Source organism: Arcobacter sp., assembly GCF_050300555.1.
Classification (GTDB): domain Bacteria; phylum Campylobacterota; class Campylobacteria; order Campylobacterales; family Arcobacteraceae; genus Arcobacter.
In genome coordinates this window covers 57672-235211 of record NZ_JBNKXY010000002.1, presented here as the reverse complement: position 1 = coordinate 235211, position 177540 = coordinate 57672, and the positions used below count along the sequence as shown (strand labels likewise).

The window sequence follows — 177540 nt, the reverse complement described above, 5'->3', positions numbered from 1 at the left end:
AAACCAGTTAGGTGTCATTGTCTTGGTGAGCCATTACCTCACCAACTAACTGATACCGTACAGGCCGATCCTAGAGCCATAAATGTTTCCCTTGCAGTCTTAAGACTTAAAGGCATATGGGGTGTTAGCAGACGTTTCCATCTGTTATCCCCCTCTCTAGGGCACGTTACCTATATATTACTCACCCGTGCGCCACTTAGCTGACAATTATAGCAAGCTATAATCCGTTCTCGTTCGACTTGCATGTGTTAAGCACGCCGCCAGCGTTCACTCTGAGCCAGGATCAAACTCTCCATAAAATGTTTTGTTTAATCTTGACTAGTGTCTAACTCTTTTATTCAATCTTCTTAATGAAAATTAATTGCAATTGTTTACTGACATTACTCATTGTTTTTTAATAGACGAGAATTGTATAAATTCTCTTATTTTATATCATATTCGGTTTACAAAAGTTATTTACTTCTTTAAACCGTAGTTTGTTAAAGAACTCAACCCTTCGTGACCTTCTGTCACTCAAATTGGACGGGAATTATAGACAAATTTTTTTATCTTGTCAAGTACTTTTCTTTAATCCTGGCTTAAATTTTGGAAAAAAATCTTTTTTGAATTAATTCTTCTTTCCATACTCTATTTTTTGGCCGTTTTTATCGTATAAAGGATACTTATTTTCATTTTTTTTCATTTTTGAAATAATTGCATTTTCTAAATCAATATTATATGAATAACAAATTCTTAACAAATATACAGCTATATCTGCAATTTCTTCTTCAAGGTGTTCTTTTTTTGACTTATCTAAATTTAAACTTTGTTCTTCATTTAGCCATTGAAATATTTCAACCAGTTCTGCTGTTTCAACACTAAGTGCCATTGCTAAATTTTTTGGATTATGAAATTTATCCCAGTCTCTCTCTTTAGAAAATGTAGAAATTAAATTCTTTATTTTTTCCATATCCATAATTAATCCTCTAATCTTTTGAACTCATTTATAATATCAGTTATGTTTTCACTACCCACTGAAATTCTAAGTATATCTTTAGGTAATCCTATTTTTTCTAATTGTTTTAAACCTTCATCACTTTTAATATAATCATAATATGCTAGGTAAGTATATGGCATAAGAAGTGTAAACTCTGTACCCAAACTTGGTCCTTTTGCAAAATTTAAATTATCATATACTTTTTGAAATGATTTCTTAAATGTTACAGATATAAGTCCTGTATATGAATTTTCATCTTTCATTATTTGTCTATAACTTGATTTATTGTCATCATTTAGACAATAATAAATTTTATCTATATATGAACATGATTTAAAGTACTCAACTAATGTTTTTGTATTTAAACTAATTTCCTTAACTCTTTTTTCATAACTTTTTATTTCAAAAGCTAATCTTTGAATATCTTTTATATACACTTTATCACAATGTTTAAAAAACTCAATATTCATATTTGATAATTTTGATTTCTTATTTAAGATAATAGCTCCCATTAAAACATCTGCATTTCCAGAAGCAAATTTAGTAAGAGATTCAACACATATGTCTGCATAATCTTCCAAGTTTATATTATATGGTGTAGCTAATGTTGAATCTACAACTAATGGAATATTATATTTTTTGCAAAGTGATCTTAATCTTTTCATATCAACACATAATAAAAGTGGATTTGTAGGAACTTCTGTGATTATTGCACTTACTTTAAGCCCATTGTTTTTTAAATACTCTTCTAACAAATCTAAATTTTTAACATCTGGAAAAACTTTAGATTGCTCATAATAGTGCTTTACGATATTCATAGTATCTAAATATAACCATCCAAGTTGGATTAAAATATCCCTTCCATTTCTTCTTTGAATATTTTTTAATCCTTTCACAACTCCATACATAGCATTCATGCCTGAAGGAGCAAGAGTAATATTTTCCTTTGGTTGATTATATGCTTTTCCTAAAACTGAACCAACTGTATCAAAAGCTAATTCTTTTTCTTCTAATTCTTCTTCATGTTTTATATTTATCAATCCAATATTGTATAAATACTCTTCAGCAAATCTTGAAGACAAGTTATATCCAACATGTTGGATAAACATCAAAACTTTTTTAAGTTGGCAAGTTCCATTTTGAACTAAAATTACTCCAAATGGCTCATCTATTTCTATTTTATTATGAATATAATATTTATCACTTACTATATCTACAGCTTTTTGTGAACTTAAAAGAACTACTTCATATGAATCACTTACCTTGTATTTATCTTTTATGTAAGAGGCAAGAATTCTTAAATATGGATGCATGGTAAATCTTGGATAACCAGATTTGATTTTTTCCATTGCTTCACCAAAGCCCTCTTCATAATCTATTACATCTTGAAGTTTGGGCATGCTTACACTTACAGCATGAATGTTATTTTGTGGTAAAGTTTCACCACATCCAATAGGCTTAAAATGGTTTATAATCATCTATTTTACAGCTTGTTTTATATCTTCTATTAAATCATCAACATTTTCTAATCCAATAGAAAATCTAACTGTTCCATCGCTAATACCAATAGCAGCTAACTCCTCTTTTGAAAAAGAAGCATGAGATATTTTTGCAGGTATTTCTACTCTTGAATCAGGACTACCAAAAGAGCACTTTTCTCCAAAAATTTTTGTATTTTCTATAAATTTTTCTGCAAACTCTTTGTTTATAAATTCAGCACAAAAAACTCCTGGAATATACTCCATTTGATATGTTGCAAGCTTATGTTGAGGATGTGACTCTAAACCTGGGTGCATAACTGCTTTTATAAAACTTTGTTTTTCTAAAAATTTTGCGATTTTTAACGAACTTTTTTGATGCTCTTCCATTCTTACTTTTAAAGTTGGAATCCCTAATGAAATCAAAAATACATCCATTGGATTTTGACTTCTACCATGTGCATTTGCATAGTAATGTAACTCATCTGCAAGTTCTTTTGTTTTTGCAACAATTGCACCAGCTACAACACTTCCATGTCCTGAAATATATTTAGTTGTAGAAAAAAGTGAGAAATCAGCTCCCATATCAAGTGGCCGTTGAGAAATAAAAGTTGCAAGTGAATTATCAACTGCAAATAAAGCATTATATTTTTTAGCTAATACTGAAACCATACCTAAATCAATAATTTTAAGGCCTGGATTTGTTGGAGACTCACATAAAACTAAATCAATTTTGTTCTTTTTTAAGATTTTTTCTAATTCTGGTTCACTTAAAAAATCAGCAAAATGTACTTTTATATTATATTTACCTTGAAAAACTTTCAGTAATCTAAAAGTTCCACCATAACAATCTGCTTCAACCAAAACTTCGGAATTTGCTTTTAAAACTGTTTCAAAAAGAAGTGATACTGCACCAATTCCTGTATGTGTACATACACAACCTGCTCCATTTTCAACATCAGCAAAAAGATTTTCTAAAACTTCTCTAGTAGGATTATCACTTCTAGTATAATCATAAACCTTTTCACCATCTTGTTTTTTTAAATCGAAAGTTCCTGTATTATATATAGGAAAGTGTGATGCACCGTATGGATCTTGTACCGTTGCAAAATCTTGAAGGTGAGATAATTTTGTCTCTAAATTTTTTTTCATAATAAGCCTAATAATTTTTTACACATTATATCTAAGGATTTATAATCATTTGATATAAGAAGAATAATTTTTATTTATAAAGGCTATTTATAGAAAAAATATTTAGAGTTTTTGACTCTAAATATTTCTAAATTGTTATTTTGCAGTAGAACAAGCAGATACACCTGGAGGTGTAGTAGGTTGAATAGAAGCATTTTCTGCTTTATCGCTTACCTCATCAATATAAGCAATTAATGTTTCAGCTGCTTTCATATATCTTTTTGCAGAAATTGATTCTGGATGGAAGTAAACAATAGGTTTACCATTATCTCCACCTTCTCGAATCGCTGGCTCAATTGGAAGATTTCCTAATACAGTTGTTCCATACTCTTTTGCCAAACCTTCACATGTTCCCATACCAAAAATATCTGATTCTGTATTACATGTAGGACAAATAAATCCACTCATATTTTCAACAATTCCACCAACTGGAATATGAAGTTTTTTAAACATATCTAAACTTCTTCTTGAATCATCAAGGGCAACATGTTGTGGAGTTGTAACATTTACACCACAAGTTACAGGAACACTTTGAGCTAAAGTTAATTGTGCATCCCCAGTTCCTGGAGGCATATCAATAAATAAAATATCTAATTCTTCCCATAAAATATCTCTTAAAAGTTGTTGGATTGCTTTCATAATCATAGCACCTCTCCAAATAAGAGCTTGTCCCTCTTCCATAAGTGAACCCATAGACATAATATCAACACCAAAAGCATGAAATGGTTTTGCCTTATTTCCTATTACTTCAACTTGTTTACCTTGTAATCCAAACATTCTTGGAATATTTGGTCCATAAATATCAGCATCTAAAATACCAACCCTTTTACCTTGCATTGCAGCAGCAACAGCTAAGTTTACTGTTGTAGTTGATTTTCCAACTCCACCTTTTCCTGAACTTACCATTACAAAGTTTTTAATTTGAGGTGCAATGTTTTTTCCACTTACACTATTACTTGTTTGTTTTGGAACTTCTGGTTTTTTTACTTGTAAATCTAAATTTGTAATACCAATTTCAGATAATACATTTTTAATATTTGTTCTTAATTCATGTTCAACTTCTTGAACACTTGAAGTTATTTCTACAAGTATATTTACCGTATCACCATTTAGTTCAACATTTTTAACAAAACCAAACTCTACGATTGATTTTGTAAAGCCTGGATAAATTACTTTTTCTAACTCTTTTTTTATATCAGCTACATTTGCCATCAATATTTCCTTGAGATTATTAAAATTTTTCGTATTGTATTTTAAATAGGATAATTTTTATCTTAATTAAAAATTCTACTTTTTTTACCATGATTTATAATTAATTTTACTTACTATTTCAAAACAATTATTATTTTCATTTATTGAAAACTCATGGCTATGACAACTCTTTATTTGCATTATTTCAATAATTTCTTCTGCTTTTTTCAAAGCTTCTTCTTTGTCATTGTATTCTAAAGTTTCATCAAATTTGAATCTTTTTATACAATGACAAGGTCTAAGAACTTTTACTTTCATAAAAAACTATTTTATACAGCTGCTGCCATTTCACTACCGTGATCTTCAACAATCTTCTGAGTTATTTTATATGAACAAAATTTTGGTCCACACATAGAACAAAATTCTGCTTCTTTAAATACATCTTGAGGAAGTGTTTCATCATGGTATTCTTTTGCTCGCTCTGGGTCTAAACATAGTTCAAACTGTTTATTCCAATCAAATGAATATCTAGCATCAGACATTTCATCATCAATATCTCTTGCACCTTTTCTACCCCTTGCAATATCAGCAGAGTGAGCTGCAATTTTATATGCAATAATTCCTTCTCTAACGTCATTTGCATTTGGTAAACCTAAATGCTCTTTTGGAGTAACATAACAAAGCATACTAGCCCCATGCCATCCTCCAACAGCTGCACCAATAGCTGAACTAATATGGTCATATCCAGCAGCAATATCCGTAGTAAGTGGTCCTAAGATATAAAATGGAGCTTCGTGACAATATTCACGCTCTAATTTCATATTTCTTTCAATTTGATTTAAAGGAACATGGCCTGGACCTTCAATCATAACTTGAACATCTTTTTCCCAAGCTCTTTTTGTCAATTCTCCAAGAACTTTCAACTCTGAAAGTTGTGCTTCATCAGACGCATCATATAAACATCCAGGTCTTAAACTATCACCTAATGATAATGAAACATCATACTTTCTACAAATTTCTAAAATATCATCAAAAGCATCGTAAAATGGATTTTCTTTATGATAGTGCATCATCCATGCTGCCATAAGAGAACCACCACGTGATACGATTCCCATTTTTCTTTTTGCAACATGAGGCATAAATTGTAATAAAAATCCTGCATGAATTGTAAAATAAGATACACCTTGTTGAGCTTGTTTTTCTAAAACTTTTAACATAGATTCAATTGTTAAATCTTCAATTTTATCTTTACAGTCATGTAATATTTGATACATAGGTACTGTTCCAATTGGTACAGTAGAATGTTCTATTACAGCTTCTCTAATAGAATCAAGGTCACCACCTGTACTCAAATCCATAATAGTATCGGCACCATGTTTTAAACAAACATCAACTTTTTCAATCTCACCAGCAATATCTGAAGCTAAAGCAGAAGATCCAATATTTGCATTAATTTTACAGCTAGATGCAATTCCAATAGCCATTGGTTTTAAATGTTTATGATTTACATTTGCAGGAATAATTAATCTTCCTCTTTCAATCTCGCTTCTAACTAACTCTGGATCTATTTTTTCTACTTTTGCAACATATTCCATATCAGGTGTTATAATGCCTTTTTTGGCATAATACATCTGAGTTCTTACTTCATCATTTTTATGATTGTCTAACCAATCTCTCATAAAATATTCCTATATAAAATTTTGGTTTGATTATATCAAGTTAAGTTTATAAAAACTTAATCTATTAAATTAATTTGATTTTATTAATCTTCTAAGTTTCATTTCTATATAATTTATAATTATCACATAGGATTTTTATGAACGAAGATTTTAATAACTCTACTTTTTCATTATCTACAAAAGAAGAATTTGAGAATCTTGAAGATACTGAAATATGTAAAATTATTGAAAAGTACAAAATTATAAAAACTGATGACAAACTTCTAAGTTCAGCTGAAACAAACTATGTAACGATTATTGAATACTTAGATTCGCTTTATTATTTAAAAAAAGATATTCCTGAAGATTTAGCTCAAATTATTACAAATCATATTTTTTTTAATAAATATCTAGTTTTATTTATTGGCAAAAAATTAGACAATATTTTAAAAAACGGTTCAGCACTTTTTTTTAAAGATATTAACTCAATTATAAATTTACTCTCTAGAGCAAAAAACTATAAAATTTTTAAAGATTATAACACTTTCAATTATGATGAAGTACAAAATCTATTTAGAGAATATGAAAGTTCACTACAAAATAATATAAATAATGAAGAACTTTTTGATGCAATTTTTGACTGTTATACTTCTCTTTTAAAAGTATATACAAAACTTTGTTTAATAAATTCTATTGACATAAAAAGAAAACAGACAATAAATCCTATAACTGATATTTTAACTGAAACAATCAATATGTTAAAATTTAGTACCAAATTAAAAGAAAAACATATAAACAACCTCAATAATATACTAGGTCAAATTCTTTATTACTTTTCTCATCTTCCTTTTATAGATTCAAAAGGTAAAGATTTAGACTACTTGATTGCCCAATATTTTTTATTGTTTGAAAAGATTAGTGATGGTTACTACACTTCAAAGGATACTAATTTTGGAGAAAATAGCAGTTTAAAAGAAGAAGAGTATTTTAGATTTAGAAGCAATTCCTCTTACTTATTTTTAATTATGCTAAAAAAACTTCATCAAGATTTTGGAAATGAGCAATATCTCAATAATAACTATTTTAAAAAATATATTAATCTATATGAGAAAAATTTTTCAGTATCTTTCTTAAACAATCAAGAACTAACCCTAGAGACTCTTACAGAAGGACTTCTTAATTCTTTAGCCTTATCATATATTACAGATGAAAACCATTTGGGAGAAATTAAAGAATATAGAATTGCAATTAATGATTTTATAATAGAATCAGATAATTTTAATATTCAAAATATAGAATCCATACACAACATCTTGTTATTAGCTGATAAACTTGATAAATACCATTATGTAAATATTGGTCAAACTTTGATAAATTCAAAAGCACTTAAAAATGATTATTATGAATTTTATAAATTAAAAACCCTTGATGTTATTTTAAATCATTTAACAAAAGAAACTAATTCTAAAGAGATAGAAAATCTTGTTAGAAACATCTATAAATATATAGAAAAGAATAAGGTTGCATCGCAACTTATGCCAATGTTTTCTAAACTTTACTTGAGTATCTCTTATTATTTTTCTAAACTCCATGACTTTGGTTTTATGAGAGAAGCAAGAGATATTTATTCTATGTTTATAAATATAAATGGCTTTGATTTACTTAAAAATGAGTACTCTTTTATCAATACAAATCTATTAAAAGAATTTGGTAAATTTCAATTAAGAGAACTTGATTTTTTTCGTGAAAATATAACTGATGACCATCTAATTTCACTTGGGAAAATAGGGATTAGAAACTATATAAAATATGGAGAGTTAAAAACCAAATATGAAATTAATAATGAGTTAGTAGAAATTACTAGCGATATTTTAAATACTAATAATTTGAATTATGAAAAATTAAACAGTCAAATATGTTCTTTATTAACCAACAAAATCTATTATGGAATTTGTGAAATTTCAATTTTAGGTCTTACTAGAAAAATATCATCAATCGTTGATGAAGGATATAAAAGACATCTTATTCCTATAGATGAAGAATATAGTATTCAATTTATTTTTCCTGCTATTTATGAAAATAACTTTAAATATATAAATAGCGAAAATGAAGATTTTATTGTTAACAATTTAAAAAATATTTTATCAAGTTATAAAAAAGAGAGTCAAACATTTACAAATAAAACTACTGGTCTAGAAAATATTCACAAGTTAAAATTAGATCTTTCAAATAAAAATGGTGAATTAACAATATTTATTCAAATTTTAGTGAAATCATTTAGTAAAATATCTCAAGAATCTGGATTTAAGGTAGGAGAGAAATATCTTCAAGCAATAATAAATAAAATTTCCACTTTAATCAATCAAGAGGACTCAATATATTATTTAAATGAGGGAAAAATTGGTATAATATTACAGAACAAGGATAATATTAATAGATTAATTGATAGAATATTGCAATTTAAAATAAATAAAAATGGTGAAGAAGTAGATACAGAGTTTGTTATTAGCGTAACCATTGCTCAATATGACATATATAACAAATCAGTAAATACATTAGATAAGGCAATAATAAGTAAAAATAATCTATTATTTTATGAAGAATAGGGAAATAAATGAAAAATGATATTATAGAAAAAATAGAATCGTTACCACCTTTACCAAATAGTGTTATTGAGTTGGAAAACTTTAGAAGACGACCAGATAAAGAGCCACTAGAACTTTTAAAAATTATAGAACAAGATCCACTTATAATTACTACACTTTTAAGAGTTTCAAACTCTGCTATGTTTGGATTTAGAAGTGAAGTAGAAACTCCAAGTCGTGCTGTTAATTTACTTGGAATAAACTTTACTATTTCTATTGCTTTGGGGTCAGTTGTTCAAGATTTAATTAAATCTAATCTATCTGCATATAGTATCTCTACAGATGATTTCTTAATGACCTGTAATTTAGCCTCAAATATTATTAATAATTGGGTTGGAGAAATTGACTTTGGATTAAAAGAAGAGTTATTATTGCCAGCATTTTTACAAGAAACAGGTAAATTTATTATTTCTGAACTAATTCAAGAACAAAATAAAGTTGATGAATTTCAAAATGCTTTAAAACAAAAAGATAAACTTCTATCAGAAATTGAAGAAGAGTTTACTGGTTTTTCTTGTTCAAGAATCACAGCAAATATATTTAAACACTGGAATTTAAGTCATAATCTTATTTTTACTATTGGATTTGTTGGAAATGTTGAACAATGTCCAGAAGAGTATAAAAGAAGAGTTAAAATTTTAGAAGTTGTTAAAATATTGACTGATATAAGAGAGCCACTAGGTGATGATTGTATAGAAAAAGCTCTGAATTTAGCTACTAAATATCAATTAGAAATTGACCCACTTGTTAGTGCTATTGATAAAATAAAAGCTAAAATTGAAGAAGAAGAATAGCAAATAAATAGCAATTAGTTTTATTACTTAAATTTTACATAAGTAACATACGGTATAATTTGTAACTTTTTTACACAAGGGGTTTTGTTGTCTAAAGTTACACTTTTAGTTTTATGTGCTGGTTCTTCTTCTAGATTTGGACTAAACTGCAAAAAACAATGGTTAAGAATAGAAAATGAACCATTATGGTTATTTGTTACGAAGAGAATAGCTTCATACTACGATTTTGATAAGATTGTTATTACTTCATCTCCAGATGAACTATCTTACATGAAAAATTTTTCCGATGATTATAGTTTTGTAAAAGGCGGTGAAACTAGACAAGAATCCATGTCAAATGCCTTAGAAACAATTGATTCTGAATATGTTATGGTTACTGATGTTGCTAGATGTTGTGTACCTAAAGATATTATTTTAGATATTATTTTAAATAAAGATAAAGCTTCATGTATTGTCCCTGTTTTAAATGTTGCAGATACTGTAATTTTTCAAAATGAAACAATTAATAGAGATGAAGTAAAACTCATTCAAACTCCTCAACTTTCAAATACAAAAGTTCTAAAAAAAGCTTTAGAAACAAGTGAATTCTTCACAGATGATAGTTCTGCTATTAAAAGTATTGGCGAATCTGTTTTTTATGTAAATGGAAATTTACAAGGTAATAAACTAACTTTTCAAGATGACCTTAAAACAATTGGTTGTTTAAAGCCACCATCTAAAAACTTTTTTACAGGTTTTGGAATTGATATTCATAGTTTTGAAAAAAACAAACAAATGGTTTTAGGTGGAGTAAAAATTGATTGTGAATTTGGTTTTAAAGCTCATAGTGATGGTGATGTATTAATCCACTCCGTTATTGATGCTTTACTTGGTGCTTGTGGAGCAGGAGATATTGGTGAATTTTTTCCTGATACAGATAATGCCTATAAAAATATTGACTCTAAAATATTACTTGAAAAAATTGTAAATTTTGTATATAGTGTTGGTTATGAGATTGTTAATGTAGATTTTACAATACTTGCACAAATACCAAAAATCAATCCTTATAAAATGGAAATAAAAAAGTCTATGGCACAACTTTTGAATATTGATTTACAATTTGTAAATGTAAAAGCAACAACAGCAGAAAAACTTGGCTTTGTTGGAAGAAGTGAAGGTGTTACAGTGCATAGTGTTGCAACATTAAAATATTTTGATTGGAAAAATTAATGAATATATTAATAATAGAAAATGAGATTTATTTAGCTCAAAAAGTTGTTTCAAGAATACTTGATGATGGTCACTCATGTGACTTTGTTGAAATATATAATGATAATCTCACTAAAGATTATGATATTGTTTTATTATCTACTTCACTTCCAAGTGATATGGTTAAAAAAACTATTCAAAAATACAAAGACTCTATTATAATTTTACTTGTTTCATATATAAGTGATGAAACCGTAACTGAACCTATAAATGAAGGTGCAAAAGATTATATTATGAAACCATTTATTATGGATGAATTAATTAGAAAAATTTATCATTATAAAGAGTGTAGACAAATGAAACAAGAACTCTCCACTTTAAAAACATATGTTGAGTTTTTACTTGAAGAGATAGACACTTCTGATGTTAATATTTCACACTCTTTACCTACATTAGTTGAAACAAACTCTCAAAGATGTACAGATAAACTTGCCTTTGAAATCTCTGCTGCATTAAAGCTTCCAATTAAATTTATTGCACTTACTAGCCCAACTTGGCAAAAAGAATTATCAACTATAACAAACAAAGAAGTTGTTTATCTAACTGATTATCATACTTTGAAAAAGAGTGCAAAAGAGAATGTTTGTATTGCAATTGAGCACAAAAATTGTGTTATTAGCTCTTTAGAAAAAGAAAATGATTTCCCTTTTAGTAAAATTGAACTTTTACGTCCTGATATGTTTATGTTAAATAACAATATTATGACCATAAATGATTATGTAAAAATGATGGTTATATCTTTTCAATCTAAATACCCTGATACTGAACTATCTAAAAAATTAGGAATTTCAAGAAAATCACTTTGGGAAAAAAGAAAAAAACTTGGAATTGAGAAGAAAAAATAATGAGAAAAGCTTTTTTAACTCTTTTTTATAGTGGTTTATCACCAAAAGCACCAGGTACTGTTGGTAGTTTTGTTGCCTTAATTATGGGAGTTGCACTCTTACAATTTGTTCATGAATCAACACTATTTTTACTTTGTTTACTTATTTCTGCTATTGCAGTAAAACAAATTGATATTTATGAAAAAGAAGTAGGAATTCATGATGGTAAAGAGATTGTAATTGATGAATTAGCGGGTATGTGGCTTGCTCTTTCCATATGTGGAATTACAAATGAAAATATTTTTTATCTGGCACCATTAGCTTTTTTATTTTTTAGACTTTTTGATATTTGGAAACCTTCAATAATTGGGAAAATTGATAGAGATGTAAAAGGTGGTTGGGGTGTTATGGGTGATGATTTATTAGCTGGACTAGCAGCTGGTATTGCAGCATCAGGAACCTATCAACTTATTGAAAAGTTTATACTATAAATTAGTATAACTTTTTATTCATCTGTACTATTTTTTGTGATAACTCAATAATAACATTTTTATAAAATTTTGAAATACTTGTTTGTTCTTTAAAATCTCTAATTTTAAAAGACAAAACTAAAGTATTTGATTCACCTGCTTCAACAGTTGCACTTCTTGGTTCACCAGTTAATCTCATCATTTCACCAAATAATGCAGGTTTATCTATTCTAGCTATTCTTATGCTTGACTTTGAATCAACCTCTTTTTTTTTGTTTATGTTAAGTTGTCCTCTTAATAAATAGTAAATATGATTTCTTGTTGTTTCACCCTCATGAAATATAATCTCTTTATTTTTATAGGTTATTATTTTTACTTCAGTAATTATCTCTTTTATTTCATCTTTTGTCAAAATAGAGAAAAAAGGAATTTTGGGACTTAATTTAAGTAGCATTTCCATTGCATCAATTTCAAATTCTTGAGGTTCTGATTTTTCATTTATAGTTTCAGTTTTTTCTAATTGCTCTATTTGACTTTCTAAAGTTTCCATATTTTCCTTTAAAAATACAATTTGCTGTATTTTTATTCTTCACTTTATGAAGTGAAGAATAGATTATTTAACTATATCCGCGAACTGTTTGAAGATATATTTTGACTCATGTGGACCAGGACTAGCTTCTGGGTGATGTTGAACAGAGAAAATATCTTTATTTTTATATTTAACACCTTCAATAGTATTATCAAATAAATTCATATGAGTAACATCTGCTATTTCAATTATATTATCAGGAACATTATAATTATGATTTTGAGCAGTAATTTCCACAACTCCATTATTTGCAACAGGATGATTTCCTCCATGCTGACCAAATTTTAGTTTATATGTATCATAACCATGAGCTATAGATAACATTTGATGTCCTAAACAAATAGCAAACATTGGTATATTTGCATTTATTAGTTTTTGTACTTGCTCTTTCTCTTTTGTTAATGTTAGTGGATCACCTGGACCATTAGATAAGAATATTCCTCCTATCTCTTTTGCTTCAAATCTAGCTATTAAGTCATCAGCTTGAAAAGATGAAGGAACTACTTCAACTTCAAGACCTGATTCAACTAATTCATTTAAAATATTTCTTTTAACACCAAAATCTATAACAACAACTTTTTTATCACTCATGACTGCCTTGTTATATCTTTGCTTTTGGTGATTCCATGCACCTTTTTTATGTACATATGCCTCTTTTGTAGAAACTTGCTCTATATAATTAATATCTTCTATTCTTGGACTTGCAGCTAGTTGTTTTGCAAGTTCATCTTTATTAGAAATTTCTGTTGATGCTATCATCATCATAGCACCTTCATCTCTAATCATTTTAGTTAAATATCTTGTATCAATATCTTTTATACCAAGGACATTATGCTCTTTTAATAATGAATCTAAATCTCCTTCAGCTCTATAATTAGAATACTCATGGTGATAATTTCTAACTAAAATACCTTTACAGTATGCAGTTTTACTTTCCATATCATCTTTATTTACGCCAACATTACCAATTTCTGGCATAGTAAAAGTAACAAATTGTCCTGCATAACTTGGATCTGTTATTATTTCTTGATAACCTGTTAAAGATGTATTAAATACAATTTCTCCAACTGTTGTACCTTTCGCACCAAAAGAATTAGCTTCTAGAAATGTTCCATTTTCTAAATATATCCATACTTTTTGCATATTACATTAACCCTCTTTTTATTAACTCTTCTTCATATAATCTATGATAAACAATATCGTACTCTTCTGTACCTGGTATTAATTTTCTTTTGTAATTTTTAATTTTCTCAAACACAGCATCATCAGCTTTTTCGAAACCTTTTAAAAATTCACTAATTGAATTGAAAATTACATTTTTTACTTGGTTATCAGACACAGTATAATGTATAAAGTCCTCTTCCCAAAGAAAATCTAATAATTGGTGAGAAATATCAGAATATCTATCATCATTATTAAGTATTACACCAAACTCGTTAGCAAGCCTTTTTTTAGTCATCCAAAAAAGTTGTCTATAATCGGCATTTAAATACTCTATTTCTTCTTCTTGTTCAGCCAATATTTCAGCAACTTTTTCATCTAAATCATGCTCTTTTTCAATATCTATATCTAAAATTCTCTCTATTTCAGCAGTAATTTCATCTCTAGTTTTTCTTACTTCAACAAATTCACAATTTACAAGATCTCTTGAAATTCTTCTTGAGATGTAAGGTGTATGATGTAATTTCATTCTCATAAATATTATCCTCTAATTATAGTATCGTCTCTCTCTGGTGATGTAGAGATTATACCTACTTTTACACCAGTTAATTCTTCAATTTTATTTATATATTTTTTTGCATTTTCAGGTAAATCTTCAAATTTTCTAGCACCTGCTAAATTATCCCAACCATCAAACTCTTCATAAATAGGTTTAACGTTATTTAAATCAGATGGCATATAATCTATTCTTTTTCCATCTAAATCATATGCTACACAAATTTTAACCTTAGGAAAACCATCAAGTACATCAAGTTTCATTAAAGATAATTGGTCACAACCATTCAATCTAGCAGCATGTTTTACCGCAATCGCATCAAACCAACCACATCTTCTACCTCTTCCAGTTGTAACACCTACTTCTTTACCTATATCTGCGATTTTTTGACCATCTTCTGTAAAATCTTCTGAAGGAAAAGGTCCATTTCCAACTCTTGTAGTATAAGCTTTTACTATTCCAGTTACAATACCTATATCTTTTGGTGAAATACCCAACCCTGTACAAGCTCCTGCACTTACACAAGATGATGAAGTTACATAAGGATATGTCCCATGGTCAATATCAAGTAAAGTACCTTGAGCACCTTCTAACAAGATTTTTTTATCTTTATCTATTGCATCCCAAATCATATTTGTCGTATTTGCAATAAATGGTTCTAATTTTTCTTTATATGAAGTTAATAATTCAATTAACTCCTCTTTATTTGGTGTAGCAATTTCTAAAACATCAAAAATAGCTTTATTTTGTTCAAAATAGTCAACTATTCCATTTGCTAGTTTACTTGGATTTAAAAGTTCCCCTACTCTAAAACCTGTTCTACTAATTTTTTCTGCATATGCTGGTCCAATTCCTTTTCCAGTTGTTCCAATAGCTTTGTCACCTTTTAGTCTCTCTTTTGCTTGATCAATTAAAGCATGATAAGGAAGATTTAAATGTGCTTTATCAGATATGAAAAGTCTTCCTTCTAAGTTCTCAAATTGTTCCATCTCTTTTATAATTGACTCAGGACATAATACAACTCCATTACCAATAATATTTATTGCTTTTGGATTTAAAACACCTGATGGAATTAGGTGTAAAGCATATCTAACACCATCAACCCAAATAGTGTGTCCTGCATTATGACCACCTTGAGACCTACAAACCACATCATAATTTTGAGCAAGCATGTCAACCATCTTGCCTTTTCCTTCATCTCCCCACTGGATTCCTACAATTAAATCAGCCTTACTCATTCCCTCAATCCTCTAATATTTTTAATAAACTATCTGTATAAAGTGCAAACCCCAATGAACTAATTCCATCAGCGCTATATTTTCCACCTTTACATATTACAAAGTTATTTTGGATAACTCTAAAATAAACATCATCATAATATTTTAAACTTCCATGGTATAAAGGTGCAATAACCAAATTATCATAATCAATTTGAGATGCAGTATTTAAAAGTTTTTCTAAATGTTTTTTTATCTCATTTGGAACTAATGATACAACGCCTCTTAGGTCATCAATACTCTTAACTCTAATTAATGAATTTAGCCAAGCTATATCCAAATCAAAAAGCTGTGCTATTTCACCATTTTTAAATAACTCAATATCAATATTTAACTCTTTTGCAACAAGTTTTGGGATATTGATGTTTGATAACTGCAAAATTGGTTGAACATCAACACTTCTTAAAATATTTGCTGTTAAATTTAAAATATCACCTATATTATCATGGTCAATCCATTCACAACCAATTTGATAATGTTCTTTTGATGGATATGAAAACACAGGTTGAACATAAAACCACTTTTTATGTGTAGTAGTTCTTCCTAATCTTTTCGTAATAATTCTCACCACATCTAAAGTAGAATCTGCTCTCAAAGAGACTTGATTATTTTGAATATCAGAAAAATTAATTAATTTTTTCTCATCAGCAATTGCTTGATGTTGAGAATACGAAAAATTTGGAGTAACGATCTCTTCAAAATTATTTTCATATAAAATATCACTAATTTTATTTTCAAGTTCTCTTTTTAGTTTGGCTGTTTTTCCAAAATAAAGACGACTTCCTTTAGGTATTTCGTGTTCAAAAATCATTAATTACCTTTAAAAGTTACAGTTGCAAATACTTTGTTTGCCGTTCCATCAAATTCTCTTAATCCCAATTCATCCATTGCAAGTTCTATTGCATTTACTGCCCATGAAGCTTCAAAATCTTCTACAAGTCCCATATGATTGATTCTAAAAATAGAATTTTTAATATGATCTTGTCCACCTGCAATATTCACATCATATTTTGTTTTCAAAATTTTTCTAATAGCTGGTGCATTTTCAGTATAAACTGTTGTCATAGCATCAGCAGGTGTGTTAGGATAAATCTCACAACCTATAGCTTTCAAAGCTTCTCTTGTTGCTTTTGCTCTTAAAGCAGTTTTTTCATATAACTTTTCAAATCCACCATTGTTTTTTAAGTATGCTAAAACTTCTCGTAGTCCAATAATCAAAGTAGTAGCTGCTGTCCAAGCTGTTGTATTTGTTTTTTGTACTTTGATTTCTGTTGCTAGATTAAAGTAAAAACCTTTTGCATTACTTTGAATTTTGGCAACTGCTTCATTGCTTAATCCAATCATTGCAAGTCCAGGAGGAAGCATAAGTGCTTTTTGACTTCCTGTAATTACAGCATCTAAATTTGTAGTATCAATTTTTTCAACACCAATTGCAGTAATTCCATCTGCAACAACCATAATATCTTTATTTAATGCTTTTACTGCTTTTGCAATTTCTTCAACAGGATGTCTTAAACCTCCTGCACTTTCACAAATTTGAATAAATAAAGCATCTATATCGTTATCATTTTTTATAGCTTCAATAACTTCTTCAACGCTAACAGGAGTGTTCCATTCATTTGTTATTTCTGTATATGAAATATCAAAAGCTTTACAGATTTTTCCAAATCTCTCACCAAACTTCCCTGAGTTAATAGTAAGAGCTTTTTTACTTGTCAAATTAGTAACACATGCTTCCATAGCACCTGAACCACTTGATGCAAGCATCACAACTTCATCCATTCCAAAAATTTCTAATAATAATTCTCTAGTTTGTCCAAAAATAGATTCAAACTCTGGTGTTCTATGATGAATTGTAATATCAGCCATCGCTTTTCTTACAAATTCTGGTACTGGAGTAGGACCTGGAGTCAATAACATTTATTTTCCTTAATTTTCTTTCATTTGAGTAAAACGGTAAATTGTATCTAAAAATAGATTATTAAATGGTTAAACATAAATTTTCAAATTTGTTAACTTTGTTTAACTATAAACTTGTCAAAAGTAATAGATAAATTTAAATAAAAGAGATATAAAAGTACTAAAAATAAAAAATATTGTAAAAAAAAGCCAACTATAAAGATTGTTTTAAAAGCCTATTTTTAGGTAAATTTTAAAAATATTTACTTTTTTTCTTGACATTTATTACTAATTAGTATTATAATTCCAATAGGAGTTATGAAATGAATACAAATAGTTTAATAAGTTACGGAGAAAGAACAGACAAGGCTATGAAAACTTGGATTCAGATTTCCAAGACATACAATCGTTTTTTCAATGAAGAGTTAAGATATTTTTCAGGTCATGACTTGACGTTCAACCAGTTTAAAGTATTAGAAGTTCTTTATCACAGAGGTAATTTGACAATAGGTGCCATAACAAAACTAACTATGAGTACACCTGGAAATATTACAGTTGTAGTAAAAAATTTAAAAAGAGATGGGTGGATTACTTCTTTAGTTGACCCAGAAGATAAAAGAGCAAGTATCTTATCTATCACCCAAAAAGGGAAAGATAAAATGATCTCATTATTTCCAGAACATGCAAAAAATATCCATGATTATATGGGTGTTTTAAGTGATGAAGAATTGACAACTTTATATACATTGTTAAAAAAAATCTATAAATCTTAGATTTTTTTTCAAAAATTAATACTAACTAGTAAAAAAGGAAGAAAAATGAAATTAGTAAAATTAGGATTAGCTTCAATTTTAACAGCAACTGTGCTATTTGCAGGAACATATAACGTAGATGCAAGTCACTCAAATGTAGGATTTAAAGTAAAACACTTAATGATTTCAAATGTAACAGGTAAATTTGATAAATTTAATGGTTCTTTTGTTTTTGACGAAAAAACAAATATGCTAAAAAGCTTAAAAGGTGAAGCAGAAGTTGCTTCAATAAATACTGAAAATGAAAAGAGAGATGGTCACTTAAAATCAGCAGATTTTTTTGATGCAGCAAACTTTCCAAAAGTAACTTTTACATTAGATAAAATTGATAATGACAAAGCTTATGGTAAATTAACTATGAGAGGTGTTACTAAAGCTGTTGAATTAGATTATGAAAATAATGGAACTATAACTGACCCATGGGGAAATAAAAGAGTTGGTTTAGGATTAAGTGGAAAAATCAATAGAAAAGACTTTGGACTTAGTTGGAACAAAACATTAGAAGCTGGTGGAGTAGTTGTAGGAGAAGATGTTAAATTAGAAATTGAAGTTGAAGGTATCTTAGCTAAATAATTAGCCAAAGACAAAATCCACAAAGTCCCTTAAAAAGGGACTAAAGGAATATAAATGTTACCAAGTATATATATTTCACACGGAAGCCCATCACTTGCTTTAATGGAAAATAGTACAACAAATTTTTTAAAAAATCTCCCAAAAAGCTTTGAGACTCCAAAATATATCTTGGTAATATCTGCCCATTGGGTAACTAATAATTTAAAAATTTTATATGAAGATAAACCTTCAACAATACATGATTTTTATAATTTTCCTAGAGAACTTTATGAATTAACTTATGAAGCTCCAAGTAGTAAAGAAAAAAATGATGAAGTTATAGAGTTACTTCAGTCAAATAAAATAGAGATACAAAAAGAGTATTCCAGAGGTGGTTATGATCATGGAGTATGGTCACCACTTAGTTTTTTATATCCAAAAGCAGATATACCAATAATACAAATCTCTTTACCAATAAGTTATGATGTAAAAGAATTAATCTACTTGGGTGAAGTTTTATCTCCTCTAAGAGATGATACTTTAATTGTTGCTAGTGGTTCAATTACGCATAACTTAAGAGATATGATTTGGGATGAAAACTCAACAAAAATAAAACCTTATGCAAAAATATTTAAAGATTGGGTTGTTGAAAAAATAGAAAATGCAGATGTTGATTCTTTAATTAATTATAAAAAAGAGGCTCCATATTTATCACTCAATCACCCTAGTTTGGAACATTTTCTACCTCTGTTTGTAAGTTTAGGTGCATCAAAAAACAAAGTTGGGAAATCATTACATGATGTTTATATGTATGAAAATCTATCTATGGATACTATATTATTTAAGGAATAAATTATGATATTAAAAGGAACAAAATAGTGTTAAAAAAACTTTTAAAGCAAAATATGGGAACTTCAAATTTAGGATGGCTAGAGAGTCAATTCCATTTTAGTTTTGCAGAATATAGAAATCCTAGTAATATAAATTTTGGTGTATTAAGAGTCTTAAATGATGATATCGTACATCCTAATAGTGGTTTTGATACTCATCCCCACTCAAACATGGAAATCATATCTTATATTGTAGATGGTGAAATTACCCATAAAGATTCCATGGGAAATAGTGAAACTCTTACACGCGGTGAAGTTCAGTATTTAAGTGCAGGAGATGGTATTTTTCATAGTGAGCATAATCTTAGTGCAACTACTGATTTAAGATTATTACAAATATGGATTATACCACCAAAAGCTGGAATGCCAAGACTTTATGGTTCTAAAAAATACTTAAAAGAAGAAAGAGAAAATAAACTATTAAATATAGTATCATCTCAAGATGGAAATTCAGAAATCAAGATTTATCAAGATGTGAATTTTTATGTAAGTGAATTAGAAAAAGAAAAAAGTTTAGACTTTACTCTAAAAGAAAAAAGACAAGTCTATTTTGTACAAATAGAAGGTACTTCAACTATTAATGGCATCGAGATAAATGAAAGAGATGCTATGGAAATAACAAAAGAAAATAGTATTCATATAAAAGCAATTACAGATTCTCATTTTCTATTTATAGAGATGGAAGAGGCATAAAAAAAGGCAAGTTCAAAGAACTTGCCTTTTTTTATTTGAAGATAAAAGACTAGATAAACTCTACACCTTTATTACCTTCAGCTATTTCACCAATAACATAACCATCAGTATTTGCTAAAACTGCATCAACATTTGCAGGATTTACAACTAAAACCATTCCTACACCCATGTTAAATGTTCTATACATCTCTTCTAATTCAACATAATCAGACATAAATTGAAAAATAGGTAATACTTTGATTTTATCTCTATGTACTACTGCTTTGAAATTATCTGGTAAAACTCTTGGTAAGTTTTCCGTAATACCACCACCTGTAATATGAGCTAAAGCATTAATTTTGTCTTTATTAGCTTTGAACTCTTTTACATAAATTCTTGTTGGTTCAAGTAATACATCTTTTAATGGTTTTCCTTGAAAATCATCATCTAAAGACATCCCAAGTTTTTCTAAAAGTAATTTTCTTACTAACGAAAATCCATTTGAGTGAACACCAGAAGATGGAAGTGCGATTAAAGTATCACCTACTGAGATTCTTTCGATTCTATTTAATTCATCTTTTTCTGCAATTCCAACACAAAAACCAGCTAAATCAAAATCACCCTCTTTATACATACCTGGCATTTCTGCTGTTTCTCCACCTACAAGTGCACATTCACTTCTGATACACCCTTCAGCAATTCCTTTTACAACATCTGTTGCTTCATCCACTTCAAGTTTTGCAGTTGCGTAATAATCTAAGAAAAATAGTGGTTCACCAAAGTTACACAACAAGTCATTTGTACACATAGCAACTAAATCTATTCCAACTGTATCAAACTTTTTAGAATCAATTGCTAATTTTAATTTTGTTCCAACACCATCAGTTCCTGAAAGTAGTACTGGTTTTTTGTAACCACTTGGTAACTCAAAGGCACCTGCAAAAGAACCAATTCCTCCAAGTACCCCAGGAATCATTGTTGATTTTACTAAGGGTTTAATATTTTCAACAAACTGATTTCCCGCATCAATATCTACACCAGCATCTTTGTAACTAACTGTGCTCATTCTTCACCTTTTTTTTTGCAATTAAAATAATTATCTTTTATTAATTTAAAAATTTTTCGCTATTATATCGAAAATTTAATAAAATAAAAGGACTGATAATGTCAAGTATTGAAAACAAAAATTTCAGCTTTAATGAAATGATTGTTCATGTTCCTTTGTGTACACACAAAGAACCAGAAAATATCTTAGTTATAGGAAAGTGTGACGAAGAGTTAAAAGCTGAAGTTGCAAAGCATAAATTAAATGTAGAATATGGAGATATTTCTTTATTAAACTCTAAAAATGAAAAAAATATTGATGTAATAATTTTAACAGATATAAATATAGATGAAATGATTTTAGCAAATATTCAAAGAGTTTTAAAAGATGATGGTTTAATTTCATATAAAACAGATAGTTATTCTAAAGATGCCAATAAATTAAAACATGATTTAACAATAACTGGAGCTAATTTTTGGATTTGTATGCCATATAGTTTTGGACATACAACTTGTATTTTAGCATCAAAAAAATATCATCCAACAGCTGATATTGTATTACAAAGATCTGATTTATTAGTTGATTTAAACTACTATTCTACAGAGATTCATCAAGCATCTTTTGTATTCCCAACTCATATTCAAAAAGACTTAACAGGTATTGCAAAGCGATAAGCTTTGTAATACCAAAATTCATCCACCTTTAAAATTAATCAATTTTATTGTAAAATCTAATAATGAATAACAAAACATTTAAATATGCTATTGCATTAACAGGTGGTATAGCCACAGGTAAAAGTACCGTTTGTAGTCTTTTTAAACTACATGGATTTTTGACAATTGATGCAGATAAAATAGCTCACAAACTTTTGGATATACATAGTGCAAAAATAGCCTCAATGTTTGGGGAAGAGTATGTTGAAGATGGTAAAGTTTTGAGAAAAAAATTAGGTAAAATCATATTTTCAAATAAAGAAAATAAAGAAAAATTAGAGAGTTTTATACACCCTTTGATTGCAAAAGAGATTGAAAAAGAGTCTGTGATTTTTGAAGAGCAAGGGAAACCTTACTTCATAGATATACCTCTGTTTTATGAAAAAATGAATTATCCTATTAAAAAATCTTTAGTAATATATACTCCAAGGGATATACAAATAAAAAGATTGATGGAAAGGGATAATATTGATGAAGAAGAGGCAAAATTAAAAATTTCAAATCAAATGGATATAGAAAAGAAAAAAGAGTTAGCAGATTTTGTAATTGACAACTCAACAAATTTAAAAAACCTTCAAAAAGAGGTTGAACGAGTTATAGGAGAAATTATATGACTTATACAAAATATAGTGCAAGTGGGAATGATTTTATAATTTCTCACTCATTTTTGGAAAAAGATTTTTCACAAGATGCAATAAAACTTTGTAATAGAACGGAAGGAATTGGTGCAGATGGATTTGTGGTACTTATTCCTACTAATGATGCTGATTTTAAATGGTTATTTTACAATAGTGATGGAAGTGATGCAGCCATGTGTGGAAATGCAACAAGAGCTTGTGCCCACTATGCTTTTAATAATGGCTTAGCCTCAAATAAAATGCAGTTTTTAACGGGTGCTGGAAAAATTGAATCAATTGTAAATGGAAATATTGTTGAAACACAAATGACTAAACCAGTTGTACTAAAAGAAGAGTTTGAGCAGGAAGGTTTTACTTGGTATTTGATTGATACAGGGGTTCCACACTTAGTTACTATTGTTGATGATTTAGAAAAATATGATCATGATTTATGTGCAAAAATGAGATATGAACACAATGCAAATGTAAACTTTGCAAAAATTGAAGATGGAAAAATATTTGTTCGAACATATGAAAGAGGCGTTGAAGGTGAAACTTTAGCTTGTGGAACTGGTATGGTTGCTTGTTTTATAAGAGCAAATAACTTGGGGCTTGTAAAAGATACAACTTATGTATATCCAAAAAGCAATGAAGAATTAACTCTTAGCTTAAAAAATGGCAACTTATTTTTTAAAGGTGCTGTTAAAAAAGTATTTGTAACAGAAATTTAGTGCGAAAATGAAGAAAATTTTATTTTTATTTTTTATAACACTTTGGATAACTAATAGTTTTGCTAAAACTATTGGTTTTCCAGAACATTATTACAAAATTAAAAACTCAACCATAAAGAAAAACTATTTTTTTGATTATTTATACCCCTATATTGTTGAGGCAAATAAAAATATATTGATAGATAGAAAATTTATACTCTCTATGAAACTAAACAAACATTTATCCAAAAGACCAAAAAAAATCAAAAGACTTTTTCAAATAGCCCAAAAATATAAAATAGAGAATCCATATGATTATCCTACTTTATTAAAAAGAGTTGATATTGTTCCACCATCTATGGCTTTAGCACAAGCTGCAGTTGAAAGTGGATGGGGAAATAGTCGTTTTGTTAAGGAAGGAAATAATTTATTTGGGCATTGGACATATGGAAATAAAGGCATGGTTCCTTTAAATAGAGATCCTAATGCTACCCACTTAGTAAGAATATTTAATTCTTTTGAGGAGTCAATCTCTGCATATATGTTGAATCTAAATAGAACAAAAGCTTATTATATATTTCGATTAAAAAGATTATTACTTAGAGAATCTAATCAAAAAATATCAGGCTTAATTTTGAGCCAAACAATGATAAACTACTCAACAATAAAAGAAAAATATTTAGCCATATTAAAAAGCATGATTATTAAAAATGATCTACAAAAATATGATAAAAAATTTTATAACAATTTAAAAAAGGAAAAAAATGAAATTTAGTGCTCCCTTAAAATCTGATTCAATCAAGATTATGCTACTCGGTAGTGGTGAATTAGGTAAAGAAGTTATTATCGAGGCTCAAAGATTAGGTATTGAGACAATTGCTGTTGATAGTTATAATAATGCCCCTGCTCAGTTAGTGGCAAATAAAGCATATACAATCAATATGAAAAATAAAGAAGAGATTTTAGATGTAATTAGAAAAGAAAAACCTGATTATATCTTACCTGAAGTTGAAGCAATAAATATCGATGCTTTATTTACAGCTGAAAAAGAAGGTTTTCATGTTATTCCAAATGCAGAAGCCGTAAATAAAACTATGAATAGAAAAAACATAAGAGAATTTGCAGCTGAAGAGCTTGGATTATCTACAAGTAAATATAAGTTTGTAAAAAGTTTTGATGAACTTAAAGATGCCGCTAATTATATAGGTTTTCCTTGTGTAATTAAGCCTGTTATGAGTAGTTCTGGACATGGACAAAGTATCGCTAAAAGTGCAAAAGATTTAGAGAGTTCTTGGGAAATTGCAAAGGAAGCTAGGGGTGATGCTAGTGAATTAATTGTTGAAGAATTTATAAAATTTGATTATGAAATTACACTTTTAACAGTAAGAAATGAAAAACAAACTATTTTTTGTGAACCAATAGGTCATATTCAAAAAGATGGTGATTATATCTTTTCATGGCAACCAATGAATATGAGTACAATTGCAATTAAAAAATCAGAAGAAATAGCTAAAAAAATTACTGATGGACTTGGTGGTAGAGGTATTTTTGGTGTTGAACTATTTGTTAAAGGTGATGATGTTTATTTTTCTGAAGTAAGTCCAAGACCTCATGATACAGGTATGGTAACTATGATTACTCAATCTCAAAGTGAATTTGCACTTCATGTAAGAGCGGTACTTGGATTACCTTTAAATTATATTCAATATGGAGCAGGAGCAAGTGCTGCATATAAAGCTGTATCTGATACATTTAACCCAATTATTGATATCAAAGATGAAGCATTTAGTGATAAATCATTTGTAAGAGTTTTTGGAAAACCACAATCACATGTGGGAAGACGAATGGCTGTTGCACTAACTTTTGACAAAGATTCAAGTGATAAAGCACTTAAAAATGCAAAAGAGATAATTAAAAACTTCTCTGATTGTTAAGAAAAAAGAGTTCTTTTTATAGAACTCTTTTACTATTTAAAGGCTTTTAAATCTGATCTTAAAGCTAACTCTTGAGGATAAGGATTTAAAAATTTTTGCTTTTTTAAATACTCTATATCATATCTATTTATAAAAATATTAAACATCTTCACAATAGTAATTAAAGGGACTATTCCATCTTTATATTCATCCATGGTAAGAAGTAATAACTCTTTTTCCTCTTTTAAAATATGTTTTTTGAAATAGCCAAAAATATGTAGCAATACATTAAAAGTTTTCTTTATACTACTTTTTTCACTAATTGCTTTTAAAAAATTTTCTCTATACTCATCTAAAATCTCTTCTAAATGTTTTTTCTCATGATTTGCCACAATATTTCCTAGCTCTTTATAAAACTTTTGTGATTTGGCATAAATAAGATATTTATATGAAGAATGAAACTCAACTAACTCACCTTTTGTTGGTTTATTTTTCAAAAATTCATGTAAATCTTTATATGCAAAAACTTGCATTAAAAAGTTTTCTTTTAGCCAAGGGTCATTAAGTCTTCCTTCTTCTTCAACTGGTAAATAAGGATAAAACTCTTTTATTCTTTTTGCAAAAAGGCCTACACCTTCTTTTATACTTGGAGCATTTTTCTCTTGATATACTTTTACTCTTTCCATTCCACAAGTTGGTGATTTTGATTTTAATATAAATCCACAAATATCATCTTTTGCTATTTTTTGAGCACAAAATACTGAAATATCATCTAATTGCTTAGTAACATCTTTTGAGCCATCACTTGTAGTAACTTTTATATCATCACCATTTCTAACTAATCTTATTGTTTCTCTAGGTGAGCCAAATATCATATCTTCAGGACAATAAGGAACTATTTCAAAATATTTTTGAAGAATATTATATACAAAGGCATCCTTTGAGTGAGCACCATCATATCGACAAAGATTTCCTATTAAACATGAAGATATCCCTAGTTTCATAATCTTTCCTTACTTTTTTATAAATGATTATACATTAATTCAAAATATTTTCATGCAATACAATCCACTTTCTATAATATTATTTAATTAAATAATATCATTTTTAATGATAGAATATAAAAAGAAGATTATTTTTCAATATAAAGTACCCTCTAGGATAAACAAATGAATATTCAAAAGCTTCTACTTACACTCTTGATTTCTTCTTTGCTATTTTTAAATGCAAATGAAACCAATCAAAAAACCCCTATCAAAAAAAAAGTTGTATATTTAGTCTCTGATATAAGTATCCCATTTTGGAAGATTATGGCAAAAGGGATAGAAGAAGAAACTGCTTTATTACATTATGATTTTGAAGTATTAGATGCTAAAAAAAGTGCTAAAAAAGAGCTGGAAAATACTATAAAAGCAATCAATGGAAAAGTATCTGGGATACTTGTTTCTCCAACAAATTCATCAGCTTGCGTAACTATTTTAAAACTTGCAAAAAAAGCAAATATTCCCGTTGTTGTTGCAGATGTAGGTACTGATGGTGGAGAATATGTATCTTATATCTCTTCTAATAATGTAGATGCAGCATATAAAATAGGTAAATTTCTTACAAAAGAAATGAAAGAAAGAGGTTTCCAAAATGGAAGAGTTGGGATTATAGCACTTCCTCAAAAAAGAATAAGTGGAAGAGACAGAACAATAGGATTTTTGAAAGCATTGGAAGAATCTAAAATAAAAAATGCTGATTTAAAACAACTTATCAAATGGGATGATGAAGAGACTTATCAATATATAAAAAATATGCTCGAAAAACATCCAGATATAAATGCAATTTGGATGCAAACATCAAATACTTATGCGGGAGCAATAAAAGCGATTAATGAATCAGGAAGAAAAGATGAAATAATACTTATGACTTTTGATGCAGAAGCTGAATTCTTAAATCTTATTCCCAAAGATATAATTACAGCAGCAGTTATACAACAGCCATACTTGATGGGAAAAACTGCTCTATTGCAATTAGATAATTATCTAAATGGAGTAAAAGTACAAAAAAATATATATAGCCCTACACTTATTATTTCAAAAGAAAATATCAAAAAAAATCTAGAAAATGTTAAATTAAATGTTTTGGGTAATGAAATAAAATAGCATGAAAAATAGCACAGAAAATAAACCTAAAATATCATTATTTTTAACTCTTGCTATAATTATAATTATTACAGTTACAACAATTTTAACCATAAATGCTACTTATACTTATCAACATACTAAAAGTAAACTTCTAACTGAAATTAGAGAAAACTCAAAAGAGATACTTTTTTCACTAAAAAGTAATATAACAAATTTAATCACCTCTTATTCTATAAACGAATACGACAAACTTATTTTAAATGAGATTAAAAATAAAGACATATTTGCCATAGTTGTAGAAGATTATAATATGGGTAAAATCATGGGACAAAAAGCTTATATTACGGGTAAAATTAAAAACTCGGAATTGAATCCTATTGATTATAATTTTAAAGACGAAAAACAAAATACAGAATTAAAAAATTGTTTTTTTTATGACACTATTAGTATCGTAGATTTAGATGATCAATTAATAGGTACTGTAAGTATTTATATAACAGATAAGCTAATTAATAATGAACTTTCAAAAATAATTAGAGATACATTGTTTAATACAATTTTATTATCTATTTTATTATTTTTATTCCTTTTTATAATGATTCAATATTATATTTTAGGACCTATATCAAATATCATAAAAGTCATAAATAATAATGATATAAATGGAATACCTAAAACTCTAATTCCAAGTTCTAATAGTAAAGAGATTTTTGAACTTTCAAATAGTATGAATTTGATGATAAAATCCATAAAAGATTCAAGAGAAACGTTAGAAAAAAATGAACACAGACTGGAATACCTTTTAGAATTAAGCCCTATAGCAATTAGAATTGCTAAAAATAATGGAGAATATGTAATTTTTGCAAATAATGCGTATTCTAAATTATTAAAAGAGAAAAAAGAAACAACTGGTGGAAAAAATCCTAAAGATTATTATGTCGATAAATCTATATATAAAAATATAATAAAAACTTTAAAAGAAAACAAACACATTTATAATTTATTGGTTGAGCTTAAAATAGAAAATAAAACTACTTGGGCACTAGCTTCATATATGAATATTGAATATGATGGAGAAAAAGCAATTATAGGATGGTTTTATGATGTAACAAATGAAAAACTTAATGAGACAAAACTATACCAAGCTTTGGAATTACAAACAACTATTTTTGATAATTCAGGTTATTTAATGATAAGTACCGATAAACATGGTGTAATTCAACAATTTAATAAAGAAGCAGAAAAACTTTTAGGCTACAAAAGTGAAGAGTTGGTAAATATCCATACTCCTGAAATTTTCCATCTTAAAGCTGAAGTTATACAAAGAGCTGAATATTTTTCAAAAGAATTAAATAAAAAAATTGAACCAGGATTTCCTACACTTGTTGCAAAAACAAAATTAGGTTTAAAAAATGAACATGAATGGACATACGTTTCAAAAAGTGGTGAACATATTCCAGTGATATTAACAATTACTGCACTAAAAAACACAAATAATGAGATATATGGATATATTGGTATTTCACAAGACATATCACAAAAAAAAGTTTTAGAATCACAAGCAAAACTTGCATCAATGGGTGAGATGATAGGAAATATTGCCCATCAATGGAGACAACCACTAAGTATGATTTCCACAATTGCAAGTGGAATAATAGTAAAAAATGAATTAATGGAAATGAATCCAAATGATATTGTTTTAAATATGGAAAAAATCATTAATCAAACAAAATATTTATCTAATACTATTGATGATTTTAGAAACTTTATAAAAGATAACAATGAAAAAGAGAGAATCTCTATTGTATCTACCGTAAAAAAAGCTTTATCTATCTTGAAACCTTCAATTAAAAATAATAATATAAATCTAATTACTAACATAAAAGATGATATGGAAATTGATGGTTTTGAAAATCAACTTATTCAAGCATTTATAAATATTATTAATAATGCAAAAGATGCGTTAAAAGAGAAAGTAGATGATGATAAATTTATTTTTATAGAAACTCATTTCAACGAAGATGAACTTATTTTAATAATAAAAGATACAGCAGGGGGAATAAGTGAAAATATCATACACAAAATCTTTGAACCTTATTTCACAACAAAACATAAAAGTATAGGTACTGGTATTGGATTATCTATGGCGCATCAAATAATTACAGAACATCATAATGCAACAATTGAAGTATTTAATAGCACCTATGAATATGATGGAAAATCATGTATTGGTGCATATTTTCAAATAACTTTTAAAGATAGTTGCGCCTTATGATTAAACTTTCAAAATAAAATATATATATTCAAAGAGTTATACCCATGGAGTTTTATTTATTTTAATATCTTTAAGGGTAGCTTCGGATTAAAATTTGCTATAAAAATCTACATGATATTTTGTATAATATCTAAAGGAGCTTTAATGAAAGAGTATCTTGATATTATAATCAAAGCAAAAGAGAGTACAAATGAAGAAGAATTACATGAACTCTCTAAAAATGTTAACTTTAAAGTACGAAGAGCTGTAGCAAAAAATAAACATACTTCTCAAAAAACTCTAGCGACATTACAAAAAGATCCAGCACTAAACGTTGCATTTATAGCAAATATCCATGCCATAAATAAAGTGATATTTGATGATGAAATTGCCTTAAAAAATCCATGTGTTATTTGTGAAAAAGATGAAACAACTTTTCATCATGAATGTGGCAATTGTAGAGAAGATAGCTATTCAAGAATCATGGATGGATTTATACCTTATGGAAAAGAGAAAATCAAATATTCATACTAATCTCTTTTTTCATATTTTATATCAAAAGGTATCTTTTTTCTATGTTCACTTCTATCTTTTATATAAAGATAAATTCCTACAATAATCATAATTAAAATAGTGCTACTAAATATATTTATCATGTAATAATTCCTTTAATTAACTTTTTATTCATAGAATAATACTTCAAATTTTAAAACACTATAAAAAATATTTCAAATTGAAATAAATATTTAAGTTTTTTATTAAAACAATTTAAATATACAAATAAAATACTATTCATTAAATTATTAATTTTCTTTTTTTAATAGTAAAAGAAAATTTAAAAAAATTCTGATATTAACTAGTTTAAAATCAGATAGAGTAATCTTTTTTAGCAATATATTAATTATTTTTATTTTAATCCAAAATACATCAAATCAATATTTTTTTCTTATTAAAATGATATACTTCATACGATGAAAAAGTTTTTTTTACAAATATTTTTGACTTTGTTTTTTACTTCGTACTTATTTGCAAATAATTTACAAAAAGTAACTTTACAATTACAATGGAAACATCAATTTCAATTTGCTGGATATTATATAGCAAAAGAAAAAGGTTTTTATAAAGAATTAGGGTTAAATGTAGTTATAAATGAGTTAAAAAGTGATATAGATATTCTAAAATATGTTCTCAATAATGAACATACATATGCAACAGGAAGATCTTCTTTAATTATCAATAAATCTTTTGGTGAAAAAGTTGTATTATTAGCATCTATTCTTCAATCCTCTCCTCATGTTCTTTTAGCAATAGAAGAATCAAATATAAAATCAATAAAAGACTTTAAAAATAAACGCATTATGCTAGCGAATAATGAAAAAGATGAAATTACTTTAAAATCAATGATGTTCTCAAAAGGACTTAGTCTTGATCAATTAGTCATACAAGAACACTCTTTTAATAGTGATGACCTTATAAATAAAAAAGTTGATTTAATGTCTGCATATATATCAAATGAACCTTTTTTATTAAAAGAAAAAGGTTACAAAAGTATTATATTTGACCCAAAAGATTATGGATTTGATTTTTATAATGATATTTTATTCACAAGTCAAAAAAATGTAGAAAATAATAATGAAGAAGTTAGACGATTTAAAGAAGCTTCCCTTAAAGGATGGATTTATGCCTTCAACAATATTGAAGAGACAGTTAATTTAATTAAAAAAAAATACAATACTCAAAATAAATCTAAAGAAGCATTACTTTATGAAGCCAAAGAACTTAGAAAACTCGCCTTTTATCAAACGAATACATTAGGTGAGATTCAAGGTGAAAAGATTAAAAGAATTTTTGATTATTATAATTTGATGGGATATACAAAGGATAAAATAAACTTAGATGAATTTATTTTTGATTATAACAAAGAAAATAAAAAAAATATATATTTAACGGATGAGGAAATAGCATATCTAAATAAAAGGTCATCTATACCTATATGTATTGACCCCAATTGGATGCCTTTTGAAGCAATAGATAAATCAGGTAAATTTACGGGAATAAGCTCTGATTACTTTAAAATTTTTAGTGAATTATTAAATAAAAACTTTAACGTTGTGAAAACTGTGAGTTGGACACAATCTTTGGAATATGCCAAAAAAAGAAAATGCGATATTTTACCCATAGCAATGCAAACTCCTGAAAGAAAAAAATATATGAATTTTACAACTGCTTATTTAAAGGTGCCATTAATTATTGCAACACAAATAAATACTCCTTTTATTGACAATCTTCAATTGCTAAAAAACAAAAAAGTAGCCATTCCTAAAGGTTATGCTTTTGCAGAGATTTTAAAAAATAAATATCCTGACTTAGAGATTATAGAAGTTGAAAATATTGAAGAAGGATTAACAAGTGTTAGCAAAAATAAGGTATTTGGGTATATTGGTACACTTCCAAGTGTAGGTTATCAATTTCAAACAAACTATAATGGTGAGTTAAAAATTGCTGGAAAATTTGATGAATATTGGGAATTAGGTATTGGTGTAAGAAATGATGATAATACATTATTAAATATTATGCAAAAAGCTGTTGATAGAGTAACCCCTAAAGAACAACAAAATATTTTGAATAATTGGATATCCATAAAATATGAAAACAGAACTGATTATAATTTAATCTTCAAAATTCTTTTTATCACTATTTTAATTATATCAATTTTTATTTATTGGAATAGAAAACTAGAAAAATCTAAAAAACAACTTGAAGAAATATCTATAACTGACCCATTAACACAAGTATACAATAGATTGTATTTAGATAAAAGTTATGATTATGAAGTTCAAAGAGTTAAAAGATATAACAATAGCTTTTCTATAATTCTTATAGATATTGACCATTTTAAAAATATTAATGATACTTATGGACATAGTATTGGAGATGAGATACTCAAAGAAATAGCTACTATTTTAAAAGAAAATATTAGACAAACAGATAAACTTGGACGATGGGGTGGTGAAGAGTTTCTAATAATATGTCCTCAAACAAATGATGAAAAGGCAAGAATACTTGCTGAAAATCTAAAAACCATTTTTTCTCATCATAAATTTCCATCAATTGAAAATTTAACTTGTAGTTTTGGTGTTTCAATGTATGACATGAATGCCAAACATGATAAAACATTTAGTAAAGCAGATAAAGCACTCTACATTGCTAAAAATGGTGGTAGAAATAAAGTTGTAGTTTATTGATTTATTTAAATAAAACTTATATAGTTACAATTTTAAAAATAATATTTCTTTAACTTAATTAATTCACTCTTGGGAATGATATAATATGATATTGAGATAAAAATTCAATAACCACATAAAATTGGCTATGAAATGGCACGCCTGGTAGGATTCGAACCCACAACCACCGGGGCCGAAACCCAGTGCTCTATCCAGTTAAGCCACAGACGCGTTTATATTAGGATGGAATGTTATCATAGTAAAGCTTATAAAAATTTTATAAATTTTTATAAGCTTTTTATACTGCTACATCAATGATGATTAAAATAAAAAATATTATTCCCAAATATCCATTTACAGTAAAAAATGCTTTGTCTATTTTTTTAAAATCTTTATTTACTAAATAGTGTTCATAACTTAACATTAAAGCACTTACTATAACAGCAAGGTATGCGAATAATCCACCATCTGAATTCATAGTAAATAAAAGCCAAAAAAATACAGTAAGGCTATGGGCTATTTTTGAAAATAGCATTGTTTTTTTTGCACCAAAAATACTTGGAACTGAGTGAAGTCCTAATTTTTTATCCACATCAATATCTTGTAAAGAGTAAAGCAAATCAAATCCTGCAACCCAAAACATTACTCCAACACTTAAAAATATTGACCATAACGTAATAGTTTCACTAACTGCAACTACTCCAGCTATGGGAGCAAGACCAAGCGAAATCCCTAAAATAAGGTGTGCTAAATAAGAAAATCTTTTAAAATATGAATACGAACCAATCACTAATAAAATAGGAATAGATAAACTCAATGCCAGTTTATTTACAAAAGCAGCAACTATAATAAATCCTGCTGCATTTAAAAGAGTGAAAGCTAAAATAGAATTGGCTGATAATCTTCCATCAACATTTGGTCTATTGGCTGTTCTTGGATTTTGTGAGTCTATGTCTCTATCTAAATATCGATTGAATCCCATTGCAAAATTTCTAGCAGTTAATGCTGCTAAAACTCCAAGTACTAATAAACTCCAACCAAACCAACCATTGGCAGATACTACCATCGCTATAAATATGAAAGGCAATGAAAAAATTGAGTGTTTAAACATTACCAGTTCATTAAAATCATTAAGTTTTTTCAATATTTTATTCATGAAGCGCATTTTATCAAATAATTTATTTGAAAGATATTTTATAAGTATCTAACAAAATATGATATAGAATAATAAAAAATTAGGAATCTAAACTTTATGAAAGAAATAGCAATCATAGGTGCAACAGCTTCTGGTAAAACAGGTTTATCGATAAATATAGCACACAAAACTAACTCTATAATTTTATCCCTTGATTCACTATCAGTTTATAAAGAAATAGATATTGCCTCAGCTAAACCAACTTTAGAAGAGAGAGAGGGTATTGTACATTTTGGAATTGATGAAGTTTTTGTAAATGAAAATTTTGATGTTGTAGAATTTCTAGAGTGTTATAAAAAAGCTAAAAAATATGCTGAAGAGAATAATAAAAATCTTATCATAGTTGGAGGAACTGGTTTTTATCTAAAAATCTTAATCGATGGGATTAGCGAAGGTGTAGGTGAAGATGTCAAACTTGATATGCCCCATGAAGAGATTTATAAGATACTTTTTGATTTAGATAAAACATTTATGGAAAAAATAGCTTCAAATGATAGATATCGTATCCAAAAAGCTTATTCTATTTATAAAAAAACTGGATTAACTCCAACACAATATTTTAAAGACAACCCTAAAAAACCCATCTCTCCTGAACTAAAACTTTTCGAAATATATTGGGAAAGAGAAGAATTAAAAAAAAGAATAGCCCTACGAACAAAACAGATGATAAAAGATGGGGTTATAGATGAAGTTCTTTTTTTAGAAAAAAAATATACAAGAAAGCCAAATGCCATGAGCTCTATTGGTATTATTGAAACATTAGAATATATTGATGGCAAAATCACAAAAGAACAATTGGAAGAAAAAATATCATTAAATACTGCAAAGTTGGCAAAAAGGCAAAATACTTTTAATAAATCACAATTTAATCAAACACAACATACTAATATTATAGAGAACTTAAATTCAGATATTCTTAAGTATTTTACAGTATAATCCCAATCTTATTTTAAATATCTAATAAAGGGCGACAAACGAGACTCGACCTTTTGTTAAATATTACATAATTAAAAGGAAACAAAGTGAGAAAAGAAATTCACCCAGACTACAAAGCTTGTACAATAACTTGTTCTTGTGGAAACACTTTTGAAACTAGATCAAATGTAGAATCAATGAGAATCGATATTTGTTCTGCTTGTCACCCATTCTTCACAGGTGAGCAAAAAATCGTTGATGCTGCTGGTAGAGTAGAAAAATTCAAAGCTAAATACGCACAAAAATAAGACAACAAGTCTTATTATGTTAACTTTAGTTCCGACACCAATAGGAAACTTAGAGGATATCTCTAAACGCTCACTTGATGCCCTATTGGAAGCGGAACTTATTTTTTGTGAAGATACAAGAGTCACAAAAAAACTCCTAAGCCTTTTTGCTTCAAAATATAACCTAGATTTTCCTTGTACAGATTTTAAATCATTTCATTCACATAATGAACAACAAGTTTTAAAAACATTATCAAAAGATATGTTTGATAAAAATATAGTTTATGTAAGTGATGCAGGTATGCCTTGTATTTCAGACCCAGGAGCATCTTTAGTAGAATACGCTATAAAAAATGATATAAAATATGATGTAATCCCTGGTGCAAATGCAGTTTTAACGGCCTTTGCTATGAGTGGATTTGAACATACAGAATTTACTTTTTTTGGTTTCTTAGCCCATAAAGGACTTGAGCGAAAAGAGAAACTACAAAAGGTAATGAATAGTGAAATCTTACCTATTTTATACGAATCACCTCATCGACTTTTAAAGCTTTTAGAGGAGTTAAAAGATATAGATGAAAATAGAACTGTTTTTTTAGCAAAAGAGTTAACAAAACAGTATCAAACAATCTTTAAAGATAGCTCAATAAACTTATATAATAAACTAAAAGACACAAATATAAAAGGTGAATGGGTTGTAATTATTGAGCCAGTTAAAAGTTCTGGAAAGAATTTAGGCTTAGATGACATTCAAGAACTTGACTTACCACCCAAAGTAAAAGCAAAACTTATTGCTAAACTAACTGGTGGTAAAATCAAAGATATCTATCAACAACTTTTAGACAACTAAATCTATTTTTCACCCTCTAAAACTTCAAGTTCTCCTTGTATATCCTCTATAGCTTTTATACTTAGAATTAGTTTGTCAAAACTTGCTTTTTTATCTCCAATAAAATTATTACTATGATTTGAACTATCATTAATTTTCTCAATAGATAAGTTTATATCTTCAATATTTGAAGATATTTTTTCTAATTTCTCACTTGCATTTGTAATAGATACAGATATTGAATCAATCCCTTTTATAGCCACATCAACTGATCTGTTACTATCTGTTAGACTTAACTGAGTTCTTTGAGCAAGTTTTTTCACTTCATCTGCAACAACTTTAAATCCTTTTCCAAATTCTCCTGCACGTGAAGCTTCAATTGCTGCATTTAAAGCTAGAAGATTTGTTTGGATTGCAACTTCTGAAATTGCTTTTAAAACATTTTTAATATCTGCTGCATTTTTAGTTAATTCTTTCATATCTTCTACAAGTTTTGTATTTGATTCAACATTACCTAATATTTCATTAGTAAAAGAATCAAATCTTTTTGTTACATCTTCAATAACAATATTGCCTTCTTTTGTATTATCATATACAAAGTTTAAAATATTTACCATATCTTGAATAAGAGGAAAAGTATCTTTTAGATTATCAACAACTGTTGTTCTCACCCTTGAAAATAATTGATATTGGTTTATTTCTCTTTGCTTAAAATAACGACAATATGAAGCATATTTATCTACAAAATTATCTGCATATTCATCGTAAAAATCACTATCATCATCTACATTATAAAAAAACAATGCTGTTAGCGTTTGATTTATATTCAACCCAAGTAGCTCTCCAAATGTTGAACATCCTGCTATTGGAATATCATTAAATGTTTTTATTCCATTTAAATTATCTGCATTGAATAATCTTCTTAAAATACAATCATTAAAAATAGCCCCAATTGGTTTTTCTTTTTTATTTGATGAAAATGTTCTATAATCACGCTCTGTTTGAGATGTAAACTCTTTATTTTTTACAAGATACAAAATATCCCCAAATGCAATATCACAGAAAAAAGAGATATTTTTATTTTCTATATCTAAATTAGCAACAGATCTAATATATATTTCATCTTCAACTTTAATAGCAAAACTATACTCTCCTAATACTTTTGGTAAATCATCTAAATTACAGTTTAACTGAGAACAAAGAGCATCTACAAAATTTATTATTTTATTATCGCTTGTTCTTAAAACACTTTGAACACTTCTATTTAATACATTTGATTGTGCTACTAAAAATGCCTTATCAGTAAGATCACAACTTTGTGATTTAAATACTCCATACTTAATATTCGATTTTAATTTTATCAACGTAACAACTGCTTTATGTCTTACTGCTTCATTATTATTAAAAATATAAGTTTCTTTAAAATCTAACTTTCCACCTGCAGACCCACCTATTAGTAAACAAGGTAATTTTCCACTTTCATAAACTGCTTCGGTAAAAAAGCTTTCACTATTTGATAAACCATCTACTAAAGTAAAAGCTAAAGTATCAGTATGATTTATTTTAAATGGAATATTTAATTTATCTATTTCATTTTTTATTTTATCTATTCTTTGTTTGTGAGATAATGTTTGAGTAGCTATATTTTCACTAAATAATGACACACTTAGAACTTCAACTTTTTCAATCATCTCATCACTAAAACTTTGTAAAACAATGTTATTCCAACTTGAACTTGCATCATGGTATAAAGAATCTCTTTTTTCATTTAGATTAAAGGTACAAAGTTCACCTGCAGTTGTTGATAAAACAACCTTTGTTGAAGAAGGGAAAAAGGCTCTAATTTTTGAAGATATCTCTTGAAAATTAATGTGTGGAGAAATAAATCCTAATACTAATTTAGGTGCATTCTCTTCAAAAAAAAGCTCTTTAAGAAGCAAATCATTTAAGCTTGAATTATCTGTACTTAATACTTTTAAAAAATTTTTGTTAAATTCTGCCATGTCATCTCTTTTTTATTTTAATTATACTTTAATATTATAGCCCAAATATAGCAGACTAATAAATTAATTTGACAAAAGATATTTATCAACAAATTTTAGATAGAATCCCCTTATGATAATATATGGCAAACAAATAGTTTTATACGTTTTAGAGAATCACCCTTCAATTATTGAAGAGGTTATGTTTTCAAAAGAATTAGATAAAAAAATTTTTTCAAAGTTTTTAAAACTTGGTAAAAAAATAATCAGACTTGATAACAAAAAAGCCCAATCTTTAGCAAAAGGTGGGAATCATCAAGGATTTTTTCTAAAACTTAAAGAAGAGTTCGATTACACTCCTATAAACGAAATGAAACAAAACAATTTTATAGTAGTACTTGATGGACTTACTGATGTGGGTAACATTGGAGCAATTACAAGAACAGCTTATGCTCTTGGAGTTGACGGGATTATTGCAGCTGGTGTAAAATCTCTTAATGAATCAGGAGTAATCAGAACTAGCTCTGGAGCTATGCTTGATATGCCATTTTCGTTATATCCAAACTCATTAGATCTTGCAAATGAGTTAAAACAGTCAGGTTATGCACTTATTGGTGCAACCATGAATGGAACAGATTTAAAAAAATATGGAACAATAACAAAAGATGATAAAGTTGCTCTTTTCTTAGGAAGTGAAGGAGAAGGTTTATCAAATAAAATAATTAGTAAGTTAGATTTAAAAGTTTCAATAGGTATGGAAAACAATTTTGATTCTTTAAATGTATCAGTTGCTGCTGGTATTTTAATATATAATTTAATGAAATAAAAAGAGAAAGTAATGATAAAAAAAATTTTAATTTCTATTTTTTTAGTACTAAGTTTAAATGCAAATGAACTATTAAATCAAAAGATTGAAAATTTTATTGGCACAGAAAATTACTTAACACATAAAAATTTAATAAATTTTATTTTTAAAAAAGAGTACCAATATACAACAGTAGATGGACTTAATTATCAAACAATTTTAAAAACTTTAAAAGAAAACGGACTTTTAGACTTAGCATTTAACGAACCTAAAAATATAGAAATTACTTTTAAAATAAATAGTAATCCTCTAAAATCATTTAAGATATTAAAAGATACTTTAAAATCTTTAGGGTATTACTATTATTTTACAAAGCATACAATTTATGACGGAACTGAAAGCTTAACTTGGACTATAAAATTAAAAACTGAAGCCGCCATTGACCCTTTAGTATTGTCAAATGAGCTTTTTCAACATGATTGTAAAGTTATGAACATAACTAAAGAAGAAAATGATAAATGGGTATATGAATTAGATACAGCAAATGCTTCATTATATGACGCAACATATATCACAAATAATGAAAAAGTATCTTTTTCAAAGCCTTTATCTCCATACTTTATAAAAGTTGATAAAGCAAGTCAAATACATATAATAAGCAAAACACTTAATAGATGGCTTCCATATGTAGTTTTTTACGATGAACATTTGAATATACTAAAGGTATCAAAAGAAGAAAAAGTTTATAGAAGTATTACACTTTCTATACCAGAAAATACAAAATATATAAAAATAACAGACTTATACACGCTATTTAATATAAAGCGTGGATTAAGTGTATTAATCAAGGAGTAAATGTGTTCCCAGAAATTGAATTTGAAAGAATGAAGAGACTTCCAAATTATGTGTTTGCAGAAGTAAACAATATAAAAATGGAAGCTAGAAGAAAGGGTGAAGATATTATAGATTTCTCAATGGGAAATCCAGATGGTCCTGCACCTCAACATATTATTGATAAATTAAAAGAGACAGCTGATAAACCTAAAAACCATGGTTATAGTGCAAGTGCTGGTATTTATAAACTAAGACTTGCTATTTGTAATTGGTATAAAAGAAAATATGGTGTTGATTACTTAGACCCAAATAAACATGCAGTTGCAACTATGGGAAGTAAAGAGGGATATGTTCACTTAGTACAAGCTATAGTAAATGTGGGAGATGTAGCAGTAGTTCCAGACCCAACCTATCCTATTCACTCATACGCTTTTATGCTGGCAGGTGCTGGAATTCATAATTTTGAATTACCATTTGGTGAAGATTTTAGAGTTGATGAAGATGAGTTTTTTACTAGATTAAATAAAACATTAAAAGAATCAATTCCAAAAGTAAAATATGTTTTAGTAAATTTCCCACATAACCCAACTTGTGCAACTGTTAGACCAGAGTTTTATCAAAGATTAGTAGATCTAGCTAAAAAAGAGAGATTTTACATCATCTCTGATATTGCATATGCTGATATTACTTTTGATGGGTATGTTACTCCATCAATTTTCCAAGCAGAGGGTGCACTTGATGTTGCTGTTGAGTCATTTACTTTAAGTAAATCATACAATATGGCAGGATGGAGAGTTGGATTTATTGTTGGAAATGAAAAATTAGTTGGTGCATTAAAAAGAATAAAATCATGGCTTGATTATGGTATGTTTACACCAATTCAAGTTGCTGCAACTATTGCATTAGATGGTCCACAAGATTGTGTTACTGAACATATTGCTAAATATAATCACAGAAGAGATGTTATGCTTGAAACATTTAAAGATGCAGGTTGGGAAATGAATAAACCAAATGCGTCTATGTTTATCTGGGCAAAAATTCCTGAAAAAGCAGCTCACTTAGGAAGTATGGAGTTCTCTAAACAACTTCTTACTGAAGCAAAAGTAGCAGTTAGTCCAGGTATTGGATTTGGTCAATATGGTGATCAATATGTAAGAATCGCCCTAATTGAAAATGAAAAGAGAATTAGACAAGCAGCAAAAAATATAAAGAAATATTTAAATAGTTTATAGGATAAGAAATGTTAAAAATCGCAATTATTGGTGTAGGAACTGTCGGTGCAAGTGTCGCAAATATTTTAAAAGACAATAAAGCTATTATTAGAGCTCGTGCAGGTATTGAAATTGTTCCTACTATTGGTGTTGTTAGTGATTTAAACAAAAAAAGAGATGTAACTATTGAATTAACAGATGATATTGATAGAGTCTTAGAAGATGACTCTATTGATATTATAGTGGAACTTATGGGTGGAATTGAAAAACCATATGAAATCATTAAAAAAGCCCTTTCAAAAGGTAAGTCAGTAGTTACAGCCAATAAAGCACTTCTTGCTTACCATAGGTATGATTTAGAAAAATTAGCTGGTGATATTCCCTTTGAATATGAAGCAGCAGTAGCAGGTGGTATTCCAATAATCAATGCCCTAAGAGATGGATTATCAGCGAATAATATAGAATCAATTAGAGGTATTTTAAATGGTACTTGTAATTATATGCTAACTAGAATGATAAATGATGGTGTTGATTATGATGCAATTTTAAAAGAATCACAAGAGTTAGGGTATGCTGAAGCTGATCCGACATTTGATGTTGGAGGATTTGATGCGGCACACAAACTTCTAATTTTGGCTTCTATTGCATATGATGTTGATGCAAAGCCTGAAGATATTTTAATTGAAGGTATTCAAAATATTTCAAGTGAAGATATTGAATTTGCAAATGAATTTAACTATTCAATCAAGCTTTTAACAATAGCAAAAAAGGTTGGAAAGCAAGTAGAACTTAGAGTTCACCCTGCATTTATTTCAAATGATCAAATGATTGCAAAAGTTGATGGCGTAATGAATGGTATCTCTGTAATTGGAGATAAAGTTGGTGAAACTATGTATTATGGTCCTGGAGCTGGTGGAGATGCAACGGCAAGTGCTGTTATAGCAAATATTATTGATATAGCAAGACGTGGTAAAGGTGCTCCTATGTTAGGATTTGAATTTGACCACAATGAAAACTTAACAGTCATGCCAAAAGACCAAATAGAAACAAAATATTATTTAAGACTTAGAGTAGAAGATAAAGTTGGTGTTTTAGCAAAACTAGCAACTATTTTAGGTGAAAATGATATTTCAATTGAAAAGATGATGCAAAAACCATATAATAAAACTTGTGCACACCTTTTACTTGCTACTCATACAAGTATTGAAAAAAATATTAAAAAAGCATTATCTCAATTGGAAAATTCAGGAGTTGTTACTACAAAACCTGTAATGATAAGAATAGAAGATTAATAAAAATTACAAATAAAGGCTTCAATTGAATAAGACTCAATATTTAATTGAAGAACCTATTCCAAAACTTTTAAAAGAGTTAACAATACCTGCAAGTACTGGTATGTTTTTTAATACTATGTATAATGTAGTAGATACTTTTTATGCAGGGCTAATTTCTACACAAGCCATAGCCGCATTATCTTTATCATTTATGATATTTTTTTTAATTACAGGGTTTGGATATGGTTTTTCATCAGCAATCACAGCATTAACTGGTAACTCTTTTGGAAGAAAGAAAAATCATTTAGCATCTATTTATGCCCATAAAGGAATTAGTTTTCTAATTATTTTAGGTCTAATTTTCTCTATATTTGGATATTTAATATCACCCCTACTTTTTAAACTTCTTGGTGCAACTGATGCTTATCTTGATATATGTTTAGATTATATAAATGTTATTCTTTATGGTACGATATTTTTTATGGCAAACTTTTCATTAAATGCAATACTTGTATCAAAAGGAGATACTAAAACATATAGAAACTCTTTGATTTTTGGTTTTTTTGCAAATCTTGTATTAAACCCTTTATTTATATACGGTTTTTGGTTTATTCCAAGTATGGGAATTAGTGGTATTGCTTTTGCAACAGTTTTAATCCAGATAATAAATATGTTTTATATGCTTTATAAAGTCCTACAAACTAAAATAATACACTTTGATAGGTTGGAATACTATTTGCCGAATTTAAGAGTTTTTAATGCCTTTATAAAGCAAGGTACACCTGCTAGTTTAAATATGCTAACTATGGCATTTGGCTCTATCATTCTTACATACTTTGTAGCCCACTATGGATATAAAGCCGTTGCTGGATATGGAATAGGTTTTAGGGTTGAACAACTTATGTTATTACCTGCCCTTGGTCTTAGTACAGCTGTTTTATCATTAGTATCAAATAACTATGGAGCAAAACAGTTTAATAGGGTAAAAGAGATTGTAATATTAGCTTTTAAATATGGGTTTACGATATCTACTTTTGGAATTGTTTTTTTATATATCTTTGGGAAACTAATTGTTGCACAATTTGATGATGATTTAAGTGTTATTCAATATGGTTTTGATTATTTACTTGTAGAAGTTTGGATATTTTACGCTTATGTTGTTTTATTTGTTTGTGTATCAACTCTTCAGGCAATTAAACAACCCAAAATGATATTTTATATAGGAATATATAGACAAATTATCGCTAAAACTATTGTTTCATTTATAATTGTAAAATATTTTGAACTTGATTATATCTACTTATTTGTTGGAATGTTTTTTATGATTTATAGTGCCGCAATATTTGCTTACTTTTATACGATGTATAAATTAAAAGTTTTATGCAACATCTAATTTTTACAAAGTATTTCATCTATTGCATTATCAAGATTTTCTTGAAGCACTAAATTTGTATTATTAAAAACAATTTCAGCTTTTATAAACTTCTTTTGTATTCGATTACTTAATCCACAAATAACAAGTTTTTTATCATTGTTTTTAAAGTTCTCAATAATTGATTTAAAAGCTACTAAAGCTGTCATATCAATCATTGTTACATTTTCCATATTTATAATTATTACTTTTATATCTTCTTTTGTAGAAACCAAAGTTTTAAGAGCTTTTTGTGCTGCACCAAAAAACATAGGTCCATTGATATCATAAATTGCCATACAATCAGGAATATCTGGATGTAACTTTTCATGTTCATTATTTACAAGTTCAATAGAATATAAATCAATTGTTCTTTTTATAAATAAAATTGAAGCTAAAGCCATACCAACCCCAACTGCAATTTGCATATCTAATAAAACAGTTAAAATAAAACATACAAGTAAAACATATACATCATTTCTAGGTGCAACTTTAATAATATTTTTGAAATGCCCTATTTCTGACATATTCCAAGCAACAATAAGTAATAAAGCAGAAAGAGATGCCATAGGTAAATATGACAAATATGGTGCAAAAAACAAAATTGCTAATAAAATAAAAACAGAGTGTATCACTGAAGCAATTTTAGAAGTCGCACCTGATTTTATATTTACAACGGTTCTAGCAATTGCAGCAGTTGCAGGAATTCCACCAAAAAATGGAACTACCAAATTTGCAATTCCTTGACCTATTAACTCTTTATTTGGATTTGTTCTATTTCCTGTCATACCATCAGAGATTACAGCACATAGTAAAGATTCTAAAGCACCAAGTATTGCAATAGCTACGCTATGAGGAAGAAGCTTATAAAAAAGATCAAGATTTATATCTGCTAAAGAATAATCACTCCAAGGTAGTGTTAATTGTAAAGGAATAGGAGGGATTCCATTTCCTTTAATCCCATTTATATCATATGCAAATGAAGAAAAAATTGTAGCTATAGGATTAGAAGGATTATTAGTATTAAAAATATAAACACCAACTGTCACAATACTTAAGGCAATAAGAGCTGCAGGTATTTTACTTTTTGTTTTTGGCCATAAAATTAATATAGCTAATGTTAATAGCCCAACAATTAATTCATCTACTTTAAATGTATGAAAAGAGCTAATTAAAATATAAACTTTTTGATGGAAGTGACCTGTAAAATGTTCAATTTCCAAACCAAAAAAATCTTTTATTTGAAATATGGCAATAACAACAGCAATACCTGTTGTAAAACCTACTGTTACTGGATAAGGAATAAGTTCTATTAAATTACCTAGTCTAAAAACACCCATCATTAAAAGAATGATTCCTGACATAAGCCCACACATAAGTAATCCAGTAAGTCCAAATTCTTGTACAATGGGAATCAAAATTACAACAAAAGCAGCAGTAGGACCTGAAATATTTATTTTACTACTACCAAAAAGTGCAGCAAAAATCCCTGCAATTATTGCAGTATATAATCCATTTTGAGGAGGAACACCAACTGCAATTGCCAAAGCCATAGATAAAGGAAGGGCAACTATTCCTACAGTAAGTCCAGCAAACAAATTTTTATTTATCATTGTTAACTCTTAAAATTATGATTTAGAATTATACAAGAACTAATAATGACTTATGTAGATTTTATAAAAAAAGTCTAATAAAAAGATTTATTAATTAAAATTTTTACATTTTTACACATTATTTAAAAAAAGAGAAATGTATGTTTAGTATAGTTACTATATATAAGAAAGAAATTGAAGAAGAAAGTTTTCAAAGCGTAGTTTTTATACTACGCTTAGGAAAAGATCACTACAAATACATGATACTGTATTTTTAGTTACCTGATTTTTTCATCATATCACCTTGTTGACCATGTGATTTAGAATCTTTCATTGAAGCTCCACATTTCCCTGTTCCACATGAACCTTCTTTTTTCATCCCTTTTTTCATGTCACCACCGCATTTTCCAGCTCCACAAGAACCCTCTTTTTTCATCTCTTTTTTAGAGTCTCCACATTTCCCTGTTCCACATGAACCATTTTTCCCATCAGCAAAAGCAACACCAGCTGTAAATAGTAAAGCAGCTACTAATAACATAATTTTTTTCATTCTTAAATCCTTTTTTGTTTTAATTTAACTTTTGAAAGTTTATAAAATCTTTGTGTACTTTATGTGTAGTTGCTATTTTTAGTGTGACAACTCTTGTTCTAATATTTTATCTCTTCTTTTTAATGCCAAAATAAAAAATATTGAAGGAATAATAATAAGTGTTAAAAAGGCTGAACTTACCATCCCTCCAATCATAGGTGCTGCTATTCTTTGCATAACTTCGCTTCCAACTCCATCAATATACATAATAGGTATCAATCCTCCCAATATAGCAAAAAGTGTCATAAGCTTTGGACGAAGTCTTAAAACTGCTCCTTTATAAATGGCATGAAAGATATGTTTATCATCATCTAGAGATATACATTTATCTTTTAACTCAACCATTGCTTCATGTAAATATACAAGCATCACAATAGAAGTTTCAGCTGCTACTCCAAGCAGAGCTAAAAATCCAACAATAACAGCAATAGAGATGTTAAAGTTTAGATAATCCAAATAAAATATTCCACCTGTTATAGCAAAAGGGAGGGTGAAAAATATAATTACCGTATATGTAAGATTTTTAAGAGCAAAAAATATAAGTAAAAATATAATAACAAATGTCAACGGTATAATATATGCTAACTTTTTCATTGCCGATTCTAAATACTCACTTTGTCCTGCCCACTCATAATAAAATCCACTTGGAAGTTTTATCTCTTTTAATAATTCTTGTGCTTTATCTTTATACTCTTTTACTGAAACATCAGCTTTTGGAGTTATATATATGAAGTTTACATTTAAAGCCTTTTCTGATTTTATAACAGAAGGTCCCTCTTCATATGTTAAAGTAGCGAACTCTTTTAAAGGTTGAAAGCCAAGTTTAGTTTTAACTTGAAGATTCTCTAAAGAAGTTATATCTTCCCTTTGCGTTGTTTCATATCTTAAACTTATAGGATATCTTTCCAAAGCATCAAGATAAGTAGATATCTTAGCCCCTGCAACTCCTAAAGATACAGTTGAGAGAATATCATTTTTTGTAATTCCATATCTTGATAACATCTCTTCATCTAAATTAATATTTAAATAATATCCAGAATTTATTTTATCTGATGACACAGATAAAGTTTTATCAAATTTTTTAAGCTTTTGCTCTATTTTTAATGCTATCTCTTCTAGCTTTTGGTGGTCATTTCCATATAATTTTATACCTAATGGAGTTCTAATACCAGTTAGAAGCATATCAATTCTTCCACGAATTGGATAAGTCCATGAATTAATAAGCCCAGTAACTCTAAGTTTTTCATCCATCTCTTGCATTAACTTTTTGTAAGTCATCCCCTCTCGCCATTGGTCTTGAGGTTTGAATTGAACAATAGTTTCAATCATAGCTAAAGGTGCTGGATCTGTTGCTGTATCTGCACGCCCTGCTTTTCCAAATACAGTTTCTACTTCTGGAAATGATTTTAAAATCTTATCTGTTTTTTGAGTAAGCTCTTTTGCTAAATCAACTCCAATACCATAAGGAGTTACAGGCATATACATAAAAGTTTGTTCATTCATCATAGGCATAAATTCCCAGTTTTGTTTTTTATAAACAGGATATGCCAAAATAAGAGTTCCTATAAATATAATTACAATCAAATATCTAAATCTAAGTGATAATTTTAACAAAGGAGAGTATAAAGCTATAAAAAATCTATTTATATAATTCTTTCTCTCATCTAAGATTTTTCCACGTATAAAAAATATCATCAAAATAGGTACCAGTGTAATAGATAAAATGGCACCTGAAATCATTGCAAATGATTTAGTAAAAGCCAATGGTGAAAAAAGTCTTCCCTCTTGTCCTGTTAAAGCAAATATTGGTAAAAAAGAAACTACAACCAAAATCAAAGCAAAGAAGATAGGACGTCCCACTTGTTTTGCTGATTTTATTATGATTTTTATTCTCTCTTCATTACTTATATCTTCTTTACCTTGTAAGTATTTATGGGCATTTTCGACCATTACAATACTTGCATCAACCATTGCCCCAATAGCAATAGCAATTCCACCTAAACTCATAATATTTGAGCCCATTCCAAAAAATTTCATACAAAGAAAAGTAAATAAAACAGTTATAGGTAAAGTTATGATTATAATCAAAGCACTTCTAAAGTGAAAAAGGAATAAAGCAGTAACCACCATAACAATTATTGATTCTTCCAATAAAGTATGTTTTAAAGTATCAATTGCTTTATCAATTAGTGAGCTTCTATCATACGTCTCTACAACTTCAACATCATCAACATGTAAAGTTTGTAGCCTCTGTTTTACTGCTTTTATAACTTTATATGGATTTTCTCCAAATCTAACAACTACAATTCCACCAACAGTTTCACCCTCACCATTTAAATCAGCCATACCACGTCTATTTGATGAAGTTATATTTACATTGGCTATATCTTTTATTTTTAAGGGTGTTGAACCAAATGTTTTAACAGTGATATTTTCTATATCAACTACACTTTGCAAATACCCCTTTGCTTGAATCATATGTTCATATCCATTTTCTAAGATAATTCGACCACCTTTTTCATCATTATTAGAAGTAAGTGCTTTTTTTACTTCATTGATACTAAGATTGTATTGAACTAATTTATCTTGATTTAGTGATATTTCATAATTTTTAATAAAACCACCAATAGAAGCTATTTCAGATACTCCATCTACTCCTAAAAGTGCAAATTTATAATAATCTTGTAAAGTTCTAAGTTCTTCTAGAGATTTTGTTTTTGATTTTAAAGCATATTCATAAGCCCAACCAACTCCTGTGGCATCAGGACCAATAGCTACATTAACACCCTCTGGAAAACTTCCTTGTAGTTGAGAAAGTTGTTCCAATATTCTATTTCTTGAGTCATAAAGGTCTGTTCCATCTTTAAAAATGATATATATAAGTGCATTTTGAAATGAACTCATGGCTCTTACAGTATCGATATTTGGCAAACTCATTAAGTTTGAAATCAAAGGATAAGAGACTTGTTCTTCTATCGTTTTTGGACTTTGTCCTGCCCATTTTACTTGCACAATTACCTGAGGTGGTGATAAATCAGGAAGAGCATCTAAAGAACTATTTTTTACAGCCCAAAAAGAAGCTATTGTTAAAATTATTACTGAAAACAGAACTAAAAATTTGTTCTGTACGCTTTTGTTTATTATATATTCAACCATTATTTCTTACCAATCTTTATCTTCTGTATCATACAAATTATTTGTAATTGCATCAGAATCCAATAAGAATAAAGCATTGTCAATTACCTCATCACCAGCACTTAAACCATCTTCAATCTCATATTTTGAAGAAGATATTCGTCTAGCTTCCACTAAAACTGGCTCAAACTCATCTTTAGAAATTGGTTTGAAAACATAATGTTTATCCCCTTTTGTTAAAACTGCAGTTTTTGGTAGGGTTAACACTTTTTTTGAACTACTTTTTATAAGAGCTTTCCCAAACATATTTGGAAAAAGTTTTTTATTTTTATTATCAATTACAAATCTCACATCAATTGTTTTACTTTGATTATTTGCAAAGGGGTATATATAATCAACCTTTGTTTTAAAATTAACATCGATACCATCTATTTTAATTTTTGCATCCATATTATTTGATAAAAATTCCAAATCACTTTGATAAACCTTTGATATAAACCAAATTTTATCTATATTAGCAAGTTGCATCACTAAAGCACCTGTTTTTACATATGAGCCATTATTTATCTTTTTATTTAATACTATTGCATTAAATGGTGCATAAAATGCTATATCTTTGTTTTTCAACTGGGATAAATTAAGATCTAAAGAATCAAGTTTTTCCAACGAGCTTTTATATAAAGCTTTATTTATAGATTTTGTTACCTCTATCTCTTTTTTTATACTCTCTATTTTATCAGAGTACAAAGAAAAAAGTTTATCCCCTTTTTTTACTTCCATCAAGTTTTTATTTGCCTGTAAAGAACTTACATAACCATCAAATCTAAGAACAATATCTTTTATGCTATCCTCTGCAAATAAAGTCTCTCCATAAAAACTCTTTGTTTCGTAAATAGTTTCGTCTTTAACTTTAACAATTTTTTTATTGAATAACTGATTCACCTCTAAAATTTGGGCATTTAGAACCCCCATAAAAAGTACTAATAAAAATAGTTTTTGTATATTTCTCATCTAATTTTTCCTTGGGTGAAGTAATAACTTTGAGCATATGTATCAAAATAACTTTTCATCTCATCATATGCAGCAATTTTATTTTTGATTATTTTATTTAGGTTTTTTAATATCTCATTTGGTTGTGTTATTCCCAAACTATTGTATTTTTCTATTGTATTTTGATTATTCTCTTGTAAAGGAATTATTGTATTTAGAAAAAGTTGATACTTTTTGTATGCGCTATTTAAGTCATTTTGCAAGGCTTCAATTTTTAACTCAAAACTTTTTTTACTATCTTCAAATTTATCTTTAAATTCGCTTGCTTTTATCTTTGCTTGCATTATTTTTATATTTTCTTTGCCATATAACGCAAGAGGAATACTTACAGATACATTCGCATAATCTTTATATTTGTCATCTCTTTGAAAATATGCCACATTTACTTTTACATCTGAAAACTTTTTTGCATCTTCTAAAAGAGCTTGTTTATTAAATTTCTCACTATTTTGTTCTAATATTTTTATTTTTGGATGATTTGATATCTCTTTTACTAAGACTAACTCTTTTACATCTAAAGGTATATCTATACTAGATACCTTTTCATAAGTTATCTCTTCAAGTTTTAAATAGTTATTATTGATGATATTTTTTAATTCTTCTTTTTGAACTTCTACTTTTAAATAGTCTGTTTTTAGGTCTATTATCATATTTTGATTTGATTTATTATTTTCATATAGTGAAGTTGTTAACTCCTCTAAAGCTTTTATATTTTTTTGATACTCACTTAGTAGTAAATACTTTTTCTCTAATATTTTTATACTATAAACATATTGGATAAGTTTTGATTTTAATTTTAATTTTGCATCTTCATAATTTAGTTGTGCAATACTTTTATCTTTTATTGCTATCTCTTCTTGTAGAGTAAATTTATCATTTATTGGTATATTCTGAGAAAATCCAAGATATTGTGCTTGCATTGGCTCCAAATCTCTTCTTGACGTGTCAAACTGTAAGTCATTGGCACCAATGGTCAAAATAGGATTATCCCACTTATTTGATAGCTTAATTTGTTCGTTTGCTATTTGTATAGATTTTTCAATAGCTTGTAAATCTCTATTATTATTTATGGCACTATTTACTATTTGTTCTAGGTTGCTTGCAAATGAGCTTGATATTATCAAACACAGTAGAATAAAACTATTTTTTATCATTAGAGGTTTACACTCCCTCTTACTTTATGTACTTTTCCATCTTCTGTTTTAAACTTTAATTGATACTGCCATGTTCCACCCATAGAAAAATTTATATTTGTTTTAAATTTTCCATCAACAAGTTTTGCCTTTTGTTCATCTTCCATATATGGCATACCAGGCATTTCTGGCATATAAAATTTTATTTTAACTTTTACATCTGTTAAAACTGAGCCATCTTTACTTAACTCTACTATAAACTCATTATTTCCTACAACCAGTGATTTTTCTGTACTTAATTTTATGTCATATCCATCTTTACTTCCTTCTTGAAGTACTGGCTCGGCATGTAATAAATTAGTTGCTATTAATAAAACAGCAAATAGTTTAAATAAACTCTTCATTTTGAACTCCTAAATTTTATTTTTAAAATCTTAGCTTCTTAATGTGTAACATGTGTGGAGATAAATATTCACGCCTATAATTGTAAAAAAAATGTCAAGATATTTTTTTAAATAATTTACAAACTTCCTATATTATTCCAAAAAAAAGGAGAAATAATGAATTTAAGCATTGATTTAAAAGTTATAAAAATAGGACTTTTAATAACACTTATGTCCCTAGTTTTTGGGATTGGTATGGGAATAGTTTTTGGTGCAAATGAGGATATGGTAAAGAATTATATTTCTAAAAATATTGCTGAAAATCCTACTGTTCATGATGAAAAAAGTAAAGCAAAGATTTGGAGATATGCACAAAGAGCACATTTTCATGCAAGTGGAATTGCTGCTTATTCTCTAGCTTTGTTATTGATTATTCTTTTATCTAAAATGAAAGATAGTATGAAAACTTTAAGTTCAATTTTTATTGGTTTAGGAACACTTTATCCTTTATCTTGGTTTTGTATGTTTTTATTAGCTCCAATTATAGGAAGAAGTGCTGCACATAATCACATATTAACTGAATCTATAGTTTATGTTAGTGTTGGAGCTTTTTGTTTAGGTCTATTTATGATATTTGCTAGTTTATGTTTTAATATGTTTAATCAAAAAAATTAAGTAGGAAAACCTACTTAATTTTTCTATTAAAATAAAACTCTAATTTCAGTACCTTCATTTAAAATAGAATCTATTTCTATTTTAATATTGTACTTTTTACAAATTTGACTTACAATATTTAAACCTAATCCAAAACCACCTTGCAACGATGTAGCCCGATAATATCTTTTAAAGATATCAGCCATTTCACTTTTTTTGATACCTATTCCTGTATCTTTTATGATTAGCTTATTATCTTTTAAAACAATAGTTATCTCCCCATTCATTTTGTTGTATTTTATGGCATTTGAAAGTAAATTATTAAATAATCTAATAAACTCATCTTTAACAATTTTATAACTAAACTCTTCTAAATCCAAAGTGATTTTTATTCTTTTTTTTGTAGCTAAAGGCTCAAAATATTTTAACTGTTCATCTATAATTTCCACTAGAGAAATCTCTTTTAAATCTTTTTGTTCTACGTCTTTTTGTAAAAAAACATAAGTCAAATCTTTGTATATTTCAGAAACTCTTTTTGCACTCAATCTTATACGTTCTATTTGCTTAGAGTTTAACTCTTCGCTTTCTGTTGACATAAGTATTGCACTTATTGGCGTATTTAATTCGTGGGTAGTATCTTTTATAAAGTTATTTAATTTATCTCTTTCTTCTTTTATAGGTTTAATAAATAGTTTTGCTAAATAAAATCCAACTATAGCTATAATCGAATAAATAAGAAAGAAAAGTAGTATGATATTTATTTCTAGTCTTTTTATTTGTTTAAAATAAAGATGCTCTTTTATTGCAATTGCTGATATTCCTAAATGTCCAAATGTAGATCTATCAACCAATATAAAATTCTCTTTTTCTTCGATAATATCTTTTGTTAAATCTATTTCTTCTTCAATATTTCCAAAAATCTTTTTCCCAGTTTCATCATAAAAAGCCAACTTATAGTTTTTTGATTCAAAGCTTCCTGTTACTGCTAACTTTGTCCCGCTCATATGTGCATATATAATCTTTGAAGAAATTATAGAAGCGATATTTTTCATTTTTGATTTTGTTAAATTAAAATACAATTTCTGTTGATTTTCAAAATACAAAAAAGCTATTAAAGACATCAATATAAACGATGAACCTAAATAAAGTGATAAAAACTTATAAAAAGTACTTTTTTCATTTGCTGTTAAATCTATAACCTACTCCTCTTATGTTTGTTATTAACTCTTCACCTAAAATTTTCCTAAGATTTTTTATATATGTTCTTATAGTAGAAGCATTTGGACTATCTTCATATGCCCATACATTTGATGAAAGTTCTTCTATACTTATTATTTTATCTTTATTTCGTGTAAGATAAATCAAAACTTCTATCTCTTTTTTTGAAATATGAATCTCTTCTTTATCTTTTTTTATTAACAAATTTTCTTTATCTAAAATCATATTATTTGGTAAATTTATTTGATTATTTGAAGATATATTAAAAAGTCTTTTAATATTATTTATTCGTAAATCAAGTTCCTTTAACTCAAAAGGTTTTTTTATATAATCATCACAGCCACTTTGAAAACCTTTTTCAACATCATCAGCTAAACTAAGTGAGGTCAAAAAAATAGCAGGAGTTTTGATACTATTTTCTCGTAAGTTCAATAAAAGCTCAAAACCTTTTATATCGGGAACATTTACATCTAAAAGAAGTAAATCAAACTTTTGAGAATACAACAATTCTTCGGCATCATTACCACAAAAAACACTAATAACCTCATGTCCCATTTCTAATAAGTGTTCTTCAATAATTTCATTAAGAATTAAATCATCTTCCATCAAAAGTATCTTCATATTACTCCTTGTGAAATAATTGTAACATAGAAAAATAATAAGGAAAATAAACTGCTATCACAGTTTTAATTATGTATATAAATTTAACAGAGGGTATTATCATCCCTCTTTGTTAAATTTTTTCTCGCAGGCAGTTTTAATTCTATCACAAGTAACTTTTACACCAAGTACAGCCATAATATCATAAACTGATGGAGCTTGGGTTGTTCCAGTTAAAGCTAATCTTATTGGTTGAAATAGTTGTGGGAATTTCAACTCAAACTCTTCAATAAAGGGTTTTGTAATAGCTTCGTAATCAATACTTAAATGTAATTTATCAACATTTTCCTCAAGTAATTTTACATAATTTTCTAAAATCTTATAAATTGTTTCATCTTTAACAAATTTATTAACACCTTTTTCTTCATATTCAGTTGGTGTATCTAAAATAACATTGATTGCATCTTTTAACTCAACTAAAGTTTGAGCTCTCTCTTTTGTCAAATCTAAAAGCATCTCTTTTTTATCATGTCCATGAATAAAACAATCAAAAAATTCCAACTCTTTTGCTAATCTTTCATTTGATACATTTTTTATATAGTGAGAATTTAACCATAGTAATTTTTCTTGATTATATGCTGAAGCTGACTTATTAATATTTGTTGGGTCAAACAACTCTAACATCTCTTCCATTGAAAAAATTTCTTGATCTTTATTTGACCAACCAAGTCTTACTAAAAAGTTTAATAAAGCTTCTGGTAAAAAACCTTCTCTTTTATATTGCATCACGTCCATTGCACCATCTCTTTTTGATAGCTTTTTACCTGAAGGGTTATTGATCATAGGAATATGATAAAATTTTGGTGGAGTCCAACCAAATGCCTCATAAATAACAATTTGCTTAGGTGTATTACTTAAATGGTCATCACCTCTTATTACATCTGTCATTCCCATTAAGGCATCATCAATTGCAACTACAAAATTATATGTAGGAACCCCATTACTTCTAGCAATAACAAAATCATCAACTTCACTACAATTAAAGTTCATAATTGATCTTACACCATCAATAAATGTAATAACTCCCTCTTTAGGTGCTTTAATTCTAACAACTGGTTCTATACCTTCAGGAATAGGAGGTAATACTTTACCCTCTTCTGGTCTCCAAGTACCATCATATCTAGGAGTTTGTTTATTTGCCATTTGAGTTTCTCTTAAAACATCTAGCTCTTCTTTACTCATATAACACTTATAAGCTTTACCTTCTTCAAGTAGTTGGTCTATATATTTTTTATAAACATCCATTCTTTTTGATTGATATTCTACTGTTCCATCATAATCTAAACCAACCCATTCAAAAGCTTCCATAATAGCACCTAGTGCATCAATATTATTTCTTTCAAGATCAGTATCTTCAATTCTCAATCTAAATACACCTTTATTTCTTCTTGCCCATAAATAACTATATAAAGATGTTCTTAATCCACCAATATGTAAATAACCTGTTGGACTTGGTGCAAATCTTGTTACTACCATTAATCTTCCTTATTCTTATAACTTTTAAAAAAACCTATTGCGGATACTATAATAACTCCCACAAGAAATATTATCATTGCTAAATCAAGCGGTTCCATTTGCATCCTTTTCTTTAAGTTGTCCACATGCAGCAGAGATATCTAGACCCTTTGATTCCCTTATTGTGCAAAGTAAACCTTTACTTATCAAGTAATTTTGGAATTCTATCATCTTTTTGCTTTCTGGTCTTTGATATGTAGTACCTGGATATGGATTAAAATATATTAAATTTACTTTTGCTTTTATTCCATCAAGTAATGACAGAAGTTTTTTAGCACTTGCTATATCATCATTTTTATCTTTTATAACAAGATATTCAAACATAACCTTTTTTCTTGCATCTACTGGAAACTTTTTTACTGCATCAATTATTGACTTTATATTGTAAGCTTTATTCATAGGAATTAACTCACTTCTTAATTCATCATCAACAGCATGTAAAGAAATAGCAAGTTGAATTCCTAAATCTTCATTTCCTAGTTTCTCTATTTTAGAAGAGATTCCAGATGTTGATACAGTTTGTCTTCTTCTATTTATAGATAAACCCTCTTCTTCTGAAAATACTTTTACAGAATGAACAAAATTATCATAATTATCTAAAGGCTCACCCATCCCCATAAAAACAATATTTAATGATTTGTTTTCATCAATATTATTATCTCTTTTCATATGCACAATTTGAGCAACAATTTCACCAACACTTAGATTTCTAACAAATCCACCTTTTGCAGTTAAGCAAAAACTACACCCTACTTTACATCCTACTTGTGTTGATATACATACTGTATGTTTTTCACCTTTTTCAACGACACCATCATCACCAATTTGTTTCTCTCTCATTAATAAAAAAACAGTTTCCACAGTATGCCCATCGTGAAGTTTAAAAAGATATTTTATACTTCCATCACTACTTTTTTCTTTTTTTATGATTTGTAAAATATCAATTGCGTAGTTCTTTTTTAAATCTTCTTTTAAATCATTTGGTAAATTTTTCATCTCATCATAAGATGTGGCATATTTTTTATATATCCAATTATAAACCTGTTTTGCTCTAAATGATGGTTTTAGTTTCCCTTTTAACTCATCTAAAGTAAAGTCATATATTGATTGCAATTTTTTCCTTTTTATAATGTTTCACATGAAACATCATCTTACTTAATTATATTTTTTTCTAATAAATATTTTGTGATTTTTTCCATAGCCTCTTTGTGATTCTTTTTAAAATCTTCGTGAGCATTTTTGTTTGTATAATTTGTTACTATGAAGATTCCAGCAACTGGTATTTCAAACTCACGTGCCACTTTTACTACAGAAAAGAACTCCATATTTTCAATTCCTATCCCATAATCATTATATTTTTTTGCAATTTCAAAATTTGTTGTAATATAATTCGAACTATTTACAATAGTGTCATTTTTAGTCATTTTATTTTCAGATTCCAATACATTATCAATAGGAGTATATGAGTTATTTTCTAAAAAAGAGAGTTCCACATTTGAAGCTCGTTTTGATTCTATAATATCTAAAATATTATGATTACCATAACTTCCTGCTGTACCAATAAAAAGTATATAATCTGGTTTATTAAACAGACATCTTCTTGTAAGATTTATAGCAGTATCAACCAAGCCTATTCCCATAGGTTCGGCAAATTTAAAACTTTCTATATCACCAGCACAAATTATCATTTGCATTCCATTTTATAGTTTGTCATTATAGAAATTTTCTGTCTAGAAACTTCAGGTACTGGTACATTCTCTTTTTTGATTGAAGAGTCAATTCTAAGTGTTGTTGCGGCTTCTCTATATGTACGCATAATATTATTAATAAGATTTATTGATTTTACACTACACTCCTTTTTCAAATCATTTGAAAGATTTTTTGCATATGTTTCCACCCACTCTATTGACTCAAGTCTTAGTAAATCTAAAATTACATTATAACTATCATCTTTTACTCTCCAAGAAAGATTATTTAAAGATACTGATGTATCTCTATTTTCTTTTAAAGATGTAATTAAATTGATAAATTCACCCATATTAAGTGCATCTGTTGTCTCAATTTTATAATTTAAAGTGCCTAAATAACCATAAATTTTTGGACTTGTGTTTGTACGTTGATACTGTGGTCTTACATTAAATGTACCTAGTTGTTTTTCAACTTTTTTGTACTCTTTTATTTTTCTTTCAAAAAGTTCCAATCTTTCAATAACTTCTTTTTCTTTTTTATCTTCAATGCTAACTGATATATCAGCACCTAGTATATTTGGTATCAAATCTTTTGTAAACTCTTTACTAAACTCAATCTCATAAGCATTTAGTAAAAATGGTACCAACAAAAATATAAATTTTTTCATTTTAAATCCTTACAGGAATATTGTTATCTCTTAAATATCTTTTTAAGTCCATTATATCAATCTCTTTAAAGTGAAAAATTGATGCAGCCAATGCAGCACTAGCACCATGTTCAAAAGCTTCTTTTATATGTTCCATTGTTCCAGCTCCACCACTTGCAATAACTGGAATATCTACTATACTTGAAATTTGTTGTGTAATATTTAGTTCAAATCCACTTTTTGCACCATCTGTATCCATAGAAGTTAAAAGAATCTCTCCTGCACCCCTATTGTAAACCTCTTTTGCCCAAGCAAGTGCATCTAAACCAGTATCTTCCCTACCACCTTTTACAAAAACATGATAAGAGCCATCTGCAACTTTTTTTACATCAATGGCAACAACTATACATTGACTACCAAATCTTTTTGCACCTTCATCTATAAATCCTGGATTTACAACTGCACTTGAGTTTACAGAAACTTTATCACAACCTACATTTAAAAGTTTGTATATATCTTCTAAAGTTCTAATCCCACCACCTACTGTTAAGGGGATAAACACCTCTTTGGCAACATCTTTTACAATATCTACTATAGTATCTCTATTTTCATGACTTGCTGTTATATCTAAAAAAGTAATCTCATCTGCACCTTCATTGTTGTACCGTTTTGCAACTTCTACAGGATCACCTGCATCCTTTAGTCCAACAAAATTAACGCCCTTTACAACTCTTCCATCTTTTACATCTAAACATGGAATTATTCTCTTTGCAAAATTGCTCACTTTTTATCCTTATTTGTTTTTAACTTTTTATATTATCTAAATGTAAGTTAAGTTCATATATAATCCAAACTCTTATGGAAAAAGTAAAAGCAAAAAAGAAATACGGTCAAAACTTTTTAAAAGATGACACAGTCTTATCAAGAATCATCCAATCGATGCCCAAGAACAATAATCATATTGTGGAAATTGGGCCTGGATTAGGTGATTTGACGAAAAATTTAGTCAAATGCAAAGATGTAACTGCCTATGAAGTTGATACAGATTTATTTGCTATATTAAAAACTAAGTTTGCTATCCCAATAGATAATGGTTCCCTAACACTGGTCCACACTGATGTTTTGGAAGCATGGGATAGACAAGGAAGCTTACATAATAGCACATACGATCTAATCGCTAATTTGCCGTATTATATTGCAACTAATATAATACTAAGAGCATTTGAAGATGAAACTTGTGAACACATAATTGTTATGGTTCAAAAAGAGGTAGCTGAAAAGTTTTCTGCCAATGAAGGGGACAAAGAGTTTTCTGCATTGGGTGTGATATCAAAACTATGCTCAAAAGAGTCTAGAATTTTATTTGATGTACCGCCAGAATCTTTTGAACCAGCTCCCAAAGTTATGTCTTCAATTCTTTATATAAAAAAAGATATGACAAAAAGAATGGATAAAAATTTTAACAATTTTTTGAAAGCCTGTTTTCAACAGCCTAGAAAAAAATTGTCTAAAAATATCTCTTCTTTAGTTTCTAAAGAGACTATTCTTTCTTTATTTAAAGAGCTTGAAATAAGTGATAACATCCGACCTCATGAGCTTAGTTCATCTTTGTATAGCCAAATATATACAAAGGCAATATTGAATGGAAGAGAACAAAACATTACAGAATAATACACAAGTTGTAGAAAACTCTGCTCCTGTAGCTACAACTACTACACAACCAACAGCTGAAGGTACTAAGAAGCCAAAAAATAAAAGACCAATGAACAAGAGAAAAAAAATCGTTGTTCCTAAAATGGAAGACCAATCAGGTGAGGGTTGGATTACTGATTTAAGAAAAGCTCATATTATCAATGAAAGAATTCATAAAGATAGATTAAATCCACACAATAAATTAAATCTTAGTTCTACACAAAAAATCAGAATCACTCCATTAGGTGGTTTAGGTGAAATTGGTGGAAATATGATGGTAATTGAAACTGAAAAAAGTGCAATTATTATTGATGTTGGTATGAGTTTCCCTGATGAAGATATGCACGGAGTTGATATTTTAATTCCTGATTTAACTTATATCAGAGAGATTAAAGACAAAATTGATGCAATTATTATTACCCATGGACATGAAGACCATATTGGTGCTATGCCATATCTATTTAAAGAAATGCAATTCCCAATTTATGGAACATCTTTGCCATTGGAAATGATTGGTTCTAAGTTTGATGAACATAAAATGAGACAACATAGAAGTTATTTTAAGGCAGTTCAAAAAAGAACTCCTATTAAAATAGGTGATTTTGAAATTGAATGGATGCACATAACTCACTCAATTATTGATGCTTCATCTTTAGCAATTAAAACAGATGCTGGTATTATCATTCACACTGGAGATTTTAAAATTGACCATACTCCAATTGATGGTTTCCCAACTGATTTACATAGATTTGCCCATTATGGAGAGCAGGGTGTTTTACTTCTTATGTCAGATTCAACAAACTCACATACTGCAGGGTTTACAAAATCAGAATCAACAGTAGGACCTACATTTGATAATCTATTCTCTAAAGCAAAAGGTAGAGTTATCATGTCAACTTTCTCTTCTAATATTCACAGAGTTGCACAAGCAATTGAATATGGATTAAAATATGGAAGAAAAGTTTGTGTTATTGGTCGGTCTATGGAGAAAAACTTAGAACTTGCAATGAGTTTAGGATATATTAAATTCCCAAGAGACCAATTTATTGATCCACATGAAGTTCAAAAATATGATGATAACCAAATTCTTATTGTGACAACTGGAAGTCAAGGTGAATCTATGAGTGCACTTTATAGAATGTCAATTCATGAACACAGACATATCAAAATTAAGCCAGGTGATCAAATTATACTTTCTGCAAAAGCAATTCCTGGAAATGAAGCTAGTGTTTCTCAAATTATTAACCACCTACTTAAAGCTGGTGCTGAAGTTGCTTATCAAAACTTCTCAGAAATCCACGTATCTGGACATGCTGCGCAAGAAGAACAAAAACTTATGCTAAGACTTGTTAAGCCTAAATTCTTTATGCCTATTCATGGTGAGTATAATCATGCTGTAAAACATCAACAAACAGGTATTTCATGTGGTGTTTTAGAAAGAAATACTTATATTATGAGTGATGGGGAACAAATTGAAGTTACTCCTAAATATCTTAAAAAAGTAAAAACTGTTAAATCTGGAAAAACTTATATTGATAACCAATTAAATCATAAAATCTCTGATGATATTGTTTTAGATAGACAAACAATGGCAAAAGAGGGTGTTGTAATGATTGTCGCTCAAATAAATGAAAATGATAGAAAACTTTCTGAAAGAACAAGAGTTACATCTTTTGGATTAGTTCCTGACAAACAAGATAAATTTTTCTCTAAAGAGATTGAAGATTTATTAGAAACTTTCCTTACAAATGCAAAAGAGGGTATCTTTAAAAACAATAAATTCTTAGAAGATGAAATTAGAAAAGTTGTAAGAAAACATTGTGTTAGAAAATATAAAAAATACCCTATGATTGTTCCTACTATTTTTGTTCAATAAGGATAAACAATGAACTATAATGAGATTGCGAAAGAGGTTTTATTAACTGAAGCTAAAGAGTTAGAAAGAGCCTCTAACGCTAACTCTTTTGATATGAATGGTGCAGTTGAACTTATTTACAATACAAAAGGAAAATTAATAGTTACAGGTGTTGGTAAATCAGGACTTGTAGGTACAAAAATTGCTGCAACTTTAGCAAGTACTGGTACAAGTTCTTTTTTCCTTCATCCTACTGAAGCTATGCACGGTGATTTAGGTATGATTGGAAAAGATGATGCCGTTTTAGCCATATCTTATTCTGGTGAGAGTGAGGAGTTAATTCAAATACTTCCACACTTAAAAAGATTTGATATACCAATGATTGCCATGGCAAAAAATCCTAACTCTACATTAGCAAAATATGCTGATATATTTTTCGATATCAATGTTACAAAAGAGGCTTGTCCTTTAGATACTGCTCCTACATCATCTACAACTTTAACTATGGCAATGGGTGATGCACTTGCTGTTTGTTTAATGAAAAAAAGAGATTTCAAAAAAAGTGATTTTGCTTCTTTTCATCCTGGTGGAAGTTTAGGTAAAAAACTATTTATAAAAGTTTCTGACTTAATTAGAACGGAAAACTTACCTGTTGTTTCACGTGAAACTCTTTTAAAAGATGCTATTATTAAAATGAGTGAAGGTAGACTAGGAAATGTTATAATAACCGATAATGAAAAAGTTATTGGACTATTAAGTGATGGAGATTTAAGAAGAGCTCTAATGAATGACAATTTTTCATTGGACTGTAAAATAGAAGATATAGCAACTATGAATCCTAAATTATTAAATAATAAAGATTTGTTAGCTAGTGATGCCCTTAAAATTGTAGAAGATTATAAGATACAACTTTTAGTTGTTGTTGATGAAAGTAATAAACTTGTTGGTGTATTACATATTCATGATTTAATAGAAGCAGGAATTAAGTAGGTACCATGAAAAATCAACCAGAAACAAATCAAGAAGATGTGAGATTAAATAAATTTATTTCTCATAATACTAAATACTCTAGAAGAGAAGCTGATGCACTAATTGCAGAAGGTAGAGTTAAAGTTAATAAAAAAACAATAACTGACTTATCAACAAAAGTTTTAACAACAGATGTTGTTGCAATAGACAATAAGCCTATCAAATTTGAAAAAAATAAAATGTATACTGTATTGGTTTATAATAAACCAAAAGGTGAATTAGTTACTAAAAATGACCCACAAGGTAGAAGAATTATATTTGACACGCTAGGAGCTAAATATAAGCACTTTTTACCAATAGGGCGGCTTGACTATTCAAGTGAAGGAGTTTTGCTTCTTACGGATAGCGTAGACGTTGCAAATGCACTAATGCATTCTGATTTGCAAAGAGTTTATAAGATTAAACTAAGTGGTGCTCTAACTAAACAAGTAGAAGATGCCATGAATAATGGTCTTGAACTTGATGATGCAACAAAAGGTGCAAGAAAAGATAGCAAAGTTAAATCAATGAATTTTGCTCCATTTTTAGGATATAAAATTGATTCTGTTAAAGATACTTTTTCAAAATTAAAAGTTGCAATTACAGAAGGTAAAAATAGAGAATTAAGAAGATTTTTTGCTCACTTTGGACTTGATGTTTTAGATTTAAAACGAGTTGAATATGGTGGAATATCTTTAAATAATTTACCTACAGGTAAAAGTAGATATCTTACAAGAGAAGAATACAAAAACTTAAAAGATTATCTAGCTACTAAAGATAATGACTAATCTTAGTTCAATTTTACGTCCTAATACACTTGAAGAGTTTGTAGGTCAAAGTCATATAATATCGAAAGATAAAGTTCTATATAAATTAATTATAAAAGGTGAGATTCCTCACCTTTTTTTTTATGGTAAACCTGGAACTGGAAAAACTACTCTAGCTAAAATTATTGCAAAAACTATCAACACTGATTATTTTTATTTTAATGCAACCTCAATAAAAATAGAAGATTTAAGAAAAGTATTTATCAAATATGAAAATAGTCTTATTAAACCAATTATATTTATCGATGAAGTTCATAGATTGTCAAAAAATCAACAGGAAGTTTTACTTCCAATTATGGAAAATTACCAAGCAATAATTATTGGAGCTAGTACAGAAAATCCATTTTTTACTTTAACTAATGCCATTAGATCTAGAAGTTTTTTATTTGAATTTTTACCACACTCAAAAGATGATTTAACTTATATTTTAACTGTTGCCCAAAACAAATTAAATACATTGCTTAGTGATGAAACAAAAGAGTACTTAATCAATAGTTCTTCAGGAGATGCAAGAGCTATGTTAAATCTTTTAGAATTTGCATTTAAAATTGATTCTAATGTTTCATGTGAAACATTAAAACAATTAAGACAAAATGTTATAGGGGATGGAGTATCCTCTTCTAATACACACTATGATTTAGCTAGTGCTATGATTAAATCAATTAGAGGATCAGATATAAATGCAGCACTTTATTATCTCTCTAGATTAATAGAAGGTGGAGAAAGTGTTGAATTTATTACAAGAAGACTTGTTATATTAGCAAGTGAAGATATTGGAAATGCAAATCCAAATGCTTTAAATCTAGCAGTAAGTACAATGTTAGCTACATCAAAAATAGGTTATCCAGAAAGTAGAATTATTTTATCTCAATGTGTAATTTATTTGGCTTCATCACCAAAATCAAATTCTTGTTATGAAGCAATTAATAAAGGGATAAGTGAAGTTAAAAATGGTAAAATCTTTGATATACCAAAAAATATAGACTCATTCCATAAGGACTATCTATATCCACACAATTATGGTGGTTATGTAAAACAAGAGTATTTAACTCAGCCAATTAATCTCTACAATTCGAAGGGAATAGGTTTTGAAAAAACACTAGATGAATGGATAAATAAAATAAAGGATAAATAATTGGAATATTACAGTTGGATATTAGCATTTCATATAATATCAGTTCTATCATGGATGGCAATGTTATTTTATCTGCCAAGACTTTTTGTTTACCATGTAGAAAATATTGATAAAAAAGATTTTGTGGATGTTGTAAAAATACAAGAGTATAAAATTTATAAATATATTGGTATGCCTGCTATGTGGACAACAATCATAAGTGGCATAGCAATGATATATTTATCTCCTGAACTATTTAAAACTGGCATATGGCTACATGCAAAACTTACAGTAGTTATTCTTTTAATTATTTATTCATTTTCTTTAGAATATTTTAGAAAAAGTTTAGAAAATAACAGCTGCACAAAAAGTGGAAAATTCTTTAGAGCATACAATGAAGTTCCAACTTTACTAGCAATATTAATTGTAACCTATGTAATTGTTAAAGCTGTATCTATTACATTTACATTAATGATTACACTTCTATTTGCATTTATAATTTATATGATAATGAAACCAAAGAGAGTAAAAAATGAGCAATAATAATTTTGATAAATATTATGTACTTGATACAAATATTTTACTTGAAGATGCAAATAATATCTTCAAATTATCTGATGATAATAAAAACCTTATCATTCTTCCAGAAACTGTATTAGATGAAATTGATGCAAAAAAGAGTGGATTTGATGAAATAAATTTTCAAGCTAGAGAATTTGCTAGAGTTCTAGAAAACTCAACAATTATTTTTACAAAAAGTGTAGATGATTTTAAGATTGTTAGATTAAATATTGAGAATGATACTACAATATCTATTGATATTATCTCTAAACTTGAGTATCAGATGGTATCAAAAACAACGTCACAAAATATTGTTAATGATAGAAGAATACTAGAAATTGCACAATTTACAACTAAATATTATGATAAAAATTCTACTTTTTTATCTATGGATATTATGGCAAGAACAAGAGCAATATCCTTAGATATTAGAACAGAATCATTAATTGGTTCAAATAAAGAAGATTTTGTATATGAATTTGTTAAAACTATACAAATAAATTTTGAAGATTTAGAAACAATTGAAAATAGAGATATTATTGAATTGGATAAAGATTATAAAGTTTCAAATTTCTCATACTGTTTTAAAGTAAAAGGCTCAGACCAAGTTTTATTAGCATCAATTCAAAATAAAAAAATTAGAGTACTAAATGAAGATGAAGTAAGAAATCAAATAATTGCTCCACTTAATAAAGAACAACTTTTCTTCTCAAATGCAATTATACAACACTACTTCAATGTGTTAATTGTTGAAGCAAAAGCTGGTTCAGGGAAAACGCTATTGGCACTTAGTGGTGCATTAAAATTAGTAAAAAATAAACAATATCAAAGAATCATATATATTAGAAATTCAATTGAATCTTTGGATAAAGGTGAGGATGTTGGATATCTTCCTGGATTAGAAGAAAAGTTTAAAATATACAATCATCCTTTGATGGATAGTATAGATCATATTGTTCGTTCTGAATATAAAAAAAGAAGAATAAATAAAAGTAAAGATGAACAAGAAATTGATGAACAGGAATTAAAAACAAGAGTTGAGCAAATGATGCAAAACTATTTTATTGAAACAATGTGGGTAGGAGAGATGAGAGGTAGAACATTATCTAATGCATTTGTTATAATTGATGAAGCACAAAACATGTCAAATAAAACAATGCAAATGGTACTATCACGAATTGATAATAGCTGCAAAGTTGTAATTCTTGGAAGTAACAAACAAATTGATAACTTCTATGTAAATAAATATACTAACTCTTTAACTACATTATTAAAATCTACAAATGATGACTCCTCATTAGTAAATATTTTTGCAATAGAACTACAAAAAGTTTTAAGAGGTCCTGTTACTGAATGGGCTGAAAATATATTTTCTAATAAAAATAAATAATCTAATATTTAGCTTAATTCTGATACCTTTACGTATTATAATACGTAAGGGAATACAAAATGAAAATCGTAATACTTGACAGAGCTACACTAGGCTTGGATATTGATTTATCTAAATTAAATCAATTTGGTGAAGTAAAGACATATGATTATACTAATGAAAAAGACACCATTGACAGATTAATAGATTGTGATATAGTAATTACAAACAAAGTTTTAATAACAAAAGAAGTAATAGACAATACAAATCTAAAATTAATCTGTGTAAGTGCAACTGGAACAAATAATGTTGATGTTGAATATGCAAAACATAAAAAAATAGAAGTAAAAAATGTTGCAGGATATTCAACAATAAGCGTTGCTCAATTAACATTTTCTCTAGTTTTAAATTTTATTCAAAAATTAAATTACTATTCTAATTATGTTAAAAATGGTAATTGGCATAAATCAGAAATTTTTACCCATATTGATAAACCATTTATGGACTTGGGTGGGAAAACATGGGGTATTATAGGTCTAGGAAATATTGGAGAAAGAGTTGGAAAAATTGCAAAAGCATTTGATTGTAATATTAACTATTATTCAACTACAAATATGAATTTTAATACGTCTTATAATACAACTAATCTCACAACATTATTAGAAACATCCGATATAATAAGCATACACTGTCCACTTAATGAAAAAACAAAAGATTTACTCAATTATGAGAATATGAAATTATTAAAAAATGGCGCAATCATAATTAATGTTGCCCGTGGTGGAATAATAAATGAATATGATATTCCCAAGATATTAAAAGAAAAAAATTTATATTTTGGCTTAGATACAGTATCAATTGAACCTATAGAAGAAGATTCACCACTTAATGAAATATTAGAGCATGAAAATGTAGTTATAACACCACACATAGCATGGGCGTCAGTAGAATCTAGAAATAGATTAATAGACGGCATATATAAAAATATTGAAAGGTTTATAAATGAATGAAAATAAATTAAAATCACTGTTACAATATAAATCTAATGAAATGATTCCATCAACACACCTTATTAGAAAAAGTAAATTAGTATTTGATGCTATTCAATATAATAAAATAGAAAAAGCAGTAATACTAAGAGATGGAAAACCATCATTTATGTTAATGGATTTTGAAAAGTATGAAGAATTGATAAACTTTTTTATTAACAACAATATGTCAATTGACAAAGAGTTAGCATTGCTTGACAGTATAAATACTGAACCTAATCCAGAAGTAAAAGTGAATAAAGAAATAAATGAAATAAAGAAAGAAACAAATAAAGTGGAAAAGAGCTCATTGTTAGAAAAACTAGATAGCATTGAAGGTGTAATAAACAATGATAAAACTGAAATACAAGACAATCTAAAAGATTTTTGGGAATAAAATGTTAGACGTAATTATTATAGGTTCAGGAGGTGCTGGATTAAGTGCGGCATTAAGTGCTAAAGATTTAACAAATAAAGTACTAATTATCTCAAAAACATACCCTACTCATTCACAAACAGTTCAAGCACAAGGTGGAATAAATTGTGTATTAGATGAAGAAAATGACTCAATTGAAAACCATATAAATGATACATATAATTCATCAAAATATATATCTAATAAAAATACAATTAAAACAATGTGTAAAAATGCAAAAGAGACAATACAATGGTTAGATAAACTTGGAGTACCATTTAGTAAAGATGAAAAAGGAAATATCAAACAAAGGTATTTCGGGGGAACAAAGAACAAAAGAACATGCTATAGCTCTGATTATACAGGATTAAAAATAATCCATACACTATATGATAATTGCATTAAAAATGATATTAAATTTCTTCATGAACATATACTTATTGATTTAATAATTGAAGACAATAAATATAAAGGGGTAAAAATATATGATCTTGAAAATGGAAAAATAAAAAACATATATTCAAAAAGCCTAATAATTGCAACAGGAGGCTATGGGAATGTATATTCAAAGCATACTACAAATTCTATCTCAACTACTGGAGATGGACTTGCAATAGCCTATAGAAATGGTATAAAGCTATCTAATTTAGAATTTATACAATTTCATCCTACAGCTCTTAAAGGAACAAATACATTAATAAGTGAAAGTGCAAGAGCTGAAGGCGCATATTTAGTAGATAAAAATGAAAAAAGATTTGTAGATGAATTATCCACAAGAGATGAAGTTGCAAGAGCAATAAAAGAAAAACTTTTAAAAGATGAAGATGTATATTTAGATATGAGGCATATCAACATAGATATACTAAAAGAAAAAATGCCCCAAGAAATTAGACTTATAAAAGATATTCTAAATATAGATGTTAGCAAAGATTTAATACCAATTACACCAGCTGTACACTACACGATGGGTGGTATTTTAGTTGATGTTTCATGTGAAACATCAATAAAAAATATATACGCATGTGGAGAAGTGGCACAAAACAATACACACGGCGCAAATAGACTAGGAGGAAATTCATTACTTGAGATTATCACATTTGGAAAAATTGCAGGAAAAGAAGCAGCAAATAAATCAAAACAAATAGTTGAAAATAGAGCAAAAGAGATAGAAGATGATATACAATTTATAGAAGAACTTTTAACTAAAGAGATAAACAAATCAATATATGAGATAAAAAATGAGCTAAGTACATATATGTTTAAAAATACTGGCTTATTTAGAACAAAAAATGATTTGATTAAAATGTTAGATATTATAAAAACTTTTGAAAAAGAGTACAAAAATAGTGGAATAAAAAATAAAGATTTAAATTACAACAAAAATTTATTAGAATACTTAGAAATTGGAAATATTATACTTTTATCAAAATTAACAGTAATTTCTGCACTAAAAAGAGAAGAATCAAGAGGCTCACATTATAGAATAGACTTTAAAAATAGTTCAGAAAAATACAAAAAAATATCAACGATGCAATTAATAAATGGAGAAGACAAACATAACTTTGAGGATGCAATATGAATATTACAATAACAAGAAATAATAAAGAATATAAATATAAACTTGATAAAGAATATTCAACTATTTTAGATGCACTAGAATATATAAAAGAAAATATTGACAATACATTATCATATAGAAGTTGCTGTAAAAGTGGGATTTGTGGTTCATGTGCAGTAATAGTAAATGAAAGTGAAAAATTAGCATGTAAATCAAAAATTGATGAAAATGATAAAGTAAAACCATTAAAATATTGTAAAGTAATAAAGGACTTAGTTGTTGAGATAAATCAGATTGAAAAATTATTGAAAGAAAATAAGACATTTATTGAAAATTACTCAAATAATCTAATTACAAATGATGAACAAAAGCTTATAAATATACAAAGTAATTGTATTTTATGCCAAAGTTGCTATAGTTCGTGCCCTGTAGTAGAAATAAATAAAGAATTTAAGGGTCCATATGCACTAACAAGATCACTTAGGTATATAAATGATAAAAAGGAATCAAATTTTTCAAATAAATTAGACGAAATTCAAAGAAATGGCATATGGGATTGTACTCTTTGTGGTAATTGTACGCTAGTTTGTCCACAATTTATTGATCCAAAAACTGATATAATGAATCTTAGAATGAAATCAATTCAAAATGGATATTCAGACCCAAATATTCAAAATAATAATTTTTTTAATGAGTTTGATTTTGATTCAGGCTTTAATCCAAACTCATTTTAACTATGAATCTAATGACTTTTTAAGTACATCCCTAAAATGGAAATATGGGTCGTCTTTTAACTTATTTGCCATTATTATTTTATCTTGCAATTCCTTATTATTTTCATAATATAAAGCAATAGATTCTTCAATAATTTTACTTTTTGTCTTTCCGCTGTTTGTACTTAACTCTGTTAAATAATTATTTGTCAAACCATCAACTGATAATCCTATTTTAATACGTCCGATCTTTTGTATTGGTCTTCCTGGTTTTCTTTTTTCCATAAAACATACCTTTTTATAGTATCTTAATAATTATATCTAGTTATTTCTAAATATATCTAGAAAAAATTATATATTAAGATTTTATTGAAAAATCTTAATATACATTAATAAAATAAAATATAAAAAATAATTTTATTAAGAGATTAATTTTTTGAAATAGTAGAAAAAAGAGATAACTTTTCTAATAAAAAAGATTCAACTATTTCATCAATGCTTTTTTCATTATTAACAATAAGTACTTTAGTATTTTCATCAATAAATGGCCAAATATATTCTTTGTCATTTATAACAACAACATAATCAATCCACTCTATAATATCTTCTTTTCTTTCAAAGAATTCACAAGAAATAATTTGTCCATCATCTAAAGTAAGATAAGCCCAAGAAAAATTTTCTTCTATACTAGATATAACACATTCATGTCTATTGTCAGAATTTGTAGGAATTAAAATTGTCATTATAAAGCCTTTACTTTTTATAATTATATTAAATAGTTTTTATTAAACCAATAAGAAAAAATATATAATGCCCAAAAATGTTGCTTAAATTTATTAGTTTTAGCAAGATTATAAATCATAATCACATAGTCTTTATTAAATAAATTTGTTTCACCATTAACTTTTAAGACTAAATCTAACAATTCATCGCCATATATAGAAAAAATCCATTCATTATATGGAGAATTAAAGCCTTTTTTAGTTCTATGTATTATTTTTTCAGGAATATACTTATTTGCTATCTTTTTTAATAGATATTTATTAGTATCACCAACTTTTAAATCAGAGCGTACAGAAAAAAGATAATCAACAAGTCTAAAATCTAAAAAAGGTGTACGTACTTCAATAGAATTAGCCATAGAGATACGATCTACCTTAGAGAGTAAAGATTGTCCTAACCAAACCTTTAAGTCTATATAACTCATCCAATCAACAGGATTTTGTTTAGCTTTTTCTTGTTTGAATGTTGGTAACCGTTTAAATAATCTCTTTTTTTGCAAAGTAGTGTAAATTTCGCCAAAAGAATTATATATATTTTCATCACAAATAACACGACGCAAATATTCACTCTCTTTTGTATTATTCTGTAATGCTGATGAAATATCAGCTAAAAAAGATGTTTGTGATGAACTCAAAGAATCTTTAAATTCATAATATTTTAAAAACTTTGAATAATTATCATAACCTAAAAAAAGCTCATCACTACCTTCACCACTTAAAACAACTTTTATTCCCTGTTTATTAATGAGTTTTGTTAAACAATATAAAGGAAAAGCAGCACTATCAGCATGAGGTTCTTCCAAAGCATCAACAACTGTATCAAAAACATCCAAAAAATCATTTTTAGAGATTTCTAAAGGATGATGAATAGAGTTTATATTTTTAGAGACAATTTTTGCATATTCAAGTTCTGAATAGTTTTTATAATCAGAATATCCCACAGAAAAAGTGTGAATCTTTTTTCCAGAAATATTTGTATATAAAGTCGATATAAGAGAACTATCAATTCCCCCACTTAGTAAACTACCAATTTCAACATCACCTACAAGCCTTGATTCAACACTTTTATACAAAAGTTCTTCAATATCATTTAAAGCCTTATTTTCATCATCTATTTGCTTATATGTATTTATTTTATAATACTTCTTAATAAAAAGCTCATTATTTTCTAAAAGCATATAAGATGAGGCTTCCAATTTTTTAATATCATTGTAAAAAGTTATATCATTTAAACTGACAAAATATTGCAAATATTGAGATAAGGCAATTTTATTTAATGAAGGAGTGGTACCTAAAACTTTTATAATAGACTTAATAGAAGAAGAAAAAATAAATTTATTATCTTTAAAATAGTAAAAAAATGGCTTTTTACCGTATCTATCTCTTGCACAAAAATATTTTTCTTTTTTTATATCAAAAAGAACAAATGAAAACATTCCATTTAATTTATTTAAAAAATCAACACCATACTTCTGATACAATCTAATTATAACTTCAGTATCTGATGAAGTTACACAAGATAGATTCTCAAGAGTTCTTAATTCACAGAAGTTATAAATTTCACCATTAAAAACAATTAAAATATCATCAAAAATCATTGGTTGATTAGCTTCATCATCAACATCAATAATTGATAATCGTGTATGACCAAACTGATGATTTGTACAAGTGTAAATAGAAGAGTTATCGGGACCTCTATTATTCATAATATTTAAAGCAGAAGAAAAGTTATCTGAAATAAAGTTTGTACCTAATATACCACACATGCTAAAGCCCAAAAAATAAATCAATACATAAAATATATATGTACATAAAAAATATAAAAGCCAAAGAACTAACTAACACAGAAAATGTAGTATCTATTGGTTTACAATTATATAAGGATGACAAATTAACGTTATTAACAGCAAGAGGAACAAATAACTCCATAAAAATAATTGCCCCAACCATTGCAGGTAAATCAAATAATTGAACTAAAAATAAACCAACAACAGGCAAAATTAGATGTTTAAAAAAAGAGATATTTAGTGCTAAATTCCAATTAGCACTTTTAATCTTAACTTGAGCCATAAAAACACCAAAAATGATTAACTGCATAACAATTGCAGAATATGCGCCCATAGTAAAAAACTTTTCAAAATCATCATTAATATGAAAATTAAAATAATTGAATAATAAAGCAATAAAAGTAAACCAAATAGCTGGTATTTTAAATATTTCTTTTAATGAATTAAGAAAATTAAACTTTTCGCCAGCGAAAAAATAAACAGAAAAAATATACAAATAAAATACATTTGCAATATTTAAAGCTGAAGTATAAGGAACACTCTCTATACCAAAAAGAGCAATTCCCAATGGAATTCCTAAATTACCAGTATTTCCAACTAAAGATGAGGCTAAAAAAATAGACTTATCTTTTACATCATACTTAAAAATCCTAATTGAATAAAAATAAGCGATTCCTAAAACTATAAAAATAGCGATAAGATAAACAAAAGGTGAAATAATTAAATCTAAAGTAATAGGAGCTCTTGTCAGTCCCCAAAATATTAAAATAGGTTGTAAAAAGTATAGATTTAATAAAACAAAACTTTTTTCATTTATATCACTTGAAAATGTTCTTTTAAAAGCAAAACCAATGATAATAAAAATATAAATAGTTGCGACAGAAATTAAAGCTTCGATGAAGTATTCCTAATGATAATATTTGAAATATTATCATAAGGTATATTAATTAAAAAGGATTATGCTTTAAAGCATCATCCCTTTAATCATAAAAAATATTGTTGCAGATAAAAATGCTGCTGCTGGAACTGTAATAAGCCATGCTGCAATAATCTTTTTAATTGCATCTCTTTTTACATATTTAACACGTTTTGCAGATTTAAACTCTTTTTTCTCAAATTTAACTTGCTCTTCTTTTGTATCAATTAAATTGTAAAGTTCAGCAATTCTTTTATAATCAGATTTTGATTTTGAATCATTATTTTGTATTTTTAATAGCTCATCATGAAATTTATCAAGTTCTTTTTTATCTTTTTTAAATTTCTCACGAATATCTTTTAAAATTTTCTCTTCAGAAGAGTCCAACCACTCCCTTAAAAATCCAACTCCAAACACACCACCAACAGCAATATGAGTAGAAGATACTGGAAGACCTAATTGAGAAGCAACAATAACAGTAACAGCTGCAGCCATAGCAATAGAAAAAGCTCTTACTTGATCTAACTCAGTTATTTCAGAACCAACTGTCTTAATAAGTTTAGGACCATATAAAGATAATCCAAGGGCAATACCTATTGCACCAACAGCCATAACCCAAAAAGGAATTCCTACTTTTGAAGAAATTGTAGCATTCATAACAGCATCATTTATAGCAGCCAATGGTCCAATTGCATTTGCAACATCATTTGCACCATGGGCAAAAGATAATAATGCCGCAGCAAAAACCAAAGGAATATTAAATAAAGTATTTACATCTTTTCTACTATCACTTAATTCATTAGCTTTTTTTGCAATAATAGGTTTTACAAGAATAAATATAATAATTGCAATAATTAGTCCAGCAATTGATGCTGTAAGAAAATCTACTTTGACAATATGTTTAATACCTTTTAAAATAATATACGTAGAAAAAGCCCAAGTCATAAATGCAATTAATAGTGGTACAAATTTCTTAGCTGATTCTAACTTATCATCTTTAAACATAATATTCTTTTTAATAAAAAATAAAAATCCAGCAGCAATAAATCCACCTAAAAGTGGTGATATAACCCATGAAGAAGCAATTTTACCCATTGTTCCCCATGAAACAATTTCAAAACCAGCTGTAGCAATACCAGCACCCATCACACCTCCAACAATAGAGTGAGTTGTAGAAACTGGAGCTCCAATAGAAGTTGCAAAATTCAACCATAATGCTGCTGCAAGTAATGCAGAAGTCATTGCCCAAACAAACATTTGAGGGTCAGAAATTAAAGAAGGATCAATAATACCATTTTTTATTGTTTTAACAACGTCTCCTCCAGCTATAAGCGCACCTGCTGCTTCAAATATAGCTGCAATTACAATTGCCCACATTAAAGTCATTGCTTTCGCACCAACTGCTGGACCAACATTATTAGCAACATCATTTGCACCAATATTCATGGCCATATATGCACCAAAAACAGCACCTATTACTAAAAAAGTATTATTAGGTAAAGTATCATGTGAAGCATAACTCCATAAAAATACAATAACAATAAACAACAATGCAAATGAAAGTTTTGCAAGACTTGGTAGGGATTTATCCCTAGCTTCATCCATTCTTTTAATAGTATTAAAATCCAAAAATATCCTTTTGTAATCAACTTGTAATTATTAAATGTCATGATTTTAGCCATATTTAATTTACATAATTCTAAAACGAAGCTTAAACTTTTATACACTTTAGTACTAATTTATAATATAACTCTATATAATATTCCACCAAAATTTAAAAATTTGTAGTATAATTCTTAAAAATATATGAATTTAAGTTATACTTAAATATATAATATATATAATAGTCATAATTTATAGAGAAAGGAAATCTAATGTCTATTAAAATTTTAACAGAAAATGAGTTTCCTGAAGTATCTAAAGTAAAAAATAGATTTGATATTTTTAGAGTAATAGATATGAAAAAGGGAAAACTAGAAATTGTAGAATTTTTTGGAAAAGATGGAGTGTTTAGAGGTTTCGGAAGAAATACTAAACAAGCCTTCAAAAAAGCTAAAAAAGTAGCAAAAAAATACTACAAAGAGGAAGAAAGAGATTAATCTCTTCTTTTTCTTCCTCCACCATTTCTATTTCGGTTTCCACCACCATTAGATGATCGGTTTCTATTTCCACCACCAAATCTTCCTCTTCTTTGACCACCTCTACCTCTAGAGTCATCACCTCTGTCATCTTGCAGTCTATCAAAAAGTCTTTTTATATCAATTTCAGATTTACCAATATAATTATTACCTTTTACAAAAGTAGAATCACTTAATATTGACGCTAATTTAAAAGCAATAGTTGATAAATCATACTCTTCTTTTAAGCTCTCAACAATAGCAATTCCAGAGTCAAAAATCTTTTGTTCAGAAATTTTAGATTTTAAACTATTAGTTTTTTTCTCTTTAACTGAATCGATATTTGGAACAACTTTTGCTTCCATTTTTCCGCCAGTAGTTTTTTGAATTCGTTGAATCATTCTAAACTCATGTGGAGTAACAATAGAAATAGCAACACCTTCTTTTCCAGCTCTACCTGTTCTTCCAATTCTATGAACATAAGATTCAGAATCAAATGGTAAATGATAGTTAAATACATGCGTTACATCATTTACATCTAAACCTCTTGCAGCAACGTCAGTTGCAATAAGAACATCTAAAGCACCTTTTTTGAAAGATCTAATTACTTCTTCTCTTTGTCTTTGCTCCATATCTCCATGAAGACCTTTTGCCATGTGTCCTTGAGAAACTAAATATGTCGATAATCTATCAACTTCTTTTTTTGTTCTACAAAATATAATAGATTTTTCAGGGTCTTTAAAATCATAAAGTCTAATTAAAGCATCATCTCTTTCATATTCATCAACTACGTAAAATAATTGAGTAATTTTTGAGTTAGTCATTTCAGCTTTAGTAACTGTAATAAACTCAGGCTCTTTTAAAATACTTTGTGCAAGTTTTTTAATAGCAGGAGGCATTGTTGCAGAGAATAGTAGCGTTTGTCTTTGTTTTGGTAAAAATGTAAAAATTTCTTTTATATCATCAAGAAATCCCATATCTAACATCTCATCAGCTTCGTCTAAAACTACAAAAGATGGTTTAATATCAATCTTTTTACCTTTTAGTAAATCAATTAATCTACCTGGAGTTGCAACTATTATTGATGCTCTATCAATATTTCTTAACTGCATATTATAAGATTGTCCACCATATACAGTTGCTGTGTTTAGACCTGAATTTTTACCAAATCTAAATAATTCATCTGATACTTGCATTGCAAGTTCTCTTGTTGGAACAATAACTACAGCTTCAACACCACAGTTACCTTTCATCATGTTTATCATTGGAAGACCAAACGCAGCTGTTTTACCAGTACCAGTTTGTGCTTGACCAACCATATCTTTACCACTTAAAACTACGGGAATTGCATCTTGTTGAATAGGACTTGCTTGTTTAAATCCTGCTTCATCTATGGCATTTTGTAGTTCTTTTTTAAAATTGAAATCTGAGAAATTCATTAATTACCTTTGTGTATTTTATATACACGTATATATTTAAAACTAAAAGTCAAAACTTGATAAAACAGTTTAGTTATAAAAGTGTACAGTAACTAAATGAGTGAGTAATAAGTATATCTTGTGTATATTTGCCGGATTATACACAAAAGAGTATTAGTTTAAGCTTTAACAAAAGAGTTTTATGCTCTTTTGTTAAATATCACCCAAACCTTTGTAGTTTTCTAGGTATTTAGTATTATAGTTATTTGAGATGAAATCATTATTTTCCATCATTTTTTTATGAAATGGAATAGTTGTTTTGATTCCATATACTTCAAACTCATTTAAAGCTCTTTTCATAATATTAATAGCTTTCTCTCTATCTCTTCCCCAAACAATAAGCTTTCCAATCATAGAATCATAATGAGGTGGAACTACATAATTTGTATAAATATGAGAATCAACCCTTACATTTCTTCCACCAGGAACCATCCATTGTGTAATTTTTCCAGGACAAGGTAAAAATGTATTTGGATCTTCTGCTGTAATTCTACACTCTATTGCATGTCCTCTAAATTTTATTTTTTCTTGAGGAGGTAATACCTCACCTTCTGCAACTTTTATCATTAATTCAATAATATCAATTCCAGATACCATTTCAGAAACTGGATGCTCAACTTGAAGTCTTGTATTCATCTCCATAAAATAAATATTTTGTTTGTCATCTGCTAAGAATTCAAAAGTTCCTGCACCTTCATAATTTAAATATTTAGTAGCTTTTACAGCAACATCAAGAAGTTTTGCTCTAGTTTCATCATTTAATAAAATTGCTGGTGATTCTTCAATTACTTTTTGATGTCTTCTTTGTAAAGAACAATCTCTCTCTCCAATGTGAATTGCATTCCCATGAGAGTCACCCACAACTTGAACTTCAATATGTCTTGGGTTATTGATAAATCTTTCCAAATACATTGTACCATCACCAAAAGCAGCAAGTGCTTCACTTGAAGCTGCAGTAAAAAGTTGTTCAAATTTATCTTCATTTTCGATAAGTCTCATACCTCTACCACCACCACCAGCAGCTGCTTTAGCCATGATTGGGTATCCTATTTCACGTGCAACTTTTTTACCTTGTTCCACAGTATGTACAGCACCTTCAGAACCTGGAACAACAGGAACACCTGCTTTTACCATCTCTTCTTTAGCTTTTGATTTATCAGCCATTTTTTCCATTACTTCAACAGAAGGACCAATAAATTTTATATTGTGTAATCTACAAATTTCAACAAAATCTTGATTTTCAGATAAAAATCCATATCCTGGGAAAATTGCATCACAACCTGTCATCTCTGCAGCACTAATAATTGCAGGAATATTTAAATAAGATTCACTAGATTTTGCACCACCAATACAAACAGCTTCATCAGCATGTTTTAAATATGATGCTTCCTTATCTCCAGCACTATAAACTGCAACTGATTTTTTACCCATCTCTCTAATAGTTCGAATTGCTCTTTGAACAATTTCACCCCTATTAGCTATTAAGATTTTTTTAATTTCTGCCATACTTTATCTTTCTTATAATTTTTCTACAATAAATAGTGGCATATCATATTCAACTGGATTAGCATTTTCAACTAAAATTTCAACAATTTTACAATCAAATTCTGCTTCAACTTCATTCATTATTTTCATAGCTTCTAAAATACATAAAGTTTGTCCAGCTTTAACAGTATCTCCAACTTTTACAAATGGAGCTGATTCTGGTGATGGAGAAGCATAAAATGTTCCAATCATTGGTGAATTGATTGTATCTCCACTTACAGATGTTGGTGCTGATGCTTCAGTAGCAACTGGTGCAGGTGTAGCCACAGGAGCTGCTTGTATAGTTTGTACTGCAGGAACTGATGTAGATACAACTGTACCACCCTCAAAACCTGTTTGCATACTTATTTCAAATTCACCATCTTTGATTTTTAATTTATTTAAATCACTTTTATCAAAAACTCTGATTAATTCTTTTATATCTTTAAATTCCATCTCTAGCCTTTATTTTGAAAATTTTAGGGTATAATACACAAAAAACTATAAAAATGTAATAAATTGATTTTTAATGAAAATTAACAATTTTTACAAAAATTTATACATTTTTAACTAATTTTCTAAAAAAATCTTCATTTTTTGCCAAAAATTACTGATTTTTTAGAAATTTGAAAATTCTCATAGGAAAAAAAATGATAAGTGATAAAAACTTTATAAATATTGCAAATGAAATAGCAAGTGCCTCAAAATGTGTATCAAAACAAGTAGGTGCTGTAATAGTAAAAGATGGAAGAATTTTATCAACTGGATACAATGGAACACCTGCTGGATATAAAAACTGCAATACACATTGGGATAATGAATATACAAAAGATCATCACGATTGGTCAAAAACCTATGAAATTCATGCTGAAATGAATGCAATTATTTGGGCAGCAAGAAAAGGTATAAGTATAGAAGGTGCCACGATTTATGTTACATTAGAACCATGCAGTGAATGTTCAAAAAATCTAATAGCAGCAGGAATTGAAAGAATTGTATTCCAAAAAGCCTATGAACATACAAACTCGGAAATTGTTTCAAAATTCTTACAAGACAACAAAGTAATAATAGAACAAATAGACTAATGGCTCAAAAAGACAATAGTTCCTTTTATCAAAAAGCAATCAAAAAATATGGAATAAGTGCAAAAGGAGTTCACTGGAACTCTGAATTTACACAATATATGAGATTTGAGATACTAACTCAATTTATAAAACACGATATCAAAGAGTCTTCTATTATTGATGCAGGTTGTGGTTTTGGAGAATATTATAATTATCTGTTTGATAATGATTTAAAACCACTTTCTTATACGGGAATAGATTGTGAAGAACAGATGATAGAACTTGCTAGCAAAAGATTTTTGGATACTAAGTTTTATATTAAAAATGTTCTTTATGATAAATTAGATATTGCTGATTATTATATTTGTAGTGGAGCTTTAAATATTTTAAATAAAGAAGAGATTTTTCAATTTATTAATAAATGTTTTGAAACATCTAAAAAAGCCTTTATATTTAACTTCTTAAAAAACGACCCTTTAACAAAAGTAAAAGTAGATGATGTACTAACTTACTGTAAGACTTTGAGCAAAAATATCCAAATAGAAGAAAACTATTTAAAAAATGATATTTCAATATTTTTAAAAAAGTAAAATATCATATCTTTGTTATACCCTTTTTATATACTTCAATATCAAAAAAGGAGTTTTTATGACAATAGGACTATTTATACCTTGCTTTATGAATGAGCTTTATCCTGAAGCTTCAATGGCAACTCTAAAATTATTAGAAAAATTAAATTTTAATGTAGAATACCCAATAGAACAAACTTGCTGTGGACAACCAATGGCAAACTCTGGTTGTAGCCAAGACATAGAAAAACTTGCACATAGATTTGTAAATACTTTTAAAAATTACGATTATGTGGTAGCACCAAGTGGTTCTTGTGTAACTATGGTAAAAGAGCATTATGAACCTTTTTTTAATGATGACAAAAACTATAATAAAATCAAAACATCTATATATGAAATAACAGAATTTTTACATGATATTGTAAAAATAGATAAACTGGATTCTAAATTTAATCACAAAGTTGGAATTCATAACTCATGCCATGGACATAGAGTTTTAAAACTTGGAAGTGCAAGTGAACTTAATATTACACCTTTTAATAAATTGGAAAATCTATTATCACTTGTTGAAGGAATAGAATTAGTACAATTAAATAGAAAAGATGAATGTTGTGGCTTTGGTGGAACATTTTGTGTAACAGAAGAAGCCATTTCAGTTGCGATGGGAAAAGATAGAATAAATGACCATGTCAATTCACAAGTTGAAGTTATGACAGGAGCAGATATGTCATGTTTGATGCATATGCAAGGAATAATGAATAGGGATAAAACACCAATTAAAGTTATGCATATAAGTGAAATACTTTTAGGAGAAACAATATGAGCCATCCAGAAGAAGCAGCAAAATTTGTAGCCAATGATGAAAGAATGCATTGGCATGACAAAGCATTATGGTTTGTAAGAGAAAAAAGAGACAATGCAAGTAAAGGAATCCCTGAATGGGAAACTTTAAGAGAATATGCAAACAATATTAAAACTCATACTATGAATAAATTAGATTTTTATTTAGAAGAGTTTGAAAAAAATGCTATAAAAAAAGGTATAAAAGTTCATTGGGCAAAAGATGCCCAAGAGCACAATAAGATTGTACATGAAATTTTGTCTTCTAATAATGTTACAAAATTAGTAAAATCAAAATCAATGCTAACTGAAGAGTGCCACTTAAATCCTTATTTAGAAAGTAGAGGAATTGAAGTAATTGATACGGATTTAGGAGAGAGAATTGTTCAACTTAGAAATGAACCACCATCTCATATAGTATTACCTGCTATTCATCTTAAAAAAATGGATGTATCAAATACTTTTCACCAACACTTGGGAACAGAGAAAGGGAATGATGATCCAACTTACCTTACAAGAGCAGCACGTGCAAGTCTAAGAGAAGATTTTTTAACTGCACAAGCAGGACTTACAGGTGTTAACTTTGCCATAAGTGAAACGGGGGGAATCGTTGTATGTACAAATGAAGGAAATGCAGATATGGGAGCAAGTGTTCCTAAACTTCATATTGCATCAATGGGAATAGAAAAAATTATTCCAAGATTAAAAGATTTATCTGTATTTACACGTTTATTAGCTAGAAGTGCTACAGGTCAAGCAATTACATCTTATACTTCACATTTCCATGGTCCAGTGGAAGGTGGAGAGATGCATATAGTAATTGTTGATAACAAAAGAACACCTATATTAGCTGATGTTACTTATCAAAAATCACTTAACTGTATTAGATGTGGGGCTTGTATGAATACTTGCCCAATTTATAGAAGAAGTGGTGGACACTCATATAAATATGTAATTCCAGGTCCCATAGGCTCAACTTTAGGTGCTTTTAGAAATCCAAAAGAACACAAATCTTTACCTTTTGCTTGTACCCTTTGTGCTTCATGTACAAATGTATGTCCAGTAAAAATTGATTTAGATTCACAACTATATGCCCATAGACAAGATATGGCAAAAAAACACTTAATAGATACAAAAAAAGCAATAGCTATGAAAATAACATCTTGGGTAATGGACCATCCAACAATATTTAATCTTGGTGGAAAAATTATGAGAAAAGTAATTCCTATGCTTCCTAATTCAATAATTTATTCAAAAGCAAATGTTTGGGGAAAACAAAGGGATATTCCTAAAATGCCAAAAAACTCTTTTAAAGAATTATACAAACAAAGAAAGGATTCATAATGTCAAGTAAAGAAGAGATATTAAATGCAATCAAAGCAAATAATGTAGTAAAAGATGCAATCCTTCCAGAGTATGATGAATTTGGGATAACTTTTGAAAATAAATTAGAAAAATTTGCAGAAGTAATAAAAACAGTTGGAGGAGAATCTTTTGTAATACCAAAAGAAAAATTAGATGAAACAGTAAAAAAACTATATGAAAATTTAGGAATAGTTTACTCAAATGTAGAGTCATGTTCCCTAAGTAATTTTGATGCCAATGGACAAGAACATGCCCATGGATTAAAAGATATTGATTTAGCAATAGTAAAAGGAAATTTTGCAGTTGCAGAAAATGGTGCAGTGTGGATTAAAGATGTAAATAATAAACATAGAAGTCTTTATTTTATAGCTCAAAATATTATTATTGTTGTAAATAAAAATGATATTGTTAACAATATGCACGAAGCATATACAAAAATAGAATTTGAAAATAGTGGTTATGGAGTGTTTGTTTCAGGACCTTCAAAAACTGCAGATATAGAACAATCTTTAGTAATTGGAGCACATGGTCCTAAATCAGGATATATCATTTTTGTAGAATAATGTTATAATCAAACATTATGAAGAAATTTTTATTACTATATTTTCTATTCTTTTGTACTATTTGTTTTGCTGAAGTTGCTAATAAAGAAGTTCTATTACTCCACTCTTACCATAAAGGATATAAGTGGAGTGATGATATTTCTAAAGCAATTGAAGATAAATTTGCCTCTCATAAAAACATTGAACTTACAACAATGTACATGGATACAAAAAGAATCCTTGACCCAATTTACTTAAATAAATTAGCCAACTTATATAAAGAACAATTATCAAATAGACACTTTGATTTAATTATTGTAAGTGATAACAATGCTTTAGAATTTATGATAAGGTATCACGAGTATTTATTTAAAGATATCCCTGTTTTATTCTGTGGTATTAATAATTTTGATAAAGCACAACTTGAAGAAAATAGTATGAATGAATTTACTTCAGGAGTAGTTGAACAAGTTGATTTGGAAAAAAACTTTAAACTAATTCATGATCTTCATCCAAAAATGAAAAATTTGATTATTATAAATGATCAATCAAAAACTGGTTATGCAATAAAAAGAGATTTAAGACCAATAATTGAAAAATATAAATTCATTTTTAATATTAAATATATTGATAAAATGGATATAAAAGATTTAAAAAATGAAGTACAAAATCTTGATAAAGATGATGTTTTACTTTTTGTTTTGCTTTTCAAAGACAAAACAGGAAAAAACTTTACCTATAAAGAGGGATTAAAACAAATAAAAAGTATAAGTAAAAATCCAATTTATGGATTATGGGATTTTTATTTAAACTATGGGATAGTTGGTGGTCTTGTAACCTCTGCCTCAGCTCAAGGAGATAGTGTCGCAAATATGGCACTTCAGGTTTTAAAGGGGAAAAGCATAAAAAAAATCCCTATTTTAGAAAAATCACCAAACCGATATATATTTGATTATAACGAATTAAAAAGATTTGATATTTCATTGGATGATGTGATTGATAATTATGAAATAATAAATGAACCAACTTCTATTTATAGACAAAATACAAAATTTGTGATTATTATAATTATCATTATTTTTACTTTAAGTATTATGGTTGTAACCATGAGAGCAAATATTCAAAGAAGAAAAAAACTTGAAAATGAACTATCAAACCAATTAAAATTTGAAAAAGTTTTACTTGATACTATTCCAAATGCAATCTACTATAAAAACAGAGATGGGAAGTTTATAGGTTGTAATTTAGCTTTTGCAAAACTTTTTAACGTAACAAAAAAAGAGGTTATAGGTAAAACTGCCTTTGACTTTTTTCCTAAAGATATAGCTAGTAAAAATGTAGCGATAGATGAAAATATTTTAAAAAATCAAATAACAAATACTTCAGAGATTGCTTTACACTTTTCAAATTTACAAATGAAATATTTTATTTTAAATAAAGCCGCCTATGAAAATATCAATGGAGAAATTGGTGGAATTGTTTGTATTATGGATGATATTACAGATAGGGTACAACAAAAACAATTCATAATCCAACAATCAAAACTTGCTGAAATGGGAGATATGGTTGCTGCCATTGCTCACCAATGGAATGAACCACTAGTTGAACTCTCTGCCCTTGTTCAAGATATACAAACATCACATATGTTAGAAGAGCTACAAACTCAAGATGTGGAAAATTTTGTAAAAAGTTCAATGGTACAAATTCAATATATGTCACAAACTCTAAGTGACTTTAGGAACTTCTTAAAACCTTCAACAAAAAAAATAAATTTTTCTATAAAACAATCTTTTAACGATATTTTAGAGATTGTAGGGAAACAACTCTTTTATTGCAATATCAAACTTGAAATAAATTATCAAGAAAATTTTGATGATTTTATTATTTATGGATATAAAAATGAGTTTAAACAAGTTTTATTAAATCTAATAAACAATGCAAAAAATAAAATCGTAGAGAACAACTTAGAGAGTATAAGTAAAATTACAATTAACGTTTATAAAAATAGTAGTTATAATATAATAGAAATAGTTGATAATGCAGGTGAAATAGATGAAAAAATCATTCACTCCATTTTTGACCCATACTTTACAACAAAAAAAGAAGGTACAGGAATAGGTCTATATATGGCAAAAGTAATTATCGAAGATAAAATGCAAGGGCAAATATTTGTGAGAAATGATGAAAACAATGTTATTTTTACAATAAAAATTCCAATAAATAAAAAGGTTTGATTATGAAAATATTACTACTTGAAGACAATGATAAGTTAAATCAAACAATAAATAAAAGGTTGGGAATAAAAGGTTATAAGGTTGATTCTTTTACAGATGGACAAAAAGCATATGATGCTATAGAAAATGGTTATAACTGTTTTTTATTAGATATAAATGTACCAAATGTTGATGGAATTAAGATTTTAAAAAAAATTAGAGAGTATTATGAAGAAATTCCAGTAATTATTATCAGTTCTACCGTAGAACTAGATATAATAAAAGAGGCTTATGATTTAGGATGTAATGATTATTTGAAAAAACCATTTTTTATTGATGAATTGGAGATAAAAATAGAAAAGCTCTGTAAAATTGCAAAGGATGTTATAGAGTTCGACAAAGATTACTTTTTTGATTTTAAATCATCTTTATTAAAAATAGGCTCACAAGAAGTAAGACTTACAAAAAAAGAAAGACTTCTTTTAAATCTATTTTTAACTAAAAGAAATGAAATAATTTCATATGCAGCAATTGAAAACTATGTATGGGAAGGTAACTTCGTATCTTTAGAATCAATAAGAAGCTTAATAAGAAGGCTAAGAAAAATTTTGATTAAAGAATATATCCAAACAGTTGTTGATACAGGATATATTTTTAAAATATAAAATTTAGCAGTTTTTTTATATTTAAGATTAAAATATCATTTCATTATCATATTCACAAGTTACAATTTTAATGAACAAATACAAAAGGAGAATATATGAATATGTTTGGTAAAACAACTAAGCTACTTGTAGCATCGGCACTACTTACAGGTTTAAGTACTGCTTCGATGGCTGCTGAAAAAGTATATAAATGGAAGTTAGCAACAACTTGGGGACCAACACTGCACCCATTTATTGACGCGCCAACTAAAATGGCTGAAATGGTAGAAAAAATGTCTAAGGGAAGACTACAAATTAGAGTAGATGCTTCAAATAAACATAAATCTGCACTAGGTATCTTAGATATGGTTAAAGGTGGTCAGTATGATATGGGTCACTCTGCATCATATTACTGGAAAGGTAAAGACATTAATACAATGCCTTTTACAACAATGCCTTTTGGTATGACTGCGCCTGAACAATATGCTTGGTTCTATTATGGTGGTGGAATGGAACTTATGCAAAAAGCTTATGCTCCTCATCATGTACTATCTTTCCCTGGTGGAAACACAGGAAACCAAATGGGTGGATGGTTTAGAAAAGAGATTAATTCACTTGATGATTTAAAAGGTCTTAAAATGAGAATTCCAGGTTTTGCAGGGGAGATTATGGCAAAACTAGGATTAACAGTTACAAATATTGCTTCTGGAGAGTTATATACTTCACTTGAAAGAGGAACAATTGATGCTCTAGAGTGGGTTGGCCCAGGAATGGATATCAACATGGGATTCCATAAAATTGCACCTTATTATTATACAGGATGGCATGAACCAGGAACTGAATTACAATTCTTAGTAAATGAAAGAGCATTTAAAAAATTACCTGCTGATTTACAAGAAATCTTAGTTGTGGCGATGAAATTAAGTTCATATGATATGTATGCACAAAACTACGATATGAGTGCAACAGCTTGGTCAAAAATTGCAACTGATTATCCAAACATTAAAATTAAAACTTTCCCAAAACCAGTAATGGATGCTATGAAAAAAGCAAACGAAGAGTTATTAGTTGAAATGACTAAAGATCAACCTCTTTTAAAAGAGATTTTAGATTCTCAAAAAGCTTACCAAAAGAAAGCTAGAGAATGGACAAAAATGTCAGACTACTTATATTTAAAAGATAATTTATAAGAAGTTTGTTTAATCCCTTTTTAGGGATTAAACCATTTATAGGTTACATAAATATACTTTCAAAGTATGTTTATCTGACTTATTTGAAAACCCCAAAGGATTTTTTATGTTGTTAAAATTAGAGCGAGGTTTCGATAAATTTGCTAATTTTATTGGAACAATAACTGCTATTACAATGGTACTTATGATTTTAAATGTATTTTATGATGTTATCATGAGATATTTTTTCAAATCAGGGAGTATTGCAATGCAAGAGATGGAGTGGCATCTATTCTCTATAATTATACTTTTAGGAATATCATATACCCTAAAAGAAGATGGTCATGTTAGAGTAGATTTAATCTATGACAGACTACCAGATAGAAAAAAAGCTATGATTAATATGGTTGGTGTTATAACATTTATTTTACCAATTGCTTTGCTTGTAGGATTAAGTTCGATTGGAAATGCTCACGAAGCTTATGTATCTATGGAACAAAGTGGCGATCCAGGTGGATTACCTTATAGATGGATAGTAAAAGCACTTATACCTTTATCATTTTTACTTTTATTAATAACTTCAATTGGTTATTTTATAAAAAATTTAAATATCTATAAAGGAGTTCATCCATCAGATGATTATAACTTAAAAGGTGAAATTGAAAATCTAAAATGTGATTTAGAACAACATAAATTTCACATTGTAGATATTGATGAAAGAGGAGATTCTAAATGATAGGTATTATTATGTTCTTTACAGCATTATTTATGCTGTTAATAGGATTTCCTGTTGCTTTTACTTTTGGAGCTGTTTCTGTATTTTTTGGAATTATTGCAGGTATTGTTGAAATTGGTTTTGATAATGGATTAAGTAGCTTAATTGAAGGAATTCATGAAGGTATCTTGATGTTTGATTATATGCCATTTAGAATTTATGCAATTCAACAAAACACAATTTTGATGGCTATTCCTATGTTTATTTTTATGGGTATTGTTTTACAAAAAACAGGACTTGCAGAAAAACTACTAGAATCTATGGGATTTTTATTTGGAGAAATTAGAGGTGGAGTTGCGATATCAACTGTACTTGTAGGAACTTTACTTGCTGCTTCAACTGGGGTTGTTGGTGCATCAGTTGTAGCAATGGGAGTTATCTCTCTTCCTGTTATGATGAAGTATAAATATAATGTTCCACTAGCTGCAGGAACAATCTGTGCATCTGGAACTTTAGGACAAATTATTCCTCCATCAATTGTATTAATCATTTTAGGAGATGTATTTCAAGTTCCAGTTGGAGATCTTTTCTCTTCTGCTGTATGGCCAGGACTTGCTCTTGTTGCAGCTTATATTTTATTTATTTTAATAGTATCATTTGTAAAAAAAGATATGGCACCGGCTATTCCTTCACATGAACATATGGGAAGTAAAAAACAACAAGTGTTACAAGCATTGGTTGCGATTATTCCATCATTGACACTTATTATTTTAGTTTTAGGTTCAATTTTTGCAGGAGTAGCAACACCAACAGAATCTTCAGCAGTAGGATGTTTAGGTGCAATTGGACTTGCTTTAATGTATAAAACATTTTCAACTGATATGGTAAAAGAGGCAGCTTTAGAATCTGTAAAAATTACATCAATGGTATTTGGTATCTTAATTGGAGCGACTGCTTTCTCTATGGTATTTTCATATACAGGTGGAGAAGAGATTGTTCATGATTTCATGACAAATTTACCAGGTGATAGTAAATGGTCATTTATATTATTTACTATGTTGGCAATTTTAGTTTTAGGTTTCTTTATTGACTTTATTGAAATTTCATATATAATTGTTCCTATTTTAATTCCTGTTTCACAAGCATTAGGGATAGACCCAGTTTGGTTTGCAATATTAATTGCTATGAATTTACAAACATCGTTCTTAACCCCACCATTTGGATTTGCACTATTTTATTTAAAAGGTTGTGCGCCAGCTAGTGTAAGGACCATAGAGATATATAAAGGTGTATTACCATTTATTTTCATACAATTATTTGTATTAGCACTTGTTGCATTTTATCCTGAAGTATTTGGAATGAGTATTTCTAACTAAAAAGAGGCTTATTATGTCACTGTCACTGTTTTTAAAATTACTATCAAATATTATTTTAAAACAAAGTGACATAATGAACTCATTTATTAATGACCCCCAACAAAGAATTTATACAGTACCTCGCCTTGAATAAACTATTCTTTTTTTAATTAACAAAATATACATAAAAAAGGATTAACAATGTTAGAAGAAAAATATCAAGATTTTTTAGAAGTTATCTCTACAAAAATAGCAAAAAATCAAATTTTTACAGATAAACTTCATACTTTAGTTTATGGAACTGATGCCTCTTTTTATAGATTATTACCAAAAATTGTAATAAAAGCCAACAATGCTGATGAAGTTCAGTTTATAATAAAAGAGGCTTATAAAAAAGTACTACCAGTTACATTTAGAGCAGCGGGAACTTCCCTATCAGGGCAAGCAGTTAGTGACTCTATTTTAATAATTACATCTAGAAAGTTTACAAACTTTAAATTAGCAGATGATAAAAGTTATATAAGCTTAGAACCAGCTCTTACAGGGGAACAAGCAAATAATATATTAAAAGAGTTCAATAAAAAAATAGGTCCAGATCCAGCTAGTATCAATGCAGCCATGATAGGTGGAATTGCAGCAAATAATGCCTCAGGGATGTGCTGTGGGATATCACAAAACTCATATAAAACATTAAAGTCTATCAAGCTTATAATGGCTGATGGAACTAGACTTGATACAGCTAGCGAAAAATCAAAAAAAAGATTTAGACATCAACATACAGATTTTTTAGATGGATTAAAAAACTTAGCAACAAAAACAAAACAAGATAAAGAGTTGAAATCTTTAATAGAAAAGAAATTCAAAATCAAAAATACCTGTGGATACTCTTTAAATGCCCTAGTTGATTACCATGATGAATTTGATATCTTATCTCACTTAATCATTGGAAGTGAAGGAACACTAGCTTTTATAGAAGAAGTGACTTACAATACCGTAGAAGATTATCCGAATAAAGCAAGTGCTTTGATATTTTTTGAGAATATTAAAGATGCTTGTGATGCAGTATCAAAAATCAAACTTGCAAAAGACGATGGGAAAATTATTGTAGATGCAGTTGAGCTTATGGATAATAAAGCACTTAAGTCAGTTCAAGATAAAGAGGGAATGCCAAACTATCTTAAAGAGTTTAACAATGAAGTAACTGCTTTATTAATAGAAACAAGAGCAAAACTAAAAAAAGATTTAAAAATACAGACAAAAGACATCGAGGGTATTTTAGATGAGTTTAAAACAGTAAGACCTATAAAATTTACTTCAAAAGTAGAAGAATATACACTTTTTTGGAAGATTAGAAAAGGGCTTTTTCCAGCAGTTGGAGCAGTAAGAAAAATAGGAACAACAGTTATTATTGAAGATGTTGCTTATCCAATAGAGTCTTTATCTCAAGCAACACTTGAACTTCAAAGTCTGTTTGAAAAACATGGTTACCACCAAGCCTTAATTTTTGGACATGCTTTAGAAGGAAATTTTCACTTTGTATTTACCCAAGATTTCAATGATGAAAAAGAGGTTAAAAGATACGATGAGTTTATGAATGATGTTACTACATCAGTTGCTGTAAAGTACCAAGGAAGTCTAAAAGCTGAACATGGAACAGGTAGAAATATGGCTGCCTTTATAGAATTAGAGTGGGGAAAAACTGCTTTTGATATGATGGAAAGTATTAAAAATCTTTTTGATCCAAGTGGCATTTTAAACCCAGGTGTTATTATAAATCATGACAAACAAGCTCACTTAAAAAACTTAAAACCACTTCCTGCAACAAATGATTTAGTTGATACATGTATTGAGTGTGGTTTTTGTGAACCTATGTGTCCATCAAATGCAATTACCTTTACTCCAAGACATAGAATAGTAGCAAATAGAGAAATCAGCAGATTAGAATCTATTGGAGAACAAAAAGAGGCAGAGGAATTAAAAGAAGCATATGTTTATGATGGATTAGAGACTTGTGCAACTTGTAGCTTATGTTCAACAGCATGTCCTGTTGGAATTGATACAGGAGCTTTAACGAAATATCTAAGACATGAAAGAATTACTCCAACTCAAGATAAAGTAGCAACATTTATAGCAAATAATTTTTCAACAACATTAAGTGGTATGAGAGTTGGACTAAAAAGTGCAAATTTTGTTCACTCCTTAATTGGAACTTCACTAATGAATGGTATGACAAGTAGTTTTAGAAAACTTTTAGGAACTCCCAAATGGAGTGCGACACTTCCTAGTGGATTGAGTATAAACAAAAAATTTACAAATAAAGCAAGTGATAAAAAAATAGTATATTTTCCTTCATGTATTAGTAGAACTATGGGGCAAAGTAGTTTTTCTCAAGAAGAAAAAAGCCTATATGATGTAACAGTAGAGGTTTTACAAAAAGCTGGTTTTGAGATAATCTTACCAAAAGCTCTTGAAGAGTTATGTTGTGGTATGCCTTTTTCATCAAAAGGATTCAAAAAACAATCGGAGCAAAAATCAACCCAGTTAGAAAAAGCACTAATAGAAGCAAGTAAAAATGGCGAATACTCAATACTTTGTGATACAAGTCCATGTACTAAAAAGATGAACGAAAGCTTTATAAGTGATATCAAAATATATGAGCCAATTGAGTTTTGTTTAGATAAAGTTGTAAATGAATTAGAATTTACAAAAATAGATGAACCAATTACCATACATACAACTTGTAGTTCAAGAAAAATGGGATTGCATGAGAAATTTATAGCCTTAGCAAAACTATGTTCTAAGGAAGTAATTGTACCAGCTGACGTTAAGTGCTGTGGTTTTGCAGGAGATAGAGGATTTAATTTCCCAGAATTAAATAAATCAGCCCTAAGTTCTCTAAAAGAACAAACAAGTAAAGCTAAACTAGCTTTCTCTACTTCTAAAACTTGTGAAATAGGATTGAGTGAAGAATCAGGTCTAGATTACAACTCTATTTTATACCTTGTAAATAGATGTACTTCACCTAAAAATTAATAAACTAAACTTTCATCAAACAAATATTTTACCAACTTTGTGGTAGAATATTTGCTTTATAAAAAGGATTAAATGATGAAAGATAAGAAAATCCAACTTTTTGCAAAAAGGGTTTTATTCACTTTATTAGCTACATTCACTATTTCAAATGCACAAATGATAGACGCATTGGCATTGACGGTAAATGATGAACCAATTACTATTAATGATATCAATGAAAAGATGTCAGAAACAAACCTAAGAAAAGCAGATGCAGTTAGTTTATTAATTGATGAAATATTATATAACCAAGAGTTAGACAAACAAGGTATTAGTGTTGATATTTTTGAAGTAAATAACTATCTTGAAAAAATAGCTGCTTCAAATGGTATGGATTTATATACGTTTAAATCAATTCTTAGACAAAAAAATAAAAACTTTGAAGAGTTTGAAGCTCAAACTAAAAAAGAACTTCTAAAAAGAAAACTTGCAGATAAACTTGTACGTGGAAATATAACAATTGCCACAGAAGAAGATTTAAAAATCTACTATGAAAATAATCAAAATATGTTTACAACTGCTGCTATAATTGATGTAACACAATATGCTTCTAAAAATAAAAGAGCATTGATAGCTATATCTCAAAACCCAATGGCTATATTTCAAGAAGTAGTTAAAAAAGATTTTATTTTAGAACAAGATAAATTAAATCCACAATTGAAATTTCTTTTAAATGATACTAAAAATGGCTCTTTTACTCCTGTTTTTACAGCAGATAGAAACTTCGTTATGTTTTATGTAAAAAATAAAAGTGGTGTTACTACGCTAAAATTTGATGAAGTAAAAGATAAAATTTTTACTACTCTTATGAATGAAAGAGAACAAAAATTTTTAAAAGAGTATTTTGAAAAATTAAAATTAACAGCTGATATAAAAGTGATAAGATAAAGGAAATAAATGTTTGAAGTAATAATTGGTCTTGAGGTACATGTACAACTAAATACAAATAGTAAACTTTTTTGTTCTTGTGCAACTAGTTTTGGAGAAGCTCCAAATACAAATGTATGTCCTACTTGTTTAGGTCTTCCAGGAGCACTTCCTGTTCTAAATAAAGAGGCTGTTCATAAAGCAATTATGCTAGGAACTGCATTAAAATCAAAGATTAATCAAAAATCAATATTCAATAGAAAAAACTATTTCTATCCTGATTTACCATCTGGTTACCAAATATCCCAGTTTGAAGTGCCTGTTGTAGGACTTGGTGAGCTTGTAATAGATTTTCCATATGGAAGCCAAAAAACTATTGGAGTTACACGTGCTCACCTAGAAAATGATGCAGGTAAAAATATCCATGCAGGAGATGTTTCACATGTGGATTTAAATAGAGCTGGAACACCTTTACTTGAAATAGTTTCAGAGCCAGATATGAGAAGTGCGGAAGAAGCAATTTTATACCTTAAAAAACTTCACTCAATAGTTAGATATCTAGGAATTAGTGATGCTAATATGCAAGAAGGAAGTTTTAGATGTGATGTTAATGTGTCTATTAGACCAAAAGGTGATACAAAGCTTTATACTAGATGTGAAATAAAAAATATGAACTCATTTAAGTTTATTGAAAAAGCAATTATGTATGAAGTAAATAGACATATAGAAGCTTGGGAAGATGGAGTTCACGATACAGAAATAGTACAAGAAACTAGACTTTTTGACCCTGAAAAGGGTGAAACAAGATCTATGAGAGGAAAAGAAGATGCTGCTGATTATAGATATTTTCCAGATCCAGATTTAAGACCTGTAATTATTACAGATGAAATGATGGAAAAATATTCACAAATTCCAGAACTTCCAGATGAAAAAAAAGCTAGATTTGTAAAAGAATATGGAATAAAAGAGTATGATGCAAGCGTAATTACAAGTTCCCTTGAAATGGCACACTTCTTTGAAGAGATGTTAGAAGAGGGAATTAGTGGTAAAAATGCAGTTACATGGCTTACTGTAGAGTTACAAGGAAGATTAAAAGAGGGTATCACCCTTCAAACATCACCTGTCGATGCAAAAAAATTAGCAACAATAATTAAAAGAATTGAAGATAATACAATCTCTGGAAAAGCGGCAAAAGAAGTTCTAGATTTCCTAATGGAAAATGATGTAACTGTTGATGAAGTTATTGAGAAACTTGGATTAAAACAAGTATCAGATGATGGTGCATTACTTGCAATGATTGATGAAATTTTAGCAAATAACCAAGATAAAGTTGCAGAATATAAAGCAGGAAAAGAGAAAATGTTTGCTTTCTTTGTAGGTCAAACTATGAAAGTAAGTAAAGGAAGTGCAAATCCTCAAAAAGTAAGTGAATTACTTAAACAAAGATTATCATAAAATGAAAAACAACTCTATTGCAGTTATTGGTGCAGGAAAATGGGGACAAGCTCTTCATTTTGCACTTGGTTTAAAACAAAAAGTTTATATTTCATCAAGAACAACAAAAGATATTAAAAACTTCGTTGATTTAAAAACTGCTATGGATTGCGAATACCTAATAATTGCCATTCCAGCTCAAGAAATAAGAGCATGGCTAAGGGAAAATTTTGTTTATAAAGGACAAAAAATACTTGTAGCATCAAAGGGAATTGAAGCTTCTAGTGGTAAATTTTTAAATGAGATTTATGAAGAGTTTGTTCCTAATAAAAATATAGGTTTTATTTCTGGTCCTTCCTTTGCAGCAGAAGTTATGAAAGCTTTACCAGCTGCAATTGTAATTAACTCTGATTCTAAAAAGATTTATAAAGAATTTAGTAAATTTTTCCCTGATTTTCTAAAAACTTATTACTCCAAAGATGTAATAGGTGCAGAAATTGCAGGAGCATATAAAAATGTTTTAGCCATAGCTAGTGGTATTTGCGATGGACTTCATCTTGGAAATAATGCAAGGGCATCATTAATCTCAAGAGGTCTTGTTGAAATGGAAAGATTTGGGAAAGAGTTTGGAGCAAAAAAATCTACTTTTTTAGGTTTAAGTGGAGCAGGTGACTTATTTTTAACAGCTAGTTCAACCATGAGTAGAAACTACCGAGTAGGTTTAGGTTTAACAAGTGGAAAAAAATTGGAAACTATTTTAGAAGAACTAGGAGAAGTAGCAGAAGGTGTTAAAACAGCTGAAGCAATATATATTCTGTCCTTAGAAAACCATATTTATACGCCTATTGCAAATGAGGTAAAAAAAATCCTAGATGGAAAAAATCCTAAAGATAGTTTAAAAGATTTACTTAAGAGTTAATAGTGCAAACTATACCTTTTTTTAACCTATCTTTAACCCTTATTCCACTTTTATTTGTCTGGTATTATTATAATAAATGGACAAATGACAAATATGAAATAATAATCTCAACCTTTAGAATGATTTTTCAATTGCTTTTAATAGGCTATTTTCTTATATTCTTATTTGAAAAAAAAGATAATTTTATTGGCTTATTTATAGTTTTATTTATGGTTACTGTTTCCACTTGGATAGCCCTTAGAAATACAAATGATAAAAGCTTTAAACATTACTCAAAAATTTTTACTGCTATTGCTATTTCGGGGATTATTCATCTTGTTTTAATTATAGAATTTGTACTTGATTTAAAAGAGTTTTATGAGCCAAGATTTGTAATACCAATTGCAGGGATGATATTTGCAAATACAATGAATGCACTATCTTTAGCCATTGAAAGATTTGAAAAAGAGATAATAAGAGATGTTGTTTTTGAAAAAGCTAGAGAAATAGCTTTTAAAGCCTGTATGATACCTCAAATAAACTCTCTTCTTGCAGTTGGGCTGGTTTCCCTTCCTGGAATGATGACGGGACAAATATTATCTGGTGTTGACCCATTGATTGCTGTTAGATATCAAATAATGATAATGACAATGATAATATCAAGTGCTGGAATTAGTACTGTTATTTACTTTTTATTAAATAAAAGCAAAGTCTCTTAATAACTATATAATTATCTTATATAACTAAAAATAAAACCTTTTTTAACTTCATTAAATTATTCATTTATTAAGAAACTTTGTTTTTATGGATCTCACCCCACAAATATAACTGCTTTAATATAGGTTTTAGTGTTTGTCCATATTCTGTTAATGAATACTCAACCTTAGGAGGAACTACAGGATAAACTTCCCGATGAACAATTCCATCATCTTCCAACTCTCGTAACTTTTGTATCAACATCTTTTGCGTAGTTCGAGGAAGAAGCTTCTCCAATTGACTAAATCTTTTCTTTTCACTTCTTAAATACCATAAAATAAGAATTTTCCACTTTCCTGATAAAGCATCAAGTGCCGTTTCCACAGGACACTTTTCAATTGCTGAATTTTCTATTTTTTTAACCACTATTTTTCCTTACTATACTTTTAGATAGTACCTATTTTTTTAGTATGTTCTTGTTCTTTTGTCTAATTTTAGCTAAAGTTATAGCATAAGTAAATAGGAGAAAAAATATGAAAGCATATGTTGTAGAAAAATTAGAAGATAAAAAATTTGAATCGGGAATAAAAGATATTGTGATACCTGAAATTGGAGAAAACGAAGTATTAATAAAAGCAACATACTCTTCACTTAATTACAAAGATGCCTTAAGTTCAGTTGGAAATCCAGGAGTTACAAAAAACTTTCCACATGTAACAGGAATTGATGTTGCAGGAATAATTGAAAAATCAAATTCAACTAAATTTAGCGTTGGAGAAAAAGTTCTAGTAACAGGTTACGATTTAGGAATGAATACAGATGGTGGTCATCAAGAGTTTGTAAAAGTTCCAGATTCTTGGGTAGTTAAAATTCCTGAAATTATAAGTGATAGAGAAATTATGATTTATGGAACAGCTGGATTAACTGCAGCATTGAGTATCAATGAATTATTAAATAATGGTATAACAAAAGGAAATATTTTAGTTACTGGTGCAACTGGTGGAGTTGGAAGTATAGCCATAAGTATATTACATAAACTTGGATTTAATACAACGGCTATAACTGGAAAAGAAGATAAAATACAATTTCTAAAAGATTTAGGAGCAAATGAAATTATTCTAAGAAGCGAATTTGATGTGGAAAACAAAAGACTAATGGGAAGTGAAAAATTTGATGGAGTAATTGACACAGTTGGTGGAAATATTTTAGCTGAAGCATTAAAAATAGTAAAATATGATGGTGTGGTTACTTGTTGTGGATTAACCTCATCATTTGAATTACAAACTAATGTTTTCCCATTTATTTTAAGGGGTGTTAGACTTATTGGTATAGATTCTGTTGAGTGTAAAATTGAGAAAAAAATTGCAGCATGGGAAAAAATTGCAAGTGAGTTTAAAATAGAAAATTTAGAAAAGCTAACCAATGAAATAAGCCTTGATGAAATAAAAGAAGCATATAAATCTTTATTGACAGGAAAAGCTTCAGGGAGATATTTAGTAAAAATATAATATCATTAAGTCTAAACAATTAAAAAAGAGACAAAATGAATATAAGAAAAAAGGTAATTTTTAGTTTTATAGTTTTGGTTGTTTTTATTATTTCAATTAGTTCATTGAGTTTACTAACCACCTATCATATGAAAGAAAATTCCAGTTTTGCAAAACAAGTTTCTAGATTAATTAACATTCAAGAAGATATGAATGAATTAATTAATTTTTCAATATTAGAGAATTCACTTGAAAAATTAAAAAAAATAAAAGAAAAATTTAATACCTATGAAAATGATTTTGAATCATTAAGGGAAGATATAAATCAAAAAAATCAAAAAGATTTTATTGATTATATCTTACCAAATATCCGTCAAAATAAAGATATTTTAGTCTCTTTAAATAATCTTTTTAGAAATGAACACTCCATTGAACTTATCTTTGATGAAATATATAAATATCAAGATAAACATATATATCATGATGAACTATTTAATGACCTTTATCCAAAAGAAAATGATAAAAGAAAACTACTTCAAGAGCTTATTTTTAAAACAAATAACTTAAAACTTATTCAAGAATTTGGAAACTTACGTTACTACAGTAAAGAGACCCTTTATCAACATAAAGATAAAAAAAGATTTTTAAGTTGGACAAATTCAATTGATGAAATTATTTTAGAATTAACTAAAAAAGATCCATTTAATCTTCTTCCCTTATTTATTGAGTATAAAAAAACTGTTGATATTGTTGGTAATTTAGCCATTGATATTAATAATATAGAAAATGAAGAGAAAAATTTAACTGATAACCTTACAAAAATACTAAAAGAAAATAGAAAGGAGTCAACTTCTATTGAGATAAAAATAGAAGAACTTGCTGAACAATTTTTAAGTAAAACATCTCTAATCCAATTTACTTTAGTAATTACAATTATTTTAATAACTATTGCTTTAACTTTATATATATCTTCTAAACTTACTAATATCATTAGTAAACTAAATATTGGTGTTAAAAAATTAAAAGATGGTGATTATAGTGCAAATATTGTTATTAAAGAAGATAAAGAGTTTAATGAAATTGCAACTACTTTTAACAATATGGCAAAAAATATAGAACAACATCAAAATACCCTAGAAGAAAAAATCAAACAAAGAACAAATGAGTTACAAGGTGCTCTAATAGATGTTCAAAATCAAAAGGTTACTTTAGAAAATTTATCAAATAAACTTGCAAAATATCTATCTCCTCAACTTTTTGATTCAATATTTAGTGGAAAACAAGATGTACAAATTGAATCTAAAAGAAAATATTTAACTGTATTTTTCTCTGATATTAAAGGTTTTACAGATTTAACAGATAGTGTTGAAACCGAAACCTTAACTCAACTTTTAAATGAATACTTGGACATTATGTCTAGTATTGCCATTAAACATGGAGGGACCATTGATAAATATATTGGGGATTGTATTATGGTTTTCTTTGGAGATCCCTTGTCAAATGGCAAAACAGAAGATGCAGTTTCATGTATAAATATGGCAATTGAGATGAAAGAAGAGATGAGTAAATTGCGTATTAAATGGCAAAGGGATGGTATAAGTAAACCTTTCCATATAAGAATGGGAATAAATAGTGGACACTGTACAGTTGGAAACTTTGGTTCAAAAAATAGACTTGATTATACTATTATTGGAGGAGTTGTAAATCTAGCCTCAAGACTTGAATCAAATGCAAGACCAGACCAAGTTTTAATATCTAGTGAGACCTATATGCTCATTAAAGATAATATAAAATGTGCAAAAAAAGAGGAGTTGACAGTAAAAGGTATAGCTCATCCAATACAGACATATGAAGTACTTTCTAGTAGTAGTAACAGTACAATTATCCAAGAAGAAAATGGCTTTAATCTTATTTTAGACCTAAATGAAATTGATAAAAAAAGTGTATTGAATATCTTGAAAAATACAATTTCAGATGTTGAAAAAAATATTTAAAGAGTTTTTTAGATAAAATAGAAAAAATTTACAATAATTAAAAGAGAATTCATGCAACAATTTTTAGCAGAAGCAAAAAAAACAAGCAGACATATCTCAACTTTAAGTGGTGAAATCAAAAACAAAGTTCTAAATGAAATGGCTGAAGCTATTATTGAACATTGTGATTATATTATTAGCCACAATGAAAAAGATATGGAAAATGCTAGAGTAAATAATCTAGATGCAGCATTGATGGATAGGTTACTTCTTACAGGTGATAGGGTTATGGGTATGGCAAAAGCTATAAGAGAAATAGCTATGCAAAAAGATCCAGTGGGAAGAACACTTGATGGTTGGATAACAGAAGATGGGTTAAATATTCAAAAAGTATCTATTCCTATTGGAGTAATTGGAATCATCTATGAAAGCAGACCAAATGTTACAAGTGACACAGCAGCACTATGTTTTAAAAGTGGAAATGTTTGTGTTTTAAAAGGTGGAAAAGAAGCCGAAAACTCAAATAAAGCAATAGCAACTATTTTACGAAATGTTTTAGATAATAATGCTCTTCCACAAAATGCCATATCTTTACTACCTGACTCTTCAAGGGAAGGAGTAGCCACATTAATCAAACAAGATAAATATGTGGATTTAATCGTACCAAGAGGTGGAGAAGCCTTAATAAAATATGTAAGCGAAAATGCAACAGTACCAGTAGTAAAGCATGATAAAGGAGTTTGTCATACTTATATTGATAGAGATGCAAACCATGAAAAAGCAATATCAATAGCAATAAATGCTAAGTGTTCAAGACCTAGTGCATGTAATGCCTTAGAGACACTTTTAGTTCATAAAGATGTAGCTGCATATATTTTACCTCCTTTGCATGAAGCCTTTATTCAAAATAGTACTGAATTAAGAGGATGTGCTACAACGAGAGAATATATTGATATTCATTGTGCAAGTGAAAATGACTATGACACAGAATATTTAGCAAATATTTTATCCATAAAAGTTGTAAAAGATATAGATGATGCCATATCTCACATCGCAAAACATGGTTCAGGTCACTCTGAAGCAATTATTAGTGAAAACTATACAAATATAAATAAGTTTTTAAATGAAGTAGATTCTGCTTGTGTATATGCAAATGCGAGTACAAGATTTACAGATGGTGGAGCTTTTGGGCTTGGTGCTGAGGTAGGAATTTCCACAAATAAACTTCACTCAAGAGGACCAATGGGAATAAATGATTTAACAACATTTAAATTTAAAGTTTATGGAAATGGACAAATTAGAGAATGATAAACAAAAGTATTTTTAGAGAGTATGATATTAGAGGAATTGTTGGTAGTGAATTAAATGAACAAAGTTCAAAACTTATAGGTTATTATTTAGGTTTAGAGACCATAAAAAGAACTAAAATTCAAGAACCAGTTGTAGTAATCGGGTATGATGCAAGAACACATTCACCTGAACTTTTTGGCTACCTAACTTCAGGCTTTAATAAAGCAGGTTGTAAAGTTTTAGGTATGGGAATGGTTGCAACGGGAGTTAACTATTTTGCTTCTTTTCAAGAGTTTAATGGAATAAAACCAAATGCTTCAGTTATGATAACTGGTAGCCACAATCCAAGTGAGTATAATGGTTTTAAAATCACTATTTCAAATGCACCCTTTTTTGGTGAAGATATATACTCTATGGGTGAAAAAATAATTCTAAATCAAGATATGATAATAGAAGATAATAACTCTTTTGAAGAAATCGATGTAAAAAGTTTATATAAAAACTACATGATAAAAGAATTTTCTCACCTAAAAGGTATGAAACAAAAACTTATTATTGATTGTGGAAATGGTGTTGCAGATACAGTTTTAACTGATATTTTAGATGCCTTAGAATTAAATTATGATGCCTTATATTGTGAACCTGATGGAACTTTCCCAAATCACCATCCAGACCCAAGTGAAGAAAAAAACCTAAAAGATGTAATTGAGAAACTAAAAGGTGACTATGAATATGGTTTTGCCTATGATGGAGATGCAGATAGAATTGCATTTTTAACTAAAAAGCATAATGTAAAAGGTGACATTATGGCACTTCTTTTTGCAAAAACTATGGAAAACCCAGTGATTATTGGTGAAGTTAAATGTACCCAAATCATGTATGATAGAATCAATGAAAAGGGTACAGCTGTTATGTATAAAACAGGACACTCAAATCTAAAAGTAAAACTAAAAGAGCTAAATGCAGATATGGCAGCAGAAGTATCAGGACATATATTTTTCAATGATAGATATTTTGGTTTTGATGATGCTATTTATGCTACATTTAGACTTTTAGAACTTATTTTTAATGGTATGGATATTGATAAAGAGATTGACTCTTTGCCAAAAGTATATTCAACAGAAGAGATAAAAATAAAAACAACTGAAGAAGAAAAATTTCCTTTAATGGATAAAATAAAAGATAACCTTCAAAAAGTAGGAAGTGATTTTCCTAAAATCTTAGATATTATCGAAGTTGATGGAGTAAGGGTAATATTTGAACAAGGATGGGGATTAATAAGAGCTTCAAACACAACTCCTGTACTTGTGACAAGATTTGAATCTACTGATTTAGAAATTGCGAAACTTTATGAAACAAAACTAAATGAGATAATAATAAATAGCCAAAATGAACTTAGTAACATTACAAACTAAACCAACAAAAAATTTTCAAGATAATTTAGATTATCTTGAAAAACTTATTTTACAAACACCAATAGAATCATTTATATTAGCTTCTGAGCTTTGTTTAACACTTTATGCTTATGAAAGGTTAGAAGAAGCAAGTAAGCTCACTATAGAGGCTATAAAAAGATTAACTATCCTTTCTAAAAATAGAACTATTGCACTAACAATGACCACAAAAGAAGAGGGAAAGTATTTTAATACCTTTTATATTTTTCATAAAGAAAAAATTGTTCACAAACAATCAAAAATCAAACTCTTTACTCTAAATGATGAGAATAAATACTTTACAGAAGGTGAAGAAAAAAACATAAAACTTTTTGAAATAGATGGTCTTAAAATTGGTGTATTAATCTGTTTTGAATTGAGATTTATAGATTATTGGCAAAAACTAAAAGGTGCTGATATTATTTTAATCCCTGCAATGTGGGGAGCAAAAAGAAAAGATAACTATGAAACACTAACAAGGGCATTAGCAGTTGCAAATCAATGCTTTGTAATAGCAAGTGATAGTGCAGATGAGTCTTGTGCAAAAAGTTCTGCAATAATCACTCCATTTGGAGAAATTACCCTTGATGATGAAAAAGAAATTATCTCTAAAATAGTTGATTTAAAAGAGATAAAACTTATGAGAAAATATTTAGATGTAGGTATTAAATGATATGAAGATTTTATTTGTTTGTTTAGGAAATATATGTCGCTCACCTCTTGCAGAAGCTATTGCCAGAGATTATGCACAAAAAAAAGACTACCAAGTGGAAGTTGATTCTTGTGGCACTGGCTCTTGGCACATAGGAGAGGCTCCTTGCCCTGACTCTCAAAAGATAGCCAAAATAAGAGGTCTTGATATTTCTAACTACAAAGCAAGACAAGTTTGCAAAGATGACTTTAAAAAATTTGACATACTTATTGGACTTGATTCAAAAAATATAACTTCTTTAAAAGAACTTGGATATAAAGATGCACTTTTAATGGGAGATTTTGGTTTTGAGGGAGAGGATGTTCCTGACCCATACTTTTTTGATGGATTTGAAGGTTTTGACAAGGTTTTTGATATGATTGAAACTTGTGTTAAAAATCTTTTAGATGAGAAGGTAAGAAAATAACTCTATCGTTTTATAATCGCTTTAGCTTTTTCTACCCACTCTTCTTCAATAACTCTGTTATCAATAGAAAAATACTCTTCTATCCAATCAACATTTTTTTCTGTCCATTTTGCTATTTGTTCAATATGAAAAATACCCAAGGCATTTAGTTTATTTTCCATATCTTTATCAATTCCTTCTATTTCTTTTAAATCATCTTTTCCAGTTGGTCTTGGATTTCCTAAAATAAAAGGTTTATTATAGATATTTCCAGGCTTTCTAAGAATTGGATTTATTTCATAAGAAACTGGTTTCTTCTTATATCTTAGTTTCCCAACTAAAAAACCAATATACATAGAAAGTATAGACACAGCAAGTAACCAAAAAACTATCTTAGAAGCAATTATCAACATACTCATTCCTCAATTATTTTAAATTCTACTCTTCTATTTTCAAAAGAATAACCATTTTTATCATTTGGAACTAAAGGTTTACTTTCCCCATAACCAACAGCAGTAATTCTATCCTTTAAAATACCAAGTTTTTCCAACTCTTTTTTTACACTCTTTGCTCTTTCTAAAGATATCCACTTATTTACTTCTGTTTCGCCTTTTGCGTCCGTATGACCACCTATTTCAATCTTAACATTTTCATTTTTTAATAATATTTTCGCTATTTCTTCAATAACTTTATAACTCTCATCTGTAACATCAGTTCCTAATCTTTTAAAAAAAATTTTCTCTTTAGAAAGCACTTTATCAATCTCTTCTTGAGTTTTAGCATTTAAAATTTTTTTAGGTTGAATCATTTTTGATAATTCTTCAATCTTTTTCTCTTGTGAAAGTTCTTTTACTTCTTTTGGTTTCTCTTCTACTTGTTTTTCTTCTACAATAGTATTATTTTCATCTATAATTTCAGGTTTCTCTATTTCTTTAAGCTCTTCAACTTTTTTATCTATCTCTTCATTTACTTTTTCCTCTTCATTATCAACAACTTCTTTATTTTCTGTTATTTCTTCATTTATTTTTTGTTCAGAGGGAGAAGGATTAGTTATTTCTTCTTGAGAAACTATAAGAGTAGGAGTATTCATTTCGATTTCATATTGAGTAAAATAAGTATATACACAGCCAAGCATTACGCCAATTAACAGAAAAACTAAAAAAATAATTTGCTTAATTACACTCATGTAGCTCTCTTTCATAAAATCCATTTATTGTATCTAAAAAAATTATATTTTTCAACAAAAAATTATAAATTATAAAAAAAACAAAATAATATTTATAAAAAATATTTAATTAATGGTTAAATTTAGAAATTTTTTGGAATTTTTTGATTTTGTGACGCAAGATGTGACATCTTTTCCCTAAAATTATATATATGGTCTTTAGGAGGGTTTAAAATGTTATACTCTAATACTTTAAAATTTATTTCGATATTGATTGTTTCTTTTTTTATCTCTTTTGGAATTACAGAGATTATATTTTTTCAATTTCAAACAGAAAACATATCTACACCAGATTTATTAGATACTCTTTATGCTGTTTTAAATTTACTTTTATTTTTATTAACAGTTTTACTTATCAAACTTTTTCTTGATGAGAAAAAATATAAAGCTATGAAGTATAATTAGACAACTCTATTAAGTTCATATCTGGGTCTCTTAGATATATGGATTTTATAGTTCCTAGAGCTCCTGTTCGTGGTACTATTCCTTCTATGATTTCAATACCTTTTAAATCTAAAAACTCTTTTACTTCCTCAAGGGGTGTATCAACAATAAAACACAAATCTGCACTTCCTTCTTTGACATTAAAAGCTTTTGGCTCAAACTCATGTCCCAATTCATGAAGATTTATTTTTGCTTTTCCAAATTTTAAAGCAATACGAGAACCTTTAAAAACTTCTTTTTCCATACCTAAAATTTGAGTATAAAACTCTACAGTTGTGTCTATATTTTTTACTGTTAAGACAAAATGGTCTAATCTATTTATTTTTATCATAAAAAATTATAACAAAATTTATACATATTGAATAGGCAAGTAATAGGTTGCTTCAAATTTTCCATCTTCACTTAAAAAGTGATTCTTTTTAAATATCACATAAGAAGGGTTTGTTGTAGTTTCAAATCCACTATTTGGTAACCAATCATGATATGCCCATTGAATAAATCTAAGCACATCACCTAACTCTCCTTTTATCTCAAAAGTTGCATAAAGTGCTTCAGGAGTATAAAATAATGGCAAGCTAGTATTTGATAAATCCACCTCACCCTTTGGAATAATCCCTGCCACATAAAAACACTCACTATGGGGTGTAATACTTGGATTGTCATGGTAAATTCCTATCTCTTCATAATTATTTATATTGTTAGTATAAACCCATGCTTGAAGTTTTTGCCATATCTTTACAACTTGAGTTTTTAAATAACCCCTTTGTCTTATATAATAAGTTGCTCTTGCCTTTGATTTTATGATTTTTGGTTCTATGTTTTCAAAATCTTTTTTTTCATATAAGGCTAAAGTTGAATTTTTTAAGATATTCATTGAATACTCTTTATATCCTCCCTTTCTCCACTCTTTAGGAGTTTGATGAAATCTCTCTTTAAAAGCCCTTATAAATGAAGTTTGGGAGCTATATCCACACATGGAAGCTATTTGAGTGATAGTTGAATATTTATTTGTAAGCAAAAGGTTTGATGCCTTTTGTAGTCGTGTTGATTTTATGATTTCATAAATATTTATGCCCATAATCTCTTTAAATATTTTATGCAAATGAAATTTACTAATACCAAAACTTAAAGCTAAATCATCGATATTAATATCAGTATCTATATACTCATATATATAATACATGGTATCATTTGCTATTTGTACATGTTTGTTATAAGTATCTCTTTTTTGCATATTTTTCCTTATATTTATTAATTTTAACATAAAATGTATTTTTTATGAACAAAAATAGATAATTTTTTAACCAAAATATGTAAAGAATAAAAAAATATTAAAAGATAAAATCTCATATAAAATTAAAAAGGAGTAGTTTAATGAAACGAAATGATTTTTTATTAGCACTTTTTATCACTTTTGTTTGGGGAGTTAATTTTTCAGTAATTAAACTAGGCCTTATAGATCTTGATCCTTTTATATTATCAGGTATGAGATTTTTATTGTGTGCTTTACCTTTGGTGTTTTTTATAAAAAGACCTAATGTACACATAAAATATCTAGTCTCTTATGGACTTTTATTTGGGGTTGGACTTTGGGGAATAGTTTCTTTAGGAATTTATTTTGGAATATCAGCAGGTATGGCGTCACTTGTTCTTCAAATGAGTGCTTTTTTAACTGTGATTTTAGGAGCTGTTATATTAGATGAAACCATAGATTTAAGTAAAAAAATTGCTTTTGCCATAGCACTTTTTGGATTGGTTTTAATAATCAGTGTGACAGATGGTTCAGTTACTACACTTGGCTTGATATTGGTTTTAATAGCTGCTGTTTCTTTGAGTTTGACAAATATTATAGTAAAAAAAGCTCAAACTAAAAACCTGTTTTCATTTATGGTTTGGTCAAGTATTTTTTCACCAATTCCATTATTTGTATTGGCTTATTTGACAAATGGAGAAATTGTATTTACAAACTTTTTTGAAAACCTAACAAATACTGCAATATTTTCCATACTATTCCAAGTATATCCCACTACGCTTTTAGGGTATTGGATATGGAATACACTAATACATAAATATCCTGTATCTAGTGTTGCACCACTTAGCCTACTTATTCCTATATTTGGTCTAACTGGTTCGTATTTTATTTTTGATGAAAAAATTGGGCTGATTAAAATAGTTGCTTCATTTTTGATTATATTTGCCTTGGCTATTAATACATTTGGAAAAAGATTTTTAGAAAAAATTTATAAAGAAGTTTAAATGGAAGAGTTATACACTATTACAATGTTAGTTTCTATTGCAGCTTTTGCACTAACTGCAACCATAACACCAGGACCAAACAATGTCTTACTTTTGTCTTCTGGTTTAACCTTTGGATATAAAAAGACTTTACCCCATGTATTTGGGGTATTTTTAGGTTTTGCGGTTATGGTTTTACTTGTGGGTTTAGGTATTGGAATTGTATTTGAAAGATTTCCTATAGTTCTTAAAATACTTAAAATAGTAGGTATGTTATATCTTTTTTGGATGGCATATAAAATAGCAAGTAGTAAAGGACATATGAAAATAAAAGAAAAACATAAACCTTTTACTTTCTTGCAAGCAGCACTTTTCCAATGGGTAAATCCAAAGGGTTGGATTATGTCCATGACTTCCATGTCAATTTTTGTAACTTCAAAGGATAATAGTATAAGTCAAGTAATTATAATAGCCATACTATTTTTACTTGCAGGTGCAATATCTTGTAATGCTTGGGCGATGGGTGGAGTTGCTTTAAAAAGATTTATAAAAGATGAAAGTCATGTAAGAAAATTTAATCTTATCATGGCGATACTTTTAGTTGTATCAGTTGTCCCTGTGATACTCGAAGATTTGTAATAAGAACTTAGTTCTTATTACTTTTCTCATAACTAAATATATTAGGGTTTGTTTAATTTTAAAACCTATACTAACTTGAGGTGCCAAATTGGCACCTTTAAATTTTAATATTCTCTTGAAGAACAAGTTCTTCGCTTTCTTACTTTTTGCCCTTCGGGATTTAGTCACTAAGTTCCAGCATAGTGTTAAAAAGTAAGAGCTGTGCTTGCAGTCTCTTTGAGAAAAAGCCGCCAGCCGAGTTGTCAAAGGCAAGGATTTCTACTATTTATACCAAAATTCTTGAATATGATTACTCACTTCATCTGATAAATTATACCAATATGCTTCATTATTAGAAGTATTAATAACAATTAAATTATCATTAGAATCCATCTTCAAATGAATTTTTTTTGCAGCTTCTTCTGCACTTAATAACGAACTTACATACCAAGTTGACTTATTAATATATGCCCAATTTCCTAATTCTTTTATACTCTCTATAACTACATCATAATTTTGATTTGGAGAATTTAAATCATAAGAAATAAATAAATTATTCATTTAGACTTTCCTTCATTTTTTAAAGATACCCCAGTACCTGATTGATTTTCTGCTTGTGAACTTGATGTCAATGCAGCTCTACCTGCTTTCCCCCACTCTTCCATTTCTCTCATTACTCCAGCAGAGATTGCTTTAGCATCAGTCTTAATTTCTATTAATAAATCTTGAGTAGAATGATTTATTTTATCTGATTCTTTTTTTAAATATAGTGTAATCCAAATTGCAAATATTCCAAGTGCAATTGAGAAAACCGCTAGTATTAAGGAAATTATCTCAACTAAAGAAAGTGAATAAGTAATAGATTCATTCATTTAAATCCTTTAAAATTTAAATATAGAATTTCATATTTTGTTCTGAATCAAGGCGGAGTTTAAAATTTATGGAGGAGCTTACTAAAGTAAGTGAGTCTATAAATTTTAAGTTCCAACGCAGAGTCTGGGCAAAAGATGGAATTCTAAAAGTCGTCGAAGTCGATGCTTCCTTTTGAATAATTCACTACATTTCCTTCGAAGAAATTCGTTCTTTGGTCATTGAAACTTGCGTATCCATCTACCCATGGGATAGGGTGCTTAACATTATATTCGGGCTTATATCCTACTGCATCAAGTCTTTTATCTGCTAGGTATTCGATATATTGTCTGATAATTCCATCTGTAAAACCTAAGATTTGACCTTGAGTAATATATGCTCCCCATGATGCTTCTAAATCAACAGCTTTTCTAAACATAGCTCTAACAGTTTGTTCTAATTCAGGGGTAAAAAGTTCTGGTCTTTCTTTTCTTGTAGAGTTAATCATATTTTGGAAAAGTAGCAAGTGTGTCACTTCATCTCTTTGGATGAATTTTATCATTTGTGAGCTTCCCAACATCTTCCCTGATTTTCCTAAGGCATACATTGCTGCAAAACCTGCATAGAAATATAATCCTTCTAAAATTTGGTTAGCAAACATCGCTAAAAGAATCTTTTCATCAGTAACTTCACCAGCTAAGTTTTTATAAACCCCTGCTATGTAGTCATTTTTTTCTCTTAGTTTTTCATCATTTTTCCACATATCATATATCAAATCTGTATTATCAGAGATTGATTCAACCATAACTGCATACGATTTTGAGTGATTTGCTTCTTCATATGATTGTCTTGAAAGACAAGCATTTACTTCAGGAACTGTAATATAAGGGTTTATGTTATCCATTAGATTATTTGTTTGTAAAGAATCCATAAAAATAAGTTGGGATAAAACTAAATCATACATTCTTTTTTCAGCAGGGGTAAGATATTTATAATCTTTTGCATCAGCTGTCATTTGTACTTCTCTAGGGAACCAAGTATTTGCTTCCATAGTATCCCAAAGGTTTAAAGCCCATTGATATTTCATTCTTGTAAAATTAATCATACCATCTGGATTACCACCAAAAATTCTTCTGTCGTTTAGACTCTCTTTTGAATCTGGGTTATATATAGTTTTTCTTGCCACTTTTCTGCCTTAAATTATTTTTGTCATACATTGAAAATCAGGTTATCTTATTGACAACCTGCACATTCCATACTTCTATCTTCTACATCATTTGAAGCTTCAGGTGATTGACTTCTTAGATAATAAGTTGATTTTAATCCTAATTGCCAAGCTAAAGTATAAATTTGGTGCATATATTTACCACTTGCTTTATCCAAAGAAAGGAAGATATTTGTACTTTGTCCTTGGTCTATCCATTTTTGTCTAACTGCTGCTGCTTTGATAATATCTAATTGGTCAACTTCATAAGCAGGAGTATAATAAGACCATGTTTCAGGGCTTAATTTTGGAACAACTACAGGAATAAGTCCTGATAAGTTCTCTTCATACCATTTTCTTTTGTAAACTGGCTCAATAGCTTGTGTAGTTCCAACTAAGATTGAAATAGAAGAAGTAGGAGCAACAGCCATTAGGTAACCATTTCTCATACCATCTCTTTTTACTTGTTCTCTTAGGGCATCCCAATCATATCCAGTATCAAATAAATCTTTTTCTACAAGTGCATTAACAGCTTGTGGTGCATGGTCGTGAGGCATAATACCTTTTGACCAGTTTGAACCTTCAAAAGTAGGATATTTACCTTTTTCTACTGCTAGTTCTGAGCTTGATTTAATTGCATTAAATGAAATTGATTCCATAATTTTATCAATTTTTTTCAAGTGATCAGCACTTCCCCATACAAGTTTTTCTTCTGCAACCATTTGAGACTCACCCATTACTCCAAGACCAATACTTCTTGATTTTAGGTTTGTAGCTTTTACTTTTCTAAGTGGGTAAAAATTTAAATCAATAACATTATCTAACATTCTAATTGCAGTTGGAACAACTCTTTCAATATCTTCTTTTGTAAATATTTTACTTAAGTTAATAGATGCCAAGTTACAAACAGCTGTATCTCCATCTGTTTTTTCTTTTTCAACTATAAAGATTTTTCTACCATCAATAGAATCAAGTGCAGTTACTTTGTTTGCTTTTTTAACAATTCCTGAATCAACTTTAACAGTATCTTCTTCTTCATATACTTCAATAGTACCATCTTCAAACTCTAGTTTTATTTTGTAACTATTTGGGTTTGTATTTTGAAAAATCTCTGTACATAGATTTGAACTTCTAATATGTCCTATATGTCCATTTGGATTTGCTCTGTTTGCGTTATCTTTAAAACAAAGGAAAGGAGAACCTGATTCAAAATATGAAGTTAATATTTTCTTCCATAAATCTTTTGCTTTGATTCTCTCTTTTATAACTGAATCATCATGCTCATATTCCACATATCTTTTTTCAAAGGCTTCCCCATGAAGTTCACTTAAATCTTTTACATCATTTGGATCAAATAGTGTCCAGTGTGAATCTTCTAAAATTCTTTGCATAAATAAATCTGGAATCCAAAGGGCAGGGAATAAATCATGTGCTCTTCGTCTTTCTTCACCAGAGTTTTTCTTTAAATCTAAGAAATCAGAAACATCCATATGCCATGGCTCTAAATAAACTGCAATTGCACCTTTTCTAGTACCTAATTGATCAACTGCGATTGCAATATCATTTGTGATTTTTAAAAATGGAACAGTCCCACCAGCAGCACTTTTATGACCATCAATAGCTCCACCTAAGGCTCTAATTTGGTTCCAATCCCAACCAATACCACCACCATATTTAGATAATAGTGACATCTCTTTATAACCATCAAAAATACCTTCAATATTATCAGGACTTGACCCTATGTAGCAAGATGAAAGTTGGTGTCTGTTTGTTCTTGCATTACTTAATGTTGGAGTTGCAAGCATAACTTCAAATTTAGAAACAACATCATAAAACTCTTTTGCTCTTTCTTGTTTGTTCTCTTCATTTTGAGCAAGGAACATTGCAATTCCCATGAACATATGTTGTGGTAACTCAATTGGTTCAGAATTTCTATCTTTGATTAAGTATCTATCGTATAAAGTTTTAATACCAAGGTAATTAAACTGTAAATCTCTTTCTGGCTTTAAATAGTTATTTAAATCTTCTAAATCATATCCTGTTTCTAGTCCTGGAATCATTCTTCCTGCATCTTGAGCAACTTTAATATAATCTTTTAAATGGCTATATGCGTCACCTTTAACACTATTTGTCGTACGTCCTACTTTGTGATACAAGTCAAATAAAAACAATCTTGCTGCTACAAAAGTCCAATTTGGAACATCAATATCAATTTTTTCAATTGCTGTTTTTATTAAAGCATCTTGAATATCTGATGAACTCATACCATCTATAAATTTAATATGAGCATCTAACTCTAACTCACTTTGTGAAACTCCCTCTAACCCTTCTGTTGCTGCTATTGTCATCTTTTGGATTTTAGTAATATCTAAAATCTCTTTTCTACCATTTCTTTTTTGAATCATTAAAGCCATTGTATTACCTTTAAATAAATTTTATTTTGTTATTTAAAAACTCTATTAAATATCGCATCTACATTTTTAGTGTAGTAGTCAAAATTGAAGCACTCTCTTATTTGCTCTTCCGATAATGAATTTCTTAGTTCTTCATCACCTAAAAGATATTGTAAATATAAAGACTCACCTTTTTCGTTTGTTGTTGATTTACCTTGTTGTATCTCTTCCCAAACTTTCATCGCATTTCTTTGCACTATTCTATAAGCATCTTCTCTTGAAACTCCAGCTTTTGGAAGTTCTAATAAAACTCTTTGAGAAAATACTAATCCGCCAGTTAGATTTAAATTTTTCATCATATTTTCTGGCATAACTGTTAAATTTGCTATTACACTGTTCATTCTGTGAAGCATAAAATCAGTTGTAATAAAAGCATCTGGTAACCAAAATCTCTCTGTAGAAGAGTGAGAAATATCTCTTTCATGCCATAAAGCAACATTTTCCATAGCTGGAACTGCGTAAGCTCTAATCATACGTGCAAGTCCAGTAATATTTTCTGTTAAAATTGGATTTCTTTTATGTGGCATAGCTGAACTTCCCTTTTGCCCTTTTGCAAAATACTCTTCAGCTTCATAAACTTCTGTTCTTTGTAGGTGTCTTACTTGTACTGCAAACTTTTCAACTGAACTAGCTAGTAGTGCTAAAGCAGTTGCAAGTCTTGCATATCTATCCCTATGAATAACTTGATTTGAACAAGCTTCTGGCTTAAGTCCAAGTTCTGCCATTGCATACTCTTCAAGTTCAAGTGGTGCATGGGCAAAGTTACCCATAGCTCCTGAAATTTGTCCCACAGAAATCACTTCCATAGTCTCTTCAAGATTTTTAAGGTGTCTTGCAACTTCATCATACCAAACAGCTAAAGTCAAACCAAAAGTAATAGGCTCACCATGAATACCATGACTTCTTCCTACCATTAAAGTAAATTTATGTTCTTGTGCTCTTTTTTTAATAGATTCCATTAACATTTTTACATCATCAATGATAATTTTTAAAGAGTCTCTCATTTGAAGAGCAACCCCTGTATCAACAGCATCTGAACTTGTCATACCATAGTGAAACCATCTTGATTCTTCACCTAAAGACTCTGAAACACTTGTATTAAATGCGATTAAATCATGTTTTGTAACAGCTTCAATCTCTTCTATTCGCTCAACTGAAAATGTAGCATTTTTAACTATTTTTTCACAATCTTCATCAGGAATAAGACCAATTTTATTCCAAGCTTTTACAGCTGCTTTCTCTACTTCTAGCCATGCAGCATATCTTGCATGTTGAGTCCACTTTGAACTCATCTCTTCACGCGCGTATCTTTCTACCATAAATAAATCCCTTGTAGCACTTTTTCTATTTTTATCATAAATTTCGATTTTTTTTAATATGATATGTTATCTACTTTAGTCAAAGAATCACATTAATTTTTGGTTAATTTTTACTTAATTTAAGGATATAATTTTGCCGTTTATTTTAAAAGAATACCCAGCACACTCTGGAGAAAAAATCCAAGTTCATCTAGTTAAAAATCTAAAGATGAAGACGTCTATAGCGCAAAAGTCCATAGGGAAAGGAAGAGTTTTTGATGAAAAACTTAAGCCTTTAAAGTATGGAGACATATTAGAATCAGACATAATTTATATTGCTCAATTTGAAGGTCATACAAGAGGCTTAAAACCACTATTTCAAAGCAAATTCTTCGCAATTTTTGATAAGCCATCGGGAATTGTTGTTCATCCTATTAGTAAAAATACTGAGTACTGTTTATTGGATGAAGTTCGTTATTATTTCGGACCTGATGCCAATTTAGTACATAGAATTGATGCAGAAACTTCTGGATTAATAATGTGTGCAAAAGATAGAGAGATAGAATCTAAACTAAAATTAATGTTTGAAGAGAAAAAATATAAAAAATCTTACTTAGCAATTGTAAGAGGCGAAATAAAAGAGTCTATTTCAATTGATACTTCCTTACAAAAAGAGGGGAAAAATATTGGTGTAAGAATGGAAGCTGGAGTTGAGGGTAAAAAATCTAAAACTATAATCAATCCAATAAAATATGATAAAAAAAATGATTTAACATTAGTAGAAGCCATACCAGTAACAGGAAGGCAACACCAAATAAGAGTTCATCTTTACTCAATTGGTCATACAATTTTAGGTGATCCTATTTATGGAGTTGATGATGATTTTGCAAATGATTATTTAGATAAAGTTCTAGATGAAAAAAGAAGAGAAGAAGTTAGTGGTTCACATAGATTATGGCTTCATGCAAACTATTTGGAGTTTAATTATGAAGGTGTTTTATATAAAATATATTCTAAAAATAAAGAGATTTATGAAAAATTTTTAAGTGAACTTCCACAATAGTTCACTTTTTATTAAGAAGCTAAAGAGCAATGAAAACAGTTAGAAATATCATTGCACTTAGCACAAGCAGGTGCTGTTTTACCTATACAATCATACAAATATTTTTTCCATCTAACATCCGAAGGTTTTAGTTTTGCAAGTGAGCTAAAATTTGCACTCATAAGTTTGCCCATCTCTTCTCTACTTGCTAATCCCAAATCAGAATAAAGATGTCCCATCTCTATAGAAGTTTTTGCAATAAGTGGAGCTAAAGTAGTTTTTATAACTTCATTATTTGCATGTTTTATTAAAAGGTCTAAAACCTCTTTTTCCATAAGTTCTAAATCACGCATAATAGACTCCTTTAATTTAATAAATTTTGTTTAAAGAAACAAACTTTAAAGAGGACACGAGTTGTCCTTATTTATAAATCACAATATTCAAATTCCATTCCCTCTGGTTTTTTTAAGCCATTATTATCAGCCAAATATAGATGTTTTAGCTTTTTTAACTTTATAAATGAATCAGGAAGTTTTTTAATATTGTTATCTTCTATATCTAGTTCTTCAAGATTTTTAAGGTTTCCTATGTTTTCAGGAAGTTTAATCAAAGAGTTAGAACTAATACTTAAATTAGTAAGATTATTTAATTCACATACCTCATCGGGAAGTGTTGTTAAAAAATTATTATCCAAAATAAGTATTTTTAAATCTTCTAATTTGCTAACATTAAAATCCAATGAATTCAAAGAATTATCACTTAAATCAAGTTTTATAAGCATATCATGGGATTCTAAAGAGGGTAAATCATCTATTTGATTTCCCTCTAAAAGTAGTGTTTGTAGCTCATCAATTTTTGAAATAGAAGGAGGTAATTTTGTCAAATTATTAAAGGAAACATCCAAATAATATAAAGACCTCATCTTTGAAAAACTATCAGGTAATTCAGTTAATTCATTTGTATCTAAAGAGAAATATAAAAGTCTATTTAGTTTCTCTAAATCCTTATCCAACTCTTTTATCTTATTTGCAGCAAGTGTCAATCTTGTAAGACTTTTTAAATCATAAAGCTCTTTTGGAAGTTTTTCTAATCTATTTCCATTTAGATTTAAAATCATTAGCTTAGATAAATTTCCTATGGTGGTAGGTATTTTGGTTAAAAGATTATTTTCACACTGTAAATTTTTTAGGTATTTTAGATTTCCAATAGATTTTGGCAACTTTGTTAATCTATTATTTGATAGTTTTAAAACCGTAAGATTTTGTAAAACATGAAAAGATTCAGGGAGTTCTCTAATTTTCTTTTTTGATAAGTCCAAATGGGTCATGCCATTTATATCATCAATATGAGTTGAAATGTAAGAGTTTAAGCCATTTGCGTTAACCCATTTAATAAAATCTTCTATTTCACTTCTCATTTTATCCCTTTAATCTATCATTCATGGCATCTATTAAAAATGAAATTTCTTCATAATCAACAAATCCAAAATCGACCATATTAAATAAAGCCATAAGAGGCTTCCTACAACAAGTTTTATTACATCCTGTTACTAACTTTTTGGCTTTTTTATATGGAAGATCTGTTTTTTCAAAAATATTAACTGCATCAAGAATACTCTTTTCTCCACACTCACAAATAATTTTGTTTTTCAAATCTTCCATATTGTATTACCTTAAATAAGGATGTTCTTCTAAAAAACTCTCCACATCTTGCATAGCCAAACCTATATCTTCACTAAGTTTTGGTAACTTTACATAATCTGTCCAAATTGTATCTTCAACTATATCGTGCATAACACCAGCTAGTTCTACAACTTTTCTTTTATATTTTGCTAACTCTTTTTTCTTCTCTTTTTGCTCTTCTGTTAAATCGGCCATCGAATTTTCCTTTAAATTGCATATAAATTCTCTAACTTTAATTCAGGTTTTTCACCCAAATAAAGTAAAGTAAAATTTCCATCTTTTTTAAACTTGTAACTCTCATAGAGTTCACTTATCTCTTTTATATCTTTGGGTATAAAAGCAAAGATTTTTTTCAACCCTCGATAATACAAAACTCCTCTTAAAAGCTTTTCAGCGTCTAAGTAAGATTCATTTTGCATAAGCCAAGGTGAGATTTTTATATATCTTTTATTTACAACATATGAGTGCATAAAACCACTTGTTGTGGAAAGTTTTAAAGAGTTTGTAAAAACACAATCCTTTTTTATATACTCTTCCCTATCATCCCAAAATACCTCTTTGTCAATTTTTCTTGAGATTTCATCATAGTTTTCTCCACTTACTTGTTTAGCTGTTGAGTTTGAGAAGTTAAAGGCAACAGCCTCTCCACTATGCAAATATCTTAAAAACTTTGAGTGTTCTTGGAAGTTAAAAGTAGTAAAATATGAACTTAATTTATCTTCAATAAGTACATAAATATTCATACTTGAAACATTTTGAACTAAAAGTTTTATGAGTCTAGTTAAAACTTCTTTGTGAGTGTCTAGGGCTTTTATTACATTTATAAAAATATGTTTACTAAAAGCATAGGCACTAATTATTCCAACTATCTTACCCTCTTCATAAGCAGCAAAACAGTATTGTGGATATATTTCATAGGTCTGTTTTAATAACTCTAAATCAAAAAAAGTATCACTCTCTAAAATTAAAGAGAGTTCTTCTTCAAAATTACTTCTTAAATATCCAACGAACATAAGTATAACTCTTCCAATTCTTTTATATCTAACACTCTTTTTCTATTTGTAACTATCTCTCTAACTATTGGTAAAAGATTTTGTAAACTTTTTTTTGAAGGATTTATTCCTAAAGTTTGTAGATGGTAAAGTAGTGTTGATGTTCCAGAGTGTTTTCCTATTGGGAAATATCTCTCTAAGCCAACTTCTGTTGGAGTAAACGGTTCATAAGCACTTTTTGATTTCATCATTCCATTTACATGAATACCTGACTCATGTGAAAAGATATACTCCCCAACAATTGGTAAGTTGGTATCAATTCTTCTATTTGATGCAAGACCTACTGTTTGAATAAGTGCTTTTAATTTATCAGATTTTATTTGAGTATCTTTTCCAAGCAACCTTGCCAAAGTCATCAATACTTGTTCAAAAGAGGCATTTCCCGCGCGTTCACCCAATCCAATAACTGTAGTATTGGCACTTTTTGCTCCTGCTTCATAACCCGAGATAGCATTTGCTGTTGCCATACCAAAATCATTATGGGTATGCATCTCTATATCAAGTAAATCTAACTTTGTAAGTTCACTTATCTTTTGATATGTTTTTGTTGGAGTTAATATCCCAACAGTATCACAATATCTAAATCTATTTGCACCAAGACTCTTCCCTAAAGCTAAAATTTCTTTTAAAAAGTCCAAATTAGCTCGACTTGAATCCTCTCCACCAATACAAACAAATAACCCTTCTTTTTTAGCTTCTAAAATAACAATTTCTAGTTGTGCTAAAACTTTTTGTTTATCCCCACCGAATTTTACATCAATAAGGATATCCGAAACGGGAATAGATAAGTCAACTGCTTTTAGCCCGCACTCTAAAGAGGCTTCCAAATCTGACATTGTAGCTCTATTCCAACTCATTATCTGAATAGGAAGATTTAAAGCAAGTATCTCTTTTAAATCATCCTGCTCTTTTTTTCCCATCGCTGGAATTCCAACTTCTAGTTCATCCGCGCCCGCTTCATAAAGTTTTTGGGCAATATCTAATTTCTCTTTTGTATTAAATGCTACATATGGAGCTTGTTCACCATCTCTTAATGTTGTATCATTTATAAGAAACATTATCTGCCTTTTATTGGATTAAAAGTATAGATGCAAAAACTATTCCTTTGGATTTTAAAAAAAGTTAGGAATCAACCTAACTCTTTTTGTGTTTTTGCTTCTTGACTAAAGAAATATTTTTGAGCTGCAGCAAAAACTGATTTTTCTATTGGTTGTAAAGCATAAGAATCATCAGAGATTAGATTAATAGTTTTTAATTCATCTTGAGGACAACCACCAATTTTTTCTGTTAAAAGAATATCCACATCTTTTAAAGTATTTTTTATCTCTTCAATTGGATATGAACCATCACAATCTTCAGGTCCTTTACAGTAAGCATTTTCTACTTTTCTGTGCATTACAAATTTGATAGCTTTGTCACCAACTTCGTAAATTAGGAACTCTGTGGCATTACCAAAATGTAAATTTACTGTTCCTTCACCTGCTGTTGTAACTGCTACAAGTTTAGTAACACCAGTTGAGCTTAGCTCTTCTTTAGTCGCTTGTTCTATCTTAATTCTTTCATTTGCAGCATCAAGAGCAGCTCTCCAGTTTTCAATAACTTCATGTTTTTTTGCACGTGCATCCATATTGTATTGGTCTTGTAACTCTTCCCAAGTCATATTTTGAAAAACATCGCTAGTAAACTCTTCTCCTCTATCTTCCCCAATAAGTCCAACCGCATCAGCACGACACTGTCTGCAATGGCTCATTAGTTTCATATCCATTCCACAGGCTTCTTGTGCTGCCATTACCTCTTGGTCTGTTGCACTTTTTTGTCCATTAAGACCATAATAAGTCCCAAACTCTGGTTTTGATAAAAGTGGCATAATATTGTGTAAAAATACATTTAACTCTTTTAGTTTTTTAGCAACATTTGGTAATTCTTTATCATTAACTCCAGGAATTAAAACAGAGTTAGCTTTTACTAAAATACCTCTATCTGTAAGCATTTTTATACCTTTTAGTTGTTGTTCTAAAAGAATTTTTGCACCTTCAGTCCCAAAAACTTTTTCATGATTCCAATGAACCCATGGATAAATTCTAGCTCCCACTTCTCCTGTTTCATCAACAGAATTAATAGTAACTGTTACGTGGTCAACATTGTATTTAACAATCTCATCAATAAACTCTGGAAGTCTAAGACCATTTGTTGATAAGCATAATTTTAAATCTGGTGCTTTTTCTTGAAGCATTCTAAATGTTTCAAATGTTTTTACAGGATTTGCTAAAGCATCACCTGGTCCTGCAATACCTACAACGGATAGTTGTTGAATATCACCACCTACATATAAAACTTTTTTAACTGCATCTTCAGGACTTAATTTAGCAGAAGTAACACCAGGACGACTCTCATTTGAGCAATCAAACTTTCTATTACAGTAGTTACATTGGATATTACAAGCAGGGGCAACAGCCACATGAATTCTCGCGTAGTGTTGGTGAGCCCCTTCTGAATAACATGGATGATTGTTAATTTTATCCATTACTTCTTGTTGTAATTCGCTTTGTGTACTACTTGATGTACAAGAACAACTCATAGTATCTCCTTTTTAATTTTCTGTTGTACCTTATGCATATAGCGTTCCATAAAGTTTATGGGAATACAAAATGCATATGAACATATATATTAAGGAGAGATTATGATTCCAATACTTTTTTATGAAAAACCAGGATGTGTAAATAATACAAAACAAAAAAAAAGATTAGTTGATTTTGGATTCAATGTAATTAGTACAAATTTATTAAAAACAAATTTTTCAAAAGAGCAACTTCTTAACTTCTTTACAGATATGAGTATAAAAGATTGTATAAATCCAAATGCTCCAGCTATAAAAAACAAAGAACTAGATATTGATAATATCTCAGATGAAAATCTTCTAACAATGATGATATCAAACCCAATACTTATAAAAAGACCGCTTATTGCAATAGGGTCAAATAAATTTTGTGGATTTGATTTAAATAAAATCTTAGATTTTAAACTAAAGGAAATAAGATGAGTATTCAAGAAAAGATAAAAGAACAACTTTTACAAGAGGTTTTTTCAAATATTGATAATATATATGATTTTATGGAAACAAGATTTGATATGGATGAACACTGTAATGAAGATATTATAAAAAAATTAAATGAATTAAAAGATGTAGTTTATAAAGTATCAAATTTAAGTAATCTATCATAAACAAATAGGTGATGAGTATTAGTTTTAGTCATAGGTTTATACTCATCACCTATTCATTTTAATTCATAGTCATTTCTATCATTTTACCATTTATAATCTCTGCAAACTCCACTCCAAAATCGTAACATTGAGCTAATTCTTCTTTTGTAGGTATTAATTTTATTTTCATAGATTCTAAGGGAGGAACACGAAAATTAAGAGATTTTAATCTATGAATTATCATATCAACAGCTTCTCCACTCCAACCATATGAACCAAAAGCACCTCCTGTTTTCCCTTTTTTTTCTAATAACATCATACATGAAAGTAAATCCCAAACAGGTTTTGGAGCATCTGCATTGATTGTAGGTGTTCCTATTAAAATACCATTACTCTCTTCTAGTATATTTATCATATTTGATTCTTCAATTGAAGCTAAATCATAGACATTGGCAATGATTCCATCCACACTTTCAGCACCTTCAAAAATTGCTTCAGCCATATCTTTTGTATTTTTATAACTTGTTAGATAAAAAATTGATAATATTTTTTTACCATGGGAAATATCTTTATAATTATCTTGGCTCCATTTTCTATAGTATTCAATATATTGTTTTGGATTTTCCCTTAATATTGGTCCATGAAGGGTTGCTATCATGTTTATTTCAAGTTTGTCATAAAGTTTAATTGCATTTAAAGCATAAGATTTAAAAGGCCTCATAATATGGTCATAATAGTATTTAAAAGAGTAAAAAAAATCCCCAACTAAATCATCAAATAATCTTCTATCGTGATAATGACTTCCAAATACATCCCCTGAAAAAAGTAGCTTATCTTCAACTATATAAGAACTCATAGTTTCAGGCCAGTGTAAATAAGGAGTTGTCAAAAATTTAATTGTTTTGTCCCCCAAAGTTAGACTTTTATTTGTCCAAACTGTTTCAAAATCAATATTTTCATTTCTTGTTATTGCTTTTAACATAGGCGTTGCTTGGGGAGAGATAAGCACTTTTGCTCTTGGAGCTCTATTCATAAGTTCTGGAATTGCCCCTGCGTGATCTGGTTCTAAATGATGGGAAATAACATACTTAATCTCATCATATGAACACAAAGATTCTATTTTTTTAAAAAACTCATCTTGAAACTCCAACTTAACCGTATCCAAGATAATCACACCTTCATTTGTTTTTATCAAATAAGCATTATATGATGAGCCATTGGCTGTTTTCATTATAATATCAAAGGTTCTAATATCAGGGTCAAATGATCCTATAAAATAAATGTTTGGTGCTATTTCAATTGGTTTATTTGAATACATAATCTTAGTCTATTAACCTTCTCATCCAAATAGGAGGGTTCTCTTTCATTTTTATAAACTTTTGTAAAATCTCTTCTATTTTTTCATCTTCTCCACTTGCTTGCATAGGAAATATTTTTGAAGCTTTTACCATAAGCGCTGCTTTTGGTCCAATTTGTTGAACATATAAAATATCACAACCTTCACAACACTCTATTTTGTAATTAAGTTTTTCTATTTCATCATCTATTTCCATAGAAGAGTTAACTGATTTAACAAAAGTGTAACTATCACCTTTTATTTCATAAATATAAAACTCTTTGCACCAACCAAAATGTTGATTTACATAAATATTATCCTTAGAAGCAAATGCAATTCTCATAATATATATATCCTAACCCTTGAATCAATCACTTTTTCCAAAGTCCCTTTTATCATCTCATAAGTTCCTGTACTAGCAATCGAACAACCTACACAAGCACCTTGATAAGCAAGTCTAAGTTCTATTTCTGGCTCATTTGCATAATCTATTAGTAAAATATTTCCACCATCTTTTAATAAAATTGGTCTAATAAATCTATCTAAAGTATCATTTATGATTTCAAGTTGTTTTTCTATTGTTTGTGCTCTAAAGTGCTTATTTAATTCCACATTACTTGCAAGGGGTTTATCCATACCTGTTAATTGGATATTTGCCATAGCATGACCATTTTGTGCAGCTTTTAACATACAATCAAAACCCTCTTTTACCCCCTCAAGATTTTGTCTATCTTGAAGTAAAATAAGCGCTAATCTAAAAGCAGCTTGGGTGTGATTTTTTCTAACTGCTCGTCTAAAATAATCTTTGGCTTTTTCTATATCTTCTTCAACACCTATTTTTGTTTGATACATAAGTGCTAAATTAAAGTTTGCAGAATCATTATCATAAGAACTAGCTTTTTCAAACCAATCTTTAGCTAGAGAGTAGTCTTTTTCTACACCTTCACCTTTTAGATACATCAAACCTAAGTTTGCCATTGCTTGGTCATTTTTAAATTTTGCCTCTTCTATCCAAATACTATAGGCTTTTTCAAAGTCTTTACTTTTATATGCAGCAAGTGCAACTCTATGTTTCATAAATCTTCTTCCTTCATTTGGATTTGGAATCTCCCTATTAGCTTCCAATTCTCTTTTTATATGCTCTTTTAAATATGTATGGGCAATCTCAATTGCTTCAGTAAAATCTTCACTTGAAGCTTTTATATCAAAGTCAAAAAATTCAACTAAAAAAGCATCCCCAAGCTCATGTTCTCCACTATAAATTTCAAAGGGATAATTTAGTGAAAGATAATAATCTAAACTTTTTTCCATATTTGCTCGATTAGTTTTTATCGCACTCACAAGAACAAGATGTTGTTCCAGAATCTAACAAAGTATCACAATTTGTTTTAGTCACTAGCTTACAAGCATCATTTAAAAGATTTCTATAAATATCTTCTATACTTAAATAAGTTTTTGATGCACTATAAACCTTTACTTTATTTTTTTCCAAATGATTAAAAACACCCTCTCCCATATGATAAAAAATAGTACCAACAGCTCCAAGTTCTTTTACACATTGGGCTGTATCTATTCCATTTCCACAACCTTTGTTTTCTGACACACTAAAATATCCAGAGTTTAAATCTAGTAGGGCAAAATATGGAGCATTTCCATATAAATCGGAAATTACTGTTGAGTCCTTTTTAGTTAATGGTATTGCTATCATTTTAAATCCTTTAAATAACTATAAATATATCTATGCAAAATCTATTCCTTTATTTTAAAAGGAACAGATTTTGCAACTAATACAATTAAATATAAGGATAAGATAATTATCCTCATTTAGGTTTTTGATACTTCTTTAAAAGTAGGCAATAAAGGAACTAAAATGGTAAATAAAAAACTGATTCAAGAACTCTTAAGTGAAAGTGCTTGTTCCCATAATAAAGAAAAAAAGTCATCTTGTGATAAGCCAAAACCAGGAGCTACAAGTGGTGGTTGTGCCTTTGAAGGTGCACAAATTGCACTTTTTCCTTATGCTGATGTTGTACATCTAGTACATTCACCAGCTACATGTATAGGAGCTTCTTGGGAGACTAGACAAACCCTAACTTCACACAAGGGAGAGAATAACACCATAACTGGTTACACTACAGATGTAAATACAAATGATGTAATCTTTGGTGGAGATAAAAAACTTGAAGATGCTATAGACTACATAGTTGAACATAAAAATCCAAAGGGAATCTTTGTATATGAAACATGTGTTACTGCTATGATTGGGGATGATATGGATAATGTTTGTAACAGAATGGAAAAGAAACATAAAATCCCTGTGGTTGTCATCCACTCTCCAGGTTTTGTAGGAGGGAAAAACTTAGGCTCAAGACTTGGTGGAGAGTCAGTTTTACATCAACTTATAGGGACAAGAGAACCTGAACTTATCCATCCTTTTGGAATAAATCTAATTGGAGAATATAATGTTACTGGTGATATGTGGCAATATACTCCCATACTAGAAAAAATAGGTATAAAAGTAATCTCAACACTTGCAGGTGATGGAAGAATCGAAGATATTCAAATGGCACATAGAGCAAAACTAAATGTTATAGTTTGTGCAAAATCTCTTATAAGTCTAACAAGAAAAATGCAAGAGAGATACAATATCCCATATATAAGTATCTCTTTTTATGGTAAAAGGGATACAACAAATGCAATTATGAGTATAGTAAACGCCTTTGGAGATGAAAAATTAATCAAAAAAGCAAAAGAAGTAATTGAGCAAGAAGAGACAAAACTTGAAGAAGCATTAATCCCTTATAAAAAAATACTTGAGGGTAAAAAAGCTATTTTAAATACGGGTGGAAATAAAACTTGGTCGATAGCATCAGCTTTACAAGATATAGGTATAGATGTAGTTGCAACAAGTGTAAAAAAAGCAACATTAGAAGATAGAGAAATCTGTGCCCAATATGTAAAAATCTTAATTGAAGACCCAGGAACTGAACAAGCAAAATTAATAGATGAACATAACATCGATATTTTACTTGCAGGTGGACGAAGTTTATATACAGCTATTAAGAAAAAAATAGCTTTTGTGGATGTAAATCAAGAAAAAAAGGTAAGTTATGGTGCCTATGCTGGACTTGTAAACTTAGCAAAAGATGTTTGTAATGCTGTAAATAACAAGGTATTTAAAGTAGTTGGTAATCCTGAACCTTGGAACATAAACTAAAATAAATAGTTTAACTATTTATTTTAGCCTTAGAGATATTTGCTTGATTTGATAGATTTGCATTAAGTTCTTCTTTTTTTTGAAGCTTCTCTTCAAAATTCTTTTCTAAAACCTCTTTAAAAAGTCTAATAGTTGATTTCAATTCAGGACTTGTATATGCTCCTGGTGCTGGATTTAAAAGGAAATCTATTCTATTCATCATAAAATCATAATCAAAATCTTCTTTCCTTCCCGCTTGAATAACTTCTCCATTTACTTTTTTTAGCATAGGCATTGGAAATATCATAGCCATTGATAAAAATCTATCTTTCTCATCAAGTTCATTAAGAGATTCGACTAAAAGTTCTTTATCAGAGTTTGACATATTTGTTGGTATAAAGCCCATGCCTTTAGATATACCATTTGATACTAATCCATCATTATCAAAATCATACTTTTCATAGTGGTGTAAAAGTAGATTATAAGCTCCCTCATCACTTAATGAGCCTACATTTATATCATCCGCAAGAAGCGTATAGTGTTGAAGAGTACTTAGCTCCTCTTTTGATAATGAATCTAAAAACTCTTTTGCATTTGATATGGAGACTTTTTCTTCTTTTGCTTTATTATAAAGTTCTTCAAATCCCTCTTTATAAGGTTCTCTAACGTCATAAAAACTATCTGACATTTTTAGATTTTTTACTATATTTACATGTTCTTCATAATTATTTATATTCATAAAAAAGCCTTTTGAAAAAAATTCCACTTAAAATTAGATAAAAAATTATATCATAAAAAAGTATAAAGATTAGAGATAGTAGGTATATTTTGTACCTATTACTATGACATTAGAAATTGTATTTGATTCAAATATTAAAGATAAAGAACTATTAATTAGTCCTCATCTATTAATTCATCTTCTTCTTTTTTTGCATATTCACTATATAAAGCACCAATTACATGCTCTAATTTTTCTTCAGTTATTGGTTTTAGTATAAAATTCTTTGCCCCAGATTTTAAAGACTCTGATACAAGTTCTTCTTGTCCATGAGATGTTATCATTACAATATTAACATCTGGCAGAATTTCTTTTATAAGTTTTGTAGCTTCTATACCAGTCATTTCAGGCATTGTAATATCCATTGTGATTAAATCAATTTTCTCAGTAATCGTTTTACACAACTCTACTGCTTCAGCACCATTTTTTGCTTCAGCTATAACTTTATGACCCAAATCATTAAAAAATTTCGTTAAATTTTTTCTTATAACTAACGCATCATCTACAACTAAAACATTCAACATTTTATATTTCCTTTTAAATTTAATTTTTCCAAAAACAACTCCTGTGGACCAATAACTGTCATTTGTAAATTTCCAATGTTTGTATTAATGTCTGTTCTTAATATAATAGAATTTTTATACTTAGTTAAAGATTTAGCGTCATGAATTAAAATAGGTGGAGTAATTTTAATAATACTATTATCTACAGGATTCTTTATAGCATTTCCTATTACAATATTTGCTATCTCACAAGCAACGCTCTCTTTTATCTCTATATATTCTTCTTCACTTGAAAAATCACCCACATAAAAAACATCTACTAATTTAGCTAAAAGTTCTTTATCATATCCCATGGTAACAAAGAGTTGTACAGAACCACCTGTTCCTATAAAAACAGTGTCCTTTTTTAAAACTATATGCTTTGCATCTATAATTTCAGAATTTTCATTTAAAATATTTATGCCCATATCCTTTTTTAAAAACTCTTTTAATCTTTCTAAAATCGGTAATAAAAGTTCTTTATAAGTATCATACATTTTCTATAGCCTTTCTTTTATAAGGTAACTTAAATATAAAAGTTGTACCTTTATTTATTTCACTTTTTACTTCAACACTTCCATCTAACTTTGTTAATTCATTTTTAACAACAGCCATTCCAATACCTCTACCTGAAAGTTCAGTTATCTCCTCTTTTGTACTAAATGTTTCATAAAATATTAATCCAAAAACTCTTTCATCACTCATTTTATCAAACTCTTTCATAGGCATTAAATCAAGTTCTTTTACTTTTTCTCTTATCCTATCTCTACTTATACCTCTACCATCATCTGATATTAAAATAAACAAAAAATCATTTTCTAAATTAAAATTACAGACAATCGTTCCTTTTTCATTTTTGCCCTGTTCCAACCTTGTTTCCATATCTTCAATACCATGATCTAACAAATTCCTAAATACATGAATTAAAGATTTAATAAAAGGTTTAAAATCAGGTGGTAAGATTATTCTCTTATCACCCAAAATTTCAAATGTATATATTTGTTTACCTAAAGATTCAGCCAAATCTTTACATAGATTTGGATATGCTTTTAAAGCTTGATATAGTGTTTTTGATCTTAATTTTTGTGCTTCAAATAAAATATCTTCATAATTATCCACATGTTTTTTATCCAATTGACAATAATTTTTTATTTTATCTTCCAAATGAATAATAGTCTCTTCATTAACTTTTATAATAGAATCCTCTTCAAGAAAATTTCCACCTAAAATGGATTTTATTATTTCTAAATCTTCATCTATCCAATCCAATAAACTATTCTCTTCTAAAAGTTTTTTTAATTCTTTATTTGTAAAGTTTTTATCGTTTATGTATTCTGAAATTTTTGATTCAAAATCATGTAAGTTTTTTACACTATTTGACATATAAAGCTGTGAAAACAATCCTTTAAAAGTATGTATTTCTCTATATATTTCACCTAAATTAAAAAAAGGATTATTATTTAATTCAAAAATTTTTAGTTTATTATTATCAAATTTTTTAAAATCATTTATCAACTCATAGAACTGCATAGTATCACTTATTATTGTTACAATCATTTTTAATAGTTGTTGTTCTTTTTTTATCTTTCGTTCAAGTTTTTTCTTATGAGTTATATTTGTAAATATCAACATAAGTTTTTTATCATTTAGTCTTTTATAATCTATAGAGATAGCTCTTCTATTTATAATCAACTCTTTTGGTAATAACTCAATAAAAGAGTTTTGAATTATTTCATTTTTTTCTCTAAGAATATCTTTTAATGTTTGATTAAAAAAGCTTTTACTATGTTCTGATTCAAAGACAAGAAGTTCATCTATTTTTCTATTAGAGATATCATCTCCAAGAAGTATTTCACACTCTTTTGAATGCTCTTCATCTATAATTAAATCTCCATTTAAAGATAAAAATCCTTGTTTTGCATTATTAAATAAGTCAATTATTTTTTGATTTTTTTCTGATAATTCTTGAGTTCTTAAAGCTACTCTCTTTTCTAAATCTTTATTTAGTAAAGATATTTCTTCATCCCTTTCTTTTAAATTTTTAATATTCTTATCAAGAGAACGTGTCATATGATTGAAAACATCAACTAACTCTTTAAACTCATCTTTATAACGAACTTCTATATTTTTTGATAGACTAACTTTGTTTTCTAAAATATCATTTATCATTTTAATTATATGTTCTAAGGGATTATTTATTCTTGATATTAAAATTATTGAAATAAAAATAAGCCCTAAAATCGAAAATATTCCAATAACAATTGAAAGAATAATTACCATATTAGAGATTTTTTCAGAATTATCTATATTATCAGTAATAATCGTATCTGTAATTTTTGAAATATCATTGATATTATTATTAATAATCAAAAAATTCTCTTTACGGTCTGTTTTTATATAACTTAAAAACTCTTCCTTTTCAAATATTTCAACTTTGGCTGAAATAATAGAATATTCAAGATAATTTATGTTTATTAAACAATTTTCAACTTCTGAAATAAATTTAAATAAAATTTTATTATCAATACTTGCTTTTGTTGTTTTGATAGTTTCAACTATCAACTTATCCATATTTTTTAATTTATTTTTTATTTCATCTACTTCTTTTTGATTATTTTCAAAAGCAGCATCCCTTATAAAAGTATATAAACTTTGTATTTTTCTTTCTATATTATTTACATATTCTTTTTCTTCTATTAAATGTAGTTGTATCAAGGTTTGTTCATATAAATTTTGAATTTTTCTTATCTCTTTTTTTAACTCTTCTAGATGATTTTTTAGTTCCATTTTAAAAGTAAAAATAGTGTAACCTGTATTAAAAAAGTCTTTTTGGAGTTCTACTGCATACTGTAAATTATCTTCTAAACTATCAATTAATACGTTATATTTTAAATCATATTTACTATTTTTCAAACGTTGTAATTCTATACTTGAATTAGCTTTAAACAGATATTCTTTAATTCTTCTAAAACTTTTTTCGTCTTTACTCGTTAAGATATCTGTTTCACCTTCCAATATAGAATCTAACTTTTTCAAGACTAATTCATTTTGTTTTTCTAGTTTTAATATAGTAGCAATAGATTTTTGATTTTCATTTATTCTACTAATTGAGAAAAAAAGTGCTCCAAGGATAGTGATTATAATAAAAGAGATTAAAAGTATAGTTGTAACAATAATCTGTTTAATTGATAAAAGAGATGCCATTCTATTAAAAATCCCCATTTAAAGCCCTTTTATTAAGAATTTTATATTTCAATTAAATAGTATTCATTTAAGTATAGCCAAAATTAATATAAATATAAAATTTATATACTAATTTTTTTAGGAACACTATTTGCATATATATCAAAAATATTATAGGAAATGCCATGGAAAGTATAAGTGCAAAACCTCTACAACTAAACCCTATAAAACTATCTCAACCAATGGGTGCTATGCTTTGCTTTTTAGGAGTTAAAAACTGTATGCCACTTATGCATGGGGCACAAGGTTGTGCTTCCTTTACAAAAGTATTTTTCACACGACACTTCAATGACCCAATCGCAGTACAAACAACAGCTGTAAATGACATAACAGCTGTAATTGATGGGGGAGATTATGCAATTAGCGAATCAATTAAAAATATTACAAAAAAAGTACAACCTGATTTAGTAGGACTTTTTACAACGGGACTTACTGAAACAAAAGGTGATGATATAAAAGGTGCTTGTTTACTTGTTCAAGACCAACAAAAGATGGTTTATGTAAATACCCCAGACTTTGAGGGCTCTATTGAAAGTGGTTTTGCAAAATCAATTGAAGCAATTATTGACCAACTCGTAATAAATTCAAGTGAAGTTGATGTCAATAAAGCAGTGATTATTCCAAATGTAAATTTAAAACCAATAGAAATAGAAAAAATCAAAGACACGATTGCACTTTTTGGTTATGAAGTTTTAGCTTTGCCTGATTTAAGTGATTCCCTTGATGGTCATCTAGGATTGAAACAAGGTGCTTTAAGTAGTGGGGGAATTAGTGTAGAAGATATAGCAAAACTTGGAACTTGTTCATTAGCAATTAGTATAGGAAGTAGTGTAAAAAAAGCTGGAGACAAATTAAAAGCAAAAAATGAAAATATGGAATTACTACATTTTGATTCTTTAGGTGGATTAGAAGATGGTGATAAGTTTTTTAAAGCTTTATGTAACATCAAAAATATCTCAACTCCCCATCCTAGTATTGTAAGATGGAGAAAAAGACTACAAGATGCTATGCTTGATTCTCACTTTGCCATAGGAAGTGCTTCAGTTGTACTTGCCCTTGAGCCTGACCAATGTATAAGTGTGGCAAATACCATTATTGAAGCAGGTGCAAATATAAAAGCAATTGTAACCACTCACAAAAATGATTTACTTGATAATATAGAGTGTGAAAACTTACTTATAGGTGATTTTGAAGATGTTGAAAAATATTTAAAAGAGAGTGATGTTTTAATATCAAACTTCCATGGAGAAAGATATACAAATAGACATAAAAAAGCTTTGATGTTAAGAGGATTTCCTGATTATGAAGGAGTTGGGAATCAACTAAAAAATGATGTCTTATATGAAGGAAGTGCTTACTTACTTTTTGAATTGGCAAACCTTATAAATCATCACCACCAAGGAGCATTCAATGAGCATTAATCTACAAAGACCAATTGTAAAAGCACTTGGATTGGAAATGATAAATGGAGCAACTAGACTTTTAGGTATCCCTAAAGAAAGGGTTCAAGTTGTAATCTCTTTACCTGATATTACAGCCTTTAATGACCAGTTAAATGAAGCAATAAGCTACTTTAAAAGTAGAGCTGAAACTTTTATTATAACTACAAGTAGTATTGATGAGTGTGAAAAGGTAATAAAAGAGTTTGAACTAAAGGAGAGTCTAATCTCAAGGGAATACAAAGAGTTCTCAAAAATCTTTAATATAAAAGATGAAAAAAACCAGCTAAAAAAATCTTTAATGATAATTGATACAAATTGTCAAATAACACATAAGGAAATTTTATAAATGGAAGTAAAATACAAAAAAGAGTTTTATATTTTAAAACAAAAAGAAAAAAAAGTTGACTCAGAAGCACCAGCAATTAGAGTTGAAATGATAGATGGTCAGACAAAAGTTATAGGAATGATGGCACCTAAAATTCAAGTAATGCTTACTTCTCCTAACATAAAAGATTATAACAATGGATTACATGATATTTTAAAAAAATTTCAATCAAAAATCTTAGTTTATATTATAACAAGTAGCCCTCTTAGTGAGATAAAAAAAGTTACAACTATGTTTGAGTTAGATGAAAGTACAGTATCAAATGACTTTAATAAATTTTCTTTAAAATTTGGAGTAAATTTAAGTGAAAACTTAATTGCTAAATCAGCATTTATTATTGATAAAGAGGGACTAATAAAATATAAAGAGATACCTTCAAATGCAGAACATAAACTTGACTTAGACGAGTTTGAAGTGGCATTGGAAGAAGTTATTAATTTTAAAGTAAAAGGGCATACCCATGAGAATTGGATGGGAGTATGAGAAATTTATCTAGCTCTTTAAAGTCATGGTTAATACAAAACAATTATGATAAAAATAATTTAAATAAAGCAGGTAAATATGGCAATTCTGCCATTATGAAAGCAGCAAGGGAAGGTAATGCAAAACTTGTAAATGAGTTATTGGATTTAAATGTAGATTTAAATATGAAAAATGTAGATGGAAATTCTGCCCTTTGGAATGCCTGTTTTGCTTCATCTTATGAGTGTTTTGAACTACTTGTAAATGCAGGTATTGAAATAGATTCAAAAAACGTAAATGATGTGACAGCTTTAATGTACTGTGCAAGTGCAGGAAAAGAAGATTTTGTACAACTTCTTTTAGAAAAAGGAGCTAATAGCTCCTTTGAAAATCTTGATGGTTTTAAAGCTATTGATTTAGCAGTAACTCCAAAAATTGTAAAAATGCTAAGAAATGCAAGAGTTTCATAATCAAACAGACATAACAAAAAAAAATGCCTTTTTGCAAACCCAATTTATAAATTGGCAAACCCAAGCGAAAGCATATAAAAACTATCCAAATTTTTATAGACGATTTAAACTTAATGATTATGAAGAGTTAAAATTTATAAAAAATTTTGGAAAGATTTCCTACACAAAAAAATATGGAAATGATGAGGTGAACTTAAGAGTCAATCCAAGTGCTGGAGGACTTTATCCTTGCGAAATTTATATTCAAATAAGAGGAATCAAAAAGTTATTAAATGGCATTTATCACTATGAACCCATAAAAGAGAGTTTAACTTTAATCCATGAATTAAGCAATGATGGCTTAGAAAGTTATATGGATATAAACCAACAAAAATTTATCTTCTTGCTTAGCAATGTTTATTTTAGAAGTTCATGGAAATATGAAAAAAGAGCAATAAGATATCTATTACTTGATACGGGACATCAATTGGGTTCTATTTATGCTTCACTTGTATTAGAAGATATGGAACATCTATTTAATTTTAAATTTAAGAAAAAAAGCCTGAACAAAGTATTCTCTTTTGATAACTACGAATATTTTGTTGCTTCAATTTATTCAAATGAATACAAACAAATAGAAACAAAAAATCTTAGGAGTAATATCCCTTTTGTTTGCCCTTGTGATTATTATATAAAAGATCCTTTTATTGAAGAGTTTTATAAACAGTCATACCATGAAGAGTTTAATAAATATAAAATAAATTTTCTAAAAGAGTTATCAAAAGAGAACCTACAAAGTGCTATTGATAAAAGAAGATCAGCTAGAGTTTTTAAAGAAGGTACTATTTTAAAAAAAGATTTTCAAGATATTTTAAAAGGTATTTTTTCATTTGCAAAACAATTTTCACTGGATATATATTTCATAAATCACAATATAAATAGCCTCAAAAAAGGTATTTATAAAGAGTTTACTTTAGAAAAAGAGGGTGATTTTTCTGAACTAACTACTAAATTAGCTTTTAATCAAAAAATTGGTGGAAGTTCAGCAGCTACCATATTTTTTACATCAAAATTAAAAGCCAACTACTCTTTAAGTCTTATGATTAGTGGCTTTTTAGCACATATAATTGCTCTAAAAGCCACAAATTTACAAATCTCATCGACAGGTATTGGTGCCTATTTTGATGATGAGATACAAGATATTTTAGTTACATCAAACAATATTTTATATTTAATGGCGGTAGGAAAATGAGTAAAGAAACTTATCATGAACTATATAAAAAGTATGACCTTTATAGAAGTGACATATACCTTTTATGCGAAGAAAAACCTGCAGAAATTTTATTTCTTTTTGAAGAGGTTTGTGATGAACTTATCAAACCACTACCAATAAATAATCAAATTCCAAAGGAATTTATAAATAGTGCAAAATCATTTACTGCACAAAATACTTTTACAAATATATACTATGCAGAGCTCTCAAATAGGGCATTTTTCCTAAGTGACCTTATAGATTTTCTAGCTTTAATTAGAAGTAAAAAAACCACTTAATTTTTGTGGAACACTATTTGCATATACCTATTTAAATTTATTTTAGGACAAAAATATGAGTAGTATAAAAATCACAACAAATGACTCTCAAGAAGGTACTATAAAAGTTGCTTTTGCAACTACTGATTTAGAAAATATTGATGCTCACTTTGGGGCAGCAAAACAGTTTGCTGTTTATGAAATAAGTAAAACATCAACATCAATGTGCGAAATAAAAAAAGTTCTTGAAAAGGATACGGATAAAGCAATAGCACTACTAGAAGGTATTGATATTGTTTATTTTACAAATGTCGGAGCAATAGCTGCTGCAAAACTAATCAATAGTGGAATTTTTACAATTAAGTACAAAGAAGTTGTAAGTATTGAAGAAGAAGTAAAAAAACTAAAAGATATGTTAAATTCAAACCCTCCACCATTTATCAAAAAAATCATAGAAAAAAAGGCTTCATAATGGATAAAAAAGAACTTTTTAAAATAACACTTATTGGGCAAGTAAGAGCCTTAGATCAATTTGGTACATGGGTTAATAAAAGTGATGAAGACTTACTTATAGAAAAATATGTAAGAACAAAAGAGGACTTAAAAAATATTCCTATTATTGCAGATATTGATGAAATGCAAATCAAAGATATAAGACTTGTTTACCAAGCAGTAGCTTTAGCATTTGAAAAAATGACGGGAGTAATGTGTTCAGTTGTTATGGAAATGAGCCATGAAGGATTTGGTAGAGTAGTTGTTTTTGCAGGGAAAATAGTTTTATGTGAAAAGTTTTTTAAAGATGCACATAGATTTTCATTTAGAACGTATGATGATTTACTAAATGAAGGTGAAAAATATCTTGTAAAAGCAGAAGAGACTTATAACAAATATAAAAACATATAGATAAAAAGGAGATGGAAGTATGGCAAATATTGGAATTTTTTGTGGAACAGCAGGCGGAACATCTATGATAGTTGCGGAAGCTCTAGCAGAGGCTTTTGATGTTGATGAAGTAATTAATATGGAAGAAGACTTTGATGATATTGAACAATTTGAAGATTATGATGTTCTTTTTATCGGAAGTTCAACTTGGGGACAAGGTGATGTACATTTTTCTTGGGTTGATCCCCAATTAGAAATAGAAGATGCAGGGATGGATTTATCTGAAAAAACTGTTGCATTTTTTGGAGCAGGAGATAGTGTTAAACATGGAGAACATTTTTGTTCTGCACTAGGAAAACTTCATAAAACATTTACAAAACTTGGAGCAAAAACTGTTGGTTTTGTAGATGCAAGTGATTATAAATATGAGTTTTCATTGGCAGAAATAGATGGAAAACTTTGTGGATTGGCAATTGACCAACACAATGAAGAAGATAAAACGACAAAGAGAATCGAAAATTGGGTCAACCAATTAAAAGGTGAAATCTCTTTATAAAAAGGATTTATTATGAAATCTCTAAATGAATTTTATGACAGCTGTAGAGATGCGGAAGATTTTTTTAAATTTTTTGATATTGATTTTGACCAAAAACTACTAAATGTAAAAAGATTTCATATGATGAAAGAGTATGGAAATCTTATCAAAAGAGGTATGACAAATATAGAAGGTGAAGGAAAAACTTTAGATTTCCTAAAATTTTCCCTTCTAAGAGTTTATGGTGATTATGTAAATGGTCACTCCCCAAGTGCAGCAGATGTTTGGAACATGTATGAAACAGGTAAATTAGAAGGTTGTTCTTCTTGTGGTACAAGTTCAACAGGGACAGGAGGAAGTTGTGGGTGTTAATCATAAAGAAATTGTAGATGCAAACACTTTTTTACACGATAGCGTAACTGCTAATCGTTCAGGGAAAGATGAAGAAAAAGCTAAATTTGGAATAGGACAAAAAGTAAAACTTATCAAAGAAATAGTTAATGATGGAACTTATCCCCATGCACCAATTGGAACTCTTTTGATGCCAGAGGGTTCTATTGGTTATATCAAATCTGTAGGAGAATTTCTTCAAGTAATTAGAGTATATGAAGTTCACTTTTTTGGTGTCATGGATGCTCCTGTTGAAATAGTTGGATGTAGAGAACATGAACTTGAAGCTATGGAAGATTATAGAAATGAAGTAGAAGAAGAGTTAGAATTTATGCGTAAGCATAGAGAAAAGTATTACTCAAAAGATTAAAATTGTAACCAAGTCAGATGAAAGAGTTTTTAGAACTTTATCATATGGCTTGGTTTGTATGATAAAACAAGCTAAAAAAGGAGACAAAATATGGCGAAAGTTATTTTTATGCATTTTGACACTGCCACAGATGGTGTTTATGATGCAAAAATTGGTGAACCAATTGTTAGATTGGCTAAGGAAAAAGGTGTTCCTCTTGTATCTGATTTAAAAGATTACTCAAAATGTTTAATCAAGGTTGAGAATCTTGCAAATGAAGAACCTACAAGTTATATGGAAGATGAGGAATTGGATGAGTTAGTTAAATTGGGAGCAATTACTTCTGAAGAAGCTTTACAATGCCAACAATTTACTATAAGTCCAAAAGTTAGAATTGCACCAATGATGTTAATCAAAGGTGACATTTTAGTTAAACCATATACATTAAAATAATAAGGTAATCAGCATAAAAAAGCGAATTCATTCGCTCTTTAGGATTTTGCTACTTTTAGGGATTTTTTATAAATCCCGTTAAAAAGTGGAAAAAAATGTAAGGTCCCTTTGAAATTGGGACAATTTAAAAGGAAAACAAATGACAACTAGAGTAGAAATTATAAACGATTTTTTAGCAATAAATGTTAAACCAGGAAGTACAATTCAAGATGTAGTAGAAGCATCTGGTTCTGCTTTACCTTTTGGATGTAGAGATGGTGAATGTGGTACATGTGTTGTGGAAATTGAGCAAGGTATGGAGTTCATCTCTCCAATCAATGAAAAAGAGATTAAAGTAATAAAAGAGTCTTGTGCTGGTACTTGTACTGATAAAACAAGATTATCTTGTCAAATGAAAATAGTTAAACCTAACGGTGTTGTTAGAATAAAGTATTAAAAAATATACAGGGAAATGTCCAAATTCTTTTTGAATTTGGGCAAAATATAAAATGGCACAAACATTTACAACTTCGACTTCACAGAAGCAAAATCTTAACTTATCTTTGAAATTGTGGCTTCCTATGTTGCAATCTTCACTTCAAGACCTAGAGAAACATTTAAAAAATGTGTCCTATGAAAATCCATTTTTGGAAATCAAAAAACCAAAAGAGTTTTACGCAAATTTTATGCCACAAGGAACAAGTGGAGAGTTTATCGAATCATTAGCAATTTATAATGAATCCCTAAATGATGTTATAAGTGAGCAAATTTGTGCACCTAATTTTCCAACACCAAACTCACAAAAGGTTGCATTGGAAATCTTATGTGATATCAATGAAGAGGGTTATTTTGAGGGAGATATAGAAAAAATAGCTATAACATGTGGAGTATATAAAGAGTATGTAGAATCTATCAGACAAAGATTCTCACTACTAGAGCCAAGTGGAATTGGGGCAATAAATTTATCAGAATCATTTCTTTTTCAATTAGATGCTTGTGATAAACAAATTGATGATGAACTTTATAACTTTATAAAAAAGATTATAAAAGACATAGCTCACTTGGATAAATATTCAACTCACCATAGATTTGAAGATGCAAAAAATATAATTAAATACTTTAATAATCCTCCTGCAATAAATTATATAAATAATAATGTACAAATTATTCCTGATTTTTTTGTTGAAATAGGAGAAGATATTAATATCAAAATTAATCATGCTTATTATCCAGATATTGAGGTAAAAGATGCTTTTAATACAAAAAATGAAGGCATAAAAGAGAAATTAAAAGAGGCTAGAGATTTAGTAAATCTATTAAGTTTACGAAAATCAACCCTTTACAAAATTGTACTTTTAATTGTTGAAAAACAAATCTCATTTTTTGTAGGAGGAGAATTACGTCCATACTCCATGCAAGAATTAGCCAATGAAATTGGTTTTGCAGAATCAACAATTTCAAGGGCTGTGGCAAATAAATATATCGAATGTTCTTTAGGAACATACCCTTTAAAATACTTTTTTTCAAATGCAGTTAATAATAAAGATTTATCCTCTTCAGAGATAAAAAACTATATTAAAAGCTTGGTTGAATACGAAACAAAAGAAGAACCATTGACTGATCAAGATATCCTTGAAGCTATTCAAGAAAAATTTAATCTTGAAATGGTTAGACGTACCATTACAAAATATAGAAAAATGTTAGATATACCCTCTTCAAAAGAAAGAAAAAAACTCTATAAAGTAGAAAATTTATAAACTTTTTTACTAAAACAGATACATATTCTCAAAAAGTATAAAATGATACTTTTCAAATATAATCTTATGTTATCATTTTAAAATAAGTTCCTTGTAAAGATAAATCTTACATAGAAAGTAATTATATACTTTAAGATAATAAAAGATATTATTTTATAAATATCTTAGTAAACATATAAATAGGAGAATGCTAAAATGTTTAATTTTGGAAAAACAGAAGAAGAATCAGGAAGATTAACTGCAATGGATGAGAACTTTGCAATTATATCATTTAAACCAGATGGTACAATAATACATGCAAATGATAATTTTTTAAATGTATTAGGTTATAAATTAAATGAAACAGTAGGCAATCACCATAGAATGTTTTGTGATAAGAAATATATTACTACTCAAGATTATAGTGATTTTTGGAGTAATTTAAACAAAGGAATTTCTCAAATTAATGAGTTCGAAAGAATTAGAAAAGATGGTAGTTCTGTTTGGATTCAAGCTTCATATACACCAGTAAAAAATAAAAGTGGAAAAGTGATTCGGGTTGTTAAATTTGCTCAAGATATTACTGATGCTAAAAAAGTGATTGATGCTGTTAAAAATTCTATTGACATAGCAAAAACTGGAAATATGGAACAAAAAATAACGCAATCAACTACAAATGAAGGTATAGAAGAATTAAAAAGAGGAATTAATGAGTTATATGAAATTGTATCTACTAAAGTTAATAGCGATTTAAATAAAATTTCAGATGCTTTAGCATCTTTTCAAAAGTTAAACTTTACTCATAGAATAGCAGGGAATAACTTGGGAGAAGTAGCTGAGGGACTAAATAATCTTGCTAATGTTGTAAATGATATGTTAGTTGAAAATAAAGCAAATGGACTAACACTTGATGAAGGTTCTGATTTACTTTTAAAAAATGTGGATAAATTAAATCAAAGTTCAAATGAAGCTGCTGCTAGTTTAGAAGAGACAGCTGCTGCCTTGGAACAGATAACTTCAAATATTAGAAACAATACAGAAAACATAGCAAAAATGGCAAATTATTCTAGCAATGTAACAAACTCTGCTTCAACAGGAGAGAATCTTGCAAATAAAACTACAATTGCAATGGATGAAATAAACGAACAAGTTAAATCTATAAATGAAGCAATTAGTGTAATTGATCAAATCGCATTTCAAACAAATATCTTAAGTTTAAATGCAGCAGTTGAAGCTGCAACTGCTGGTGAAGCAGGAAAAGGTTTTGCCGTTGTTGCTCAAGAAGTAAGAAATCTAGCTTCTCGTTCAGCAGAAGCTGCTAAAGAGATAAAATCATTAGTTGAAAATGCTACTTCAAAAGCAAATGAAGGTAAAACAATTGCAGGACATATGATAGAGGGATATAAAGAACTAAATCATAATATTAAAGAAACTATAAATTTAATTTCTGATATTGAAATGTCTAGTAAAGAACAACTTAATGGTATAGAACAAATAAATACAGCTGTAAATCAACTTGACCAACAAACTCAACAAAATGCTCAAATTGCTTCACAAACACAAGATATAGCATCTTCAACAGATACTATCGCAAAACTTATTGTTTCAAATGCAAATGATAAAGAGTTTATAGGTAAAAATGATGTTAAAGCAAAAGAAATGAATCATAAAAATAATCAAAACCAAACTACTCAAGTAAAACCAAACAAAACAACTACTCCTTCACAAAAAGTAGCCCCTAGACCTACAAAAAGTGAAGTTATAAAACCACAAACAAATAAAGATGAGTGGGAAAGCTTTTAAGCTTTCCCCTTATATAAGATATTCAACAAAACGCTAACTCTATTCATTAAAATTTAAAAAATCTCTAAAATTTACTAAATTTACAAAAAATGTTGTCATAAAACAAATGTGTAAACAAGACTGATATTATCCTAATTTTATTATTTTGAAAATTTTTCCTTATAAAAATCCCTTATTTATGGTATTTATACAAAATCTGAAAATTTCTTTATAGAAAAAAATTTCTGTGGAACACTATATGCAATTATCAATTTCGTAATTAATAATATTAAAAGGAGACAATATGTCAGATTTAAGACAAATAGCGTTTTACGGAAAAGGTGGGATTGGTAAATCAACTACATCTCAAAACACATTAGCAGCAATGTGTCACTATTATGGTAAAAAAATTTTAATCGTTGGGTGTGACCCAAAAGCAGATTCAACAAGATTAATCTTACATGAAAAAGCACAATCAACAATTATGCAATTAGCTAGTGAAGCTGGAACAGTTGAAGATTTAGAATTAGAAGATGTATGTAAACCTGGAGCTGCAGAATTTCACCCAGATAATAATGACATAACTGAAGGTTATATTAACTGTACAGAATCAGGTGGTCCTGAGCCAGGTGTTGGATGTGCTGGTAGAGGTGTTATTACAGCCATTAACTTCTTGGAAGAAGAAGGTGCTTATGATGATGAATTAGATTTCGTTTCTTATGACGTTCTTGGAGACGTTGTTTGTGGTGGATTTGCTATGCCAATTAGAGAAGGTAAAGCTCAAGAGATTTATATCGTAATGTCTGGTGAAATGATGGCTATGTATGCAGCTAATAACATTTCTAAAGGGATTTTAAAATATGCAAATACTGGTGGGGTAAGACTTGCTGGCTTAATTTGTAACGCTAGAATGACAGATAAAGAGTATGACCTTGCTAAACACTTAGCTATGCAAATTGGTACTCAAATGATTCACTTCGTTCCAAGATCTAACCACGTTCAAAGAGCTGAATTAAGAAGAATGACAGTTGTTGAGTTTGCTCCAAATTCAGACCAAGCTATGGAATATAAAGAATTAGCTAGAAAAATTATCGCTAATGACTTAAAAGTTATTCCTACACCATTAGAAATGGATGACCTAGAAAATCTATTAATGGAATTTGGTTTAGAAGAAGAAGTTGACGAAGAAAACTTAGGTAAAAAAGCTGAAGAAGCTTAAGAAAAATAGTAATAAGTAAAATGTATGTTGGCGAATTCTTTCGCCCTTTAGGATTTGCTTCTTTAAAGATTTTTTATAAATCTTGTTGAAAGAAGTCATAAAAGATAGGTCCCTTTGAAATTGGGACAATTTAAAAGGAGAATAAAATGTTTGTATGTGGATACCACTTCCCAGCTGATATGGGTAATGATGTAAGTTTTGATAAAGTAATAGAAAAAGTTAAAGATGGAATTGATGCAACAGGTAAAACTGTTACATTAACAAGTGAAACTAGAGAAGGTGTTAAATTAGAAGAAATTTCTGTTCCTGCAGGTTCTTTTTTACACACAGCATTAGTTGATTATTATACAAATACAGAATGTGCAGCTAAAGATGATTATAAAATGATTTATTACACAAATAAATATCAAATCTCTGAAATCTCAAAATCTGTTGATGGTGAGGAAACTAAAGCAATTTGTAAAAAATTAGACGATATGAATCTATACAGAGTAAAAGTAGCGTAAGCTTCTTTTACCTACCTTAAAAAGGAGAAAGAATGGGACCAGAAACATTAGAAAGTCTTCAAAAGCAAGCGATTGCTGAAGTACTTGAAGCTTATCCAGAAAAAGCAAAAAAAAATAGAGCAAAACACTTAGGTGTAGATTCACCAGAAGGTGTAAAAGGTTCTTGTGATACAACAAGAAGTAACAAACAAACAGTACCAGGAGTAATGTCTCAAAGAGGTTGTGCATATGCAGGATCTAAAGGGGTTGTTTGGGGACCAATTAAAGATATGATTCATATCTCTCACGGACCAATTGGTTGTGGGCAATATTCAAGAGGTGGAAGAAGAAACTATTATATAGGAACAACAGGTATTGATACATTTGTTACTATGAACTTCTCGACTGATTTTAATGAAAAAGATATCGTATTTGGTGGAGATAAAAAACTTAAAAAAGCGTTAGAAGAGATTGATGAATTATTCCCATTAAACAATGGTATCTCAATCCAATCAGAGTGTCCAATTGGATTAATTGGAGATGATATTCAAGCTGTTGCAAAAGTTCATAAAAAAGAGACAGGTCATCAAACAGTAGCTGTTTCATGTGAAGGGTTTAGAGGGGTTTCACAATCTCTTGGTCACCACATTGCAAATGACATGATTAGAGATCATGTTATGCCAGATACATCTTTTAGAAAAGATTTCGAATCAACTCCTTATGATGTAGCAATTATTGGAGATTATAACATCGGTGGAGATGCTTGGTCAACAAGATTAATCTTAGAAGAGATGGGATTAAGAGTTATTGCACAATGGTCTGGTGATGCTACTTATAAAGAGTTAGCAATTGCTCCTAAAGCAAAATTAAATTTACTTCACTGTTATAGATCTATGAACTATATTTCTAGACATATGGAGCAAGAGTTTGGAATTCCATGGATGGAATATAACTTCTTTGGACCAACTAAAACTACTGAAAGTTTGAGAAAAATTGCATCATTTTTTGATGAAAAAATTCAAGAACAAACAGAAAAAGTTATCGCTAAATATACTGCTATGACTGATGCTGTTATTGCTAAATATAGACCAATGTTAGAGGGTAAAAAAGTTATGCTTTATGTTGGTGGATTAAGACCAAGACACGTTATTGGTGCTTATGAAGATTTAGGGATGGAAGTTATTGGTACTGGATATGAGTTTGCTCATGGTGATGATTATAAAAGAACTAAAGAAGATTTAGGAAGATCAACACTTATTTATGATGATGCAAATGAGTATGAGTTAGAAGAGTTTGTTAAAAAATTAAGACCTGACTTAGTTGCAGCTGGTGTAAAAGAGAAATATGTATTCCAAAAAATGGGATTACCATTTAGACAAATGCACTCTTGGGATTATAGTGGACCTTACCATGGTTATGATGCGTTTGCAATTTTTGCAAAAGATATGGATTTAGCTATGAATTCTCCTGTATGGAATCATACTAAAGCACCATGGGATAAAGAAGAAGTGGGAGCGTAATATGCAAGATTTAGATAATATAGTAAACGGACAAAAACTATTTTTAAAACCAGAATATCAAGAAGTTTTAAAAAACAAAAAACAATTTGAAGGTTCAATGGGAGCTATTAATCCAGCTAAAGTTGATGAAATCCAAGAGTGGACTAAATCATGGGATTATAGAGAAAAAAATCTTGCAAGAGAAGCAATTACTGTAAATCCAGCTAAAGCTTGTCAACCTCTAGGTGCTGTTATGGTTGGTCTTGGTTTTGAAAATACTATGCCTTATGTACATGGAAGTCATGGATGTGTTGCATACTTTAGATCTTATTTTACAAGACACTTTAAAGAACCAACTCCATGTGTTTCTGATTCTATGTCTGAATCAGCGGCTGTATTTGGTGGTTTAGCTAATATGAAAGATGGTTTACGAAATTGTAATGCACTTTATAAGCCTGATATGATTGCAGTATCTACTACTTGTATGGCCGAAGTTATCGGTGATGACTTAGGTGCATTTATTATTGGAGCAAAAGAAGAAGCTGAAGGAGAATTAGATAATGTTCTTATTCCTCATGCACATACTCCATCTTTCGTAGGTTCACATATTACAGGTTATGATAATATGATGAAATCTGTTTTAGAGCAATTAAATCCTCCAAAAGCAGAAAAAGTTGATGAAGAGAGAATTAATATTATCCCTGGATTTGAACCATATTTAGGTTCATTAAAAGAGATTAAAAAAATCTCTAAAATGTTCGGTGATAAAATTATAATGATGGGTGACCATGAAGAACAATGGGATACAGGAGCTGGTGAATATAAATTATATGCTGGTGGAACAAAAATAGAAGATGCTAAAACTGCTGTAAATGCAAAAGCAACTATCTCTTTACAAAAGTATTCTACAATAGCAACTGCAAAAACTATTAAAAACAAATGGAAACAAAAATACGAAACTTGTAATCCAATTGGTTTAAGTGGTACTGATGCTTTTGTTATGAAATTAGCAGAATTAACTGGTAAAGAAGTTCCTGAAGAATTAAAAAATCAAAGAGCTAGACTTGTTGATGCAATGCAAGACTCTTATCCATATATGCACGGTAAAAAAATTGCAATCTGGGGAGATCCTGACTTTTTATTAGGTATGGTTTCATTCTTAGTTGAAATGGGTTCTATTCCAACTCATGTTGTATGTCATAATGCACCAAGAAAAGGTTGGGAAGCTGAAATGCAAGCAATCTTAGATAAATCAAATAGAGCTAGTGAATGTAATATTTGGCCAGGTAAAGATTTATGGGCATTAAGATCATTATTATTCACAGAACCAGTTGATTTTATGATTGGTAACGTTTATGGTAAAGAACTTTACAGAGATACAAAAACTCCACTTATCAGAATTGGTTTCCCAATTTTTGATAGACATCACTTACATAGATACTCTATGAGTGGTTATGAGGGAGGTATCAATCTTTTAACTTGGATTACTAATGGTATCTTAGATCAATTAGATGAAGAGACAAAAGGTATTGCTGAAACAGATTATTTCTTTGATTCAGTAAGATAATTTTAAAACTAGAGGTTTTTCCTCTAGTTTTTTTTAGTATATCGTTATATATTTTAATATATAATGCTTTTATATTTTAGGAGTAACTATGAAAATAAGTGCTAGAAACCAACTGATGGGGATAGTAGAATTAATTCAAGAGGGTAAGGTAAATTCAGAAATTTATATAAAACTGAATAGTGGATATACAATTATTTCCGTTATCACAAATAATGCAGTAAAAAATCTTAATTTACAAATAGAAGATAAAGTTGCAGCAATATTTAAATCAAGTTCAGTACTTCTGACAACTGATATGACACTAAATATTAGTGCTAGAAACAAATTTCAAGGGATAATTGAAAATATATATTTAGGAAGTGTAAATGCTGAAGTGTGTGTAAATGTAGGTAATAATGACACAGTAGTATCAGTTATAACCTCAAATTCAATTAAAAATTTGAATATAAAAATAGGAAACAGTATAAGTGCAATAATCAAAGCAACAGATATCATGATAGGAAAGGAAGAGTTATGAAAAAAGTAGTATTAGGAATCTTGGCTATAAGTTTAAGTCTATTTGCAAGTCAAATAAATATAGCAGTTGCAGCTAATGTGAGTTATGCAATCAATGATTTAATAGAAGAGTTTAATAAAACAAACCCAGATACAAAAGTGCAAGTTACCCTTGGAAGTAGTGGAAAATTAACAGCACAAATAAAAAATGGGGCACCATATAATATTTTTATGGCAGCCAATATGAAATATCCCCAATCACTTTATAGTGAAAATATTGCCATAACAAAACCCTTAGTTTATGCTCAAGGAAGTTTGGCAATATTGACTACTAAAAAACTAGATTTATCAAAAGGAATCAATCTTGCAGTAGAGAATTCTATAGGAAAAATTGCAATCGCAAATCCAAAAACAGCCCCTTATGGTAAAGCTGCAATTGAAGCTATGAAAAATGCAAATATACAGGATAAAGTGACAGATAAATATGTATATGCAGAGTCAATTTCACAAACTGTAACATATGCAATTACAGCAGCAGATATGGGATTTATTGCAAAATCATCTTTATATAGCCCTAAAATGAGTAAATACAAAGAGGGAATTAATTGGATAGATGTAGATTCAAAATTATATACACCAATTAATCAAGGAATAGTTATACTAAACAATGCAAAAGAGAATAAAGAAGTAAAAGCCTTTTATGACTTTATTTTAAGTGAAAAAGCAAAAAATATATTTAAAAGATATGGATATTTAGTACCATGAATAAAATAGAAGCAATCATATCTCAAATAAACAATATTGATAACCTCAATATTGTTCAATTTGATTTTTCTGGAACAACTCTTAAAATGATGAGTTTAGATTTAAATGAAAAAATAAAAGTTGGTCAAAAAGTTATCTTAGTTGCAAAAGCAACAAATATACTATTGGCAAAAGGCTTTGAAGGTATGATTAGCTTCTCAAATCAAATAAAAGCAAAAATTGAAGATATAGAAAATGGCAAACTTTTAAGTAGAATAACCTTAATGAGTAATAACTCATATTTTCAATCGATTATTACACTTGATAGTTCGCTAAGAATGAATTTAAAAAAAGATGATGAAATAACTATTTTAATAAAAGCAAGTGATATATCTATTGAGGAAGTTTTAAATGATTGATTTACTAAAAACTATGGAATTTACACCATTTTTATTATCATTTAAACTGGCTTTCATCACAACTTTAATACTTTTTTTTATATCCTTACCTCTTGGATGGTTTCTTTCTCAAACAAACTCAAAATTTAAACCTATACTTGAAGCAATTACAGCTTTACCTATTGTATTGCCTCCTTCAGTTTTAGGATTTTATATCTTATGGGCACTTTCTGCTAACTCCCCAATTGGAGAGTTTTTTGAAAATACCTTTGGAGTAAAATTAGTTTTTAATTTCACAGGACTTGTAGTTGCTAGTTGTTTTTATTCACTTCCTTTTATGGTACAACCCTTACAAAGTGGCTTTGAAAGCATAAATAAAAATATGCTAGAAGCTAGTTACATCTGTGGAAAAAGTAAATTCCAAACCCTTATAAAAGTTGCCCTACCAAATATAAAACCTGCACTAATAACTGCCCTTATTGTGACTTTTGCTCATACAGTAGGAGAGTTTGGAGTTGTACTTATGGTAGGAGGAAGTATCCCAGGAGATACAAAAGTGGCTTCTGTTGCTATTTATGAAATGGTAGAAATTATGGATTACAGTTCTGCCCATATTTATAGTGCTATCATGGTAATAATTAGTTTTATAGTATTACTTAGTGTGTATATATTTAATGGTAGAAGTAATAAAAAGTTTAGTGGAGTTGCTTAATGTTAAAAATAGATATATATAAAAAACTTCATGGCTCAAATGGGCAAATGAATTTAGATGTAGATTTGGAAATAAAAGAGGGTGATTTTATTGCTCTTTCGGGACTAAGTGGTAGTGGTAAAACTACACTTCTACGAATCCTTGCTGGTCTTGAAGAAGCTGGTGGAGATATTAAAATAGGGAACAACACTTGGCAAAGTGAATCTATATTTTTACCTCCTCAAAAAAGAGAGATAGGTTTTGTATTTCAAGATTATGCACTTTTTCCTAATATGAGTGTGGAAGAGAATCTTTTATATGTAAACAAAGATAAAAAACTAGCCAATGAACTTTTAGAAATGACAGAGTTAAGTGAATTAAAAAAGAGGTTACCAAGTAGTTTAAGTGGTGGTCAAAAACAGCGTGTTAGTTTATGTCGAGCTATGATGAACAGACCAAAACTTCTACTTATGGATGAACCTCTATCCGCCCTTGATCCTGCCATGAGAAATAAACTACAAGGTGAGATATTAAACCTACACAAAAAGTTTAATACTACAACTATAATGGTAAGCCATGACCCAAGTGAAATGTATAGATTATCAAACAGAGTTATTGTACTAAATCAAGGAAAAGTTATAAATGATGGCTTAGCAAAAGATGTACTACTTAAAACAAGTGGTTCTCAAAAATTCTCTTTTGAAGGTGAATTACTTGATATTATAAAAGTAGATATAATATATGTGGCAATTGTGGCTATAGGGCAACAACTTGTTGAAGTCGTACTTAGTGATGATGAAGCAAAAGAGTTAAAAAAAGGAGAGAGTGTACAAGTAAGTACTAAAGCTTTTGCCCCATTGATAAAACAAATATAAATATTAATGGAACACTATTTGCATATATATTTTTACCCTTTTGTAGTTAAATTATAAGAGTAAGATGTCTTGACATTTTACTCTTTTTTTAAGGGAATTAAAAAAGGAATAAGTATTTATGTCAGAAGCAACTTTAGAAGCCACACACAATTTTGCAAAAAAATTTTCAACTTATAAAGAATTTTATATAAAAAACAATGACCTAATTTTTTCAAAACTTGGTCTTGGAACTTTTAATAAAGAGCCTTACAAAGAGGAAAATTACGTTTTTCATTATATTGAAGGTGTAAAAGAAGCTGTTAAAAATGGTATAAATTTAATAGATAGTGCAAGTAATTATAGATATGGTCAAAGTGAAAAAGAGATAGGTATTGCATTAAAAGAGCTTTTTGAAGAGAAAATAGTTACAAGGGAAGAACTAATTATTTGTTCAAAGGGTGGTTTTATTCAACTGGAATATCCATTTCCACAAAATCCATACACTTGGATTGAAGAAAATATTATAAATAAAAACCTAGCTACCCAAGAAGATATTGAGCTGGACCAACACTGTTTAAGTGCTGATTTTATAGAGTGGTCATGTAAAAAATCACTAGAAAATATGGGTATTGATAAATTTGATATTTATTATTTACATAATCCCGAAATTCAAATACAAAAAAATGGCTATAAAAAGTTTCTAAAAAAAGTTGAGTCCATTTTTAAACGATTTGAAAAAATGGTAACAATGGGTTATATAAAGTATTATGGAATTGCTGTTTGGAATGGCTTTAGTGATAAATCTACTGGTGAACATATCAACTTAGAAGATTTGGTAAAAATTGCATTAAAAGTTGGGGGAGAGAATAATCATTTTAAATATATTCAAACTCCTTTTAATATCGCAAAAACAAATATATATACAATGCCAACACAAACAGTAAAAGGTGAAGAATGTACACTTTTACAAGCAGCCCACAGGCTAAAAATTGGTGTTATAAGTAGTTCTTCATTACTTCAAATGAATCTATTTAAAAAATCATTTAAAGCAGAAACTGGGTACTTATTGGATAATAAAATGGTTTTGGAAAATGATATTCAACTAGCCCTTCAATTTGTACGGTCAACACCAGGAATTATAAGTTCACTTTTTGCTTCAAAAGTTCCTGTTCATATAAAAAGTAATCTAAAAATATCTCAAATAAAGTCAACTCCAAGAGCACACTACGACTTAATGTATAGAGTATAAGATGATATATGATGTAGTAGTCGTGGGTGGTGGTATTGCTGGACTTATGGCAGCAATAGAAGCCAAAAGAGTTGATAATAGTGTTGCCGTTATTACAAAAGGAAATATTTTTAAATCTAACTCTGCCATGGCAAGTGGTGGAATAAATGCCGTTTTAAATACAAACGATAGAACTAATTTAAAATCCCATATTCAAGATACCTTTAACTCATCAAAGGGATTAGCAGAAATAAATGCCATAACTTATATGTGTCAAAAAGCTTCCCATATAATCCATAAACTTGAAGAGTATGGTGTAAATTTTGATAAAGATGAAGATGGAAATATTTTACAAAGACCTTTTGGTGGAGGTTCTATTAATAGAACTTGTTATGTGGGAGATAAAACAGGATTTGCCATAACCCAAGCACTAATTAAAAAAGCAAAAGAAGTAGGGGTAACCTTTTTAGTTAATAACTATGTACTAAATCTAGCCACTTATAAAACTTCTATTTCAGGAGTAATTTGTCTAAGAAGAGAAGATACCTCTGTTTTAGTATATCCTGCAAAATCAGTTGTCCTTGCTGGTGGTGGATATGCAGGTATTTTTAGGGGCAACTCCACCAATGCACAAGACTATACAGGTGATTTATTAGCTGTTTGTTTAAGAGCTGGACTTATTTTAAAAGATATGGAATTTTTACAATTTCATCCAACTGGAATAGCAAAAACAAACTATCTTGTAACTGAAGCTGCTAGAGGAGAGGGTGGTTACTTAATAAATAGTGATGGAAAACGATTTATCAATGAGCTTGAAACTAGAGATAAAATAGCAAAAGCGATACTAGAACAGCAACAAATGGGAAAAGAAGTATTTATAGATCTAAGACATTTAGGAACTGAAAAAATCCAACAAAAATTGCCATCTTTATATAATGCTGCATATAATCAAGTTGGAATAGATATTAGTAAAGAATTATTAAAAATAAAACCTGTGGCTCATTATAGTATGGGTGGAGTTGATACAAACATGACAGAAACAAAAATAAAAGGTCTTTTTGTATGTGGAGAGATGGCTTCAAATGGTGTTCATGGAGCAAATAGATTGGGAGGAAATTCTCTTTTAGAGGGAACTGTTTTTGGAGAGTTAGCTGGTATAAAAGCCTATGAATATTCAAAAGAAGCTGAGTTTTTACCTATTGATTACAATGTAGTTATAAAAGATATTCAAAACATAGACAAAATTTTTGAAGGGGATACAACAAAAAACTTCAATGCAATTAGAATCTCATTAGGTAAAGTCATGTTTGAAAAAGTGGGAATTATTAGGTCTAAAAAGAGTTTAATTCAAGCTTTTGATTATGTTAAATATCTAAGAAGAGAGTCATACTCACTTCATTGTATAAACAAAGAAAAAAGAAATAATGTGGAACTAATCTCTATACTTGAACTGCGAAATGCACTTGAAATTTCAGAAGCATTAATTTTAGCTGCAAAAAAAAGAAAAGAGAGTCGTGGTGCTCATTTTAGGGAAGACTATCCAAAAGAAAATGAAAAATATGAAAAACATATTTTAATAAAAGAGATTCAAAAAGGTTACTTCAAACTTGAACTTGAAGACAAATCATTAATAACAAAAATTAGAAATCTATTTATTAATAAACTAACTTAAAAAAAGGAGAATAAAATGGCAAAAGTAATGTTAAGAGAAAATGAGGGCAAAATCTATTTTTATTTTGCAAAAAAAGACATGGAAGAGATTATCGAATCTGTAGAGTTTGATAGTGAAGAAAATTGGGGTGGAGAGTGTGAACTTTCAAATGGAGAAACGTGGTGGATTCAACCAGGACCAAAAAATTTACCAAAAGAAGAAGTTTGTAAAAAACTTAATGTATAAAGTTAATTTGTATATTTTATATACAAGATAATTAGTGAATTTATATTCACCATTGGTATACTATTAATAAAAAAGGATTTTTCATGTCATTATTTGATAATACAGCTTGTAGTTCATGTTTAACACTTAGAGAGTTGACAACACTTTATGAAATTTCAGCAGTTATATCAAATCATTATGATTTGAAAACTTCCTTAGAAAAATCAATAAAAATTTTAAAAAATAGTCTAAATCTTACAAATTGTACTGTACACGTTCTAGAAGAAGAAATACTTAGTGTATTTGCCTCTGTTGAACTAACAAATATTCAAAAAAAACTATCAACATACAAACTAGGTGAAGGGGTAACTGGAGTTGCCGCTCTTTCTAAAGAACCTGTTGTTGTAGAAAATATTCATAGTGATTCACTGTTTTTAAATAAATCAGGAAAAAGAGATTTTACAAATCTATCTTATGTAGCAGTTCCTTTAGTTGTAGAGAATGAAACCGTTGGTGTTTTAGGTGCTGCACTTACAAAAAGTACAGAAATAGGATTTGAGGATTGTGTAAGAATACTTACAATTATTGGTTCAATATTTGCACAAACCATTCATTCTTACCAATTAAATATAAAAGAGAAAGAAAGATTAGAAGAGTTGAAATCTTACTATAAAATGGAGTGGGACTCAAAAGTTCATAACTTTGGAGATATTATTGGAGATAGTCCAAAAATGCAACAAGTTTTCCAAGTAATACAAAGAATAGCCCAATCAGAGGTTACAATCTTAGTTAGAGGGGAAACAGGAACAGGTAAAGAGTTAGTAGCCGCTGCCATTCATAAAAGAAGTAAACGAGCAGATGAACCATTTATCAAACTTAATTGTGCTGCTATTACTGATACCCTTTTGGAAAGTGAACTTTTTGGTCATGAAAAAGGTGCATTTACTGATGCTAAAGAGACTAGAAAAGGAAGATTTGAACTAGCAGATGGAGGAACACTATTTCTTGATGAAATAGGGGATATCTCTGCTTCAGCACAAGTAAAACTTTTGAGGGTTTTACAAGAAAGAGAGTTTGAAAGAGTTGGTGGTAGCAAAACTATAAAAGTAAATGTAAGATTAGTAGCTGCTACAAATAGAAATCTTGAACAAATGGTAAAAGATGGTAAATTTAGAGAAGATTTATATTATAGATTAAATGTAATTCCTATTGATTTACCACCCCTTAGAGAAAGGGGAGAAGATATTAAACAATTGGTTAATTTCTTTCTAGAACGTTCAATGAAAAACCATAAAAAGAAAGTAAAAATCTTAGATGAAGCCATGGATATTTTAGCTGCTTATCCTTGGCCGGGAAATGTAAGAGAATTAGAAAATACCATTGAAAGAATTGTTTTAATGGGTAATGAAAATGGAATAGATAGTTTTGATATGTCTTTACTACTTCCAGCCCTTGAAAAAGGAAAGTTAGAAGATAAACCAATTGCAGCTTCAAGAAAATCTATTCCTAAAAAAAGTTTAGATGAGATGGAAAAAGAAGCTATAGAAGAGGCACTTATTTCCAACGATTTTAACCAATCCCATGCTGCAAAAGAGTTAGGAATAACCCTAAGACAAATTGGTTATAAAATCAATAAATATGGAATTACAAATGAACTACAAAAATGAAGAATTTGAACTAATAGATGAAATTATTGATATAGGATATATGGCTGAAGATATAGTAGCAACTGATCTAACAGGGAAAGAGTTAGTTATAAAAAAAGCTAGTCCAAATAGGATGATTCAAGTATTTTTGTCATTTCCAAATTTTGAAGATTTTAAAGAAGAGATTATTGCTTTTGATGAATTTATGAATGAAGCAAAAGTAGAGATATTTACATATTTATTATTTGCTAAAAAAATAGATTTTGATTATAAATTTAAAAAGATAATTCCTGTTTTTGATACAAATGAAGAGTATGGAAATATGTACGGAACGAAAATTGTAAGTGGTATATTAGAAAACTGTTTAACAAAAGCTCTGTTTTTAGTTGGTAAAGATGGAGCTATTTATCATATTGATATGCCAGAAGATTTATCAAAACCTTTAGATATGAATAGAATAAGAATCGAGTTAAACAAAGTTTACCAATCTTATACTGGAGTTGGATGTCATGGATAACCTAATAGAAAAATTAAAAGATGGTACTCTTGTCCCATTTCTAGGAATGGGCGTATTTGAAGATAGTACTGCTAAAGATGGGACAAAACTCCCCTTTGACAGTGATTCGATGATATTAGCTTTAAACAATGGAAGAGCCATGAGCCCAAGACTTATGTATGAATATTCAAGGGCTGCCATGAGTTTAGAGCAAAGAAAAGGTAGAGAGTTTATTGTCCAGATGACAAACCATATCTTTAGTTCTAAAGAGTATGATTTACCTAAAGTTTATACTTGGCTAAAAGAGTTTAAACCAAAATATGTGATAGATACAAATTTAGATGATAGCTTACAAAAAGTTTATAGCGATGAAAATCATTTTCTAATAACAGGGGTTTCTAGAATTACTGCTGATTATGATAGATTTATAATTTATAAATTTGATGTTAGTAAAAATGCCTATGAAAGAATAGAGAAAGAGGCTTTAACTTTAGATTTACCAATATTATTTAAACCAATGGGTTCAACAAAACCTGAAATGAATTTTATCATCTCCGATGCTGATTTTGTGGATTGGTTAACCGAAGCAATGGGTGGTTTTGCTATGCCTCCTATTTTAAAAGAGTTTAGAAAAGACAAAGAGTACCTTTTTATGGGTGTTGATTTTTCTAAAGATACTTTTAGAATGGTAGCAAATGAAATTACTATAGATTTAAAAGGTGGGGTTACAATTTTTAATAAACCTGAACTAACAAAAAAAGAGGATAAATTTATCAAAACTCACAATTTAGAAAATTTGAATTTGAGTTTAAATGAGTTTATAAATAGCCATGCCTACTAAATTAAAATCATGTGACTTTTGTGGAAAAGAGATAAAAGAAGTAAAAAAAATATTTTCAAGTGAAAATGCAAATATCTGTGATGAGTGTATCTCTATGTGTGCAAATGTTATGGAAAAAGAGACCATAAAAGAAACCAAAAAAGAGTTTCAAAAGGGTCTTAGCGTTCCCATTAAAATAAAAGAACATCTTGATGATTATGTAATAGGTCAAGATGATGCCAAGAAAGTTTTGGCAGTTGCTTTATACAATCACTACAAAAGAATTGATAAACCAATAGTAAAAAATGTCGAACTAGAAAAATCAAATATTATGCTTATAGGTCCTACAGGAAGTGGTAAAACTTTGCTTGCAAAATCTTTAGCAAAAATCATGGATGTACCTTTTGCAGTTGCAGATGCAACGGCACTTACAGAGGCTGGATATGTGGGAGAAGATGTAGAATCTATACTTTCAAGACTTCTTGCAGCTGCTGATTTTGATTTGGAAAAAGCAAAAAGAGGAATTGTATATATTGATGAGATAGATAAAATAGCCAACAAAAGTGAAAGTGCTACAAGTGGAAGAGATGTGAGTGGTGAAGGTGTTCAACAAGGTTTATTAAAAATTTTAGAGGGTGCTGAAGTTTATGTTCCTGTAAAAGGAAGTAGAAAAAACTCATCTGCGGAAACAATTCTTTTTGATACTACTCATGTTTTATTTATCTGTGGTGGTGCTTTTGTAGGTTTACGAAAAGATGAAAACAAAGAAAAATCAACTGTAATGGGATTTTTAAACAAAGATAGTAAACAAAAAGAAAAAAAAGATATCGAAGCAAAAGAGCTTATATCTTTTGGATTGATTCCAGAATTTATTGGAAGAATACCAGTTATTGCAGAACTTAACAAACTTTCAAAAGAGGATTTAATAAGAGTTCTAAAAGAGCCAAAAAATGCCATTACAAAACAGTATGAAATACTTTTTGAGCTTGATGGTGTTGATTTGAAATTTGATGATAAAGCCTTAGATGAAATAGCAAATATTGCCTATGAAAAAGATGTAGGAGCTAGAGGGCTTAGAGGTATTATTGAGAAACTTATGTTACCATTGCAATATACAATACCATCAGAAGAAAACTTGGGTTCTTGTGTAATTACAAAAGAGTACATAACTGACAAAAAAGATGTAAACTTGATTTATACAAAAAGCAATGAGAAAAAAACCTCTAAAGAGATAAACTATAATGATATTAAGAAATAATTTACAAATTTGTAAAGCTACAAAGGATGATATATCATCCCTTGTAAAACTTCTCCAATCTTTATTTTCTATAGAAAAAGATTTTACTTTTGATAAAAAAAAACATGAAGATGGATTAAATTTATTAATCAATTCCCGAAACGCCCAAGTAATTGTTGTAAAGTTTGAAAATGAGGTAATTGCCATGATTACTATTCAAAAACTTATTTCTACTGTAATGGGCGCAAAAGTTGGACTTATAGAGGATTTTATCATCAAAGATGATTATAGAAGTTTAGGAGTTGGAACTTATCTTCTTGAATATGTTAAAGATTATGCTAAAAAAAACTCCTTAACAAGACTACAACTTGTATGTGATGAAAATAACACAACAGCCAAAGAGTTTTATACAAATAAAAAATTCAAAAGAAGTAATTTAAATGCTTGGTATTACACAATAGAAAAATAACCCAATAATGGAACACTATTTGCATCTTATATCTTATATTTTTATATAAGGAAAGACAATGGCAGTTAGAATTACAGAAGAGTGTATAAGTTGTGAGGCATGTGCACCAGAGTGTCCAGTTGCAGCAATTTTAGAAGATGGACATGAAAAAAATCCTTCAGATGTTTTTTACGTAAAACCAGAATCATGTGTTGAGTGTGTTGATCATGCAGATAAACCAAGATGTGCAGAAGCTTGTCCAACTGAAGGTGCAATTGTATGGGATATGCCTTATACTGCTGAATATTCAGAATATTACGCAATGAGAAATGATGAAGGTATCTATAAAATTAGAGAACATAAAACAAAAGGTCTTATGTTACCAAGTGTAAAAGAGCAAAAATTTATTGCTGATATCTCAATGGAAGATAGAGAAGCTAGCGCAAACGTAGGAGAATTTTAATTTAAAACAAAGACTTTTGTCTTTGTTTTACGATACTGCAATTAAAAAAATTAAAATATTTACTCTGGAATAAACCCAAGTAAGTTGACAATTATATTTCATTAGGTTATATTTCATTTATGAAAAATAAATTTGATATTGATGGTAATTTTTGGATAAATAAAAATGAAAAAGCCTTTATTGGTAAAGGAAGAGTTGAACTTCTTAAAAATATCCAAATCTATGGCTCTATTTCAAAAGCGGCAAAACAGATGAAGATGAGTTACAAAGCAGCTTGGGATAGTGTTGATATTATGAATAAACTCTCCCAAGAACCTTTAGTTACAAAAGTAACAGGAGGAGTTGGTGGTGGAGGTACAGTTATCACTACCTATGCCAAAGAGATAATAAATGCCTATGATGAATTAAAAAATCTACATGAAACCTATTTGGAAAATATGAGTAACCTTTTTGATTCTTTAGTAATTGATTTAAAAAATGAAAAACCTGTATTTTCAAAACTTGAAGGTAAAATCACAAATATAATCTCAAATAATCAAAATAGTGAAATAGAAATTATCTTAAATTCAAAACAAAAATTGGTAACCATTGTAAATGAAGAGTTTCTTCAAAAAAGAGAATTAAAAATAGACAAATTTGTAAAATTGTTAATTGAAACAAACTCTATAGTAATCACTAAAGATAAAAGTTCAAACAGTGCAAGAAACTCTTTAGAAGGTGTCGTAGAAGAGATAAATGACGATGGGATTAGTACATATTTATCTATCAACTGTGGCGAAAGTGATTTTATAAATGCCAAAATTACAAACTCAAGTTATAAAACTCTATCCATAAAAAAACAAGACAAAGTATTTGCTTTTTTTAAAGCATACAATATAAATATTATCTAAACATTTAAAGTAAAATATGCTAAAACAGCATATCTTGAAAATTTAGCTAATACAACCAAAATCAAAAAATACCTAAACTCGTATTTTAAAACTCCAGCTATAAAAGTCAAAGGATCACCAATAATTGGTACCCAAGATAGAAGTAAAGACCAAGCACCATACTTATCAAAAAAGTTTTTTGCTTTTTGCAAACTCATTTTTGAGATGATATTTTTATTCTCTAAAAACTCTTCACCTTTTAATCCAAAATAATAGTTTAAACACGCACCTAAACTATTACCTAAAGTTGCCACAAAAAGTAAAAGTGCTAAATTATACCCTTGTGAAATATCATATACCAAAACTGCTTCACTTCCCATGGGGAAAAGTGTTGCTGATATAAAACTTGTTAAAAATAAAGTTAAATAAATCAAACTATTTTTCTATTTTTTCTTTTAAATCTTTTTACAGAAATTTGAGATATTATAACCCCACCTAAGATCGTAGCACTTGCTATTAACTCTTCTATACTTAACTCTTCTTTTAGTATTAAAAAAGCCAAAATCAAAGTAAAAATAGGAATAAGATTTATAAACATAGCAGCCTTTGAAGCTTCTATTTTTGTAAGTGCAAAATTATATAAACCATAACCTGCTAAAGTTACAACAACACCCAAATATAATAAAGCTAAAGCAGAATCAACTGTAAGATTCACACCTTGTGTATAATATTCATATATAAAAAGTGGGAAAAAGAAAATTGCCCCTGCAAAAGCTTGAATAGCTGTAATAAATAGTGCTGGGTATTTTTCAGTCAAATGTCTTGCAATAATAGTATATCCAGCTCCACAAACCATAGCACAGAACTCTAAAAAGTTACCAAGTAAAGGATTAGGTGCCAAAACCGTCATACTACCTTGTACACTTAACCATACAGCTCCTATCATAGCAATAGCAGAACCAAATAAAAGCTGTCTTGATACAATCTCTTTTAAGAAAAATCCAGCTGCCATTGCAGTTATTATTGGCATTAAAGATGTTATCATACCTGCTTGTGAAACAGAAGTATAAACCAAAGCTTTTATCTCAAATATAAAATATAATGATGGCTCAAACATACATAGAAGCAACATATATTTTATATCATTTTTTTCAAAACTAAATTTAGAAAATCTTTTTATAAAATAAACAAAACAAAGTGAAGCTATCAGCATCCTGAAAAAAACCACTGTAAAGTCACCTAAATCAACCATGGCAATCTTTAATGCTATAAAAGAGCTACCCCAAATAAACATTGCAAAGATTAAGGAAAATATTCCTATAAAATTATAATTTTTAGACAATTTATCACTTTTTTTTAAAATAAGGATAGAATTGTACTCTTCTATAATTAAAAGTCAAGTTATAATTTATAAGAATTTTAAGTTTATTAAGCTAAAATTACAGCCCTTAAAGAGAAGCACAAAGAGTATTTAGTACTTTTTATGCTCTTCTTTAGACCTTTACAATTGTATCTGAAGACAACGCCCCAGGATGGGAACATAGCAAGGCACCTTCTTTTATGGTGTGTTTAGGTATCTGGAGAGGAGTGCTTAAAGCACTTCTTTATCTATTTAAAATCCGAAAAATCATCATTTAAAATCAAAACTTTTTTTGTCTTTTTACTATAAATAAATCTTTTATCACCACTTTTAATAGCTTTTAAAATCAAATTTTTTATTTCAACATCACTTTTTTTATAACTTTTCATCAAAGAAGTAAAATCCAATAAAGAGATAAATTTATTTTTTTCTGGTCTTAATTCTAGTTGTGGTTTATAAATAGAACGCATCTCGTTAAATGCGCTTTGTAAAAGTTTTATTTCTGAATCAAATACACTTATCATTTTATCTTGATTTTTTTCTAATCTAGCAATCTCTTCTTGATACTGTCGTCTTAACCATTTAACAGACTTTTTTAATAAAAGAATTTGTTCATCTTTAGTTTCTAATACTTTTTGAAAATGAGCAGAATTATCTTCTTTTTTTTCTGCTACTTCTTCAATCGAAGCTGAATAACCCTCTTTTTTACTTTTATCATCCCAAAGATAAACATAGGTTTTTCCAGCTTGTTTTATTGATTTTAATTGATTATTTTTTATTCTATAATGGACACCTTGTAAAGATATTCCAAGTATCTCCGCCGCCTGTGCTGTAGTTACTAATCTTTCCAAGGTCACAACTTAAAGTTTATTTGAGTCTATTTCAATAACCGTATGTACATTTCCACGTGGTTTGAAATCTGCAACTATTTTTAGCCATTTAGGTTCTAGTTTTTCCATAAGTGTATCAAAAATCTCATTTGCAACATTTTCATGGGAAATCTCTCTAATCATAAATGAGTTAATATACAATTTTAAAGCCTTAAGCTCTATTACTTTTTTGTTTGGAGTGTAGTGTAAAAATATTGTTGCAAAATCTGGATATCCACTTCTTGGACATTTAGCCATAAATTCTGGCAACTCTATATTTATTACATAATTTTTGTCATTTTCATTTGGCCAAAAGTTTTCTTCTTTGTTAATATCAAATTCAACTATCTCTTTTTCACCATATTTCATTATATCTTGCCTTTTATTTGAGAATTTTTTAAATACTATAAGTTAGTGATTTTATCAAAAATATTCTTACAAATGTTATATTAGTTATATTTCATGCTATCATGTTATTATAAAAACTTATATTATGGAGTATTACTATGAGAACTGATAAATATGACATAGCAATAATAGGTGGTGGTCCTGGAGGAATAGCTACAGCCCTTGAAGCGGTAGTTCATGGTATAAAAAATATTATACTTATCGACAAAGCAGATAATCACTCAAGTACTATTAGAAAATTTTATAAAGAAAATAAACGAGTGGACAAAGACTGGAAAGGCAAAAGTGTAGAAATTGAAGGGAATATTCCTTTTATGAATGGAACAAAAGAATCAACACTAGATTTTTTTGACAAGCTTTTAGACCATGATAAAATTGATACTTTATTTAATACTGAAGTAGAATCAATAACAAAAAATGAAGGGGAAGAAGAGTTTTTAATCACCACAGGAACTCAAAGCTTCAAATCAAAAGCAGTGGTAGTAGCCATTGGAAAAATGGGTAAACCAAATATGCCAAAATATAAAATCCCACCTTCATTAAAGGCAAAGGTAAACTTTAATCTTGATGGATGTAGTGAAGGGGAAAAAATATTGGTTGTGGGTGGAGGAAACAGTGCTGCTGAATATGCCTATGAACTAGCAGATGAAAACAATAATGTAACCTTAGTTTATAGAAAATCAGAATTCACAAGATTAAATCCAGAAAATGAAGAGATTTTAAAAACCTATAATGGACAAGAAAAACTAAGACTTAGACTAAATACAGATATTATTTCCCTTGAAAATGAACATGGAAAAGTAAAGGTAAATTTTGATGATGGCTATTTTACCCTTTTTGATAGGATTATTTATGCCATAGGAGGGACAAGTCCAAGTGATTTTCTAAAAAAATGTGGCATAGAGTTAGATGGTGAAAATAAACCTATTTACAATGAGCACTATATGACAAATATATTTTTTCTATATGTTGCTGGGGATATTGCTTTTAATACAGGAGGTTCTATTGCAGCTTCACTAAATCATGGTTATCATATTGTAAATTCATATATGAGAAGAACAGGAAAAATCTATGCCCATACGGATAAAGTAAAAGAATTCCTAGAAAGAAATCCCGAGTTTAAATAAAATTTTAGGATATAATAATTTCCATGAATTTTAAACTAATTATCCTAATTTGTCTTACTCTAGTTTTCTTTTCAACAAGTTCAGTTCTAGCAAGAGCTGCCCTTCTTGATAACTCCATTGACCCATATAGTTTTACATTTTTCAGACTATTTTTTGGAGCTTTAACCCTAGTTATTATTTTATTTTTAAAAGAAAAAAAGTTAAATCTTAGTCTAAATAAAAACTGGCATAGTTCATTTATGCTTTTTTTATATGCTATTTGTTTTTCATATGCTTATATAAACTTGGATGCTGGACTTGGAGCATTGATTCTTTTTGCAGTTGTACAACTTACTATTATAATAGTTGCCCTTATAAAAAAAGAGAGACTAAATTTAAAAAAAAGTATAGGAATATCCATAGCTTTTATAGGTTTAGTTTATCTTTTATATCCATCAAAAGATTTTGAAATATCTATTTATCACTCAATTTTGATGATGCTATCAGGAATTGCATGGGGATTTTATACAATTATTGGAGCTAAATCATCAAATGCTACACTAAATACAACTGATAACTTTATAAAATCTCTTGTATATTTATTTTTATTTTTTATTCTATTTGTTCAAGATACAAATATCTCAAGCTATGGAATAACTATGGCATTTATCTCTGGAGGAATAACATCTTCCCTTGGTTATCTTTTATGGTATTACATACTTCCAAATATTAAAATAATCACATCAGGAATTTTACAACTTTTAATACCACCACTTGCCATATTTTTGGGAGTGATTTTTTTAAATGAAGAGTTAAGTTTCAAACTTGTTTTATCAACTTTTATAATTATAAGTGGAATATTTATATATTTAAAAACCAAAGAAGCCTAACTTTATCTTTTATTTTTTCTAATAATAAAAATAATTATCTTATGTGTTTTATAGTTTTTAATTGTATAATATAAAGCAAAAATAATGACAAAAGAGACCTTATGAAAAAACTTGCACTGGTGGTACTTTTAGGGGTGTTGAGTATCCCATCATTTGCTGTTCAACTTATAACTATTGGTTCTGGTGGAGTAACTGGAACATATTATCCAACTGGTGGAGCAATTTGTAGGCTTGTAAATAAAATAAAGAAAAAAACTGGTATTTTATGTTCTGTTGAATCTACAAATGGATCTGTTTATAATATAAAAACAATAAAAAATTCTGAATTAGATTTTGGAATTGCCCAATCTGATATTGCTTATGAAGCATCAAAAGGTATTGGAAAATTTGAGGGAAATAAAGTTTCAAAACTAAGAACTGTAATGGCAATTTATCCTGAACTATTTACATTGGTTACAAGAAAAGATTCAAATATAAATGATATTATGGATATCAAAGGAAAACGAATAAATCTAGGAAATAGTGGCTCTGGTAATGAATCAACTGCACTAGCCATGTTTAATGTTTTAGGAATTAAAAAAACTGATTTAGCCTATGCAGGGGCATTAAGTACATCTGAAATGACAGATGCTTTAAAAAATAACAAGATAGATGGATATTTTTATATGGTAGGGCATCCAACTGCAAATATAAAAGATGTAACAAATGCTATTGATGTAAAACTTGTACCAATAACTGGGGCAAAAATTGATAAGTTTGTGCAAGATAACTCATTTTATGCAAAAGATAATATTCCAGGTGAGATATACAAAGGTAATCCAGCTGATATATCAACTTTTGGGGTAAAAGCTTTATTAGTAACAAGTGCAGATCAAAAAGATGAAGTTGTATATTCAGTTGTAAAACAAGTTTTTGAAAACTTTGATGCCTTGAAAAATGCACATCCAGTATTTACACATATTACTAAAAAATCCTTGTTAGAAGGTTTATCTGCCCCATTACATAATGGAGCAAAAAAATATTTTAAAGAAATTGGATTAATCAAATAATTAATACCTTCGTAGCAATTTTAGTTTCTATTTAGAAGCTAAAATTGCTAAATATGCTTGTTCTTGATATTTATTTAAAATTTCTGGATACTTTATACTATTTTTCTTTTCAAAACTTCCCATTGCTTGTGCACTTACTAAATCAACTCTACATTTTGGATTTAGTTGTATTAAACTTTCCATTTTAAAAGTTACAGCACCACCAGCAAAGTTTCCTTTTTTTGCTCTTTTTTTAATATATACTTGTTCAATATTATTTTCAGTTAAAAATACTAATAAATCGTTACAATAACTTCTTATTGATTCTTGTTTTTCATCATCTTCTAAAGTTATTTTTTTTGTTTTTAAATCCAAATATTCACCATCACCTTGAACTGCCAAAATTGTTTGGTTTGCTTTTAACTCAATTCCACAAATATTCATTTTATTATTCCTTTTAAATGTCCCATTTAAAAGGGACGATAATTTTATGATTTCTTTTAACATTGGAAATAAATTCCAATTAAAGAAACAAATCCTAAAGAGAAGAACAAGTTCTTCTTATAAAATATGTAGAAGTATAAGATAAATTTTTTGTAAGGATTGATTTTATTGCAAATTGTTATATATTAATAAAGTTTCCCATACATATCCATATGTGTAAGATAAACTCTTAAATCAAATTCGTACTGATGATAGTTTGGCTCCATAAAGGTACAAAGATTATAAAACGCCTTATCATGTTCTTTTTCTTTTAGATGAGCTAATTCATGTACTACAATCATCCTAAGAAACTCTTCTGGAACATTTTTAAATAAAGTCCCTATTCGTATCTCATTTTTACTTTTTAACTTGCCACCTTGAACACGAGAGATAAAAGTGTGTAAACCCAAAGCATCATTTATAACATTTATCTTCCCATCATAAATTACTTTACTAAGAGGAAGTGACTTTTTTAAATAGCTATTTTTAAAATCCATAGCATATGAATAAAGAGCTTTATCAGTTTTATACTCATGGGAAGTTTTGTATTTATTAAGTAAATACTTATCAAGCTTTTTGTCATCTATTAGCTTTTGTATTTGCAAGATTATATCTTTGGGATAGTGATTTAGGTATTTTAGGGTTTTCAAAAATTTTCTTTTTATTTAGATATTCATTATAAAGCTGAACCTACAACAACAGTCCACTCTCGAATCTGCCATTTGGTTACTAAACCATTTACAAAATAAGGATCTTGATTAACAAACTCTTCAATTTTGACTTTATCATCAACTTTAAATATAATCACAGCTCCATCAGCAGGATTTGAAAATGCTCCACCAAGAATCAACTCACCACGATTTACATATTTTTCCGTAAGGTTTAAATGTCCCTCCCGATAGGGAACACGCTTTTCAATAATATTATCAACATAGTCATAAAAAAGAAGAAAATACATAAGTTATCCTAAAATAATTATTTATAAAATTGTATCACATAGCAGTTTGTAGGGGTATTAAAACGTTACTATATTTATTTTATGCTTAGTCATAGGCTTGTTGTCTATGTTTAAAATCAACAATTGCAACAATAAGTTTATCTCCTTCAATAAGATAAAAAAGTCTATAATTCCCAATCCTATATCTATAATAACCTTCTAGATTATCTTTAAGTTTTTTGATATTTGTTCCATACAAAGGATTTTCTCTAAGTTGAGGATAAACAAACTTTTCAATTTTTGAATATAGTTTTTTATCCATTTTCTTTTTGATTTTCTCAAAAGTTTTTGTTTCCGCAATCTGATACTTAAACAATAGTGTAATCACCTTTTTTGAAATCTTCTAAACCATTCATAAGGTTTTTTACCAATTCTTTATCATCTAATATTTCAGCCATTTCATCATTTTCTACAAATTGAGATGATGTTAGATATTGTAAAGTTGCAAACTCTATAAAATTTGAGATATTTCTTTTTTGTCCTTCTGCTGCAAATTTAATCATATCATACACCGAATCATCTACTCGCATAGTTACAGTTTTCATAATAACACCTCTTTGAATACTTTTTAATTCTATTGTATTCAATTTTATTCACTTTGTCAATAAGAAGATTTTTTTGAATAGTTTTAATCTACTCTCAAATCCCCATTTGATATAATCAATATCCATCAGTTCCAATATATCTTTCGGTTTTAATCTACTCTCAAATCCCCATTTGATATAATATAAAGAGTGCAATAAACTTTTTATCCCAGGTTTTAATCTACTCTCAAATCCCCATTTGATATAATCTATCTTTCATACAGCATATATTTAATATAGTTTTAATCTACTCTCAAATCCCCATTTGATATAATACAGTAAAAGTAGAATCATGGACCGCAGATGTTTTAATCTACTCTCAAATCCCCATTTGATATAATGTAAGAGTGAAGACTCCTGCATATGCAGTAGTTTTAATCTACTCTCAAATCCCCATTTGATATAATTTGGAGATACATAAACATAATCAGTAGTTAGTTTTAATCTACTCTCAAATCCCCATTTGATATAATGCAAAACAAATAGTTGCAGCAAAGATGAAGTTTTAATCTACTCTCAAATCCCCATTTGATATAATTCAAATAACGATGGAAATATATCTTTAATTGTTTTAATCTACTCTCAAATCCCCATTTGATATAATATTATACACCTTGTACATTAATAACATAAAGTTTTAATCTACTCTCAAATCCCCATTTGATATAATTTAAGTTTGATACTGTATCATCTAATGAACGTTTTAATCTACTCTCAAATCCCCATTTGATATAATACTATATTTTAGAATTACAACAATGTGGGAGTTTTAATCTACTCTCAAATCCCCATTTGATATAATTAAATTTAATTATATACTCATACAAGTACGTTTTAATCTACTCTCAAATCCCCATTTGATATAATTCGCCAAAAAAATTTAATACATTGACACTAGTTTTAATCTACTCTCAAATCCCCATTTGATATAATAGTTTAAAAAGATGAGTTTATCAAAACAAGGTTTTAATCTACTCTCAAATCCCCATTTGATATAATTATCTTATTCTTTGGAATTAAAAACAAAAAGTTTTAATCTACTCTCAAATCCCCATTTGATATAATATCTTCTATAAATTAATAGGAAATAGACAAGTTTTAATCTACTCTCAAATCCCCATTTGATATAATTCTATATGAAAGCCTTTATGTTCAAAGGTGTTTTAATCTACTCTCAAATCCCCATTTGATATAATAGAGTAGCTTAGAACCCTATATTTTAGGCTTTTATAGAGCTTTTATTACTAAAAAACAAGCACTGTTTGTGTTTGTTTTAGTAATTTTTTCTCTGGTTTTTCTCGATAATTTTCAATAACTAACATATTTTTATATTGTGCTTCTGTGATTTTTACAACTCTTATAGAACCACCCACAGGTGCTGCCAGTTCTATTTTTTTCTCATATTTTTGTGCCATAACCAAACTTCTACAAAATCTTATATAAATAGAATACTGGAACATAATAAATCCCATTTCCAAAAGTTTTTTACGAAATTTTGTATATTTTTTTATATCTTTTTTTGTATTTGTGGGCATATCGAACATTGCAAATAAAACCATTTTTCTATACCTGCTTATTTCTTCTATATTCATCATAATTCAAATAAAGTTAACTCTTCACATTTTGATAAACAAATTGACTGATAATTTGCTACTATAGCTTTCATACAGTTTGAAACCATTATCTTTTTACCATCATAAAAAACTGCTTCATCCAAAAGCTTCAATAACTCAATTTTTATTTTACTGTTTAGTTCCATCTCTTTTTTTATATTTCTTACCACATAATTATCTACTATAGGGCGAAAAGGTTCTATCAAATCATCTGCCAAATTAAAAGCATTGAGTTCACTGCTGTGATGTATGCCAAAAGCTGGATTTAACCCATATGTTATTAAATACCTACAAATAGAACTTCTAAAAATGGCATAACCAAAATTTAAAACAGCATTGTTTATATTTTCAGGGTCATTTCTTGAAAACTCTTTTCCAAACAATTCTTTAAAATAGTATGCGGCAGCTGTGGCTTCTATATTGTCTTTATCGTTTGATTTTATTCGAGGAATTAAAGAATCTAAATAATCACTGTTTTTATGAAGTTTTTTCAAGACTTTAGATTGATTACTCACTTTATGTGTAATTATATTTTTCCAAATCTGATTTAACTTTGGTTTGGATACCTCTATTTGAGATTTTTGTATTTTGGTTGTACGACTGTTTTTATTAATTCCAAGTAAAATAGAACTTGGCATAAACTTTTCATCACAAAAGATTACATTGATATTGGCTTTAGAAAGTTGAGATAAAAGAGCAGAAGTAATAGTACTTTGTTGATTTTCTATAATTATGGTATCAATATCATCAAAGCAAACAGTCGTTTCATAGTCATCAATTTTTACAGAGATAAGATTGTGTTTGTAGCTAAGATATGACTTATTTTTGACGTATAGTTTTTGAAGAGACATTAAAAAACTCCGAATTGAAGGATAAACCTTGCGTGGCTCGGAGTAACACCACTTGTTTTAATCAGACTATCAAATCCCCATTTGATATAAAAAGATTTTATAATATTATTTCTTAAAGTCTTCATAGGTTATATTTCCATAAAAATCTATATTTATTTTCTTTATTGTTCTATCTTCATTTATTTGAATAGGAATAACTTTTGTTTTGGTATTGATAGTGTCAAATTTTACAACATTTTTACCCTTTCCAACTTCTCCTCCACCATTACAAATATAGTATTTTTTTGTATTATTTTTTGTATCTATTAACTCAACAATATCGTATTTCTGGATAGTATTTTTATCTCCAAAATCTTTTATTAACAATTTCTTCTTATCATCAATTTTTGACTGAATTTCATTTTTTATGGATGAAAAATAGTTAAGTCCCACGACTTGACCTTTTTCTGTATTGTACAAATCAACATTTAATGTTGTATCATTGAGTTTAGCTACAAAAGGAGTTTGAGTTGATTTTAACTCATCATAAATATCTTTTGTAAGTCTTTGAACTCTGGAAGTTTGAGTTTTATCTGTGATAATAATACTATCTACTTTTGAAGCCTCTTTCGTTTTTATTTTGATATTTCTTATAATTTGTTTTTGTCCTTTGTTCGTTAAGAAAAAACAAGGTTCGTTTTGTATATCTATTTGAGTTTGTTTTTCATCAGTTAAAAGTTTCATTTTTTCTTTAATATCAATAGTTTCAGGGGTATCAATGTAATCTTTTTTATTAGGTAAATTGCCTTTTAACTCTTTAATTTGTTCTTCTAAGCTTTTTATCTTTTCTTTTGTATTAAGTAGTTTTTCTTTGTAGTTTTCTATCGCAACTTTTATATTATTTTGTTTTGGTAAATCTAAAGATTTTATTAAGTCATCTACTCTTTTTTTTACTTCACTATCATTTACATCTTTTCCATTTTGGTCAAAAAGTAGATTTTTATCTATAGGTTTTTTATCAATTTGGCAAAATATTTCTTTCTCTTCATCCCAATAAAGCTTAATATTCCCATCTTTAAATCCCACGATATTATCTTTTTTTTTCATCATAGGGCAAATGTATAACTCATCATTTTCATATTTTTTAACTTTTTCTTTTACAAAATCAACCAAAGAAATACCCTCTTTTGTTTTAGGAAATCTAGTGCTAAGATTTTCTAAAATAGCTTTGGTCTTAAAACCATTTTCATTTTGTTTGAAAAAGTCATTTAAAGCTTTTTTAGCAGAAGAATTTAAAAGTGATATTACTATCGCATCTATTGTGTGATGATAATTTGTACTTCTATCTTTTTTATCATCTTCATTTTTGGGTTGAACTTTATTGATACCCCAAAGTCGTTTTAATTCACTTATGGCTTTTCCTGTTACTCTTACGATATTTGAGTTTGTCTCTCCCTTGCCATGTTCATTTTGCTTTGGATACAAATAATGCTCCAAATAGTTTGCAATGATTTTTGTAGCACTTCTTGTATCATTTAAAAATCTATCTTCAAGATTTTCTTTTTCCCAGTTTTTGTTTATATTCTCTTCATCTGTTAACCAAAATACTTTATTTTTATTGGCTATATTTTCATTTACTCTATATTTAAAATCTTCCCAAGTATTTTTTGATTTTAAATAAATTATTGGGTGTGTATCACTTTTGTTTTGATTATATTTTTTAAAAACCAAGATTTTATTTTTATATGAATTTATCCAAATTTTACTTCGTGGGATAAAGTGTTCTACCTCTGTTTGTCTTTCATCTAAAGCCTCTTCTAAAGTCATAGAGTTCCCACTATAAAGACATTTTGCTTTTTGTTCAGTAAATAGTCTTGCTCGTTCTATGTTTTTGTTTGTTATTTCATATTTATTGGCTTCAAGTAATTTTTCAGCCTCTCTTATCTCTTTTCTACTATTTACTTGGGAATCCTTGATTTGTTCTTCTTCTGTTTTTGAGTTTAATTCCCTTGCTGTTTCTATGATGATTTGGTCAATTTTTCCATATTTTTTTATCAAATCATTTACAAGTTTTCTTAAAATTGAAATAACTCTTTTTACATTTGGAGAGACTAGAGGTTGATAAAACAGATGTTCTACTTTAAAATTTTTTACATTTTTTTCAAGCCATTTTATATCTTCTTTTGATGGATTTAATGGTGGAAGATAATCATAAGCTTCAATACCTACATATTTTTTAAAATAACCAAGTTGGGTTAAACTATCCTGATAATTCTCTCCACTTCTTAATTTTTGTAAAATTTCATCTATAAAAAGTAAAGAGAATGAAGCATAAGACTCTTTATTTCCTTTATCTACTTTTGATAATCTGTCAATGGTTTCATCATCTAAAACATTTTGAATATCAACTTTTTTTATCTCTTTTACTATTTGGTCTTTATTTACAAAATAATGGATTTTTTCTAAAATTTTTGTATATAAATCTCTATATTTTTCAAAAATATCTATATTTGTATCTCTAAATATTTCTAAAAACTGTTTATGTAGTTTTATATCTAAAATTGTATCATCTTGTTTTTCAGCTGTTTTTATTTTAATATTTTTAAGTCCTGCTTTATCAAAAATATTTTTTGTATTAATCGTTTGTGCTGGTGGTTTTTTAAGCCAAAGTTCAATTGTGTTTTCTATCTCTTCTTTTGTTGGATTATAAAATTCACCTGTTTTATCATTAAAAATTAAATTTCCTAAAATAGAATTTTCTATTCTTTGTCTAAGTGTAAATTCAATACTTGAAATATGTGATTTAGCAACTCTTTTTCGTGGATTTTGATGATAGGCATTATAAAAACTACAATATCCAACCATATCTTCCATACTTTTTAAAGGTCTTTGTTCAAATATTCCTAAAGAATTTTCATTTACACCCTTTAAAAGTTTGTGTTTAAAAGTTTCATACTTTTCACTGTTTTCAAAAAGTTCAGAATTAGTTTTTTGGCTATCCAATAACTTCTCTAACTCTTCTTGCCAAAGTTCTCTGTCTATTGAGTTGTTATAATCATCTTTTTTATTTCTAATAGCTACATTTATAAATCCATCTTTTTCAAGTTCGGTTTTTTTATTTAATAAAACTAAAGATGGTATAGCTAATTTATTTTCTAAATAAACTGTTTTGTTTTTTTTAATCGGTTCTGTTATAACACCATCATTTTTTGAATCTTCTGTTTTAAATTGATTTGAATATCCTCTTCTTGAAATAATTGTATAAAGGGCAAAAGTAAATTCATCTTTTGAAAGATTTTTGCCATTTACAGCTTCCTGTCTTAAAGTGTATGGATTTTGATTACAAGAAAGTTTATTAAAGTATTTTATTGGTTGTGTAAGTATTAAATTATTCGCAAGATTAAAATCAAAAAGGAGTTTTCTAACTATTTGTTTTCTTCTACTATTTCTTTCATTTCTTCTTCGTCCACTTCTAAATTTTCTTCTATCTTCTGCTTTAATATATTCACTAAAAATAATACTATTTGAAGTTAACTCATTAAAAATTGTTTGTTCATTTTTTATTTCTATTTCATTTAATGAAAAACCTATACTATTTGTACCAATATCCAAACCTAATACTATATTCATATTAAACCTTTACCAAAAAACTAATGTAAGCATAAAATTTTTAAATAAAATAGTGAATTAATTGTGTATTTATCGCATTATTAATTTAAAAATCAAATTTATTATACTATTTTTATAATTTATTTAACAATTTATCAAAAATGTATTTTTTAAAAGTTTATATTTTGTTTATAATCAAGGCAAAGTGGAAAATTTAGGAGGGAGCTTACTCAGTCGTAAGTGACTGAGTAAATTTTGCGTTTTAACGCAGAGTATGAATAAAAGATAAACTTTTATACGTCTAAGTGTTCTACATCTTTGGCATGTTCCTCGATGTAGTTTCTTCTTGGCTCTACTTCATCACCCATGAAAAGTGTGAAAGTATCACTTGCTACTGTTGCATCTTCAATAGTTACTCTTAAAAGTCTTCTATCTTCTGGAGTCATAGTTGTTTCCCAAAGTTGTTCTGGGTTCATCTCTCCAAGTCCTTTATATCTTTGGATATAAGCACCTTTTTTAGCTAAAGTTTCAACTTCATCTAAAATTTCGATTAAATCTCTACCATCAAATACAGTTAAATCTCTCTCAACTAACTTATTATAAATATAAGTTGCTTCACTGAAATATGGTGATGCAAAAAGTTCATCATCAATAATTAACTCTTCAAGACCTTCATTTGTTTGAACAAAAAGTTGAATATATTCATCAGTTAATTTTTTAGATAAGATGTTATAACCTTTTGCTTCAAGGAATCCTTTTACCTCTTCATATAAAGCAGATAATTCTAAATTTACTAAATTTGAATTTTCAATTAAGTGTTTTAATACTTCTGCTAAAGAGTATCTTTTTTCCAATTGTTGTAACATACTTCTATATCTTGAAACTGTTCTAAATAAATCAAGTAAATCATTATAACCTAAACCTTCAAATTCAAATGATTCTAAACCATTTTCAATCAGGAAGTTAGAAAGTGCTGTGTCATCTTTTAAATATTTTTCATTTTTACCTTTTTTATATCTATAAAGAGGTGGTTGAGCAATATATAAATAACCTTTTTCTACAACAGGTCTTAAAAATCTAAAAAAGAAAGTTAAAAGTAGTGTTTGAATATGGCTACCATCTACGTCGGCATCCGTCATAATAATGATTTTATGATATCTAATTTTTTCTTCATCAAAATCTTCACCAATACCACAACCAAGTGCAGTAATCATATTTCTAATTTCATCAGATTTTAAAATCTTATCAAGTCTTGATTTTTCTACATTTAAAATCTTACCTTTAAGTGGTAAAATCGCTTGATAAACCCTATCTCTACCTTGTTTTGCAGAACCTCCTGCAGAATCCCCTTCCACTAGATAAAGTTCTCTAATAGCTGGATCTTTACTTTGACACTCTGCTAATTTACCAGGAAGTGTCCCCACTGTCATAGCATCTTTTTTTCTAGTCAAATCTCTAGCTTTTTTAGCAGCTTCTCTACCACGTGCAGCCATTAAAGCTTTTTCCATAATAGCTTTTGCTTGAGCTGGATTCTCTTCAAAATATTTGTCAAGTTTTTCACTTGTAAGTCTTTGTGTAATAGGTTTTACATAAGAACTTCCAAGTTTACCTTTTGTTTGCCCTTCAAATTGAGGTTCTGGAACTTTTACTGAAATAACTGCAATAAGACCTTCTCTTACATCATCACCAGTAATTTTTGTATCTTTTTCTCTAGCTGCTGCATTTTCATTTAGATATTTAACAATACTTCTTGTAAGTCCTGCTTTAAACCCAGCTTCGTGAGTTCCACCATCTATTGTTCTAATATTATTTACAAATGATAAAGTTTTTTCCACATAAGTATCATTATACATTACAGCAATATCAACTTCAACACCATCAACATTATCATTAAATGCAACTGCATCAGAAACAGCTGTTGCTGTATTTATATCTTCAACAAATTGTTTAATACCACCTTCAAAATGAAATACATCTGTTTTTTTGTGAATTTCATCCACTAAAGTAATAGAGATAAATGAATTTAAATATGCTACTTCCCTAAATCTTTTTGCTAATATAGCCGTATCATAAGTATTTACTTCAAAAATAGAATCATCAGCCAAAAATTCAATAGTTGTACCTGTTTTTCTTGGACTTTCACCAATAACTTCTAATGGACCTTTTGGAATACCTTTTGAAAACTCTTGATAATGAATTTTACCTTCTCGATAGATAGTCATTTTAAGTTCTTTTGAAAGAGCATTTACAACAGAAACCCCAACCCCATGAAGACCACCAGATACTTTATATGTATCTTTATCAAATTTTCCACCTGCATGAAGTACTGTTAAAACAACTGTAGCTGCAGAAATACCTTCACCTGGATGAATTGCAGTAGGAATACCCCTACCATCATCTTCTACTCTAATCCAATGATCTTTTGTCATTGTAATTTTAATATTTTTACAATATCCAGCCATTGCTTCATCAATAGAGTTATCAACAACTTCATAAACCATATGATGAAGACCATTGATGTTAGTATCACCAATATACATACCTGGTCTTTTTCTAACAGCTTCAAGACCTTTTAAAACTTTAATATTACTAGCACCATACTCTTGGCTCATACGTTATCCTTTTTTATTTATCTAATACAATTGGCATAACAATTGTAAAGAATTTTTCATCTTCTAAGTAAAATGGTAAGTTTGATTCATTAAATCCAACAACAATATTTTCATTATTAGACATACTTAAAAAGTCTAATAAATATTTAGCATTAACTGCTAAATAAAAATTCTCTGTTATATTTAAATCAATATCAACTTGTGTTTTTGATTCAGTATCTTCATCTAATGATTCAAAAATAATTGAATTTGGAGAAAATGTAATTTTAATATTTGAAAATAAAGAAGTAACCAATTTAATAGAATCAATAAGTACTGCTTTTGGAAGTGCTAAATTGTATTTTAAACTATTTGGAATAATTCTTTCATAATCAGGAAATTTACCATTGATTAATTTTGTAAAAAATTTAGAATTATCTGTTTCTATAATTAAATTAGTATCATCATAAGAGATTTTAGCATCATCTAAAAATAGTTTTTGGATTTCTATAATTGCTTTTTTTGGAATAATAAATTGAGATTCATTATTTGATATATTTTGTAAATGTGAAATAGCAAGTCTTCTTGTATCTGTTGCTACAAAATTTATTTTAGAATTTTTAATATCTATTAATGCACCATTTAATTCAAACTTTGGATTGTTGTTATCAATAGCTGGTGTAATTTTTCTAATACTATTTACTAAACTAATAGTTGAAATATTTAAAATATTTAATTGACTATTCATAATTAAATTTGGATATTCATTTGCATCATACATAGGTAATTTAAATGTTGATCTACCTTGTTTGATAACTAGATTATTATCTATTGTTTCAACAATAATATTATCATTTTTTAATCTTTTAATGATTCCTAAAAGATTACTTCCATTAACTGTACCTTTTCCATCTGTAGATTCTTCAATATTATTAACATAAGATTCTAATCCTATTTCATAATCAGTAGCTTTTAATATTAATTTAGAGTTTTGAACTTCTAAATAAATATGTGAAGTTATAGAACTTGAATCTTTTTTTTCTAAAAATGGTTGCATTGAAGAGATTATATTTTCAAAAATGTTTTTTGCAATGATAAATCTCATGTTATCCCCTTTATTTATATTTTTATTTAGTGGTAGTAGTAGATTATGTGAATAGATGAAAACTCTTGTTTTAATCCCTTTATATCAACACTTGTTAGAGTGATTAAAAGATTGAAGATATTCACATCTATTCACATAACAGTTTAAAACTTTTCTACACCTATCCCCTATTTATGATTTTATTTTTTAAATTTTCAATTATTAGTTTAAAATTTTCATCTTTTTCAATAAGCTCATTTGCTTTTTTAATATTATGAGAAATTGAACTATGATCTTTCATCCCTAAAAATTTAGCAATATCTGGCATAGAGTTATGTGTTAACTCTCTTGCAAGGTATATTACTATTCTTCTTGCATTTGCAACAATTGCTGTTCTTTTTTTAGATTTTATATCACTTGGTTTGATATTTAGCTCAATAGCTACTATTGAAATAATATCAGGAAGTTTTATATTTTCTTTAGTCTCTTTTATTTGTTCTTTTAGAAGATTTTGTACCATAGGTAAGTTAATCTCTTGATTAAGTAAAGATGCACTTGCATTTATACGTATAAGAACACCTTCGATTTCTCTGATAGAGTTATCAAGGTTTGTGGCAATATAATTTACAATTTCCCTATTTAAATGAATACCATTTAATTCAGATTTTTTTTCAATAATTGCAATTTTTGTCTCAAGTCCTGGTATTTGAACATCTGCTGTTAATCCCCACTCAAATCTTGATTTTAATCTATCTACAAGTCCAGCAATTTGAGAAGGAAGTCTATCTGAAGTCATAACAATTTGTTTTTCTGCATTGTGAAGTTCATTAAAGGTGTGAAAAAACTCCTCTTGGGTTTGTTCTTTTCCACTTAGAAATTGGATGTCATCGATAAGAAGAACATCACATTTTCTATATTTACTTCTAAAGTGTTCCATATTTTTATTTTTAATTGCAAAGGTAAAATCGTTCATAAACTGTTCGATTGTAACGTAAATAATTGTTTTTCCATGTTCTATTGCATCATTTCCAATGGCTTGAAGTAGGTGAGTTTTACCTAAACCTGTCCCTCCATAAATAAACAATGGATTGTATTGAATACCAGGCTTTTTAGAAACTGCAACTGAAGCATTGTATGCCATTTGATTTGATGGACCTACTACAAAAGAATCGAAAGTATATGAGGGATTTAAGATAGTACTTTCAACATCAGTTTTTCCACTTTTTTCTTTTAAAATCTCTTTTTTAGTCTTTTTTTCACCTGTTAGTTTTATCTCAATAGAGGGTTTAGTTCCATCAAGGGTTTCAAAGCAGTGTTGTATGATTTTAGAATATTTACTTTTTATCCAGTTTGCGATGTATTTGTTTGGTACTTCAAAAATAGCTATATTTTCATCAGATGAAACTTTTTTGTATGCAAGTTGTTTTAAATATCTTTCGTAATCTGATTTTGATGTCTCATTTTTTAAAACTGATAAAATCTCTTTAGTTGTCATTAAATATAAACTCTTTTTTATTTGATTGGTAGATATTATATCTAAAATATTTTAAAAACTAAGATATAATAAAAATAATGTTGTATAAGTAGTGAATAACTTTTGGATAAGTATAAAATTTAAGTGAAAATTTATAAATATTTAACGATGATATAAGAGTTTTTTAAAGTGAATAGATTTTTTGTGAAAGAGTGAATAGTTGAAAAAAAAGATATTGGGAATAGATCCTGGAACTATAAATTGTGGTTATGCAGTAATAGAAAAAGATAATAGAGAATTGAGGCTTTGTGAAGCTGGATTGATAAAAATAAAAAGTAAGATTTTACAAGAGCAAATAGTAGAGATGGTTGAAGGTTTGGATTTGATTTTTTCAAATCATGATATAAGTGAAGTGGCCATAGAAGATATGTTTTATGCCTTCAATCCAAAAAGTGTAATTAAACTTGCTCAATTTAGAGGGGCTATCTCTTTGAAAGTTTTACAAAGATTTGGTAACTTTTCAGAATATACACCTCTTCAAGTAAAAAAAGCAGTAACAGGAAATGGAAAAGCAGCAAAAGAACAAGTGGCTTTTATGGTGAAAAGATTATTGGGTGTGAAAAAAGAGATAAAACCACTTGATATAACAGATGCCATTGCTATTGCACTTACTCATGCTCAGAGATTAAAATGAAAAATCTTACAATTATTGCTTTTTTAGCTTTATCTATTATTTGGGGAAGTAATTTTATTTATATGAAAATGGCTGCTGTTTATGTTGAACCTATTCAAGTTGTTTTTTATAGAGTTTTATTTGGATTTATTCCTGTATTCTTATATGCAAT

At 28.5% G+C, this 177540-nt stretch carries 184 protein-coding genes, 1 tRNA gene, 1 rRNA gene and 1 CRISPR repeat array (1 of these 187 cut by a window edge); of the genes, 106 read left to right on the top strand and 80 right to left on the bottom strand.

Translation table 11 applies throughout. From position 1 onward, the window contains the following. The 7 genes from ACQY5W_RS02850 to thiC form a co-directional block, all read right to left on the bottom strand. Positions 1 to 299 (bottom strand): 16S ribosomal RNA (locus ACQY5W_RS02850); the annotation flags it as partial. A 308-nt stretch (positions 300 to 607) separates the two neighbouring features. Then, positions 608 to 955 carry a nucleotide pyrophosphohydrolase gene (locus tag ACQY5W_RS02845; protein ID WP_428023431.1) on the bottom strand — a complete coding sequence of 116 codons (348 nt, stop codon included), beginning with the start codon at positions 953 to 955 and terminating at the stop codon, positions 608 to 610. Between the two features lie 2 nt (positions 956 to 957). After that, on the bottom strand, positions 958 to 2454 hold the full coding sequence (locus tag ACQY5W_RS02840) for a PLP-dependent transferase (protein ID WP_428023430.1): 1497 nt from the start codon (positions 2452 to 2454) through the stop codon (positions 958 to 960). Further along, the gene (locus ACQY5W_RS02835) at positions 2455 to 3606 is read right to left on the bottom strand and encodes a trans-sulfuration enzyme family protein (RefSeq protein ID WP_428023429.1); all 1152 of its coding nucleotides are present in this window, start codon (positions 3604 to 3606) and stop codon (positions 2455 to 2457) included. A 135-nt stretch (positions 3607 to 3741) separates the two neighbouring features. After that, the gene (locus tag ACQY5W_RS02830) at positions 3742 to 4857 is read right to left on the bottom strand and encodes a P-loop NTPase (protein ID WP_428023428.1); all 1116 of its coding nucleotides are present in this window, start codon (positions 4855 to 4857) and stop codon (positions 3742 to 3744) included. Between the two features lie 84 nt (positions 4858 to 4941). After that, complete coding sequence (locus tag ACQY5W_RS02825; RefSeq protein ID WP_428023427.1) at positions 4942 to 5154, bottom strand: hypothetical protein; 213 nt, start codon at positions 5152 to 5154, stop codon at positions 4942 to 4944. A gap of 11 nt (positions 5155 to 5165) precedes the next feature. Continuing rightward, positions 5166 to 6515: a phosphomethylpyrimidine synthase ThiC gene (gene thiC / locus ACQY5W_RS02820; RefSeq protein ID WP_428023426.1), complete on the bottom strand. Its 1350-nt coding sequence runs from the start codon at positions 6513 to 6515 to the stop codon at positions 5166 to 5168. A gap of 137 nt (positions 6516 to 6652) precedes the next feature. Between thiC and ACQY5W_RS02815 the strand changes: the two genes are divergently transcribed. From ACQY5W_RS02815 to ACQY5W_RS02795, 5 genes are all read left to right on the top strand, one after another. After that, positions 6653 to 9100 (top strand): diguanylate cyclase domain-containing protein, encoded by a 2448-nt coding sequence (locus ACQY5W_RS02815; protein WP_428023425.1) that lies wholly within the window; start codon positions 6653 to 6655, stop codon positions 9098 to 9100. An 8-nt stretch (positions 9101 to 9108) separates the two neighbouring features. Then, a complete protein-coding gene (locus ACQY5W_RS02810; RefSeq protein ID WP_428023424.1) occupies positions 9109 to 9933 on the top strand; it encodes an HDOD domain-containing protein in 825 nt (274 codons plus the stop codon). 87 nt (positions 9934 to 10020) lie between these two features. Beyond that, a complete protein-coding gene (locus ACQY5W_RS02805) occupies positions 10021 to 11142 on the top strand; it encodes a bifunctional 2-C-methyl-D-erythritol 4-phosphate cytidylyltransferase/2-C-methyl-D-erythritol 2,4-cyclodiphosphate synthase (RefSeq protein WP_428023423.1) in 1122 nt (373 codons plus the stop codon). Beyond that, on the top strand, positions 11142 to 12026 hold the full coding sequence (locus ACQY5W_RS02800; protein ID WP_428023422.1) for a response regulator: 885 nt from the start codon (positions 11142 to 11144) through the stop codon (positions 12024 to 12026). The genes ACQY5W_RS02805 and ACQY5W_RS02800 overlap by 1 nt, the downstream gene beginning before the upstream one ends. Then, positions 12026 to 12496 carry a phosphatidylglycerophosphatase A family protein gene (locus tag ACQY5W_RS02795; protein ID WP_428023421.1) on the top strand — a complete coding sequence of 157 codons (471 nt, stop codon included), beginning with the start codon at positions 12026 to 12028 and terminating at the stop codon, positions 12494 to 12496. The genes ACQY5W_RS02800 and ACQY5W_RS02795 overlap by 1 nt, the downstream gene beginning before the upstream one ends. 1 nt (position 12497) lies before the next feature. Here the strand turns inward: ACQY5W_RS02795 and ACQY5W_RS02790 are convergent, their stop codons facing one another. From ACQY5W_RS02790 to ACQY5W_RS02765, 6 genes are all read right to left on the bottom strand, one after another. After that, on the bottom strand, positions 12498 to 13025 hold the full coding sequence (locus tag ACQY5W_RS02790; RefSeq protein WP_428023420.1) for a Crp/Fnr family transcriptional regulator: 528 nt from the start codon (positions 13023 to 13025) through the stop codon (positions 12498 to 12500). A 63-nt stretch (positions 13026 to 13088) separates the two neighbouring features. Further along, complete coding sequence (gene carA / locus ACQY5W_RS02785; protein WP_428023419.1) at positions 13089 to 14207, bottom strand: glutamine-hydrolyzing carbamoyl-phosphate synthase small subunit; 1119 nt, start codon at positions 14205 to 14207, stop codon at positions 13089 to 13091. Between the two features lies 1 nt (position 14208). Beyond that, positions 14209 to 14760, bottom strand: a complete 552-nt coding sequence (locus tag ACQY5W_RS02780; protein WP_428023418.1) for a DUF507 family protein — start codon at positions 14758 to 14760, stop codon at positions 14209 to 14211. 5 nt (positions 14761 to 14765) lie between these two features. Beyond that, positions 14766 to 16019 (bottom strand): adenylosuccinate synthase, encoded by a 1254-nt coding sequence (locus tag ACQY5W_RS02775; protein WP_428023417.1) that lies wholly within the window; start codon positions 16017 to 16019, stop codon positions 14766 to 14768. A 4-nt stretch (positions 16020 to 16023) separates the two neighbouring features. After that, a complete protein-coding gene (locus ACQY5W_RS02770; protein ID WP_428023416.1) occupies positions 16024 to 16869 on the bottom strand; it encodes an ATP phosphoribosyltransferase regulatory subunit in 846 nt (281 codons plus the stop codon). Then, the gene (locus tag ACQY5W_RS02765) at positions 16869 to 17978 is read right to left on the bottom strand and encodes a pyridoxal-phosphate-dependent aminotransferase family protein (RefSeq protein WP_428023415.1); all 1110 of its coding nucleotides are present in this window, start codon (positions 17976 to 17978) and stop codon (positions 16869 to 16871) included. Before ACQY5W_RS02765 ends, ACQY5W_RS02770 begins: the two co-directional genes overlap by 1 nt. A gap of 302 nt (positions 17979 to 18280) precedes the next feature. On the opposite strand from ACQY5W_RS02765, the gene ACQY5W_RS02760 reads away from it, so the two are divergent. Genes ACQY5W_RS02760 through ACQY5W_RS02745 form a run of 4 tightly spaced genes read left to right on the top strand, consistent with a single transcriptional unit; the run spans position 18281 to position 20904 of the window. Beyond that, on the top strand, positions 18281 to 18730 hold the full coding sequence (locus tag ACQY5W_RS02760) for a MarR family winged helix-turn-helix transcriptional regulator (protein ID WP_428023414.1): 450 nt from the start codon (positions 18281 to 18283) through the stop codon (positions 18728 to 18730). A gap of 45 nt (positions 18731 to 18775) precedes the next feature. Then, positions 18776 to 19342, top strand: a complete 567-nt coding sequence (locus ACQY5W_RS02755; protein WP_428023413.1) for a YceI family protein — start codon at positions 18776 to 18778, stop codon at positions 19340 to 19342. 54 nt (positions 19343 to 19396) lie between these two features. Continuing rightward, a complete protein-coding gene (locus ACQY5W_RS02750; protein ID WP_428023412.1) occupies positions 19397 to 20173 on the top strand; it encodes a DODA-type extradiol aromatic ring-opening family dioxygenase in 777 nt (258 codons plus the stop codon). Between the two features lie 26 nt (positions 20174 to 20199). Further along, positions 20200 to 20904 carry a pirin family protein gene (locus ACQY5W_RS02745; protein ID WP_428023411.1) on the top strand — a complete coding sequence of 235 codons (705 nt, stop codon included), beginning with the start codon at positions 20200 to 20202 and terminating at the stop codon, positions 20902 to 20904. 49 nt (positions 20905 to 20953) lie between these two features. On the opposite strand, the gene purM is transcribed toward ACQY5W_RS02745, so the two are convergent. After that, on the bottom strand, positions 20954 to 21949 hold the full coding sequence (purM, locus tag ACQY5W_RS02740; protein WP_428023410.1) for a phosphoribosylformylglycinamidine cyclo-ligase: 996 nt from the start codon (positions 21947 to 21949) through the stop codon (positions 20954 to 20956). A 98-nt stretch (positions 21950 to 22047) separates the two neighbouring features. Between purM and ACQY5W_RS02735 the strand changes: the two genes are divergently transcribed. The 5 genes from ACQY5W_RS02735 to purT all read left to right on the top strand — a co-directional run bounded on the left by ACQY5W_RS02735 (position 22048) and on the right by purT (position 25902). Further along, complete coding sequence (locus tag ACQY5W_RS02735; RefSeq protein ID WP_428023409.1) at positions 22048 to 22602, top strand: spermidine synthase; 555 nt, start codon at positions 22048 to 22050, stop codon at positions 22600 to 22602. A 62-nt stretch (positions 22603 to 22664) separates the two neighbouring features. Then, on the top strand, positions 22665 to 23255 hold the full coding sequence (coaE, locus tag ACQY5W_RS02730) for a dephospho-CoA kinase (protein WP_428023408.1): 591 nt from the start codon (positions 22665 to 22667) through the stop codon (positions 23253 to 23255). Then, the gene (gene dapF / locus ACQY5W_RS02725) at positions 23252 to 23989 is read left to right on the top strand and encodes a diaminopimelate epimerase (RefSeq protein WP_428023407.1); all 738 of its coding nucleotides are present in this window, start codon (positions 23252 to 23254) and stop codon (positions 23987 to 23989) included. The genes coaE and dapF overlap by 4 nt, the downstream gene beginning before the upstream one ends. Before the next feature lie 7 nt (positions 23990 to 23996). Next, positions 23997 to 24743, top strand: coding sequence for a glucosaminidase domain-containing protein (locus ACQY5W_RS02720; RefSeq protein ID WP_428023406.1), 747 nt, complete (start codon positions 23997 to 23999; stop codon positions 24741 to 24743). Then, positions 24733 to 25902, top strand: coding sequence for a formate-dependent phosphoribosylglycinamide formyltransferase (purT, locus tag ACQY5W_RS02715; protein WP_428023405.1), 1170 nt, complete (start codon positions 24733 to 24735; stop codon positions 25900 to 25902). Before ACQY5W_RS02720 ends, purT begins: the two co-directional genes overlap by 11 nt. A gap of 32 nt (positions 25903 to 25934) precedes the next feature. Here purT and ACQY5W_RS02710 read toward each other — a convergent pair whose 3' ends face one another. Then, positions 25935 to 26885, bottom strand: a complete 951-nt coding sequence (locus tag ACQY5W_RS02710; RefSeq protein ID WP_428023404.1) for a YbgA family protein — start codon at positions 26883 to 26885, stop codon at positions 25935 to 25937. 165 nt (positions 26886 to 27050) lie between these two features. Here ACQY5W_RS02710 and ACQY5W_RS02705 point away from each other — a divergent pair, with 165 nt between their 5' ends. From ACQY5W_RS02705 to ACQY5W_RS02695, 3 genes are all read left to right on the top strand, one after another. After that, complete coding sequence (locus ACQY5W_RS02705) at positions 27051 to 28028, top strand: substrate-binding domain-containing protein (RefSeq protein WP_428023403.1); 978 nt, start codon at positions 27051 to 27053, stop codon at positions 28026 to 28028. 1 nt (position 28029) lies between these two features. Further along, positions 28030 to 30285, top strand: coding sequence for a PAS domain-containing sensor histidine kinase (locus tag ACQY5W_RS02700; protein WP_428023402.1), 2256 nt, complete (start codon positions 28030 to 28032; stop codon positions 30283 to 30285). 144 nt (positions 30286 to 30429) lie between these two features. Continuing rightward, on the top strand, positions 30430 to 30798 hold the full coding sequence (locus ACQY5W_RS02695) for a hypothetical protein (RefSeq protein WP_428023401.1): 369 nt from the start codon (positions 30430 to 30432) through the stop codon (positions 30796 to 30798). On the opposite strand, the gene ACQY5W_RS02690 is transcribed toward ACQY5W_RS02695, so the two are convergent. Continuing rightward, complete coding sequence (locus tag ACQY5W_RS02690) at positions 30795 to 30920, bottom strand: hypothetical protein (RefSeq protein WP_428023400.1); 126 nt, start codon at positions 30918 to 30920, stop codon at positions 30795 to 30797. The genes ACQY5W_RS02695 and ACQY5W_RS02690 overlap by 4 nt on opposite strands. Before the next feature lie 315 nt (positions 30921 to 31235). On the opposite strand from ACQY5W_RS02690, the gene ACQY5W_RS02685 reads away from it, so the two are divergent. Further along, positions 31236 to 33509 carry a diguanylate cyclase gene (locus ACQY5W_RS02685; RefSeq protein WP_428023399.1) on the top strand — a complete coding sequence of 758 codons (2274 nt, stop codon included), beginning with the start codon at positions 31236 to 31238 and terminating at the stop codon, positions 33507 to 33509. Between the two features lie 133 nt (positions 33510 to 33642). Here the strand turns inward: ACQY5W_RS02685 and ACQY5W_RS02680 are convergent. Together ACQY5W_RS02680 and mqnP are read right to left on the bottom strand one after the other, a co-directional pair. After that, a tRNA-Arg gene (locus ACQY5W_RS02680) sits at positions 33643 to 33719 on the bottom strand. Positions 33720 to 33786: 67 nt separating this feature from the next. Next, on the bottom strand, positions 33787 to 34644 hold the full coding sequence (mqnP, locus tag ACQY5W_RS02675; protein WP_428023398.1) for a menaquinone biosynthesis prenyltransferase MqnP: 858 nt from the start codon (positions 34642 to 34644) through the stop codon (positions 33787 to 33789). Positions 34645 to 34740: 96 nt separating this feature from the next. Here mqnP and miaA point away from each other — a divergent pair, with 96 nt between their 5' ends. The 3 genes from miaA to rsmI all read left to right on the top strand — a co-directional run bounded on the left by miaA (position 34741) and on the right by rsmI (position 36735). Continuing rightward, complete coding sequence (gene miaA / locus ACQY5W_RS02670; protein ID WP_428023397.1) at positions 34741 to 35619, top strand: tRNA (adenosine(37)-N6)-dimethylallyltransferase MiaA; 879 nt, start codon at positions 34741 to 34743, stop codon at positions 35617 to 35619. 86 nt (positions 35620 to 35705) lie between these two features. Beyond that, positions 35706 to 35906 (top strand): 50S ribosomal protein L31, encoded by a 201-nt coding sequence (gene rpmE / locus ACQY5W_RS02665; RefSeq protein ID WP_428023396.1) that lies wholly within the window; start codon positions 35706 to 35708, stop codon positions 35904 to 35906. Positions 35907 to 35922: 16 nt separating this feature from the next. Then, a complete protein-coding gene (gene rsmI, locus ACQY5W_RS02660; RefSeq protein ID WP_428023395.1) occupies positions 35923 to 36735 on the top strand; it encodes a 16S rRNA (cytidine(1402)-2'-O)-methyltransferase in 813 nt (270 codons plus the stop codon). A gap of 2 nt (positions 36736 to 36737) precedes the next feature. Here the strand turns inward: rsmI and ACQY5W_RS02655 are convergent, their stop codons facing one another. After that, positions 36738 to 38717 carry a methyl-accepting chemotaxis protein gene (locus ACQY5W_RS02655; protein ID WP_428023394.1) on the bottom strand — a complete coding sequence of 660 codons (1980 nt, stop codon included), beginning with the start codon at positions 38715 to 38717 and terminating at the stop codon, positions 36738 to 36740. Between the two features lie 112 nt (positions 38718 to 38829). On the opposite strand from ACQY5W_RS02655, the gene rlmB reads away from it, so the two are divergent. The 5 genes from rlmB to ACQY5W_RS02630 are packed head-to-tail and all read left to right on the top strand — an operon-like array spanning position 38830 to position 44213. After that, on the top strand, positions 38830 to 39522 hold the full coding sequence (gene rlmB / locus ACQY5W_RS02650; protein WP_428023393.1) for a 23S rRNA (guanosine(2251)-2'-O)-methyltransferase RlmB: 693 nt from the start codon (positions 38830 to 38832) through the stop codon (positions 39520 to 39522). Positions 39523 to 39534: 12 nt separating this feature from the next. Continuing rightward, positions 39535 to 40356 carry a hypothetical protein gene (locus tag ACQY5W_RS02645; protein WP_428023392.1) on the top strand — a complete coding sequence of 274 codons (822 nt, stop codon included), beginning with the start codon at positions 39535 to 39537 and terminating at the stop codon, positions 40354 to 40356. A gap of 2 nt (positions 40357 to 40358) precedes the next feature. Continuing rightward, positions 40359 to 41567 (top strand): LL-diaminopimelate aminotransferase, encoded by a 1209-nt coding sequence (locus ACQY5W_RS02640; protein ID WP_428023391.1) that lies wholly within the window; start codon positions 40359 to 40361, stop codon positions 41565 to 41567. Between the two features lie 8 nt (positions 41568 to 41575). Further along, positions 41576 to 42838 (top strand): homoserine dehydrogenase, encoded by a 1263-nt coding sequence (locus ACQY5W_RS02635; RefSeq protein ID WP_428023390.1) that lies wholly within the window; start codon positions 41576 to 41578, stop codon positions 42836 to 42838. 25 nt (positions 42839 to 42863) lie between these two features. After that, positions 42864 to 44213, top strand: coding sequence for an MATE family efflux transporter (locus ACQY5W_RS02630; protein ID WP_428023389.1), 1350 nt, complete (start codon positions 42864 to 42866; stop codon positions 44211 to 44213). Here the strand turns inward: ACQY5W_RS02630 and dauA are convergent. From dauA to ACQY5W_RS02600, 6 genes are all read right to left on the bottom strand, one after another. Then, the gene (dauA, locus tag ACQY5W_RS02625; protein ID WP_428023388.1) at positions 44210 to 45844 is read right to left on the bottom strand and encodes a C4-dicarboxylic acid transporter DauA; all 1635 of its coding nucleotides are present in this window, start codon (positions 45842 to 45844) and stop codon (positions 44210 to 44212) included. The two genes, ACQY5W_RS02630 and dauA, sit on opposite strands and share 4 nt — an antisense overlap. A gap of 253 nt (positions 45845 to 46097) precedes the next feature. Then, positions 46098 to 46373 (bottom strand): copper-binding oxazolone/thioamide-containing RiPP, encoded by a 276-nt coding sequence (locus tag ACQY5W_RS02620; protein WP_428023387.1) that lies wholly within the window; start codon positions 46371 to 46373, stop codon positions 46098 to 46100. 78 nt (positions 46374 to 46451) lie between these two features. After that, the gene (locus ACQY5W_RS02615; protein ID WP_428023386.1) at positions 46452 to 49568 is read right to left on the bottom strand and encodes an efflux RND transporter permease subunit; all 3117 of its coding nucleotides are present in this window, start codon (positions 49566 to 49568) and stop codon (positions 46452 to 46454) included. A 6-nt stretch (positions 49569 to 49574) separates the two neighbouring features. After that, on the bottom strand, positions 49575 to 50558 hold the full coding sequence (locus ACQY5W_RS02610) for an efflux RND transporter periplasmic adaptor subunit (RefSeq protein ID WP_428023385.1): 984 nt from the start codon (positions 50556 to 50558) through the stop codon (positions 49575 to 49577). After that, positions 50555 to 51751, bottom strand: coding sequence for a TolC family protein (locus ACQY5W_RS02605; protein WP_428023384.1), 1197 nt, complete (start codon positions 51749 to 51751; stop codon positions 50555 to 50557). Before ACQY5W_RS02605 ends, ACQY5W_RS02610 begins: the two co-directional genes overlap by 4 nt. Further along, positions 51751 to 52134: a FixH family protein gene (locus ACQY5W_RS02600; protein ID WP_428023383.1), complete on the bottom strand. Its 384-nt coding sequence runs from the start codon at positions 52132 to 52134 to the stop codon at positions 51751 to 51753. Before ACQY5W_RS02600 ends, ACQY5W_RS02605 begins: the two co-directional genes overlap by 1 nt. A 156-nt stretch (positions 52135 to 52290) precedes the next feature. Between ACQY5W_RS02600 and ACQY5W_RS02595 the strand changes: the two genes are divergently transcribed. After that, on the top strand, positions 52291 to 52788 hold the full coding sequence (locus ACQY5W_RS02595; protein WP_428023382.1) for a hypothetical protein: 498 nt from the start codon (positions 52291 to 52293) through the stop codon (positions 52786 to 52788). A gap of 26 nt (positions 52789 to 52814) precedes the next feature. Here the strand turns inward: ACQY5W_RS02595 and ACQY5W_RS02590 are convergent, their stop codons facing one another. From ACQY5W_RS02590 to hisF, 7 genes are all read right to left on the bottom strand, one after another. Further along, positions 52815 to 53888 carry a sensor histidine kinase gene (locus ACQY5W_RS02590; RefSeq protein ID WP_428023381.1) on the bottom strand — a complete coding sequence of 358 codons (1074 nt, stop codon included), beginning with the start codon at positions 53886 to 53888 and terminating at the stop codon, positions 52815 to 52817. 55 nt (positions 53889 to 53943) lie between these two features. Next, a complete protein-coding gene (locus ACQY5W_RS02585; protein ID WP_428023380.1) occupies positions 53944 to 54606 on the bottom strand; it encodes a response regulator transcription factor in 663 nt (220 codons plus the stop codon). Between the two features lie 99 nt (positions 54607 to 54705). Next, complete coding sequence (gene gltX, locus ACQY5W_RS02580) at positions 54706 to 56121, bottom strand: glutamate--tRNA ligase (RefSeq protein ID WP_428023379.1); 1416 nt, start codon at positions 56119 to 56121, stop codon at positions 54706 to 54708. A gap of 84 nt (positions 56122 to 56205) precedes the next feature. Then, complete coding sequence (gene rlmN / locus ACQY5W_RS02575) at positions 56206 to 57273, bottom strand: 23S rRNA (adenine(2503)-C(2))-methyltransferase RlmN (protein WP_428023378.1); 1068 nt, start codon at positions 57271 to 57273, stop codon at positions 56206 to 56208. A 38-nt stretch (positions 57274 to 57311) separates the two neighbouring features. Beyond that, entirely contained in the window at positions 57312 to 57848 is a 537-nt protein-coding gene (locus tag ACQY5W_RS02570; protein WP_428023377.1) for a purine-nucleoside phosphorylase, read from the bottom strand. Continuing rightward, entirely contained in the window at positions 57845 to 58516 is a 672-nt protein-coding gene (locus ACQY5W_RS02565; protein WP_428023376.1) for an SIMPL domain-containing protein, read from the bottom strand. The genes ACQY5W_RS02570 and ACQY5W_RS02565 overlap by 4 nt, the downstream gene beginning before the upstream one ends. Before the next feature lies 1 nt (position 58517). Continuing rightward, complete coding sequence (gene hisF, locus ACQY5W_RS02560) at positions 58518 to 59279, bottom strand: imidazole glycerol phosphate synthase subunit HisF (protein ID WP_428023375.1); 762 nt, start codon at positions 59277 to 59279, stop codon at positions 58518 to 58520. Between the two features lie 74 nt (positions 59280 to 59353). Here hisF and rsmA point away from each other — a divergent pair, with 74 nt between their 5' ends. The 11 genes from rsmA to ACQY5W_RS02505 are packed head-to-tail and all read left to right on the top strand — an operon-like array spanning position 59354 to position 70656. Next, positions 59354 to 60166, top strand: a complete 813-nt coding sequence (gene rsmA / locus ACQY5W_RS02555) for a 16S rRNA (adenine(1518)-N(6)/adenine(1519)-N(6))-dimethyltransferase RsmA (RefSeq protein ID WP_428023374.1) — start codon at positions 59354 to 59356, stop codon at positions 60164 to 60166. Continuing rightward, positions 60138 to 62063, top strand: coding sequence for a ribonuclease J (locus ACQY5W_RS02550; RefSeq protein ID WP_428023373.1), 1926 nt, complete (start codon positions 60138 to 60140; stop codon positions 62061 to 62063). The genes rsmA and ACQY5W_RS02550 overlap by 29 nt, the downstream gene beginning before the upstream one ends. Positions 62064 to 62072: 9 nt before the next feature. Next, positions 62073 to 63032, top strand: coding sequence for a KpsF/GutQ family sugar-phosphate isomerase (locus tag ACQY5W_RS02545; RefSeq protein WP_428023372.1), 960 nt, complete (start codon positions 62073 to 62075; stop codon positions 63030 to 63032). 5 nt (positions 63033 to 63037) lie between these two features. After that, the gene (locus ACQY5W_RS02540; protein WP_428023371.1) at positions 63038 to 63838 is read left to right on the top strand and encodes a pseudouridine synthase; all 801 of its coding nucleotides are present in this window, start codon (positions 63038 to 63040) and stop codon (positions 63836 to 63838) included. Then, entirely contained in the window at positions 63831 to 65012 is a 1182-nt protein-coding gene (locus ACQY5W_RS02535) for a replication-associated recombination protein A (RefSeq protein WP_428023370.1), read from the top strand. Before ACQY5W_RS02540 ends, ACQY5W_RS02535 begins: the two co-directional genes overlap by 8 nt. After that, positions 65013 to 65534, top strand: a complete 522-nt coding sequence (hemJ, locus tag ACQY5W_RS02530) for a protoporphyrinogen oxidase HemJ (RefSeq protein WP_428023369.1) — start codon at positions 65013 to 65015, stop codon at positions 65532 to 65534. Beyond that, complete coding sequence (locus ACQY5W_RS02525; protein ID WP_428023368.1) at positions 65524 to 66942, top strand: PhoH family protein; 1419 nt, start codon at positions 65524 to 65526, stop codon at positions 66940 to 66942. The genes hemJ and ACQY5W_RS02525 overlap by 11 nt, the downstream gene beginning before the upstream one ends. Before the next feature lie 59 nt (positions 66943 to 67001). Continuing rightward, positions 67002 to 67931: a D-2-hydroxyacid dehydrogenase gene (locus tag ACQY5W_RS02520; RefSeq protein WP_428023367.1), complete on the top strand. Its 930-nt coding sequence runs from the start codon at positions 67002 to 67004 to the stop codon at positions 67929 to 67931. Next, positions 67924 to 68346: a hypothetical protein gene (locus tag ACQY5W_RS02515; RefSeq protein ID WP_428023366.1), complete on the top strand. Its 423-nt coding sequence runs from the start codon at positions 67924 to 67926 to the stop codon at positions 68344 to 68346. The genes ACQY5W_RS02520 and ACQY5W_RS02515 overlap by 8 nt, the downstream gene beginning before the upstream one ends. A 1-nt stretch (position 68347) precedes the next feature. After that, entirely contained in the window at positions 68348 to 69943 is a 1596-nt protein-coding gene (locus tag ACQY5W_RS02510) for an FAD-binding protein (RefSeq protein WP_428023365.1), read from the top strand. Further along, on the top strand, positions 69940 to 70656 hold the full coding sequence (locus ACQY5W_RS02505) for a succinate dehydrogenase/fumarate reductase iron-sulfur subunit (protein WP_428023364.1): 717 nt from the start codon (positions 69940 to 69942) through the stop codon (positions 70654 to 70656). The genes ACQY5W_RS02510 and ACQY5W_RS02505 overlap by 4 nt, the downstream gene beginning before the upstream one ends. Here the strand turns inward: ACQY5W_RS02505 and ACQY5W_RS02500 are convergent, their stop codons facing one another. The 5 genes from ACQY5W_RS02500 to ACQY5W_RS02480 all read right to left on the bottom strand — a co-directional run bounded on the left by ACQY5W_RS02500 (position 70657) and on the right by ACQY5W_RS02480 (position 75749). Then, positions 70657 to 70920 carry a hypothetical protein gene (locus ACQY5W_RS02500; RefSeq protein ID WP_428023363.1) on the bottom strand — a complete coding sequence of 88 codons (264 nt, stop codon included), beginning with the start codon at positions 70918 to 70920 and terminating at the stop codon, positions 70657 to 70659. Between the two features lie 143 nt (positions 70921 to 71063). Then, positions 71064 to 71378 (bottom strand): hypothetical protein, encoded by a 315-nt coding sequence (locus ACQY5W_RS02495; RefSeq protein WP_428023362.1) that lies wholly within the window; start codon positions 71376 to 71378, stop codon positions 71064 to 71066. Between the two features lie 23 nt (positions 71379 to 71401). Next, positions 71402 to 73183 (bottom strand): asparagine synthase (glutamine-hydrolyzing), encoded by a 1782-nt coding sequence (asnB, locus tag ACQY5W_RS02490; protein ID WP_428023361.1) that lies wholly within the window; start codon positions 73181 to 73183, stop codon positions 71402 to 71404. 1 nt (position 73184) lies between these two features. Further along, the gene (locus tag ACQY5W_RS02485; RefSeq protein WP_428023435.1) at positions 73185 to 74090 is read right to left on the bottom strand and encodes an AEC family transporter; all 906 of its coding nucleotides are present in this window, start codon (positions 74088 to 74090) and stop codon (positions 73185 to 73187) included. A gap of 78 nt (positions 74091 to 74168) precedes the next feature. Then, on the bottom strand, positions 74169 to 75749 hold the full coding sequence (locus ACQY5W_RS02480) for an inorganic phosphate transporter (protein ID WP_428023360.1): 1581 nt from the start codon (positions 75747 to 75749) through the stop codon (positions 74169 to 74171). 245 nt (positions 75750 to 75994) lie between these two features. Here ACQY5W_RS02480 and ACQY5W_RS02475 point away from each other — a divergent pair, with 245 nt between their 5' ends. After that, positions 75995 to 76219 (top strand): hypothetical protein, encoded by a 225-nt coding sequence (locus ACQY5W_RS02475; RefSeq protein ID WP_428023359.1) that lies wholly within the window; start codon positions 75995 to 75997, stop codon positions 76217 to 76219. Here the strand turns inward: ACQY5W_RS02475 and ACQY5W_RS02470 are convergent. From ACQY5W_RS02470 to accB, 3 genes are all read right to left on the bottom strand, one after another. Further along, positions 76216 to 77676 (bottom strand): DEAD/DEAH box helicase, encoded by a 1461-nt coding sequence (locus ACQY5W_RS02470; protein WP_428023358.1) that lies wholly within the window; start codon positions 77674 to 77676, stop codon positions 76216 to 76218. The genes ACQY5W_RS02475 and ACQY5W_RS02470 overlap by 4 nt on opposite strands. Positions 77677 to 77868: 192 nt before the next feature. Further along, positions 77869 to 79221 carry an acetyl-CoA carboxylase biotin carboxylase subunit gene (locus ACQY5W_RS02465; protein ID WP_428023357.1) on the bottom strand — a complete coding sequence of 451 codons (1353 nt, stop codon included), beginning with the start codon at positions 79219 to 79221 and terminating at the stop codon, positions 77869 to 77871. 12 nt (positions 79222 to 79233) lie between these two features. Further along, positions 79234 to 79695, bottom strand: a complete 462-nt coding sequence (accB, locus tag ACQY5W_RS02460; RefSeq protein WP_428023356.1) for an acetyl-CoA carboxylase biotin carboxyl carrier protein — start codon at positions 79693 to 79695, stop codon at positions 79234 to 79236. Positions 79696 to 79889: 194 nt separating this feature from the next. On the opposite strand from accB, the gene ACQY5W_RS02455 reads away from it, so the two are divergent. From ACQY5W_RS02455 to ACQY5W_RS02385, 15 genes are all read left to right on the top strand, one after another. After that, positions 79890 to 80324 (top strand): deoxycytidylate deaminase, encoded by a 435-nt coding sequence (locus ACQY5W_RS02455; RefSeq protein ID WP_428023355.1) that lies wholly within the window; start codon positions 79890 to 79892, stop codon positions 80322 to 80324. Then, complete coding sequence (locus ACQY5W_RS02450) at positions 80324 to 80893, top strand: class I SAM-dependent methyltransferase (RefSeq protein WP_428023354.1); 570 nt, start codon at positions 80324 to 80326, stop codon at positions 80891 to 80893. The genes ACQY5W_RS02455 and ACQY5W_RS02450 overlap by 1 nt, the downstream gene beginning before the upstream one ends. 58 nt (positions 80894 to 80951) lie before the next feature. After that, entirely contained in the window at positions 80952 to 81695 is a 744-nt protein-coding gene (locus ACQY5W_RS02445) for a (Fe-S)-binding protein (RefSeq protein ID WP_428023353.1), read from the top strand. Next, on the top strand, positions 81692 to 83056 hold the full coding sequence (locus ACQY5W_RS02440) for a lactate utilization protein B (protein ID WP_428023352.1): 1365 nt from the start codon (positions 81692 to 81694) through the stop codon (positions 83054 to 83056). The genes ACQY5W_RS02445 and ACQY5W_RS02440 overlap by 4 nt, the downstream gene beginning before the upstream one ends. Beyond that, entirely contained in the window at positions 83056 to 83640 is a 585-nt protein-coding gene (locus ACQY5W_RS02435) for a LutC/YkgG family protein (RefSeq protein WP_428023351.1), read from the top strand. The genes ACQY5W_RS02440 and ACQY5W_RS02435 overlap by 1 nt, the downstream gene beginning before the upstream one ends. A gap of 17 nt (positions 83641 to 83657) precedes the next feature. After that, positions 83658 to 85853, top strand: a complete 2196-nt coding sequence (locus tag ACQY5W_RS02430; protein WP_428023350.1) for an ABC transporter substrate binding protein — start codon at positions 83658 to 83660, stop codon at positions 85851 to 85853. Between the two features lie 2 nt (positions 85854 to 85855). After that, a complete protein-coding gene (locus ACQY5W_RS02425; protein ID WP_428023349.1) occupies positions 85856 to 86497 on the top strand; it encodes a response regulator transcription factor in 642 nt (213 codons plus the stop codon). A 95-nt stretch (positions 86498 to 86592) separates the two neighbouring features. Beyond that, positions 86593 to 87666 (top strand): TRAP transporter substrate-binding protein, encoded by a 1074-nt coding sequence (locus ACQY5W_RS02420; protein ID WP_428023348.1) that lies wholly within the window; start codon positions 86593 to 86595, stop codon positions 87664 to 87666. A 106-nt stretch (positions 87667 to 87772) separates the two neighbouring features. Next, positions 87773 to 88381: a TRAP transporter small permease subunit gene (locus ACQY5W_RS02415; RefSeq protein ID WP_428023347.1), complete on the top strand. Its 609-nt coding sequence runs from the start codon at positions 87773 to 87775 to the stop codon at positions 88379 to 88381. After that, positions 88378 to 89736 carry a TRAP transporter large permease gene (locus ACQY5W_RS02410; RefSeq protein WP_428023346.1) on the top strand — a complete coding sequence of 453 codons (1359 nt, stop codon included), beginning with the start codon at positions 88378 to 88380 and terminating at the stop codon, positions 89734 to 89736. The genes ACQY5W_RS02415 and ACQY5W_RS02410 overlap by 4 nt, the downstream gene beginning before the upstream one ends. Positions 89737 to 89916: 180 nt before the next feature. Then, positions 89917 to 92748 carry an FAD-binding and (Fe-S)-binding domain-containing protein gene (locus ACQY5W_RS02405; protein ID WP_428023345.1) on the top strand — a complete coding sequence of 944 codons (2832 nt, stop codon included), beginning with the start codon at positions 89917 to 89919 and terminating at the stop codon, positions 92746 to 92748. Between the two features lie 75 nt (positions 92749 to 92823). Further along, complete coding sequence (locus ACQY5W_RS02400) at positions 92824 to 93675, top strand: peptidylprolyl isomerase (protein ID WP_428023344.1); 852 nt, start codon at positions 92824 to 92826, stop codon at positions 93673 to 93675. A 9-nt stretch (positions 93676 to 93684) separates the two neighbouring features. Beyond that, positions 93685 to 95109, top strand: coding sequence for an Asp-tRNA(Asn)/Glu-tRNA(Gln) amidotransferase subunit GatB (gene gatB / locus ACQY5W_RS02395; RefSeq protein WP_428023343.1), 1425 nt, complete (start codon positions 93685 to 93687; stop codon positions 95107 to 95109). A 1-nt stretch (position 95110) separates the two neighbouring features. Beyond that, a complete protein-coding gene (locus tag ACQY5W_RS02390) occupies positions 95111 to 96007 on the top strand; it encodes an NAD(P)H-dependent glycerol-3-phosphate dehydrogenase (protein ID WP_428023342.1) in 897 nt (298 codons plus the stop codon). Positions 96008 to 96009: 2 nt separating this feature from the next. Then, complete coding sequence (locus tag ACQY5W_RS02385) at positions 96010 to 96705, top strand: ABC transporter permease (protein ID WP_428023341.1); 696 nt, start codon at positions 96010 to 96012, stop codon at positions 96703 to 96705. Between the two features lie 67 nt (positions 96706 to 96772). Here the strand turns inward: ACQY5W_RS02385 and ACQY5W_RS02380 are convergent, their stop codons facing one another. Next, positions 96773 to 97108, bottom strand: a complete 336-nt coding sequence (locus ACQY5W_RS02380) for a winged helix-turn-helix transcriptional regulator (protein ID WP_428023340.1) — start codon at positions 97106 to 97108, stop codon at positions 96773 to 96775. Positions 97109 to 97215: 107 nt separating this feature from the next. On the opposite strand from ACQY5W_RS02380, the gene ACQY5W_RS02375 reads away from it, so the two are divergent. From ACQY5W_RS02375 to ACQY5W_RS02350, 6 genes are read left to right on the top strand one after another with little or no spacing between them, the layout of a single operon-like run. Next, positions 97216 to 98190 (top strand): YhdH/YhfP family quinone oxidoreductase, encoded by a 975-nt coding sequence (locus ACQY5W_RS02375; RefSeq protein ID WP_428023339.1) that lies wholly within the window; start codon positions 97216 to 97218, stop codon positions 98188 to 98190. Positions 98191 to 98225: 35 nt separating this feature from the next. Then, the gene (locus tag ACQY5W_RS02370) at positions 98226 to 100163 is read left to right on the top strand and encodes an adenylate/guanylate cyclase domain-containing protein (protein WP_428023338.1); all 1938 of its coding nucleotides are present in this window, start codon (positions 98226 to 98228) and stop codon (positions 100161 to 100163) included. Positions 100164 to 100214: 51 nt separating this feature from the next. Further along, entirely contained in the window at positions 100215 to 101450 is a 1236-nt protein-coding gene (locus tag ACQY5W_RS02365) for a glutamate-5-semialdehyde dehydrogenase (RefSeq protein WP_428023337.1), read from the top strand. Continuing rightward, positions 101447 to 102847 (top strand): phosphomannomutase/phosphoglucomutase, encoded by a 1401-nt coding sequence (locus tag ACQY5W_RS02360; protein WP_428023336.1) that lies wholly within the window; start codon positions 101447 to 101449, stop codon positions 102845 to 102847. The genes ACQY5W_RS02365 and ACQY5W_RS02360 overlap by 4 nt, the downstream gene beginning before the upstream one ends. Beyond that, on the top strand, positions 102822 to 103538 hold the full coding sequence (locus ACQY5W_RS02355) for a carbon-nitrogen hydrolase family protein (RefSeq protein WP_428023335.1): 717 nt from the start codon (positions 102822 to 102824) through the stop codon (positions 103536 to 103538). Before ACQY5W_RS02360 ends, ACQY5W_RS02355 begins: the two co-directional genes overlap by 26 nt. A 1-nt stretch (position 103539) precedes the next feature. Then, positions 103540 to 103983, top strand: a complete 444-nt coding sequence (locus ACQY5W_RS02350; RefSeq protein WP_428023334.1) for a low molecular weight protein-tyrosine-phosphatase — start codon at positions 103540 to 103542, stop codon at positions 103981 to 103983. A gap of 2 nt (positions 103984 to 103985) precedes the next feature. Here ACQY5W_RS02350 and ACQY5W_RS02345 read toward each other — a convergent pair whose 3' ends face one another. Further along, entirely contained in the window at positions 103986 to 104375 is a 390-nt protein-coding gene (locus ACQY5W_RS02345; RefSeq protein ID WP_428023333.1) for a hypothetical protein, read from the bottom strand. A 2-nt stretch (positions 104376 to 104377) separates the two neighbouring features. Next, a complete protein-coding gene (locus ACQY5W_RS02340) occupies positions 104378 to 105148 on the bottom strand; it encodes an OmpA family protein (protein ID WP_428023332.1) in 771 nt (256 codons plus the stop codon). A gap of 213 nt (positions 105149 to 105361) precedes the next feature. On the opposite strand from ACQY5W_RS02340, the gene ACQY5W_RS02335 reads away from it, so the two are divergent. Beyond that, entirely contained in the window at positions 105362 to 105592 is a 231-nt protein-coding gene (locus ACQY5W_RS02335) for a hypothetical protein (protein ID WP_428023331.1), read from the top strand. On the opposite strand, the gene ACQY5W_RS02330 is transcribed toward ACQY5W_RS02335, so the two are convergent. After that, a complete protein-coding gene (locus ACQY5W_RS02330) occupies positions 105576 to 105962 on the bottom strand; it encodes a VOC family protein (RefSeq protein ID WP_428023330.1) in 387 nt (128 codons plus the stop codon). The genes ACQY5W_RS02335 and ACQY5W_RS02330 overlap by 17 nt on opposite strands. Before the next feature lie 18 nt (positions 105963 to 105980). Beyond that, complete coding sequence (locus tag ACQY5W_RS02325) at positions 105981 to 106865, bottom strand: AraC family transcriptional regulator (RefSeq protein ID WP_428023329.1); 885 nt, start codon at positions 106863 to 106865, stop codon at positions 105981 to 105983. A 140-nt stretch (positions 106866 to 107005) separates the two neighbouring features. Here ACQY5W_RS02325 and ACQY5W_RS02320 point away from each other — a divergent pair, with 140 nt between their 5' ends. Together ACQY5W_RS02320 and ACQY5W_RS02315 are read left to right on the top strand one after the other, a co-directional pair. Further along, positions 107006 to 107887, top strand: coding sequence for an EamA family transporter (locus tag ACQY5W_RS02320; RefSeq protein WP_428023328.1), 882 nt, complete (start codon positions 107006 to 107008; stop codon positions 107885 to 107887). Further along, entirely contained in the window at positions 107888 to 108505 is a 618-nt protein-coding gene (locus ACQY5W_RS02315; protein ID WP_428023327.1) for a LysE family translocator, read from the top strand. Positions 108506 to 108766: 261 nt separating this feature from the next. Here ACQY5W_RS02315 and ACQY5W_RS02310 read toward each other — a convergent pair whose 3' ends face one another. From ACQY5W_RS02310 to purB, 5 genes are all read right to left on the bottom strand, one after another. Further along, complete coding sequence (locus tag ACQY5W_RS02310) at positions 108767 to 109045, bottom strand: hypothetical protein (protein ID WP_428023326.1); 279 nt, start codon at positions 109043 to 109045, stop codon at positions 108767 to 108769. Then, positions 109042 to 109356: a hypothetical protein gene (locus tag ACQY5W_RS02305; protein WP_428023325.1), complete on the bottom strand. Its 315-nt coding sequence runs from the start codon at positions 109354 to 109356 to the stop codon at positions 109042 to 109044. Before ACQY5W_RS02305 ends, ACQY5W_RS02310 begins: the two co-directional genes overlap by 4 nt. Positions 109357 to 109499: 143 nt before the next feature. Beyond that, positions 109500 to 110519 (bottom strand): ribonucleotide-diphosphate reductase subunit beta, encoded by a 1020-nt coding sequence (locus ACQY5W_RS02300; RefSeq protein WP_428023324.1) that lies wholly within the window; start codon positions 110517 to 110519, stop codon positions 109500 to 109502. Positions 110520 to 110566: 47 nt separating this feature from the next. Continuing rightward, positions 110567 to 112951, bottom strand: a complete 2385-nt coding sequence (locus ACQY5W_RS02295; RefSeq protein WP_428023323.1) for a ribonucleoside-diphosphate reductase subunit alpha — start codon at positions 112949 to 112951, stop codon at positions 110567 to 110569. Between the two features lie 29 nt (positions 112952 to 112980). Beyond that, complete coding sequence (gene purB, locus ACQY5W_RS02290; RefSeq protein ID WP_428023322.1) at positions 112981 to 114309, bottom strand: adenylosuccinate lyase; 1329 nt, start codon at positions 114307 to 114309, stop codon at positions 112981 to 112983. 133 nt (positions 114310 to 114442) lie between these two features. Between purB and ACQY5W_RS02285 the strand changes: the two genes are divergently transcribed. Then, complete coding sequence (locus ACQY5W_RS02285; RefSeq protein ID WP_428023321.1) at positions 114443 to 115351, top strand: RluA family pseudouridine synthase; 909 nt, start codon at positions 114443 to 114445, stop codon at positions 115349 to 115351. Between the two features lie 11 nt (positions 115352 to 115362). Here ACQY5W_RS02285 and ACQY5W_RS02280 read toward each other — a convergent pair whose 3' ends face one another. From ACQY5W_RS02280 to nifB, 7 genes are all read right to left on the bottom strand, one after another. Next, entirely contained in the window at positions 115363 to 115683 is a 321-nt protein-coding gene (locus ACQY5W_RS02280; protein ID WP_428023320.1) for a nitrogen fixation protein NifQ, read from the bottom strand. Positions 115684 to 115754: 71 nt separating this feature from the next. Then, positions 115755 to 116747: a leucine-rich repeat domain-containing protein gene (locus ACQY5W_RS02275; protein ID WP_428023319.1), complete on the bottom strand. Its 993-nt coding sequence runs from the start codon at positions 116745 to 116747 to the stop codon at positions 115755 to 115757. A 1-nt stretch (position 116748) separates the two neighbouring features. Continuing rightward, positions 116749 to 116991 carry a hypothetical protein gene (locus ACQY5W_RS02270; protein WP_428023318.1) on the bottom strand — a complete coding sequence of 81 codons (243 nt, stop codon included), beginning with the start codon at positions 116989 to 116991 and terminating at the stop codon, positions 116749 to 116751. 6 nt (positions 116992 to 116997) lie between these two features. Further along, a complete protein-coding gene (locus ACQY5W_RS02265) occupies positions 116998 to 117207 on the bottom strand; it encodes a CCE_0567 family metalloprotein (protein WP_428023317.1) in 210 nt (69 codons plus the stop codon). Between the two features lie 11 nt (positions 117208 to 117218). Next, positions 117219 to 118025, bottom strand: coding sequence for a hypothetical protein (locus tag ACQY5W_RS02260; protein ID WP_428023316.1), 807 nt, complete (start codon positions 118023 to 118025; stop codon positions 117219 to 117221). Next, entirely contained in the window at positions 118007 to 119122 is a 1116-nt protein-coding gene (nifV, locus tag ACQY5W_RS02255) for a homocitrate synthase (protein ID WP_428023315.1), read from the bottom strand. Before nifV ends, ACQY5W_RS02260 begins: the two co-directional genes overlap by 19 nt. Before the next feature lie 71 nt (positions 119123 to 119193). Next, complete coding sequence (gene nifB, locus ACQY5W_RS02250; RefSeq protein WP_428023314.1) at positions 119194 to 120642, bottom strand: nitrogenase cofactor biosynthesis protein NifB; 1449 nt, start codon at positions 120640 to 120642, stop codon at positions 119194 to 119196. Between the two features lie 102 nt (positions 120643 to 120744). Here nifB and ACQY5W_RS02245 point away from each other — a divergent pair, with 102 nt between their 5' ends. Together ACQY5W_RS02245 and ACQY5W_RS02240 are read left to right on the top strand one after the other, a co-directional pair. Then, the gene (locus ACQY5W_RS02245) at positions 120745 to 121104 is read left to right on the top strand and encodes an ArsC/Spx/MgsR family protein (RefSeq protein ID WP_428023313.1); all 360 of its coding nucleotides are present in this window, start codon (positions 120745 to 120747) and stop codon (positions 121102 to 121104) included. Then, the gene (locus ACQY5W_RS02240) at positions 121101 to 121286 is read left to right on the top strand and encodes a hypothetical protein (RefSeq protein WP_428023312.1); all 186 of its coding nucleotides are present in this window, start codon (positions 121101 to 121103) and stop codon (positions 121284 to 121286) included. Before ACQY5W_RS02245 ends, ACQY5W_RS02240 begins: the two co-directional genes overlap by 4 nt. Positions 121287 to 121344: 58 nt before the next feature. Here ACQY5W_RS02240 and ACQY5W_RS02235 read toward each other — a convergent pair whose 3' ends face one another. The 4 genes from ACQY5W_RS02235 to ACQY5W_RS02220 are packed head-to-tail and all read right to left on the bottom strand — an operon-like array spanning position 121345 to position 124309. Further along, positions 121345 to 122583: an FprA family A-type flavoprotein gene (locus tag ACQY5W_RS02235; RefSeq protein WP_428023311.1), complete on the bottom strand. Its 1239-nt coding sequence runs from the start codon at positions 122581 to 122583 to the stop codon at positions 121345 to 121347. Between the two features lie 4 nt (positions 122584 to 122587). Then, a complete protein-coding gene (locus ACQY5W_RS02230; protein WP_428023310.1) occupies positions 122588 to 122944 on the bottom strand; it encodes a NifB/NifX family molybdenum-iron cluster-binding protein in 357 nt (118 codons plus the stop codon). Continuing rightward, positions 122941 to 123912, bottom strand: a complete 972-nt coding sequence (locus ACQY5W_RS02225) for a NifU family protein (RefSeq protein ID WP_428023309.1) — start codon at positions 123910 to 123912, stop codon at positions 122941 to 122943. Before ACQY5W_RS02225 ends, ACQY5W_RS02230 begins: the two co-directional genes overlap by 4 nt. Positions 123913 to 123922: 10 nt before the next feature. Then, a complete protein-coding gene (locus ACQY5W_RS02220) occupies positions 123923 to 124309 on the bottom strand; it encodes a NifB/NifX family molybdenum-iron cluster-binding protein (RefSeq protein ID WP_428023308.1) in 387 nt (128 codons plus the stop codon). Positions 124310 to 124471: 162 nt separating this feature from the next. On the opposite strand from ACQY5W_RS02220, the gene ACQY5W_RS02215 reads away from it, so the two are divergent. Further along, positions 124472 to 125818 carry a nitrogenase component 1 gene (locus ACQY5W_RS02215; RefSeq protein WP_428023307.1) on the top strand — a complete coding sequence of 449 codons (1347 nt, stop codon included), beginning with the start codon at positions 124472 to 124474 and terminating at the stop codon, positions 125816 to 125818. 10 nt (positions 125819 to 125828) lie between these two features. Here the strand turns inward: ACQY5W_RS02215 and ACQY5W_RS02210 are convergent, their stop codons facing one another. The 4 genes from ACQY5W_RS02210 to ACQY5W_RS02195 all read right to left on the bottom strand — a co-directional run bounded on the left by ACQY5W_RS02210 (position 125829) and on the right by ACQY5W_RS02195 (position 130339). Then, on the bottom strand, positions 125829 to 126536 hold the full coding sequence (locus ACQY5W_RS02210) for a hypothetical protein (protein ID WP_428023306.1): 708 nt from the start codon (positions 126534 to 126536) through the stop codon (positions 125829 to 125831). Between the two features lie 155 nt (positions 126537 to 126691). Continuing rightward, complete coding sequence (locus ACQY5W_RS02205; RefSeq protein ID WP_428023305.1) at positions 126692 to 127099, bottom strand: response regulator; 408 nt, start codon at positions 127097 to 127099, stop codon at positions 126692 to 126694. Next, complete coding sequence (locus tag ACQY5W_RS02200) at positions 127093 to 127614, bottom strand: chemotaxis protein CheX (protein ID WP_428023304.1); 522 nt, start codon at positions 127612 to 127614, stop codon at positions 127093 to 127095. The genes ACQY5W_RS02205 and ACQY5W_RS02200 overlap by 7 nt, the downstream gene beginning before the upstream one ends. Further along, complete coding sequence (locus tag ACQY5W_RS02195) at positions 127607 to 130339, bottom strand: ATP-binding protein (protein ID WP_428023303.1); 2733 nt, start codon at positions 130337 to 130339, stop codon at positions 127607 to 127609. Before ACQY5W_RS02195 ends, ACQY5W_RS02200 begins: the two co-directional genes overlap by 8 nt. Positions 130340 to 130485: 146 nt before the next feature. Here ACQY5W_RS02195 and nifN point away from each other — a divergent pair, with 146 nt between their 5' ends. The 34 genes from nifN to ACQY5W_RS02025 all read left to right on the top strand — a co-directional run bounded on the left by nifN (position 130486) and on the right by ACQY5W_RS02025 (position 157790). Beyond that, positions 130486 to 131781: a nitrogenase iron-molybdenum cofactor biosynthesis protein NifN gene (nifN, locus tag ACQY5W_RS02190; RefSeq protein ID WP_428023302.1), complete on the top strand. Its 1296-nt coding sequence runs from the start codon at positions 130486 to 130488 to the stop codon at positions 131779 to 131781. After that, the gene (locus ACQY5W_RS02185) at positions 131771 to 132148 is read left to right on the top strand and encodes a hypothetical protein (RefSeq protein ID WP_428023301.1); all 378 of its coding nucleotides are present in this window, start codon (positions 131771 to 131773) and stop codon (positions 132146 to 132148) included. Before nifN ends, ACQY5W_RS02185 begins: the two co-directional genes overlap by 11 nt. Continuing rightward, complete coding sequence (locus ACQY5W_RS02180) at positions 132149 to 132670, top strand: hypothetical protein (protein ID WP_428023300.1); 522 nt, start codon at positions 132149 to 132151, stop codon at positions 132668 to 132670. It abuts the gene before it with no gap. Further along, positions 132667 to 133119 carry an ankyrin repeat domain-containing protein gene (locus ACQY5W_RS02175; protein ID WP_428023299.1) on the top strand — a complete coding sequence of 151 codons (453 nt, stop codon included), beginning with the start codon at positions 132667 to 132669 and terminating at the stop codon, positions 133117 to 133119. The genes ACQY5W_RS02180 and ACQY5W_RS02175 overlap by 4 nt, the downstream gene beginning before the upstream one ends. Further along, the gene (locus ACQY5W_RS02170) at positions 133103 to 134350 is read left to right on the top strand and encodes a hypothetical protein (protein WP_428023298.1); all 1248 of its coding nucleotides are present in this window, start codon (positions 133103 to 133105) and stop codon (positions 134348 to 134350) included. The genes ACQY5W_RS02175 and ACQY5W_RS02170 overlap by 17 nt, the downstream gene beginning before the upstream one ends. After that, the gene (locus ACQY5W_RS02165; protein WP_428023297.1) at positions 134347 to 134649 is read left to right on the top strand and encodes a hypothetical protein; all 303 of its coding nucleotides are present in this window, start codon (positions 134347 to 134349) and stop codon (positions 134647 to 134649) included. Before ACQY5W_RS02170 ends, ACQY5W_RS02165 begins: the two co-directional genes overlap by 4 nt. Positions 134650 to 134704: 55 nt before the next feature. Beyond that, positions 134705 to 135100 (top strand): NifB/NifX family molybdenum-iron cluster-binding protein, encoded by a 396-nt coding sequence (locus ACQY5W_RS02160; protein WP_428023296.1) that lies wholly within the window; start codon positions 134705 to 134707, stop codon positions 135098 to 135100. Then, positions 135100 to 135531 carry a NifX-associated nitrogen fixation protein gene (locus tag ACQY5W_RS02155; protein WP_428023295.1) on the top strand — a complete coding sequence of 144 codons (432 nt, stop codon included), beginning with the start codon at positions 135100 to 135102 and terminating at the stop codon, positions 135529 to 135531. Before ACQY5W_RS02160 ends, ACQY5W_RS02155 begins: the two co-directional genes overlap by 1 nt. 19 nt (positions 135532 to 135550) lie before the next feature. Beyond that, on the top strand, positions 135551 to 136066 hold the full coding sequence (locus ACQY5W_RS02150; RefSeq protein ID WP_428023294.1) for a flavodoxin domain-containing protein: 516 nt from the start codon (positions 135551 to 135553) through the stop codon (positions 136064 to 136066). A gap of 12 nt (positions 136067 to 136078) precedes the next feature. Next, on the top strand, positions 136079 to 136417 hold the full coding sequence (locus tag ACQY5W_RS02145; protein WP_428023293.1) for a nitrogenase-stabilizing/protective protein NifW: 339 nt from the start codon (positions 136079 to 136081) through the stop codon (positions 136415 to 136417). Further along, positions 136407 to 136805 (top strand): nitrogen fixation protein NifZ, encoded by a 399-nt coding sequence (locus ACQY5W_RS02140; RefSeq protein WP_428023292.1) that lies wholly within the window; start codon positions 136407 to 136409, stop codon positions 136803 to 136805. The genes ACQY5W_RS02145 and ACQY5W_RS02140 overlap by 11 nt, the downstream gene beginning before the upstream one ends. 90 nt (positions 136806 to 136895) lie before the next feature. Beyond that, a complete protein-coding gene (locus ACQY5W_RS02135) occupies positions 136896 to 137237 on the top strand; it encodes a hypothetical protein (RefSeq protein WP_428023291.1) in 342 nt (113 codons plus the stop codon). Between the two features lie 139 nt (positions 137238 to 137376). Next, positions 137377 to 137673, top strand: coding sequence for a 2Fe-2S iron-sulfur cluster-binding protein (locus ACQY5W_RS02130; RefSeq protein ID WP_428023290.1), 297 nt, complete (start codon positions 137377 to 137379; stop codon positions 137671 to 137673). 52 nt (positions 137674 to 137725) lie between these two features. Beyond that, on the top strand, positions 137726 to 138973 hold the full coding sequence (locus ACQY5W_RS02125) for an RNA polymerase factor sigma-54 (RefSeq protein ID WP_428023289.1): 1248 nt from the start codon (positions 137726 to 137728) through the stop codon (positions 138971 to 138973). A gap of 195 nt (positions 138974 to 139168) precedes the next feature. Continuing rightward, positions 139169 to 140755 carry a methyl-accepting chemotaxis protein gene (locus ACQY5W_RS02120; RefSeq protein ID WP_428023288.1) on the top strand — a complete coding sequence of 529 codons (1587 nt, stop codon included), beginning with the start codon at positions 139169 to 139171 and terminating at the stop codon, positions 140753 to 140755. A 283-nt stretch (positions 140756 to 141038) separates the two neighbouring features. Continuing rightward, on the top strand, positions 141039 to 141953 hold the full coding sequence (gene nifH / locus ACQY5W_RS02115; RefSeq protein WP_428023287.1) for a nitrogenase iron protein: 915 nt from the start codon (positions 141039 to 141041) through the stop codon (positions 141951 to 141953). A 146-nt stretch (positions 141954 to 142099) separates the two neighbouring features. Continuing rightward, the gene (locus tag ACQY5W_RS02110; RefSeq protein WP_428023286.1) at positions 142100 to 142459 is read left to right on the top strand and encodes a hypothetical protein; all 360 of its coding nucleotides are present in this window, start codon (positions 142100 to 142102) and stop codon (positions 142457 to 142459) included. A 32-nt stretch (positions 142460 to 142491) separates the two neighbouring features. Then, a complete protein-coding gene (gene nifD / locus ACQY5W_RS02105; RefSeq protein WP_428023285.1) occupies positions 142492 to 143958 on the top strand; it encodes a nitrogenase molybdenum-iron protein alpha chain in 1467 nt (488 codons plus the stop codon). Between the two features lies 1 nt (position 143959). Next, complete coding sequence (nifK, locus tag ACQY5W_RS02100; protein WP_428023284.1) at positions 143960 to 145504, top strand: nitrogenase molybdenum-iron protein subunit beta; 1545 nt, start codon at positions 143960 to 143962, stop codon at positions 145502 to 145504. Positions 145505 to 145592: 88 nt separating this feature from the next. Further along, on the top strand, positions 145593 to 146021 hold the full coding sequence (locus ACQY5W_RS02095) for a TOBE domain-containing protein (RefSeq protein WP_428023283.1): 429 nt from the start codon (positions 145593 to 145595) through the stop codon (positions 146019 to 146021). Next, on the top strand, positions 146018 to 146764 hold the full coding sequence (gene modA / locus ACQY5W_RS02090; protein ID WP_428023282.1) for a molybdate ABC transporter substrate-binding protein: 747 nt from the start codon (positions 146018 to 146020) through the stop codon (positions 146762 to 146764). Before ACQY5W_RS02095 ends, modA begins: the two co-directional genes overlap by 4 nt. Next, positions 146761 to 147162, top strand: coding sequence for a TOBE domain-containing protein (locus ACQY5W_RS02085; RefSeq protein WP_428023281.1), 402 nt, complete (start codon positions 146761 to 146763; stop codon positions 147160 to 147162). Before modA ends, ACQY5W_RS02085 begins: the two co-directional genes overlap by 4 nt. Next, positions 147155 to 147853, top strand: coding sequence for a molybdate ABC transporter permease subunit (gene modB / locus ACQY5W_RS02080; protein ID WP_428023280.1), 699 nt, complete (start codon positions 147155 to 147157; stop codon positions 147851 to 147853). The genes ACQY5W_RS02085 and modB overlap by 8 nt, the downstream gene beginning before the upstream one ends. Further along, positions 147853 to 148707: an ABC transporter ATP-binding protein gene (locus ACQY5W_RS02075; RefSeq protein WP_428023279.1), complete on the top strand. Its 855-nt coding sequence runs from the start codon at positions 147853 to 147855 to the stop codon at positions 148705 to 148707. The genes modB and ACQY5W_RS02075 overlap by 1 nt, the downstream gene beginning before the upstream one ends. Before the next feature lie 118 nt (positions 148708 to 148825). Beyond that, a complete protein-coding gene (locus ACQY5W_RS02070; protein ID WP_428023278.1) occupies positions 148826 to 149935 on the top strand; it encodes an aldo/keto reductase in 1110 nt (369 codons plus the stop codon). Position 149936: 1 nt separating this feature from the next. Continuing rightward, entirely contained in the window at positions 149937 to 151586 is a 1650-nt protein-coding gene (locus tag ACQY5W_RS02065) for an L-aspartate oxidase (protein ID WP_428023277.1), read from the top strand. 15 nt (positions 151587 to 151601) lie between these two features. After that, positions 151602 to 151811 carry a putative nitrogen fixation protein NifT gene (gene nifT / locus ACQY5W_RS02060; protein ID WP_428023276.1) on the top strand — a complete coding sequence of 70 codons (210 nt, stop codon included), beginning with the start codon at positions 151602 to 151604 and terminating at the stop codon, positions 151809 to 151811. An 83-nt stretch (positions 151812 to 151894) separates the two neighbouring features. Further along, positions 151895 to 153457, top strand: a complete 1563-nt coding sequence (locus ACQY5W_RS02055) for a sigma 54-interacting transcriptional regulator (RefSeq protein WP_428023275.1) — start codon at positions 151895 to 151897, stop codon at positions 153455 to 153457. Next, positions 153441 to 153953, top strand: coding sequence for a hypothetical protein (locus tag ACQY5W_RS02050; protein WP_428023274.1), 513 nt, complete (start codon positions 153441 to 153443; stop codon positions 153951 to 153953). Before ACQY5W_RS02055 ends, ACQY5W_RS02050 begins: the two co-directional genes overlap by 17 nt. Beyond that, entirely contained in the window at positions 153946 to 154773 is an 828-nt protein-coding gene (locus ACQY5W_RS02045; RefSeq protein WP_428023273.1) for an SIR2 family protein, read from the top strand. Before ACQY5W_RS02050 ends, ACQY5W_RS02045 begins: the two co-directional genes overlap by 8 nt. Beyond that, entirely contained in the window at positions 154763 to 156010 is a 1248-nt protein-coding gene (gene clpX, locus ACQY5W_RS02040) for an ATP-dependent Clp protease ATP-binding subunit ClpX (protein ID WP_428023272.1), read from the top strand. Before ACQY5W_RS02045 ends, clpX begins: the two co-directional genes overlap by 11 nt. Then, positions 155994 to 156458: a GNAT family N-acetyltransferase gene (locus tag ACQY5W_RS02035; RefSeq protein ID WP_428023271.1), complete on the top strand. Its 465-nt coding sequence runs from the start codon at positions 155994 to 155996 to the stop codon at positions 156456 to 156458. The genes clpX and ACQY5W_RS02035 overlap by 17 nt, the downstream gene beginning before the upstream one ends. 58 nt (positions 156459 to 156516) lie before the next feature. Beyond that, positions 156517 to 156900 carry a 4Fe-4S dicluster domain-containing protein gene (locus ACQY5W_RS02030; protein ID WP_428023270.1) on the top strand — a complete coding sequence of 128 codons (384 nt, stop codon included), beginning with the start codon at positions 156517 to 156519 and terminating at the stop codon, positions 156898 to 156900. Positions 156901 to 157019: 119 nt separating this feature from the next. Then, positions 157020 to 157790: a TOBE domain-containing protein gene (locus tag ACQY5W_RS02025; protein WP_428023269.1), complete on the top strand. Its 771-nt coding sequence runs from the start codon at positions 157020 to 157022 to the stop codon at positions 157788 to 157790. On the opposite strand, the gene ACQY5W_RS02020 is transcribed toward ACQY5W_RS02025, so the two are convergent. The 4 genes from ACQY5W_RS02020 to queF all read right to left on the bottom strand — a co-directional run bounded on the left by ACQY5W_RS02020 (position 157787) and on the right by queF (position 160367). Next, the gene (locus ACQY5W_RS02020; protein ID WP_428023268.1) at positions 157787 to 158203 is read right to left on the bottom strand and encodes a YqaA family protein; all 417 of its coding nucleotides are present in this window, start codon (positions 158201 to 158203) and stop codon (positions 157787 to 157789) included. The genes ACQY5W_RS02025 and ACQY5W_RS02020 overlap by 4 nt on opposite strands. Next, complete coding sequence (locus tag ACQY5W_RS02015) at positions 158200 to 159111, bottom strand: DMT family transporter (RefSeq protein ID WP_428023267.1); 912 nt, start codon at positions 159109 to 159111, stop codon at positions 158200 to 158202. Before ACQY5W_RS02015 ends, ACQY5W_RS02020 begins: the two co-directional genes overlap by 4 nt. A 266-nt stretch (positions 159112 to 159377) precedes the next feature. Further along, positions 159378 to 159980: a DNA-binding protein gene (locus tag ACQY5W_RS02010; protein WP_428023266.1), complete on the bottom strand. Its 603-nt coding sequence runs from the start codon at positions 159978 to 159980 to the stop codon at positions 159378 to 159380. 9 nt (positions 159981 to 159989) lie between these two features. Beyond that, the gene (gene queF, locus ACQY5W_RS02005) at positions 159990 to 160367 is read right to left on the bottom strand and encodes a preQ(1) synthase (protein WP_428023265.1); all 378 of its coding nucleotides are present in this window, start codon (positions 160365 to 160367) and stop codon (positions 159990 to 159992) included. A 137-nt stretch (positions 160368 to 160504) separates the two neighbouring features. Here queF and ACQY5W_RS02000 point away from each other — a divergent pair, with 137 nt between their 5' ends. From ACQY5W_RS02000 to ACQY5W_RS01990, 3 genes are all read left to right on the top strand, one after another. Beyond that, positions 160505 to 161533: an NAD(P)-binding domain-containing protein gene (locus ACQY5W_RS02000; protein ID WP_428023264.1), complete on the top strand. Its 1029-nt coding sequence runs from the start codon at positions 160505 to 160507 to the stop codon at positions 161531 to 161533. 23 nt (positions 161534 to 161556) lie between these two features. Then, complete coding sequence (locus ACQY5W_RS01995) at positions 161557 to 162402, top strand: DMT family transporter (protein WP_428023263.1); 846 nt, start codon at positions 161557 to 161559, stop codon at positions 162400 to 162402. Between the two features lie 101 nt (positions 162403 to 162503). Then, complete coding sequence (locus tag ACQY5W_RS01990; protein WP_428023262.1) at positions 162504 to 163451, top strand: TAXI family TRAP transporter solute-binding subunit; 948 nt, start codon at positions 162504 to 162506, stop codon at positions 163449 to 163451. A gap of 27 nt (positions 163452 to 163478) precedes the next feature. Here ACQY5W_RS01990 and ACQY5W_RS01985 read toward each other — a convergent pair whose 3' ends face one another. From ACQY5W_RS01985 to dnaA, 11 genes are all read right to left on the bottom strand, one after another. Next, positions 163479 to 163874, bottom strand: coding sequence for a DUF3010 family protein (locus tag ACQY5W_RS01985; RefSeq protein ID WP_428023261.1), 396 nt, complete (start codon positions 163872 to 163874; stop codon positions 163479 to 163481). A gap of 185 nt (positions 163875 to 164059) precedes the next feature. After that, a complete protein-coding gene (locus ACQY5W_RS01980; RefSeq protein ID WP_428023260.1) occupies positions 164060 to 164563 on the bottom strand; it encodes a M48 metallopeptidase family protein in 504 nt (167 codons plus the stop codon). A gap of 26 nt (positions 164564 to 164589) precedes the next feature. Beyond that, entirely contained in the window at positions 164590 to 164871 is a 282-nt protein-coding gene (locus ACQY5W_RS01975; protein WP_428023259.1) for a YciI-like protein, read from the bottom strand. 85 nt (positions 164872 to 164956) lie between these two features. Beyond that, the gene (locus tag ACQY5W_RS01970; protein ID WP_428023258.1) at positions 164957 to 165226 is read right to left on the bottom strand and encodes a type II toxin-antitoxin system RelE family toxin; all 270 of its coding nucleotides are present in this window, start codon (positions 165224 to 165226) and stop codon (positions 164957 to 164959) included. After that, positions 165219 to 165497, bottom strand: a complete 279-nt coding sequence (locus ACQY5W_RS01965; RefSeq protein WP_428023257.1) for a CopG family transcriptional regulator — start codon at positions 165495 to 165497, stop codon at positions 165219 to 165221. The genes ACQY5W_RS01970 and ACQY5W_RS01965 overlap by 8 nt, the downstream gene beginning before the upstream one ends. Before the next feature lie 38 nt (positions 165498 to 165535). Beyond that, a CRISPR array of direct repeats spans positions 165536 to 166690; the repeat unit is 36 nt; unit sequence GTTTTAATCTACTCTCAAATCCCCATTTGATATAAT. Between the two features lie 48 nt (positions 166691 to 166738). Then, positions 166739 to 167086: a CRISPR-associated endonuclease Cas2 gene (cas2, locus tag ACQY5W_RS01960; protein ID WP_428023256.1), complete on the bottom strand. Its 348-nt coding sequence runs from the start codon at positions 167084 to 167086 to the stop codon at positions 166739 to 166741. Continuing rightward, positions 167086 to 167958 (bottom strand): type II CRISPR-associated endonuclease Cas1, encoded by an 873-nt coding sequence (cas1, locus tag ACQY5W_RS01955; protein ID WP_428023255.1) that lies wholly within the window; start codon positions 167956 to 167958, stop codon positions 167086 to 167088. Before cas1 ends, cas2 begins: the two co-directional genes overlap by 1 nt. 105 nt (positions 167959 to 168063) lie before the next feature. Beyond that, the gene (gene cas9 / locus ACQY5W_RS01950) at positions 168064 to 171567 is read right to left on the bottom strand and encodes a type II CRISPR RNA-guided endonuclease Cas9 (RefSeq protein WP_428023254.1); all 3504 of its coding nucleotides are present in this window, start codon (positions 171565 to 171567) and stop codon (positions 168064 to 168066) included. A gap of 272 nt (positions 171568 to 171839) precedes the next feature. Beyond that, entirely contained in the window at positions 171840 to 174158 is a 2319-nt protein-coding gene (gene gyrB, locus ACQY5W_RS01945; RefSeq protein ID WP_428023253.1) for a DNA topoisomerase (ATP-hydrolyzing) subunit B, read from the bottom strand. A 13-nt stretch (positions 174159 to 174171) separates the two neighbouring features. Beyond that, positions 174172 to 175242, bottom strand: coding sequence for a DNA polymerase III subunit beta (gene dnaN, locus ACQY5W_RS01940; RefSeq protein WP_428023252.1), 1071 nt, complete (start codon positions 175240 to 175242; stop codon positions 174172 to 174174). A gap of 160 nt (positions 175243 to 175402) precedes the next feature. Further along, positions 175403 to 176716 (bottom strand): chromosomal replication initiator protein DnaA, encoded by a 1314-nt coding sequence (gene dnaA / locus ACQY5W_RS01935; RefSeq protein ID WP_428023251.1) that lies wholly within the window; start codon positions 176714 to 176716, stop codon positions 175403 to 175405. A gap of 199 nt (positions 176717 to 176915) precedes the next feature. Here dnaA and ruvC point away from each other — a divergent pair, with 199 nt between their 5' ends. Both ruvC and ACQY5W_RS01925 read left to right on the top strand, forming a co-directional pair. Further along, positions 176916 to 177389, top strand: coding sequence for a crossover junction endodeoxyribonuclease RuvC (ruvC, locus tag ACQY5W_RS01930; RefSeq protein WP_428023250.1), 474 nt, complete (start codon positions 176916 to 176918; stop codon positions 177387 to 177389). Then, on the top strand, positions 177386 to 177540 hold the start of the coding sequence (locus ACQY5W_RS01925; protein ID WP_428023249.1) for a DMT family transporter. It continues 727 nt past the right edge of the window; 155 of the gene's 882 nt are visible here — the first part of the coding sequence; it begins with the start codon at positions 177386 to 177388; the stop codon falls past the right edge of the window. Before ruvC ends, ACQY5W_RS01925 begins: the two co-directional genes overlap by 4 nt.

Bases quoted from the DNA above. Each gene is read 5' to 3' on its own strand.
- dnaN (WP_428023252.1), bottom strand. From the start codon at position 175,242: ATGAGATTTATCATTGCAAAAAACATTTTTGAAAATATAATCTCTTCA.
- ACQY5W_RS02535 (WP_428023370.1), top strand. From the start codon at position 63,831: ATGACTAATCTTAGTTCAATTTTACGTCCTAATACACTTGAAGAGTTT.
- ACQY5W_RS02130 (WP_428023290.1), top strand. From the start codon at position 137,377: ATGACAACTAGAGTAGAAATTATAAACGATTTTTTAGCAATAAATGTT.
- ACQY5W_RS02510 (WP_428023365.1), top strand. From the start codon at position 68,348: ATGTTAGACGTAATTATTATAGGTTCAGGAGGTGCTGGATTAAGTGCG.
- ACQY5W_RS02200 (WP_428023304.1), bottom strand. From the start codon at position 127,614: ATGTATGATACTTATAAAGAACTTTTATTACCGATTTTAGAAAGATTA.
- ACQY5W_RS02365 (WP_428023337.1), top strand. From the start codon at position 100,215: ATGCAACAATTTTTAGCAGAAGCAAAAAAAACAAGCAGACATATCTCA.
- ACQY5W_RS02065 (WP_428023277.1), top strand. From the start codon at position 149,937: ATGATATATGATGTAGTAGTCGTGGGTGGTGGTATTGCTGGACTTATG.
- gltX (WP_428023379.1), bottom strand. From the start codon at position 56,121: ATGGTAGTAACAAGATTTGCACCAAGTCCAACAGGTTATTTACATATT.
- ACQY5W_RS02690 (WP_428023400.1), bottom strand. From the start codon at position 30,920: ATGATAAATATATTTAGTAGCACTATTTTAATTATGATTATTGTAGGA.
- ACQY5W_RS02315 (WP_428023327.1), top strand. From the start codon at position 107,888: ATGGAAGAGTTATACACTATTACAATGTTAGTTTCTATTGCAGCTTTT.
- ACQY5W_RS02515 (WP_428023366.1), top strand. From the start codon at position 67,924: ATGAATGAAAATAAATTAAAATCACTGTTACAATATAAATCTAATGAA.
- ACQY5W_RS02185 (WP_428023301.1), top strand. From the start codon at position 131,771: ATGAGCATTAATCTACAAAGACCAATTGTAAAAGCACTTGGATTGGAA.
- ACQY5W_RS02400 (WP_428023344.1), top strand. From the start codon at position 92,824: ATGAAAGATAAGAAAATCCAACTTTTTGCAAAAAGGGTTTTATTCACT.
- ACQY5W_RS02180 (WP_428023300.1), top strand. From the start codon at position 132,149: ATGGAAGTAAAATACAAAAAAGAGTTTTATATTTTAAAACAAAAAGAA.
- ACQY5W_RS02075 (WP_428023279.1), top strand. From the start codon at position 147,853: ATGTTAAAAATAGATATATATAAAAAACTTCATGGCTCAAATGGGCAA.
- carA (WP_428023419.1), bottom strand. From the start codon at position 14,207: ATGCAAAAAGTATGGATATATTTAGAAAATGGAACATTTCTAGAAGCT.
- coaE (WP_428023408.1), top strand. From the start codon at position 22,665: ATGAATAACAAAACATTTAAATATGCTATTGCATTAACAGGTGGTATA.
- gatB (WP_428023343.1), top strand. From the start codon at position 93,685: ATGTTTGAAGTAATAATTGGTCTTGAGGTACATGTACAACTAAATACA.
- ACQY5W_RS02685 (WP_428023399.1), top strand. From the start codon at position 31,236: ATGAAAAAGTTTTTTTTACAAATATTTTTGACTTTGTTTTTTACTTCG.
- ACQY5W_RS02230 (WP_428023310.1), bottom strand. From the start codon at position 122,944: ATGAGAATTGCATTTGCTTCTAAGGATAATATTTATGTAAATCAACAT.
- ACQY5W_RS02590 (WP_428023381.1), bottom strand. From the start codon at position 53,888: ATGTCTTTAATAGCTTTTTTGTATTTTGAAAATCAACAGAAATTGTAT.
- modA (WP_428023282.1), top strand. From the start codon at position 146,018: ATGAAAAAAGTAGTATTAGGAATCTTGGCTATAAGTTTAAGTCTATTT.
- ACQY5W_RS01995 (WP_428023263.1), top strand. From the start codon at position 161,557: ATGAATTTTAAACTAATTATCCTAATTTGTCTTACTCTAGTTTTCTTT.
- ACQY5W_RS02195 (WP_428023303.1), bottom strand. From the start codon at position 130,339: ATGGGGATTTTTAATAGAATGGCATCTCTTTTATCAATTAAACAGATT.
- cas2 (WP_428023256.1), bottom strand. From the start codon at position 167,086: ATGAATATAGAAGAAATAAGCAGGTATAGAAAAATGGTTTTATTTGCA.
- ACQY5W_RS02235 (WP_428023311.1), bottom strand. From the start codon at position 122,583: ATGTATTCAAATAAACCAATTGAAATAGCACCAAACATTTATTTTATA.
- dapF (WP_428023407.1), top strand. From the start codon at position 23,252: ATGACTTATACAAAATATAGTGCAAGTGGGAATGATTTTATAATTTCT.
- ACQY5W_RS02505 (WP_428023364.1), top strand. From the start codon at position 69,940: ATGAATATTACAATAACAAGAAATAATAAAGAATATAAATATAAACTT.
- ACQY5W_RS02280 (WP_428023320.1), bottom strand. From the start codon at position 115,683: ATGCGTGATTTAGAACTTATGGAAAAAGAGGTTTTAGACCTTTTAATA.
- thiC (WP_428023426.1), bottom strand. From the start codon at position 6,515: ATGAGAGATTGGTTAGACAATCATAAAAATGATGAAGTAAGAACTCAG.
- dnaA (WP_428023251.1), bottom strand. From the start codon at position 176,716: ATGACAACTAAAGAGATTTTATCAGTTTTAAAAAATGAGACATCAAAA.
- ACQY5W_RS02275 (WP_428023319.1), bottom strand. From the start codon at position 116,747: ATGAGAAGTGAAATAGAAGATTTTATTAAATGGGTTAACGCAAATGGC.
- ACQY5W_RS02710 (WP_428023404.1), bottom strand. From the start codon at position 26,885: ATGAAACTAGGGATATCTTCATGTTTAATAGGAAATCTTTGTCGATAT.
- ACQY5W_RS02145 (WP_428023293.1), top strand. From the start codon at position 136,079: ATGAAATCTCTAAATGAATTTTATGACAGCTGTAGAGATGCGGAAGAT.
- ACQY5W_RS02700 (WP_428023402.1), top strand. From the start codon at position 28,030: ATGAAAAATAGCACAGAAAATAAACCTAAAATATCATTATTTTTAACT.
- ACQY5W_RS02825 (WP_428023427.1), bottom strand. From the start codon at position 5,154: ATGAAAGTAAAAGTTCTTAGACCTTGTCATTGTATAAAAAGATTCAAA.
- ACQY5W_RS02110 (WP_428023286.1), top strand. From the start codon at position 142,100: ATGTTTGTATGTGGATACCACTTCCCAGCTGATATGGGTAATGATGTA.
- ACQY5W_RS02735 (WP_428023409.1), top strand. From the start codon at position 22,048: ATGTCAAGTATTGAAAACAAAAATTTCAGCTTTAATGAAATGATTGTT.
- ACQY5W_RS02335 (WP_428023331.1), top strand. From the start codon at position 105,362: ATGTTATACTCTAATACTTTAAAATTTATTTCGATATTGATTGTTTCT.
- nifV (WP_428023315.1), bottom strand. From the start codon at position 119,122: ATGTTTCTTATAAATGATACAACATTAAGAGATGGTGAACAAGCTCCA.
- ACQY5W_RS02425 (WP_428023349.1), top strand. From the start codon at position 85,856: ATGAAAATATTACTACTTGAAGACAATGATAAGTTAAATCAAACAATA.
- rlmB (WP_428023393.1), top strand. From the start codon at position 38,830: ATGATAATATATGGCAAACAAATAGTTTTATACGTTTTAGAGAATCAC.
- ACQY5W_RS02790 (WP_428023420.1), bottom strand. From the start codon at position 13,025: ATGGAAACTTTAGAAAGTCAAATAGAGCAATTAGAAAAAACTGAAACT.
- ACQY5W_RS02045 (WP_428023273.1), top strand. From the start codon at position 153,946: ATGGATAACCTAATAGAAAAATTAAAAGATGGTACTCTTGTCCCATTT.
- ACQY5W_RS02260 (WP_428023316.1), bottom strand. From the start codon at position 118,025: ATGTTCGTTGGATATTTAAGAAGTAATTTTGAAGAAGAACTCTCTTTA.
- nifN (WP_428023302.1), top strand. From the start codon at position 130,486: ATGGAAAGTATAAGTGCAAAACCTCTACAACTAAACCCTATAAAACTA.
- ACQY5W_RS02265 (WP_428023317.1), bottom strand. From the start codon at position 117,207: ATGGCCGATTTAACAGAAGAGCAAAAAGAGAAGAAAAAAGAGTTAGCA.
- ACQY5W_RS02500 (WP_428023363.1), bottom strand. From the start codon at position 70,920: ATGGAAAAAAGAAAACCAGGAAGACCAATACAAAAGATCGGACGTATT.
- nifD (WP_428023285.1), top strand. From the start codon at position 142,492: ATGGGACCAGAAACATTAGAAAGTCTTCAAAAGCAAGCGATTGCTGAA.
- ACQY5W_RS02445 (WP_428023353.1), top strand. From the start codon at position 80,952: ATGACAATAGGACTATTTATACCTTGCTTTATGAATGAGCTTTATCCT.
- ACQY5W_RS02370 (WP_428023338.1), top strand. From the start codon at position 98,226: ATGAATATAAGAAAAAAGGTAATTTTTAGTTTTATAGTTTTGGTTGTT.
- ACQY5W_RS02770 (WP_428023416.1), bottom strand. From the start codon at position 16,869: ATGATTTTTGAACACGAAATACCTAAAGGAAGTCGTCTTTATTTTGGA.
- clpX (WP_428023272.1), top strand. From the start codon at position 154,763: ATGCCTACTAAATTAAAATCATGTGACTTTTGTGGAAAAGAGATAAAA.
- ACQY5W_RS02750 (WP_428023412.1), top strand. From the start codon at position 19,397: ATGTTACCAAGTATATATATTTCACACGGAAGCCCATCACTTGCTTTA.
- ACQY5W_RS02320 (WP_428023328.1), top strand. From the start codon at position 107,006: ATGAAACGAAATGATTTTTTATTAGCACTTTTTATCACTTTTGTTTGG.
- ACQY5W_RS01985 (WP_428023261.1), bottom strand. From the start codon at position 163,874: ATGAATATTTGTGGAATTGAGTTAAAAGCAAACCAAACAATTTTGGCA.
- ACQY5W_RS01990 (WP_428023262.1), top strand. From the start codon at position 162,504: ATGAAAAAACTTGCACTGGTGGTACTTTTAGGGGTGTTGAGTATCCCA.
- queF (WP_428023265.1), bottom strand. From the start codon at position 160,367: ATGAAATATGGTGAAAAAGAGATAGTTGAATTTGATATTAACAAAGAA.
- ACQY5W_RS01975 (WP_428023259.1), bottom strand. From the start codon at position 164,871: ATGTATTTTCTTCTTTTTTATGACTATGTTGATAATATTATTGAAAAG.
- ACQY5W_RS02525 (WP_428023368.1), top strand. From the start codon at position 65,524: ATGAGCAATAATAATTTTGATAAATATTATGTACTTGATACAAATATT.
- ACQY5W_RS02035 (WP_428023271.1), top strand. From the start codon at position 155,994: ATGATATTAAGAAATAATTTACAAATTTGTAAAGCTACAAAGGATGAT.
- ACQY5W_RS02780 (WP_428023418.1), bottom strand. From the start codon at position 14,760: ATGAGAATGAAATTACATCATACACCTTACATCTCAAGAAGAATTTCA.
- ACQY5W_RS02695 (WP_428023401.1), top strand. From the start codon at position 30,430: ATGAAAGAGTATCTTGATATTATAATCAAAGCAAAAGAGAGTACAAAT.
- ACQY5W_RS02205 (WP_428023305.1), bottom strand. From the start codon at position 127,099: ATGTTGAATGTTTTAGTTGTAGATGATGCGTTAGTTATAAGAAAAAAT.
- ACQY5W_RS02220 (WP_428023308.1), bottom strand. From the start codon at position 124,309: ATGATAGCAATACCATTAACTAAAAAGGACTCAACAGTAATTTCCGAT.
- ACQY5W_RS02720 (WP_428023406.1), top strand. From the start codon at position 23,997: ATGAAGAAAATTTTATTTTTATTTTTTATAACACTTTGGATAACTAAT.
- ACQY5W_RS02835 (WP_428023429.1), bottom strand. From the start codon at position 3,606: ATGAAAAAAAATTTAGAGACAAAATTATCTCACCTTCAAGATTTTGCA.
- purB (WP_428023322.1), bottom strand. From the start codon at position 114,309: ATGGTAGAAAGATACGCGCGTGAAGAGATGAGTTCAAAGTGGACTCAA.
- ACQY5W_RS02830 (WP_428023428.1), bottom strand. From the start codon at position 4,857: ATGGCAAATGTAGCTGATATAAAAAAAGAGTTAGAAAAAGTAATTTAT.
- modB (WP_428023280.1), top strand. From the start codon at position 147,155: ATGATTGATTTACTAAAAACTATGGAATTTACACCATTTTTATTATCA.
- ACQY5W_RS02155 (WP_428023295.1), top strand. From the start codon at position 135,100: ATGGATAAAAAAGAACTTTTTAAAATAACACTTATTGGGCAAGTAAGA.
- ACQY5W_RS02355 (WP_428023335.1), top strand. From the start codon at position 102,822: ATGAACTTAGTAACATTACAAACTAAACCAACAAAAAATTTTCAAGAT.
- ACQY5W_RS02165 (WP_428023297.1), top strand. From the start codon at position 134,347: ATGAGTAAAGAAACTTATCATGAACTATATAAAAAGTATGACCTTTAT.
- ACQY5W_RS02800 (WP_428023422.1), top strand. From the start codon at position 11,142: ATGAATATATTAATAATAGAAAATGAGATTTATTTAGCTCAAAAAGTT.
- ACQY5W_RS02465 (WP_428023357.1), bottom strand. From the start codon at position 79,221: ATGGCAGAAATTAAAAAAATCTTAATAGCTAATAGGGGTGAAATTGTT.
- ACQY5W_RS02000 (WP_428023264.1), top strand. From the start codon at position 160,505: ATGAGAACTGATAAATATGACATAGCAATAATAGGTGGTGGTCCTGGA.
- ACQY5W_RS02030 (WP_428023270.1), top strand. From the start codon at position 156,517: ATGGCAGTTAGAATTACAGAAGAGTGTATAAGTTGTGAGGCATGTGCA.
- ACQY5W_RS02415 (WP_428023347.1), top strand. From the start codon at position 87,773: ATGTTGTTAAAATTAGAGCGAGGTTTCGATAAATTTGCTAATTTTATT.
- ACQY5W_RS02125 (WP_428023289.1), top strand. From the start codon at position 137,726: ATGGCACAAACATTTACAACTTCGACTTCACAGAAGCAAAATCTTAAC.
- ACQY5W_RS02760 (WP_428023414.1), top strand. From the start codon at position 18,281: ATGAATACAAATAGTTTAATAAGTTACGGAGAAAGAACAGACAAGGCT.
- ACQY5W_RS02565 (WP_428023376.1), bottom strand. From the start codon at position 58,516: ATGAAAAAATTTATATTTTTGTTGGTACCATTTTTACTAAATGCTTAT.
- asnB (WP_428023361.1), bottom strand. From the start codon at position 73,183: ATGTGTGGTATATTAGGTACAAACTTTATTTCAGATAACTTTTCTTCT.
- ACQY5W_RS02455 (WP_428023355.1), top strand. From the start codon at position 79,890: ATGATAAGTGATAAAAACTTTATAAATATTGCAAATGAAATAGCAAGT.
- ACQY5W_RS02610 (WP_428023385.1), bottom strand. From the start codon at position 50,558: ATGAGAAATATACAAAAACTATTTTTATTAGTACTTTTTATGGGGGTT.
- ACQY5W_RS02085 (WP_428023281.1), top strand. From the start codon at position 146,761: ATGAATAAAATAGAAGCAATCATATCTCAAATAAACAATATTGATAAC.
- ACQY5W_RS02225 (WP_428023309.1), bottom strand. From the start codon at position 123,912: ATGGAAAAAAGTTTAGATTATTATCTTTCACTAAATTATCCCTTTGAA.
- ACQY5W_RS02595 (WP_428023382.1), top strand. From the start codon at position 52,291: ATGAATTTAAGCATTGATTTAAAAGTTATAAAAATAGGACTTTTAATA.
- ACQY5W_RS02645 (WP_428023392.1), top strand. From the start codon at position 39,535: ATGATAAAAAAAATTTTAATTTCTATTTTTTTAGTACTAAGTTTAAAT.
- ACQY5W_RS02775 (WP_428023417.1), bottom strand. From the start codon at position 16,019: ATGAGTAAGGCTGATTTAATTGTAGGAATCCAGTGGGGAGATGAAGGA.
- nifK (WP_428023284.1), top strand. From the start codon at position 143,960: ATGCAAGATTTAGATAATATAGTAAACGGACAAAAACTATTTTTAAAA.
- purM (WP_428023410.1), bottom strand. From the start codon at position 21,949: ATGAGCACAGTTAGTTACAAAGATGCTGGTGTAGATATTGATGCGGGA.
- ACQY5W_RS02160 (WP_428023296.1), top strand. From the start codon at position 134,705: ATGAGTAGTATAAAAATCACAACAAATGACTCTCAAGAAGGTACTATA.
- ACQY5W_RS02810 (WP_428023424.1), top strand. From the start codon at position 9,109: ATGAAAAATGATATTATAGAAAAAATAGAATCGTTACCACCTTTACCA.
- ACQY5W_RS02095 (WP_428023283.1), top strand. From the start codon at position 145,593: ATGAAAATAAGTGCTAGAAACCAACTGATGGGGATAGTAGAATTAATT.
- purT (WP_428023405.1), top strand. From the start codon at position 24,733: ATGAAATTTAGTGCTCCCTTAAAATCTGATTCAATCAAGATTATGCTA.
- nifH (WP_428023287.1), top strand. From the start codon at position 141,039: ATGTCAGATTTAAGACAAATAGCGTTTTACGGAAAAGGTGGGATTGGT.
- miaA (WP_428023397.1), top strand. From the start codon at position 34,741: ATGAAAGAAATAGCAATCATAGGTGCAACAGCTTCTGGTAAAACAGGT.
- ACQY5W_RS02210 (WP_428023306.1), bottom strand. From the start codon at position 126,536: ATGAATATAAATAATTATGAAGAACATGTAAATATAGTAAAAAATCTA.
- ACQY5W_RS02325 (WP_428023329.1), bottom strand. From the start codon at position 106,865: ATGCAAAAAAGAGATACTTATAACAAACATGTACAAATAGCAAATGAT.
- accB (WP_428023356.1), bottom strand. From the start codon at position 79,695: ATGGAATTTAAAGATATAAAAGAATTAATCAGAGTTTTTGATAAAAGT.
- ACQY5W_RS02600 (WP_428023383.1), bottom strand. From the start codon at position 52,134: ATGAAGAGTTTATTTAAACTATTTGCTGTTTTATTAATAGCAACTAAT.
- ACQY5W_RS02270 (WP_428023318.1), bottom strand. From the start codon at position 116,991: ATGGAAGATTTGAAAAACAAAATTATTTGTGAGTGTGGAGAAAAGAGT.
- ACQY5W_RS02605 (WP_428023384.1), bottom strand. From the start codon at position 51,751: ATGATAAAAAATAGTTTTATTCTACTGTGTTTGATAATATCAAGCTCA.
- ACQY5W_RS02340 (WP_428023332.1), bottom strand. From the start codon at position 105,148: ATGAGTGTAATTAAGCAAATTATTTTTTTAGTTTTTCTGTTAATTGGC.
- nifB (WP_428023314.1), bottom strand. From the start codon at position 120,642: ATGAGTTGTTCTTGTACATCAAGTAGTACACAAAGCGAATTACAACAA.
- ACQY5W_RS02330 (WP_428023330.1), bottom strand. From the start codon at position 105,962: ATGATAAAAATAAATAGATTAGACCATTTTGTCTTAACAGTAAAAAAT.
- ACQY5W_RS02295 (WP_428023323.1), bottom strand. From the start codon at position 112,951: ATGGCTTTAATGATTCAAAAAAGAAATGGTAGAAAAGAGATTTTAGAT.
- ACQY5W_RS02655 (WP_428023394.1), bottom strand. From the start codon at position 38,717: ATGGCAGAATTTAACAAAAATTTTTTAAAAGTATTAAGTACAGATAAT.
- ACQY5W_RS02390 (WP_428023342.1), top strand. From the start codon at position 95,111: ATGAAAAACAACTCTATTGCAGTTATTGGTGCAGGAAAATGGGGACAA.
- rsmA (WP_428023374.1), top strand. From the start codon at position 59,354: ATGGAAAAAGTAAAAGCAAAAAAGAAATACGGTCAAAACTTTTTAAAA.
- ACQY5W_RS02430 (WP_428023350.1), top strand. From the start codon at position 83,658: ATGAAGAAATTTTTATTACTATATTTTCTATTCTTTTGTACTATTTGT.
- ACQY5W_RS02055 (WP_428023275.1), top strand. From the start codon at position 151,895: ATGTCATTATTTGATAATACAGCTTGTAGTTCATGTTTAACACTTAGA.
- ACQY5W_RS02345 (WP_428023333.1), bottom strand. From the start codon at position 104,375: ATGTTGATAATTGCTTCTAAGATAGTTTTTTGGTTACTTGCTGTGTCT.
- ACQY5W_RS02150 (WP_428023294.1), top strand. From the start codon at position 135,551: ATGGCAAATATTGGAATTTTTTGTGGAACAGCAGGCGGAACATCTATG.
- ACQY5W_RS02795 (WP_428023421.1), top strand. From the start codon at position 12,026: ATGAGAAAAGCTTTTTTAACTCTTTTTTATAGTGGTTTATCACCAAAA.
- ACQY5W_RS02765 (WP_428023415.1), bottom strand. From the start codon at position 17,978: ATGTTATTGACTCCAGGTCCTACTCCAGTACCAGAATTTGTAAGAAAA.
- ACQY5W_RS02620 (WP_428023387.1), bottom strand. From the start codon at position 46,373: ATGAAAAAAATTATGTTATTAGTAGCTGCTTTACTATTTACAGCTGGT.
- ACQY5W_RS02450 (WP_428023354.1), top strand. From the start codon at position 80,324: ATGGCTCAAAAAGACAATAGTTCCTTTTATCAAAAAGCAATCAAAAAA.
- cas1 (WP_428023255.1), bottom strand. From the start codon at position 167,958: ATGTCTCTTCAAAAACTATACGTCAAAAATAAGTCATATCTTAGCTAC.
- mqnP (WP_428023398.1), bottom strand. From the start codon at position 34,644: ATGAATAAAATATTGAAAAAACTTAATGATTTTAATGAACTGGTAATG.
- ACQY5W_RS02310 (WP_428023326.1), bottom strand. From the start codon at position 109,045: ATGAATAATTTATTTATTTCTTATGATTTAAATTCTCCAAATCAAAAT.
- ACQY5W_RS02540 (WP_428023371.1), top strand. From the start codon at position 63,038: ATGAAAAATCAACCAGAAACAAATCAAGAAGATGTGAGATTAAATAAA.
- ACQY5W_RS02440 (WP_428023352.1), top strand. From the start codon at position 81,692: ATGAGCCATCCAGAAGAAGCAGCAAAATTTGTAGCCAATGATGAAAGA.
- ACQY5W_RS02815 (WP_428023425.1), top strand. From the start codon at position 6,653: ATGAACGAAGATTTTAATAACTCTACTTTTTCATTATCTACAAAAGAA.
- ACQY5W_RS02050 (WP_428023274.1), top strand. From the start codon at position 153,441: ATGAACTACAAAAATGAAGAATTTGAACTAATAGATGAAATTATTGAT.
- ACQY5W_RS02845 (WP_428023431.1), bottom strand. From the start codon at position 955: ATGGATATGGAAAAAATAAAGAATTTAATTTCTACATTTTCTAAAGAG.
- rsmI (WP_428023395.1), top strand. From the start codon at position 35,923: ATGTTAACTTTAGTTCCGACACCAATAGGAAACTTAGAGGATATCTCT.
- cas9 (WP_428023254.1), bottom strand. From the start codon at position 171,567: ATGAATATAGTATTAGGTTTGGATATTGGTACAAATAGTATAGGTTTT.
- ACQY5W_RS02215 (WP_428023307.1), top strand. From the start codon at position 124,472: ATGGTAAATAAAAAACTGATTCAAGAACTCTTAAGTGAAAGTGCTTGT.
- ACQY5W_RS02245 (WP_428023313.1), top strand. From the start codon at position 120,745: ATGATTCCAATACTTTTTTATGAAAAACCAGGATGTGTAAATAATACA.
- ACQY5W_RS02570 (WP_428023377.1), bottom strand. From the start codon at position 57,848: ATGATAATTTGTGCTGGTGATATAGAAAGTTTTAAATTTGCCGAACCT.
- ACQY5W_RS02615 (WP_428023386.1), bottom strand. From the start codon at position 49,568: ATGGTTGAATATATAATAAACAAAAGCGTACAGAACAAATTTTTAGTT.
- ACQY5W_RS02435 (WP_428023351.1), top strand. From the start codon at position 83,056: ATGTCAAGTAAAGAAGAGATATTAAATGCAATCAAAGCAAATAATGTA.
- ACQY5W_RS02120 (WP_428023288.1), top strand. From the start codon at position 139,169: ATGTTTAATTTTGGAAAAACAGAAGAAGAATCAGGAAGATTAACTGCA.
- ACQY5W_RS02840 (WP_428023430.1), bottom strand. From the start codon at position 2,454: ATGATTATAAACCATTTTAAGCCTATTGGATGTGGTGAAACTTTACCA.
- ACQY5W_RS02545 (WP_428023372.1), top strand. From the start codon at position 62,073: ATGAACTATAATGAGATTGCGAAAGAGGTTTTATTAACTGAAGCTAAA.
- ACQY5W_RS02025 (WP_428023269.1), top strand. From the start codon at position 157,020: ATGAAAAATAAATTTGATATTGATGGTAATTTTTGGATAAATAAAAAT.
- ACQY5W_RS02135 (WP_428023291.1), top strand. From the start codon at position 136,896: ATGGCGAAAGTTATTTTTATGCATTTTGACACTGCCACAGATGGTGTT.
- ACQY5W_RS02405 (WP_428023345.1), top strand. From the start codon at position 89,917: ATGTTAGAAGAAAAATATCAAGATTTTTTAGAAGTTATCTCTACAAAA.
- ACQY5W_RS02495 (WP_428023362.1), bottom strand. From the start codon at position 71,378: ATGACAATTTTAATTCCTACAAATTCTGACAATAGACATGAATGTGTT.
- ACQY5W_RS02375 (WP_428023339.1), top strand. From the start codon at position 97,216: ATGAAAGCATATGTTGTAGAAAAATTAGAAGATAAAAAATTTGAATCG.
- ACQY5W_RS02420 (WP_428023348.1), top strand. From the start codon at position 86,593: ATGAATATGTTTGGTAAAACAACTAAGCTACTTGTAGCATCGGCACTA.
- ACQY5W_RS02520 (WP_428023367.1), top strand. From the start codon at position 67,002: ATGAAAATCGTAATACTTGACAGAGCTACACTAGGCTTGGATATTGAT.
- ACQY5W_RS02470 (WP_428023358.1), bottom strand. From the start codon at position 77,676: ATGAATTTCTCAGATTTCAATTTTAAAAAAGAACTACAAAATGCCATA.
- ACQY5W_RS02475 (WP_428023359.1), top strand. From the start codon at position 75,995: ATGTCTATTAAAATTTTAACAGAAAATGAGTTTCCTGAAGTATCTAAA.
- nifT (WP_428023276.1), top strand. From the start codon at position 151,602: ATGGCAAAAGTAATGTTAAGAGAAAATGAGGGCAAAATCTATTTTTAT.
- ACQY5W_RS02070 (WP_428023278.1), top strand. From the start codon at position 148,826: ATGTCAGAAGCAACTTTAGAAGCCACACACAATTTTGCAAAAAAATTT.
- ACQY5W_RS02175 (WP_428023299.1), top strand. From the start codon at position 132,667: ATGAGAAATTTATCTAGCTCTTTAAAGTCATGGTTAATACAAAACAAT.
- ACQY5W_RS02705 (WP_428023403.1), top strand. From the start codon at position 27,051: ATGAATATTCAAAAGCTTCTACTTACACTCTTGATTTCTTCTTTGCTA.
- ACQY5W_RS02585 (WP_428023380.1), bottom strand. From the start codon at position 54,606: ATGAAGATACTTTTGATGGAAGATGATTTAATTCTTAATGAAATTATT.
- ACQY5W_RS02410 (WP_428023346.1), top strand. From the start codon at position 88,378: ATGATAGGTATTATTATGTTCTTTACAGCATTATTTATGCTGTTAATA.
- ACQY5W_RS02305 (WP_428023325.1), bottom strand. From the start codon at position 109,356: ATGAATGAATCTATTACTTATTCACTTTCTTTAGTTGAGATAATTTCC.
- dauA (WP_428023388.1), bottom strand. From the start codon at position 45,844: ATGATAAATAAAAATTTGTTTGCTGGACTTACTGTAGGAATAGTTGCC.
- ACQY5W_RS02550 (WP_428023373.1), top strand. From the start codon at position 60,138: ATGGAAGAGAACAAAACATTACAGAATAATACACAAGTTGTAGAAAAC.
- ACQY5W_RS02240 (WP_428023312.1), top strand. From the start codon at position 121,101: ATGAGTATTCAAGAAAAGATAAAAGAACAACTTTTACAAGAGGTTTTT.
- ACQY5W_RS02635 (WP_428023390.1), top strand. From the start codon at position 41,576: ATGTTAAAAATCGCAATTATTGGTGTAGGAACTGTCGGTGCAAGTGTC.
- gyrB (WP_428023253.1), bottom strand. From the start codon at position 174,158: ATGAGCCAAGAGTATGGTGCTAGTAATATTAAAGTTTTAAAAGGTCTT.
- ACQY5W_RS02360 (WP_428023336.1), top strand. From the start codon at position 101,447: ATGATAAACAAAAGTATTTTTAGAGAGTATGATATTAGAGGAATTGTT.
- ACQY5W_RS02170 (WP_428023298.1), top strand. From the start codon at position 133,103: ATGCAAGAGTTTCATAATCAAACAGACATAACAAAAAAAAATGCCTTT.
- ACQY5W_RS02350 (WP_428023334.1), top strand. From the start codon at position 103,540: ATGAAGATTTTATTTGTTTGTTTAGGAAATATATGTCGCTCACCTCTT.
- ACQY5W_RS02755 (WP_428023413.1), top strand. From the start codon at position 18,776: ATGAAATTAGTAAAATTAGGATTAGCTTCAATTTTAACAGCAACTGTG.